This is a genomic window from Sphingobium sp. TKS, assembly GCF_001563265.1.
Lineage (GTDB): Bacteria > Pseudomonadota > Alphaproteobacteria > Sphingomonadales > Sphingomonadaceae > Sphingobium.
On the sequence record NZ_CP005083.1, the window covers coordinates 3,565,953 to 3,789,083 of the forward strand.

Annotated in this window: 225 protein-coding genes, 1 tRNA gene and 3 pseudogenes (2 of these 229 running past the window's edge); 117 read left to right on the forward strand and 112 right to left on the reverse strand. The window is 63.4% G+C overall.

The features are described 5' to 3' along the window. Window positions 1–396, reverse strand: partial view of a TonB-dependent receptor gene (locus K426_RS17605; protein WP_082748680.1) — the start only. 1,905 nt of this gene lie to the left of the window's left edge; 396 of the gene's 2,301 nt are visible here — the first part of the coding sequence; its start codon is at window positions 394–396; the stop codon falls past the left edge of the window. A gap of 419 nt (window positions 397–815) precedes the next feature. On the opposite strand from K426_RS17605, the gene rpoB reads away from it, so the two are divergent. From rpoB to K426_RS17620, 3 genes are all read left to right on the forward strand, one after another. Further along, window positions 816–4,979 carry a DNA-directed RNA polymerase subunit beta gene (rpoB, locus tag K426_RS17610; protein WP_066559874.1) on the forward strand — a complete coding sequence of 1,388 codons (4,164 nt, stop codon included), beginning with the start codon at window positions 816–818 and terminating at the stop codon, window positions 4,977–4,979. Window positions 4,980–5,058: 79 nt separating this feature from the next. Continuing rightward, a complete protein-coding gene (rpoC, locus tag K426_RS17615) occupies window positions 5,059–9,315 on the forward strand; it encodes a DNA-directed RNA polymerase subunit beta' (RefSeq protein WP_066559877.1) in 4,257 nt (1,418 codons plus the stop codon). Between the two features lie 236 nt (window positions 9,316–9,551). Continuing rightward, a tRNA-Gln gene (locus K426_RS17620) sits at window positions 9,552–9,625 on the forward strand. A gap of 68 nt (window positions 9,626–9,693) precedes the next feature. On the opposite strand, the gene K426_RS17625 is transcribed toward K426_RS17620, so the two are convergent. Together K426_RS17625 and K426_RS31425 are read right to left on the reverse strand one after the other, a co-directional pair. Continuing rightward, window positions 9,694–10,062, reverse strand: coding sequence for a thermonuclease family protein (locus tag K426_RS17625; protein ID WP_237229832.1), 369 nt, complete (start codon window positions 10,060–10,062; stop codon window positions 9,694–9,696). Between the two features lie 340 nt (window positions 10,063–10,402). Further along, window positions 10,403–10,645 (reverse strand): hypothetical protein, encoded by a 243-nt coding sequence (locus K426_RS31425; protein WP_145907427.1) that lies wholly within the window; start codon window positions 10,643–10,645, stop codon window positions 10,403–10,405. 39 nt (window positions 10,646–10,684) lie between these two features. Here K426_RS31425 and K426_RS32570 point away from each other — a divergent pair, with 39 nt between their 5' ends. Both K426_RS32570 and K426_RS32575 read left to right on the forward strand, forming a co-directional pair. Continuing rightward, a complete protein-coding gene (locus tag K426_RS32570) occupies window positions 10,685–11,089 on the forward strand; it encodes a hypothetical protein (protein ID WP_237229835.1) in 405 nt (134 codons plus the stop codon). Beyond that, window positions 11,090–11,680 (forward strand): YfiM family protein, encoded by a 591-nt coding sequence (locus tag K426_RS32575; protein ID WP_257721817.1) that lies wholly within the window; start codon window positions 11,090–11,092, stop codon window positions 11,678–11,680. Between the two features lie 130 nt (window positions 11,681–11,810). Here the strand turns inward: K426_RS32575 and K426_RS17635 are convergent, their stop codons facing one another. The 4 genes from K426_RS17635 to K426_RS17650 all read right to left on the reverse strand — a co-directional run bounded on the left by K426_RS17635 (window position 11,811) and on the right by K426_RS17650 (window position 16,894). After that, the gene (locus tag K426_RS17635) at window positions 11,811–12,317 is read right to left on the reverse strand and encodes a hypothetical protein (protein WP_066559880.1); all 507 of its coding nucleotides are present in this window, start codon (window positions 12,315–12,317) and stop codon (window positions 11,811–11,813) included. Between the two features lie 308 nt (window positions 12,318–12,625). Continuing rightward, the gene (locus tag K426_RS17640; RefSeq protein ID WP_066559883.1) at window positions 12,626–14,248 is read right to left on the reverse strand and encodes an NAD(P)/FAD-dependent oxidoreductase; all 1,623 of its coding nucleotides are present in this window, start codon (window positions 14,246–14,248) and stop codon (window positions 12,626–12,628) included. 157 nt (window positions 14,249–14,405) lie between these two features. Then, entirely contained in the window at window positions 14,406–16,445 is a 2,040-nt protein-coding gene (locus K426_RS17645; RefSeq protein WP_066559888.1) for a TonB-dependent receptor family protein, read from the reverse strand. A gap of 41 nt (window positions 16,446–16,486) precedes the next feature. After that, a complete protein-coding gene (locus K426_RS17650) occupies window positions 16,487–16,894 on the reverse strand; it encodes a DUF2946 family protein (protein ID WP_066559890.1) in 408 nt (135 codons plus the stop codon). A gap of 106 nt (window positions 16,895–17,000) precedes the next feature. Here K426_RS17650 and K426_RS17655 point away from each other — a divergent pair, with 106 nt between their 5' ends. The 3 genes from K426_RS17655 (at window position 17,001) to K426_RS17665 (ending at window position 20,839) form a co-directional block, all read left to right on the forward strand. Next, on the forward strand, window positions 17,001–17,408 hold the full coding sequence (locus K426_RS17655; RefSeq protein ID WP_066559892.1) for a MerR family transcriptional regulator: 408 nt from the start codon (window positions 17,001–17,003) through the stop codon (window positions 17,406–17,408). A gap of 36 nt (window positions 17,409–17,444) precedes the next feature. Beyond that, window positions 17,445–19,247 carry an acyl-CoA dehydrogenase C-terminal domain-containing protein gene (locus tag K426_RS17660; protein WP_066559894.1) on the forward strand — a complete coding sequence of 601 codons (1,803 nt, stop codon included), beginning with the start codon at window positions 17,445–17,447 and terminating at the stop codon, window positions 19,245–19,247. A gap of 299 nt (window positions 19,248–19,546) precedes the next feature. Beyond that, on the forward strand, window positions 19,547–20,839 hold the full coding sequence (locus tag K426_RS17665; protein ID WP_066559897.1) for an amino acid permease: 1,293 nt from the start codon (window positions 19,547–19,549) through the stop codon (window positions 20,837–20,839). Window positions 20,840–20,871: 32 nt separating this feature from the next. Here K426_RS17665 and dnaJ read toward each other — a convergent pair whose 3' ends face one another. Then, window positions 20,872–22,008, reverse strand: coding sequence for a molecular chaperone DnaJ (gene dnaJ / locus K426_RS17670; protein ID WP_066559899.1), 1,137 nt, complete (start codon window positions 22,006–22,008; stop codon window positions 20,872–20,874). Between the two features lie 63 nt (window positions 22,009–22,071). After that, window positions 22,072–23,970: a molecular chaperone DnaK gene (dnaK, locus tag K426_RS17675; RefSeq protein WP_066561953.1), complete on the reverse strand. Its 1,899-nt coding sequence runs from the start codon at window positions 23,968–23,970 to the stop codon at window positions 22,072–22,074. A gap of 176 nt (window positions 23,971–24,146) precedes the next feature. Here dnaK and K426_RS17680 point away from each other — a divergent pair, with 176 nt between their 5' ends. From K426_RS17680 to K426_RS17690, 3 genes are all read left to right on the forward strand, one after another. Next, the gene (locus tag K426_RS17680; RefSeq protein WP_066559901.1) at window positions 24,147–24,614 is read left to right on the forward strand and encodes a copper chaperone PCu(A)C; all 468 of its coding nucleotides are present in this window, start codon (window positions 24,147–24,149) and stop codon (window positions 24,612–24,614) included. Continuing rightward, window positions 24,611–25,075 (forward strand): vgr related protein, encoded by a 465-nt coding sequence (locus K426_RS17685; RefSeq protein ID WP_066559904.1) that lies wholly within the window; start codon window positions 24,611–24,613, stop codon window positions 25,073–25,075. The genes K426_RS17680 and K426_RS17685 overlap by 4 nt, the downstream gene beginning before the upstream one ends. A 249-nt stretch (window positions 25,076–25,324) precedes the next feature. Beyond that, window positions 25,325–25,681: a hypothetical protein gene (locus K426_RS17690; protein WP_237229838.1), complete on the forward strand. Its 357-nt coding sequence runs from the start codon at window positions 25,325–25,327 to the stop codon at window positions 25,679–25,681. A gap of 27 nt (window positions 25,682–25,708) precedes the next feature. Here K426_RS17690 and K426_RS17695 read toward each other — a convergent pair whose 3' ends face one another. Together K426_RS17695 and K426_RS17700 are read right to left on the reverse strand one after the other, a co-directional pair. Continuing rightward, a complete protein-coding gene (locus tag K426_RS17695; RefSeq protein ID WP_066561957.1) occupies window positions 25,709–26,695 on the reverse strand; it encodes a S66 peptidase family protein in 987 nt (328 codons plus the stop codon). A 41-nt stretch (window positions 26,696–26,736) separates the two neighbouring features. Then, entirely contained in the window at window positions 26,737–27,180 is a 444-nt protein-coding gene (locus tag K426_RS17700; protein WP_066559906.1) for a cupin domain-containing protein, read from the reverse strand. A gap of 165 nt (window positions 27,181–27,345) precedes the next feature. Between K426_RS17700 and dapE the strand changes: the two genes are divergently transcribed. Then, window positions 27,346–28,488: a succinyl-diaminopimelate desuccinylase gene (dapE, locus tag K426_RS17705; protein WP_066559908.1), complete on the forward strand. Its 1,143-nt coding sequence runs from the start codon at window positions 27,346–27,348 to the stop codon at window positions 28,486–28,488. Between the two features lie 28 nt (window positions 28,489–28,516). Here dapE and K426_RS17710 read toward each other — a convergent pair whose 3' ends face one another. From K426_RS17710 to K426_RS17725, 4 genes are all read right to left on the reverse strand, one after another. Beyond that, on the reverse strand, window positions 28,517–30,193 hold the full coding sequence (locus K426_RS17710; RefSeq protein WP_066559911.1) for a putative bifunctional diguanylate cyclase/phosphodiesterase: 1,677 nt from the start codon (window positions 30,191–30,193) through the stop codon (window positions 28,517–28,519). A 91-nt stretch (window positions 30,194–30,284) separates the two neighbouring features. Beyond that, complete coding sequence (locus tag K426_RS17715; RefSeq protein ID WP_066559913.1) at window positions 30,285–30,815, reverse strand: Smr/MutS family protein; 531 nt, start codon at window positions 30,813–30,815, stop codon at window positions 30,285–30,287. Between the two features lie 12 nt (window positions 30,816–30,827). Then, window positions 30,828–32,102: a murein transglycosylase A gene (mltA, locus tag K426_RS17720; RefSeq protein ID WP_066559916.1), complete on the reverse strand. Its 1,275-nt coding sequence runs from the start codon at window positions 32,100–32,102 to the stop codon at window positions 30,828–30,830. Then, on the reverse strand, window positions 32,099–32,755 hold the full coding sequence (locus tag K426_RS17725; RefSeq protein WP_066559918.1) for a Tim44/TimA family putative adaptor protein: 657 nt from the start codon (window positions 32,753–32,755) through the stop codon (window positions 32,099–32,101). Before K426_RS17725 ends, mltA begins: the two co-directional genes overlap by 4 nt. Window positions 32,756–32,945: 190 nt before the next feature. Here K426_RS17725 and secB point away from each other — a divergent pair, with 190 nt between their 5' ends. From secB to K426_RS17745, 4 genes are all read left to right on the forward strand, one after another. Further along, window positions 32,946–33,443 carry a protein-export chaperone SecB gene (gene secB, locus K426_RS17730; protein ID WP_066561959.1) on the forward strand — a complete coding sequence of 166 codons (498 nt, stop codon included), beginning with the start codon at window positions 32,946–32,948 and terminating at the stop codon, window positions 33,441–33,443. A gap of 147 nt (window positions 33,444–33,590) precedes the next feature. Beyond that, window positions 33,591–35,183: a murein biosynthesis integral membrane protein MurJ gene (gene murJ, locus K426_RS17735; RefSeq protein ID WP_066559919.1), complete on the forward strand. Its 1,593-nt coding sequence runs from the start codon at window positions 33,591–33,593 to the stop codon at window positions 35,181–35,183. Between the two features lie 15 nt (window positions 35,184–35,198). Continuing rightward, complete coding sequence (trpS, locus tag K426_RS17740) at window positions 35,199–36,203, forward strand: tryptophan--tRNA ligase (RefSeq protein WP_066559920.1); 1,005 nt, start codon at window positions 35,199–35,201, stop codon at window positions 36,201–36,203. 198 nt (window positions 36,204–36,401) lie between these two features. Continuing rightward, window positions 36,402–37,052: a DUF4136 domain-containing protein gene (locus K426_RS17745; protein WP_066559924.1), complete on the forward strand. Its 651-nt coding sequence runs from the start codon at window positions 36,402–36,404 to the stop codon at window positions 37,050–37,052. 225 nt (window positions 37,053–37,277) lie between these two features. Here K426_RS17745 and K426_RS17750 read toward each other — a convergent pair whose 3' ends face one another. From K426_RS17750 to mutM, 4 genes are all read right to left on the reverse strand, one after another. Beyond that, entirely contained in the window at window positions 37,278–37,883 is a 606-nt protein-coding gene (locus K426_RS17750; protein WP_066559926.1) for a peptidylprolyl isomerase, read from the reverse strand. A gap of 32 nt (window positions 37,884–37,915) precedes the next feature. After that, complete coding sequence (dnaA, locus tag K426_RS17755; RefSeq protein ID WP_066559928.1) at window positions 37,916–39,331, reverse strand: chromosomal replication initiator protein DnaA; 1,416 nt, start codon at window positions 39,329–39,331, stop codon at window positions 37,916–37,918. A gap of 443 nt (window positions 39,332–39,774) precedes the next feature. Further along, window positions 39,775–40,038: a 30S ribosomal protein S20 gene (gene rpsT / locus K426_RS17760; protein ID WP_066559930.1), complete on the reverse strand. Its 264-nt coding sequence runs from the start codon at window positions 40,036–40,038 to the stop codon at window positions 39,775–39,777. Between the two features lie 119 nt (window positions 40,039–40,157). After that, window positions 40,158–40,970 carry a bifunctional DNA-formamidopyrimidine glycosylase/DNA-(apurinic or apyrimidinic site) lyase gene (mutM, locus tag K426_RS17765; protein WP_066559931.1) on the reverse strand — a complete coding sequence of 271 codons (813 nt, stop codon included), beginning with the start codon at window positions 40,968–40,970 and terminating at the stop codon, window positions 40,158–40,160. Window positions 40,971–41,096: 126 nt separating this feature from the next. On the opposite strand from mutM, the gene K426_RS17770 reads away from it, so the two are divergent. The 10 genes and pseudogenes from K426_RS17770 to K426_RS17805 all read left to right on the forward strand — a co-directional run bounded on the left by K426_RS17770 (window position 41,097) and on the right by K426_RS17805 (window position 49,651). Beyond that, window positions 41,097–41,828: a class I SAM-dependent methyltransferase gene (locus K426_RS17770; protein ID WP_066559933.1), complete on the forward strand. Its 732-nt coding sequence runs from the start codon at window positions 41,097–41,099 to the stop codon at window positions 41,826–41,828. Between the two features lie 126 nt (window positions 41,829–41,954). Continuing rightward, window positions 41,955–43,496 (forward strand): 2-polyprenylphenol 6-hydroxylase, encoded by a 1,542-nt coding sequence (ubiB, locus tag K426_RS17775; RefSeq protein WP_066559939.1) that lies wholly within the window; start codon window positions 41,955–41,957, stop codon window positions 43,494–43,496. A gap of 127 nt (window positions 43,497–43,623) precedes the next feature. Next, window positions 43,624–44,994, forward strand: coding sequence for a M48 family metalloprotease (locus K426_RS17780; protein ID WP_066559942.1), 1,371 nt, complete (start codon window positions 43,624–43,626; stop codon window positions 44,992–44,994). Then, complete coding sequence (locus tag K426_RS17785; RefSeq protein WP_066559944.1) at window positions 44,991–45,761, forward strand: DsbA family protein; 771 nt, start codon at window positions 44,991–44,993, stop codon at window positions 45,759–45,761. The genes K426_RS17780 and K426_RS17785 overlap by 4 nt, the downstream gene beginning before the upstream one ends. Window positions 45,762–46,035: 274 nt before the next feature. After that, entirely contained in the window at window positions 46,036–46,170 is a 135-nt protein-coding gene (gene rpmH, locus K426_RS30425) for a 50S ribosomal protein L34 (protein WP_021317369.1), read from the forward strand. 32 nt (window positions 46,171–46,202) lie between these two features. Continuing rightward, a pseudogene (gene rnpA / locus K426_RS17790) lies at window positions 46,203–46,545 on the forward strand (ribonuclease P protein component); the annotation flags it as partial. A 172-nt stretch (window positions 46,546–46,717) separates the two neighbouring features. Next, window positions 46,718–46,930: a membrane protein insertion efficiency factor YidD gene (gene yidD, locus K426_RS30430; protein ID WP_082748686.1), complete on the forward strand. Its 213-nt coding sequence runs from the start codon at window positions 46,718–46,720 to the stop codon at window positions 46,928–46,930. A 35-nt stretch (window positions 46,931–46,965) separates the two neighbouring features. Then, on the forward strand, window positions 46,966–48,669 hold the full coding sequence (yidC, locus tag K426_RS17795; RefSeq protein WP_066559954.1) for a membrane protein insertase YidC: 1,704 nt from the start codon (window positions 46,966–46,968) through the stop codon (window positions 48,667–48,669). 25 nt (window positions 48,670–48,694) lie between these two features. Beyond that, on the forward strand, window positions 48,695–49,342 hold the full coding sequence (gene yihA, locus K426_RS17800) for a ribosome biogenesis GTP-binding protein YihA/YsxC (protein WP_066561960.1): 648 nt from the start codon (window positions 48,695–48,697) through the stop codon (window positions 49,340–49,342). A gap of 6 nt (window positions 49,343–49,348) precedes the next feature. Beyond that, window positions 49,349–49,651 carry an alkylphosphonate utilization protein gene (locus K426_RS17805; RefSeq protein WP_066559956.1) on the forward strand — a complete coding sequence of 101 codons (303 nt, stop codon included), beginning with the start codon at window positions 49,349–49,351 and terminating at the stop codon, window positions 49,649–49,651. A 6-nt stretch (window positions 49,652–49,657) separates the two neighbouring features. On the opposite strand, the gene K426_RS17810 is transcribed toward K426_RS17805, so the two are convergent. Then, window positions 49,658–50,212, reverse strand: a complete 555-nt coding sequence (locus K426_RS17810; protein ID WP_066559962.1) for a 2'-5' RNA ligase family protein — start codon at window positions 50,210–50,212, stop codon at window positions 49,658–49,660. Between the two features lie 125 nt (window positions 50,213–50,337). On the opposite strand from K426_RS17810, the gene K426_RS17815 reads away from it, so the two are divergent. The 4 genes from K426_RS17815 to K426_RS17830 all read left to right on the forward strand — a co-directional run bounded on the left by K426_RS17815 (window position 50,338) and on the right by K426_RS17830 (window position 53,533). After that, entirely contained in the window at window positions 50,338–50,775 is a 438-nt protein-coding gene (locus K426_RS17815) for a pyridoxamine 5'-phosphate oxidase family protein (RefSeq protein ID WP_066561961.1), read from the forward strand. Further along, window positions 50,772–51,200 (forward strand): DoxX family protein, encoded by a 429-nt coding sequence (locus K426_RS17820; protein ID WP_082748688.1) that lies wholly within the window; start codon window positions 50,772–50,774, stop codon window positions 51,198–51,200. Before K426_RS17815 ends, K426_RS17820 begins: the two co-directional genes overlap by 4 nt. Window positions 51,201–51,302: 102 nt before the next feature. Next, window positions 51,303–53,351, forward strand: coding sequence for a carbon starvation CstA family protein (locus K426_RS17825; RefSeq protein WP_066559964.1), 2,049 nt, complete (start codon window positions 51,303–51,305; stop codon window positions 53,349–53,351). Further along, window positions 53,348–53,533 (forward strand): YbdD/YjiX family protein, encoded by a 186-nt coding sequence (locus K426_RS17830; protein WP_066559966.1) that lies wholly within the window; start codon window positions 53,348–53,350, stop codon window positions 53,531–53,533. The genes K426_RS17825 and K426_RS17830 overlap by 4 nt, the downstream gene beginning before the upstream one ends. A gap of 217 nt (window positions 53,534–53,750) precedes the next feature. Here the strand turns inward: K426_RS17830 and K426_RS17835 are convergent, their stop codons facing one another. Further along, entirely contained in the window at window positions 53,751–54,668 is a 918-nt protein-coding gene (locus K426_RS17835) for an XdhC family protein (protein WP_066561968.1), read from the reverse strand. A gap of 11 nt (window positions 54,669–54,679) precedes the next feature. Next, window positions 54,680–55,351 carry a S24 family peptidase gene (locus tag K426_RS17840; protein ID WP_066559968.1) on the reverse strand — a complete coding sequence of 224 codons (672 nt, stop codon included), beginning with the start codon at window positions 55,349–55,351 and terminating at the stop codon, window positions 54,680–54,682. Between the two features lie 112 nt (window positions 55,352–55,463). Between K426_RS17840 and K426_RS32580 the strand changes: the two genes are divergently transcribed. After that, a complete protein-coding gene (locus K426_RS32580) occupies window positions 55,464–55,649 on the forward strand; it encodes a hypothetical protein (RefSeq protein ID WP_082748690.1) in 186 nt (61 codons plus the stop codon). Next, complete coding sequence (locus tag K426_RS17845; RefSeq protein WP_066559970.1) at window positions 55,646–56,017, forward strand: hypothetical protein; 372 nt, start codon at window positions 55,646–55,648, stop codon at window positions 56,015–56,017. The genes K426_RS32580 and K426_RS17845 overlap by 4 nt, the downstream gene beginning before the upstream one ends. A 46-nt stretch (window positions 56,018–56,063) precedes the next feature. On the opposite strand, the gene K426_RS17850 is transcribed toward K426_RS17845, so the two are convergent. Both K426_RS17850 and K426_RS17855 read right to left on the reverse strand, forming a co-directional pair. Next, the gene (locus K426_RS17850) at window positions 56,064–56,921 is read right to left on the reverse strand and encodes a hypothetical protein (protein ID WP_066559971.1); all 858 of its coding nucleotides are present in this window, start codon (window positions 56,919–56,921) and stop codon (window positions 56,064–56,066) included. A 5-nt stretch (window positions 56,922–56,926) separates the two neighbouring features. Next, window positions 56,927–58,153 carry a TIGR04063 family PEP-CTERM/XrtA system glycosyltransferase gene (locus K426_RS17855; protein WP_066559972.1) on the reverse strand — a complete coding sequence of 409 codons (1,227 nt, stop codon included), beginning with the start codon at window positions 58,151–58,153 and terminating at the stop codon, window positions 56,927–56,929. A 289-nt stretch (window positions 58,154–58,442) separates the two neighbouring features. On the opposite strand from K426_RS17855, the gene K426_RS17860 reads away from it, so the two are divergent. From K426_RS17860 to K426_RS17880, 5 genes are all read left to right on the forward strand, one after another. After that, window positions 58,443–59,801, forward strand: coding sequence for a putative O-glycosylation ligase, exosortase A system-associated (locus tag K426_RS17860; protein ID WP_066559973.1), 1,359 nt, complete (start codon window positions 58,443–58,445; stop codon window positions 59,799–59,801). Then, window positions 59,798–60,493 (forward strand): hypothetical protein, encoded by a 696-nt coding sequence (locus tag K426_RS17865; protein WP_066559975.1) that lies wholly within the window; start codon window positions 59,798–59,800, stop codon window positions 60,491–60,493. Before K426_RS17860 ends, K426_RS17865 begins: the two co-directional genes overlap by 4 nt. A 256-nt stretch (window positions 60,494–60,749) precedes the next feature. Continuing rightward, window positions 60,750–61,757, forward strand: a complete 1,008-nt coding sequence (locus K426_RS17870) for a DNA topoisomerase IB (RefSeq protein WP_066559977.1) — start codon at window positions 60,750–60,752, stop codon at window positions 61,755–61,757. 27 nt (window positions 61,758–61,784) lie between these two features. Next, window positions 61,785–62,930 (forward strand): mechanosensitive ion channel family protein, encoded by a 1,146-nt coding sequence (locus tag K426_RS17875; protein WP_066561970.1) that lies wholly within the window; start codon window positions 61,785–61,787, stop codon window positions 62,928–62,930. Between the two features lie 95 nt (window positions 62,931–63,025). Then, window positions 63,026–63,412 carry a hypothetical protein gene (locus K426_RS17880; protein ID WP_066559978.1) on the forward strand — a complete coding sequence of 129 codons (387 nt, stop codon included), beginning with the start codon at window positions 63,026–63,028 and terminating at the stop codon, window positions 63,410–63,412. A 15-nt stretch (window positions 63,413–63,427) separates the two neighbouring features. Here the strand turns inward: K426_RS17880 and dgcA are convergent, their stop codons facing one another. Then, entirely contained in the window at window positions 63,428–64,402 is a 975-nt protein-coding gene (dgcA, locus tag K426_RS17885; protein WP_066559980.1) for an N-acetyl-D-Glu racemase DgcA, read from the reverse strand. A 95-nt stretch (window positions 64,403–64,497) separates the two neighbouring features. On the opposite strand from dgcA, the gene K426_RS17890 reads away from it, so the two are divergent. Together K426_RS17890 and K426_RS17895 are read left to right on the forward strand one after the other, a co-directional pair. Next, window positions 64,498–65,784, forward strand: coding sequence for a class I SAM-dependent methyltransferase (locus tag K426_RS17890; RefSeq protein ID WP_066559983.1), 1,287 nt, complete (start codon window positions 64,498–64,500; stop codon window positions 65,782–65,784). Between the two features lie 92 nt (window positions 65,785–65,876). Continuing rightward, window positions 65,877–67,664, forward strand: a complete 1,788-nt coding sequence (locus K426_RS17895) for an ABC transporter transmembrane domain-containing protein (protein WP_066559986.1) — start codon at window positions 65,877–65,879, stop codon at window positions 67,662–67,664. Between the two features lie 17 nt (window positions 67,665–67,681). On the opposite strand, the gene gltX is transcribed toward K426_RS17895, so the two are convergent. Then, window positions 67,682–69,010 (reverse strand): glutamate--tRNA ligase, encoded by a 1,329-nt coding sequence (gene gltX / locus K426_RS17900; RefSeq protein ID WP_066559989.1) that lies wholly within the window; start codon window positions 69,008–69,010, stop codon window positions 67,682–67,684. A 5-nt stretch (window positions 69,011–69,015) separates the two neighbouring features. Continuing rightward, window positions 69,016–70,677, reverse strand: a complete 1,662-nt coding sequence (locus K426_RS17905) for an NAD+ synthase (protein ID WP_066559992.1) — start codon at window positions 70,675–70,677, stop codon at window positions 69,016–69,018. 212 nt (window positions 70,678–70,889) lie between these two features. Between K426_RS17905 and K426_RS17910 the strand changes: the two genes are divergently transcribed. Then, the gene (locus K426_RS17910) at window positions 70,890–71,825 is read left to right on the forward strand and encodes a ribose-phosphate pyrophosphokinase (RefSeq protein ID WP_066559994.1); all 936 of its coding nucleotides are present in this window, start codon (window positions 70,890–70,892) and stop codon (window positions 71,823–71,825) included. An 89-nt stretch (window positions 71,826–71,914) separates the two neighbouring features. Here the strand turns inward: K426_RS17910 and K426_RS17915 are convergent, their stop codons facing one another. Together K426_RS17915 and K426_RS17920 are read right to left on the reverse strand one after the other, a co-directional pair. After that, complete coding sequence (locus K426_RS17915) at window positions 71,915–72,151, reverse strand: hypothetical protein (RefSeq protein WP_066561971.1); 237 nt, start codon at window positions 72,149–72,151, stop codon at window positions 71,915–71,917. A gap of 51 nt (window positions 72,152–72,202) precedes the next feature. Next, a complete protein-coding gene (locus K426_RS17920; protein ID WP_066560001.1) occupies window positions 72,203–72,631 on the reverse strand; it encodes a VOC family protein in 429 nt (142 codons plus the stop codon). Window positions 72,632–72,769: 138 nt separating this feature from the next. On the opposite strand from K426_RS17920, the gene hisN reads away from it, so the two are divergent. After that, complete coding sequence (gene hisN, locus K426_RS17925) at window positions 72,770–73,555, forward strand: histidinol-phosphatase (RefSeq protein WP_066560004.1); 786 nt, start codon at window positions 72,770–72,772, stop codon at window positions 73,553–73,555. Window positions 73,556–73,671: 116 nt separating this feature from the next. Here hisN and K426_RS17930 read toward each other — a convergent pair whose 3' ends face one another. The 5 genes from K426_RS17930 to K426_RS17955 form a co-directional block, all read right to left on the reverse strand. Next, window positions 73,672–73,989: a PilZ domain-containing protein gene (locus tag K426_RS17930; protein ID WP_066560006.1), complete on the reverse strand. Its 318-nt coding sequence runs from the start codon at window positions 73,987–73,989 to the stop codon at window positions 73,672–73,674. 327 nt (window positions 73,990–74,316) lie between these two features. Next, a complete protein-coding gene (locus K426_RS17940; RefSeq protein WP_066560011.1) occupies window positions 74,317–74,739 on the reverse strand; it encodes an ExbD/TolR family protein in 423 nt (140 codons plus the stop codon). 80 nt (window positions 74,740–74,819) lie between these two features. After that, entirely contained in the window at window positions 74,820–75,308 is a 489-nt protein-coding gene (locus K426_RS17945) for an ExbD/TolR family protein (RefSeq protein WP_066560013.1), read from the reverse strand. Window positions 75,309–75,422: 114 nt separating this feature from the next. Beyond that, window positions 75,423–76,181 (reverse strand): MotA/TolQ/ExbB proton channel family protein, encoded by a 759-nt coding sequence (locus tag K426_RS17950; RefSeq protein ID WP_066560014.1) that lies wholly within the window; start codon window positions 76,179–76,181, stop codon window positions 75,423–75,425. An 84-nt stretch (window positions 76,182–76,265) separates the two neighbouring features. Next, window positions 76,266–76,922, reverse strand: a complete 657-nt coding sequence (locus tag K426_RS17955) for an energy transducer TonB (RefSeq protein WP_066560017.1) — start codon at window positions 76,920–76,922, stop codon at window positions 76,266–76,268. A gap of 268 nt (window positions 76,923–77,190) precedes the next feature. On the opposite strand from K426_RS17955, the gene K426_RS17960 reads away from it, so the two are divergent. Together K426_RS17960 and K426_RS17965 are read left to right on the forward strand one after the other, a co-directional pair. Beyond that, window positions 77,191–78,051: a hypothetical protein gene (locus K426_RS17960; protein ID WP_082748936.1), complete on the forward strand. Its 861-nt coding sequence runs from the start codon at window positions 77,191–77,193 to the stop codon at window positions 78,049–78,051. A gap of 97 nt (window positions 78,052–78,148) precedes the next feature. Continuing rightward, entirely contained in the window at window positions 78,149–79,468 is a 1,320-nt protein-coding gene (locus K426_RS17965) for a homoserine dehydrogenase (protein ID WP_066560022.1), read from the forward strand. A gap of 4 nt (window positions 79,469–79,472) precedes the next feature. Here the strand turns inward: K426_RS17965 and K426_RS17970 are convergent, their stop codons facing one another. Further along, a complete protein-coding gene (locus K426_RS17970; RefSeq protein WP_066560024.1) occupies window positions 79,473–79,784 on the reverse strand; it encodes a hypothetical protein in 312 nt (103 codons plus the stop codon). A gap of 212 nt (window positions 79,785–79,996) precedes the next feature. On the opposite strand from K426_RS17970, the gene glpX reads away from it, so the two are divergent. Next, complete coding sequence (glpX, locus tag K426_RS17975) at window positions 79,997–80,980, forward strand: class II fructose-bisphosphatase (RefSeq protein ID WP_066560030.1); 984 nt, start codon at window positions 79,997–79,999, stop codon at window positions 80,978–80,980. A 71-nt stretch (window positions 80,981–81,051) separates the two neighbouring features. On the opposite strand, the gene K426_RS17980 is transcribed toward glpX, so the two are convergent. From K426_RS17980 to K426_RS18010, 7 genes are all read right to left on the reverse strand, one after another. Then, window positions 81,052–81,429, reverse strand: a complete 378-nt coding sequence (locus K426_RS17980) for a MerC domain-containing protein (protein ID WP_066560034.1) — start codon at window positions 81,427–81,429, stop codon at window positions 81,052–81,054. A 242-nt stretch (window positions 81,430–81,671) separates the two neighbouring features. Next, window positions 81,672–83,453 (reverse strand): sensor domain-containing diguanylate cyclase, encoded by a 1,782-nt coding sequence (locus tag K426_RS17985; protein WP_066560037.1) that lies wholly within the window; start codon window positions 83,451–83,453, stop codon window positions 81,672–81,674. A 67-nt stretch (window positions 83,454–83,520) separates the two neighbouring features. Next, window positions 83,521–84,987, reverse strand: a complete 1,467-nt coding sequence (locus K426_RS17990) for an FGGY family carbohydrate kinase (protein ID WP_066561974.1) — start codon at window positions 84,985–84,987, stop codon at window positions 83,521–83,523. After that, window positions 84,984–86,492 carry a glycerol-3-phosphate dehydrogenase gene (locus K426_RS17995; protein WP_066560039.1) on the reverse strand — a complete coding sequence of 503 codons (1,509 nt, stop codon included), beginning with the start codon at window positions 86,490–86,492 and terminating at the stop codon, window positions 84,984–84,986. Before K426_RS17995 ends, K426_RS17990 begins: the two co-directional genes overlap by 4 nt. Window positions 86,493–86,600: 108 nt before the next feature. Next, complete coding sequence (gene clpS, locus K426_RS18000) at window positions 86,601–87,008, reverse strand: ATP-dependent Clp protease adapter ClpS (protein ID WP_066560041.1); 408 nt, start codon at window positions 87,006–87,008, stop codon at window positions 86,601–86,603. A gap of 281 nt (window positions 87,009–87,289) precedes the next feature. Then, window positions 87,290–88,195 (reverse strand): phasin family protein, encoded by a 906-nt coding sequence (locus K426_RS18005; protein WP_066560043.1) that lies wholly within the window; start codon window positions 88,193–88,195, stop codon window positions 87,290–87,292. A 143-nt stretch (window positions 88,196–88,338) separates the two neighbouring features. Further along, entirely contained in the window at window positions 88,339–90,078 is a 1,740-nt protein-coding gene (locus K426_RS18010) for a PHA/PHB synthase family protein (RefSeq protein WP_066560045.1), read from the reverse strand. A gap of 140 nt (window positions 90,079–90,218) precedes the next feature. On the opposite strand from K426_RS18010, the gene K426_RS18015 reads away from it, so the two are divergent. The 3 genes from K426_RS18015 to K426_RS18025 all read left to right on the forward strand — a co-directional run bounded on the left by K426_RS18015 (window position 90,219) and on the right by K426_RS18025 (window position 92,556). Beyond that, window positions 90,219–91,427 carry an LL-diaminopimelate aminotransferase gene (locus K426_RS18015; protein ID WP_066560047.1) on the forward strand — a complete coding sequence of 403 codons (1,209 nt, stop codon included), beginning with the start codon at window positions 90,219–90,221 and terminating at the stop codon, window positions 91,425–91,427. Between the two features lie 119 nt (window positions 91,428–91,546). Beyond that, complete coding sequence (locus tag K426_RS18020; protein ID WP_066560049.1) at window positions 91,547–92,023, forward strand: DUF2721 domain-containing protein; 477 nt, start codon at window positions 91,547–91,549, stop codon at window positions 92,021–92,023. Beyond that, window positions 92,020–92,556: a (2Fe-2S)-binding protein gene (locus K426_RS18025; protein WP_066560051.1), complete on the forward strand. Its 537-nt coding sequence runs from the start codon at window positions 92,020–92,022 to the stop codon at window positions 92,554–92,556. Before K426_RS18020 ends, K426_RS18025 begins: the two co-directional genes overlap by 4 nt. Window positions 92,557–92,611: 55 nt before the next feature. Here the strand turns inward: K426_RS18025 and K426_RS18030 are convergent, their stop codons facing one another. The 3 genes from K426_RS18030 to K426_RS18040 all read right to left on the reverse strand — a co-directional run bounded on the left by K426_RS18030 (window position 92,612) and on the right by K426_RS18040 (window position 96,661). Continuing rightward, a complete protein-coding gene (locus tag K426_RS18030) occupies window positions 92,612–93,421 on the reverse strand; it encodes a DODA-type extradiol aromatic ring-opening family dioxygenase (RefSeq protein WP_066560053.1) in 810 nt (269 codons plus the stop codon). 131 nt (window positions 93,422–93,552) lie between these two features. Further along, on the reverse strand, window positions 93,553–96,123 hold the full coding sequence (locus K426_RS18035; RefSeq protein WP_066560056.1) for an HWE histidine kinase domain-containing protein: 2,571 nt from the start codon (window positions 96,121–96,123) through the stop codon (window positions 93,553–93,555). Then, entirely contained in the window at window positions 96,116–96,661 is a 546-nt protein-coding gene (locus K426_RS18040) for a biliverdin-producing heme oxygenase (RefSeq protein WP_237229839.1), read from the reverse strand. Before K426_RS18040 ends, K426_RS18035 begins: the two co-directional genes overlap by 8 nt. A 243-nt stretch (window positions 96,662–96,904) precedes the next feature. On the opposite strand from K426_RS18040, the gene K426_RS18045 reads away from it, so the two are divergent. The 3 genes from K426_RS18045 to K426_RS18055 all read left to right on the forward strand — a co-directional run bounded on the left by K426_RS18045 (window position 96,905) and on the right by K426_RS18055 (window position 99,262). Then, window positions 96,905–97,822 (forward strand): RcnB family protein, encoded by a 918-nt coding sequence (locus tag K426_RS18045; protein ID WP_066561976.1) that lies wholly within the window; start codon window positions 96,905–96,907, stop codon window positions 97,820–97,822. A gap of 113 nt (window positions 97,823–97,935) precedes the next feature. Further along, on the forward strand, window positions 97,936–98,613 hold the full coding sequence (locus K426_RS18050) for a prolyl hydroxylase family protein (protein ID WP_066560060.1): 678 nt from the start codon (window positions 97,936–97,938) through the stop codon (window positions 98,611–98,613). 178 nt (window positions 98,614–98,791) lie between these two features. Beyond that, window positions 98,792–99,262, forward strand: a complete 471-nt coding sequence (locus tag K426_RS18055; protein ID WP_066560061.1) for an RcnB family protein — start codon at window positions 98,792–98,794, stop codon at window positions 99,260–99,262. A 223-nt stretch (window positions 99,263–99,485) separates the two neighbouring features. Here the strand turns inward: K426_RS18055 and K426_RS18060 are convergent, their stop codons facing one another. After that, window positions 99,486–101,066: a lysine--tRNA ligase gene (locus K426_RS18060; protein WP_066560063.1), complete on the reverse strand. Its 1,581-nt coding sequence runs from the start codon at window positions 101,064–101,066 to the stop codon at window positions 99,486–99,488. 370 nt (window positions 101,067–101,436) lie between these two features. Between K426_RS18060 and K426_RS18070 the strand changes: the two genes are divergently transcribed. Genes K426_RS18070 through K426_RS18085 form a run of 4 tightly spaced genes read left to right on the forward strand, consistent with a single transcriptional unit; the run spans window position 101,437 to window position 105,664 of the window. Continuing rightward, window positions 101,437–101,793, forward strand: coding sequence for a PilZ domain-containing protein (locus tag K426_RS18070; RefSeq protein ID WP_066560071.1), 357 nt, complete (start codon window positions 101,437–101,439; stop codon window positions 101,791–101,793). 52 nt (window positions 101,794–101,845) lie between these two features. After that, window positions 101,846–104,596 (forward strand): ATP-dependent DNA helicase, encoded by a 2,751-nt coding sequence (locus K426_RS18075; protein ID WP_066560075.1) that lies wholly within the window; start codon window positions 101,846–101,848, stop codon window positions 104,594–104,596. Then, a complete protein-coding gene (locus K426_RS18080) occupies window positions 104,593–105,135 on the forward strand; it encodes a SixA phosphatase family protein (protein ID WP_066560079.1) in 543 nt (180 codons plus the stop codon). Before K426_RS18075 ends, K426_RS18080 begins: the two co-directional genes overlap by 4 nt. Window positions 105,136–105,142: 7 nt before the next feature. Beyond that, window positions 105,143–105,664, forward strand: a complete 522-nt coding sequence (locus K426_RS18085) for a GNAT family N-acetyltransferase (protein WP_066561978.1) — start codon at window positions 105,143–105,145, stop codon at window positions 105,662–105,664. Between the two features lie 6 nt (window positions 105,665–105,670). Here K426_RS18085 and K426_RS18090 read toward each other — a convergent pair whose 3' ends face one another. The 5 genes from K426_RS18090 to rpmF form a co-directional block, all read right to left on the reverse strand. Further along, window positions 105,671–106,030 (reverse strand): MerR family transcriptional regulator, encoded by a 360-nt coding sequence (locus K426_RS18090; protein WP_066561980.1) that lies wholly within the window; start codon window positions 106,028–106,030, stop codon window positions 105,671–105,673. Window positions 106,031–106,181: 151 nt separating this feature from the next. Continuing rightward, the gene (ihfA, locus tag K426_RS18095) at window positions 106,182–106,478 is read right to left on the reverse strand and encodes an integration host factor subunit alpha (protein ID WP_066560080.1); all 297 of its coding nucleotides are present in this window, start codon (window positions 106,476–106,478) and stop codon (window positions 106,182–106,184) included. 445 nt (window positions 106,479–106,923) lie between these two features. Further along, a complete protein-coding gene (locus K426_RS18100) occupies window positions 106,924–107,892 on the reverse strand; it encodes a beta-ketoacyl-ACP synthase III (protein ID WP_066560083.1) in 969 nt (322 codons plus the stop codon). After that, window positions 107,889–108,914 (reverse strand): phosphate acyltransferase PlsX, encoded by a 1,026-nt coding sequence (plsX, locus tag K426_RS18105; RefSeq protein ID WP_066560084.1) that lies wholly within the window; start codon window positions 108,912–108,914, stop codon window positions 107,889–107,891. Before plsX ends, K426_RS18100 begins: the two co-directional genes overlap by 4 nt. A 68-nt stretch (window positions 108,915–108,982) precedes the next feature. Next, window positions 108,983–109,162 carry a 50S ribosomal protein L32 gene (rpmF, locus tag K426_RS18110; protein ID WP_066560085.1) on the reverse strand — a complete coding sequence of 60 codons (180 nt, stop codon included), beginning with the start codon at window positions 109,160–109,162 and terminating at the stop codon, window positions 108,983–108,985. Between the two features lie 207 nt (window positions 109,163–109,369). On the opposite strand from rpmF, the gene K426_RS18115 reads away from it, so the two are divergent. Further along, window positions 109,370–109,801, forward strand: a complete 432-nt coding sequence (locus K426_RS18115; RefSeq protein WP_066560088.1) for an MAPEG family protein — start codon at window positions 109,370–109,372, stop codon at window positions 109,799–109,801. A 2-nt stretch (window positions 109,802–109,803) separates the two neighbouring features. Here the strand turns inward: K426_RS18115 and K426_RS18120 are convergent, their stop codons facing one another. The 5 genes from K426_RS18120 to K426_RS18140 form a co-directional block, all read right to left on the reverse strand. Beyond that, window positions 109,804–110,460, reverse strand: coding sequence for an MBL fold metallo-hydrolase (locus K426_RS18120; protein WP_066561981.1), 657 nt, complete (start codon window positions 110,458–110,460; stop codon window positions 109,804–109,806). A 206-nt stretch (window positions 110,461–110,666) separates the two neighbouring features. Beyond that, window positions 110,667–111,092 carry an RrF2 family transcriptional regulator gene (locus tag K426_RS18125; protein WP_066560091.1) on the reverse strand — a complete coding sequence of 142 codons (426 nt, stop codon included), beginning with the start codon at window positions 111,090–111,092 and terminating at the stop codon, window positions 110,667–110,669. A gap of 39 nt (window positions 111,093–111,131) precedes the next feature. After that, complete coding sequence (locus tag K426_RS18130) at window positions 111,132–112,172, reverse strand: glycerophosphodiester phosphodiesterase (protein ID WP_066560092.1); 1,041 nt, start codon at window positions 112,170–112,172, stop codon at window positions 111,132–111,134. Then, a complete protein-coding gene (locus K426_RS18135) occupies window positions 112,169–112,525 on the reverse strand; it encodes an ArsC family reductase (protein ID WP_066560099.1) in 357 nt (118 codons plus the stop codon). The genes K426_RS18130 and K426_RS18135 overlap by 4 nt, the downstream gene beginning before the upstream one ends. 5 nt (window positions 112,526–112,530) lie before the next feature. After that, window positions 112,531–112,911 (reverse strand): RidA family protein, encoded by a 381-nt coding sequence (locus K426_RS18140; protein WP_066560102.1) that lies wholly within the window; start codon window positions 112,909–112,911, stop codon window positions 112,531–112,533. A 147-nt stretch (window positions 112,912–113,058) separates the two neighbouring features. Here K426_RS18140 and K426_RS18145 point away from each other — a divergent pair, with 147 nt between their 5' ends. Next, entirely contained in the window at window positions 113,059–113,364 is a 306-nt protein-coding gene (locus K426_RS18145) for a hypothetical protein (protein ID WP_066560104.1), read from the forward strand. A gap of 5 nt (window positions 113,365–113,369) precedes the next feature. On the opposite strand, the gene K426_RS18150 is transcribed toward K426_RS18145, so the two are convergent. Continuing rightward, a complete protein-coding gene (locus K426_RS18150; RefSeq protein ID WP_066560105.1) occupies window positions 113,370–113,762 on the reverse strand; it encodes a globin domain-containing protein in 393 nt (130 codons plus the stop codon). Window positions 113,763–113,878: 116 nt separating this feature from the next. Between K426_RS18150 and K426_RS18155 the strand changes: the two genes are divergently transcribed. Beyond that, window positions 113,879–114,457: a thermonuclease family protein gene (locus K426_RS18155; RefSeq protein ID WP_066561982.1), complete on the forward strand. Its 579-nt coding sequence runs from the start codon at window positions 113,879–113,881 to the stop codon at window positions 114,455–114,457. A 36-nt stretch (window positions 114,458–114,493) separates the two neighbouring features. Here the strand turns inward: K426_RS18155 and K426_RS18160 are convergent, their stop codons facing one another. From K426_RS18160 to K426_RS18175, 5 genes are all read right to left on the reverse strand, one after another. Continuing rightward, entirely contained in the window at window positions 114,494–114,994 is a 501-nt protein-coding gene (locus K426_RS18160; RefSeq protein WP_066560109.1) for a glycine zipper 2TM domain-containing protein, read from the reverse strand. 115 nt (window positions 114,995–115,109) lie between these two features. Continuing rightward, window positions 115,110–115,286, reverse strand: a complete 177-nt coding sequence (locus K426_RS32170; RefSeq protein WP_169575959.1) for a hypothetical protein — start codon at window positions 115,284–115,286, stop codon at window positions 115,110–115,112. 297 nt (window positions 115,287–115,583) lie between these two features. Further along, complete coding sequence (locus tag K426_RS18165) at window positions 115,584–116,639, reverse strand: ribonucleotide-diphosphate reductase subunit beta (protein ID WP_066560112.1); 1,056 nt, start codon at window positions 116,637–116,639, stop codon at window positions 115,584–115,586. Window positions 116,640–116,651: 12 nt separating this feature from the next. Then, window positions 116,652–116,915: a hypothetical protein gene (locus K426_RS18170; RefSeq protein WP_066560113.1), complete on the reverse strand. Its 264-nt coding sequence runs from the start codon at window positions 116,913–116,915 to the stop codon at window positions 116,652–116,654. A 63-nt stretch (window positions 116,916–116,978) separates the two neighbouring features. Next, window positions 116,979–118,931, reverse strand: coding sequence for a ribonucleoside-diphosphate reductase subunit alpha (locus K426_RS18175; RefSeq protein ID WP_066560114.1), 1,953 nt, complete (start codon window positions 118,929–118,931; stop codon window positions 116,979–116,981). Between the two features lie 525 nt (window positions 118,932–119,456). On the opposite strand from K426_RS18175, the gene K426_RS18180 reads away from it, so the two are divergent. From K426_RS18180 to K426_RS18205, 5 genes and pseudogenes are all read left to right on the forward strand, one after another. Further along, window positions 119,457–120,110, forward strand: a complete 654-nt coding sequence (locus K426_RS18180; RefSeq protein ID WP_066560115.1) for a glutathione S-transferase family protein — start codon at window positions 119,457–119,459, stop codon at window positions 120,108–120,110. 149 nt (window positions 120,111–120,259) lie between these two features. Further along, entirely contained in the window at window positions 120,260–121,780 is a 1,521-nt protein-coding gene (locus K426_RS18185; protein WP_066560121.1) for a fumarate hydratase, read from the forward strand. 81 nt (window positions 121,781–121,861) lie between these two features. Further along, window positions 121,862–122,543: pseudogene (locus K426_RS18190) on the forward strand (EamA family transporter). Window positions 122,544–122,640: 97 nt separating this feature from the next. Then, window positions 122,641–124,002: a methyl-accepting chemotaxis protein gene (locus K426_RS18195; protein ID WP_066560135.1), complete on the forward strand. Its 1,362-nt coding sequence runs from the start codon at window positions 122,641–122,643 to the stop codon at window positions 124,000–124,002. 268 nt (window positions 124,003–124,270) lie between these two features. Next, window positions 124,271–125,491, forward strand: a complete 1,221-nt coding sequence (locus K426_RS18205) for an MBL fold metallo-hydrolase (protein WP_066560146.1) — start codon at window positions 124,271–124,273, stop codon at window positions 125,489–125,491. Window positions 125,492–125,553: 62 nt separating this feature from the next. Here K426_RS18205 and K426_RS18210 read toward each other — a convergent pair whose 3' ends face one another. From K426_RS18210 to K426_RS18225, 4 genes are all read right to left on the reverse strand, one after another. After that, window positions 125,554–126,027 (reverse strand): hypothetical protein, encoded by a 474-nt coding sequence (locus K426_RS18210; RefSeq protein ID WP_066560147.1) that lies wholly within the window; start codon window positions 126,025–126,027, stop codon window positions 125,554–125,556. A 116-nt stretch (window positions 126,028–126,143) separates the two neighbouring features. Further along, window positions 126,144–126,641, reverse strand: a complete 498-nt coding sequence (locus K426_RS18215; RefSeq protein ID WP_066560150.1) for a DUF3617 domain-containing protein — start codon at window positions 126,639–126,641, stop codon at window positions 126,144–126,146. A 187-nt stretch (window positions 126,642–126,828) separates the two neighbouring features. Continuing rightward, window positions 126,829–127,104 (reverse strand): HNH endonuclease, encoded by a 276-nt coding sequence (locus K426_RS18220; protein ID WP_066561983.1) that lies wholly within the window; start codon window positions 127,102–127,104, stop codon window positions 126,829–126,831. Continuing rightward, complete coding sequence (locus K426_RS18225; RefSeq protein WP_066560156.1) at window positions 127,101–127,637, reverse strand: DUF3617 domain-containing protein; 537 nt, start codon at window positions 127,635–127,637, stop codon at window positions 127,101–127,103. Before K426_RS18225 ends, K426_RS18220 begins: the two co-directional genes overlap by 4 nt. Window positions 127,638–127,689: 52 nt before the next feature. Here K426_RS18225 and uvrB point away from each other — a divergent pair, with 52 nt between their 5' ends. Next, window positions 127,690–129,873 (forward strand): excinuclease ABC subunit UvrB, encoded by a 2,184-nt coding sequence (gene uvrB, locus K426_RS18230; RefSeq protein ID WP_066560159.1) that lies wholly within the window; start codon window positions 127,690–127,692, stop codon window positions 129,871–129,873. 140 nt (window positions 129,874–130,013) lie between these two features. After that, window positions 130,014–130,238, forward strand: coding sequence for a hypothetical protein (locus K426_RS31430; protein WP_140404589.1), 225 nt, complete (start codon window positions 130,014–130,016; stop codon window positions 130,236–130,238). A 1,120-nt stretch (window positions 130,239–131,358) separates the two neighbouring features. Here the strand turns inward: K426_RS31430 and K426_RS18240 are convergent. After that, window positions 131,359–131,685 carry a hypothetical protein gene (locus K426_RS18240; RefSeq protein WP_066561985.1) on the reverse strand — a complete coding sequence of 109 codons (327 nt, stop codon included), beginning with the start codon at window positions 131,683–131,685 and terminating at the stop codon, window positions 131,359–131,361. Window positions 131,686–131,687: 2 nt separating this feature from the next. Next, window positions 131,688–132,641, reverse strand: coding sequence for a prolyl aminopeptidase (gene pip / locus K426_RS18245; protein ID WP_066560162.1), 954 nt, complete (start codon window positions 132,639–132,641; stop codon window positions 131,688–131,690). A gap of 128 nt (window positions 132,642–132,769) precedes the next feature. On the opposite strand from pip, the gene K426_RS18250 reads away from it, so the two are divergent. The 3 genes from K426_RS18250 to K426_RS18260 all read left to right on the forward strand — a co-directional run bounded on the left by K426_RS18250 (window position 132,770) and on the right by K426_RS18260 (window position 137,059). Next, entirely contained in the window at window positions 132,770–133,540 is a 771-nt protein-coding gene (locus K426_RS18250; protein WP_066560167.1) for a class I SAM-dependent methyltransferase, read from the forward strand. 24 nt (window positions 133,541–133,564) lie between these two features. Next, a complete protein-coding gene (locus K426_RS18255) occupies window positions 133,565–134,269 on the forward strand; it encodes a 2OG-Fe(II) oxygenase (protein WP_066560175.1) in 705 nt (234 codons plus the stop codon). Between the two features lie 105 nt (window positions 134,270–134,374). Beyond that, entirely contained in the window at window positions 134,375–137,059 is a 2,685-nt protein-coding gene (locus K426_RS18260; protein WP_066560181.1) for a TonB-dependent receptor, read from the forward strand. 182 nt (window positions 137,060–137,241) lie between these two features. On the opposite strand, the gene K426_RS18265 is transcribed toward K426_RS18260, so the two are convergent. The 4 genes from K426_RS18265 to hemC form a co-directional block, all read right to left on the reverse strand. Further along, entirely contained in the window at window positions 137,242–137,991 is a 750-nt protein-coding gene (locus K426_RS18265; RefSeq protein ID WP_066561987.1) for an esterase/lipase family protein, read from the reverse strand. A gap of 123 nt (window positions 137,992–138,114) precedes the next feature. Beyond that, window positions 138,115–139,029: a hypothetical protein gene (locus K426_RS18270; RefSeq protein WP_066560182.1), complete on the reverse strand. Its 915-nt coding sequence runs from the start codon at window positions 139,027–139,029 to the stop codon at window positions 138,115–138,117. Window positions 139,030–139,039: 10 nt separating this feature from the next. Beyond that, on the reverse strand, window positions 139,040–139,708 hold the full coding sequence (locus tag K426_RS18275; RefSeq protein WP_066560183.1) for a uroporphyrinogen-III synthase: 669 nt from the start codon (window positions 139,706–139,708) through the stop codon (window positions 139,040–139,042). Further along, window positions 139,705–140,631 carry a hydroxymethylbilane synthase gene (gene hemC, locus K426_RS18280; RefSeq protein ID WP_066560186.1) on the reverse strand — a complete coding sequence of 309 codons (927 nt, stop codon included), beginning with the start codon at window positions 140,629–140,631 and terminating at the stop codon, window positions 139,705–139,707. The genes K426_RS18275 and hemC overlap by 4 nt, the downstream gene beginning before the upstream one ends. 45 nt (window positions 140,632–140,676) lie before the next feature. Between hemC and tsaD the strand changes: the two genes are divergently transcribed. From tsaD to K426_RS18295, 3 genes are all read left to right on the forward strand, one after another. Continuing rightward, the gene (gene tsaD, locus K426_RS18285; RefSeq protein WP_066561989.1) at window positions 140,677–141,711 is read left to right on the forward strand and encodes a tRNA (adenosine(37)-N6)-threonylcarbamoyltransferase complex transferase subunit TsaD; all 1,035 of its coding nucleotides are present in this window, start codon (window positions 140,677–140,679) and stop codon (window positions 141,709–141,711) included. 13 nt (window positions 141,712–141,724) lie between these two features. After that, window positions 141,725–142,696 carry an NAD(P)H-dependent glycerol-3-phosphate dehydrogenase gene (locus tag K426_RS18290; protein WP_066560188.1) on the forward strand — a complete coding sequence of 324 codons (972 nt, stop codon included), beginning with the start codon at window positions 141,725–141,727 and terminating at the stop codon, window positions 142,694–142,696. Between the two features lie 86 nt (window positions 142,697–142,782). Continuing rightward, a complete protein-coding gene (locus tag K426_RS18295) occupies window positions 142,783–144,282 on the forward strand; it encodes a lipopolysaccharide biosynthesis protein (protein WP_066560190.1) in 1,500 nt (499 codons plus the stop codon). Window positions 144,283–144,339: 57 nt separating this feature from the next. Here the strand turns inward: K426_RS18295 and K426_RS18300 are convergent, their stop codons facing one another. Then, a complete protein-coding gene (locus tag K426_RS18300) occupies window positions 144,340–145,341 on the reverse strand; it encodes an adenosine kinase (protein ID WP_066560193.1) in 1,002 nt (333 codons plus the stop codon). A 110-nt stretch (window positions 145,342–145,451) separates the two neighbouring features. Between K426_RS18300 and K426_RS18305 the strand changes: the two genes are divergently transcribed. Both K426_RS18305 and K426_RS18310 read left to right on the forward strand, forming a co-directional pair. After that, on the forward strand, window positions 145,452–146,132 hold the full coding sequence (locus K426_RS18305; RefSeq protein ID WP_066560195.1) for an EI24 domain-containing protein: 681 nt from the start codon (window positions 145,452–145,454) through the stop codon (window positions 146,130–146,132). Continuing rightward, window positions 146,129–146,515 carry a hypothetical protein gene (locus tag K426_RS18310; RefSeq protein WP_066560197.1) on the forward strand — a complete coding sequence of 129 codons (387 nt, stop codon included), beginning with the start codon at window positions 146,129–146,131 and terminating at the stop codon, window positions 146,513–146,515. Before K426_RS18305 ends, K426_RS18310 begins: the two co-directional genes overlap by 4 nt. Window positions 146,516–146,583: 68 nt before the next feature. On the opposite strand, the gene queG is transcribed toward K426_RS18310, so the two are convergent. Continuing rightward, window positions 146,584–147,627 carry a tRNA epoxyqueuosine(34) reductase QueG gene (gene queG / locus K426_RS18315; RefSeq protein WP_066560200.1) on the reverse strand — a complete coding sequence of 348 codons (1,044 nt, stop codon included), beginning with the start codon at window positions 147,625–147,627 and terminating at the stop codon, window positions 146,584–146,586. A gap of 22 nt (window positions 147,628–147,649) precedes the next feature. Between queG and K426_RS18320 the strand changes: the two genes are divergently transcribed. The 3 genes from K426_RS18320 (at window position 147,650) to msrB (ending at window position 150,553) form a co-directional block, all read left to right on the forward strand. Next, the gene (locus K426_RS18320) at window positions 147,650–148,606 is read left to right on the forward strand and encodes an ABC transporter ATP-binding protein (RefSeq protein WP_066561990.1); all 957 of its coding nucleotides are present in this window, start codon (window positions 147,650–147,652) and stop codon (window positions 148,604–148,606) included. After that, a complete protein-coding gene (locus tag K426_RS18325; protein WP_066560203.1) occupies window positions 148,603–149,793 on the forward strand; it encodes an ABC transporter permease in 1,191 nt (396 codons plus the stop codon). The genes K426_RS18320 and K426_RS18325 overlap by 4 nt, the downstream gene beginning before the upstream one ends. Before the next feature lie 283 nt (window positions 149,794–150,076). Then, window positions 150,077–150,553, forward strand: a complete 477-nt coding sequence (gene msrB, locus K426_RS18330) for a peptide-methionine (R)-S-oxide reductase MsrB (RefSeq protein WP_066560206.1) — start codon at window positions 150,077–150,079, stop codon at window positions 150,551–150,553. On the opposite strand, the gene K426_RS18335 is transcribed toward msrB, so the two are convergent. From K426_RS18335 to dnaN, 7 genes are all read right to left on the reverse strand, one after another. After that, entirely contained in the window at window positions 150,511–152,361 is a 1,851-nt protein-coding gene (locus K426_RS18335) for a hypothetical protein (RefSeq protein ID WP_066560209.1), read from the reverse strand. The genes msrB and K426_RS18335 overlap by 43 nt on opposite strands. After that, a complete protein-coding gene (locus tag K426_RS18340) occupies window positions 152,339–152,758 on the reverse strand; it encodes a GtrA family protein (protein ID WP_066560210.1) in 420 nt (139 codons plus the stop codon). The genes K426_RS18335 and K426_RS18340 overlap by 23 nt, the downstream gene beginning before the upstream one ends. 5 nt (window positions 152,759–152,763) lie before the next feature. After that, window positions 152,764–154,290 carry an NAD(P)/FAD-dependent oxidoreductase gene (locus tag K426_RS18345; protein ID WP_066560211.1) on the reverse strand — a complete coding sequence of 509 codons (1,527 nt, stop codon included), beginning with the start codon at window positions 154,288–154,290 and terminating at the stop codon, window positions 152,764–152,766. Window positions 154,291–154,431: 141 nt separating this feature from the next. Continuing rightward, a complete protein-coding gene (locus K426_RS18350; RefSeq protein ID WP_066560213.1) occupies window positions 154,432–154,773 on the reverse strand; it encodes a UrcA family protein in 342 nt (113 codons plus the stop codon). A 186-nt stretch (window positions 154,774–154,959) separates the two neighbouring features. Further along, complete coding sequence (gene purH / locus K426_RS18355; RefSeq protein ID WP_066560216.1) at window positions 154,960–156,549, reverse strand: bifunctional phosphoribosylaminoimidazolecarboxamide formyltransferase/IMP cyclohydrolase; 1,590 nt, start codon at window positions 156,547–156,549, stop codon at window positions 154,960–154,962. Between the two features lie 193 nt (window positions 156,550–156,742). Next, complete coding sequence (locus K426_RS18360) at window positions 156,743–159,352, reverse strand: EAL domain-containing protein (RefSeq protein ID WP_066560218.1); 2,610 nt, start codon at window positions 159,350–159,352, stop codon at window positions 156,743–156,745. A 176-nt stretch (window positions 159,353–159,528) separates the two neighbouring features. Beyond that, window positions 159,529–160,641, reverse strand: coding sequence for a DNA polymerase III subunit beta (dnaN, locus tag K426_RS18365; protein ID WP_066561992.1), 1,113 nt, complete (start codon window positions 160,639–160,641; stop codon window positions 159,529–159,531). Between the two features lie 205 nt (window positions 160,642–160,846). On the opposite strand from dnaN, the gene K426_RS18370 reads away from it, so the two are divergent. From K426_RS18370 to K426_RS18380, 3 genes are all read left to right on the forward strand, one after another. Further along, a complete protein-coding gene (locus K426_RS18370; RefSeq protein ID WP_206377378.1) occupies window positions 160,847–161,290 on the forward strand; it encodes a hypothetical protein in 444 nt (147 codons plus the stop codon). A 47-nt stretch (window positions 161,291–161,337) separates the two neighbouring features. Further along, entirely contained in the window at window positions 161,338–162,597 is a 1,260-nt protein-coding gene (gene rlmN / locus K426_RS18375) for a 23S rRNA (adenine(2503)-C(2))-methyltransferase RlmN (protein WP_066561996.1), read from the forward strand. A gap of 108 nt (window positions 162,598–162,705) precedes the next feature. Continuing rightward, window positions 162,706–163,131 (forward strand): hypothetical protein, encoded by a 426-nt coding sequence (locus tag K426_RS18380; RefSeq protein WP_066560220.1) that lies wholly within the window; start codon window positions 162,706–162,708, stop codon window positions 163,129–163,131. A 53-nt stretch (window positions 163,132–163,184) separates the two neighbouring features. On the opposite strand, the gene K426_RS18385 is transcribed toward K426_RS18380, so the two are convergent. Together K426_RS18385 and K426_RS18390 are read right to left on the reverse strand one after the other, a co-directional pair. Continuing rightward, window positions 163,185–163,697: an outer membrane protein gene (locus K426_RS18385; RefSeq protein WP_066560223.1), complete on the reverse strand. Its 513-nt coding sequence runs from the start codon at window positions 163,695–163,697 to the stop codon at window positions 163,185–163,187. Window positions 163,698–164,005: 308 nt separating this feature from the next. After that, window positions 164,006–164,512 carry a porin family protein gene (locus K426_RS18390; protein ID WP_066561998.1) on the reverse strand — a complete coding sequence of 169 codons (507 nt, stop codon included), beginning with the start codon at window positions 164,510–164,512 and terminating at the stop codon, window positions 164,006–164,008. A 292-nt stretch (window positions 164,513–164,804) separates the two neighbouring features. Between K426_RS18390 and K426_RS18395 the strand changes: the two genes are divergently transcribed. The 7 genes from K426_RS18395 to K426_RS18425 all read left to right on the forward strand — a co-directional run bounded on the left by K426_RS18395 (window position 164,805) and on the right by K426_RS18425 (window position 169,654). Beyond that, window positions 164,805–165,521, forward strand: coding sequence for a cytochrome b/b6 domain-containing protein (locus tag K426_RS18395; protein WP_066560225.1), 717 nt, complete (start codon window positions 164,805–164,807; stop codon window positions 165,519–165,521). After that, entirely contained in the window at window positions 165,518–166,270 is a 753-nt protein-coding gene (locus tag K426_RS18400; RefSeq protein WP_066560227.1) for a molybdopterin-binding protein, read from the forward strand. Before K426_RS18395 ends, K426_RS18400 begins: the two co-directional genes overlap by 4 nt. A gap of 31 nt (window positions 166,271–166,301) precedes the next feature. Continuing rightward, window positions 166,302–167,543 carry an SAM-dependent methyltransferase gene (locus K426_RS18405; RefSeq protein ID WP_066560229.1) on the forward strand — a complete coding sequence of 414 codons (1,242 nt, stop codon included), beginning with the start codon at window positions 166,302–166,304 and terminating at the stop codon, window positions 167,541–167,543. Between the two features lie 109 nt (window positions 167,544–167,652). Next, the gene (locus K426_RS18410) at window positions 167,653–167,985 is read left to right on the forward strand and encodes a hypothetical protein (protein ID WP_066560231.1); all 333 of its coding nucleotides are present in this window, start codon (window positions 167,653–167,655) and stop codon (window positions 167,983–167,985) included. 76 nt (window positions 167,986–168,061) lie between these two features. After that, window positions 168,062–168,484 (forward strand): DUF350 domain-containing protein, encoded by a 423-nt coding sequence (locus K426_RS18415; RefSeq protein ID WP_066560233.1) that lies wholly within the window; start codon window positions 168,062–168,064, stop codon window positions 168,482–168,484. Window positions 168,485–168,487: 3 nt separating this feature from the next. After that, window positions 168,488–169,345, forward strand: coding sequence for a S1 family peptidase (locus tag K426_RS18420; RefSeq protein WP_066560236.1), 858 nt, complete (start codon window positions 168,488–168,490; stop codon window positions 169,343–169,345). A gap of 33 nt (window positions 169,346–169,378) precedes the next feature. Further along, window positions 169,379–169,654: a DUF3297 family protein gene (locus K426_RS18425; protein ID WP_066560244.1), complete on the forward strand. Its 276-nt coding sequence runs from the start codon at window positions 169,379–169,381 to the stop codon at window positions 169,652–169,654. Window positions 169,655–169,832: 178 nt separating this feature from the next. Here K426_RS18425 and K426_RS18430 read toward each other — a convergent pair whose 3' ends face one another. The 4 genes from K426_RS18430 to K426_RS18445 all read right to left on the reverse strand — a co-directional run bounded on the left by K426_RS18430 (window position 169,833) and on the right by K426_RS18445 (window position 172,863). Then, window positions 169,833–170,504, reverse strand: coding sequence for a CHAP domain-containing protein (locus K426_RS18430; RefSeq protein WP_066560246.1), 672 nt, complete (start codon window positions 170,502–170,504; stop codon window positions 169,833–169,835). Window positions 170,505–170,587: 83 nt separating this feature from the next. Then, on the reverse strand, window positions 170,588–171,118 hold the full coding sequence (locus tag K426_RS18435) for a CHAP domain-containing protein (protein ID WP_066560247.1): 531 nt from the start codon (window positions 171,116–171,118) through the stop codon (window positions 170,588–170,590). A 109-nt stretch (window positions 171,119–171,227) separates the two neighbouring features. Then, window positions 171,228–172,298 (reverse strand): DNA replication/repair protein RecF, encoded by a 1,071-nt coding sequence (gene recF, locus K426_RS18440; protein ID WP_066560250.1) that lies wholly within the window; start codon window positions 172,296–172,298, stop codon window positions 171,228–171,230. A 40-nt stretch (window positions 172,299–172,338) separates the two neighbouring features. Beyond that, complete coding sequence (locus K426_RS18445; RefSeq protein WP_237229840.1) at window positions 172,339–172,863, reverse strand: hypothetical protein; 525 nt, start codon at window positions 172,861–172,863, stop codon at window positions 172,339–172,341. Window positions 172,864–172,917: 54 nt separating this feature from the next. Between K426_RS18445 and K426_RS18450 the strand changes: the two genes are divergently transcribed. Together K426_RS18450 and K426_RS18455 are read left to right on the forward strand one after the other, a co-directional pair. Beyond that, on the forward strand, window positions 172,918–173,298 hold the full coding sequence (locus K426_RS18450; RefSeq protein ID WP_066560257.1) for a VOC family protein: 381 nt from the start codon (window positions 172,918–172,920) through the stop codon (window positions 173,296–173,298). Window positions 173,299–173,309: 11 nt separating this feature from the next. Continuing rightward, complete coding sequence (locus K426_RS18455; protein WP_443018226.1) at window positions 173,310–173,846, forward strand: peroxiredoxin; 537 nt, start codon at window positions 173,310–173,312, stop codon at window positions 173,844–173,846. A gap of 33 nt (window positions 173,847–173,879) precedes the next feature. Here K426_RS18455 and K426_RS18460 read toward each other — a convergent pair whose 3' ends face one another. Further along, a complete protein-coding gene (locus K426_RS18460; RefSeq protein WP_176392353.1) occupies window positions 173,880–174,770 on the reverse strand; it encodes a dienelactone hydrolase family protein in 891 nt (296 codons plus the stop codon). A 73-nt stretch (window positions 174,771–174,843) separates the two neighbouring features. After that, on the reverse strand, window positions 174,844–175,230 hold the full coding sequence (locus tag K426_RS18465; protein ID WP_066562002.1) for a gamma-glutamylcyclotransferase family protein: 387 nt from the start codon (window positions 175,228–175,230) through the stop codon (window positions 174,844–174,846). A 325-nt stretch (window positions 175,231–175,555) separates the two neighbouring features. Here K426_RS18465 and K426_RS18475 point away from each other — a divergent pair, with 325 nt between their 5' ends. Further along, on the forward strand, window positions 175,556–175,741 hold the full coding sequence (locus K426_RS18475; protein WP_066560285.1) for a PspC domain-containing protein: 186 nt from the start codon (window positions 175,556–175,558) through the stop codon (window positions 175,739–175,741). A gap of 314 nt (window positions 175,742–176,055) precedes the next feature. Here the strand turns inward: K426_RS18475 and K426_RS18480 are convergent, their stop codons facing one another. After that, a complete protein-coding gene (locus K426_RS18480; protein WP_066560287.1) occupies window positions 176,056–176,796 on the reverse strand; it encodes a DUF72 domain-containing protein in 741 nt (246 codons plus the stop codon). A 134-nt stretch (window positions 176,797–176,930) separates the two neighbouring features. Then, window positions 176,931–177,596: a peptidylprolyl isomerase gene (locus tag K426_RS18485; protein WP_066560289.1), complete on the reverse strand. Its 666-nt coding sequence runs from the start codon at window positions 177,594–177,596 to the stop codon at window positions 176,931–176,933. Window positions 177,597–177,896: 300 nt separating this feature from the next. Here K426_RS18485 and K426_RS18490 point away from each other — a divergent pair, with 300 nt between their 5' ends. Further along, window positions 177,897–179,129, forward strand: a complete 1,233-nt coding sequence (locus K426_RS18490; protein ID WP_066560291.1) for a tyrosine-type recombinase/integrase — start codon at window positions 177,897–177,899, stop codon at window positions 179,127–179,129. Here K426_RS18490 and K426_RS18495 read toward each other — a convergent pair. Beyond that, window positions 179,107–179,298 (reverse strand): helix-turn-helix domain-containing protein, encoded by a 192-nt coding sequence (locus K426_RS18495; RefSeq protein WP_066560295.1) that lies wholly within the window; start codon window positions 179,296–179,298, stop codon window positions 179,107–179,109. The two genes, K426_RS18490 and K426_RS18495, sit on opposite strands and share 23 nt — an antisense overlap. Then, window positions 179,295–179,510 carry a helix-turn-helix transcriptional regulator gene (locus K426_RS18500; RefSeq protein ID WP_066560297.1) on the reverse strand — a complete coding sequence of 72 codons (216 nt, stop codon included), beginning with the start codon at window positions 179,508–179,510 and terminating at the stop codon, window positions 179,295–179,297. Before K426_RS18500 ends, K426_RS18495 begins: the two co-directional genes overlap by 4 nt. A 494-nt stretch (window positions 179,511–180,004) precedes the next feature. On the opposite strand from K426_RS18500, the gene K426_RS18510 reads away from it, so the two are divergent. Next, a complete protein-coding gene (locus K426_RS18510) occupies window positions 180,005–180,385 on the forward strand; it encodes a type II toxin-antitoxin system RelE/ParE family toxin (protein ID WP_257721818.1) in 381 nt (126 codons plus the stop codon). After that, the gene (locus K426_RS18515) at window positions 180,363–180,695 is read left to right on the forward strand and encodes a helix-turn-helix domain-containing protein (protein ID WP_197672728.1); all 333 of its coding nucleotides are present in this window, start codon (window positions 180,363–180,365) and stop codon (window positions 180,693–180,695) included. Before K426_RS18510 ends, K426_RS18515 begins: the two co-directional genes overlap by 23 nt. Window positions 180,696–181,000: 305 nt before the next feature. On the opposite strand, the gene K426_RS18520 is transcribed toward K426_RS18515, so the two are convergent. Further along, complete coding sequence (locus K426_RS18520; protein ID WP_066560308.1) at window positions 181,001–183,094, reverse strand: TonB-dependent receptor; 2,094 nt, start codon at window positions 183,092–183,094, stop codon at window positions 181,001–181,003. Window positions 183,095–183,277: 183 nt separating this feature from the next. Between K426_RS18520 and K426_RS18525 the strand changes: the two genes are divergently transcribed. Together K426_RS18525 and K426_RS18530 are read left to right on the forward strand one after the other, a co-directional pair. Next, entirely contained in the window at window positions 183,278–183,685 is a 408-nt protein-coding gene (locus K426_RS18525; protein WP_443018198.1) for a glycine zipper 2TM domain-containing protein, read from the forward strand. Between the two features lie 201 nt (window positions 183,686–183,886). Then, window positions 183,887–184,255: a hypothetical protein gene (locus K426_RS18530; protein ID WP_066560312.1), complete on the forward strand. Its 369-nt coding sequence runs from the start codon at window positions 183,887–183,889 to the stop codon at window positions 184,253–184,255. Window positions 184,256–184,293: 38 nt separating this feature from the next. Here K426_RS18530 and K426_RS18535 read toward each other — a convergent pair whose 3' ends face one another. Both K426_RS18535 and K426_RS18540 read right to left on the reverse strand, forming a co-directional pair. After that, window positions 184,294–185,706, reverse strand: a complete 1,413-nt coding sequence (locus tag K426_RS18535; RefSeq protein WP_237229841.1) for a sensor histidine kinase — start codon at window positions 185,704–185,706, stop codon at window positions 184,294–184,296. Further along, window positions 185,696–186,376, reverse strand: coding sequence for a response regulator transcription factor (locus K426_RS18540; protein WP_066560321.1), 681 nt, complete (start codon window positions 186,374–186,376; stop codon window positions 185,696–185,698). Before K426_RS18540 ends, K426_RS18535 begins: the two co-directional genes overlap by 11 nt. 231 nt (window positions 186,377–186,607) lie before the next feature. Between K426_RS18540 and K426_RS18545 the strand changes: the two genes are divergently transcribed. From K426_RS18545 to K426_RS18560, 4 genes are all read left to right on the forward strand, one after another. Beyond that, window positions 186,608–187,432 carry a DUF6662 family protein gene (locus K426_RS18545; RefSeq protein WP_066560322.1) on the forward strand — a complete coding sequence of 275 codons (825 nt, stop codon included), beginning with the start codon at window positions 186,608–186,610 and terminating at the stop codon, window positions 187,430–187,432. Further along, a complete protein-coding gene (locus K426_RS18550) occupies window positions 187,432–187,959 on the forward strand; it encodes an FMN-binding protein (RefSeq protein WP_066560325.1) in 528 nt (175 codons plus the stop codon). Before K426_RS18545 ends, K426_RS18550 begins: the two co-directional genes overlap by 1 nt. Further along, on the forward strand, window positions 187,937–188,788 hold the full coding sequence (locus K426_RS18555; RefSeq protein WP_257721799.1) for an FAD:protein FMN transferase: 852 nt from the start codon (window positions 187,937–187,939) through the stop codon (window positions 188,786–188,788). The genes K426_RS18550 and K426_RS18555 overlap by 23 nt, the downstream gene beginning before the upstream one ends. Before the next feature lie 175 nt (window positions 188,789–188,963). Further along, a complete protein-coding gene (locus K426_RS18560) occupies window positions 188,964–189,506 on the forward strand; it encodes a DUF4405 domain-containing protein (RefSeq protein WP_145907433.1) in 543 nt (180 codons plus the stop codon). A 284-nt stretch (window positions 189,507–189,790) separates the two neighbouring features. On the opposite strand, the gene K426_RS18565 is transcribed toward K426_RS18560, so the two are convergent. Next, window positions 189,791–189,997, reverse strand: a complete 207-nt coding sequence (locus K426_RS18565; RefSeq protein WP_237229842.1) for a hypothetical protein — start codon at window positions 189,995–189,997, stop codon at window positions 189,791–189,793. Window positions 189,998–190,171: 174 nt separating this feature from the next. Here K426_RS18565 and K426_RS18570 point away from each other — a divergent pair, with 174 nt between their 5' ends. The 3 genes from K426_RS18570 to K426_RS18580 are packed head-to-tail and all read left to right on the forward strand — an operon-like array spanning window position 190,172 to window position 192,271. Beyond that, window positions 190,172–190,771, forward strand: a complete 600-nt coding sequence (locus K426_RS18570) for a hypothetical protein (RefSeq protein WP_237229843.1) — start codon at window positions 190,172–190,174, stop codon at window positions 190,769–190,771. Continuing rightward, entirely contained in the window at window positions 190,768–191,700 is a 933-nt protein-coding gene (locus K426_RS18575) for a HEPN domain-containing protein (protein WP_066560333.1), read from the forward strand. Before K426_RS18570 ends, K426_RS18575 begins: the two co-directional genes overlap by 4 nt. Beyond that, entirely contained in the window at window positions 191,684–192,271 is a 588-nt protein-coding gene (locus K426_RS18580; RefSeq protein WP_066560334.1) for a sigma factor-like helix-turn-helix DNA-binding protein, read from the forward strand. Before K426_RS18575 ends, K426_RS18580 begins: the two co-directional genes overlap by 17 nt. Here the strand turns inward: K426_RS18580 and K426_RS18585 are convergent. Together K426_RS18585 and K426_RS18590 are read right to left on the reverse strand one after the other, a co-directional pair. Further along, entirely contained in the window at window positions 192,264–192,497 is a 234-nt protein-coding gene (locus K426_RS18585; RefSeq protein ID WP_066560338.1) for a conjugal transfer protein TraD, read from the reverse strand. The genes K426_RS18580 and K426_RS18585 overlap by 8 nt on opposite strands. Window positions 192,498–192,519: 22 nt before the next feature. Then, window positions 192,520–192,825, reverse strand: a complete 306-nt coding sequence (locus tag K426_RS18590) for a conjugal transfer protein TraD (protein WP_066560342.1) — start codon at window positions 192,823–192,825, stop codon at window positions 192,520–192,522. A 173-nt stretch (window positions 192,826–192,998) separates the two neighbouring features. On the opposite strand from K426_RS18590, the gene traA (K426_RS18595) reads away from it, so the two are divergent. After that, the gene (gene traA, locus K426_RS18595) at window positions 192,999–196,004 is read left to right on the forward strand and encodes a Ti-type conjugative transfer relaxase TraA (RefSeq protein ID WP_066560345.1); all 3,006 of its coding nucleotides are present in this window, start codon (window positions 192,999–193,001) and stop codon (window positions 196,002–196,004) included. A gap of 18 nt (window positions 196,005–196,022) precedes the next feature. Continuing rightward, on the forward strand, window positions 196,023–196,775 hold the full coding sequence (locus tag K426_RS18600) for a DUF6118 family protein (protein ID WP_066560353.1): 753 nt from the start codon (window positions 196,023–196,025) through the stop codon (window positions 196,773–196,775). Between the two features lie 386 nt (window positions 196,776–197,161). Here K426_RS18600 and K426_RS18605 read toward each other — a convergent pair whose 3' ends face one another. Continuing rightward, window positions 197,162–198,262: a winged helix-turn-helix domain-containing protein gene (locus K426_RS18605; protein WP_082748701.1), complete on the reverse strand. Its 1,101-nt coding sequence runs from the start codon at window positions 198,260–198,262 to the stop codon at window positions 197,162–197,164. Between the two features lie 76 nt (window positions 198,263–198,338). Between K426_RS18605 and K426_RS18610 the strand changes: the two genes are divergently transcribed. Continuing rightward, complete coding sequence (locus K426_RS18610; RefSeq protein WP_066560359.1) at window positions 198,339–198,890, forward strand: hypothetical protein; 552 nt, start codon at window positions 198,339–198,341, stop codon at window positions 198,888–198,890. A 151-nt stretch (window positions 198,891–199,041) separates the two neighbouring features. Here K426_RS18610 and K426_RS18615 read toward each other — a convergent pair whose 3' ends face one another. Genes K426_RS18615 through K426_RS18625 form a run of 3 tightly spaced genes read right to left on the reverse strand, consistent with a single transcriptional unit; the run spans window position 199,042 to window position 201,126 of the window. Beyond that, window positions 199,042–199,941, reverse strand: a complete 900-nt coding sequence (locus K426_RS18615; protein ID WP_257721800.1) for a sigma-70 family RNA polymerase sigma factor — start codon at window positions 199,939–199,941, stop codon at window positions 199,042–199,044. Then, window positions 199,928–200,368: a hypothetical protein gene (locus K426_RS18620; RefSeq protein ID WP_066560366.1), complete on the reverse strand. Its 441-nt coding sequence runs from the start codon at window positions 200,366–200,368 to the stop codon at window positions 199,928–199,930. The genes K426_RS18615 and K426_RS18620 overlap by 14 nt, the downstream gene beginning before the upstream one ends. Next, a complete protein-coding gene (locus K426_RS18625; protein ID WP_066562008.1) occupies window positions 200,365–201,126 on the reverse strand; it encodes an SDR family oxidoreductase in 762 nt (253 codons plus the stop codon). Before K426_RS18625 ends, K426_RS18620 begins: the two co-directional genes overlap by 4 nt. Window positions 201,127–201,299: 173 nt before the next feature. On the opposite strand from K426_RS18625, the gene K426_RS18630 reads away from it, so the two are divergent. Next, on the forward strand, window positions 201,300–201,755 hold the full coding sequence (locus K426_RS18630; protein WP_237229844.1) for a carboxymuconolactone decarboxylase family protein: 456 nt from the start codon (window positions 201,300–201,302) through the stop codon (window positions 201,753–201,755). A gap of 418 nt (window positions 201,756–202,173) precedes the next feature. Here K426_RS18630 and K426_RS18635 read toward each other — a convergent pair whose 3' ends face one another. Genes K426_RS18635 through groES form a run of 3 tightly spaced genes read right to left on the reverse strand, consistent with a single transcriptional unit; the run spans window position 202,174 to window position 204,411 of the window. After that, window positions 202,174–202,359 (reverse strand): YdcH family protein, encoded by a 186-nt coding sequence (locus K426_RS18635; protein WP_066560368.1) that lies wholly within the window; start codon window positions 202,357–202,359, stop codon window positions 202,174–202,176. Window positions 202,360–202,415: 56 nt separating this feature from the next. Further along, on the reverse strand, window positions 202,416–204,041 hold the full coding sequence (groL, locus tag K426_RS18640) for a chaperonin GroEL (RefSeq protein ID WP_066560370.1): 1,626 nt from the start codon (window positions 204,039–204,041) through the stop codon (window positions 202,416–202,418). A gap of 55 nt (window positions 204,042–204,096) precedes the next feature. Next, window positions 204,097–204,411 (reverse strand): co-chaperone GroES, encoded by a 315-nt coding sequence (groES, locus tag K426_RS18645; RefSeq protein ID WP_066560374.1) that lies wholly within the window; start codon window positions 204,409–204,411, stop codon window positions 204,097–204,099. Window positions 204,412–204,683: 272 nt separating this feature from the next. Here groES and K426_RS18650 point away from each other — a divergent pair, with 272 nt between their 5' ends. The 3 genes from K426_RS18650 to K426_RS18660 are packed head-to-tail and all read left to right on the forward strand — an operon-like array spanning window position 204,684 to window position 205,599. Next, window positions 204,684–204,920 (forward strand): hypothetical protein, encoded by a 237-nt coding sequence (locus K426_RS18650; protein ID WP_066560376.1) that lies wholly within the window; start codon window positions 204,684–204,686, stop codon window positions 204,918–204,920. After that, window positions 204,917–205,186, forward strand: coding sequence for an usg protein (locus K426_RS18655; RefSeq protein WP_066560378.1), 270 nt, complete (start codon window positions 204,917–204,919; stop codon window positions 205,184–205,186). The genes K426_RS18650 and K426_RS18655 overlap by 4 nt, the downstream gene beginning before the upstream one ends. Next, on the forward strand, window positions 205,183–205,599 hold the full coding sequence (locus tag K426_RS18660; protein ID WP_066560380.1) for a hypothetical protein: 417 nt from the start codon (window positions 205,183–205,185) through the stop codon (window positions 205,597–205,599). The genes K426_RS18655 and K426_RS18660 overlap by 4 nt, the downstream gene beginning before the upstream one ends. A gap of 13 nt (window positions 205,600–205,612) precedes the next feature. Here K426_RS18660 and K426_RS18665 read toward each other — a convergent pair whose 3' ends face one another. From K426_RS18665 to K426_RS18675, 3 genes are all read right to left on the reverse strand, one after another. Next, window positions 205,613–206,095 (reverse strand): NADH dehydrogenase ubiquinone Fe-S protein 4, encoded by a 483-nt coding sequence (locus K426_RS18665; protein ID WP_066560382.1) that lies wholly within the window; start codon window positions 206,093–206,095, stop codon window positions 205,613–205,615. Next, entirely contained in the window at window positions 206,079–206,594 is a 516-nt protein-coding gene (locus K426_RS18670) for an Hsp20/alpha crystallin family protein (protein WP_066560384.1), read from the reverse strand. The genes K426_RS18665 and K426_RS18670 overlap by 17 nt, the downstream gene beginning before the upstream one ends. A 99-nt stretch (window positions 206,595–206,693) precedes the next feature. Further along, window positions 206,694–207,167: an Hsp20 family protein gene (locus K426_RS18675; protein WP_066562012.1), complete on the reverse strand. Its 474-nt coding sequence runs from the start codon at window positions 207,165–207,167 to the stop codon at window positions 206,694–206,696. 260 nt (window positions 207,168–207,427) lie between these two features. On the opposite strand from K426_RS18675, the gene K426_RS18680 reads away from it, so the two are divergent. Next, window positions 207,428–207,658, forward strand: coding sequence for a hypothetical protein (locus tag K426_RS18680; protein WP_066560386.1), 231 nt, complete (start codon window positions 207,428–207,430; stop codon window positions 207,656–207,658). Window positions 207,659–208,439: 781 nt separating this feature from the next. Here K426_RS18680 and K426_RS18685 read toward each other — a convergent pair. After that, window positions 208,440–209,246, reverse strand: a complete 807-nt coding sequence (locus K426_RS18685; protein WP_082748703.1) for a helix-turn-helix domain-containing protein — start codon at window positions 209,244–209,246, stop codon at window positions 208,440–208,442. A 119-nt stretch (window positions 209,247–209,365) separates the two neighbouring features. Here K426_RS18685 and K426_RS18690 point away from each other — a divergent pair, with 119 nt between their 5' ends. From K426_RS18690 to K426_RS18730, 9 genes and pseudogenes are all read left to right on the forward strand, one after another. Next, window positions 209,366–211,942: a TonB-dependent receptor gene (locus K426_RS18690; protein WP_082748705.1), complete on the forward strand. Its 2,577-nt coding sequence runs from the start codon at window positions 209,366–209,368 to the stop codon at window positions 211,940–211,942. A gap of 10 nt (window positions 211,943–211,952) precedes the next feature. Then, on the forward strand, window positions 211,953–212,483 hold the full coding sequence (locus tag K426_RS18695; protein ID WP_082748707.1) for a cupin domain-containing protein: 531 nt from the start codon (window positions 211,953–211,955) through the stop codon (window positions 212,481–212,483). Next, a complete protein-coding gene (locus K426_RS18700) occupies window positions 212,480–213,460 on the forward strand; it encodes a 3-carboxyethylcatechol 2,3-dioxygenase (protein WP_066560393.1) in 981 nt (326 codons plus the stop codon). Before K426_RS18695 ends, K426_RS18700 begins: the two co-directional genes overlap by 4 nt. Then, window positions 213,450–214,307 carry an alpha/beta fold hydrolase gene (locus K426_RS18705; protein WP_197672729.1) on the forward strand — a complete coding sequence of 286 codons (858 nt, stop codon included), beginning with the start codon at window positions 213,450–213,452 and terminating at the stop codon, window positions 214,305–214,307. The genes K426_RS18700 and K426_RS18705 overlap by 11 nt, the downstream gene beginning before the upstream one ends. 73 nt (window positions 214,308–214,380) lie before the next feature. Beyond that, complete coding sequence (locus K426_RS18710; protein ID WP_066560397.1) at window positions 214,381–215,553, forward strand: acyl-CoA dehydrogenase family protein; 1,173 nt, start codon at window positions 214,381–214,383, stop codon at window positions 215,551–215,553. A 252-nt stretch (window positions 215,554–215,805) separates the two neighbouring features. Then, window positions 215,806–216,555 (forward strand): acyl-CoA dehydrogenase, encoded by a 750-nt coding sequence (locus K426_RS18715; protein ID WP_197672730.1) that lies wholly within the window; start codon window positions 215,806–215,808, stop codon window positions 216,553–216,555. Window positions 216,556–216,575: 20 nt separating this feature from the next. After that, window positions 216,576–217,760: a CaiB/BaiF CoA transferase family protein gene (locus K426_RS18720; RefSeq protein ID WP_066560401.1), complete on the forward strand. Its 1,185-nt coding sequence runs from the start codon at window positions 216,576–216,578 to the stop codon at window positions 217,758–217,760. Window positions 217,761–217,832: 72 nt separating this feature from the next. Next, complete coding sequence (locus K426_RS18725; RefSeq protein WP_197672731.1) at window positions 217,833–219,032, forward strand: alcohol dehydrogenase catalytic domain-containing protein; 1,200 nt, start codon at window positions 217,833–217,835, stop codon at window positions 219,030–219,032. 191 nt (window positions 219,033–219,223) lie between these two features. Then, window positions 219,224–220,328 (forward strand): annotated as a pseudogene (locus K426_RS18730) (IS630 family transposase). Between the two features lie 173 nt (window positions 220,329–220,501). Here K426_RS18730 and K426_RS18735 read toward each other — a convergent pair. Continuing rightward, the gene (locus K426_RS18735; protein WP_066560403.1) at window positions 220,502–221,206 is read right to left on the reverse strand and encodes a DUF6118 family protein; all 705 of its coding nucleotides are present in this window, start codon (window positions 221,204–221,206) and stop codon (window positions 220,502–220,504) included. Window positions 221,207–221,215: 9 nt separating this feature from the next. Beyond that, window positions 221,216–223,131, reverse strand: the 3' portion of a protein-coding gene (gene traA, locus K426_RS18740; protein WP_066560408.1) for a Ti-type conjugative transfer relaxase TraA. 1,081 nt of this gene lie beyond the right edge of the window; 1,916 of the gene's 2,997 nt are visible here — the last part of the coding sequence; its start codon lies beyond the right edge, outside the window; it ends in the stop codon at window positions 221,216–221,218.

Consider the following 223,131-nt stretch of genomic DNA (forward strand, 5'->3'; position numbering starts at 1 on the left):
ACGGCGCAGGTCAGGATTGCCCGCTACCTCCAGCGAACGGATCTGCACCGGCACATCGTCAACATAGAGGCCGACGGTGGACGCCCCGATGGGCGAAAAGACCCCGCGAATGATCGGCTGCCGCGCCCCGAAGGCGCCGACCGTCGGCATGGTCAGATTGGGCACCGCCCCCGCCAGATCGGCCAGCGCGTCGATGCCCCGCCGTTCCAGATCGTTCCGGTCGAGGCGGACAAGGCTGATCGGCACCTTGTCCTGCGCTTCGGGAACCCGGCGCGCGGTGACGATGACGATCCGTTGGCCCGCCAATTGGCCATAGGCTTCATCCTCTTCCTGGCCGAAAGCAGGCGCAGCGATCGCCAGCACAGACGCGCAGCACAGACGCGCCCACCCCTTCACGCAAGGCGCGCCATCGGCGGAAGGGATTGAATGACCGAGAGAATCATTCCATCTCTCTACAGCAACGCCCCAAAGCGGCAACTAAACTGGATCAGGCAAGCTGCCCCCTTCACAAAGGAAGGTGCGGCGCCTATATGGGTCGTTCAAATTCGGTTCGTGCCGCGCCTTCGGGCAAGGCGGGAACCGTCCCCCGGATCGCCCGGGGACCGGCTTCGTTTAGCGCACGAAACCGGCGGGATTGGGCGAAAACGGCGGGTCACCAGACGCTGACAGTGCGGATCGGACAGTCCCGGCCCGCACTTTTTTGCGTGACGATAGAGGGGCGAATCACCCCCGAAATCGACAGGCCAGGCTGAATTTTCGCTGCGATGCGAAAAAATGCGACGAATAACACGCTTAGGCAACAGGCAGGATACGCAATGGCGACCAAAGCTCTCCCCACGATCAGCAATACCGGCGCGAAGAAGCGCATCAGGAAGGTGTTCGGTGACATCCACGAAGTGGTGCAGATGCCGAACCTGATCGAAGTTCAGCGGGAGAGCTATGAGCAATTTCTCCGTTCGAACCCGGCCATCGGCTATGTGTCGGGCCTGGAAAAGACCCTGCGCTCGGTCTTCCCGATCCGCGATTTCGCGGGCACCGCAGAGATGGACTTCGTTCACTACGAACTCGAAGACCCGAAATATGATGTCGAGGAATGTCGTCAGCGCGGCATCACCTATGCGGCGCCGATGCGCGTCACCCTGCGCCTGATCGTGTTCGAGGTGGATCAGGACACCGAAACCCGCTCCGTGCTCGATATCAAGGAGCAGGACGTCTACATGGGCGACATGCCGCTCATGACCGGCAACGGCACCTTCATCGTCAACGGAACCGAGCGCGTCATCGTGTCGCAGATGCACCGCTCGCCGGGCGTGCTGTTCGACCATGACCGGGGCAAGACCCATTCGTCGGGCAAATATCTGTTTGCCGCTCGCGTGATCCCGTACCGTGGTTCGTGGCTCGACTTCGAGTTCGACGCCAAGGACATCGTCAACGTCCGTATCGACCGCAAGCGCAAGCTGCCGGTCACCGCGCTGCTCTATGCGCTGGGCCTGACGCCCGAGGACATGCTCGGCTATTTCTACAACAAGGTGGTCTTCGTCCGTGGCGAAGGCGGCTGGCAGATCCCCTATCTCGCCGAAGCATGGCGCGGCCAGAAGCCGGCTTTCGACATCGTCGACGCCAAGTCGGGCGAAGTGGTGTTCGCCGCCGGTCACAAGATTTCGCCCCGCGCCGCCAACAAGGCGGAGAAGGACGGGCTTGAGACGCTGTTGATCCCGACCGAGGAAGTCTATGGCCGCTACAGCGCCTATGACCTCATCAACGAGACGACCGGCGAGATCTACATTGAGGCCGGTGACGAAGTGTCGCCCGAAAATCTCGAAAAGCTCGACAAGGCGGGCATCGACCGTCTCGAACTGCTCGACATCGACCATGTCACCACCGGTCCGTGGATCCGCAACACGCTCAAGGCCGACAAGGCCGAGGAACGCGACCAGGCGCTGTCCGACATTTATCGCGTCATGCGCCCCGGCGAACCGCCGACGAAGGAAACCGCCGAAGCCCTCTTCGCCGGTCTATTCTTCGATCCGGAACGCTATGACCTGTCCGCCGTTGGCCGCGTGAAGCTCAACATGCGCCTCGACCTCGATGCCGAGGACACCGTCACCACCCTGCGCGTCGAGGACATCCTCGCCGTGGTCAAGGAACTGGTGAACCTCAAGGACGGCAAGGGCGAGATCGACGATATCGACAATCTCGGCAACCGCCGCGTCCGTTCGGTGGGCGAACTGCTGGAAAACCAGTATCGCGTCGGCCTGCTGCGCATGGAGCGCGCCGTCAAGGAGCGCATGAGCAGCGTCGACGTGTCGACCGTGATGCCGAACGACCTCATCAACGCCAAGCCCGCCGTGGCCGCGGTGCGTGAATTCTTCGGCTCCTCGCAGCTTTCGCAGTTCATGGACCAGACCAACCCGCTGTCGGAAGTCACCCACAAGCGCCGCGTGTCGGCGCTTGGGCCGGGCGGTCTGACCCGTGAACGCGCAGGCTTCGAAGTCCGCGACGTTCACCCGACCCATTATGGCCGTATCTGCCCGATCGAAACGCCGGAAGGCCCGAACATCGGTCTGATCAATTCGCTCGCGACCTTCAGCCGCGTGAATAAATATGGCTTCATCGAGACGCCTTATCGCAAGGTGATCGACGGCAAGGTGACCAATGAGGTCGTCTATCTGTCCGCGATGGAAGAGGCCAAGCACACCATCGCACAGGCGAACGCCGAACTGAACGTCGACGGCACGCTGGCCGAAGACCTGATTTCGGCGCGTGAAGCGGGCGAATTCCTGATGGCGCCCAAAGACCATATCACCCTGATGGACGTCAGCCCCAAGCAGCTCGTCTCGGTCGCGGCTTCGCTCATTCCGTTCCTGGAAAATGACGACGCCAACCGCGCGCTCATGGGATCGAACATGCAGCGTCAGGCCGTGCCGCTGGTGAGTGCCGAAGCGCCGTTCGTCGGCACCGGCATGGAAGGCACCGTGGCTCGCGATTCCGGCGCGGCCATCGCCGCCAAGCGGGCGGGCATCGTCGATCAGGTCGACGCGACCCGTATCGTCATCCGCGCCACCGGCGACATCGCGCCGGGCCAGTCGGGCGTCGACATCTACACGCTCCAGAAGTTCCAGCGTTCGAACCAGGACACCTGCATCAACCAGCGTCCGCTGGTGAAGGTGGGCGACCTGATCGAAGCCGGCGACGTGATCGCCGACGGCCCGTCGACCGAGTTCGGCGAGCTGGCGCTGGGCCGCAACACGCTGGTCGCGTTCATGCCGTGGAACGGCTACAACTACGAAGACTCCATCCTGATCTCCGAACGGATCGTGAAGGATGACGTCTTCACCTCGATCCATATCGAGGAGTTCGAGGTCATGGCCCGCGACACCAAGCTGGGGCCGGAAGACATCACCCGCGACATCCCGAATGTCGGTGAGGAAGCGCTACGCAACCTCGACGAGGCGGGCATCGTCTATATCGGCGCCGAAGTGGAGCCGGGCGATATCCTGGTCGGCAAGATCACCCCCAAAGGTGAATCGCCAATGACCCCGGAAGAAAAGCTGCTCCGCGCCATCTTCGGTGAAAAGGCGAGCGACGTGCGCGACACCTCGCTGCGTCTGCCGCCGGGCGTCGCCGGGACCGTCGTGGAAGTGCGCGTCTTCAACCGCCACGGCATCGACAAGGACGAACGCGCCATGGCGATCGAGCGGGAGGAAATCGACCGTCTCGCCAAGGACCGCGAGGACGAGCGCGCCATCCTCAACCGCGCGACCTTCAACCGCTTGCAGGAAATGCTGCTCGGTCAGACCGCCACGGCCGCGCCCAAGGGCGTGCGCAAGGGCGTCGAGATCGACGAAGCCCTGCTGGGCGAAGTCGAGCGTCATGAATGGTGGAAGTTCGCGGTTGCGGACGACACCCGTCAGGCCGGCATCGAAGCCGTCAAGGCACAGTATGACGAAGCGGTGAAGCTGATCGTCGAGAAGTTCGAGGACCGCGTCGACAAGCTGCAGCGCGGCGACGAGCTGCCGCCGGGCGTGCTCAAGATGGTCAAGGTGTTCGTCGCGGTGAAGCGCAAGCTCCAGCCGGGCGACAAGATGGCCGGCCGTCACGGCAACAAGGGCGTCATCTCGCGCATCCTGCCGATCGAGGACATGCCGTTCCTCGAAGACGGCACCCATGTCGACATCGTGCTGAACCCGCTGGGCGTGCCGTCGCGCATGAACGTCGGGCAGATTTTCGAAACGCATCTGGGCTGGGCCGCGCGCGGTCTGGGCCAGCAGCTCAAGCATGCGCTGGAGGACTGGCGGGAAGCCAATCCGAACGCGCAGGCCGGTGAGATGCCGGATGCGGTCAAGACCCGCCTGCTGGAAACCTATGGCGAGCATTATGCCGATCAGATCAACGGCCGCACTGCGGAACAGATCGTCGACCTTGCCGAGCATCTTGCACGAGGCGTGCCGATGGCGACCCCGGTGTTCGACGGCGCCCGCGAAGCCGACGTGTCGGCGATGCTGGAGCTGGCGGGGCTGCATACATCGGGTCAGTCGGACCTGTACGATGGCCGCACTGGCGACCGGTTCGACCGCAAGGTGACCGTTGGCATCATCTATATGCTCAAGCTGCACCATCTGGTCGACGACAAGATCCACGCCCGTTCCATCGGCCCCTACAGCCTCGTCACCCAGCAGCCGCTGGGCGGTAAGGCGCAGTTCGGTGGCCAGCGCTTCGGTGAAATGGAGGTGTGGGCGCTCCAGGCCTATGGCGCCGCCTATACCTTGCAGGAAATGCTGACGGTGAAGTCGGATGATGTGGTCGGCCGTACCAAGGTCTACGAGGCGATCGTCAAGGGCGACGACACGTTCGAAGCCGGCATCCCCGAAAGCTTCAACGTGCTGGTCAAGGAAATGCGCTCGCTGGGCCTCAACGTCGAACTCGCCGCGATGGACGAGGTCGAGGATGACGACGGCTTCGCGCAGGCGGCGGAGTAAGGGTTGTCGGGCGCTGCCTGTCGGCGGCGCCCCTCCCCTTCTTCACCCGGAAATTTTACCCTCTAGAGGGACATGAAATATGAACGAACTGACCAATTTCGCCAATCCGGTCCAGAAGCCGGAAACCTTCGACCAGATCCAGATCGGCCTCGCCTCCCCGGAACGCATCCGCAGCTGGTCCTTCGGTGAGATCAAGAAGCCGGAAACCATCAACTACCGCACGTTCAAGCCCGAGCGTGACGGCTTGTTCTGCGCGCGCATCTTCGGTCCGATCAAGGATTATGAATGCCTGTGCGGCAAGTATAAGCGCATGAAGTACAAGGGCATCGTCTGCGAAAAGTGCGGCGTGGAAGTGACCGTGTCGAAGGTCCGCCGCGAGCGCATGGGCCATATCGAACTGGCCGCCCCGGTCGCGCACATCTGGTTCCTGAAGTCGCTGCCCTCGCGCATCGGCCTGCTGCTCGACATGCAGTTGAAGCAGCTTGAGCGGGTGCTGTATTTCGAATCATACATCGTCACCGAGCCGGGCCTGACCCCGCTCGAAAAGTTCCAGCTTCTGACCGAAGACGAACTGCTGGACGCGCAGGACGAATATGGCGAGGACGCCTTCTCCGCCGGGATCGGCGCGGAAGCGGTCAAGCAGATGCTGATGGACCTCGACCTTGAGGGCGAGAAGCAGGCGCTGCTGGACGAACTGGCCGTCACCAAGTCGGAACTCAAGCCCAAGAAGATCATCAAGCGGCTGAAGGTCGTCGAGAGCTTCCTGGAATCGGGCAACCGTCCCGAATGGATGATCCTGGACGTCGTTCCAGTCATCCCGCCGGAACTGCGCCCGCTGGTGCCGCTGGACGGTGGCCGCTTCGCGACGTCGGACCTTAACGACCTCTATCGCCGCGTGATCAACCGCAACAACCGCCTGAAGCGGCTGATGGAGCTGCGCGCGCCGGACATCATCGTCCGCAACGAAAAGCGCATGTTGCAGGAAGCCGTCGACGCCCTGTTCGACAATGGCCGCCGCGGCCGCGTCATCACCGGCGCCAACAAGCGTCCGCTCAAGTCGCTGTCCGACATGCTCAAGGGCAAGCAGGGCCGCTTCCGTCAGAACCTGCTCGGCAAGCGCGTCGACTATTCCGGCCGTTCGGTCATCGTGACCGGCCCGGAACTCAAGCTGCACCAGTGCGGCCTGCCCAAGAAGATGGCGCTCGAACTGTTCAAGCCCTTCATCTACGCCCGCCTCGACGCCAAGGGTCTCTCCATGACCCTGAAGCAGGCGAAGAAATGGGTCGAAAAGGAGCGCAAGGAGGTCTGGGACATCCTGGACGAAGTGATCCGCGAGCACCCGGTCATGCTGAACCGCGCGCCGACGCTCCACCGCCTCGGCATCCAGGCGTTCGAACCCGTGCTGATCGAGGGCAAGGCGATCCAGCTTCACCCGCTGGTCTGCTCGGCCTTCAACGCCGACTTCGACGGTGACCAGATGGCCGTCCACGTGCCGCTCTCGCTGGAAGCCCAGTTGGAAGCCCGCGTGCTGATGATGTCGACCAACAACATCCTCAGCCCCGCGAACGGCAAGCCGATCATCGTCCCCTCGCAGGACATGGTTCTGGGTATCTATTACCTGTCCATGGAACGTGAAGGCGAGCCGGGCGAAGGCATGCTGCTGTCCGACATGCAGGAGGTCCATCAGGCTCTCTATGCCAAGGCCGTGACGCTGCACTCGAAGATCACCAGCCGCGTGCCGCAGACCGACGAAGCCGGCAATCAGTATATGAAGCGCTTCGAAACGACGCCGGGCCGCATGCTGCTGGGCGAATGTCTGCCCAAGAGCCACAAGGTGCCCTTCGACGTCGTCAACCGCCTTCTCACCAAGAAGGAAATCGGGGACGTCATCGATCAGGTCTATCGCCACACCGGCCAGAAGGACACGGTGCTGTTCGCCGACGCCATCATGGCGCTGGGCTTCCGCCACGCGTTCCAGGCCGGCATTTCGTTCGGCAAGGACGACATGGTGATCCCGGACTCGAAGGAAGGCACCGTCGCCGAAACCAAGGCGCTGGTGGCTGATTACGAGCAGCAATATCAGGACGGCCTGATCACTCAGCAGGAAAAGTACAACAAGGTGATCGACGCCTGGAGCCGTTGCGGCGACGTGGTGGCGAACGCCATGATGGACGAGATTCGCGCCCAGCCCAAGGATCCGGCGACCGGCCGCATGGCCCAGATCAACTCGATCTACATGATGGCGCACTCCGGTGCCCGTGGTTCGCAGGCCCAGATGAAGCAGCTTGCCGGTATGCGCGGCCTGATGGCCAAGCCGTCGGGCGAAATCATCGAAACGCCGATCATCTCGAACTTCAAGGAAGGCCTGACCGTCCTTGAATATTTCAACTCCACCCATGGTGCTCGAAAAGGGCTTGCCGACACCGCGCTCAAGACGGCGAACTCGGGTTACCTGACCCGCCGTCTGGTCGACGTGTCGCAGGATTGCACCATCGTCGAGGAAGATTGCGGCACCGAAAAGGCGCTGGAGATGAAAGCCATCGTCCAGGGCGGTTCGGTCATCGCCTCGCTTGGCGAGCGCATCCTGGGCCGCACCACGGCGCAGGATATCGTCGACAGCAAGGACGGCACCGTCATCGTGCCGATCGGCACGCTGCTCGACGAAGCGCTGGTGGCGCAAATCGAGGCCATCGGCACGCAGGCCGTGAAGATCCGCAGCCCGCTGATCTGCGAAAGCAAGATGGGCGTCTGCGGCAAGTGCTACGGCCGTGACCTCGCCCGTGGTACGCCGGTCAATATCGGTGAAGCGGTCGGCGTCATCGCGGCGCAGTCCATCGGTGAACCGGGCACGCAGCTGACCATGCGTACCTTCCACATCGGCGGCGCGGCGAACTTCAACGAAACGTCGAACCTGGAAGCCATGTCGGACGGCACGATCGAGCTGCGCGACATGCCGACCATCATGGACAAGAATGGCCGTCGCCTGTCGCTCGCCCGTAACGGCGAGATCGCGATCATCGATAGCGAAGGTCGCGAACGCGAAACCCACCGCCTGCCTTACGGCGCCACCGTCCTCATTGCCGACGGTGACCCCGTGGCGAAGGGCGAACGCTTTGCCGAGTGGGATCCGTTCACCATGCCGGTGATCACCGAAAAGCCGGGTATCGTGAAATATGTCGACCTGATCGACGGCAAGACGCTGGCCGAACAGACCGACGAAGCCACCGGCATCGCGCAACGCGTGGTGACGGAGCATCGCGGTGCCGCCCGTACCAAGGAGGATCTGCGCCCGCGCCTGACCCTGCTGGACGACGGCTCGGGCGAAGCCGCCCGCTACATGCTGGCGGTCGGCGCGACCCTGTCGGTCGATGACGGTGCGCAGGTGCAGGCCGGTGACGTGCTGGCGCGTGTCAGCCGCGAAGCGGCCAAGACCCGCGACATCACCGGCGGTCTGCCGCGCGTCGCCGAACTGTTCGAAGCCCGCAAGCCCAAGGACAATGCGATCATTGCCAAGGTGTCGGGCCGCGTTCAGTTCCTCAAGGATTACAAGGCGAAGCGCAAGATCGCCATCAATCCCGAGGATGGCGGCGAGCCGGTCGAATATCTGATCCCCAAGAGCAAGGTGATCGACGTTCAGGAAGGCGACTTCGTGAAGCGCGGCGACAACCTGATCGGCGGTTCGCCCGACCCGCACGACATTCTGGAAGTGCTCGGCATCGAGCCGCTGGCCGAATATCTGGTCGCGGAAATCCAGGAAGTCTATCGCTTGCAGGGCGTGAAGATCAACGACAAGCACATCGAGACGATCGTTCGCCAGATGCTGCAAAAGGTCGAGATCATCGAGTCCGGCGACACCACTTTGCTGGTGGGCGAGCAGATCGACCGCGAGGAAATGGACGAGATCAACAGCAAGCTCCAGCCGGGCTTCGCGCCCGCCGCGGGCAAGCCGGTGCTGCTCGGCATCACCAAGGCCTCGCTCCAGACGCGTTCCTTCATCTCGGCGGCGTCCTTCCAGGAAACCACCCGCGTCCTCACCGAAGCGGCGGTTCAGGGCAAGAAGGACACGCTGGTGGGCCTCAAGGAAAACGTCATCGTCGGCCGCCTCATCCCGGCGGGTACCGGCGCCGGCATGAACCGCATGCGCGTCGCCGCCTCGTCGCGTGATGCGGCGATGCGGGCCGCGCTGCGGGCGTCGAGCCAGGTCGACCTGATCGCGCCCAAGACGGCCGCGCAAGAGCATGCCGCCGAACTGGCCCAGGGTCCGGAAGCCGCCATCGGAGACGATCCGCTGGCTGCTGTTCAGGGTGAGGATTTCACCACCGAGGACATGGAATAAGTGCTTTGAAAATCAGGGAGTCGCTTCCTATCTCGGGAAGCGGCTCCCAGCCCTTCGTACCCTATAAGGGGTCGATGAAGAGCCCGCCGGAAGCGACAGCCTGTCCGGCGGGTTTTCTTTTGGGGTGGCGCCCGGCAAGCCATGAAATTGTCCGGCAAGCCTGTCGCAAACCCTCTTGACCAATCCGGAATCGCCGCCTATTTGCGCCTCTCCGGTGAGCCACTGGCCCACCCTGATGCCCGATCCTCTAATGGTAAGAGAGCGGACTCTGACTCCGTCAATCAAGGTTCGAATCCTTGTCGGGCATCCAGACTTTTCCTCGAAAAGCGCGCATCGCCGGCGAAACGCGCTGCGCCGGGATTCTCTAGGCAAGCCCGGTCATCGCCTCGACAGGAAACGGCATTCCTTCGCCAGACGGCGGCCCATATCCCAGGCGGGCTTATAAACGGCCATGCCCTTTCGAATCTGCTCGCAGGACATGTTGAGCCCCCCGGCATAGACGATCGCGACAGTCCGGCCATTGGCGTCGCGGGCCACCGGAACGATGGTGATGGGATCCCGCAACGCGCGCTTCAGGCTTTCCTTGCTCTGCCGGGGACTGATGGGCGCGCAAGTCCCGCGCTTGGCGCAACGGCTGGCAACGTCCGGGGCGTCGATGCCCAAAAGCCGGATACGCTCGCCATTCACGCGCAGCATGCCACCATCAACGACAGTCAAGGCAGATGCGAAGAACAGGGCGGCGATCACTCTTCCACCCCCGCAATGGCCGACGCGGCGTCCAGGCTAAAAATCATGCCCTCTCCCCATCATCGCCGCTCCCTGCCATTGGGTGCCGGCGCGGCCCTCGCTTGCTTACACCCCAGTCCACCAGCATTCTTGCCTCGGTTCAATTTTTAGCCAGTAAATCTATCTGTAAATTCTATATTGATCTCTTCACCCAGTTTTTCATGATATTTAACGATAATCGACAGATATGTATCGCTTTGATACGAATGAATTAATTTCACTCGCCCATCCTCTGTCTTTGGATATACCCATCCTCTGCCCGAAACGGATGCGAGGCCCGGTCGCCCTCCCCATTTCATCATCAGGGGATGGGGTTGGCGGCCAGGAGGCGGATGCCACCTTCCATGCCGTTCGCAATCCCTTTTCCGAATTTGCTTGGGGTTTCGGCGGGTGTCGCCGCGACTAAGACCAAAGCAATATGGCTTTGCATATCCCACGATCCGACCGACGAAATAAGCATTAATGGGCAGCCATTACCCATTATCGCAAATTGTCCTGAACCATCCGGCAGGGGTAAATTATCCCGATAAATCAAATAGCTCATATGAAATATGAAATGGGCATGGTTTATTGGGGAGATAAGATGCACCCAGCATGGACCGTCCTGCCCGCGCTGTCCCTGTGCATCGGCTCCACCTCCGCTGCCGCGCAAAGTGGCGATGATCCAGGCCTTCGATCTGCCGCTCCCAGCCAGTTGGCTCTCATGGATACCGCCTTCGATCTGGGCGCCATGACACCCCACCCCCCGCCAGCCAATCCTGTCGTGCAAGGGCCAGCCGATCCGCAAAGCCCGGCAGCTCCGGATGCCGATACCGACAGTCGCTATCATTCGCTTGGCAGCCGCATCGGCGCCGCCAAATGGGAAACCATCGGCCTCTTCGCCTATATCAGCGCGACGCAGGCCTATTGGACGGACGGCACGACTCATTTCCATTTCAAGGATGAAGGCTGGTTCGGCAAGGACACCAACAATCTGGGCATCGACTAGCTGACCCACGCCTTCAACGCCTATCTGTTCGCGGAATTTCTCGGCGCGCGGATAGCCCGCAAAACCCATGACCGGGCCAGGGCGGCAGCCCCGGCCGCGCTGCTTTCCATGGGACTGATGCTCTATGGCGAAATGTGGGACGCGCATAAGAAGGATAGTGGCTTTTCGCCACAGGATCTCCTCTTCAATACCGGCGGCGCGGCCTTTTCGGTGCTGCGCCATACGGTGCCGGGACTGGAGGAGAAGCTGGATTTCCGCCTGCTGATGATGCCCAATTCAGAAGTCTACAGCTTCAAGGGCAAGCGCCATTATGAACAGCAGCGCTTTCTGCTTTCGCTTGAACTCGCCGGTTTCGCAAGGTTGCGCGACAGCCCGTTGCGCCTGGTCGAACTGCAACTCGGATATCGCGGCAAGAATTTCACCAATGCCGACCGCGCCGCCGGCATAAGGCCGGAACGCGACATCTTCTTCGGCGTCGGCCTCAACATCAAGCAGTTGTTCTTCCGAAACAGCCGATCGCGCCTGGGTCGCGCGATCGGTAGCGGGCTCGACTATTTTCAGCTCCCCTATACCGCCGCCTATGTCCATTGAAGGAGAGCGGAAGCTGGAAGAGCGAAGGAGGCAGATGCGCGCCGGCTGAACCGCGCGCATCGGGTCGCCAACCCGGCCGCTCCTCCAGACTCCGCATCGGGCCAACGCCATCCGGGGGGAAGGGCGGCGTTCAGCGCGACGCAATCAGAACGGGCTGCTCGGCGCCTGCCTGCGCCAGCGTCTGTGCCCGATGGTCCGTACGAAGCCGGTTCAGCATATCGTCCCGTTCCCAGGCATCGTTGGCGACGATGATCCACGCCTCGAACCTGGAAGCCGCGCCGATTTGCGGCGGCAACGGCGTCAACCGCCCCATGGTCTTGACCGCCCGCATCGATATCCGGTCGATGGAACGAGACGACGAAGGCTGGGCAAGGGCGATGGCCTGGGGCCGCCCCTCATCATCCAGACGGAACTGAACCCGGGCATAGCCGGTCGCGCTATGGTCGGAAGCCAGATTGGCGGTCCGGCGAATGCTGCTGGTCAGCCGGTTCGCGGTCCGATTCTGCCATTTCTCGTACGTCATTTCCTTTTCCGGCGACGCCACCACGGTCAGTTGGTCGCCTGGCTGTCTGGCACTAACCCCTGTTGACAGCAGCAGGGACGAGCAAAGCGCCAAAATCAAGGGCTTGGCATGCATGAGAGCCTCCTCTGCGATGATGTAGGATTATGATTGGAGCGGCTGCGGCGGCATCTGGCCGGCCGAAAAGCTGCGGGACTTTATATATTACAAAGACGATCGATTGAGTAACCAATATAAATGAATGATCTCATCGGCATACATAATATTTCAAACCTGGGCCATCCTGTCCCATTTTGAAGCATCGTTTCCGCGCCGTCGCAGCACCCTTCGGCAAGTCGTTTCAATCAAGGCATTTTGCGAGGGCGGCCGATAACGCTCCGGCGCATCGACTCGGGCTTCAGAGGAACGGTGCGTGACGGAAGGAGTCAGCCCGCCGCGATGCTCAAGCCCACCGCCTCCGCCACCTTTATCCCATCGATCGCGGCGGAGAGAATGCCGCCCGCATAGCCCGCCCCCTCCCCGGCGGGATAAAGGCCCGCAACATTGAGGCTCTGATGATCCTTGCCCCGCGTGATGCGGATCGGGGAGGAGGTGCGGGTTTCCACCCCCGTCATCACGGCGTCGGGATGGTCGTAATTGGCGATCTGCCGCCCGAAGACGGGGATCGCCTCATGGAATGCCTCCAGCACGAATTCGGGCAGGCAGCGCGAGAGGTCGGTCAGGGTCACGCCCGGCTTGTAGGACGGAATGACCTCGCCCAACTCGCTCGAAGCGCGGCCCTCAAGGAAATCCCCCACCTTCTGTCCCGGCGCATGGTAGGAGGAACCGCCCGCGACAAAGGCCATGCTTTCCCAATGACGCTGCAATTCGATCCCCGCCAGCGGCCCGCCGGGATAGTCCCGCTCCGGATCGATGCCGACCACCAGGCCAGAATTGGCGTTGAACTCGGCCCGTGAATATTGGCTCATGCCGTTGGTGACGACGCGCCCCTCCTCCGAAGTCGCCGCAACCACCCGTCCACCAGGACACATGCAGAAGCTGTAGACCGTCCGCCCATTGGCGCAATGATGGGCAAGGCTATAGGCCGCCGCGCCCAACACCGGATGCCCCGCGCAATTGCCGTAGCGCGCGCGGTCGATCCAGCTTTGCGGATGCTCGATGCGCACGCCGATGGAAAAGGGTTTCGGCTCGATATGCACGCCGCGCCGGTGCAGCATCTCGAAGGTCGGGCGGGCGCTGTGGCCCACCGCCAGCACGACATGGTCCGTCTCGATGAAACCGCCGTCCGCCAGATGCAGCCCGCGCAGCTTCTGCATGCCCTCGCCCTGCCGTTCCAGTTCCAGTTCATCAACCCGGTGCTGCCAGCGATATTCGCCGCCCAGCCCCTCGATCTGGCGGCGCATGGATTCAACCATGGAGACGAGGCGGAAAGTCCCGATATGCGGATGCGCTTCGGTCAATATGTCATCGGGCGCACCCGCGGCGACGAATTCTTCCAGCACCTTGCGGCCCAGAAAGCGCGGATCCTTCACCCGGCAATAAAGCTTGCCGTCGGAGAAGGTGCCCGCCCCGCCCTCCCCGAACTGCACATTGCTGTCGGGATTGAGTTCGGCGCGGCGCCACAGACCCCAGGTATCCTTGGTCCGCTCCCGCACCACCTTGCCCCGGTCGAGGATGATCGGGCGAAAGCCCATTTGCGCGAGGATCAGTCCCGCAAACAGTCCGCACGGTCCCGCACCGATCACGACGGGCCGCTTGCCCGACCAGCCCTGCGGCGCCCTCGCCACGAATTTGTAGTCGGTGTCCGGGCGCAGACGGACGTCATGATCCTTGGCGAAGCGCTCCAGCACCTCCGCCTCGTCCGTCACTTCGACATCGACGGTGTAGACGAGCTGGATCGCATTTTTGCGTCGCGCATCATTGCCCCGGCGCACCACGGCATGGCTCAACAGTTGCTGCGGCGCGAGATCCAGCCGCTCGCAAATGGCGGCAGGCATCGCCTCGGCGGGATGGTCGAGGGGCAGTTTCAATCCGGAAAGGCGCAACATTCGCCTGCCCCTAAACCTATTAGCGAGTCGGCTCCAGTCCTCCTTGGATCATCTCTCCCATCGTCGTTCCCGCTGGGGCGGGAACCCATCTCCCATAAGAATAGACTTGATGCAGCGTCGGAGATGGATTCCCGCCTTCGCGGGAATGACGATTGAATTAGAACCGGGCGCGCACCCCACCATAGAACGCCCGCCGCTCGACAGGATAAAAGGCGACGCTACCTTCATTCACCAGAGTTGCCGGATTGTCCGGCACATAGCGAACCAGAGCGCTGATATCCCCCACAGCCCGCTCGCCGGTCAGATTGCGGGCATCGAGGAACAGGGTGACACCCGGCTTCACCTCTGCCTGCGCCCCAAGGTTCAGCGTGGCGTAATCGCCCACCCGTTTCGTGTTGGCATAGTCCACCCAGGCACCCTGCGGCAGCCATTCGACCGCCGGCGAGACGCTGAACCGCTCCGTCCCCAGCTTCAGCTCCGCCCGGTAAAAATGGCGCGGCACCACCGGCAAGCGGTTATTGCCGAACTGCTCATCGTCGCGGAAGCGGAAATCGCTATATTGATAGACCTGCCGCAGCATCGCCCAGGGCGCCAGCGCAAGGTCCAGCCCCGCCTCAATCCCCTGATGCCGCGTGCGGCCTGCATTGAAAGTCGCGGCGGGAATAGCGCTGTCGCCCGCGCCATATTGCAACATCTCGCCACGAAGATCGGCCCGATAGATGCTGATGTCCCAATGGGCCATGCCAAGCGTCCCACGGGTGCCGATCTCCCCTGTCCATGCCTTTTGCGGCTGAAGGGGGACAAAGCCGACGGCCAGCGTATCAAACTGTGTCTGCCCCAATTCGATAAAGCCCGGCAGCTCCACCGACCGGCTATAATTCGCATAGAATTGCACCGTCTGCGCGGGCTCGAACAACAGCCCGAATTTCGGGGCGAAGGCATCGAACGACGCATCCCCGCTCCTTACCGGGGCGAAACGATTGTCGAGCCGCCGCTCGCCATGGGTATAGATGCCGCCCGCGATCAGCCACAGCCCTGCAATCGGTGCGATCCGCGCCTCGCCATAGCTGTTGATCGTCTGCGCCCGCGCCTTCTGATAGGAGGTCGGCGCGCCGGGCCTGCCGTTCAGATTGACGAACTGCCGGAATTTGCCCTGCCCGAAGCGCGCCTGGCTACCCAGCGTCAATTCGACCGGCAGCCCGCCCAGATCCCCTGCCAGATCAAGGCTGGCGAAGACGCCGCGATCCTTCGACTTCTGGTCGACGAGCTGATAGATCGGATGGTTGAGCGCCTTGGCATTATAATAGACCCCGAAGGCCAGCTCGCCGCCGTCAAGCTGAACCGTGGTGCGGTTCTGCAAGCGGATCGAATCGATATTGCGCGCCTGATCGCCAGCGAAATTGCCCTTGGCCGGATGGTTCAGCGCATCGCTTTCATTGAGCGCGCCCGACAGTTTCTGCCGGATCGTTTGCGCGCTGGCGTAGAAGCGCGTCTCCACCCGGTCATTGAGCTTCAACCCGACATTGCCGTTGAAGCGCAGCGCCTTGCGCCGCCCATGAGCGCGATCGCCATCGGACCGATCGGCGGTGACGGCCGCCCAGGCATCGCCCCGCTCATCGGCATAGCCGTAGGCCGCCTTGGCCCGCAGCGTATCGAACGACCCGCCATCGACCCGCAGCTCGGCCCCCGGAGCCGTTCGCCCGGTCGGCGTCACCGCATTGATCGCCCCGCCCAGCGTCGACCCGCCTCGCCGCAGCGCATTGCCGCCGCGATAAACCTCCAGATGCTGGAAGATCTGCGGGTCCAGCTCCTGAAAATCGCCATTGTCGTCGGCCATGTTGATGGGGATGCCGTCCTGCAACAGCGTCAGCCCGCGCATATGATAGCCACGCGACAGGCCGGACCCGCGAATGGAAATCCGCACCTCCTGCCCGAAGCGCGGCTGGGTATAGACGCCGGGCGAAAAGCTCAGCGCATCGCGCAGGGAAACGGCCAGCTTGTCTTCGAAATCCTCGGCGGACACGACATCGATCCCGCCGGGCGTGCGGGCGACTTTCGCCGCGGCCTCCTCGACCACGGGGCTGGCGGTGACGATGATCCGGCTTTGCTCGGCCACCTCATCGGCCAGAGCGGGAGAAGATAGCGAGCAGGCAAGCGCACACAGCGAAACGCCGCGCGAAATGGAAAAAACGGACATGAAAAAACAACCTTACTGAAAAAGCACGAGAAACAGCGGATTCAGAAGGTGGCGGGCGGTCCCGAAGAAGGCGGCGGCGGTGCGGCCAGCCGCGCGATCAGCCCGGTCTTGAGCGCGAAGGCGATCGGCCCGAAGCCAAGCTGCCAGACCGGCAGCGGCAGATCGGCCAGCGCGAGCGGCGGCACCACCGGCTGAACGGACGCGGCAAAGGGGCAATGCTGCTGCCCCGCCATGCCGTCATCCGGCGCGTGATCCTTGGCGGGAGCCTGCCCCCGGTCGACCACGATATTGACCGCGCCCTGCCCCGTGCAAAGCGTCACCACGACGCCCCGATCGGTCCGCACCGGCATGAAGCCCGAGGGCGCAACAAGCTGAATCGCCAGCACGAGCAGAGCCAGCGCGGCCAGCAGGCCTTTCGCCAATTCCGATCGTCTGACTGCCCCCATCATGGCGCCAAGCCCTAGCGGCGACGGCCCGCCCTGTCACTAGGACAAAAGGGCCACGGGCCGCACACTCACCTTGACGTAAACGTAAGGCAGCGTTACATCACCCGGCATGGACAAACGCACCAGCATCGCCGGCATCGAACTCCCCGATCACAGCGACCGGCAATCTTACACCATCACCGACCTGTCCGAGGAGTTCGGCGTCACCGCCCGCGCCCTGCGCTTCTACGAGGATGAAGGGCTGATCGCGCCGGAACGGCAAGGCCTGGCCCGCATCTATTCGCGCCGCGACCGCGCCCGGCTGGCGTGGATATTGCGCGGCAAGCGGGTGGGCTTCAGCCTGTCCGACATTCGCGAGATGATCGACCTCTACGATGCCGACGAGGGACATGAGGAGCAGCGCCGCGTCACCATCGCCAAGTGCAAGGCGCGCATCGACCTTCTGACCCGCCAGAAAGACGATATCGATGCCGCCATCGCGGAACTCTCCCAGTTCGTGACCGTCCTCGACAGATAATCCCCCTCACCAGAACAGAATCGTCCGGAGAAGATCATGCCCAGCTATACCGCCCCCGTCCGCGACACCCGCTTCGTGCTCGACCATGTGCTGGGGCTGGACCGCTACACCAATCTGCCCGGTTTCGAAAATGCGACCGCGGATCTGGTCGAGGCGATCCTGACCGAAGGCGGCAAGATCGCCGCCGAAGTCCTCTTCCCCTTGAACGCCGTGGGCGACAAGGAAGGCTGCACCCGCCACCCGGACGGCAGCGTCACCACGCCGACCGGCTTCAAGGCGGCCTATGACGCCTATGTCGAGGGCGGCTGGACCACGCTGCATGCGCCGGTCGAATATGGCGGGCAGGGTCTGCCCCATGTCGTGGCGACGGCGGTCAGCGAATATATACTCTCGGCCAACCACAGCTTCGAAATGTATCATGGCCTGACCAGCGGGGCCGTGGCCGCCCTGATCGCCAAGGGCAGCGAAGAGCAGAAGCAGACTTACCTCCCCAATATGGTGTCGGGCCGATGGACCGGGACGATGAACCTGACGGAACCGCATTGTGGCACCGATCTCGGCCTCATCAAGACCAAGGCCGTACCCCAGCAGGACGGCAGCTTCACGATCAGCGGGACCAAGATCTTCATTTCGGCGGGCGAGCATGACCTGGCGGAAAACATCATCCACCTCGTCCTTGCCAAGACTCCCGACGCGCCGGAGGGCAGCAAGGGAATCTCGCTGTTCGTCGTCTCGAAATTCCTCGTGAAGGAGGATGGATCGCTGGGTGAACGCAATGCGGTTTCCTGCGGCTCGCTGGAACATAAGATGGGCATTCACGGCAATGCCACCTGCGTCATGAACTATGACGGCGCGACCGGCTGGCTGGTGGGCGAGGAGAATAAGGGTCTGGCCGCCATGTTCATCATGATGAACGCGGCGCGGCTGGGGGTTGGTCTCCAGGGTCTGGGCCAAGCGGAAATCGCCTATCAGAACGCCGCCGCCTATGCGCATGACCGGCGCCAGGGCCGGGCGCTGACCGGCCCCAAGGAGCCGGAGGAAAAGGCCGACACCCTGTTCGTCCACCCCGATGTGCGCCGGATGTTGATGGAGGGCAAGGCGCTGACCGAAGGGCTGCGCGCGCTGATGCTCTGGGGCGCGCTTCAGGTCGACCTCTCCCACCATGCCGCCACGGAAGAAGAACGTCAGGCGGCCGACGACCTCGTCCAACTGCTGACCCCGGTGATCAAGGGCTATGGCACGGACAAGGGCTTCGATGTCGCCGTGACGGCGCAGCAGGTGTTCGGCGGTCATGGCTACATCTGGGAAAATGGCGTCGAACAATATGTCCGCGACGCCCGCATCGCCCAGATTTACGAGGGCACCAACGGCATACAGGCGATGGACCTTGTCGGGCGCAAGCTGCCCATGAACGGCGGCCGGGCGCTCCAGGCCTTCCTCAAGATCATCGCGGATGAGGTGGCGGCAGCCAAGGCCGACGAAAAGCTCGCACCCCTGGCCGAAGCGCTGGAAAAGGCGAGCGGCCAGCTTGGCGCCGCGACCATGTGGTTGATGCAGAATGCAATGAAGAATCCTGACAATGCCGGGGCGGGCGCGGTGCACTATATGCACATATTGGGGATCGTCGCGACGGGCCTGATGTGGCTGCGCATGGCCAGGGCGGCTACGGCCCAGATCGCGGCAGGCTCGGAGGATGCCAAATTCCATGAAGCCAAGCTGGTGACGGCCCGCTTCTTTGCGGAACGCATCATGCCCGACGCCGGCGCGCTCCGCCGCAAGATCGAGGGCGGCGCGGACAGCCTGATGGCGCTGGATCCGGAGATGTTCCTGGCGGCTTGAAGCGTCGCGGGATGCAAGACGCTCCGCTCGGCCAGCCGCAGCGGAGCGTTCTTTTTCCGGGCCGCCAAAGAGCGGGAATTGGGTGAATTCCTACCATTTAAATCCGTCATCCCAGCGCAAGCTGGGATCTCAGGCGAGAGGGCACAGCCTAGACTCACGAGATCCCAGCTTGCGCTGGGATGACGAATGTTATCGATGTCCGCCTCTGGCCATTCGCAGCCATCGCCCTTGGCTCTTCGTTTCGCCTCCCCCTCCATGCCCCATTGCACCCAGCGCCGCATAAGCCCATCAAACGGCACATGATCCAGCCAGCCACGGCCCCTCCCTCCACCAGCCGCACGTTGGGCCTTGCCGCCTGCATCGCGCTGGTCATGGGCAATATGATCGGCTCCGGCGTGTTCCTGCTCCCCGCCTCGCTCGCGCCCTTCGGCTGGGATGCGGTGGCGGGATGGGTGTTCACCATCGCCGGATCGCTCATCCTCGCCTATGTCATCGCGCGGCTGACGGTGCTGATGCCCGATGCCGGCGGCACAGCGCAGTTCATCACCCGCGCCTATGGGCCGCTCGCCGGTTTCGCGATCGGCTGGATCTACTGGATTTCGGTGATCTTCACCAATGTCACCATCGCGGTCGCCGCCACCGCCAATCTCAGCAGCATCCTGCCCGCGCTCAACCGCCCCGGCATGGGGGCGCTCGTCTCGATCGCCTTTCTTTGGCTAACCACCGGCATCAACCTGATCGGTGCGCGGGCCGCGGGCGTGACTCAACTCGCCACCACCGCGATCAAGCTGATACCGATCATCCTGGTCTTCCTCCTGCTCGCCCTGATGCTGGGCAGCGGCAAGGCGGAGGTCGCGCCCTTTCCCGCCCAAGGCTTCACCAGCGCCGGCATCACCGCCTCGGCGGCGTTGACGCTCTGGGCGCTATTGGGCTTCGAATCCGCCAGCGTCGCCGCCGACAAGGTGCGCGATCCCGCCCGGACCATCCCCCGCGCCACGCTGATCGGCACGGCGGTGACGGGCCTTATCTATCTGCTGGTTTGCTCCGGCATAGCGCTCACCCTGCCCGCGGCGGAAAGTCAGTCAGGCTCGCCCTTCGCCGCCTTCGTCGCTCATTATTGGTCGCCCGGCCCGGCGCATTTCATCGCCGCCTTCGCCACGATCAGTTGTCTTGGCGCGCTCAACGGCTGGACACTGCTGCAAGGCGAAGTGCCGCTCGCCATGGCGCGGGGCGGCGAATTGCCGTGCTGGCTGGCCGGGACCAACCGCCAAGGCACCCCAGTCCGCGCACTGCTGCTGTCCTGCGTGCTGGGAACATTGATGCTGATCGCCAACAGCCTGCAAGGACTGGTCGCGCTGTTCACTGCCATGGCGCTGCTGTCGACATCGGCCACGCTCTGGCTGTATGTCGGCTGCGCCCTGGCGGCGTTGCGGTTCCGGCTGGTGGTGCTGGCGGCGCTGGTGGGGCTGGCTTATGCGCTCTGGACGCTCTGGGGCGCGGGATTGGTGCCGAGCGGGGCGAGTTTTCTGCTGATGGCGGGGGGTTTTCCCTTCTACGCCTGGGCGAGATGGGAAGCGAAGAAAACAGCCTAACTATGCGATCCGCGCTCCCGCCCCCAGGAGCCTCAATCCCCCCACATTTCCTTGAGCTTGCTGAAAAATCCGGTCGACTGCGGGCATTCCTCGCCGGTTTCCGTCTCGCGGAAGGCTTCCAGCAATTCCCGCTGCTTCGCAGTCAATCTGGTCGGGGTTTCTACATCGACCTGAATCACCAGATCGCCCTGCCCCCGCCCGTTGAGCACGGGCATGCCCGCCCCACGCTGGCGGATCTGCTTGCCTGACTGAATACCGCTCGGGATCTTGATTTCATGCCGCTGGCCGTCGAGACCCGGCACTTCGATCACGCCTCCCAACGCCGCCGTGGTGATGCTGACCGGCGCGCGGGCAAACAGGGTCGTCCCGTCCCGCTCGAAGATCGAGTGCCGCTTCACATGCAGGAAAATATAGAGATCGCCCGCAGGCGCCCCGCGCGCGCCCGCCTCGCCCTCGCCCGACAGGCGGATGCGCGTGCCTTCATCGACACCGGCGGGGATGCTGACGGAAAGCGTCTTGGGCTTGTCCACCCGCCCTTCGCCCCGGCACGAACGGCAGGGGCTTTCAATCACCTGTCCCGCGCCATGGCAGGACGGACAGGTCCGCTCGACCACGAAAAAGCCCTGCTGCGCCCGCACCTGGCCATGACCATGACAGGTGCCGCAGCCCTTGACGCCCGTCCCCGGCTGCGCGCCGGAACCGTCGCAGCTTTCGCAGGCCGCCGAAACCTCGATCTCGATCTCGGTCTTCTTGCCATGATAGGCATCGTCCAGCGTGATCTCCAGGTCATAGCGCAGGTCCGCCCCGCGCCGCTGGGCCTGTCGTCCGCCGCCGCCGAAACCGCCTGCGGCCTGACCGAAAATCGTCTCGAAAATATCGCCCAGATCGGAAAAACCGCCCGCGCCGCCGCGTCCGCCGCCAAAGCCGCCCGGACCGCCATTCTGGAACGCCGCATGACCGAAACGGTCATAGGCCGCGCGCTTCTGCGGGTCTTTCAGGCACTCATAGGCTTCGGAAACGGCCTTGAACTTGGCCTCGCTGTCAGTGCAGCCCCCGGTCTTGTCCGGGTGATATTTCATCGCCAGCTTGCGATAGGCGCTCTTGATAGCCCCGGCATCCGCCGTGCGTTCGACTTCAAGCAGTTCGTAATAATCGATTTCGGTGCTCATTTCGCCCCCGGCGTCCCTGCCCCATCATGACCACAGCAGCCATGACGGGGCAAGCACATCAGCTTACGCCTTGTTGTCGTCCACTTCCGAGAATTCGGCATCGACGACATCATCGTCCGCCTTAGGCGCGTCCGCACCCGGAGCAGCCGCAGCCGCCTGCTCCTTCTCATAAATGGCCTGACCCAGCTTCATGGCGACCTGCGCCAGTTCCTGCGCCTTGGCCTTCATCGCCTCGGCATCGCCGCTTTCAACCGCCGACTTGGTGGCGGCGATGGCGGTTTCGATTTCCGACTTCAGGCCAGCGTCCACCTTGTCGCCATGCTCGGAAAGCTGCTGCTCGGTGGTGTGGATCAGGCTCTCGGCATTGTTCTTCGCCTCGGCCGATTCGCGCTTCTTCTTGTCCTCTTCCGCGAAACGCTCGGCATCCTTGACCATCTGGTCGATGTCGGCGTCCGACAGACCGCCCGACGCCTGAATGCGGATCTGCTGTTCCTTGCCGGTGCCCTTGTCCTTGGCATGGACGTTGACGAGGCCGTTGGCGTCGATGTCGAAGGTGACTTCGATCTGCGGCACGCCGCGCGGCGCGGGCGGGATGCCGACCAGATCGAACTGGCCGAGCAGCTTGTTGTCCGCCGCCATTTCACGCTCGCCCTGGAACACGCGGATCGTCACCGCCTGCTGATTGTCGTCGGCGGTCGAATAGACCTGCGACTTCTTGGCGGGGATGGTGGTGTTGCGGTCGATCATGCGGGTGAACACGCCGCCCAGCGTCTCGATGCCGAGACTCAGCGGGGTAACGTCGAGCAGCAACACGTCCTTGACGTCGCCCTGCAACACGCCAGCCTGGATCGCCGCGCCCATGGCGACCACTTCGTCCGGGTTGACGCCGGTATGCGGTTCCTTGCCGAAGAAGTCCTTCACGGCTTCGCGCACCTTGGGCATGCGGGTCATGCCGCCGACGAGGACGACTTCGCTGATCTCGGCCGCCGAAACGCCCGCATCGGCCAGCGCCTTCTTGCACGGTTCCATGGTCCGCTTGATGAGGTCGGCCACCAGCCGCTCCAGGTCGGAACGGGTGATGTTCTTCACCAGATGCTTGGGGCCGTTCTGGTCGGCGGTGATGAAGGGCAGGTTGACTTCGGTCGACTGGGCCGAGGACAGCTCTATCTTCGCCTTTTCAGCGGCTTCCTTCAGACGCTGGAGCGCCAGCTTGTCCTTGGTGAGGTCGATGCCCTCTTCCTTCTTGAAGTCGGCGGCCAGATATTCGACCAGCTTGGCGTCGAAATCCTCGCCACCCAGGAAGGTGTCGCCATTGGTCGACTTCACCTCGAACACGCCATCGCCAATCTCCAGGATCGAGATGTCGAAGGTGCCGCCGCCAAGGTCATAGACCGCGATGGTCTTGCCATCCTGCTTCTCAAGCCCATAGGCCAGCGCAGCCGCGGTCGGCTCGTTGATGATGCGCAGCACTTCCAAGCCAGCGATCTGGCCGGCGTCCTTGGTTGCCTGACGCTGGGCGTCGTTGAAATAGGCCGGAACGGTGATGACCGCCTGCGTGACCGTCTCGCCCAGATAGCTCTCGGCGGTTTCCTTCATCTTCTGGAGGGTGAAGGCGGAAATCTGCGAAGGCGAATAATCCTTGCCGCCGGCATTGACCCAGGCGTCGCCGTTCGGACCCTTGGCGATGCTGTAGGGCACCAGCTCCATGTCCTTCTTGGTCATCGGATCATCGAAGCGGCGGCCGATCAGGCGCTTCACCGCGAAAACCGTATTGTCCGGATTGGTCACGGCCTGACGCTTTGCAGGCTGACCGATCAGGCGCTCGCCATCCTTGGTGAAGGCGACGATCGACGGCGTGGTCCGCGCGCCTTCCGCATTTTCGATGACCTTGGGCTTGCCGCCGTCCATCACGGCGACGCAGCTATTGGTGGTGCCAAGGTCGATACCGATTACTTTTGCCATCTTGTCCTCTTTGAACCCCAAATCACATTCAGCGGTTGACGGCCCCATACCTCACGAAAGCGCCAAGGCAAGGCCGTTTGCGAAAGGGATATAGGCGCGCTTTCGCTTGGCACAAGAAGCTGCCAGCATTAGCTAGTCAATCGACCGGAAACGAGACAGTCACGAAGGCCTTCCCCATGCGCGCTTATTTCTCCCTTATCACCCTCGCTCCCCTTGCCCTGTCGGCCTGCGGCGATCCAGCGCCCACCTATGTCGATCAGGCCTGGGTGCGTCTCAGCCCCAATAAGGACACCCCCTCGTCCGGTTATTTCGTCGCCCATGGTGGCGATGCGGACACGGCCCTGCGCGGCGTGCTGACCGACTATGCCCTGAAGGTGGAGATGCATGAGAGCATGAGCGAGGGCGGGAAGATGACGATGAAGCCGCTCGACAGCGTCCCCATCCCCGCCAAGTCGAAGGTCGCCTTCGCGCCCGGCGGCAAGCATCTGATGCTCTGGGGCGTGAACGACACGGCGATCAGCCGGGGCAAGATGACGCTGACCTTCCTGCTCGCCAATGGCGACCGCCTGCTGGTCGACGCGATGATCCAGAAGCCCGGCGCGGCCACCCCTGCACACAAGCCAGAGGAGCATAAGGCGCATTGACCGGCCGGCCGCTGACGGCGGCGGAAACCGCCCTGGCCCGCTCGATCTTCGCAGATGCGATCGATTATGACCGGGTGCGGGTACATAACCGCAAATGGTGGCTCTTCCAGCCCCGGCAAGTCACCATGTCGCCCGATGGCGACCTCTGGTTCCATCCGGCTGGCGGTCTGTTCTGCGCGGATTTCTGCGACAGCCCGCTGCATATCCAGGGGCATTTCATCCATGAGATGACCCATGTCTGGCAGGCGCAGCGGGGCGGCAAATGGTATCTGCCGCTGATGCGCCACCCCTTCTGCCGCTACGGCTATGAGATCGTGCCGGGGCGGCCCTTCCACCGTTATGGGTTGGAACAGCAGGCGGAAATCGCGCGCCATGCCTTTCTGCTGCGGCAAGGGGTTCGCGTGGATGGCAAGCCGCCCTTGCCGGTCTATGAGGCGCTGCTGCCCTTCACGACGGTTTAGGGTGGATAAGGGACGTTCTGTTTCGCGCTGTTTTCTTGAAGTACACCGTGTTCCTGCGAAGGCAGGAGCCCAGTTCCTACGGTGCGATGATCCACAAGCGGCGGAACTGGGTTCCTGCCTTCGCAGGAACACGGATCAATCAATGGCAGCTAATGGCCAAAACCCGCCACCATTTCCCTCATCTTAACTGCACCGCCCCCACGCCTGGCACGCCTGTTCCCCCGCGCCATCCTGTGCCATGATCGCGGGATGATGCGCGCGCCCACCGCCCTTCTGCCTCTCGTTGCCTTCCTGGCCAGCCCTGCATGGGCGCAGAACCCCGAACGCGTGGGCCATTATTATCTGCGCGGGGTGATGGAGACAGGCTCTGAACTGATGCTCCATCCGGACGGCCGTTTTCAATGGTATCTGGTCTATGGCGCGCTCGACCTCTTCGCGGAGGGCAAATGGAACGAGAAGGACGGCACCGTCATCCTCACCGCCGAAAAGACCAAGGATGTGCCCGAACCCGGCTTCCAGACCCTCGCTTTGACCATCAAGGACAAGGCGCTGGTGCCGCCGGACGGGCATGGCGCCTATGTCCGTCCTGCCGACGACAAGGATTGAACCGCTACCGCCTCTGAGCGATCGGCTTTATCGGACGGCAGCCTCCAGCAACCGGATCGTTCCCGCGTCGGCGTCGATTTCCGCCCGGCACCCGACCGGCAGGCTGAACTGGCTGGCGACATGCCCGAACAGCGCGCCCTGAAAAGCCGGAACCCCAAGCGCGCCCAAATGCTGCTGCAACACCTCCGACAGCGTAAAGCCACCGTAAGACGCCCCGCTCGGACCGCAATCGGTGCACTGCCCGAACACCACGCCCGCTACCTTGCCCAGCACCCCGGCAAGCGACAACTGCGTCAGCATCCGGTCGATCCGGTAGGGCTGCTCGCTGACATCCTCGATAAACAGGATCACGCCCTCGAAATCCGGCACCCAGGGTGTGCCCATCAGCGTCGAGAGCACGGTCAGGTTCCCGCCCAGCAACCGCCCGCTCGCCTTCCCGCCCCGGAAGGTCCGGATACGTCCGCTCCGCTGCACCAGCCGGTCTTCATGCCCATCCGGATTGGCGAGCAAGGGCGTCGCCCCGTCGAAAGCAATGGCCCGAAAAGCATCCCAGGAAAAGCGCGGCCAACTACTCGCCGCATTGGGCCCATGGATGGTGACGAACCCCGCCCGCGCCGCAAAGGCGAGATGCAGGGCAGTGATGTCGGAAAAGCCGATCAGCAGCTTGGGATTGGCCCTGATCGTCTTGAAATCCAGATAGGGCAGAACCCGCGCGCAACCCCATCCACCCCGCGTCGCGAACACGGCCCGCACCTGCGGATCGGCGAACATCGCGTTGATATCCGCCGCCCGGTCCGCATCCGTCCCCGCCAGATAGCCGTTGCGTTCGACCAGATGCTTCGCCGGTTTCGGCACCAGCTCCATGGCGACGATCGTCTCCTTGACCAGATCGAGGTCGAATGCGTCATCGGTAAAGCCCGCCGGCTCGACCAGCCCCACCGTGTCGCCAGGACGCAGCCGGGCCGGCTTCACCACCCCGGCCGGAACCGCCGCCAAAGCCCTGGGCGCCGCCATCGCCACCCCCAGCAAGGCTATCGACGTCCGCCGGTCCAGCTTCAAAAGCCGCTTCCATTCTTGCGGCGATAGGCTCCCTTGACCCATTGCATGTCGATATCGGGATAGTGCGCATCCCCCAGCGGAACGCGCCCTACCGCCACGAAAACGCAATCTTCGCCGCTCTCGTTGACCAGATGGTGACCATTGGGATCGCCCTTCGCGAAAGACGCCATGTCGCCGCCGCGCAGCGTGGTCCGGCTCCCCTCCTCGACCAGAACCGCCTCGCCACTCAACATGACGACGAACTCGTCCTCATCCTCGTGCCAATGCCGCTGGGAGGATGCCGCACCAGGCTTGAGCACCACATGGCTGACGCCGAAATCGGCAAGGCCGGTCGCGGGACCGAGCTTGCGCACCCAACGTTCCGCCACTGCATCCGCATATTCCGGCGGATAGCCGGTCCGATTGGTCTGTTCGATGGCCGCAAGGTCGATCTTGGGCATGATACGTCCTCCTGCTGGCAAAGCCGCTTCGTTTTCGTGCCGCCTTCCGCCGCATTTTGCGAGCCGTCGGCTGTCCAGCCGGCTTCAAAATGCTTTGCCTTTTCTGCCGCATTTTGCGAGCCGCCGACTGTTCCAGCCGGCTTCAAAATGCTCTAACGCAACCCCATGACCAAGACCAGCACCGATGCCGACCCGATCATCATAGCCGAGAAGCTGATCGCCTGCCCGTCCGTCACGCCTGCCACGGGCGAGGTCTTCGCGGTGCTGGAGGCGATGCTGAAACCCCTGGGCTTCACCGTCGACCGCTTCGTGACCGGCGAGGCGCCCGACGGCCCGGTGGAAAATCTGCTGGCCTGGCGGACGACCGGGCCAGGCAGGCATTTCGCCTTCGCCGGGCATCTGGACGTGGTCCCGCCGGGCAATGGCTGGACCAGCGATCCCTTCCAGCCGGAAAGGCGCGGCGAGTTGCTCTACGGCCGCGGCGCGGTGGATATGAAGGGCGCCATCGCCGCCTATGTCGCCGCGCTGCATGACCTGCCCGAAGACCTGCCCGGCACGATCAGCCTGATCATCACCGGCGATGAGGAAGGCGCGGCGGTCTACGGCACGCTCGCGCTGATGGATCGCATGGCCGCCCATGGCCTGCGCCCCGATCTCTGCCTGGTGGGCGAGCCGACTTCCTCGCAGCGGCTGGGCGACGTCATCAAGATCGGCCGTCGCGGCTCGGTCAATATGTGGATCAATGTGCAGGGCGTGCAGGGCCATGTCGCCTATCCCCACCTGGCCGACAATCCGGTCCCGCGCCTCGTCCGCATCCTGTCGGCCATCGACGCCATCGTGCTGGACGAAGGCAATGACTGGTTCCAGGCCAGCAATATCGAGATCACCAATCTCGACGTCGGCAATCCCACCACCAACGTCATCCCCGCCGCCGCACAGGCGCGCATCTCGATCCGCTTCAACAATGAACATAGCGGCGCGGAACTGGTGGAACGCATCACCGCGCTCGCCGCAACCGAAGGCGGCACGGTGGAAGCCAAGATCAGCGGCGAACCCTTCCTGACCGAACCGGGCATATTGTCGGATCTGGTCGCAGGCGCGATCCGCGAAGTCACCGGCGTGGAGGCGGAACTGTCCACAACCGGCGGCACGTCCGATGCCCGTTTCCTTTCACGCCTTTGCCCGGTGGTGGAATTCGGCCTCAACAATGCGACCATGCACAAGCTGGATGAAGCCGTGGCCCTGGCCGATCTGCACGACCTTACGGAAATCTATCGGCTGGTGACTGTGCGGGCCTTAGGGGGTTAAAAACCTGTCCTGAACGCAAATATCCGATTTAGACCGACCGGCGCTCGACCATCGGTACAAAGGCAAAGCGGGCGAGATAATCCTCCTCGCCCGTAGGCCGCGCCAGATGATAGCCCTGGAACAGGGTGCAGCCGATCACGCGCAGCATCTCCATCTGCGCCTCGGTCTCCACGCCCTCGACCACCACCTCCATGCCCAGACCCTGAATCAGTCCGACGACCGCGCTGCAAATCGTGCGCGCTTCGGCCGAAACGGCGATGTCGCGGACCAGCGAACGGTCGATCTTCACCCGGTCGACGGGCAGTTCCCGCAATCGCGACAGGTTGGAATAGCCCGTTCCGAAATCGTCGATGGCTACGCGCACGCCATCACGCCTCAGGGCGCTCAACTGATCGAGCGTCCACGCCTTCATGTCCATCGCCAGCGATTCGGTGATTTCCAGTTCCAGCATGATCGCCGGAGTCTGATGCGCGTCCATAGCGTGGCGCAGGCGCAGGAAGAAATCCGCCTGCCCCAGTTCCCGTGAAGAGATGTTGATCGCGATACGCTGCGCGATCCCGCTCCGCGCCCAGCGCGCCGCCGTTTCGCATACCCGGCCCATGACCCAGTCGCCCAGCGCCACGATCGCGCCGCTTTCCTCGGCAACGGGCACGAAAGAACTGGGCATGACCAGATCGCGTTCCGGATGCACCCATCGGACCAGCGCTTCGGCGCTGACCGCCCGGCCGCTGCCGATCTCGATCTGCGGCTGGAATTCCAGCAGGAACTCGTCGCGTTGCAGGCCCAGCAGCAGGTCTCGCTCCAGTTCGGCGCGATCGGCGGCTTCCAGCGCCAGCTCTGTGGTGAACATCTCGGCCCGGTTACGGCCCTGATGCTTGGCATGATACATGGCGATGTCAGCCGAGCGCAGCAGCGCGGGCAGCGTGTCGCCATGTTCGGGATAGCAGGCGATGCCGATCGACGCGCCCAGGTCGACATGCTGGCTGCCCAGGTCGAACCGCTCGCGCAGCGCGAACTGGATGGCGCGGGCAATCCGGCCGGCGGTTTCCAGATCGGGCAGGGCAGGCACGAACAGGGTGAATTCATCCCCCGCCAGACGGCCGATCAGGCAGTCGCCGGTCCCCGCGCTGGCCTGCGCCATGGCGACTTCACGCAGGCGCCCGGCGACGCGCGCCAGCAACTGGTCGCCCGCCGCATGGCCCAGCGTGTCGTTGACACCCTTGAACCCGTCAAGGTCGATGAAGAACAGGGCCGCCAACCCCTCTTCGCTGCGCTCGGCAAGCAGCCGTTCGACCTGCCTGCAAAAATTCGCGCGGTTGGCAAGGCCGGTCACCTGATCGAACAGGGCCAGTGCCTGGACATGGTCCAGATTGGTCCGCACCTGGCTGAACAGGCTTTCCATCGCCACGGAGAGGTCAGGCAGTTCCTGGCCGATGTCGGCAGGCACGGCGGATTGCAGGTCGCCATGCGCCGCCGCCAGCAGCCGCTCGGTCGCCCCGTCTATGGCGCTGGCAGTCGTCGCCACGGTTCGGCGGGCGGAAGCCCAGCTCAATGTGCCGCACAGGATCGCGATGATGAGGGACCGGCCAATGCCGTCGATATCCGTCGCCTGCCCTTGGCCCAGGACCAGCGACAGGATGAACACCAGCGCCCCCGCGGCGCAGGCGAAGGCAGTGGCGCGGCTTGTCAATGTCACGCCCTGCATGTGCCTCCCTACCCGTGCAGCCCGATCCCGGATCAGCCGGATATGAAGGACAGTGGTTAAGAAAAGGTCAGTGCATTGCTCAAAAAAGGGCTTATTTCTTGCGCCGCATTATCACGTAGAGCGCGCCGTCGCCGCCGTGGCGCTGATGCGCGATCCGCACGCTCGCGATGCGGTCGGCGTAGCTGCTGGTTTCCAGCCAATGGCCGATCTCGCCGCGAATGGCACCGCGACGCGATCCGCCTGAAGATGAGGTTTTTGGCGGTTTGCCGGTGACCACCAGCAATATCCGGGCGTCCCGTGCCCAGGCCGTGGCCAGCGCCTGGTTAAGCTGGGCATGGGCCGCCGCCAGGCTATGCCCGTGCAGATCTATGGCCATGTCCGGCGCCAGATTTCCGCTACGGATTCTGCGCTCCCAGCTCGAATCCAATGTCGTTGCCGGAGTACGCGCCGGGGCCGCGGCAACGGTCTGAACGGAGAGAGGCGTTAACCTTGTTGCGCCCGTCGCCTCGACCGCCACCGCCGGAAGAGCGGGCGTCCGCGCGCCGGGCCGCATCGGCCTTACCGACCGGGTCAGCGCCGTCCAGAGCGCCTGTTCTTCAGAGGTGAGATTGCGCCGGGCCATCGCAGCATGACGTCAGGGCTGGCCGAGCCGCGCCGCCGACCCGAGCGGCAGCAGGATCAACGCGCTGCCGCGCGCCGACATGCCGCCCGCGATCATCCGGGCATCGCTGCCCGCGCCCCAAAAGCTGTCGAAGCGATTGGCGCCCTTGATCGCGCCGCCGGTATCCTGCGCGATCCAAATGCCATTGGGTTCGGCCCGGTCGAGCGACAGGAGAACCGGCGCACCCAGCGGCACATATTTGGGATCGGCCGCCACCGTCGCCTCCGGCGTCACCGGCACGCCCAGGGCTCCCAGCGGGCCCGCGCCAGTCAGTTCACGAAAGAAGACGAAGCTCTTATTCTCGTCCATGATCGCCGCGCCCTCGGCGGGATTGGCGCGCAGCCAGGCCATGATGTCCTGCATCGATCCTGCCTGGATCAGGCCGCGATCCTTCATCAGCTTGCCGATGCCGGTATAGTCGCGGCCATTCTGCCCGTCATAGCCGATGCGCATCACGCCGCCATCGGGCAGGATCAGCCGCCCGCTGCCCTGCACCTGGAGGAAGAAGAATTCGACCGGATCGGCGGCCCAGGCCAGTTCCAGCCCCCTGCCCGCCAGCGATCCCGAAACGATCTGCGACCGATCGTCGAAGGGGACGAAATTGCTGCCGTCCACCTTGCCTCTGATGGTCTTGCCCTTCAGGCTGTCGCTGAACAGGCCGAGATTGACGTCGACCAGATTGGGCGGGCGACGGTAGATCGGCACCTGATAGCCGGGCTGGCGCGTCCGCGATCCGGCGATCTCCGGCTCATAATAGCCGGTGACGAAGGCCTTTCCCTCGCCCACCTGCACCGCTTCGAAATAGCGGGAGAAAAATTCATTGGCCGATGCTTCGGGCCAGCTTGAGGCGGCAGCGCAGGCGCTGTTCCAATCCGCTCCCTGCGTCAGCCCGCTCTGGTCGCCCCGCTTCATCAACGAGGGGCAGGACAGGCGGAAAGCCTGGAGCGCTTTGCGCGAGCGCTCGCCCGAGGGAATGAGATCGGCAATATCGGGGCCACGCGTGACGCCAGCACTGACTGCATTGGCCGTGTCGACAGGCACCGTCACCGGCGGCGTTGTCGGCAAGGTCGGCCGGGGCGTGGAAGGAATGGGGCGTGTCACCGTCTCGCCACCGCCACGGGGCGGACGCGTCGGCGCGGGGCCGCCCGCGCCCGGCGGAATCACGCCGCCCGCGCAAGCGGACAAGAGCAGCGCTACGGCCAGCGCGCAACCCGCCCGCACTCCACCACCCAAGGACGGCAGGCTCATGCCGCCTCGTCGGTCTCGCTGAGCCTCCAATTGGGATCGGTGCTGCGCAGATCGCGCGAGAAGGTCCAGATATCGTTGGTGCCGACCGCGTCGGTCAACGAACCGGCGACGACATGGCCGTCCTTGTCCCGGGTGACCGCAGCGATATCCGCCTCGAACCGCAGCGATACCTCCGCCATGCGGCCCGTGACGCTGGCGTCGATGATCTGCGCCTTTTCGATCCGGACCAGACGATTGTCGAGGACGTGGCCCTCCGCCTGACGCGCGGCGATCGCTTCCTCGAAAGAGGCCAGCACATCGGCGTCGCAAAGCCATTCCAGCTCCTGCCGGTCGCCCCGCCAAAAGGCTTCCAGCACCATCTTGTAGGCGGCCTTGGCGCCCTCGACGAACTGGGGCACGTCGAAACTACGGTCCGCCGCGATCAATGCGCGCACGCCCGCCTCGCCGCCAGGGGCGATCAGGCCATCGGAAAGGCGCACCGAATCGCCCGCCATTTCCGCAACCGGCCGGGGCTGCACGATCGTCACTTTCGCGCGCTCGTCAGCCGGGCGCAGGGCGGGCTCCTGCTCATGCCCGGTGCGCTTGCCGAGCACGGAATAGAGCCGCAGCGCCAGAAAACCGGCAATCATGGCGAGGATGACGATCACATACACGGGGTCACGTACCCTTTGGACTGAATCTGAAAAACTGTAACGCTGCCAACATAAGCATGTTTCCCCGCATATTCAAATGGCCGCTTTTCATGTGCCGCATTGCTCCGCCCTGCCGCCCCTGCTAAGCGCGCGGATCAACAAGCGCGGGCATTCTGCCCGCCAGACGAACCTTAAACCTCAGGGAAATAAGATGGCCGAGGAAGCCGATATCATTCAAACCACCGGCAATGGCGCCGACACCGGCCCGCAGATTGCGCTGATCAGCCAATATGTGAAGGATCTGTCGTTCGAGAACCCGAACGCCCCGGCCGTCTACCAGTGGCAGGATCAGCCACAGATCGACGTCCAGTTCAACATCGGCGCCGACAAGGTGGGCGAGGAGGTCGTTGAAGTCTCGCTGAAGGTCGAGGTCAAGGCGACCGCGCCGCAGGGCACCGCCTTTGCCGTCGAGCTGGTCTATGCCGCGATCTTCGGCATGCGCAACGTGCCCGAAGACCAGATGCAGCCCTTCATGTTGGCCGAAGCGCCGCGCCTGCTCTTCCCCTTCGCCCGCCGCGTACTGGCCGATGCGATCCGCGACGGCGGCTTCCCGCCGCTGCTGCTCGACCCGATCGATTTCGGCGGCCTCTATGTCCAGCAGGCCAATGCCATGGCACAGACCACGGGCGAACCGGCCGGTCACGCCTGAGCAAAGCCAGAACATTCTCCTGTCCGTTTGTGCTGAGTAGGGACTGAGCTTGTCGAAGGCCCGTATCGAAGCAGCTCCGCAACCATCCTTCGATACGCCGCTTCGACTTCGCTCAGCGGCTACTCAGGACGAACGGGAAGCCATGGCATGAAACTGGCCAGGGCGCTGGGCTCGGTCGGCGGACTGACGCTCGCCAGCCGGATACTCGCGCTGGTGCGCGATTCGCTGGCGGCGCGCTATGTCGGCGCGGGTTTCGCGTCGGACGCGTTCAACGGCGTCGCCTTCCGCCTGCCCAACATGTTCCGCGCCCTCTTTGCCGAGGGGGCCTTCTCCGCCGCCTTCATCCCGATGTTCAACCGCAAGGCGGCGGGACCGGGCGGAATCGCGGAAGGCTATCATTTTGCCGAGCGGGCGCTGGCAGTGCTGCTGCCGGTGCTGGTGGTCTTCACCGCGCTGCTGATCGCGGCGGCCTGGCCGATCACCTGGGCGCTATCCGGCGGCTTTTCGCGCCAGCATCCGACGGCCGAGCAATTCGCCTTCGCGGTCATGCTGTCGCGCATCACCTTGCCCTATCTGGCGCTGATCAGCCTGGCCTCGCTGCTGGGCGGCATATTGAATTCGCTCGACAAATTCTGGGTGAATGCGGCGGCGCCGATCCTGCTCAACGTCGCCATGATCGCGGGACTTTGGCTGTTCCACGGCGCCAATGAATATGAAACGGCGCGGGTACAGGCGATTTCCGTCACTGTGGGTGGCGCGCTGCAATTGCTCTGGCTGGTCTGGGCCTGCCGCCGGGCGGGCGTGTCGATGAAGCTCAAGCGGCCGCGTTTCGACGCGGATGTGAAGGAGTTGCTCCGCCTGATCGTTCCGGCAGCGGCGGGCGCGGGCGCGTCACAGATCAACCTGCTGATCTCCACCGCCTTGTCGGGCTGGCTGCTCGCTTCGGGATCGATCACCTATATCTATTATGCCGACCGGCTGAACCAGTTGCCGCTGGGGCTGATCGGCATCGGGCTTGGGACCATCCTGCTGCCGACCATCTCGCGCCTGCTTTCGACCGGGCAGGAACAAGTGGCAATGGACACGCAGAACCGAGGCATCGAACTGGCGCTGTTCCTGACGCTGCCCGCCACCGTCGCCTTCATCATTGTGGCCGAGCCGATCGTGCGCGGGCTGTTCCAATATGGCCGCTTCACCGTGGAGGACGCGCAGCGCTGCGGCTGGGCCTTGTCGGCCTTTTCCATCGGCCTGCCCTCCTATGTGCTCGTGAAGGTGCTGACGCCGGGCTATTATGCGCGCGGCGACACCCGGACGCCGGTGCGCTATGCGATGCTGTCTATCGTCATCAACATCATCGGCAATTTCGTGCTGATCCCGCTGCTTGGTCAGCTAGGCATGGGCCATGTCGGCCCGCCGCTGGCGACGGCGCTGTCCTCCACCGTCAATGTCGCCATGCTCTATTCCACGCTGGTGAAGCGCGGACACTTCGCCGCCGATGCGCAATTGCGGCGGCGGCTGCCCCGGCTGGCCGTGGCCGCTGTCGCCATGGGCGCGGCGCTTTATGCGGGCGAAGGGCTGCTCGACCCCTGGCTTGGCGGGGTGATGATCCAGCGCTATGTCGCGCTGGCCGTGCTTGTCGGCGTGGGGATCGCGCTGTACGGGGTGGCCTGCTTCGTCACGGGCGCCTATCGGCTGTCCGACCTCAAGGCGCTGATGCGCCGCAAAAGTGCAACCTCATAAAGAACGGATCAAGACATGCGCGTCCTTTCCGGCATCCAGCCGACCGGCAATCTGCACCTGGGCAATTATCTGGGCGCGATCCGCAACTGGGTGCGGATGCAGGACGAAATGGACGCCGACAGCCAGTGCTTCTTCTTTCTGGCCGACATGCACTCCATCACCGTGCATGAGGGGCGCGAGCAGCGCATCCGCAACGTCCGCGACATGGCCGCCGCGCTGGTCGCCGCCGGGATCGATCCCGACCGCTCGGTCCTCTTCAACCAGGCGCGAGTGCCGGCCCATGCGGAACTCTGCTGGCTGCTGAACGGCACGGCACGGATCGGCTGGCTGAACCGCATGACCCAGTTCAAGGACAAGGTGGGCAAGGACCGCGAGGGCGCCTCCATCGGCCTGTTCGTCTATCCGGTGCTGCAAGCGGCCGACATCCTCGTCTACAACGCCACCCATGTGCCGGTGGGCGAGGACCAGAAGCAGCATCTGGAACTGGCGCGCGACATCGCCACCAAGTTCAACACCGATTTCGGCGTGGAACTCTTCACCCTGCCCGACCCGATCATCCCCAAGGAATCGGCGCGCATCATGTCACTGCGCGACGGCACGGCGAAGATGTCCAAGTCCGACCCTTCCGACATGAGCCGCATCAACCTGACCGACGATGACGATGCCATCATGCAGAAGGTGAAGAAGGCCAAGACCGATCCCGAGCCGCTGCCCGAAACCGCCGCTGGGCTGGCCGGGCGTCCGGAAGCGAACAATCTGGTCGGCATCTATGCGACGCTGGCGGGCACCACTGCCGACGCCGTCTGCGCCGAGTTTGCGGGCAAGGGCTTCGGCGCGTTCAAGCCCGCGCTGGGCGAGCTGTTGGTCGAAACGCTTCGGCCGATCCGGTCGCGGTTCATGGAATTGCGCACGGATGACGCCGCGCTCGACGCGATCCTGGAAAAAGGCGCGGCCAAGGCATCCACCGCAGCCGCGCCGACGTTGCGTGCCGCTTATGACGCCATGGGACTGATGCGCTGATGCCACAGGGGTCGCCAAAGCGGCGGCCCCTTCCCTGTCCGCGACGGAATAATCCTGCCCGCGCCGTCGTAAGGTTGGCAGGACATGGTTTGCGCCCATTCGCCCGTTACGCGCGTTCAAACGATGTTCAGTTGCGTTTTGCTATGGCACGACGCAAGATGTTTGGCAGGCGTAGTGCCTGATACAGGACGCAGAAAAATGACCCGTTTCAAAAAGATCGGCCTGATCGCGGCGCCCGCCCTGGCGCTCGTGGCGCTGTCGGGCTGCGCAACTTCCTTCAAGGCGGATGTCGCCCGCTTTCAGCAGCTCCCGGCGCCCGCCGGGCAGAGCTTCACCATCGTTGCGGACGATCCGCGTCTCGCCGGTGGTCTTGAATTTTCGCACTATGCCGATCTCGTCGGCCAGCGCCTGACCCAGACCGGCTATGTCGCGGCCGGTGACCCGGCGCGGGCCGACCTGATCGTTCGGGTTTCCTACGGCGTGGACAATGGGCGCGAGAAGGTGCGCTCGACCGGCGTCGGCGCGCCCGATCCCTTCTTTTACGGCGGCTGGGGCTGGCGCGGGCGCTGGGGCCGTCCCTGGGGCTATGGCTTTTATGATCCGTGGCTGTTCGGACCCGGCGGCTATAACGACATCAGCAGCTATACGGTCTATACCAGCGACCTCAGCATGAAGATCGACCGCGCCGCCGACCATCGCCGCCTGTTCGAAGGCAAGGCGCAGGCCCAGTCCCTGTCGAACAAGCTAACCTATCTGGTGCCGAACCTGATCGACGCGATGTTCACGGGATTCCCCGGTCAGAATGGCGAGAATGTGAAGATCACCCTGCCGCCCGAAAAGAAGGGCTGAACGGCATTTCGGAAGGGCGGCTCCCAACCATGCCCCTTTGCCCGGCGGTCGATGATCGCCGGGTTTTCTTTGGGGGGGTGTTGGCCAATTGCTGACGTTGATAATATCGTCATCCCAGCGAAGGCTGGGATCTCGTGAGGCTAGACCGTGCGCTATCGCCTGAGATCCCAGCTTTCGCTGGGATGACGGAAATGGGGTCCGCAACCCACCCTAAACCACCATCCTTCAGGGCATGCGCCGCACCGTCAGAATCTTCACCGGCTGCTCCAGCATCTGTCCCTTCATCACGCCCTCGCCAGCCGTGGGCGATTTGGGCGCGGCCAGGATCGCCTTCACCACTTCCATGCCTTCGACAATATGGGCGAAGACGGCGAAACCCTGATTGTCTCCCGCCGCCTCCGGATGCGCATCCATGCCCGGCATCTTGCCCAGCACGATGAAGAAATCGCCGGTCGCGCTGCCCGGCGCATAGCGGGCCATGGAAAGCGCGCCGTCATCATGGGTAAGGCCCGTCTGGCTTGTCGGTTCATGCTTGATCGGCGGCAGGACGCGCTTGGGATCGTTCTGCGCGCCACCCTGCACGAAGCCATAATCGGCCGTGCCGACACCGCGATAGAATAGCGTGCCGTCCAGCCGCTTCTGATCGACATAGCGCAGGAAGTTCGTGGCCGTGACCGGCGCCTTGGCGACATGCACGGCTACAACAATGCGCCCGACGCTGGTTTCGAGCGCGACCCGCACATCGGCGGGTGACGGCGCGGCAGCGGTCTGCGCGAAGGCAGAGCCAAGACAGAAAAAAGCGGCGAGGAAAAGAGAAAGCTGTCGGATCATGGCGTGAAGCCTAATCCAAAGCCCCGCCCCTGTCAGCCTTCCAACTGGCGCTGCAGAGCGCGGATATCGGCGTCGATATCCGGATTGCTCTGCCGCAATTCCTCGATCGTGCGCACGGCATGGATAACGGTGCTATGGTCGCGTCCGCCGAAGATGCGGCCGATCTCCGGCAAGGAGCGCGGCGTCATCTTCTTGGCGAGATACATCGCCACCTGGCGGGGACGAGCCACCGCGCGCGCCCGGCGCTTGGAGCGCATCTCCGCCGCGTCGATCTTGTAATGCGCGGCGCAGGCCTTCTGAATTTCGTCGACGGTGATCCGGCGGGCATTGGCGCGCACCGCGTCGGCCAGCATCCCCTGCGCGAACTCAAGGTCGATCGACCGGCCGGTGAGCTGGCCGTATGCGATGAGCTTGTTGAAGGCGCCCTCCAGCTCGCGGACATTGGAGCGGATCGAGCGCGCCAGGAAATCCACCACAGCGTCGGGGACCGGCGGGTCGCCGGCAATGGCGCGCTTGGCCTCCAGGATCGCAAGACGCAGGTCCAGCCCGGCCGGGCGGATGTCCGCGACCAGCCCGCCCGCCAGGCGCGAGAGAATCCGCGGATCGATCGCGTCCAGCATCTGCGGCGCGCGGTCGGCGGTGACGACGATGCGGGCGCCGGCATCGATGAGGTCGTTGATCGTGTGCAGGAACTCTTCCTGCGTCGACCCCTTGCCGGCAATGAACTGGATGTCGTCGATCAGCAGCAGCCGCGCCGCGCGCAGCCGCGCCTTGAACATCATGGTCTCATTGGCGCGCATCGCGTTCACAAATTCCATCATGAACCGCTCGGCCGACATGTAGAGGACCGGGGCCGAGGGCGAATGGCTTGAGAAAAGCTGAGCGATGGCGTGGAGCAGATGCGTCTTGCCCTGGCCGGTGCCGCCATGGATGAAGAGCGGGCTGAAACGCGGCTGGCTCTTGCCGGCCATGGCCTGGGCTGCCGAAAAGGCGAGATGATTGGTGTCGCCCGTCACGAACTCGTCGAAGCTGTGGCGCGGCTGAAAGTTCGAAGCTGGACCCTGGGCATCCGCAACGGCGTGATCGGGACTGACAGCCGTTTCCGCCTGATGCAGTTCCAGAATGCGGGGACCGACCGCATTGGGCGCACGTAGAAGGCGCACTTCGCGCACGCTGGCTCCTGCACAACGCCACGCCATCCGCAACCGGTCGCCAAACTGACCCGAGACGAAGTTCGCCGTGAAGTCGGAGGCGAACAGCAGATCGAGCGTCTGCGATTCGGGGCAATAATCGCCCAATTGCGCGGCCTTCAGCCACTGATCGAACATGCGCGCGCCGATGTCGCGGCGCAGACCGGCGCGAATGGTCGCCCAGGCCGTCTCCAGGCGCGCAGTCTGCTGCGTGTCGAGACCGCTGAAACTTCCAATCACTGCCGTAATATCCTTCATAAACAGTCGACCCCCATCAACTGCACCCCCATAGGCAGGGGCGATGCGACGCAGAAACCCGTTCCGGAAAAGCCCCGCCTTCCCGAGTTTCGTGCATCAACTAACCTTCTGATGGCCGCCGGAAATTCGATTCGAGTGGCGGCCGGAGGATCAAAATAGACAGGCCTGCTTCGCCGGATCAAGGGCACTGGCAGTCAAAAATGTGAAATAAAGCCGTTGACTCGGCAAACCCGCAGAAAAGGCCGGGTTGAATAAATTCATATATATATCAGATACTTAATATAGCGCCTTGGGTGCCACCTGTCTCGAATCGAGAGAGAATCGCCGGAAATGGGCACTTCCTCCAAAATGACCCTTTGGTGAACGAAACATGAAAAAGCCCGCCCCGCTGAGAATCGCGGGGCGGGCGTATTTCTTCTGACGAGTTTGAAAGTGGCTGGGGCTTAGCCCAGCGCGCCGACGCGCTTCGTCAGGCGGCCGAACTTGCGAGCCGCGGTATTCTTGTGCAGCACGCCGCGGGCCACGCCACGCGCGAGTTCCGGCTGGACCGACTGAAGCGCCGTGGTCGCAGCCGCCTTGTCGCCGGCGGCGAGGGCGGTTTCGACCTTCTTCACCAGGGTGCGAATCCGGCTGATGCGGGCGCCGTTGATTTCGGCGCGGCGGGCGTTGCGGCGGATGCGCTTCTTGGCTTGCGGCGTATTGGCCATTTACTGTCCTCGGTTCTCGTCAAATCTCATGAAAAGGCCCGCCGGGAATCGCCAGCCAGCCCTGTGAAGGTGCGCCCCTTACAGGGGATCATGAGGGGCGTCAACCGCTGAACGCCCCGCTATCGCTGGCATTTCGGGCAGAAAAAGGTCGATCTGCCTCCATCCACCCGGCGGCTTATGGGCGTGCCGCAGTGGCATGGCTGCCCTTCGCGGCCATAGACCCGCCATTGTTTCGAGAAATAGCCCAGCTCCCCATCGGGCCGCGCATAGTCGCGCAAGGTGGAGCCGCCAGCGGCAATGGCGGCGGTCAGCACCTCGCGAATCGCCTCGACCAGCAAAGTAAGGCGCGGGCGGCTGATCTTGCCCGCTTCGCGGGTCGGGGCGATGCCCGCCATGTTGAGCGCTTCGCAGACATAGATATTGCCCAGGCCCGCGACGATGCGCTGATCGAGCAGCGCGGCCTTGATCGAGGTCGCCTTGCCATGGAGCCTGGCCGTCAGGGCAGCGGCGGTGAAGTCCGGACCCAATGGTTCCGGCCCCATGCGGGTGAACGGGCTGTAGCTTTCCCAAACCTCGCTGCGGACGAGATCGAGCGAGCCGAAGCGGCGTGGGTCGTTGAGGGAGAGCAATCGCCCGCCCGAGGTCTCGATCAGCAGATGGTCGTGCGCACCGATCTCCGCCGGATCGATTCGCCAGCGGCCGGACATGCCGAGATGGAAGATCAGCGTGTCGCCCCGGTCGGTGTCGATCAGGCCATATTTGGCGCGGCGGGACAGTGCCGTGATCGTGGCGCCGGTCAGCCGCTGGCGCAGGTCGACGGGAATCGGGAAGCGCAGGTCGGCGCGGCGCGGCTCGACACGGGTGAGGACGGCGCCCTCAAGAACCGAGCGGAGGCCCGCGACCGTGGTTTCGACTTCAGGGAGTTCGGGCATGGCCTTTCTATGTCGTGCGTCAACCGGCCGGGCAACAGGCGACTTGATGCATGCGCCGCTCCCCGGACATTTTAGCTGATCTCAGATGTTTCCTCTCCCCGGGAAAATGCTCTAGAGCGTGCGCCCATGAGTGAAACCGCTTCCTTTGGCTATCGCGATGTCGAAGCCACCGACAAACAGGGGATGGTCCGCGCCGTCTTCTCCAACGTGGCGTCCAAATATGACCTGATGAACGACGCCATGTCGGCGGGCGCTCATCGGTTGTGGAAGGACCAGTTCGTCAATCGCGTGAAGCCACGGCGGGACGAGCAGATCCTCGACATGGCGGGCGGCACCGGGGACATTGCTTTTCGGATGCACAAGCATGGCGCGCAGGTCACGGTGTCGGACATCAACCCCGAAATGCTGGCCGTGGGCGTCGAGCGGGCACAGAAGAAAGGCTATGAAGGGCTGATCTGGTCGGAGCAGAATGCGGAAGTGTTGAGCTTCGGGGAACGCGCTTTCGACGCTTATACGATCGCGTTCGGCATCCGCAATGTGACGCACATCGACAAGGCGCTGCGGGAAGCGCATCGGGTGCTGAAATTTGGCGGGCGCTTCTTCTGCCTCGAATTTTCCACCACGACCTGGCCGGGCTTTTCCGATGTCTATGACGTCTATTCGCATCGGCTGGTGCCCAAGCTCGGCAAGCTGCTGGCGGACGATGAGGACAGCTATCGTTACCTGATCGAATCGATCCGGCGCTTCCCGCCCATGCCGGAGTTCGAGCGGATGATCCGGGAAGCCGGGTTCGTGCAGACCAAGGTCGAGCCGATTCTCGGCGGGCTGGTCGCAATCCATAGCGGCTGGAAGATTTGATGGGCATGCAAGTAAAGCCCCTCCCCTTCAGGGGAGGGGTTGGGGTGGGAGCCATCCATTTTGCACAGCGCTTGGGGCACTCCCCCACCCCCAACCCCTCCCCTTCAGGGGAGGGGAGCAAGTAACGTGGCCTCCCATATCACGCATATCTGGCGGCTGGTTAAGTGGAGCCGTATCCTAGCGCGCCATGGAGCCTTGCGGGGAATTGAGCGCGATCCCTTGACCCCGACGCCAGTGCGGCGGCTGATCAAGGTGGCGCGTTTCGGCGCGCGCGTGCCCAGGCAACCACGCTATGCCGACGCCTTTCAGTCCATCGGCCCGGCGGCGATCAAGCTGGGGCAGACGCTGGCGACGCGGCCCGATCTGGTGGGCGACGAGGCCGCCAACGATCTGCTGCGCTTGCAGGACGCGCTGCCGCCCGTGCCCTTTGCGACCATCAAGGCGCAGATCGAGCAGAGTTTCGGGCGACCGCTGGAGGCGCTGTACAGCCGCTTCGATGAGGAGCCGGTGGGCGCGGCCTCCATCGCGCAGGTGCATCGGGCGGTCACTACGCAGGGGCGCGACGTCGCGGTCAAGGTGATCCGCCCCGGCGTCACCGATCAGTTCAATCGCGACATCCAGACCTATGAATGGGCCGCCGCCCATGTCGAGATGCTGGGCGGGGAACTGGCGCGGCTGCGGCCCCGGCTGGTGATCGCGAACATGAAGCGCTGGACGGCGCGGGAACTCGACCTGCGGCGCGAGGCGGCTTCCGCCTCCGAATTGGGCGAGGCGATGGAGGCGATGCCCGGCTATCGCGTGCCCGCCATCGACTGGGACCGCACCAGCGGCAAGGTCATGACCATGGAGTGGATCGACGGGGTCAAGATCTCCGATCGGGACGCGCTGATCGCCGCCGGGCATGATGTGAAGGAGATCGCGTCGCGGCTGGTGAACGCTTTCCTGCGGCAGGCGATTGCCGAGGGCTTCTTCCATGCCGACATGCATCAGGGGAACCTGTTCGTCACCGCCAATGGCGATATCGTCGCCATCGACTTCGGCATCATGGGGCGGATCGACCGTCGGGCGCGCATGTGGCTGGCGGAGATTCTCTATGGCCTGATCACCGGCAACTATAAGCGCGTGGCGGAAATCCACTTCGAGGCGCAATATGTGCCGGGCCATCATAATGTGGAGGAGTTCGCGACGGCTCTGCGGGCCGTGGGCGAGCCGATGCGCGGCAAGCCGGTGCGGGAACTGTCGGTCGGCGGCATGCTGGACGGGCTGTTCGCGATCACCCGCGATTTCGACATGCAGACCCAGCCGCATCTGCTGCTGCTGCAAAAGACCATGGTGATGGTGGAGGGCGTGGCGACCTCGCTCGATCCCGACATCAACCTGTGGGAGACGAGCGGGCCTTATGTGAAGGAATGGCTGCGATCGGAACTGGGACCGGAGGCGAAGGCGGCCGATGCGCTGATCGAAAATTGGCGGATTTTGCAGCGGCTGCCGGGACTGGTGAAGCGGATCGAGGAGGCTTTCCCCGAAAAGGGTGGCGCGCCGCCGCCGCCGCCTTTGCCGGAGGTGCGGCTGATCCGGGTCGGGGCCGGGTGGCGCTATGTGGTGGTGGCGTTGCTGGCCGGAGCGATCGGGGCTGGCGCGATGGCGGCGGTGACGTCCTTTCTGTAGGGGTTGTTTTCGGCCGGAGGTGGACGTTGATAATAGGCTACATATATCTTTTCAGTTACCGTTCATCCCGTTCAAGGCATTGACAGTCAGCGATGGAGCCTCTTCCCCTGTCCCGGACCGCCCTCGCATGCCGAACCATGATCGCATGAGCGCCCGCTGGCTTCGCGTCGCCGCCATTGCCGTGGCGTCACTCGCCTTGATGGCGCGCCCGGCGGCGGCGCAGCAGATCTTGCGGGACGCGGAAACGGAAGCCTTCATGGCCGATATGTCCGCGCCCTTGGCCAAAGCGGCGGGCATGGAGCCGCGCAATGTCCAGGTGCTGGTCATCAATGACCCGGATATCAATGCCTTCGTCGCGGGCGGCCAATATGTCTGGGTGCATAGCGGGCTGATCGCCGCGGCCGACAATGTGAACCAGGTGCAGGGCGTGGTCGCGCACGAAATCGGCCATATCGAGGGCGGCCATGTCATCCGCTATGGCGAAGGGATGAAGGAGGCGACCGGCATCACCCTGCTCAGCCTGGTTCTGGGCGCTGCGGCGATCGCGGCGGGCGGCGCGGAAGCGGGCATGGGCATTTTGGGCATGGGGCAGCAGGCGGCGATGGGCAAGTTCCTCGCCTTTTCGCGCGCGCAGGAAAGCTCCGCCGATCTGGCCGGCGCGCGTTATCTCAGCAAAGCCGGGATTTCGGGCAAGGGCAGCCTGGAATTTTTCAAGAAGCTGCAGAACCAGGAATATCGCCTCGCCATCCCGCAGGACGACAGTTACGGCCGCACCCACCCGCTGTCGGGCGAACGCATCAATGTGCTGCGGGAGGTTTATAGCGTCGATCCCGCCTGGGACAAGCCGATGGACCCGAAGCTGGAGGCGCGGTTCGAGCGGATCAAGGCGAAGCTGGTCGGCTTCGTGTCGGAGCCTAATCAGACCCTCATCAAATATCCCGAAAGCGACCAGTCGATCCCGGCCCATTATGCGCGCGCCTATGCCTGGCACAAGAGCGCCTATCCGGACAAGGCGCTCAGCGAGGTCGACGCGCTGCTGACCGCTGCGCCGCACGATCCCTATTTTCTGGAGTTGAAGGGGCAGGTGCTGCTGGAAAGCGGCAAGCCCACCGATGCCATTCCGCCATTGCGGGAAGCGGTGCAGCTTACCAACCAGCCGCTGATCGCCACCCTGCTCGGCCATGCGCTGATCGCGACGGAGAATGACGCGAATTTCGCGGAAGCGGAAAAGGTCTTGCGCAACGCCATAGCGCGGGACCGGGAAAATCCCTTCGCCTGGTATCAATTGGGCGTCGTTTACGAGCATCGCGGCGACCTGCCCCGCGCGGCGCTGGCGACGGCGGAGCGCTATTCGATGATAGGCGAGGACCAGATGGCGCTGCGCAGCGCCGACGCCGCGATGCAGGGGTTGAAGCCAGGCACGGTTGACTATCTGCGCGCACAGGATATCGCCATGGTCTCCCGCGCCGCCGTCGAACAGAAGCGAAAGAAAAAATGACCGAAAATTCGCGACCCGGCTTTCGCGCGGCGCTTTCCAACAGGACCATATTGATGACCCTTGGCGTTTTCGCCTTCATCGCCGTCACCGCGACCGGCGCTGCGCTAGGCACGCAGAGCACTGGCCGCGTGGATGCGAGCGACAAGGCTGCGATCGAGCAGATCGTCCACGACTATATATTGGAGCATCCCGAGATCATTCCGCAGGCGGTCGAGAAATTGCAGACCAAGCGGATGGCCGGCACGATCGACGCCAGCCGCCAGACCATCGAAACGCCCTATGCCGGGGCATGGGAGGGCGCGGCCAAGGGCGATGTGACAGTGGTCGAGTTTTTCGACTATGCCTGCGGCTATTGCCGGGCTTCGCTGCCTGACCTTGCCAAGCTGGTGGGTGAGGACAAGGGGGTCAAGGTCGTCTATCGCGAACTGCCGATTCTGTCCGACGAGAGCATCAATGCCGCGAAGGTGTCGCTGCTGGCGGCGGAGAAGAACCAATATATGCCTTATCACCGGGCGCTTTATGCAGCGGGGAAGGTGACGCGCGAGACGATCCTGGCTGCGGCGGCCAAGGTAGGCATCGATGCAAAAGCTGCACAGGCGGCGATGGCGGACAGCAAATATAATGCGGAGATCCAGTCGAATATCGGACTTGCGCAGAAATTGCAGGCTAGTGGCACGCCGACCTTCGTGATCGGAGGACAGGTGCTGAACGGGGCTGTGGGTTATGATGCGTTGAAGGCGGCGGTGGCTTCGGCGCGGGGGAAATAAGCGGCGGTTTTGGGTGGGGGCGGACATTCTGCTTGCGCCGTTTCCCAGAAACGCAACGTACTCCTGCGCAGGCAGGAACACGTTGCGCCTAATGTCCCGTACTGACCAAGAACGGACATTCCGCTCCACCATTTTCAAAACCATGACCTCCTGCCTCCTCCGCCATTGACTCAGCCATGCCTTTTGCCTATCGGACGCCCCCTGACATGCGGCCGCCCGCCCGGCGGCCCTTTTTTGTCACGCCCGATTCTTTAGATTTTTTGAGGAATGAACGATGAAGCGCACCTTTCAGCCAAGCAATCTGGTTCGGAAGCGCCGTCACGGTTTCCGCGCCCGCATGGCGACCCCCGGCGGCCGCAATGTGATCCGCGCACGCCGTTCGCGCGGCCGCAAGAGCCTGAGCGCCTGAACGACGCGCCGCTAGCGAGCGCGCCTGCCGTCATGGCACGGCGCGCCGATTTTCTGGCGGCGAATCGCGGGCGGCGCGCGCCCATGCCGGGCTTTGTCCTGCTGGTGCGCGAACGTGGCGATGGCGATCCGGCGATGCGCATCGGCATCACGGTCACGAAAAAGATTGGCGGCGCTGTCATCCGCAACCGGATGAAGCGCCGTTTTCGCGTCCTCGCGCGGGAACTGCTGCCGTCGCTTGGCGTGCCGGGGGCCGACCATGTGCTCATCGGGCGCGTCGAGGGGATCGAGCGCGATTTCGGCCTGCTCCGTGGCGAGATGGAGAAGGCGCTGCGCAAGGTGATGAGCCGGCCTGTTGGCGAGGCGCCGCGCAGGAAGGGGCGGCCTTCTGCCCCGAAGGATAAGGCGCTTTTGCGAAAGCACCCGACCGAAACCGTCGGCTCGGGAGAGCCTGGTCCAGACACAGCGATTCCAGGCGACGACCGAACCGGGCCGCCGCGAGCCGGTCTCGCTCCAGTGCCTTCGCAGGAACATGGAGCGGAAAAGCCTTGATCGGGCGCATCCTCATCCTGATCGCGCGCTTCTGGCAGCTTGGTCCTTCGCGCATTTTACCGCCCAGTTGCCGCTATGCCCCCTCCTGCTCGGAATATGCCATTCAGGCGATCCGCAAATATGGTGCTGTGAAGGGTAGCTGGCTGGCCACGAAGCGGCTAATGCGATGCCACCCTTGGGGCGGTTCGGGTTACGACCCGGTCCCCTGACACAGATTTCAAAAGATACGGCGGAGCCGACAAGCGTGGACGACAAGAAGAATATCATTCTGGCGGTGCTGCTGACCGCGGCGATCCTGTTCGGCTGGCCCTATGTCACCAAACATTTCTTCCCCGCCGCCAATCCGCCCGCGACCAAGGTCGAAAGCGGCAAGACCACGCCGCTGACGCCCTCCGGTTCCACTCCGGCGGCCGAAGGCTCCGCCGCGGTCCGCGATCTGGCGCTGGTGTTGAAGGACAGCCCGCGTATCCCGATCCGCACGCCCAAGATCACCGGCTCGATCAACCTCAAGGGCGCGCGCATCGATGACATCGTGCTGCCGACCTACAAGGAAACCATCGCCAAGGATTCGCCCGCGATCCGCCTCTACAGCCCGAGTGGCACGAAGGACGCCTATTTCGCAGGCTTCGGCTGGCAGGGCGAAGGGGTAAAGACGCCCGATGGCAGCAGCGTCTGGACCGCGCAGAGCCAGGAACTGACCCCGACCAGCCCCGTCACGCTGACGTGGAACAATGGCGCGGGCCAGACCTTCGAGATTCGCTATGCGATCGACGAAAATTACATGATCACCGCGCAGCAGAAGGTGTCGAACAGCAGCGCCGGCGCGGTGGGCGTAAAAAGCTATGGCTATGTCAGCCGGGCGCATCCTTCGGTCGATCCCGACACCTGGACGATTCACGTCGGCCCGATGGGCGTGTTCAACGGCGCGGCCAATTATGACGTGAATTACAAGGATCTGGCCAAAGGACCGGCGAGCCAGAGCTTCCAGTCGACTGGCGGCTGGATCGGCTTTACCGACAAATATTGGCTGTCCGCGCTGGTGCCTGATCAGAAGGCCGCCTTCTCCGGCCAGATGCGCAAGGGTGCGGGGACTCAGTTCCAGACCGACGTGTCGCTGGCCCCCGTGATGCTCGCGCCCGGCAAGGCGGTGACGCAGACCAACCGGCTGTTCGTCGGCGCCAAGGAAGTGAAGACGTTGCAAGCCTATGAGCGGGCGGGCGTGCCGCTGTTCGACCGGGCGATCGATTGGGGCTGGTTCTACTGGTTCGAACAGCCGATCTTCGCGTTGCTGCACTGGCTGTTCACGGTCATCGGCAATTTCGGCGTGGCGATCATCTGCCTGACCTTCGTGGTGCGCGGCCTGATGTTCCCCGTCGCCCAGCGCCAGTTCGCCAGCATGGCGGCGATGCGCGCCGTGCAGCCCAAGATGAAGGCGCTGCAGGAAAAGCATAAGGACGACAAGCAGAAGCTCCAGCAGGAGATGATGGAGCTGTACAAGCGCGAGAAGGTGAACCCGCTCGCCGGCTGCCTGCCGATCTTCATCCAGATTCCGATCTTCTTCGCGCTGTACAAGGTGTTGCAGCTCACCATCGAAATGCGGCACCAGCCCTTTGTCCTGTGGATCAAGGATCTCTCCGCGCCCGATCCGTTGCACATCGTCAATCTCTTCGGTCTGCTGCCGTTCACGCCGCCCGCTTTCCTCGGCATCGGCCTGCTGGCGCTGCTGCTCGGCATCAGCATGTACTTCCAGTTCAAGTTGAACCCGGCCCAGATGGACCCGATGCAGCAGCAGGTGTTCGCGATCATGCCGTGGATGATGATGTTCATCATGGCGCCCTTCGCGGCGGGCCTGCTGGTTTACTGGATCACCAACAACTGCCTGTCGATGTTGCAGCAGTGGTTCCTCTACAAGCGCCACCCGCAGCTCAGCGCAGCGACCGCGAAATAAGGCTGCAATCTCAGTGACCTCCGAATTGACCGAACAGGAACAGGCCGATCTGATCGAGGAAGCGCGCAAGGTCTTTGCCGGACCGATCGCCTTCCTCAAATCCGCGCCCGACCTCAAATTCCTGCCCGACATGGCGGTGAATGAGGTCGCGTTCGCGGGCCGGTCCAATGTCGGCAAATCCTCGCTGTTGAATGCGCTGACCAATCGCAACGGGCTGGCGCGGACTTCCAACACGCCGGGGCGGACGCAGGAGCTCAATTTCTTCGACGTGGGCGATCCGCTGCGGTTCCGGCTGGTCGACATGCCAGGCTATGGTTATGCGAAGGCGCCCAAGGACATGGTCCGCAAGTGGCGCTTCCTGGTGAACGACTATCTGCGCGGGCGGGCGAAGCTCAAGCGCACGCTGGTACTCATCGACAGCCGCCATGGGATCAAGGATGCCGATACCGACATTCTCGACATGCTGGATGCGGCGGCGGTCAGCTATCGCATCGTGCTGACCAAGGCGGACAAGGTGAAGGCCAGCCATCTGGCCGAAATCTCCCAGGCTGTCGCGGAAGCCATTCGCAAGCGGCCTGCCGCCCATCCCGACATCATCGCCACATCAAGCGACAAGGGCATGGGAATAGCGGAACTGCGCGCGGCTGTGCTGGAAAGCGTGATGCAAGGATAAGCCGCCATGACCGACGACGATTACATCTATGACGAAGCCAGCGGGGAATGGATCAGCGCGGCCGAGGCAAGTTCCAAGGCCAGCGCCGCCGACAGCATCGAGGTTCGTGATGCGGTCGGCAATCTGCTGGCCGATGGCGATCAGGTGACGCTGATCAAGGATCTGGCCGTCAAGGGCGCGGGACAGACGCTCAAGCGCGGGACGCTCATCAAGTCGATCCGTCTGACCGGCGATCCCCAGGAAATCGACTGCCGCTATGACGGCATCAAGGGGCTGGTGTTGCGCGCAGAATTTGTGCGCAAACGCTGACTCACATCAAAACAGGCTATATTGCCCGCTGCCGTTCAATCCCCAGGTCGCCAGCGTTTCATGATGGGTACGGCCGACATGGCTGCACACCAGCATGAACTGGTCGACATGCCAACTGAACCCGTCAACGGGGCGCACCTCTGATCGGCCGTTTCGGTAGAACAGCGTCTGGTGCGGGCTGAAGCTCCAGCCGGGCCGCAGCATCACCCCTGCCTCTTTCATGCCGGCCACGATCTGCCTTTGCAGCGCATTCAGCAGCGGCATGGCGTGCGATGGGCGCAGAGCCGCCGAGCGATTGCCGATGCTGAGCTGGTCCAGCCGCAGGTCGAAGGGTTCGGCCATCACGCCTGTCCCGGCGCGTATCAGCGCCTTGATGACCGCATTGGGATAGTCGACATAATCGCTGCTGATCGCCAGCGTCACATGTTGATGATCCACGGCAATGCGCCGGGCGCCCTGGGCGATGGTTTCAGCGAAATGGTCTGTTTGGCGCGCGATCAGCGGGCTGGGCTTCAACGCGAAGAAGAGACGGAAGAGGGTCTGGGTGGACCGGCTTTCCATGGCATTTTCTCCATGCGACTCGATACTATTTGTTCATGATATGTTCTTTTTTCCCGCAAGGCGAATCTGCGGGAGCCGCCCATGATTTCATGCGTTTGCGCAAAATGGGACAAGGAGAGTGGATGATGATGCAGTTGACGCTCGCCAGCCTGGCGGAGAAGATGAAGGATATTGATTTCGCGATGCTGTCGACCCACGCGGACGACGGCCAGATCGGCGCCCGGCCGATGAGCAACAATCGGGATGTCGCCTATGGCGGCGACAGCTATTATTTCACCACGGAAGACACGCTGATGGTCAAGGATATCGAGCGCGATCCACGCGTCGGCCTGTCCTTTCAGGGGCGAACGGGGTTGCTCAAGCAGAACCCGCTGTTCATCGCCGTGGAGGGCCGCGCCGACCTGATCCGCGACCGCGATGCGTTCGAAGCGCATTGGAACAGCGATCTGCAAGGTTGGTTCGAGGAAGGACCGGACACGCCGGGCCTGGTGATGATAAGGGTCCATGCCGAACGCGCCCATGTCTGGGACGGCGAGAATGAGGCTGAAATGGAGCTTGGATGACATTCGACCGCAAGGTGCCGGAAAGGCGGGGAAGACGGATCGGGCGGATCGTTCTGGCGGCGGCTTACGGATTGGCCGGGGTAGCGCATCTGGCCCGGCCCGGCGGCTTCGTGGCGATCACGCCTGAATGGGTGCCAGCGCCGGAGATGGTGGTGGCGCTGACCGGCGCGGCGGAGATTGCCGGGGCGGCCGGGTTGATGATCCCGGCGCTGCGCAAGCCGGCAGGGATTGGACTGGCTCTATATGCGCTGTGCGTCTGGCCGGCGAATTTCCACCATGCGCTGGACGATATTGCCTTGAGCGGAGTGCATTTGAGCTGGTGGTATCATGGGCCGCGGTTGGCGGTGCAGCCGGTGATCATCTGGTGGGCGCTTTGGGCGAGCGGGGTGGTGAATTGGCCATTCAGGGGTGATTGGAGACATTAAGCTCCTCGCCCGAAGGGAAGGCGCGGTGCAAGAGACGATTGTCTTTGCAAGGCGCGGCTTTACTGTGGCGGCCTTCGGACGAACAGGCGGCCAGAGAGAGTGATGACCCGGCATATTCCATGGATAATGATCGCGATCGTCGGTGCGGTGGCGCTGTCGGTCGTTGCCGTGTCACGCGGCGAAGCGGTCAATGCGCTGTGGATCGTGGTGGCGGCGGTCAGCAGCTTCCTCGTCGCCTATCGCTATTATGCGCTCTATATCGCGCAGAATGTGATGCGGCTGGACCCATCGCGGCCCACGCCCGCGATCCGGCGGGCCGATGGGCTGGACTATGTCGCGACGGATCGGACGGTGCTGTTCGGGCATCATTTCGCGGCGATTGCCGGCGCTGGGCCTCTGGTGGGACCAGTGTTGGCGGCGCAGATGGGCTATCTGCCCGGCACGCTCTGGATCATCGTAGGCGTGGTACTGGCGGGCGCGGTGCAGGACTTCATGATCCTCTTCATCTCCATGCGACGCGACGGCAAGTCGCTGGGCGAGCTGATCCGCATGGAAATGGGGCAGGTCGCGGGCGCCATCGCCCTGTTCGGCGCCTTCATGATCATGGTCATCATCCTCGCCGTGCTGGCGCTGATCGTGGTCAAGGCGCTGGCGGAGAGTCCCTGGGGCATGTTCACCGTGGCGGCTACCGTGCCGCTCGCCATGTTCATGGGCGCCTATACGCGCTGGATAAGGCCGGGGCGGATCGGGGAAGTCTCGCTGCTGGGACTGGTCGGGCTGCTGGCGGCGATCGTCTATGGCCAGAGCATAGCGCAATCGCCGGTCTGGGCTCCGGTGTTCACCTTCACGCCGGTGCAGCTCTGCTGGATCTTGATCGGCTATGGCGCGGTGGCTTCGGTGCTGCCGGTGTGGCTGTTGCTGGCGCCGCGGGATTATCTGTCGACCTTCCTTAAGATCGGGGCGATCGCGGCATTGGCGATTGGGATCGTCATCATGGCGCCGCCGCTGAAAATGCACGCCGTCACCCAGTTCGTGAACGGCAATGGGCCGGTCTGGGCGGGCGGGCTGTTCCCCTTCCTGTTCATCACCATCGCCTGCGGGGCGGTGTCGGGGTTCCATGCGCTGATCGCCAGCGGCACCACGCCCAAGCTGATCGCCAGCGAGGCGCATGCGCCGATGATCGGCTATGGCGCGATGCTGATGGAGGCTTTCGTGGCGATCATGGCGCTGGTCGGCGCGTCGATCCTCGATCCGGGCATCTACTTCACGATGAACAGCCCGGCAGCAGTGATCGGCAAGGATGCCGCCAGCGCGGCGGCGGCGGTGACGGCAATGGGTTTCCCGATCTCGCCCGACCTGATCCTCCAGACCGCGAAGGATGTGGGCGAGCACAGCATCATATCCCGCGCGGGCGGCGCGCCGACCTTGGCGGTGGCCATGGCGGAGATATTCTCCCATGTCGTGGGCGGGCCAGCGATGAAGGCATTCTGGTATCATTTCGCGATATTGTTCGAGGCGCTGTTCATCCTGACCGCCGTGGACGCGGGCACCCGCGCCGGACGCTTCATGCTGCAGGATCTGATCGCGCTGCTGGTGCCGGGGTTCAAGGAAACGAAGAGCATGGCGCCAGGGATCGTCGCGACGGCGCTGACCGTCGCGGCCTGGGGCTTCTTTCTCTATCAAGGCGTGACCGATCCGTTGGGCGGGGTGAACACGCTCTGGCCGGTGTTCGGCATCTCCAACCAGATGCTGGCGGCGATCGCGCTGATGCTGGGGACGGCGGTGCTGTTCCGGATGAAGCGGGATCGGTTCGCCTGGGTGACATTGGTGCCGACGGCCTGGTTGTTGATCTGCACCCTGTCGGCGGGGTTCCTGAAGCTATTCTCGGCCGATACCAAGCTGGGGTTCCTGGCACATGCGGCCAGATTCAGCGCGGCGGCGGACGAGGGTCAGGTGCTGGCGCCGGCCAAGTCGATGGCGGAGATGCGGCAGATCATCTTCAACGACCGGGTCGACGCCGGGCTGGTGGCGATCTTCCTGTTCGTGGTGCTGGCCGTGCTGTTCTTCACCATCCGAACCTGTCTGGCGGCGCGGAAGGTGACGGCGCCCACTGCTCGGGAAATTCCGGCGCGACTGGTGCCGGCGGAATGAGCGTCTTTCTCCTCCGACTGCGGCAGATGGCGCGCATGATGGTTGGAGTGCCGGATTATGACGTCTATTTGCGGCATATGCAGGAGCATCATCCCGAGCATGATCCGATGGATCGAACCGCCTTTTTCCGGGAGCGGCAGGAGGCGCGCTATGGGGGAAAGAATGGGGGGAAGTGCTGTTAGGGCCAATCGACATTCAGCCCTGACGGCCTGCAAATGGCGGTTTTCCGTGCTTCCGGTGCTCACGTACTTTTAGTACGCTGCGTTGAAGCGAGGCACGTGACTCGCTTCAAGGGTCACGAAAAACCGCCATTTTCGGCACGTCATCATCTGAATGTCGATTGACCCTAGGACACGGCGTCCTTTCCCCTCCCCGCCCGCTTCGCGATAGGATGGATTTTCAGCGCGTGACGTTGAAGCCCGCGATCATGCCGGCGGCGATCGACAGCGCGATTTCGGCGGCGCCGATCGCGCCTATGTCGAGGCCAGCGGGACCATCTATGCGCGCCAGATCCTCCGGCGAAAAGCCCATTGCGGTCAACCGTTCCAGCCGCGCCGCATGGCTTTTGCGCGATCCCAGCGCGGCAATATAGCCCGTCGGCGCGCGTAACGCGGCGGCCAGCGCCGGATCGTCGATCTTGATGTCATGGCTGAGCGTCACCACCGCCGTCGATTCGCCGGGAAAGCGGGCGGCGACCGCTTCATCGGGCCAGCGATCGTCCAGTTCGACGCCGGGAAAACGCTCCTCCGTCAGGAAGCGGCCGCGTGGATCGATGACAACCGGCGTGACGCCGATCGCCTGCGCCAACGCGCTCAGCGACTGGGCGATCTGCACCGCACCCACGATCAGCACCCGGCGCGGCGGATCGTAGCGGTTGTGGAACCGCCCCTCGATCGCGCCTTCCCGCGTCAGGCCGGTTGCCAGGTCGGTCGACAGGGTCAGCGCCCTGCCCTTCTCGCTTGCCGTGTCGATCCGATCGAACAGCGCCGGATCGAAGCCATCCGGCCCGACCGGCTGGACCAGCACGCTGATCTCCCCGCCGCAGGGCAAGCCGACGACCCAGGCGTCTCCATCGGCCACGCCATAAATTTCCAGATGGGCCGGACGCCCGGCGATCACCTCGGCAGCGCGCTGGAGCACGTCGGTTTCGACGCATCCCCCGGATATGCTGCCTTCGAATCGGCCATCCTCGTGCACGACCATATGGCTGCCACGCGGCCGGGGCGCCGATCCCCAGGTCGACACCACCGTAGCCAGCGCCAATCGCGCGCCGCGCCATTCCCTGGCCTTGCGGATGACCGCGCCATTGTCGTTCAAAATCTCGCCTCCTAAACCAGCCGTCTTCCGGTCCATACCACCCGTCCCACGATCACGACCAGCGCCGGATCGATGTCGATCCAGTCGGGATAATGGGGATTATCGCTAAGGACAGAGAAAAAGCCCCGGCGCGGTCCCATGGCAACCCGCTTCACCATCAACACCCCGTCCAGCCTCAACACATAGACGCCATCGCGCAGCCGCGCCGCGTCGTCATCATGATCGACCATGATCTCGTCGCCGTCGCTCAGCGTCGGCGCCATGGATTCGCCGTCGACGCGGATGATCGATATTTTTTGCGGCCGCACGCCCAGATGGCGCAGCCAGTTGGCGTCGAACGCCATCACGCCGGTCGTCCGCTCATCTTCGTCCAGCGATCCCGGCCCGGCGGACGCACCCAGGGACAGGCGCGGCACGGTAACGACCGAAGGCAAGGACCGTACCTTGACCGGCGATGTCCCCCGCACGGTCGATCCGCCCAGCATCTCCTCCGCCACGCCGAAATAGCGGGCCAGGATGCGCCGGTCCTCCTCGTCCAGCTTGCGGGGCGTGCCGCGCTTGATGAACTGCTGGATATAGGCGGGATTGCGGTTGAGCAGGCGCGAGAGATCGGAATAGCTGTCCCCCCGCTCGGCAATCAGCCGTTCCAGCACGATGCGTGGATCTTCTCCGTTACCGACCATATTTCATCCATAATGATAGGAATTTTCCTAGACAAGTAGGAAATAGGGCAACAAGAAAATGACTTCCGGATTCGCAGGGGGCGAATCGAATCGACAGAGGAGAAACAGGACGATGCTGTTGCGTGCCGTCGAAAAATTTCTGCGAGAAAATGCTATCCCGGCGACCAGATTTGGCCGCGAGAGCGTTCGCGACCCACGGCTGGTCTTCGACCTGCGCAAGGGGCGCGAACCGGGCGACAGAATGAGGAGACGCGTAGAACATTTCATGAACACATATCGCAGGAGCGTCAGCCAATGACAAGCATCGACATGAACGCCGCCAAGGCAAATCTGGTCCGAAATGGGGAGCCGACGGCGAAGGCGCGCGATCCCCTCCCCCGGCTTCTGGCGCAATTGCTGGAGCGGGCGGGGGGGGCCGTCACGGTGGAACGCGCCGCCAGCCGCCCCTGGGCCAGCGCGCTGTTTCAGGGACGGCGCCACGTCATCGCGCTGACCCTTACCGGAGTGGATGCGGCAGAACGATGCGCGGCCTTTGCCGAAGGGATCGAGGAAGCGGAATGGAGCCTGGCCGGCCATTTCGTCGCGGACATCAGCATCGACGACCGCCATCCGGTGCCGGGCGGCGAATGGATCGAGCTGTCGGCGCTCACCATCGAGGATTGGTGATCATCTTGATCGGAGCGCGCATGGCCGCACGCTCCCGGCCATCAATTCAACGCGCGCGGCCAGCCATGTTGCGCAAATTCCCCAAGGCGGCGCGCAGGGCTTCGTCGACGCCCTGTTCGACATGGTCGCGCACGGGCACGGCGGCCTCGACGGGCATGTCGGCCAGCACCGAGGCGGGGCGTCCCATGCGCTTGCGCTGGGCGAGGCCGCGTTCCAGCCGATGGGTCAGTTCCGCCAGGGAAAGATGCGCTACGGGGGTGTGAGCGCGAGCGTTAGTGGTCTGGGGCTGCGCGGGCTCCGCGATCTCCTCATAATCGGCGTCGACGGTTTCCGGGGAAAAAGCGCGCTGAAGGCGGGCGAAAGCGCTCTCTTCCGTCATCTCCTCGGGCATGCTGGGGATGGAAAGGCCGGCGGCGGGCGCGACATCGTCCGCAACCTCTGCCTCGACCTCGTCACGTCCCGGCGCGGTCCGGGCGAAAATATCCAGCCCGCCAAAGTCACGGCTGGCGAAGATCGGCGCACGTGCGGGCGCATCGGGATGGGCGTCGGCGCGGCGCAACGCCGGTCCCGACTTGCTCCGGTCACGCGACAGCCAGCTCAGCTTGGACAATGCAAAACCCATCTTGCTCACTCCTGCGGCGCCGTTCCCGCGCCCTTGCTTGTCATGCGTCAGCAGAGCGACGCGCTTTTCCCTTTTCCCCGCCCCGATCAGGCCCAACGCCATCACCGCGCCGAAACCCGCCAGCAGCAGCCGGGCCGTCATCCCCAGCGGCGGCGCGGCGGCGGGGATGGCTTCGCTGAGTCCGCTCGACGCCACCACCGTCTCGACCAGCCCGACCGGCAGCGAGAACAGCAGCAGCCCGGCCCCCAGCGCGCCCAGCAGCGCCTTTGCCAGCCTACTCATTTTTCTCAGGCCGCCGCCCGCACCCTTTGAGGGCGCGCCAGCAATTGCCGATAGACAGGTTCGTAACGAAGAATGTTTGACGACCAGTTACGCTCGCGCTCCACAAAGGCGCGCGCCACTGTCCGGCGCTCGTCCCAGAAGCCGCGATCCGCGAACATTTCCGCCAGGGCGGCGGCGATGGCGGGCGGATCGTTGGGTGCGAACAGCGTGCCGGTAACGCCATGCTCGATCAGTTCGCGATGGCCGCCGACGCTGGACGCGGCGACCAGCCGGCCCTGCGCCATGGCTTCGAGCGGCTTCAAAGGCGTCACCAGATCGGTAAGCCGCATCGCCTTGCGCGGGTAAGCCAGGATGTCGACCTGCGCATAATAATGCTCGACCTCATCATGCGGCACGCGGCCGACGAAGACGATATGGTCGGCAAAGGGCGAGGCCATGGCCTGATCCCGCAGCGCCTGTTCGCATGGGCCGCCGCCTACCAGCAGCAGCTTCGCCTTCGGGCGGGCGCGCACCAGTTTCGGCAAGGCGGCGATCAGGTCGTCCAGCCCTTCATAATCGTAGAAGCTGCCGATGAAGCCGACGACGTCGGCGCCCTCCAGCCCCAATGCCTTCGTCAGCGCGGGGTCGCGGGGGACGGGCGTGCCGAACTGCTCCATGTCGACGCCGTTGGGCGAGACGATGATCTTGTCCGCATCGATCCCCCGCGCAACCAGATCGCCGCGCAGCCCTTCGCAGATCACCGCGACCGCATCGGCGGCGCGCACCGCATGGGTTTCGAGCTGGCGGGTCAGCCAATAGCGGGGGCTGCCCTCCGTCCCCGTACCGTTGCCGACCGCCGCATCTTCCCAGAAGGCGCGGATTTCGTAGATCATGGGGATCGCATGGCGCTTCGCCACCTTCTGCGCCGCCATGGCGTTCAACACCGGCGAATGGGCGTGGATGATGTCGGGCCGCCACTGGCGCACCAGCGTTTCGATGGCTTCGGCGTGGGCGGAAATATCGCGCCATTCGCGCAGCAGCGGATTGCCGCCGGTCGATTCGCCCGGCGTGCGATGGAAATGCAGGCCGTCGACGATTTCCTCCAGCGGCCCCGGCGCGGCGTGACGATGTCCGGTGATGCCGCGCACGTCCCAGCCCTTCGCCAGTTGCGCCCGCAGAATAGCGCGGGTGCGGAAGGTATATCCGCTATGCATCGGCAGGCTGTGATCCAGCACATGGAGAATCCGTGTCATGGCCCTGAGTCTTGCCGGAAAAGGTTTAACGGGCCGTCAACTCTGTTGGGTTAGAGGTGGGATGGTTCGGGGCAAGAGCGCGGTGTTCCTGCGAAGGCAGGAACCCAGTTCCCACGTCCGAGCTGGGCTCCTGCCTTCGCATGAGCACGTTGTAGATTATGGATAGACCGCGCACCCGCGATGATCGACGCCCTTTCCCTTCTCATCAGTCATGGCGTCATCATGCTGGCGGCCTGGCGCCTGCTGTCGCGGCCCGATCTCGACCGCGATCCGGATGAGGTCCGCGAAGATGCGTGACCTGTTCTTCGTCGCCTTTCTGGGCGTCTTCTTCTTGGCTGGCTTGCGCAGGCCTTTCCTGCTGATCGCGGTCTATGCCTATATCGACATCGTTTCTCCTCAGCGACTCTCCTATTTCCTGCTGAACAGCATCCCGATTTCCTTCATCGCCTTCCTGCTGGCGGTGGGGACTTGGGCACTGGTCGACGACAAGAAGGACTGCCGCTTCTCCGCGCGGCAGGTGATCCTGCTGCTGCTGCTCGCCTGGTGCGGATATACCACGGCGACGGCGGACTTCCCGATCAACGCAGTCACCAAATGGGGCTGGGTCTGGAAGGCGATGGTGTTCGCCATCTTCCTGCCCGTCACCCTGCGCACGCGCCTGCGGATCGAGGCGCTGACCCTGTTCATGGTGCTCTGCGCCAGCACGATCATCATCAATGGCGGCATGAAGACGGCGCTGTCGGGCGGCGGCTATGGCGTGCTGAACCTGATGGTCGACAATAATAGCGGCCTGTATGAAGGCAGCATCATCTCGACCGTCGCCATTTCGCTGATCCCGCTGATCCTCTGGCTGTCGCGGCATGGCACCATCTTCCCCCCCGACTGGCGGGTCAGGCTGTTCGCCTATGCGCTCTGCTTCGCCTGCCTGCTGATGCCCATCGGGACCGAGGCACGCACAGGGCTGGTCTGCATCGCCGTCCTGGCGGGACTGATGCTGATGCGGTCGAAGCGGCGCTTCATCTATGGTCCGCTGATGGCGGTCGCAGCGCTGGCGGCGATCCCCTTCCTGCCCGCCAGCTTCACCCAGCGCATGTCGACCATCGAAAATCACCAGAGCGACGAGAGCGCCTCCACGCGCCTCGAAGTGTGGAAATGGACGCTGGACTATGTGAAGGAGCATCCGGGCGGCGGCGGCTTCGACAATTATCTGCAGAACAAGTTCACCTATGTCATGCAGGAGCGGGTCGTCGACGCCGCCGGATCGCGCATGGAAAAGCGCATCGTCACCGACCATGGCCGCGCCTATCACAGCGCCTATTTCGAGATGCTGGGCGAGCAGGGCTATTTCGGCTTCTTCCTCTGGGCGCTGCTGCATCTGACCTGCTTCGTCCGCACCGAAGCGATCCGGCGCATGTACCGCAAGCGCGAAGGCGATGAGGCCTGGGTCGCGCCCTTCGCCCTCGCCCTGCAACAGGGGCATGTCATCTACATGGTCGGATCGCTGTTCGTGGGCATCGCCTATCAGCCTTTCATCTTCATGATGCTCTCGCTGCAAATCGGCCTCGACACCTATTTGACCCGCAAACGCAAGTTCGCGGCGCGCCAGCCGTTATTTCCCGCATCACCAGTCGCGCAGAGGACCGCATGAAGGGCGAGTTGAAGATTTTGGGCGCAGCCCACGGGCTGCTGCTGGGGCTGGTGCTCGCGTCGCCGCTGATCGCGCCGTCGCTGCTGCCCTGGGGGGCGGAAGCGCTGTTCATCATCGCCGCCTTCCAGTTGCGGCTGGCCGACCGGCGCTGGGAAACCCGCGCGGGGTTGCACGGCTGGATCAGCCATATCCGCATGGCGCCGCTGCGGCTGGCGCCCTGGGCCGGAACGACGGTCGTCGCGCTGATCGCGGGGCCGGAACAGGCGCGGCTCGCCGCCGCGATCCTGATCGCCATCGCCATGAGCGAATTGCTGATCTATCCGGTCATCGCCCATCTGCTCGGCCGTCTGCCGCGCCTGGGTCTGGCGGGAGCGATTTTGCTGCTGCTCATCGGCTGTGGCCTGACGGAGCCGGGACAGGCGGCGCGCTTCGCCATGGCCTTTGCGTTGGGAATGGGTGGTTGCGTCTTCTGGCTGCGCGGCCCGGATGGGGAGGCGGGCGCGACACTCGCCGCGCTGGCGGGCGCGGTTGCCGCGCTGATCATCGCCCTGCTGTGGCCGCTGGCAAAGACAGTGGCTATTCCCGCCGCGATTCTCTGCCTGACGCTGACGCTCGCTCATTTGTCGGTCATGCGCCGCCATCCGCTGCATTGGCGGCTGCCGAGCGGCATGCGGTTCATGCGGTTTCACTAGGCGGCGTTCGGAAGGCTTTGGCGACGGCTATTGGTCAGTTCCAGCCATTGAGAGGCACGTGTTCCTGCGAAGGCAGGAACCCAGTTCCTGCGATGCGACGATCCACGAACGGCAAGGCTGGGCTCCTGCCTTCGCAGGAGCACGGTGCACTTCAAGGAAAGCGACGCAAAAGCGGATCTTCCACTCTCCACCCAATTCTCCTCCCCCGATCGTGCGTTGCGGAACGAAGCTATAAACGGCGGGTTGAAGAAAAATCATGCCGCCAAAGCCCATCGTCCACGCCAATGACAGCCTGCCCGGCATCACGCGCCGGACCCTGAAAAGAGGATGGGCCTATTTCGACGCCAGCGGCGCGCGCATCACCGACCGGGAAGAGATCGACCGGCTGAACGCCATCGCCATGCCGCCCGCCTATCGCGATTGCTGGTTCTGCTCCACGCCCAATGGCCATATCCAGGCGACCGGCTATGATGATCGGGGCCGCAAGCAATATCGCTATCACACCGATTTCCGCGCTGCGCGGGAGGCGGAGAAATATGCCGGATGCGCCGCCTTCGGCCATGCCCTGCCGAAACTGCGCGCCCGGATCGAGGCCGATCTCTCCAAAAGGGGTCTGCGCAAGGAAAGGACGCTGGCCGCCGTCGTGCGCCTGCTCGATCTGGCCAAGGTCCGCATCGGCAATGAGCAATATGCCGCCGCGAACAAGAGCTTCGGCGCAACCACGCTACGCCGCCGCCATGTCGACCTGCGCGGTCAGGCGCTGCGCCTGCGCTACCGCGCCAAATCGGGGCGCGAGCATGAGCTGACCGTCACCGACCGCCGCCTGGCCCGCTTCGCGCGCGCGGTGCAGGATCTGCCGGGACAGCATCTGTTCCAATATCTGGATGAGGAAGGCCTCGCCCGGCCGATCACCTCCAGCGACGTCAACGCCTATATAGCGCAAGCGATGGGCGGCGATTTCACCGCCAAGCATTTCCGCACCTGGGGCGCTTCCGTCATCGCCTTCGAGGTTTTGGCGGCGGAAAGCCTGTCGCTCAAGCAGATGATCGCGCCGGTGGCGGAAGCGCTGGGCAACACCCCGGCGATCAGCCGCAAAAGCTATATCCACCCCGCATTGATCGAGCTTTGCCGCAACGGACAGGATGAATGGCGCGAAGGGCTTCGCCTGCCGCGCGCAACCCGCTATCTGTCCCGTTACGAACGGGGACTGATCGCCTTGTTGGAGAGCCTGGACACCGTTTCCGCGCTCCCGCTGGCGGCCTGACCCGCACCCACGGCTTCAAGGATGTTCATGGCCAAGAAAGACCCCGTCGCCCTGCCAGAGATCGACGTCCGCCCGCCTAATCTGGCGGAAATGTGGCATTCGACGGTCCACTGGTTCTCGCTCCACTATCTGCAAATCCTGATCGCGATCGGCGCGGCGGTCGTCATCTACAGCCTGCTGACGGCGCTGCGCAGCGTCGGCGGGCGGCTGAAGGGCGCTCCCGGCGACACGCTGGGCTTTACCAATGTCGCGGGCCGGGCCTTTGCCCGCACCACCCATTTCTTCATGGGCGCAGTCGCGGCGCGGCTGGTGGTCAGCTATGCCAACCCACCACAGATGGTGCTGAAGACCGTCGCCTTCCTCTTCACCATCGCCGCCGTCTTCCAATGCGCCATCTGGGCGCGGGAGATCATCCTGGGCCTGGTCGAGCGGCGCACTTCGGCGGATGAAAGCCAGAGCCTGGCCAATGCCATGGGCCTGATCCGGGTGCTGGTGACTTTTGCGCTGTTCGCGATCGCGCTGATCGTCGTGCTGGACAATCTGGGCGTCAACGTCACCGGCCTGGTCGCGGGCCTGGGCATAGGCGGCATCGCGATCGGTCTGGCCGCGCAGGGCATCTTCTCCGACCTGTTCGCCGCGCTGTCGATCATCTTCGACAAGCCCTTCCGCCAGGGCGAGGTCATCACCTATGACCAGACCACCGCCCGGGTCGAGCATATCGGCCTCAAAAGCACGCATCTGCGCGCGATGAGCGGTGAGAAGAAGGTGATCTCCAACGCCAATCTGCTGCAGAAGGAGATCACCAGCCTTCAGATGCTGACGCAGCGCCGCGTGACCTTCGCGATCGGCATCATCTACCAGACTCCCGAGGACAAGGCCGATGCGATCACGGCGATGCTCAAGGAGATCGTGGAGGCGCAGGGGCATATCTTCGTCAATGCGGGGCTGGTGAGCTTTGGCGCCAGTTCGCTCGACTATCAGCTCAATTTCGACGTGCTCGACCCCGACACCCATGATTATTTCCTGTCGCGGCACGGGGTCGGCCTCGCCATCTGGAAGCGCTTCAGGGCGGAGGGGATCGAATTCGCCTATCCGACGCAGACCAGCTTCACCGCCGCGCCGGATGGCCGGACGGTCATGCCCTATCCGGAAGCGCCTGCCCGACTCGCCTGACCGCATATCGGACTCGGCCCATCATGCTCCTGCTTGCCTGACCCGGCGGCGGGAGTCAGGCCGGGCCGACCATGAACAGACATTTCGGAATTTCCATGAAACCGATCTATTTGCTGGCCGCGGCAGCATTTGCTCTCGCTCCCGCAGCCCATGCCGAGGGGATCGGCGCCGAACTTGATTATGGTCGGGCCGACGGCCATTGGGGCACGGAAATCGGCGCGGGCTATGCGCTGGACATTGGCGGCTTCAGCCTGACGCCGGGCGGCGGCGTCTATCTGCGCGACGGCGATGCGAAGCTCTATGGACGCGTGGAGGCAAGCTATACCCTGCCCGCCTCCGCCACCATCGGCGCGGGCGTGCGCTTCAGCGGCGACAACACGCGGCCCTATGCGACGCTTGCCATGCCGCTGATCCCCAAGTTGCGCGCCAAGGCCAATGTCGGGCCTAAATATTATGCCGTGGGTCTAACGTTGGGCTATTGATGATAACCCGGAATTCTAGCCCACGCCCCACAGGCTACCGGGATGGAGCAGCCCATCATGTAGAGTAAGTGCGCCTTCCCTGTCCTTCGCCAGCAACAGCGCGCCATCCAGATCGATCCAGTCGGCCCCCTGCGCCACCAGCGCCGCCGGCGCGATCCCCAGCGACGTGCCCAACATGCAGCCGACCATCACGCGAAACCCCCGCACTCTGGCCTCCCGCGACAGGGCCAGCGCCTCGGTCAGCCCACCCGCCTTGTCGAGCTTGATGTTCACCGCGTCGAAATTCCCCAGCCGGTCGAGATCGGCCCGCGTATGACAACTCTCGTCGGCGCAAAGCGGCAGCGGCGACCTGATCCCGGAGAGCCGCTCCTCCCTGCCATGGACGATCGGCTGCTCGACCATCTCCACACCCAGTTCCGCCAGCGCCTGAGCCTCGGCCACGATATCCAGATCATGCCAGCTCTCATTGGCGTCGACGATCAACCGCACGTCCGGCGCGCCCGCCCGCACGGCGGCGATCCGCGCCCGGTCGCCCTCGCCGGTCAGCTTGCATTTGAGCAGGCCGAAGCCGCGCCCCGCCGCCGCCCGCGCATCCGCCTCCATCTTTTCCGGCTCGCCCAGGCTGATGGTGAAGGCGGTCGGCAAGGGCTGCGGCTCCTCCAGCCCCGCCAATTTCCAGACCGGCACCCCGGCGCGCTTCGCCTCCAGATCCCAGAGCGCGCAGTCCAGCGCATTGCGCGCCGCCCCACGCGGCATCGCCTCCAGCAACGCCTCGCGCTCCAGCGGCCCGGCATAGGCGTCGATCGCCGCCGCGCAACCTTCCGCCGTCTCGCCTTCATAATAGATCGCCGTGCCCTCGCCCCGGCCGACATGCGCGCCGTCGCCCACGGTGCAGACGACGACGTCCACCGATGTCTTCGCTCCCCGGCTGATGATGAAGGCTCCCGCGACCGGCCAGCGTTCAACAGTCGCGGATATGATGCGTGTCATCGGCGTTCCCTGTGCTGAATATGGTCGGGCCTATGCGAACCGGCTATCCCGCCGCATAACCAGTCTCAACCCGCAGATAAAGGATAGGCGCACCCGTGACCTCCAGAGAATTGACCGGCTTCCTGTCCCTCAGCGATGCCGACGCACTGGCGGCCCGGCGCCGGCTGTCCGATATGGCCTGGCGCATCGGCTTCGGCGCAATCACCTGGCCCTGGCTGCTGGCGAGCCTGTCGGGCGGGCGCAAGGCGGACAAGCGCGCCTTGCTCGATGAACTCGGCCTGCCCCATGACGCCCTGCCGCATCTGGGCAGTTGGAAGGCCGATGTCGGCTTCCTGCGCCATATCGTCAGGGAAATCGCCCGGCTGCGGCCCGCCCATGTGGTCGAACTGGGCGCGGGCGCTTCCACGCTGATCGCGGCGCGCGCCCTTGCGCTGCATGGCGGGGGACGGCTGACCAGCTTCGACCAGCATGACGGTTTCGTGCAGGCGACTCGCAACTGGCTTGCCGATCATGGCCTGACGGCCGATTTGCGCCACGCGCCCCTCGCGGTCGAGAGCCGGGATTGGCCGGGCCGCTGGTACGATATCGACAGCCTGCCCGACAGCATCGACCTGCTGATCATCGACGGACCGCCCTGGGCGGTGCACCCGCTGGTGCGCGGCGCTGCGGACAGCCTGTTCGCGCGCCTTTCACCGGGCGCGGTCGTGCTGCTCGATGACGCCGCCCGCCCCGGCGAGCGGCTCGTCGCCCGGCGCTGGCGCAAGCGCTGGCCGCATATCGACTTCCGCCTGAAGCATGACGGGACCAAGGGCACGCTGGTAGGGCGCCGCCGCGACACCTCAATCCCCGTCGCCAACGACAATGAACAGGGCCGCGCCTGGCGCCATCTCGCCCGCGCCGCTGGCATCGCCGCGCTGATCGCCACCGGCTGGATCGCCCGCGGCGAACTGGGTGAATTTCCCCAGGCGGCACAGGCCAGCACCTTCCTGGACGAAGCAGCCGCGTCCCACCGCACGGGGCTGCTGCGGCAGCGCATGGCGTCGCAGGTGGAAAGCGCCACGCTCAACCCCTACGAAATCCAGCGATCGACCGGCATCATCCTGCCTCCGCTGCCCGCAAAGTGGCGCATCCATGACGTGCAGCTTTATCCGACGCCCGACAGCCCGGCCGTCGCCGTGTCGATCACCACGCCGGAGGGCGAACAACTGTCCTTCTTCGCGGACCGGGCCGAAACCCCGGCGGAGGCGCGTCCACTGCTCGCCCGGCGCGCGGACGACGTCATCGCCTATTGGGAAGCGGGCGACATGGCCTATGCCCTGACCGGCCGCGCCGGGCCGCAGCGGATCATGGCGCTGGCGGCGGAGATCGCGCCCGCCGGTTGACGCGATCCGGGTGGGACCGGATTATATGACACCGAGATTTCGGCGTCGTGCAATGTTCCATTTCTCGCGAAATCCCTTTAGAGCCCGGCGCCATGGAGGATGTGGAACAACCATCGCCGCGCGGCAGCGCGCGCCCCGCACTTGGCAGCCTGGCGATGATCTGGCGTTTCGCCAGCCGCTATCCGGGCCGCATTGCCGGGGCGATGGCCGCCCTGATCGTCTCGTCCGCCGCGACGCTGGCGATCCCCAGCGGTTTCCGGCTGGTCATCGACCGGGGCTTCATGGGCGGCGGGGACATCAGCCGCTGGTTCGAATATCTGTTCCTGATCGTCGCGATCCTGGCATTGGCCACGGCGGCGCGCTTCTATTTCGTGTCCTGGCTGGGCGAACGCGTCGTCGCGGACATCCGGTCGGCCACCCAGGCCAATCTGCTGCGGCAGGAACCGCGCTTCTTCGAGGAAAACCGCCCCTCCGAAATCGCATCCCGCATGACCGCCGACACGGCTATCATCGACCAGGTGGTGGGCTCGACCGTGTCGATCGCACTACGCAATCTGGTGACGGGCACCGGCGGGCTCATCTATCTCTTCGCCCTGGCGCCCAAGCTCGCCGGACTGCTGCTGCTCGGCATTCCCGTCATATTGGTCGCGATCGTCGGTCTGGGACGCCGCGTGCGCGCGTTGTCGCGGGCGAGCCAGGACCGGCTGGCCGATGTCGGCAGCGTCACCTCGGAAACCCTGGGCGCGATGAAGATCGTCCAGGCTTTCGGCCAGGAAGGCCGGGAAGCAGCGCGGTTCGACACGACCGTCGAGGCGGGCTTCACGACCGCAAGGCGGCGGATCGCCCTGCGCGCAGCGATGACGGCGATCGTCATCGCTCTGGTCTTCGGATCGATCACCGCGGTCATGTGGCAGGGTGCGCTGGACGTCGCCGCCGGACGCCTGTCGGGCGGCAGCATCGCCGCTTTCGTCCTGACCGGCGGCCTCGTCGCGGGCGCGTTCGGCGCGCTGTCCGAAACCTGGGGCGACCTGCTGCGCGGCGCGGGGGCAGCCGGACGGCTGCATGAACTGATGATCGCGACGCCGCAGATCATGGCTCCGCCCCGCCCCGTTCCAGTGCCGCGAACCGAGCATGGCGCGCATCTCCAGTTCGAGGATGTGCATTTCCGTTACCCCACCCGGCCCGATCAGGCGGCCCTGCACGGCATTTCGATCGACATCGCGCCGGGCGAAACCGTCGCGATCGTCGGCCCGTCCGGCGCGGGAAAATCGACCCTGATCCAGTTGACGCTGCGCTTCTACGATCCGGATTCGGGTGTGATCCGCCTGAACGGCGTGCCTTTGCCTCAGGCCGATCCAGCGGCGGTGCGCGACATGATGGCGATGGTGCCGCAGGAAAGCATCATCTTCGCCGCGTCGGCGCGGGACAATCTGCGCTACGGACGATGGGACGCCAGCGACGACCAGATCTGGGCAGCGGCCCGCGCCGCCAATGCGGAAGCTTTTCTGCGCACCCTTCCAGAAGGCCTCGACAGTTTTCTGGGCGAAGGCGGCGCCCGGCTTTCAGGGGGCCAGCGCCAACGCCTTTCGATCGCCCGCGCACTGCTGCGCGACGCGCCGATCCTGCTGCTGGACGAAGCAACCTCCGCGCTGGATGCCGAATCGGAGCGGCTGGTGCAGGACGCGCTGGGGCGGCTGATGCAGGGCCGCACGACCATCGTCATCGCCCATCGCCTGGCGACGGTCAGGGCAGCGGATCGCATCCTGGTGCTCGATGAAGGGCGGCTGGTCGAACAGGGCGATCATGCCACGCTGATGGGGAAAAAGGGTCTCTACGCCCGGCTGGCCAATCTCCAGTTTCAGGATGCGCCTGCGGCCTGAGCGGGGCGGGCAGCCCGTCAGAATTTCAGGCGGGTCAGTGCCTCTTTCTTGCCGATCAGCGGCAGTATCTGTCCCATGTCGGGGCCGTGATCCATGCCCGTCAGCGCGCGGCGCAGGGGAAGGAACAGCGCCTTGCCCTTGCGGCCGGTTTCCACCTTCAATGCCTCGGTGAGCGTCCGCCAGACGGCGGCGTCGAAAGTCGCTTCCGACAAGGCGGCGTGCGCCAAGGCAAGGAAGTCGCGATCTTCTTCCGCAGGGGTCGGGGTGTCGATCGGGCCGGTGACGATCCGCCACCAGTCGGCCACACCCGCAACCGTTTCAAGGTTGGGCCTGATAACCTCCCACGCCGCTTCGTCCATCCCTTTGGGCAGACGATCAGCGACGGCGGCATAGGGCAGGAAGTGGACGATCTTCTGATTGAGGGTCGCCAGTTCCGCCTCATCGAAGCGCGCGGGGGCACGGCCGAAATGAGCGAAGTCGAAGCTGTCGATCAGCGGCTCAGGGCTTGTGAATGGCTCGACCGGCATGGAACTGCCCAGGCGGGCCAGCAGCGAGGCGATGGCCATGGGTTCAAGGCCGATCTCGCGAAAATGAGCGACGCCGAGCGAGCCAAGGCGCTTGGAGAGCTTGCCTTCGCTGCCGGTGAGCAGCGCTTCATGAGCGAATGCGGGGAGCGGCGCGCCCAAAGCCGTGAACATCTGGATCTGGGTGGCGGTGTTAGACACATGGTCCTCGCCGCGCAGGACGTGGGTGACGCCCATGGCGATGTCGTCAATCACCGATGGGAGCATGTACAGCCAGCTTCCATCGGCGCGGCGGATCACCGGGTCGGACAGCAGCTTGGGGTCGAAGCGCTGCTCACCGCGGATAAGGTCGGTCCAGGCGATGGGCTGGTCATGATTGAGCTTGAAGCGCCAATGGGGCTTGCGGCCTTCGGCTTCGTAGGACGCGATCTGGTCCGGGGTCAGGGACAAGGCCGTACGGTCATAAACAGGAGGCAAGCCGCGACCGAGCAGCACCTTGCGGCGCAGGTCCAGTTCCTGGCTCGTTTCATAGGCCGGATAGACATGGCCTGCGGCTTTGAGGGCTTCGAATTTCTCTTCGTAGAGGGCGAAGCGGTCGGACTGCTTTTCCTCGCCGTCCCAATGGAGACCAAGCCATTTGAGGTCCGCCTTGATCGACTCCGCATATTCAGGACGCGAGCGTTCGAGGTCGGTGTCGTCGAGGCGCAGCAGGAATTGGCCACCACTCTTCCTCGCCCACAGCCAATTGTGAAGCGCGGCGCGGATATTGCCGACATGGAGATTGCCGGTGGGCGACGGGGCGAAGCGGGTGATGACGGTCATGGCCGTTACAACGTCCGGAAGGCGTTGGTGATCGGATAGCGGCGGTCGCGGCCGAAATTGCGCATGCCAAGCTTCACGCCGGGGGGCGACTGGCGGCGCTTATATTCGGCCACGTAGAGCAGACGTTCGATGCGGGCGACGGTATCACGGTCGAAGCCACGGGCGACGAGTTGTTCGACCGATAATTCCTCTTCCACCAGGCCGTAGAGGATCGGGTCCAGCAGCTCATAGGGGGGCAGGCTGTCCTCATCCTTCTGATTGTCGCGCAGTTCGGCGCTGGGCGGCTTGGTGATGACGCGCTCCGGCATGACCGGACCCTTGGAACCTAGGCCCAAGCCCAGCGACGGCACATTCTCGTTGCGCCAGCGGCAGAGGTCGAACACCGTGGTCTTATAGGCGTCCTTGAGCACCGAATAACCGCCCGCCATGTCGCCATAAATGGTGGCATAGCCGACCGACATCTCGCTCTTGTTGCCGGTGGTCAGCAGCATATGGCCGAATTTGTTGGACAGGCCCATCAGCGTAAGCCCACGAATGCGGGACTGGATATTTTCTTCGGTGAGGTCGCGCTGGCGGCCGGTGAAGACATCGGCCAGCATGGAATCGAAGGCTTCCACCGCCGGTTCGATCGGAATGGTGTCATAACGAACGCCGAGCAGCCGGGCGCATTCTACCGCATCGTCCAGACTTTCCTGACTGGTGAAGCGCGACGGCATCATCACGCACCAGACGCGATCGGCGCCCAGCGCATCCACGGCGACAGCGGCGGACAAGGCGGAATCGATGCCGCCGGACAGGCCGAGGACCACGCCCGGGAAACGGTTCTTGTTCACATAGTCGCGCAAGCCGAGAACCATGGCGTTATAGATGTCGGCCGGGCGCTCATCGAGGATATGCCGCTCGCCGGGCAGGCAGACCCACTGGCCTTCCCATTTTTCCCAGTTGGTGAGGACCAGGGCTTCTTCCCAGTCGGGGAGCTGCTGGGCAAGGCTGAGATCGCCGTTCATCACGAAGGACGCGCCGTCGAACGCCAGCTCATCCTGGCCGCCGACGCGGTTCAGATAGATGAGCGGCAAGCCCGTTTCGCGGACGCGCGTGCCGGCCACGGCGTTGATGCGGCGGTCATCCTTGTCGACCTCGAACGGGCTGCCATTGGGGCTGATCAGGATTTCAGCGCCCTCCGCCCGCAGATGCGCGGTGACGAAGGGGAACCAGATATCCTCGCAAATGGGGACGCCGATCTTGACGCCCCGGAAGTCGATCGGCGCGGGCAGCGGACCGGGGGCGAAGAGGCGCTTTTCATCGAAGGTGCCGTAATTGGGCAGTTCGCGCTTCTGGCGGATGGCGGTGACGGCGCCATTTTCCAACAGGGCGACGACGTTGAAAAGGACGCCCTGCGAGGCGACGACCGTGCCCACCAGCATGGCCGGGCCGCCATCTGCGGTCGCCTGGGCCAGGCGGTCGAGTTCATGGTTGGCGCGGTCGACCAGAGCGGGCTTCAGCACCAGATCCTCAGGCGGATAGCCGATCAGTTGCAGTTCGGGATAGACGATGAGGTCAGCATCCATGGCGCGGGCGCGCCATTCCAGCATCGCATCGGCATTGGCGGACAAGTCGCCCACCGACTGCGTCATCTGGGCAAGGGCTATCACGAGTTTGTCGGTCATGAGGAGCGCCCCTAGAGCATTTTGGCCGTGAGCCAAAATGCTCTGTCATTTGTTGCCGCATTTTCAAACCCGATGCCCCGTTTCAGGACCGTTCTAAAAATGCTCGGGTTCATTTTGCCGCGAGGCGCGAAAGCGCCTTTTCAGGAGAGACCTCCGCCGCTAAAGGGGCCGCGTTCTCGCCATCGTCATCAATTCGTCACGGGGGTTTGGCCATGAAGCTCATGACCGGCAATTCCAATAAGCCGCTCGCGGCCGCCATCGCCGACTATATCGAGATTCCCCTGACCGACGCGAGCGTCCGCCGCTTCGCGGACGAGGAAGTTTTCGTGGAAATTCATGAGAATGTCCGCGGCGAAGACGTGTTCGTGCTGCAATCGACCAGCTATCCGACGAACGACAATCTGATGGAATTGCTGATCATGATCGATGCGCTGAAACGCGCGTCGGCCAAGCGAATCACGGCAGTCGTCCCCTATTTCGGCTATGCCCGGCAAGACCGGAAGCCCGGCCCCCGCACCCCGATCTCGGCCAAGCTGGTGGCGAACCTGATCACCACGGCGGGCGCCAACCGCGTGCTGTCGGTCGACCTGCACGCCGGACAGATCCAGGGTTTCTTCGACATCCCGACCGACAATCTGTTCGGCGCGCCGGTCATGTCGGCGGATATCCAGGCGCGCTTTGGCGATCGCAACCTGATGGTCGTGTCGCCCGACGTCGGCGGCGTGGTGCGTGCGCGGGCGCTCGCCAAGCGGCTCGACAACGCGCCGCTGGCCATCGTCGACAAGCGCCGCGAGCGGGCGGGCGAATCGGAAGTCATGAACATCATCGGTGACGTGAAGGGCCGCTTCTGCGTGCTGATCGACGATATCGTCGATTCGGCGGGCACGCTCTGCAACGCCGCCGCCGCGCTGAAGGCGGCAGGCGCCGAGGAAGTGGCCGCCTATGTCAGCCATGGCGTGCTGTCGGGCGGCGCGGTGGCTCGCGTCGAAGCGTCGGAGCTCAAGGAACTGGTCATCACCGACACGATCCAGGGCACCGACGCGGTGAACGGCGCGAAGAGCATCCGCCACCTGCCCATCGCGCCCCTGCTGGGCGAAGCGATCAAGCGCATCGCGGACGAAAGCTCGGTTTCCAGCCTGTTCGACTGAGACCGACGGATTTTCCGATTTCAAACGCCGCCGGTGGAAACATCGGCGGCCTTTTCATGCGCGATGAAGCAAGGTCGCGCGGCGCGTCTTCAGGCGGTCGGCAACAGCACCGCTGGCACGCTAAGGAAGAGGATCAAGGCGACAAGGATGCGCTGGCTCCGCGAGATCCCCAGCGGATTTTCCCGCCAGATCATCGGGCAGCTCAGCAAGGCAAGCAGGAACAGCATGTTCGACAGCGTGATGGCCCCGTCAACGGGGATGTCCTGCCGCAGCGCCAGAGCGCCGAAAAGGGCAACGAAACTCAAGATCCAACCGATCAACGCCACGCCCAACTCCTTGCCGATACAGAAGAATAGACGGCTCATGTTGCGGAAGATTTAAAGCCCGCTCGCCCAGGGATCATAGGTGCCGAAGCTCCAGACGTTACCCTCCGGGTCCAGCGCCTCGTAACCGCGGCCGGGATAGCCGTCATTATCGTGCGGTTCGCTCACCACCACCGCGCCTTCGTTGCGGGCATGGAGGCAGTGGGCATCGACGTCGGGCACAACCACATAGATGCAGGTGGTGACGCCGCCCAGATCCTTCGGCGTCGTCCAAATGTAAAGCGACTCCCCTTCCCCGTCGCGGACGCTGCCCAGCATCACCATGCCCTCGCCCAGCGCCAGTTCGGCATGATGGACGATATGGGGATCGGCTTCATCCTCGTAGCAGGCGCGCAATTCAAAGCCGAAAGCGTCGCAGAGAAAGCGGATGGCGGCGGGCGCATCGGCATAGCGCAAGCCGGGGATGACGGGTGAACCGGGCATCTTTTCCTTCCTTCATTTTAAAGGAATCGGGCGGGATTAACCTAACCTTTCCGTCCCTTTGCCGCGATATTTGTTTTCCGCATTTTCTTGGGCCGTCAGGCGTTCCGCCCGACTTGAAAATGCTTTAGGTCGAGGCGCATGACGACCCGCGATGACCTGACCCTTGCCAACCGCCTTGCCGACGCTGCCGGTGCGGCGATCCGCCCTTTTTTCCGTGCCCGCTACGACATGGAATTCAAATCCGACAAGTCGCCCGTGACCGAGGCCGACCGCGCCGCGGAAGCGGCGATCCGGACGATATTGGAAAAGGAACGGCCGCAGGACGGCATCATCGGAGAGGAATATGGCGCGACGCGCGAGGATGCGGAACGGGTGTGGATACTCGATCCGATCGACGGGACGCGCAGCTTCATCGCCGGTCGGCCGATTTTCGGGACGTTGGTGGCGCTGACCCAGGCGGGTTGGCCGACCATCGGCATCATCGACCAGCCGATCGCCGGAGAGCGCTGGGCAGGGATGATGGGGCAGCCGACCACCTTCAACGGCAAGCCGGTGACGACGCGGGCGTGCCGGGGTCTGGATCAGGCGATCCTGGCTTCAACCGCGCCGCAGCTTTTCCCCGGCTGCACCGCCGAGCATTTCTCCCGGCTGGCGGGACAGTGCCGGGACACGGTCTGGGGCGGCGATTGCTATAATTACGGGCTGATCGCCTCTGGTCATGTCGATATCGTCGTCGAGGCGGGATTGAAATTGCACGACATTGCCGCGCTGGTGCCGGTGGTCGAGGGCGCGGGCGGGCGCATGTGCGATTGGGCGGGCGATCCGTTGACGCACGACAGCGCCGGGCAGGTGATCGCGCTGGGCGATCCGGCCCGGCTGGACGATGTGCTGGAGGCGCTGGCTGAGGGGCATGAGGGCCATTAAGAAGCCCATTCTGAAGAGTGGCTTTTTAAGGTGACGGCCGGTTAACAGCCGGATGACTGAACATGGCTAAAAACTCGCCAATGCGGGAAAAGCCCCCCATGGCGGAGCCGAAAAGCTTACTGGCTGATCTTGAGGATATGGTCGAGAATCGCCGGATGTAACGGACGTTCGAAAACGCAGCCCGACTCGTGGGACCGGCTCCACAGCACGCGGGCGCGGCGGCCTTCGAAGCCCGGCAGCATTATCCATACATCATCGTCCGCCGTGAGCTTCATGAAGCTTTTCAGACGAAAGCCGATTTCGGAAACGTCGGTAATGTGGCTCTTGAACCAGGTTTCGCCGGGCCGGCGGACCCGAACGCCGATCAAAGCCGTGCGGCGATCCGCTAGACGGTTATTGCCGCGATACAGGTTTGTCTGAACTTTAGCGCCCATGATCCCATGCCGATTTGACCGTCGGCATCATCGCCCATCACGGTGAAGAAAGCATTAAGCCGGACCGTGCGGAGCAAAAATAAGGGGCCGCCGAAGCAGCCCCTGTCCAGGTCGGCGCATTGCAAGGCCGATTGCGTCACCCCAGCCCGCGCCCGGAAACGGGAAGTCGAACATTCCCGGCCAAACGGCGGCGGCGTATTCGTGCCTTGAGAGCCCGGAAACCATCGGATGATCCCATCCGACGGCGATCGCGCGCTCCTGTCCGATGCGCATTTCCCTTTTTTCCGAACCGGGTTCCGGCAATGCCGGAACCCGGTCCCGATGGCTTTAGAACTTGCCGTACTGTTCGTTGCCGACGAAGCCGAGCTTCGTCACGCCAGCACGCTTGATCTCCGCCAACACCTGGTCGACCACGACATAGCGGGTCGCCGCATTGGGCTGGAACTGCAGTTCGGGTTCGACCGGCAACCGCAGCGACTGCTGCAGATACTGACGCAGGGTCAGCAGGTCGATGGCCGAACCGTTCCAGGTGATGATGCCGCTGGGATCGATAGCCACCTTGTTCTTGACAGGGTCAATGACGCTGTCGGTCGGCGGCGCGTTCTGCGGCAGGTCGATCTTGACCGCGTGGGTCTGGATCGGGATGGTGATGATGAACATGATGAGGAGAACGAGCATGACGTCGATAAGCGGCGTCGTGTTCATTTCCACCATCGGTTCGCCATCGTCTCTTCCGGCACTCATTGCCATGGCGATACTCCTAGAGCATTTTCAACAATGGTCGTCTGACGGCCATTCGGTTCGAAAATGCGTCAACAAAGGACATTAACTTAAAGCCGGCGGGTCGTCGTGCCCGGTTCAGGCTCGGAGATGAAGCCGACCTTCGGGAAACCGGCGCGCTGCATCGTGTAGATGGTGCCGCCGATGCACCGATAGGGGACGTTGATGTCACCGCGGATATGCACTTCGGGCAGATCCTCGGGCGTCATATTTTCAACGCCGCCCGCCTTCTTGATGTCCGCTTCCAGCTTCGCGACCGCGCGGTCGAGCAGCTCGTCGGAGGACACACGAGTCAGGTTCCAGTAGACCGCGCAGCTACCGTCGGAGCTCTGCGTGACCGACAGGGAGACGTTTTCCGGTTTCGTCGTCGTCGGCTCGAACGCGACCTTGGGAAGCTGTAGCTGAACCGTCTGGACGACGACCGGGACCGCGATAAGGAAGATGATGAGCAACACCAGCATGACGTCGACGAGCGGCGTCGTGTTGATGTCGGACATCGGCTTGTCTTCACCGCCGTCAGAGCCAACACTCATTGCCATTGATTATTTCCTAACATGCTTGTCGAGGGCGCCCCGGCATTTCGGGACCCACGTCCGATAAGGGGGACCAGGCGTCGCAGCCGCCGCCGGCCCCCTTGCCGGCATCTCAGCCTATCAGGCCTTGGTCGGGGCAGCGGCGGGCTTGGCAGCCGCAGCGGCCGGGGCAGCGGCGATCGCGGGCTTCACGGCGCCGTTCGACACCAGATAAGCCAGCAGGTCGACGGTGAAGCCGGCGAGCTGCTCGGAGATCGACTTGTTGCGGCGCTGCAGGAAGTTGTAGGCGAGCACCGCGGGAACGGCCACGGCCAGACCCAGGGCGGTCATGATCAGAGCTTCACCGACCGGGCCGGCGACGGCGTCGATCGAGGCCTGACCGGCGGCGCCGATCTTGATCAGAGCGCGGTAGATGCCGATAACCGTACCGAACAGACCGATGAACGGCGAGGTCGAACCGACGGTCGCGAGGAACGCCAGCCCACCGTTCAGCTTCGAGTTGATCGCGGCTTCCGAACGCGCCAGCGAGCCGTGCAGCCAGTCATGCGCTTCGACCGGGTCGGTCAGCTTGGTGTGTTCTTCCTGCGCCTTGATACCGTCGTCGACGATCTGCTTGTAGGCCGAGTTCTTTTCGAGCTTGGCGGTGCCTTCCTTCAGCGAAGCGGCGCGCCAGAAGGTCGCACGAACCTTCTTGCCCTGGTTGATCACCTTCTGCTGTTCGATCAGCTTGGTGAACAGGATGTAGAAGGTACCGACCGACATACCGCAAAGGATGATGAAAACGGTCCAGGCGATGGTGCCGCCCTGCTGGAGCGCTTCCATCAGGCCGTACGGGTTCTCCGACTTCGGCGCGGCGGCCGCTGCGATAGACATCAACATGTTCAAGACTTCCCTCTCAAAGGATCAATAACAAGGGGCAGGCGGCTTCCAGTCATTCGGAGGCGCGCGCCTGCCCTTTCAAAATCACTCCGGCAGACGCCAGGTAATGCGGCCATTGTACGTGTCCGACATCGGACCACCCCCGGCTGCTACCGCGGGCTTGAACCTCGCGCGCTTCGGCAACAGGCGGCAGGTCGCCTCATCGAGGTCGGCATGGCCGGTCGAAGAGGTGATCGTGCAGTTGGTCACGCGACCATCCGGACCGATTTCCAGCCGGAACCCAGCCGTGCCCGAGCGTTCTTCACGCTGCGCGCGGCTCGGATAGTCGGCGTCGCTGAGCCAGCTGCCGGGGCTGCTGCGCGGAGACGCACGAGAGGCGGGAACCTCCGGCGGCGGCGGAGCAGGCGGCGGCGGAGCAGCAACCGGAACCGGGTTGAAGACCGGCGGCGGAGTCCGAACCGTCTGAATCGGCGGTGCGGGGGCCGGGGTCTGAACGATCGGCGGCGGCGCGACGACCGGCGGCGGTTCAATCGGTTGATCCGGCGGGGGCGGCGGCGGCTCCTCGTCCGGTGGCGGCGGTTCCTCCTTCACGTCGATCACGTTCAGCTGTTCCGCCGCCTTTTTGACATATTTCATGCCAAGACCGGTGACGAAGGCATAACCCAGAACAGCGTGAATCAGGGCGACGATAATGATCGAGATCGTGCGACTCGATCCTTGCGAGTGGTCAGCATAGGCCATTCGGCAACGACACTCCTTAACTCAGCTTTACCAGTTGATTATCGGCAAATAAGCCAAAAACGGCCCGAGCTGGCCGGGTCATCCCGGTCATCTTGGCCCCTATCCGTTCATTTGCTACCGTGCGAACTCCTATCGCGGCGCATCGTGGCACGCAAACGCTTTATCGATATGATCATTTGCGACCACCATTACACAGCAGAAAGACTTGCATGTGACAAAGATGTCACGGCCTGCCATCATTAGGACGAAGATGAAAAAGAAATCCACCATGACCTTGCGGAAGCTGGCCCTGCTCTGCCTCATTTCCGCCGCACAATCGCAGATTTCCGCGGCTCAGACGACCGTCGACAAAATGGCGGCGCGACCATCCGAACGGGTCGCCGGTCTCGCTTATGCCGATATCGCGGACCTCGCGGACGCCGCGTCGCTGGTGGCACAGGCGCGGATTGGCAACATCATCAAATTGAAGCCCGGGCAGGCCGGCACCGTCCCGGCAGGGTATCAAAGGGTCTATGTCGAGGCGAATGTCGCCAATCTGATTCGCGGCGAGGGAGGAATCACCCCTACGGTCCGCTATCTTTACGACGCGCCGCTCGATGCGCGGGGCAAATTGCCCAAGCTCAAGAAGGCGCAGGTCATTCTGTTCGCCCGCCCGGGCACGCGGCCTGGCGAAATCCAGCTCGTCGCGCGCGACGCGCAGGTCATCGCCTCTCCCGCCGAAATTGCGCGGGTGAGGGCGATTCTGTCCGAACTGGTCGCCAATGACGCTCCCCCGCGCATCATGGGGCTGGGCGATGTCTTCCATGTCGCGGGCACGATTGCCGGCGAAGGCGAGACCCAAATCTTCCTGCGCACGGAAAATGGCGATCCCGTCTCGCTGTCCATCCTGCGCCGGCCCGGGCAGGAACCGCGCTGGGCCGTGGCGCTGGGCGAGATCGTGGATGAAGCCGCCCGCCCCCCGGCACGCGGCAGCCTGCTTTGGTACCGTCTTGCCTGCGGCCTGCCCGACGCGCTGCCAGCCCGGTCGGTGCGCGCCCTTTCCCCGCAGGATGCAGAGGCGGCCCGTGCCGATTATCAGGTGGTTCTGAGCGCTCTGGGGCCCTGCGGCCGGACGCGGGCGGCTCGCTGATCGCTCGGAACGGCCCTCTGGTTCCTTTTCCTTGGACAGAAACGCAGAGGCGGCTATCAGCGCGGCGTCCCGTGATCAGGAAGGATGAAGAGAAGCCATGACCAATCTGCACCGCCATGCCCCGCTGCGCGTCGCGCTCGTCGGCCTCGGCACGGTGGGCGGCGGCGTCATTCGGCTGCTTCAGACCAATGCGGACCTGATCGCCCGCCGCGCCGGATGCCCGATTCAGATCGTCGCCATTTCCGCGCGCGACCGGAACAAGGATCGCGGCGTCGACCTGTCCCCCTATGAATGGGTGGACGACATGACGACGCTGGCGACCCGCGACGACATCGACGTGGTGGTGGAGCTGATCGGGGGGGCGGACGGCCCGGCCCTCACCCTCGCCCGCCAGTGCCTGACCGTCGGCAAGCCTTTCGTCACCGCGAACAAGGCGATGCTGGCCCATCATGGGCTGGACCTCGCCGGTCTGGCGGAGAAGGCCGGCGTCGCGCTCAAATATGAAGCGGCGGTGGCGGGCGGCATCCCGGTCATCAAGGGCATGCGCGAAGGCGCCGCCGCGAACGAGATCAGCCGGGTCTACGGCATCCTGAACGGCACCTGCAATTACATCCTCACCACCATGGAGAAGGCCAAGGAATCCGGAAACCCCCGGGGCTTCGACGAGGTGCTGAAGGAAGCGCAGGAGCTGGGCTATGCGGAAGCCGATCCCAGCTTCGACATCGATGGCGTCGACGCCGCGCACAAGCTGACCATCCTTGCCAGCCTGGCCTTCGGCACGGAGCTGGATTTCGATGCGGTCGCGACCACCGGCATCCGCCATGTCATCGCCGCCGACATCGCGGAAGCGGCAGCGTTGGGATACCGCATCCGTCTGGTCGGCATGGCGGAGAATGGCCCTGAGGGTCTGTTCCAGCGCGTCCACCCGATGCTGGTGCCGCTCGACCATCCGCTCGCCCATGTCGATGGTTCGCTCAACGCCGTCGTGGCGGAGGGCAATTTCGTCGGCCGCCTCTTCTTCCAGGGGCGCGGCGCGGGCGATGGCCCGACCGCTTCGGCCGTGGTCGCGGACCTGATCGACGTGGCCCGCGACGAATATGGCGACGCGCTGGCGATGCCTGTCGCCGCCCTGGCGCAGCAAAAGCCCGCCGATGCCGGCAAGCGCGTGGGCCGCGCCTATCTGCGCTTCAAGGTGCAGGACCGGCCCGGCGTGCTGGCGGAGATCGCGGCGGCAACCCGCGATGCGGGCGTGTCGATCGAAAGCATGATCCAGCGCGGCGCCAATCAGGCGGACGGCGTATTGGTCGCCATCGTCACCCACGCAGGCGAGGAGCGCTGCGTCCTCGACACGCTGAACCGTCTGGCGGGTTCCGAGAGCCTGCTCCAGACGCCGATGGTGATGCACATATTGGACTGATCCGTCAGTCCAGCCCGAAACTCCGCGCCAGCGTTTGTTCGATCGGCTCGCCAAGCCGAAAGATCCGACGATTGGCGCGCTTGGGGCAATTCATATTGCCGATGATCCGGCATGGCCGCGCATCGAAGCGATAGGCATTCATCTTGCCATCACCGCCCGGCGCGACGCTGCTGCCGAGGCGCGGTCCTTCCGTCTCCCCGCCCCCCAGGCAGAGCGACGGCACGGCCTGACAGGGCGCCGGACGGACCTTGCCGATCCGGCGCGTGACGCCTTCGGGTTGAGCGGCAAGGCTGGCGGCAATCAGCAGGAAGATCATTTGCGCGGCCCTTGAGCGATTCCGACCGGCCGGAATCGATCGCCGGTCAAGAAATCGCGTAAAATCAAAGAAACGGAGCGGTTCTTGCTCTTGTTATCCTGCGAACGTGACAAACGTGCTTCCGTTGCATGGGCCTGCTGAAAAGCGCACCCTCGACAAGGATCGGCCGACATCCTATCGCGCTTCACAATAGCGATAGAAGAGGAAACGACATGGTGCAGGCAAGCTCGATACTCGATCGTGTGCTGGTGCTGGAGATGGTGCGCGTGACCGAAGCGGCCGCCATCGCCGCATCGAAGCTGATCGGACGCGGCGATGAAAAGGCCGCCGACGCCGCAGCGGTCGAAGCGATGCGCCTGGCCTTCAACGACCTCTATATGGACGGCACCGTCGTCATCGGTGAAGGCGAACGCGACGAAGCGCCGATGCTCTATATCGGGGAGAAGGTCGGCAATGCGATCGGCACCGGCCCCCGGATCGACATCGCGCTCGATCCGCTGGAAGGCACGACCATCACCGCCAAGGCCGGTCCCAACGCGCTCGCCGTGCTGGCGATCTCGGAGGAAGGCGGCCTGCTGAACGCGCCCGACGTCTATATGGAAAAGCTGGCGGTCGGTCCCGGCCTGCCCGACGGCATCATCGACCTCAACAGGTCGGTGCAGGAGAATGTCGAGGCCGTCGCCAATGCCAAGGGCGTCGACCCGCATGAGATCATCGTCTGCGTGCTCGACCGGCCGCGCCATGAAAAGCTGATCGCGGAATTGCGCGCCATCGGCTGCGGCATCATGCTGATCCCCGATGGGGACGTGGCGGGCGTGATCGCCACCACCAATCCTGAAACCAATATCGACATGTATATGGGTTCGGGCGGCGCGCCCGAAGGCGTGCTGGCTTGCGCGGCGCTGCGCTGCGTCGGCGGGCAGTTCAAGGGCAAGCTGCTGTTCCGCAATGATGACGAGCGCGCCCGCGCCCGCAAATGGGGCATTACCGATCTCGACAGAATCTATGACCTCAAGGAACTGGCCAAGGGCGACTGCATCTTCGCCGCGACCGGGGTCACTGACGGCTCGCTGCTGAACGGGGTCAAGCGGCTGCCCGGCGGCAAGCTCACCACCGACAGCGTCGTGATGCGCGCCAGCACCGGTACGGTGCGCTGGGTGAAGGGCGAGCATCGGCTGGACCGGAAGCCGATCTGATCGATCATGAAGGGGTAAGAAAAAAGGGACTCGCTTGAGTCCCTTTTTTCATGCGCGGCGTCGGCGCTTGCCTATCGCCCTGCGCGGTGGTTCAGATCGTGCCCGAGCGCCAGGATCGCGACGCCCAGCAGCGTATAGGCGCTTTCCTGCCAGCCATGATCCATGGTGAGCGCGCCCGCCATGATGCCCAGGCCCAGCGATCCGATAGCGGCGGGCATCATATAGCCATGCGCCACCGCGCCATGGCCGAGCGCCACGGCGCCGAGCAGGATCGCCAGCACAAGGCCGGTCTCATGGAAGATCGGGCTTTCGAAAATCCCGCCCGCCGAGGCCAGCACACCCAACAAAACGGCGGTGCCGAAGCAATGGGCCACACACATGCCCGACAGCACGATCGCAATGCGATCGATCCGACCGTTGAGCAAATGCTGGCGAAGGCTGATCGGCATGGTGTGAGCTACATAGGCGAGGCGGAGGAAAGTTACAACATATCATAACCTGATTTTTGCGATGTTGTGACAAAGGGACGTTCATGGCCAATGCAAGCCATTAAAGTGATACGTGTTCCTGCGAAGGCAGGAACCCAGTTCCGCCGCTTGTGGATCATGCACCTTAGAAACTGGGCTCCTGCCTTCGCAGGAGCACGATGCGCTTCAAGAAAAAGCGCGAAGCAGACCGTCCGCTCTCTACCCTATGCCGCCAGCCGCAGGCAGTTCCGCCCGCTATGCTTGGCGTTGTAGAGCGCCTTGTCCGCTGCCTCCAGCACCGCCTGGTCGTCGCTTTTCCCGTCCAGCCCCACCAGCCCCGCGCTGAACGTCACCGGAATCGCCTCGCCCGAATCGATCTGCACCGGATGGGCCGCCACCATTTCGCGCAGCCGTTCGCAGATCATGCTCGCGCGCCCGACATCGGTGCCGCTCAGCAGGATGGCGAACTCCTCGCCCCCCAGGCGGCCGATGCTGTCGACGCTGCGCAGCCCCGGACGCAGCCGCTCGACGAAACCGGCCAGCACGCGGTCGCCCGCGCCATGACCGTAGCAATCGTTGACCGCCTTGAAATGATCGATGTCGATCAGCAGCAGGCAGGCGCGGGCGCCCAGGCGAACGCGCAACATCTCCTCCTCCAGCTTTTCGAGGAAGGCGCGCCGCGTATCAGCCCCGGTCAGCGAATCCAGCGCGGCTTCCTGCTGCAAAGCGCGTTGCCGCGCCTTGTGCCGGGACATGTCGCGGATCGTGCTGACCAGGCCAGTGGGCAGGCCGCGTTCATCGACCACCGCGCGCGCCACCATCTCGCACCATTCCCGGCCCTGGGCGGAGATGAAGGGGCGAAATTCCACCGTCTGCACGTCGCCCGGCTGGGCCAATGCCCGATCCAGCGTGGCGATCACCTGTTCCCGGTCCTCCGGATCGACCAGATTGGCGGCATCCTGACCGACCAGCAATTCCGGCGCGCAACCGATCTGCTCGGCCGCGGCGGGCGAGGCATATTCGATCACCCCCTCGACGCTGATGTTGAGCACGACGTCGCCGCTATTTTCCGCGATAGCGCGATAGCGCGCCTCGCTTTCCTGCAGCATCTGGAACAGTCGGCGGCGGCTGTTCAATTCCGCCGCGATCGGCATGGACAACAGGAAGCAAAAGGCAAGGAAAAGCTGAAAATACTGCATCCGCTCGCCCAGGGTGCCGGGGATCATGTGCAACGGCCCATGGCCGGTCATGGTGGCCATACCGCCGATGATCGCCAGGATCATGACCGATGCCGCCGCCCCCAGATTGCCCAGGCGGAACACGATGGCGACCATCGGCAGCAACAGCGCGAACAGCATCGGATAGCGCGCGACATAGAAGACATAGGCAGTCGCCAGGGCGAACAGCAGCAACAGGCCCAGCGCTTCCCATTTTTGGCGATGGCTGGTTTGGCCGAACCAGCGCCGCAATTCGCCCTGCATCAGCATCATCAGGATCGGCGTGCAGGTCAGCCCGCCCAGCACATGCCCGGTATACCATTGCAGCAGGGCCGCGCCGAAGGACACGGCAGTCAGCGTCGACGCGACCGACGCCGCGGCCATGCCCGCAATCAGATTGGCCGGGCCGCAAAGCGCCAGGATGAAAACGAACAGCGGCTGCATCGATCCGGCGAATTTGCCGCCCGGCGCGAATCGGCGGCAGAGCAGCGCGACGATCAGCCCTTCCAGCAGGTTGATGCCCGCCATCGGCGCGGCGGCAAGCGGCCCCATGCCCCACAGCGTCGTCGACAGCGCGCTCGCCACGCCGCAGGCGATGAGAGCCCATGGCCAGCTATTGGTCCGCGACGTCAGCAGATAGGCCATCAGCAACGCGTTGGCGCCCCAGATGAAGGCCAGCCCCCCTTCGAAGCGCGAACTGGCGAGCGCCAGCGACGCCATCAGGAAATAAGCGCAACCCAAGGCGATCGGCGCCAGGCGGGAAGAAGGATGTCGAAGAGACGTCTGCATGTTCCGCCCCGCCCTAGACGCTTATCGTTAAAATATACTCACGATAATGATTTTACACAGAGGAAAATCATGCGGAGGCCAGCAAAGCCTGCCATCCCCGCAGCCTTTCCCGTCGGACGTCATCCGGCAAGGCCGGGGTGAAGCGCTGTCCTCCCGCCCCCATCGCCGCCGATGCCGTAGCAAGCGAGGGGAACAGGCCGCTGCCCACCGCCGCCAGCATCGCCGCCCCCTTGGCGGTCGTCTCCACATCGGCCGGACGATCGACGGGCAGGTCCAGAATATCGGCCAGATCCTGCGCGATCCAGTCGTTGGCGCTCATCCCGCCGTCGATGCGCAACGTCCGCCAGGGCACGCCGTCAGCAGCGAAAGCCCCGGCCAGGTCATGAATCTGGTGCGACAGCGATTCGAGCGCCGCGCGCACGATATGCGCCCGCTTCGTGCCCAGCGTCAGGCCGTGGATCATGCCCTTGGCCTCCGCCCGCCAGTGCGGCGCGCCCAGCCCCGCCAGCGCGGGCAGCATGGCGACGCCACCGCTGTCCGGCACCGACCGCGCCAGCCCCTCCGTTTCCTCCGCCGAGGCGATCAGGCCCAGCTCGTCGCGCAACCATTGGATCAGGCTGCCCGCGACGAACAGCGATCCCTCCAGCGCATAGCTCGTCTCGCCCGGCAGCCGGCAGAGCAAAGTCCCGAGCAGGCGATGCCGCGAAACCGGCACGGCGCTGCCCATATGGGCAAGGACGAAGGCGCCGGTGCCCAATGTCGCCTTGGCATCGCCCGGCGTCAGACAGCCCTGGCCAATCGTTGCCGCCTGCTGATCCCCCATCAATCCCCGGATCGCAATCGGCCGCCCGAACCATTCCGCCCGCGTCTCGCCAAAGGCACCGATATTGTCGGCAATCTCCGGCAAAGCCCGCAACGGCACGCCGAACAGGTCGCATAGACCCCGATCCCATTCCGTCCCGTCCAAAGCCATCAACTGGGTGCGGCTGGCATTGCTGGCGTCGCTGACATGCAGACCGCCGGTCAGCTTCCACACCAGCCAGCTTTCGACCGTACCAAAGGCCAGAGCGTCTCCCGCCTCGACCACCGCAGGCGCATGATCCAGAAGCCAGCGCATCTTGGTCGCGGAAAAATAGGGATCGAGCACCAGCCCGGTCCGTCGCTGGATCGCCCCCTCCTCGCCCGCCTCCCGCAATGCGGCGCAATGATCGGCGGTGCGGCGATCCTGCCAGACGATGGCGGGGGCCAAAGGCCGCCCCGTCCGCCGGTCCCACGCCACCATGGTTTCGCGCTGGTTGGTGATGCCGATCGCGGCGATGTTCTCCGCCCCGCCCGCCAGCGCCACCATCTCGCGCGCGCAGGCCAGGGTCTTCTCCCAGATCTCCGCCGCGTCATGTTCGACCCAGCCGGGCTGCGGATAATATTGGGTTAGCTCCGCCTGCGCCATGCCCAGCCGCCGCCCGTCCGGCGCATAGAGCATCGCCCGGGTCGACGTCGTGCCTTCATCCAGCACCAATATGTGCGGCTCGCTCACGCCCTCTCCCCCAGCCACCGTTCGACGCGCGCTTTCTGCTGTGCGTCCAGGCGCAGGCCCAGCTTGGTCCGGCGCCACAATATGTCGTCGGCGGTGATCGCCCATTCCCGCTCGACCAGATAGCGCAGCTCCGCCTCGGTCAGGCCATGGCCGAAATGAGTCCCCAGCCCATCCATGCCGTGCGCCGTCCCAAGCCAGTCCCAGGCGCGGGTGCCATAAGCGCAGGCGATGCGCTGCAATGAGGCATAATCGAGAAAAGGATAGTCGCAGCCCAGATCCGCGATGAGCTGATCGCGCCCCTGCATCGGGAAATCGCCGCCCGGCAGCGGAGCCTTTGCGGTCCAGTCGCCGCCCGACAGGCTGGGGAGAAAGGGTTTCAGCATCGCCACCGCTTCGGCGGCGAGGTGGCGATAGGTGGTGATCTTGCCCCCGAACAGGCTGATCAGCGGCGCTTCCCCCTGCGGCGCGTCCAGCTCCAGCCGGTAGCCACGCGTCGCCGCCTCCGGCCTGGCCGAACCGTCGTCGATCAACGGGCGCACCCCGGCATAGGACCACAGCACATCCTGCGGCGCGATCGCCTTTCTGAAATAGCGATTGGCCGCGTCGCAGAGATAGGCGATCTCCTCCGGCTCCGGCCGCACATCATCGACTGGTCCGGCATGATCGCGGTCGGTCGTGCCGATCAGGGTGAAATCCCGCTCATAGGGCAGCGCGAAGAAGATGCGGCTGTCGGGCAGTTGGAAGAAATAGGCGAAGCCATGATCGAACAGGCGGGGCACGACGATATGCGATCCGCGTACCAGCCGCATGTGGCGCGCCGTGTCGCCATGGGCGCGATGGAGCAGGTCGAGGACCAACGGCCCGGCAGCGTTGACCACGGCGCTCGCCCGGAATCGGGCCGCCGATCCATCCGGCCCCTGCGCATGGATCGTCCAGCCGCCGCTTTCCCGCTCCAGGCGCTGCACCTCGGTCCGGGTGCGGACGTCCGCGCCCCGGTCGGCGGCGTCGCGGGCGTTCAGGATGACAAGGCGCGCATCGTCCACCCAGCCGTCGGAATAGACATAGGCCTTGCCGAAGCCGGATTTCAGCGGCTGCCCGGCGGGATGGCGGCGCAGGTCGACGCCCTCCGTCGGCGGCAGGGCGCGCCGGCCGCCAATATGGTCGTAAACGAAAAGGCCAAGGCGCAGCATCCAGCGCGGCCGCAGACCCGGCACCCAGGGCAGCACGAAGCGCAGCGGATGGATGATATGCGGCGCGATCGCCCAGAGCCGCTCGCGCTCGGCCAGCGATTCGCGCACCAGGCCGAATTCGCGATGCTCCAGATAACGCAGCCCGCCATGGATGAGCTTGGTGGAAGCGGAGGATGTGCCTTGCGCCAGATCGCCGCGCTCCAGCAGCAGCACCCTCCCGCCTCGCCCGGCGGCATCGCGGGCGACGCCGCAACCATTGACGCCGCCGCCGATCACGGCGAGGTCATAGGCGGCTGGGTCCGTCTCCCTTGTCACGGAGGCATGTTAGCGTGGTTAGGCGGTGGGGGGAACCTTGATGCCGCGTCAGCACGCAAGCGCTAACTTAAAATCCCCCTGCGCGAAGCGTGGGGAAGGAAAAATCTCCTACGCCTTTTCCAGCGTGCACTGAAGCGGATGCTGGTTCTGCCGGGCGAAATCCATCACCTGGTTCACCTTGGTTTCCGCCACCTCATAGCTGAAGATGCCGCAGACGCCGACGCCGCGCTGGTGGACATGCAGCATCACGCGGGTCGCTTCCTCCATGTCCATGCGGAAGAATTGCTGGAGGACATGGACGACGAATTCCATCGGCGTGTAGTCGTCGTTCAGCATCAGCACCTTGTAGAGCGAGGGCTTTTTCGTCCGGGCGCGAGTGCGCGTAGCGATGCCGACATTGGGACCGCCCGAGCCGTCGCCCTGGTCGTCCTGATCCCTGCCCGCCATCATTGCGGGATATGCCGATATCGAAATGCTGCTCATAATGCGGAAGGATATGGCGATTTGGTCTTGCATGGCAAGAGGGCGGGCGGGCCGTAAACCATGCTTCTCGATAGGAATGGCTCGGGAAAGTGGAAATGGGTGGAAGGCGGTCATTATATCGTCATCCCGGCGAAAGCTGGGATCTCATGGGGCCAGGTCGTGCGCTATCGCCCGAGATCCCAGCTTTCGCTGGGATGACGGAAATGATCAAACCGTCCACTTTTGGCCATGTGCCGCCTTGGGTTCGCCGGAAAAGGAAACGGCCTCCGCGCTAGGCGAAAGCCGTTTCCTTTTTCCAAAGCCCGAAGGCAAGATCAGGCGGCGAGCGACTTCACCTTGTCGGTCACCACGGTCACGCGGGCGGTCAGCGGCGACGCCACGTCGCCGGCCAGCTTGATCAGCGCTTCGCTGCTCTTGGCCGCTTCCTTGGTGAATTCGTCGAAGCTGCTCGAAAAGAGCTGGCTCTGGAGCTGGAAGAATTCGGTCGGGGTCTTCACGGTCGAGAAGCTCTTGAAAGAGGCGGTCGCCTTTTCGAAGCTCTTCTTGCTGTAATCGACAGCTTCCTGGCCCAGGGTTTCAAACCCCTTGGCCGCGATCTTGCCGGATTCGACCAGCGCTTCGACATTGCCCTTGGCGATGTCGCTGAACTCTTCGATCGCCTTGGTCGACTTCTCGACGCTCACCTTCGCCTTCTCGTTCAGGTCGGCATAGACCGTTTCGAGCTTGGCCTTGGTTTCTTCAGCAAACTTCTTTCCGGTTTCGATCACGTCGTTCATCATCTTTGTTCCTTCTGTGGCGGGCAGCAATGTGGGCTCTGACGGCCCGGCCTTCGGCAGGCTCTTGACTTCCTTGGGCTCCGGAGGCGCAGCCTTTGCCACCGGCTCAATCTTCGGCGTTTCTACCTTCGGCGCCGCAACAACCGGCGGCGGCGCAGGCGCAACGGGGGTCGGTTCGGGCTTGGCTTCCTTGACCGGTTCAGGCTCAGGCGCTGCATCGACGGCGGTGGTCGCCGCGATCACCGCCACCGGATCGGCCTTGGCCACTGGCGCCGGTTTGGCGACAGGGGTTGCAGGCTTGGGGGGCGCCGGTTTTTTCGCGGCAGGCTTCGCCGGTACATTGATCGCAGCTTCGGCGGCCTTCAGCGCCTCACTGGCGGACAGGGTCGACGATGCCTTCTTCGCGACGGGTTTCTTACGCACTGGCTTTGGGGTAACGGCCATGGACCAACCTCCCTTTGTTGCAGTGCACAATATGACTTTTGCAGCGCCGTTGCAAGCACTTTTGTGCACTGCAACAAATTTGACATATGCATATGACCGCAAGGAAAAGGCGGACTACCGCAAATTTCCGGCAAGCGGATGATTCAGCGCGTTTTCACGTAACGGCCCGGCGCATCCTCGATCGTCTTGAGTCGGCCCTTGCCCGGCTGGCGCGCGCCTTTCGCCGGCACGGTTTCAGGATTTTGCCCGCGAATCCACTCGATCCAATCGGGCCACCAGCTTCCCTTTGTCTCCTTTGCCTGCGCAAGAAAGGCGTCCAGAGTCGGCTGCGATTCGTCGCAGGCCCAATATTGATATTTCCCCGCCGCCGGCGGGTTGACCACGCCCGCAATATGCCCCGATCCCGCCAGCAGGAAACGGATCGGCCCGGCAAGATGCTCGGTCAGCTTCCACACGCTTTCCAGCGGAGCGATATGGTCCTCACGCCCCGCCTGCACATAGGCAGGGGTCTTGATCTGGCGCAGATCGATCGGCGTGCCCGCCACGCTGATCGCGCCCGGCTGCACCAACAGATTGTCGCGATAGAGCTGGGTCAGATAATCCCTGTGCCAGCGCGCCGGCAGATTAGTCGTGTCGCCATTCCAGTAGAGCAGGTCGAAGGGCGGATAATCCTGCCCCAGCAGGTAATTATTGACGACATAGTTCCAGATCAGGTCGCGCCCGCGCAGCAGGTTGAAGGTCGCGGCCATATAACGCCCGTCAAGGAATCCGCCGGTGGAAAGCTGCTCCACCATCTTCATCTGCTCATCGTCGACGAACAGGGTCAGATCGCCCGCCTGGGCAAAATCGACCTGGGCGGTGAAGAAGGTGGCGCTGGCGACCTTGTCCGCCTCCCCCCGCGCCGCCAGCAGGGCCAGCGTGGCGGCGAGCGTGGTGCCCGCGACGCAATAGCCGATGGCGTGGACGCTCGGCACCTTCAGCAGATCCCGCACCGTGTCGATCGCGTCGATCTGGCCGTCCAGGATATAATCGTCCCAGATCAAATCCTTCATCGAGGCGTCGGCCGACTTCCAGGAGACGAGGAAGACGCTGAGCCCCTGATCCACCGCCCATTTGACGAAGCTCTTTTCCGGCGAGAGGTCGAGAATGTAGAAGCGGTTAATCCAGGGCGGGAAGATGATCAGCGGCGTTTCCAGCACCGTCTCCGTCGCCGGCGCATAATGTATGAGCTGGTAGAGCGGCGTCTCCTTGATCACCTTGCCAGGGGTCGAGGCGATGTTGCGCCCCACTTCGAACGCCATGCCGTCCGTATGGGTGAGCTGGCCCTTTTCCAGATCGGCCAGCATGTGCTGCAGACCCTTCACCAGATTTTCGCCGCCGCTCTGAATCGTCCTCTGCACGACCATGGGGTTGGTCAGCGGGAAATTGCTGGGCGCCATGGCGTCGAGCATGCCGCTGGTGGCGAAACGCAGCTTCGCCTTCTGCTTCGGATCGACGCCGTCGACCGCATCGGCCAGCTTCATCAGATAATCCGACAGCAGCAAATAGCTCTGCCGGATCAGGTCGTAAAAGGGATGTTCGGTCCAGGCCGGGTCGGCAAAGCGCCGGTCCCTGGCGGCGGCGGGGCTGCCGGGCGGCGGCGGTTCGGGCTGGTCGCGCAACAGCCCGCCCGAATCGAGGAAACGCTGCCACAGGGCGAGCCCTTCATCGGCAAAACTGGTCTGGATGCGGGACACGGCTTCAGGATCGAACGGCAAGGTGCGGCCGGTCGCGCCGGCCGCCTGTTCCAGCAGCAATTGCTGCGCGCGGCCAAGCACCTGGGTCCATTGCTGCATTTCTTCGAGCGTGGGGAGATGGGGTTCCATGATGTCCTGTGCTTTCATGGCCACCTTCGTCCTCCTGGCATGGTCCGGTTCGCCGCTTTCACTGGCGTGTCGCAAGTTGGCGAGTTATAGCCAGATTGTGACGCGTCGAATGCGCATCACGCACTATTCCTTACCGAGAGCTTTCAGGAAAGCCCCAAATGTCTGAAGAATTCTACCGCATGAAGCGTCTGCCGCCCTACGTCATCGCTGAAGTCAATGCGATGCGGGCCGCCGCGCGAGCCGCGGGAGAGGACATTATCGATCTGGGGATGGGCAATCCCGACCTGCCGCCGCCCGACCATGTGATCGCCAAGCTGTGCGAAGTCGCGCAGAAGCCGAGCGCGCATGGCTATTCCCAATCCATGGGCATTCCGGGGCTGCGCAAGGCGCAGGCCAATTATTATGGCCGCCGCTTCGGCGTCGATCTGGACCCGGAAACCGAGGTCGTCGTGACCATGGGGTCGAAGGAAGGCCTCGCCAGCCTCGCCACCGCGATCACCGCGCCGGGCGATGTCGTGCTGGCGCCCAATCCCAGCTATCCTATCCACATGTTCGGCTTCATCATCGCGGGGGCGACCATCCGTTCCGTGCCGACCACGCCGGACGAGCATTATTGGCAGTCGCTGGAACGGGCGATGGCCTTCACCGTGCCGCGCCCCTCGATCCTGGTGGTGGGTTATCCCAGCAATCCGACCGCGGAGACAGTCGACCTCGCTTTCTATGAGCGGCTCGTCGCCTGGGCGAAGGAGAACAAGGTGTGGGTGCTGTCCGACCTTGCCTATTCCGAGCTTTATTATGACGGCAATCCGACACCCTCCATCCTGCAGGTGCCGGGCGCCAAGGATGTGGCGGTGGAATTCACATCGCTGTCCAAGACCTACTCCATGGCGGGTTGGCGCATCGGCTTCGCGGTCGGCAACAAGCAGTTGATCGCCGCGTTGAAGCGGGTGAAATCCTATCTCGATTATGGCGCCTTCACCCCGATCCAGGCGGCGGCCTGCGCAGCCTTGAACGGGCCGCAGGACATCGTGCAGAAGAACCGCGAACTTTATCACAAGCGCCGCGACGTGATGGTGGAGGCTTTCGGCCGGGCGGGATGGGACATTCCCGCGCCCAAGGCATCGATGTTCGCCTGGGCGCCGCTGCCCCCTGCCCTCAAGGAGATGGGGAGCCTGGAATTTTCCAAGCAGCTCCTGACCCATGCCAAGGTCGCGGTCGCGCCGGGCGTCGGCTATGGCGAGGATGGCGAGGGCTATGTCCGCATCGCCATGGTCGAGAATGAGCAGCGGCTGCGGCAGGCCGCGCGCAACATCAAGCAGTATCTCAAATCCATGGGCGTCAACACACCCGCCCAAGGCGCAGCCTGAGAGAATAGATGGCATGCTCCTGCGCAAGCAGGAGCATGATTCCCAAGGACATAATGGCGCGCAGCCCATAGAAGCATTTCGGTCCTTGCCATTTCCCTCGCTCTGCGCTGTTTGAAACCATGATCGCACTCCCACAGGTTTCCCAGGTCGCGCAGACCATCCAGCTCGCCTTGGCGCCCGTCTTCCTGCTCGCGGGCATCGGGGCGTTCCTGAACGTCTGCGTCGGCCGGCTGGCGCGCATCATCGACCGGGCACGGAAGATAGAGGAGAAGATACTCGCCTCCCGCGGCAAGGAGCATGACCGCATGGTGAGCGAGATCCGCGTGCTCGACCGGCGGATGAGCGTGGTCAATGGCGCGATCTTCCTGTCGGTGGCGTCGGCCTGCGCGGTCTGCCTGGTGGTCATCCTGCTTTTCGCGGCGAACCTGTTCGGCGTGCATCTGGGCACGCCGATCGCGATCCTCTTCATCCTGGCCATGGTGTTGCAGGCGGCGGCCTTCGGCACCTTCATCCAGGAAATCCGGCTGGCCTCGCGGACCATCCACATCCGCAATGAAGTGCTCTACCATCAGGTGGAGGAAGAGAGCGCGGCATGACGAAATTCACGGTCAACGACCGGCCTGTCCAATATCGCATGGACCCGGCGACGCCGCTGCTGTGGGCCTTGCGCGACGCATCCAACCTGACCGGGACGAAATATGGCTGCGGGACCGGGGATTGCGGCGCCTGCACCGTCGATATCGATGGGGAGGCCGTGCGGTCCTGCCAGGTGACGATCGCCGCCACCGAGGGGAAGTTCGTCACCACGATCGAAGGCCTGTCGCCCGATCGGGGCCATCCGCTGCAACAGGTGTTCGCGGCGGACAATGTGTCGCAATGCGGCTATTGCATTCCCGGCGTCATCATGACGGCCTCGGCGCTGCTGCGGCGGACCAGCGATCCGAGCGACGAGGAGATCGACGCCGCGCTGACCAACATCTGCCGTTGCGGCATCTATCCCCGATTGCGGGGCGCGATCCAGCGCGCCGGAAGGGTGATGCGGGGCGAGGAAGTGGTGGACGCCGTCCCGCCCTCAGGGATCACGCCCGATGAGGCGGCCAAGGCAGTTCCGGCGCTGCGAAAGCCTTAGATGCGTTATGTTCCTGCAAAGGCAGGAACAGGTTGCTCCTCATATAATAAGCCAGCTAACCGAAGCGATAGCCGGACACGGTCCAACCCAGCACTGTGCTGGCATGATCGCGCACCGCCGCATCCTCTCCGCCCGCGCCCAGGGCGACCATCAGGGGAAGGAGATGCTCCTCTCGCGGATGGGCGAAATGGGCTTGCGGCAGGGCGGCCCAGGCAGCGACGCGCCGGGCGCGGCTGGCCGGGTCGGGATCGGTGACGGCGGCGGTCAGGGCGTCGTCCCACAGCTTGGAGGGCGCGGTGGCCTGCGCGCCGCGGACCCGGAGATTATGGAAGCTCATGCCCGAACCGATGATGAGGACGCCTTCGTCGCGAAGCGGCGCGAGCGCTCGACCAGCGGCGATATGCGCTTCAGGATCGAGATCGCGGCGGAGCGAAAGCTGGGCAAGCGGGATGTCGGCGTCGGGAAGCGCCACCTTCATCGGGATGAAGACGCCATGGTCCCAGCCCCTCTGCTCCTCCGTGCCGGTGGGGAAGCCCGCCTGTTCCAGCAGGCTCGCGGCGCGGCGGGCTAGCGCGGGCGCGCCGGGTGCATCCCAGCGCAGCGTGTAGCTGTGCGGGGGAAAACCATAATAGTCGAACAGCAGGCCCGGCTTTTCGCCGCTGAGGACCGTGAAGCGGCTTTCCTCCCAATGGCCGGAGATCAGCAGGATCGCGCTGGGGCGTTCAGGCAGGGTAGCAATAAGCTTCGCCAGATAGTCCTGCATCGGATGCCACATCGGGTCGCTGTGCGGACGATCGGGATCACTGGGGTCCATGAAGAAGCACGGGCCGCCACCATGGGGGATGAAGAGGGTCGGTTGTCTCATGGCCCATAGATCGGAGCCGTTGCGGGCAGGCGCAAGCTGGCGGGTGGAAACGAATTGTTTCGAGTGATGTGGGGCGGGATCGAGCGGCTTCCCACCACTCATGGGAGCGAAGCGCCAGTCGCCCGGAGAGGCTAAAGTTCGGCTTCTTCCAGGACGGGGGCAATCGCCTGCGCCAGCGTCGCGCCGGAATAGGGCTTTTTCAGCAGCGTCACATCACCGAACCGTTCCGGCAAATCCAGCCCATCGCCATAGCCGGTGGCGAAAAGAAAGGAGACGCCCTTTTCCGCCAGCATGTCCGCCACCGGAAGGCTGGTTTCATTGCCGAGGTTGAAGTCCAGCACCGCCAGGTCGACATCATGGATCGCAAGCGCTTCCCGCGCGCGGCCCACGCTGGCGGCGGTGATCACTTCGGCGCCCAGATCGCGCAGCGCATCCTCGCCATCCATGGCGATGATCATATTATCCTCGACCAACAGGACGTTGCGGCCCTTGAGCAGCGTCGGGGTCGGCGCTGGCGCAGGCCTGGCGCGTTCCGTGCCCACCACGTCCGGCAGGATGGAGGCGACATGGGCGGAGGGAATGCAGAAATGCGCCTCCACCCCCGAGAGGCGGTAATTGACCTCCGCCCGGCCACCCAGATCATAGGGGATGGAGCGTTCGATCACCGTCGAGCCGAAGCCCCGGCGCGTGGGCGCGACGACCGCCGGGCCGCCGCTCTCGCACCAGTGAAGCAGCAGACTGCCGTCGCCGTCGACCTCCCAGTCGATCGCCACGCTGCCATTGTCCGACAGCGCGCCATATTTGGCGGCATTGGTCAGCAGTTCGTGGATCACCAGCGCCAGCACCGTGAAGGCCGCAGGGGTGAGCAGCACATTGGGGCCGGTCAGCTTCACCCGGTCGCGGCGCTCGCCCAGATAGGCAGCCGCCTCCACCTCGATCAGGTCATAGAGCCGCGCGGGCGCCCAGCGATCGGCGGTGATCTGGTCATGGGCGCGGGCAAGCGCATGGACGCGGCTTTCCAGCGTGTCGATGAACTGGTCGACCGACTGGGCATTGTCGCGAGTCTGGGACAGCAGACCCCGGATCAGCGAAAGGATGTTGCGAACGCGGTGATTGAGTTCCGCGATCAGCAATTCCTGCTTTTCATGCGCCTTCTGCCGTTCCTCATGGGCGGAATCGGACAGGCGCAGGACGACTTCGAGCAGCGCCGTCCGCAACGCTTCGGCCACGCGCAATTCGGCGGCGGTGAAGGGCACGGCGGTGCCGCGCACCAGTTGCGACCATTCCTCAAAGCTTTTGCGTGGGGTCAGCCGCGGGCCGTTGGGACCATATTCGACATGCTTTTCCGGGCTTCCCGCCCAGCGCACGGAGCGGAGCTGTTCGGCCCGGAACAGGACCACATAGTCGCGCGGACGGCGCGACAGCGGAATGGCGAGCAGTCCCGCCGCCCGATCGGCATAGGCGGATGCTTCAGGCATCAGGCCCGGCAGATGGTCGGTGGTGAAGACCTGGCTGGCCGCCGCCTGGTTCAGCATGGCGACGATCGCCGCGAAGCTCGGCCCGTCCGGGGTCAGGCCGGAAAAGGTCATCTGGCCGTCAATATAGACGCCGACCCCATCCGCGGGAATGGTGTCGAAGATCACATCGCCCAGCCAGCGGGCGTTGGACAGCAGGTCATGGTCCTGCGCGACCGCCGACATCAGCCGGTCGGCCACCTGCCGCGCCTTGCCCTCATAGGCGGCGGTTTCGCTGCGCTCGCGATTTTCGAGCATCATCGAGAAGATCTGGCCGAACAGTTCGGCCGCGCTGCGCTGCGCGAAACTGGGCAGGCGCGGGGCATAATGGTGGCAGGCGAACAGACCCCAGAGCCGCCCCTCGACGATGATCGAGATGGAGAGCGAAGCCCCCACCCCCATATTGCCGAGATATTCGATATGGATGGGCGATACGGCGCGAGTGAGGCACAGCGACATGTCCAGCGCCGCGCCCGAAGGGTCGAGCTGCGGCACGACGGGAACCGGCTTCGCCCGCACGTCGGCAATTACGCGAAAGATGTTGCGCAGATAGAGCGCGCGCGCCTGGGCCGGAATATCCGAAGCCGGATAGTGCAGGCCGAAAAAGCTGTCGATGCCGGGACGGAGCGCTTCGGCCACGACTTCGCCGTCGCCGCCATCAGCGAAGCGATAGACCATCACCCGGTCGAAGCCGGTCAGCGCCCGCACCTGCCGCGCGCCATCGCGCAGGAAGGCGGCCATGCCCTCCGTCTGGCCCAGGCGCGACACCATGGAGCGGACCATGCTGCTCGCTTCCATCTCGTCATGAGCGGCGGGTTCCGCCTCGATCACGACCAGCGATCCGGAGAAATGCACCGCCACATCGAATGGAGCGATCCCATCGACCAGGGCGAGCGAGAAGATGCGTTCCACCGCGTCGGGTCCGCGCAACAGGGTGATGCGGTTGCGCAAGGAATGGACCGCCTCCGCATTGAAGATGCCGCTGACCGGCTGGCCCAGCATCTGTTCGGGCGAAAGGCCGATATGGTCGGCGCTGTTGGCCGAAACGCGCGACACCAGCCAGTCGGCGGTCAGTGCGATCAGAAAGCCGAAGGGTTGGACGGCGCCCAGCACATGGATCGGCTCCCGGTCGCAATTGCTGAGGTCGACGGCGAAATCCCCGGCCGGAATATTGCCGCCATCAGCCATGGACGATCGCCACTTCGTCGCCGGCGGCGGTCGCGAACAGATCGAAGGCTGCTTGCGCGCCACGAATCGCCTCGTCAATCCATTGGTCGCCCCCTTCGGCTGCGGCCTCGTCCAGCGTCCGCTGAAAATCGGCCCATCCCCCCTTGTCATGCGTGGCCGACAGATAGGCATGCGGCAAACCCGGCGCGACCCGGCGAGCGAGCACCGCCCCGCCCAGCCGCGACCCTTCCAGCGTGTAGCGCGCGCCCCAACGAAAGGCATCGGGCAGCGGCATGGGCATCGAAATGGCGAAGGGCATGGGCAAGGCTTCGTCCAGCGCCGCGAGATCCTGCGCCACCATCGGCAGGCGCGGCGCATCGGGCTGGGCGATCTCCTCCAGCGGGGCCAGCGCCCTGGCGTGCGCCTTTAGGAAAGCGGCATAGCTGGACCGTTCCTCAAGCGAAAAACGCGAGAACAGGTCATCCACACGCTGATGGCTTTCCATCGTCGCTTGGCGCAAGGCTTGTCGGGCGCGGCCGGCATTGGGCGTTCTCGTCACTCGACGGTCCTAATGTGGTTCACGGGGCAGCGCACTGATCTGGATCAGCTTTCATTTCCTCCTGTCCCATTTCCAGGATTCCCGCCGCGAAGCGAAATTGTGCGGCGGTCGTGGACCGATGTCCATCGCGCATCAAAAGATTCTTTCAAATCGCTGACAGACAAGTTCAGCATCGCGACATCGCCCGAGTCTTAAAAGCGACATATGAGGGGCAATGGCCCCGTGAAAATGAAGGCTAATGGCATGTTGAGGAAAATGATGCTGGCGGGGTTGATGACCGCGACGGTGCTGGGCGGGATCGCCCCGGCCTACGCCCAGCGAGGCGATGACAACGGCTGGCGCGGACGCGGCGGCGAGCGGTCGGGACGGCCCGATGGCGGGCGCGGCGGTCAGGGCAATGGCCAGGCGCAACGTCAGGACGGCGGCGAGATGCGGCAACAGCAGGCGCAGCGCTGGGAACAGCGGCAGGCGGAACGGCCCGCGCCGGTGGCTCAGCCCCAGGCCCGACCGGACCGGCAGTGGCGCGGCAATGAAGCACGTCCCGAACAACGCGGACCGGACACGGTAACCCGTTGGAACCGTGGCGAACGCCGCTTCGAAACGACGGTTCGCGGCGATGACCGCAACGACCGCAACTGGAACGACCGCGATCGCGACCGCAACCGTCAGGGCTGGCAGGACAACCGGCGCGACGATGATCGCCGGGATCGGGATTGGCGCGACCGCGATCGGCGCGACGACCGCAACGACCGGCGGTGGAGCAATGACGACCGGCGCTGGAATGGCGGCAATCCGGGCTGGAATTCGGGACGGCGTTTCGATGACCGCAACCGTTGGGAAGGACAGCGGCGCTGGGACAGCGGCTGGCGCAACGACCGGCGCTATGACTGGTCGAGCTATCGCTCGCGCTATGGCGATCGCTACCGGATGGGGCGCTATTATGCGCCGCGTGGATGGAGCTACGGATATTCCCGCTATTCGATCGGGATCTTCCTGAATAGCCTGCTCTATTCGAACAGCTACTGGATCGACGATCCCTATTCTTACCGTTTGCCGCCCGCTTACGGCACGCTGCGCTGGGTCCGCTATTATGACGATGCGCTGCTGGTCGATATCCGCGACGGTTATGTGGTGGACGTGATCTACGATTTCTTCTGGTAACGCCGGAAGACAAGCGCTCCTGGACTGGCCTTCAGGAACCACTGGACCCGGAGCCACGTGCTCCGGGCTCTTTTCATTTGCGTGGACATGGGGGCCGGTGGCAGGAGGGCGTCATGAGCGAGATTGTTGACGATGGCGGCGTCGCCTCGATTGTCCGCGCACAGATCGGGGAAACGGTGCGGGCGCGGCTGGACCGCAATCCGATGGTCAGCCGGATCGATGCGCCGCACCTCGAAATCTATGGGCGGCACGAATTTCTGAGCCCGGAGGAATGCGCCGGACTGCGGGAACTGATCGATGCGGGCGCGCAGCCCTCCACCCTGTTTTCCGGCAGCGCCAACGCGGATTACCGCACCAGCGCGAGCTGCAATCTCAGCCCCTGGAGTCCGCTGGTCAGCGCGATCAGCGACCGCATCTGCGCGCTGATGGGCATCGCCCCCGAACATGGCGAGACGTTGCAGGGGCAGCGTTACCAGCCGGGGCAGGAATATAAGGCGCATTGGGACTATTTCCCGGTGACCGCCAATTACTGGCCGAGGATGCTGAAGACGGGCGGACAGCGGAGCTGGACGGCGATGATCTATCTCTCCCCCGTCGAGGCGGGCGGAGAGACGCATTTCCCGCATTGCGAATTCATGGTGCCGCCGGTTCAGGGCATGCTGCTGATGTGGAACAATATGGAGCGGGACGGATCGCCCAACAGCTTCAGCCTGCACGCCGCCCGCCCGGTGGAAAAGGGCAGCAAATATGTCGTCACCAAATGGTTTCGCGAACGGGTCTGGACGCCCTGAAGCGATCCGGCGCTGATACAAACTGCGACATAAATGACTGATTCCTGACTACTTCATTCCCAACCCGTTCAGCCGGCGGGGTGCATATCTCTCTTCGTGGTCGGCGGAACCGGTCGGGCCGGGGAACAGTTACCCCCTTCCCACCGGATTTCAGCCGCCAGGCTATGGGAGAAAACCTATGCGTAAATTGATTATCTTGGGTCTGATGGCCGCTACGGTCATGCCGGGCGCCGCCATGGCCCAGTCCCGCGGCGAAGTGCGCGACAGCGCCCGCGACCTGCGTCAGGAACAGCGAGAGCTGCGCGACGCCCAGCGCTACGGCAGCCGGCACGACGTCCGCGAGGAACGGCGGGACGTGCGCGACGCAAGGCAGGAACTGCGCGAGGATTGGCGCGATTACCGCAGGTCGCACCGCGACGTTTATCGCGGCGGCAACTGGCGGGCGCCCTTCCGTTATAATCGCTGGGAGGCCGGTGCGCGGATCCGGCCGGGCTATTACAACTCGCGCTATTATATCTCCGACCCCTATCGCTATCGCCTGCCCCGTGCCGGCGCGAACCTGCAGTGGGTGAGGCATTATAACGACGTGCTGCTGGTCAACGTGCGGACCGGCCGGGTGATGGAAGTGCATCGCGGCTTCTTCTGGTAAGCCGACCCGCCTTGAATGACGAAACGGCCCCTGGGTTAAGCTTAGGGGCCGTTTCTTTTTGCGCTATGGCGCGTGCGGTCCATTGTGAAGCCCCCTTGGCCGCGCCGCTCGTTTCCGGGCGGGCGCGGCCGATGGCGCGCGCTAGGCGCACCATCAGTCCGAAAGGGGGTGGACCATATGCCGAAACGCCCGAGGCAGCGGAATGTTCCGCCATGTCACCGGCTCAGGCGGCAAGCGCCTGCGCGATCAGGCGGCGGCTGTTGCCGATGCCGTAGAGCGCGATGAAACTGCCCATGCGCGGCCCCTGATCGGCGCCCAGCAATGTCTGGTAGAGCGCCTTGAACCAGTCGCGCAGCTCGGCAAAGCCATAGGCTTCGTCCTTGCCGATGGCATAGACGATATTCTGGATATCCTCCGCCGTGGCATTGCCGGGCAGCGCGGCCAGTTCCTCGTCGAGCTTGCGCAGGGCGGTGGCTTCGCTTTCGGTGGGCGCGCGGCGCTTGAGCGTCGGAGCGACGAAATCGCGGTGATAGGCGAGCGCATGGCCGATCAGCGCGTCCAGTTCCGGATAGGTCTCCGCATTCGCATCCGCGACATAGTTCTGGAGATAGCCCCAGACCTGTTCGCGGCTGGCATCGCCCATCACGCCGACCAGATTGAGCAGTAAGCCGAAAGTGACCGGCAGTTCACCTTCGGGCAGTTCGCCGTCATGAATGTGATGGACGGGGTTGCCGAGCTGCTGCTCGACCGCCTGCTTGGGGTAGTTGCCACGGAACTGCCAATATTCGTCCACCGCGCGGGGGATGACGCCCATGTGGAGTTGCTTGGCCTTTTTCGGCTCGCGATAGGCGTAGAAGGCAAGGCTCTCCTGCGGGCCGTAGGTCAGCCATTGCTCCAGGCTGAGGCCGTTGCCCTTGGACTTGGAGATCTTCTCGCCCTTTTCGTCGAGGAACATCTCGTAATTGAAGCCTTCGGGCGGGCGGGCGCCCAGAGCGCGGCAGATCTTCGACGACTGGGTGACCGAATCGATCAGATCCTTGCCCGCCATCTCATAATCGACACCCAGCGCGACCCAGCGCATCGCCCAGTCGACCTTCCATTGCAGCTTCGCGCCGCCCGAGAGGATCGATTGTTCGATGACCTCGCCCTCATCCTCGAAGCGGATGAGGCCCGTGGCGGCGTCGATCACCTGCACCGGCACCTGAAGCACGATGCCGCTCTTGGGGCTGATCGGCAGGACCGGGGAATAGGTCGCCTGCCGTTCCTTGCGCAGCGTCGGCAGCATGATGTCCATGATGTCCTGATAATGGCGCAGGACGTTCTTGAGCGCCTCATCGAAAGCGCCGGACTTGTAACGCTCTGTGGCCGAAACGAACTCATAGTCGAAGCCGAAGCGGTCGAGAAAATCCCGCAGCATCGCGTTGTTGTGATGCGCGAAGCTCTCGAACTTCTCGAACGGGTCTGGCACCTGCGTCAACGGCTTGCCCAGATGCTGCGTCAGCATCGCCTGATTGGGCACATTGTCGGGCACCTTGCGCAAGCCATCCATATCGTCGCTGAACGCGATCAGGCGGGTCGGGATGTCCGACAGCGCATGATAGGCGTTGCGGACCATGGTGGTGCGCAATACCTCGTTGAACGTGCCGATATGCGGCAAGCCCGAGGGGCCGTAGCCGGTTTCGAACAGGACATAGCCCTTTTCGGGCGCGCCGTTCTGATAGCGTTTCAGGAGCTTGCGGGCTTCCTCATAGGGCCAGGCCTTGGACGCCTGCGCGGCGGTGCGGAGAAGTTCGGACACGGTCATGATGCGCTCCCCTAAGCATTTTCCAGTCAGATGGAAACATCTGCCGATTCGTAAAATGCGAAGGCCAAAGCATCCGCTATGGACGAAAGGGAACGATTTTCAGTGCCAAAGTGGAGACGAATGGCGGGTTTCGGGCGGCCGTCTTTAACTTTGATTAACCCTGATGATGCATATTTATCACGAGCTTAGAGCTGGTCTGACTATGGAGCGGTTGAGGAACGGCGAGGGATTTTGGGTGCTGGACAGGAGTGATTGCCGCCACGATGCGGAGACATCGGGGCAAGATCACGACGCAGCCAGCGCGCAAAAGACCCGCCGGACCGACCCGCTCCATAGTCAGACCAGTTCTTGAGGGGGCTCAGGAGGGACTATGCAGCCGCGCAGCCGTCACAGAATAACCGTCGATATTCCCGTCATCGTGACCACGGTACTCGACAGCCTGGAAGGAACGATCGTCGATTTGAGCGAAGGCGGCGCCCAGATAGCGGGCTGCGGGCTGCCTGTGCGCAGCCAGTGCCAGATCGATTATGACGGCCATGTCGTCTTCGCGACGGTGCAATGGTCGGAAGAAGACCGCATGGGCATCCGCTTCCCCTATGAACTGGCCGACGGGCCGCTGTTCGACCGGCTGGAGATTGCGCGGTCGGCACGGCTTGCGCCGACGGCCTTTCAACCCCGGACCTTGGGCGCGCGCCCTGCGGGTGGATTCGGACGGCGGTTCGGCTGAATCGCCCGTTTTTCAGGTTTCCCTTTTGTTCCCGTTCGCCTAAGCGATATGGGTGATCGATCCCGCCGCCCTGCCCGCCCTTCACGCCAGTCATGGCGGCATCTGGCTCAGGGAAGGCACCGAGACGCAGGCCGTCGCCAAGGGAGCCGCGATCGCGCGAACGGCCGAGACGCCGACGCTGCTGCTGAATGCGCCGCTGACCGGGCAGCGGCTGGGCTATCCCGATCTGAACGGCCTCGATCTGCTGGAACTGTGGGCCTTCATCCATCCGGCGCGCTTTCTGGTGCCAACGCCCAAGGGGCTGGCCGAAGCGCTGAACCTGCCCCGTCCGGCGCGTGAATCGGATATACCCGCATTGTTGCAGGCTGCGACCAGCGCCTTGCTGGCAACGCTGGAATCCCCCTCATGGGCGGAGCGCGAGGGCGGCTGGACGGCGGCGCAATCGCTGCATCGGCTGCGCTGGCCCTGGGCGCCGCTGGTGGCGCCCCGCATCGCTCAGCCGAAGGAGGCGGAGCGCTGGCTCTTTTCCAAGCTTCCGGAATGGGAGGAGGTTCCGCCCCGCCCTGCCCCCCGCTCGGTTTCGCTGCAATCCGACGCAGTGGTGGCGCGGCTGGAGCAGTTGACCGGCGCGGGCGCCGAAGCGCGGCCCGGCCAGCGCGCCTATGCAGCGGCGGCGGCGGACGTCTTCCGGCCCAAGGCGCATCGCGACCAGCCCAATATGCTGCTGGCGGAGGCCGGGACGGGGATCGGCAAGACATTGGGCTATCTCGCCCCCGCCTCGCTCTGGGCCCGGGAAGCGCAGGGGACGGTGTGGATTTCCACCTATACCAAGGCGTTGCAGCGGCAATTGGACCGGGAATCCTTGCGCCTTTTTCCCGATCCCGCCGTGGCGGCGAAGCGGGTGGTGGTGCGCAAGGGGCGGGAAAATTATCTCTGCCTGCTCAATCTTGAGGATGCGCTGCAAGGCGGCTTTTCCGGGCGCGCAGCGATATTGGCGCAACTGGTGGCGCGCTGGGCGGCCTTCACCAAGGATGGCGACATGATCGGCGGCGACCTGCCGGGCTGGCTGCCGACTTTGTTCCGGCGCAACGGTTCCACCGCGCTGACCGATCGGCGCGGCGAGTGCATCTATGCGGGCTGTCCGCATTACCGCAAATGCTTCATCGAGCGATCGGCGCGGGCCTCGGCGGACGCGGATATCGTGATCGCCAATCATGCGCTGGTGATGATCAACGCGGCGCGTGGGCGGGAAACGGGGCAGGCGCCGCAGCGCATCGTGTTCGACGAAGGCCATCATCTGTTCGACGCGGCGGATTCGACCTTTTCCGTTGCCCTGTCGGGGCAGGAGGCGATCGAGCTGCGCCGTTGGGTGATGGGGCCGGAGGGCAATTCGCGCGGACGGCGGCGCGGCCTCGCGGCGCGGCTGTCAGACCTCGCCAGCTATGACGAGCAGGGCGGCGAGGCGATCCGGGCAGCGGCGGAGGCGGCGCGGGCACTCCCCGCCGATGAGTGGCTGAAGCGGATCGTCGCGGGCGAGCCGTTCGGGCCAGTGGAGGAACTGCTCGCGGCGGTGCGCGGCACGGTCTATGCGCGGGCCGCCGATACGGGCGAGGCCGATGCGGGCTATGGGCTGGAAACCGAGCTGGCCGAACCGGATGGCGCGCTGGTCGAGGCGGCGCAGGAGGCGGCTCGGGCGCTGGATGCGCTGCTGCGCCCCCTCACCCATCTGGGCAAGCGGATGGAGGCCGTGATCGAGGATGCGCCCGACTGGCTGGACGGCGCGGCGCGGGCGCGGGTCGAAGGGGCGATCGCCTCGCTGGGCTGGCGGCGCGATCTGGTGACCGCCTGGCTGGCGCTGCTGGCGCGGGCCGGCGGACCGGCGGATGCGGACTTTGTGGACTGGCTGGCAGTCGAGCGGATCGAGGGGCGGGAGTTCGACATCGGCATCCACCGCCACTGGCTGGACCCGACGCGGCCCCTCGCGCAAACGGTGCTGAAACCGGCGCAGGGGGTGCTGATCACCTCCGCCACGCTGAAGGGCGGCGGCGATTGGGACAATGCGATCAGCCGCAGCGGCGCGAACCATTTGCCGCGTGGCGCCGAGCAGTTCGAGGCAAGCAGCCCCTTCGACTATCCGGAACGGTCGGAAGTGCTGATCGTCACCGACATCAAGCGCGGCGACATTGCGGCGCTGTCGGGCGCCTATGCGCGGCTGATCGAGGCGGCGGGCGGCGGAACTTTGGGCCTGTTCACCGCGATCCGGCGGCTGCGCGCCGTCCATGCGCGGATCGCCGACCGGCTGGCGCGGGCGGGACTGCCGCTTTACGCCCAGCATGTCGACCCGATCGATACGGGCACGCTGATCGATATTTTCCGCGACGATCCCCGCGCTTCGCTGCTGGGCACCGATGCGTTGCGCGACGGCGTGGACGTGCCGGGCCATTCGTTGCGGCTGGTGGTGATGGAGGGCGTGCCCTGGTCGAAGCCGACCGTGCTGCATGCCGCACGCAAGCTGGCCGGGGGCGGCAGCGCCTATGACGACCGGCTGATCCGGGCGCGGATGGCGCAGGCCTTCGGGCGATTGATCCGGCGGGCGGAGGACCGGGGAAGCTTCGTCATCCTCTCCGCCGCCATGCCCAGCCGGCTGCTCAGCGCCTTTCCGCCCGGCACGCCGATCCGCCGTATGACGCTGGACGAAGCCATCATATCGGTCAGCGGCCATTCCCGCGCTGGCCTTGGCGGCGATGCAGCGCTAGGGCTTCAGGGACTCGAATCCGGCACCCACGACCTGGAGCAAAAATGAAGCGGTTGATCCTGTTCCGTCACGCCAAGTCCGATTGGGACGATCCGGTTGCGCGGGACTTCGACCGGCCTCTGAACCGTCGTGGCGAGAAGGCCGCGCTGGTGATGGGCGAATTCGCCAAGGCGCGGGGCATCCGGTTCGACATGGTGGTCGCATCCCCTGCGGTGCGGGTGGTGGAAACGCTGAACAGCTTCTTCACCAGCTATGGCGAGGTGGTCGATCCGCATTGGGACCGGCGCATCTATCTGGCCTCCACCCCCACCCTGTTCGAGGTGATCCGCGACCTGCCCGACAGCGCCGACAGCGTGCTGATGTCGGGTCATAATCCGGGGCTGGAGGAATTGATCCTCGATCTCGTCCCCGACGACGGCGCCAGCCCGCTGCGCGAGGATGTGGAGGTGAAATTCCCCACCGCCTCGATCGCGGTCATGGATCTGCCCATCGACCATTGGAGCGAGGCGAAACCCAATATCGCGAGCCTTGCCAGCTTCACCCGTCCACGCGACCTTGATCCGGCTTTGGGGCCGGGATCGCGCTGAGGGGCATGTGACGCCGATCCTCTGGCGACGGGCGGAGGCGCAAGATGCGGCGGCGCTATCGCTACTGGGCGGGGCGACCTTCCTCGCCAGCTTCGCGCATGATCATCCGGGCGACGCGCTGATCGCCCATATCCGCAGCGCGCACGGAGAAGCCTATTATGCGGCGGCGCTGGCCGATCGCGACCAGGTGCTACTGATCGGAGAAACGCCGCTGGGCGCCCCTGTCGGCTATGCCCTGCTGACGCCGCCTGCGCTGCCCATCGAGACGCGGGAGGGCGATCTTGAACTCAAGCGCATCTATCTGCTCTCCGGCTGGCAGGGTGGAGGCAATGGCGCCAGGCTGATGGCGCTGGTGATGGAGGAAGCGCGGTGGCGTGGCGCGAAGCGATTATTGCTGGCGGTCTATGAGCGCAATAAGCAGGCCCAGCGTTTCTATGCGCGGCATGGCTTCACCGAAGTGAGCGAGACGGTCTTCATGGTAGGCGACGTGCCGTTTCGGGATCTGATCTTTGCAGCGCCGCTGGAATGATGACAGTTATTCGCCAATAGCCTTGGCCAATGCCGCCCGAATGGCTTCGAGCCGGGGAAGCAGATCGGCTCCAGGCATCGATTCGCCATTTTTCGCAGGCGCCACCGATGCCGGAAGCGGATCGCCGCTGCCATCGGCCAGCGCCTTTTGCGCGCCGCGCACGGTGAAGCCCTCGACATTCAGCAGATGATTGATCCGCCGCACCAGCGCCACATCGGCGGGCCGGTAATAGCGGCGGTTGCCCGAACGCTGGAGCGGTCGAAGCTGGGTGAAACGCGTTTCCCAATAGCGCAAGATATGCTGCGGGAGATCGAGTTCGCTCGCCAGCTCACTGATCGTCAGAAATGCGCCCTCTGCCTTTTCCATGGTCATGATGTTGCACCCTTAGCGGCGCCAAGGTCAACCTTCGGGAAAATGGCTATTTTGGCGATCGTTCGGAGCGCGCTGCACCAAATCCGCTGCAGCGCCCTCTTGTTTTTGATTTTCGCATCGTTTCAGGCGCGCGATGCCGAGCGCCTCAGACCGAAGCGACCCGATCCCGCATCGTCTGGCTGGCGCGGAAGGTCAGCACCCGGCGCGGTTCGATCGGCACTTCGACGCCCGTCTTGGGGTTGCGGCCCATGCGCTGCGTCTTGTCGCGCAGGACGAAGGTGCCGAAGCTGGAGATCTTCACATTTTCCCCGCGTTCGAGCGCGACGGACATATGCTCCAATATGGATTCGATTAAGGTTGCCGCTTCCGCCCTTGAGAGGCCAATATGACGGTTCACGCTCTCCGCAAGATCCGCGCGCGTTAGAGTCCCTGTACCGCTCATCGCACTTCCCCACCTTGACACCCGTCGAGCCTAAATGCGGGTGATCATTTGACAATGTGCGCGCTTCTGCATGATTCGGCAAGATGATGCACAGCCGAAATCCTTAAAAAACCGTGAAAAATTGGCGATATAGCGGTCCCGGAACGGGACTTGGAGCGTTCCGGGGGAAAGCGTGAGCGATTCTCGGCGGAACCGACCCGTCAAGATATGACGTGGATTGGTTCGGGGATGTGAAAATGGGTGGATGGCGGACTTTCAGTTTCCGTTCGCCCTGAGCTTGTCGAAGGGCCCTGCTGAGCGAAGGCGAAGCATGGGAGCCTCGCGACGCTCGGCTGAGGGCTTCGACTTGCCGAAGGCAAGTTTATCCTGAGCGCCTGCCTTGGCAGGCAGACGAAGGGCTCAGCCCGAACGGATATCACGCGTCAGCAAATGGCCAAATTCGGCCCTACACCCGCAGGACGCAGGCGCCCCAGGTGAAACCGCCGCCCATCGCCTCCAGCACCAGCAGATCGCCGGGCTGGATGCGTCCGTCGCGCATGGCGAGATCGAGCGCGAGGGGCACCGAAGCGGCGGAGGTGTTGGCGTGTTGATCGACCGTCATCACCACCTTCTCCGGCGCCAGTTTCAGCTTGCGCGCCGTCGCGTCGAGAATGCGGGCATTGGCCTGATGCGGGACCAGCCAATCGATCTCGGCCGGGGTCATGCCGGCGACCTCCATCACTTCGGTCAGCACCGAAGCGAGGTTGGTGACGGCATGGCGGAAGACTTCCTGCCCCTTCATGCGCAACTTGCCGACCGTTTGCGTGGTCGAAGGGCCGCCGTCGACATAGAGAAGCTGGTTATGGCGGCCATCGGCATGAAGCTTCGAAGCAAGGATGCCGCGCTTGCCGTCGGCACTTTCCTCCGCGCCCAGCACGACCGCACCCGCGCCGTCACCGAAGAGGACGCAGGTGGTGCGATCTTCCCAATCGAGGATGCGGCTGAAGGTTTCCGAGCCGATCACGATCGCGTTCCGCGCCGCGCCCGAGCAGATCATGCTGTCCGCCACAGTGATGGCGTAGAGGAAGCCCGAACAGACCGCAGCCACGTCGAAAGCGACGCAATCATTGATGCCGAGCGCCGCCTGAACGATCGTGGCGGAGGCAGGAAAGGTCTGGTCGGGCGTTGCCGTGGCGAGGATGATCAGGTCGATATCCTGCGCGCTGAGGCCTGCCGCTTCCAGGGCGGCCTTGGCGGCGTCGGTGGCAAGCGACGCGGTGGTTTCGCCCTCGCCGGCAATATAGCGGTTACGGATGCCGGTGCGCTCGACGATCCATTCGTCGCTCGTGTCCACGGTCTGCGCCAATTCGGCATTGCTGACGGAGCGGACGGGCAGGGCGGAACCCGTGCCCAGGAGAACGGATCGGCGGATCACTTTGCGGGCAGCTCCATCCTGGATGCGGGAGCGGTCAGCCCCTCGATCCCGTGCATGTCGGCGGCGATACGCCGGGTGATGTCTTCCTCCAGCAGCCGCGCGGCGACATGGACGGCGTTGGCGACGCCCTTGTCATTGGCGCTGCCATGGCTCTTCACCACCACGCCATTGAGGCCAAGGAAGACGGCGCCATTATGGTTGTTGGGGTCGAGATGATGCCGCAGCAGATGCATCGCCGGCTTCGAGATCAGGAAACCGAGCTTGGAGCGGATAGAACTGGTGAAGGCGGTGCGCAACAGGTCGGTCACGAAACGGGCCGTGCCCTCCGCCGTCTTCAATGCGACATTGCCGGAAAAGCCGTCCGACACGATCACGTCGACATCGCCCCGGCCGATCTTGTCGCCTTCAGTGAAGCCTTCGAAGGATAGCGGCAGGCTGGTCGCGGCGCGCAGGATCGCGGCGGCGTCGCGGATTTCCTCCGTGCCCTTCATCTCCTCGGTGCCGATATTCATCAGACGCACGCGGGGCCGCTCCAGGTCGAGCGCGATGCGGGCATAGGCCGCGCCCATCACCGCGAACTGGACGAGATTGCGCGCGTCGCATTCGGTGTTGGCACCCAGGTCCAGCATGACCACGTCATTGTCGCCCAGGGTCGGCAGCATGGCGGCGAGCGCGGGGCGGTCAACGCCCTTCATGGTGCGCAGGGCGAGCTTCGCCATCGCCATCAGCGCGCCGGTATTGCCGGCCGAAACGGCCGCGCCGCATGTCCCCGCCTTCACCGCCGCGATGGCCATGCTCATCGAGCTGGTCTTCTTGCGGATGGCGACGCTGGGCTTGTCGCCCGAATCCACGACGTCGGCTGCGTGGACGATTTCCGACGCGGCGCGCAGATTGGGATGATGGTCGAGCGCGGACTTGATCCGCGCTTCGTCTCCGAAAAGGGTGAAGCGCAGCCCTTCGTGACGGTGACGGGCGAGCGCTGCGCCCGCCATCATCACGCGTACGCCTTCATCCCCGCCCATCGCGTCGATTGCGATTCGCGGTTGGCTGGACAAGTTAACGCACCCTTTTCAGGAGAAATTCTTAAGCGTCAGGCCCCGACGGCGAGGACTTCGCGGCCGTTATAGTGGCCGCAGGCGTCGCACAGATTGTGCGGGCGCTTCAGTTCGCCGCAGTTCGAGCATTCCTGGAATGCTTCGACGCGCAGCGAATCGTGGCTGCGGCGCATGCCGCGACGGGAGGGGGACGTTTTCCTCTTGGGGACAGCCATGTCGGCACCTTATTCCGTAATTGATCGTTTAGTGCGACTGGCCAGTTCCGTCTGGATGCGGACGCCAACGGCGCCGCAGACCCATGCGGCCCGGATGATCGCGAAGCCCTGCGCCTATAGCGCTTTTTGGCCCATGCGCAAGTCCTTCTTGCCCCGGCATCCTGTCGCCCTATTCTGGCCGCGTCACGATAATGCGGGGGAAATCCGATGTTGCTGCCGATCACACTGACGCTGGCCGCCGCCTGCGCGCTGCTCAACATGTGGCTGGGGGTTCGCTGCGCGCGAATCCGGATTTCCGGCCAGGTGCTGCATGGCGACGGCGGCAGCGCGCTGTTGGCCAAGCGGATGCGGGCCCATGCCAATTTCATCGAATATGTGCCGGTGACGCTGATTCTCTTCGGACTGGTGGAACTGGCGATCGGGGCGTCGATGTGGCTCTGGGGCGCGGCGCTGGCGCTGGTGTTGGCGCGAATCGCCCATGCCTTTGGGATGGACGCGGAGAAATCGACTGTTTGGCGCGCTGGCGGGGCGCTGCTGACCTGGGTGGTGATGGTCGGGATGGCGGTGGCCGCGCTGTATGTCGCCTATGGAGCGACGCGGGAGGTACCTGCGCCGCCCGCCATGGCCATGATCCGATAGAATCAGGCCAGGACGGAATCCGCGACGAAGGGATTGGTGCGGCGTTCATGGGCGAAGTTGCTCATCGGGCCATGACCGGGAACGAACGCCGTGTCGCCGCCCAAGGGCCAGAGCTTGCCGGTGATCGCGTCGATCAGATCCTGATGGTTGCCCAACGGAAAGTCGGTTCGGCCGATCGACCCCTGAAACAGCACGTCACCGACGATGGCAAGCTTGCTGGGGGCGTGGTGGAAGACGACATGGCCCGGCGTGTGGCCGGGGCAGTGATAGACGTCGAGCGTCAGATTGCCGACCGTCACCTGATCGCCGTCGTGGAGCCAGCGGTCGGGTTCGAAACTCTCGCCATTAATGCCATATTTCTGACCGTCTTCGCCCAGGCGGTCGATCCAGAAACGGTCGGCTTCATGCGGCCCTTCGATCGGCACGCCCAAGTCTCGGGCAAGGATACCCGCCTGGCCGCAATGGTCGATATGGCCATGGGTGACGAGGATCTTCTCAATGGTGACGCCATGCTGCTCCGCCGCCTTTTTCAGCACCGGCAGGTCGCCGCCCGGATCGACGAAGGCACCGCGATTGGTCGCCGTGCACCAGAAAAGCGTGCAATTCTGCTGGAGCGGCGTCACGGGAATCAGGGCGGCTTTCAGGGGCGGAGTCGTCATGCCGCTGATGTGGCGAAGCTGCGCGCCGGGCGCAAGGTTTAGGGCCAATCGACATTCAGATGATGATATGCCGAAAATGGTGGTTTTTCGTGACCCTTGAAGCGAGTCACGTGCCTCGCTTCAACGCAGCGTACTAAAAGTACGTGAGCACCGGAAGCACGGAAAAGCGCCATTTGCAGGCCGTCAGGGCTGAATGTCGATTGGCCCTAGCCCACATTCTCCGTGGCGAACGGTTCCGCCAGGCTGATGCTGTCGAGCACCTTGGCCGTTTCATCGCGCACGCGGAGCATCACCCTATGCAGCCTGCATTCCGATTCGGGCAGGCAATTGGTGCACGTCTCATGCGCGAAACGGCTGGCGCAGGGCGTAAGCGCCAGCGAACCCCGCGTCAGCCGGACGATGTCGCCATAGCTGATGTCGACCGGCGCCAGCGCCAGCCAATAGCCCCCGTCGCGCCCCCGCTGGGTCGCGACCAGCCCTTCCCGCGCCAGTTCCGACAGGATCACCGTCAGGAATTTGGACGGAATATTCTGGCGCGTGGCGATCTCGTTCAGGGGCACCGGGCCTTGCCGGTAGCGGTCTGCGAGATGCTGGAGGGCACGGATGGCGTAACGGGTCTTCTGCGAAAGCATGGGGCTGTTATTCGCTTCCGCCGAAGATTTGACAAGCCATCAGGGCGCGGGATTCAGCGCTTCACGCGCCTGTTTGGGAAAATCGCTGAACATGGCGTCCACGCCCGTGCGGGCAACCGCCTGGACATAGCCTGCAAAGTCCCCCCTGCCCTGCGGATCGTCAGGGCGCTGGAAGGCGGCGGGCAGGAAGCTGTTTTCCATGCGCAGCGTCCAGACATGGACTTGCAGTCCCGCATCATGGGCGCGCCCGACCAGCCCCGTCGGGCCTTCGGGCGCCAACACCATGGCGGTCGCCGGACCGATGCCGTCGGCATAATCCGCGATCTGCTTCAGCCCCTGCGTCGTCATCATGTCGGCATAGGTCGTGCCCGGCGCATCGGCGGGGCCGCCCTCGCCCTCGACAAGCTGAATCAGGCGCAGGCGGGACACGGCGCGCAGAGCCTTCAGATTGCCGACCTCGAAGGATTGGATGAAGACCGGATCAGCCTCCGTCTGATAGCCATATTGGCTGAGCAGCGCGAGCAGCGGCGCCTGATGGGCCAGGCCGATTCCAGCGAAATAGCTGGGATGCTTGGTTTCGGGATAGAGGCCGATGCGGCGGCCGGTTTCCGCTTCCTTGGCGCGGACCAGCTTCAATATCTCCTCGAAGGTCGGGATCGGATAGAGATCGTTGAAGCGGCTGTTGGCGGCACGAAACTGCGGCAACCTCTCGCGAGCGCGTAGCGTGCGCAGTTCCGCGAGGGTGAAATCCTCGGTGAACCAGCCGGTGACGGGCTGACCATCGATCGTCTTGCTGGTCTTGCGAGCGGCGAATTCGGGATGATCCGCGACGTCGGTGGTGCCGCTTATCTCATTTTCATGCCGGGCGACGAGAACGCCGTCGCGGGTCAGCACCAGATCCGGTTCGATATAATCGGCGCCCTGGTCGATTGCGCGTTCATAAGCGGCGAGCGTATGTTCGGGCCGCTCGCCGCTGGCGCCGCGATGGGCGATGATGAAGGGTTCGGCCATCACGGGCGCCGCCGTCAAAAGAGCGAGGAGGAGGATGGCGGCTGTGCGGAGCATCCTCCCGAAAATCATGCCTTCACCCGCTCCAGAGCGTCCTCATAGGTGGTCGCCTTGAAGCCGACGACGGTGCGGTCACCCAGATCCAGGATCGGGCGCTTGATCATCGAGGGGTTGCTCATCATCAGCAGCACCGCCTTGTCCGCGTCGATATGCGCCTTGTCGCCGGCATCCAATGCCTTGAAGGTCGTGCCGGAACGGTTGAGGATGGTTTCCCACCCATGTTCCTCAACCCAGCCGCGCAGCGCCGTCTCGTCGACGCCCGACACCTTGTAATCGTGGAAGCTGTAGGGCTTGCCGCTATTGTCGAGGAAATTGCGCGCCTTCTTGATCGTGTCGCAATTCTTGATGCCGTACATGGTCAGCATGGGACTTATCCTTTGAAGGCGGTGACTTCGATCTCGATCTTCATCTCCGGCTTGATGAGGCCGGTGACGATGCAGCTCGCGGCGGGGCGAATCTCACCGAAAATCGGTGCGGTCGCCTGGCCCAGCTCGTCCCAATAAGCGGGGTCGGTGATATAATAGGTCACGCGCACCACGTCCGCAAAGGAGAAGCCGGCTTCTTCCAGCGCCTTGCCGATGACCTTCAGCGCGTTCCGGCCCTGATCCACAACGGATTCGGGCATGGCCTTGGTTTCGGGATCAGTGCCGGTTGTTCCGGCGACGAAGCACCAGTCGCCCTGGACGACGGCGCGCGAATAGCCGACCTGCGCCTCGAAAGGCGAGCCGGAGGAAATGAGCTGGCGGGGCATGGGGATTCCCTTTGTGCAGACCTGGGAGAAATGGGGCGGAAAGGATCGTGGCGGCTCTTGCCCCGTTCGCAGGATACTGTCCAGCGCCTTTTGCCGGAAGGGAACGGCGCGGACCGCTGGCCGTTGAAGCGGGGAAGGAGACAGGCCATGAACCGACCCGACAACACCCCTTTCCCCGACAGCGGCGAAGAGAATAGCGAGCAAGCCGAAGCGGGTTCGCAGGCCCAGGATGTAGCCGGGGAGGCGCGGACGCGCTCGACCGATCGGGCGGAGGATAGCGAACGCGGCGGGCGGCCCAATCCGGCGCAGATCCTGCCGGACGATACGCCCGATCTGGTCGAGAAGATGGAGGAGATGAACCGGTCGGGCCGGATCGACAATGATGCCTTTGCCGGGGAACCGCAGATGGATGATGAGGAAGACAGCCTCGGTCCGACCGAGGATGAGGATTAGCTGTTTTAGGCCGCGTCCTGGTTCAAGGACAGGTTGATCATGCCCCGCGCCATATGGCTGAGCGCCTCTGCCATGGCCCCGGCGAGGTCCGGATCGAGGCCGGGTTGCGCCTCGATCGCGCGGGTCATGGCGGTGGCCCATTGATCCGCCAGCACCGACGTGATCGGAAAGGCGCGGTGCAGCGACATGATGCATTGGCCGCGCTCGAACCAGTCGCGGGGACCGCCCGCCCAGCCCGCCAGGAACCGGGTGAGGCCGTGGCGCACGGCGTTCAGGTCCGCCGCATGGATGGCGCGCAGGTCGGCATAGGCCGAATCCTGCTCGATCAGGTCGTAGAAGCGGTTGGCGATGGCGGCCACGGCTGGCTCGCCGCCGATGCGGGCATAAGGGGTGGTCATGGAGCCTCCTGCTGGTGGGATCAGCGTGGCGGCTGGGGCCGAGCGGTCATTGATCCTGGTCAAATCGGAAGGTTTTGACGCGAGACGGGCCGAACAAGTTTCGTTATGGCCGCGTCATGAGCCGAAGATCGAGGAAGAGCCGCAGCGATGTGGTGTGGCTGGCGGAGGCGCGCCGGGCGGGCCGAGGGCGGTTGCAAAGCAGGAAAGGGAAGGCGCCGTCGCTGGCGCCGCTCGTCATCGGCGGGGTGCTGATCGGCGCCGGTCTGGGCTGGTTCGGACCCGAGATGATGCAGCGCTTTCAGAACAGCCGGTGGGAGCAGATCGCGTCACCGGCGGCGGACGACAGCCTGTCGGCGCAGTTCGGATTTTGCCACACGGGCGGCGGAACCAATTGCGTCGTCGACGGCGACACCTTCTGGTTCCACGGGGAGAAGGTGCGAGTGATGGATATCGACGCGCCCGAAACCCATGATCCGCGCTGTGCCGGGGAAGCGGCCTTGGGCGCGCGGGCGACGCAGCGGTTGCAGCAATTGATGAATGCCGGCCCCTTCTCGCTGGAGAGCGGGGATCGGGAGACGGATCGCTATGGGCGGTCGTTGCGGGTGGTGACGCGGGGCGGGGAGTCGCTTGGCGAGACGTTGGTGGCCGAAGGACTGGCGCGGGAATGGGATGGCGCGCGGCATCCCTGGTGCTGAAGTCCGGGGGGAGGACAAGCCTCCCCCATCGGATTCTTAGCGGCAGTTCAGGCTGCCCCGGTCGATTTCGCGACCAAGCAGCGCGCCTGCGCCTGCGCCGATGATGACGCCAGCGGTGTTCGAGCGTCCACGGTCGAGCTGGCCGCCGAGCAGGCCACCCAGCGCCGCGCCGACGATCAGGCCGGTGGTGCCGTCCGAGCGGCGGCAATAATAGCGATCGTCATAGCCGCGATAGATGCGGGTGCTGCGGGTCACGCGGATCGGCTCATACCCATCGCGATAATAGCGGTCCGGGCGATAATAGCGGCCATAGCGCGGGTCCGGGCGGTTCCAGTCATAGCTGTAGACGACCCCGCTCGGGCGGCGCCAGCCTTCGTGACGGCCATTGTCATGCCGTCCGCCATGCTTCCAGTCGTCGCGGCCATGGCCCTTGCCATGCCCGGCCCAGGGTGGCGGGTCGGCGGCGGCAGGGGCTGCGCTCAGCGTCACGGCGCCGAGCGACAAGGCGGCAAAAGCGGCTTTCAGGGTGAACTTCATCTCTGGCTCCCTTGGCTGATTAGTCAATGGGAGCACAACATCCGAAAGCGGATAAACGTTGCATGAACGGAACAAAACATTGTGTTCATGTGGCCGTCAGTTTTCGGGCCGGCAATCAGAAAAGGCTGTTGATCGCGCCCTTTTGCTGATCGGTGACGGCGTCGGCGGTCGCGCTGCTATCGTCCTTGTCGGAAGTGCCCACGAACTGGATCGCCGTCAGGATTACAAGCACCGCCCAAAGCACCGCCATCCAGCGGCTGGTGAAGAGGGAGGAGAGACGGACGCCGAACATGAGCGGGAGGTTAGGCAATTGCGAATAATAAAGAGTTACCTGGCTCGATCACATTTGAGCCGAATGCATCCCATCCTCCGGGACGCATCATCGCCTGACAGCGCACCTTTGTTACCGCAATCCGGGTAATCGCAAGCGATGTAACGGTCCCGATCCATTACATCGCTACGATGGCGCTCCTAGAGCAGAATCCGACCCGATTGCATCGGATCGGCTGCTCTAGACCTTTGTTTTGCCGCGTTTTCCGAGTCAGCAGATGATTCTATCTGCTTAGAAAACGCTCTAGCCTTGAATGCCTTACTCCGCCGCGATCCCCGCTGCCTTGAACATATCCGGGTCGCCAGCTTCATCGGCGTTGGCGGCGGTGCCGCTCTTGAGTTTGCTGCGGCGGTCGAACGCATCCCACACATCGTTCCACTGGCCGCGCGTGGCGCCCTTCGAATATTCCGTCGCGCGGGTTTCGAAGAAATTGGCATGCTCGACGCCGTTCAGCAGCGGGGTCAGCCAGGGGAGCGGATGCTCGTCGATCATGTAGATTGGCTTCAGACCCAATTGCCCCAGGCGCCAGTCAGCGATGTAACGGACATATTTCTTGATGTCCTTGGGCGTCATGCCGGGGACCGGGCCCATTTCGAAGACGAGATCGACGAAGGCATCCTCGATCCGCACCGTCTTCTGGCACATATCCATGATGTCGTCCTTGACCGACGCGGTCAGGCAATCGCGTTCCTTCACAAAGGCGTGGAACAGGCGGATGATGCCTTCGCAGTGCAGCGTCTCGTCGCGGACCGACCAGGTGACGATCTGGCCCATGCCCTTCATCTTGTTGAAGCGCGGGAAGTTCATCAGCATCGCGAAGCTGGCGAAGAGCTGCAAGCCCTCCGTAAAGCCGCCGAACATGGCGAGCGTCTTGGCGATGTCCTCGTCCGTGTCGACGCCGAACTGCTGGAGATAGTCGTGTTTGTCCTTCATCTCCTTATACTGCATGAAGGCGCTATATTCGCTCTCGGGCATGCCGATAGTGTCGAGCAGGTGCGAATAGGCGGCGATGTGGACCGTTTCCATGTTGCTAAACGCGGTCAGCATCATCTTGATTTCGGTTGGCTTGAACACGCGGCCATATTTTTCGTGGTAGCAGTCCTGCACTTCCACATCGGCCTGGGTGAAGAAGCGGAAGATCTGGGTGAGCAGGTTGCGCTCATGGTCGCTCAATTTCTGCGCCCAATCGCGGCAATCCTCGCCCAGCGGCACTTCCTCCGGCAGCCAGTGGAGCTGCTGCTGGCGCTTCCAGAACTCATAGGCCCAGGGATATTCGAAGGGCTTGTAGACCTTGCTGGCTTGAAGAAGAGGCATGGGTCGAACTCCTCAGTTCGTAAAATAGGTGAAGGAAGCGGCGACAACCAGTCCGATCACGCCGATCATGATTTCTTTGCGGCCTTTTTTACGGACGGTCGCGCTATCCGAAGGCGGGATAGTGCCATAGGCTTTCCATCCCCGCCGCTGTTCGAAGTAACTTTCCTCACCACTGGCTATGAAGGCCGCATTCCCCTGCGCCACCCGATCAGCCCGCACCACGGCATAGATGCCATAGCCGATCGAACAGAATGACATGGCGACGACAAACCACATGGCTAACGGCCCTGCACAGAAGCGCAGCGGAACTCCTCTCCCACAAGGGGAGAGGAGATTAACTCACTGGCAGGCGAGGCACTCGTCATAGTCGGTGGTCTCGCCAATTTCGAATTTCGGGGCGTCGATGGTGTTGTCCGCTTCGACCCCGCCTGCGAAACCGGCGCGCTGCACCGACTTGGAGCGCAGATAATAGAGCGACTTGATGCCCAGTTCCCACGCCCGGTAGTGGAGCATGAGCAGATCCCATTTCTCCACATCCGCCGGGATGAACAGGTTCAGCGACTGCGCCTGATCGATGAAGGGCGTGCGGTCGGCGGCCAGTTCGAGCAGCCAGCGCTGATCGATCTCGAAACTGGTCTTGAACGTGTCCTTCTCTTCCTGGCTGAGGAAGTCGAGATGCTGGACGCTGCCGCCCTTTTCCAGGATCGAGTTCCAGACGGCCGTGCTGTCCTTCGCCTTTTCGACCAGCAGCTTTTCGAGATAGGGGTTCTTGATCGCGAAGCTGCCCGACAGCGTCTTGTGGGTGTAGATGTTCGCCGGAATCGGCTCGATACAGGCGCTGGTGCCGCCGCAGATGATGGAGATCGACGCGGTGGGCGCGATCGCCATCTTGCAGGAGAAGCGCTCCATCACCCCCATGTCGGCGGCGTCCGGGCACGGGCCGCGCTCGACAGCGAGCTGCATCGAGGCTTCGGCGGCCTTTTCGCTGATATGCTTGAAGATGCGCAAGTTCCACGACTTGGCCATCGCGCCTTCAAACGGAAGTCCCCGGGCCTGGAGGAAGGAGTGGAACCCCATCACCCCCAGGCCCACTGACCGTTCACGGCTCGCACTATATTTCGCCCGCGCCATTTCCGGCGGCGCGCGGTCGACATAGTCCTGCAGCACATTGTCGAGGAAGCGCATGACATCCTCGACAAACTGCTTGTCGTCCTTCCACTCATCCCAGGTTTCGAGATTGAGCGAAGAAAGGCAGCAGACTGCCGTGCGGTCATTGCCGATATGGTCGCGACCCGTCGGCAAAGTGATTTCGGAGCAAAGGTTCGACGTCGACACCTTGAGGCCCAGATCGCGGTGATGCTTGGGCATCATGCGGTTCACGGTGTCGTTGAAGACGATATAGGGCTCGCCGGTGGCGAGGCGGACCTCGACCAGCTTCTGGAACAGGGCGCGGGCGTTGACGCTGCCGCGCACCGACTGGTCCTTGGGACTGCGCAGATTAAATTCGGTGCCGTCGCGGACCGCTTCCATGAACTCGTCGGTCAGCAGCACGCCATGGTGGAGGTTCAACGCCTTGCGGTTGAAGTCACCGGACGTCTTGCGGATTTCGAGGAACTCCTCGATCTCCGGGTGGGAGACGTCGAGATAGCAGGCGGCCGAACCGCGGCGCAGGCTGCCCTGGCTGATCGCGAGGGTGAGGCTGTCCATCACGCGGACGAAGGGGATGATGCCGCTAGTCTTGCCGTTGAGGCCGACCGGCTCCCCGATACCGCGCACATTGCCCCAATAGGTGCCGATGCCGCCGCCGCGCGAGGCGAGCCAGACATTCTCGTTCCAGGTGTTGACGATGCCTTCCAGGCTGTCGTCCACCGAGTTCAGATAGCAACTGATCGGCAGACCCCGACCCGTGCCGCCGTTCGACAGGACGGGCGTGGCGGGCATGAACCAGAGGCGCGAAATATAGTCATAGACGCGCTGGGCATGGTCGGCATCGTCGGCATAAGCGGCGGCGACGCGGGCGAACAGGTCCTGATAGCTTTCGCCGGGCAGCAGATAGCGGTCCTGGAGCGTGTCCTTGCCGAAGTCGGTCAGCAGCGCGTCGCGGCTGGCGTCGGTCGTGACGTGAAAACGGCGCTCCAGCACGCTGGACGAAGACATGGGGGACGAGCTGGAAACGGCGTCGGCCTTGGGGGCTGGCGCTACCTTCTTCTTTTCCGCCACGGTTTCGACCACTTCGTCAATCACGGTTGCCACGTCGCTTGCACTCACCTGTTCGCTGTCTCGAAAATCCATACCAGCCCCCGAATGTTCCTGTTTCGTTCGATTCGGTCAAGCCGCTGCCGGCCGGGCCGAAACAACTTAGCATTTTCGACCCGGTCAGGCACGGAAATGGGGCCAGCAGGCGCAATCGCAAGGGCAAAAATACCCTCCCTCCGGGAACCAGCCCGGTAGGCACGATCACAATCTGTTGGGTAACCCCCGTTAACCTGATACAAGGGATAGTGCCACAGCTTCATTTCCTTTCAAGGGGGTAAATGACAATTCGGGGACTCGGTTCGTCGCCGCCCCGACTCATTTCATCGACGGTTCGGCACGTCGCAACGCAGCGACGCATGGACTTTCCTTGGCTTGCCAAAAGGCAAGAGGGACAATTTCGATTGTAAAATAAATTTGGCTTGCCACGGAAATGCGCGAAAGCGGTGCTACGACCCATGGCGTTTCGTGACCGTGGCATGACAAGATATAGTGTGAAGGCGCTGCGAAAAGCCGATCCAGATCAATGAAGGGGGTGTTTTCCGCCCCAGGAGAGGAGCCGACATGATTCTCTATTACCACCCCCTCTCCTCCTATTGCTGGAAGGTGCTGATCGCCCTTTACGAGAATGGCACGGCGTTCGAACCGCGCATGCTGGAAGACCCGGCTGTCGCGGAAGCCTGGCTGGCGTTATGGCCGCTAGGGAAATTCCCCGTGCTGCGCGATGAGTCGCGGGACCGGACGATCGCGGAGACCAGCATCATCGTCGAATATCTGGGGCAGCATCGTCCGGGGCCGTTCCGCCCGATTCCCGACGATGCCGACGCCGCGCTGGAGGTGCGGCTGATGGACCGGCTGTTCGACAATTATGTGATGGCGCCGGTGCAGGCGATCGTCGGGGACAAGATTCGGCCCGAAGGGGTGGCGCGCGATGGCTATGCCGTGGGAGAGGCGCGGCGGATGCTGGGCAAGGCCTATGCGCTATTGGAAGCGCGGATGGCGGGGCGGCGATGGGCGGCGGGGGACGACTTCACGCTGGCTGATTGCGCGGCGGCGCCAGCGTTGTTCTATGCGGACAAGATCGAGCCGATGCGGGGCGGCTTTCCGGGGCTGGGCGCCTATCTGGAGCGGCTGGAGGCGCGGAAGAGCTTTGCGCGGGTGCTGCGGGAGAAGGAGCCGTGGTGGCATATGTTCCCGTTCGCGGATGAGGGGGCTTAGACCCGCCAGGCGCGCGGGGCATGGCGGGAAACGCCCTCCCCGGCGCTCGGCTTCGTGCCGCCACTGGACTCGCGCGCGATTCCCTACTAGCCGCTGCCCTGCATGGACCCGCCGTGCAGAGGCGGGCCTTAGACTAGGGACCAGGGTAGATGACCGTCATCAAGACCGCCGATCTGATCGAGAGCGTTGCCGATGCGCTCCAGTTCATCAGTTACTATCATCCGATGGATTATATTCGCGCGCTGGGCAAAGCCTATGACGCCGAAGCCAATCCGGCGGCCAAGGACGCCATCGCCCAGATCCTGACCAACAGCCGCATGTGCGCCGAAGGGCACCGCCCGATCTGCCAGGACACCGGCATCGTCAACGTCTTCATCAAATGGGGCATGGACTGCCGCCTGGACGACAACAGCCGCTCGATGCAGGACGTGGTCGATGAAGGCGTGCGCAAGGCCTATCTCAACCCGGAAAACCGCCTGCGCGCCTCGATCCTGAAGGATCCCGCGTTCAGCCGCGTCAATACGAAGGACAACACGCCCTGCGTGCTGAATGTCGAACTGGTGCCGGGCAACAAGGTGATCGTGGACGTCGCGGCCAAGGGCGGCGGCTCCGAGAACAAGACCAAGTTCAAGATGATGAACCCGAGCGACTCCATCGTCGACTGGGTGCTGGAAATGATCCCGCAAATGGGCGCGGGCTGGTGCCCTCCCGGCATGCTGGGCATCGGCATTGGCGGCACCGCGGAAAAGGCCGTGGCGCTGGCCAAGGAATCGCTGATGGAGCCCATCGACATGGGTGAACTGAAAGCACGCGGGCCGCAGAACGAGATTGAGAAGCTGCGGATCGAGATTTTCGACAAGGTCAATGCGCTGGGCATCGGCGCGCAGGGTCTGGGCGGGCTTTCGACCATCCTGGACGTCAAGATCTACGACTATCCCTGCCATGCGGCGGGCAAGCCGGTGGCGATGATCCCCAACTGCGCGGCGACGCGTCACGCGCATTTCACGCTGGACGGTTCGGGTCCAGCCTATCTGGAGGCGCCGAAGATCAGCGAATGGCCGCAGGTCGATTGGAAGCCCAGCAAGGAAGCGATCCGCGTCGATCTCGACACGCTGACGCCCGAAGTGGTGCAGAGCTGGAAACATGGCGACCGACTGTTGCTGAACGGCAAGATGCTGACCGGGCGCGACGCGGCGCACAAGCGTATCCAGGACATGCTGGCCCGCGGCGAGGAGCTTCCGGTCGATTTCAAGGGCCGCGTGATCTACTATGTCGGCCCGGTCGATCCGGTGCGCGACGAAGTGGTCGGTCCGGCCGGTCCGACGACCGCGACCCGAATGGACAAGTTCATGGACATGATGCTGGAACAGGGCTTGGCCGCCTGCGTCGGCAAGGCCGAGCGCGGTCCGGCGGCGACGGATTCGATCGCCAAGCATAAGAGCGCCTACCTCATGGCGGTCGGCGGCGCGGCCTATCTGGTGGCCCGCGCCATCAAGGCGGCCAAGGTGGTCGGCTTCGAGGATCTGGGCATGGAAGCGATCTACGAGTTCGATGTGCAGGACATGCCCGTCACCGTCGCGGTCGATAGCGAAGGCCAGAATGTCCACCGCCTCGCCCCGCTGGTGTGGCAGGAAAAAATCCGGAAGGAACATCTGCTCGAAGGCGCGTAAGCGTCTCTTTCCTTCATTTGGACAAGGACGCGCCGCCCGGTCTTCCAGCGGCGCGTTTTTTTTGCAGCCCATTGAGTATCGATCATGTCCTTTCCGATCTGGTTGCCCGCGACATTGCTGGCAGGCGGAGTGCAGGCCTGGCGGACCGCGGTGCAACGGCGAGTCAGCAAGGAACTGTCCGTCAATGCCGCCGGACTGGTGCGCTATCTCTATGGCCTACCCTTCGCGCTGATGCTGCTGGGCGGGGATCGGCTGCGGGGTGATGGGGGTCATGCTGTTGTCGACCGGCGGCAAGCGGGCAGGCTTCATCCGCGCCCTGGGGCAGCCGGCCGCGCTTTGCGGGATAGCGTCAGGCTTTTTCTTCGCGCTGGCCGCGATCGGCGTGCGGCGGGCGACGCAGCAAGTGGGCAGCAGCGATCCGATCCTCGCCGCCTTGATCGTGCTGGTGGTGACGGTCGTGCTGCAAACGGGGATGCAGGGGGGCTATCTGCTGCTGCGCGAGCCGGAACAGATGCGCAAGGCGCTGCATAGCTGGCGGGTTTCGGGACAGGTCGGGCTGCTGTCCGCGCTCGGTTCGGCCTGCTGGTTCACCGGCTTTGCGACGGCGCCAGTCGCGCTGGTGCGGATCGTGGGACAGGTCGAGGTCGCCTTCACTTTGGGCTTTGGCCATTTCTATCTGGGCGAGCGGATGGCGCGCAGCGAAGTCATGGGGCTGATGCTGGTGGCGGGCGGAGTCGTGCTGGCGCTGATGGGCGCGCTATAGCGGTTCACCGCATCGATAACGCTTCTTTTACTATCGTCCGATAGCTCCCTTTACCGTGAGAAATCAGGCAAGAACCGAGACTGTCGCGCAAGCGGTGATGAAGGTGGCCAAGCTATCGGGCGACCTTGGCATCCGCACGCTCGATTTGCAGGCGGACATCAGTGAGCTGGCGGATCGCGTCACCCATCAGGCCCGCACGATCGAGGCGATCAGCGGCGCGGCGGCACAGCTTTCGGGCGACGGGGAAAGCGTGGCGCTGGCCGGACAGGATGCGCGGGAAAAGGCGGTCGCGGCGCGGAGCATCATCGATGATTCCGGGCGGCAATTGTCCGACGCCAACGGCAATTTCGTCGACCTGATCGAGCGGGTCAGCAGCGTGCATGAGCGGCTGGACGGCTTTCGCGAGGCGCTCAAGACCGTGGCCCATGTCACCAGCGTGATCAGCGGAATCGCCAGCCAGACCAATTTGCTGGCGCTCAACGCCACCATCGAGGCGGCCCGCGCGGGCGACGCCGGGCGCGGCTTTGCCGTGGTCGCCGCCGAGGTCAAGAAGCTGGCGCAGGAAACCGCCGCCGCCACCCAGACCATCGACCAGTCGATCGGCGCGCTGACCGGCGAGGCGGGCAAAATGCTGGAGGGCATCGTCCATGGCGCGGAAACCGCCCGCACCGCGCTCAACGACACCAAGAATATCGAACTGCTGGTCGAACGGCTGAGCGCGTTGATGCAGGATCTGTCCAGCAACAGCGAGACCGTGGCGGAACGCATCGCCTCCATCGTCGGATCGGCGGGCGAGATACGCGGCGGGCTGGCGGCGCTGGCGAGCACCTCCACCGACAATGCGGGGGGCTTGCAAAGGCTGTCGGGCCGCATTTCCACCGCCAGCGACGACACGAACCAACTGCTGCAACTGGTGGCGGAAAGCGGCGTCGAGATACCCGATTCGCCCTATATCGATTTCTGCCTGGACGCCGCGCAAACGGTGAGCGATGCGCTGGAACATGCCATTGTCGAAGGCCGCCTGACGGAACGCGACCTGTTCAGCGAAATCTATACGCCGATCCCCGGCACGCAACCGGCGCAATATAGCCATCCGGTGCAGCCCGTGCTGATTCCCCCGGCGCGGGTGCAGCAGGAACGGGCGCGTGGCTTTCCGGGGCTGTTCGGCATGACCTTCACCGACCGCAACAGCTTCGGCGCGGTCGCCATGCCGGAACGGTCGCATCCGCAGCGGCCGGGCGATGATAATTGGAACTTCGAATATTCGCGCCAGGGGCTGATCTTCGATTATCCCGACACGCGTGAGCAATGCAAGATTACCCAGCCCTTCTGCATCAAGGCCTATCGGCGGCTGAATGCCGCAGGCGAGGTCATCCTGCTAAAGCAGGTGATCGCCTCCATCCACGTGCGCGGACGGCATTGGGGGATTTTACAGATGGCCTATCAGGATCAGGGATAAGCGAGATTGCTGCTTGGCCTGATCGGGCTGGAAGTGGTCAATTGCAGATATTACAGGTTGTCATCCCAGCGAAAGCTGGGACCGCGTGAGGCTAGGCCGTACCCTATCGCCTGAGATCCCAGCTTTCGCTGGGATGACGGAAATGATGTCGGCTTCCCACCCAAATCCGACATCCATCGCATTTACGATAGAGAGCAATCCGCTCTCAACTCTTGCCGACGCTCCGAACCGCGCTATGTCCCTCCCCGTCATCATAGCGGGAGACGGCATGGGCCGCATCGTCGGGAAAATCGTGAAGGGCTTGGGCGCTGCGTTGCTGTTTCTGGCGGTCGCCCTGTGCCTGGCAGTGACCATCGTTCCGCCCTTTCTCGACCGCATCTATTATGAAGGGCCGGTCAGTCGCCATTATGACGGCGCGCATTTCTTCAATCCCGATGGGGAAATCCGGTTTCCCGCGCCGCCGGGCAGCAACCGACAAGGCTTCATCGCACGCTGGCTGATGGGGCGGGACGACCGCCCCTCATGGCCCGACATGGTGGCGGTCAAGCCCTCGCGCCCACCCGCCTTCGCCGCGCCCAAGGGGATGATGGCGACCTGGGTGGGGCATGCCACCGTGCTGGTGCAGGCGGCGGGCCTCAATATCCTGACCGATCCGATCTGGTCGGACCATGCCAGCCCCTTTCCCCCGCTGGGGCCGAAGCGGGTGGCGCGGCCGGGGGTGCGCTTCGACAATCTGCCGAAGATCGACCTCATCCTCATCAGCCACAATCATTATGACCATATGGACATCCCCACGCTGAAAAGACTGTGGGAGCGGGACCGGCCCAAGATCATCACGAGCCTGGGCAACGACGCGATCCTGAAGGCCAACGGCATCCCGTCGATGGCGCTCGACTGGGGGCAGTCGGTGAGCGGCGCGGCGCTGAACGGCCTGGGCAGCGACACGGTGATCCAGTGCGAGAATTACGAGCATTGCCCGGATTATCGCGTCCATGTGCTGCGCAACCATCATTGGAGCAGCCGCTGGAACACGGACCGCAGCCGGGCGCTCTGGTCGAGTTTCTTCATCAGCACGCGGGCGGGGAACATCTTCTTCGCAGGCGACACCGGCGCGGGAGACATGGCCTGGCCGGAAGAAGCGGCGCGGCTGGGGCCGATAAGGCTGGCGATGATCCCGATCGGGGCGTTCCGTTTCTATCCGGGGCAGATGCAGTCGGATTCGCATATCGGACCGGAACAGGCGGTGCGGGTGTTCGAAAAGCTCAAGGCCTCGACCGCGATTCCCATCCATTGGGGGACGTTCCGCCTGTCCTATGAGAAACGGGATACCCCGCCGAAGATGCTGGAACTCTATCTGCGTTGCGCCGGGATCGAACGGAAACGCTTCGCGCCGCTCAGGATCGGACAGTCGATCCTGGTGCCGGGCTATGCGCCGGTGCCGCGTGGGGCGAAAAGCTGTGACCGGCGGGCTATCGCAGCGCTGGAATGATGAAGACGCCGGGCGGTTTCGGCCAATTGCGGACGTTGCGCAGGCCCACTTCCCAATAGCTGTCAGGCTGGCCCCTTGGCCTTCATCATGGCACGGAAATTATCCATCCTCGTCGCGGCAAGATATTCGGCCTGCATCTCCTGCGTCAGCAGTTCGACCATCTGGCGGCCCTCGATCCACAATTCGATGACGCCGAAGCCGCCGCCCCGCTTGCGATATTTGGCGGGCCAGCCTTCGCGGGATGCGATCGCCATCACCTCCGCCTCGCTGAGCGGCGTGGCGATGGCGGCATGGGTGGCGGTGTAGCCGGTCTGCTCCGTCCGCTCGCCAAAGCTGTCGGCATCACCCTCCGCCTCGCGCAGCACCGTGCCCAGCGGATAGATTTCTATCGCCGTGCCGCGATCGTCTCCGGCCACGGCGATCCAGCTTCCCGGTGTGACCGGCGGAAAGGGAAAGGCCTCCCCGCGCCAGAATTCAGCGATGATCTGCGCCACATGGCGCGGGTCATGAGCGGCGATCGACAGATGGAACAGCATGATGCGACTCCTCTCCCCCACAGGATGGATACAGGGACGACCATGGCATAAAGAGGCCGCGCCGGATTGGAGATTTCGGACCGGGCCTGCCGCGAGGGCGGACCCGGCCGGAACCATCAGGCCTTGGTGCATTCCCCGGCGCGCTTGCCGGTGACGTCATGGGTGGTGCGCAGGACGGGGCTCCCGCCCTCCGTCTTGGTCATGGTGCTGCCCAGGGTCAGCGTGTCGGCGGTGAAATTGCCCTCCAGCACGATTTCGGAAGTGCCCTTGCCCGAGGTGCAGGCGAGCGTCGCGATCAACCGGCCCTTGCGGACCAGCTTGTCCTTGTAGGTGCAGTTCTTGCCTTCCGCCCCCGCGAGCGCATTGGCGTCGGGCACGCCCGCCGCATCGACGGCGATGCAGGCCTTGTCCTCGCTGACTTGCTTCAGTGCGGCCTGATATTCGGCCGGGGTGACGGTGGGGGTGTTGTAGCCGGTGGTCTTGCGGGTCAGCGTCCATTCGCCCGCCTTCATGACGATCGGCGCTTCGGCGGCTTCGGGCGCGGGTTCCGGCTTGCTGCCACAAGCGGCCAAGCCAAGAGCGAGCGGCAACGCCGCCAACGCAACTTTCTGCATATCCTCTCCCCTGTTCTCGCTGGTTCACGCATTTTGCGAGCCGTCGGCCATTCCTGCCGACTTCAAAATGCTTTGGCGGAACGGCGTGAGGCTCGCGCCAAGTCGCGCAAAGCGCAAGAGGAATTTGCTGGAGCCTGTTTCCCGCATTTTGCGAGCCGTCGGCCATGCTGGCCGACTTCAAAATGCTCTATCGCTTCTTATAAGTGGGGGCGTGGAAGTCGGGCGGCTTGGTGGCGACCCAGGCAAGAAAGCGGGCCAGTTCGGGATGGGCGCGCAAGGCGGCGGCATCGCCATAGGCGCGCGCGAGCTCCGCATTGCCGAGGTGCGCGTGGATGGCGCGATGGCAGATCGGGTGGACGGGCGCCATGTCCCGCCCGCCTTTGCTTTTGGGCACCGGATGATGCCATTCGACGCGGTGGCCCAGCGCGCGGCCGCAAAGCCAGCAAGCCGGGCTTTCGCTCATTTCGCCGCGCAGGTCGTGCTGATCCACTTGCCGGACGTCTTGGCCTTCATGCTCATGTTCATGCCGTTGGGCGCGCCGGTCATCTTCATGTCCATATGCATTTCATAGCTTTCGGGCGCATAATCGCCGGACATGACGGCGTTCATCGTGCCGCCCTGCGACTTGCAGCTTATCTCACCCTTCACCGATCCGCCGCTGGCGTCGAAGCCCTTATAGGTGCAGTCCTTATTCTCCTGGCCGGAGAACATCTTGCCGCTGGGATTGGCCGCCTCTTCGGGCGAGACGCAATATTTGATCGAGGTGCGGCTCATCATCTTCTTCATCTGCTCTTTCATCTGAGCGCCGCCACCGGGCATGTTCGGCATGTCGATATCTTCCAGCTCATAGGTGCCCTCCCACTGACCAGGCTTGAGCTGGACCTTCTGAACCTCCTGGCGGACCTCTTCCTTGGTCTGCGGCTGGCCGGACGGTTTTTCGCCGCAGCCCGCCAGCAAAGCCGTTGCTCCCATCAGGCCCAGAACCGTTTTGCGCATGGATAATCCTCCCTGTTGCACCCCGCTTGGGGCGGGACCATATCAAGGCGCGATGACAATTCAAATCCGCACCACGCTGGACGAGCCGGAGACCGGCGAAGGCTTCGTCCCCCACCGCCCCGCGCGTCCGGAAAAGAGCGAGGGTGGGCGGCCGTTCAAGCTGGTTTCCGATTATGAACCGTCGGGCGACCAGCCGACCGCCATTGCCGAACTGGTGGAAACCGCGCTGGCGGGCGAGAAGGATCAGGTGCTGCTGGGCGTCACCGGCTCCGGCAAGACCTTCACCATGGCGAAGGTGATCGAGGCGTTGCAGCGGCCCGCTCTGGTGCTGGCGCCGAACAAGATTCTCGCCGCGCAGCTTTATGGGGAGTTCAAAAGTTTCTTCCCCGAAAATGCGGTCGAATATTTCGTCAGCTATTATGATTATTACCAGCCCGAGGCCTATGTGGCGCGGTCGGACACCTATATCGAGAAGGAAAGCTCGGTCAACGAGGCGATCGACCGGATGCGCCATTCGGCCACCCGCGCCCTGATGGAGCGGGACGATGTGCTGATCGTGGCGTCGGTGTCCTGTCTTTACGGCATCGGATCGGTCGAAACCTATTCGGCCATGACCTTCGGACTAAAGAAGGGCGGGATCGAGGACCAGCGCGAGATCATCCGCAAGCTGGTGGCGCTCCAGTACAAGCGCAACGACGCGGCCTTTGCCCGCGGCAATTTCCGGGTGAAGGGGGACAATCTGGAGATTTTCCCCTCGCACTATGAGGATACGGCGTGGCGAGTCAGCTTCTTCGGCAATGAGATTGAGGAGATTGTCGAGTTCGATCCGCTGACGGGCAAGAAGATCGCGTCGCTGGACTATGTGAAGGTCTTTCCCAATTCGCACCACGTCACGCCGGGGCCGACGCTTAAGCAGGCGATGGAGGCGATCCGCTTCGAACTGGCGGAGCGGCTGAAGGAGCTGACCAGCGAGGGCAAGCTGCTGGAGGCGCAGCGGCTGGAGCAGCGGACCAATTTCGATCTGGAGATGATCGCGGCGACCGGCTCCTGCGCGGGGATCGAAAATTATTCGCGCTTCCTCACCGGCCGCCTGCCGGGCGAGCCGCCGCCGACCTTGTTCGAATATCTGCCGGAAAACGCGCTGCTGTTCGTGGATGAGAGCCACCAGACCGTGCCGCAGATCGGCGCGATGGCGCGGGGCGACCATCGGCGCAAGATCACGCTCGCCGAATATGGCTTCCGCCTGCCGAGCTGCATCGACAACCGGCCTTTGCGCTTCAACGAATGGGACGCGATGCGGCCGCAGACGGTCAGCGTGTCCGCGACGCCGGGGCCGTGGGAGATGAACCAGACCGGGGGCACCTTTTCCGAACAAGTCATTCGCCCGACCGGGCTCATCGATCCGCCGGTCGAGATCAAGCCGGTGGAGGATCAGGTGGACGACCTGATCAACGAATGCCGCAAGGTCGCGGCGCAGGGATACCGCACGCTGGTCACGACGCTGACCAAGCGGATGGCGGAGGACCTGACCGAGTTCATGCATGAAGCGGGAATCAAGGTCCGCTACATGCATTCGGATGTCGAGACGCTGGAGCGCATCGAGCTGATCCGGGATTTGCGGCTGGGCGTCTATGACGTGCTGATCGGCATCAACCTGCTGCGCGAGGGGCTGGATATTCCCGAATGCGGGCTGGTGGCGATATTGGACGCGGACAAGGAGGGCTTTTTGCGCTCCGAAACCTCGCTGATCCAGACCATCGGGCGTGCGGCGCGTAACGTCGAGGGACGGGTGATCCTCTATGCCGATCGGATCACCGGCAGCATGGAACGAGCGCTGGGCGAAACCTCGCGGCGGCGCGAGAAGCAGATGGAATATAATGCCGAACATGGCATCACGCCGACCACGATCAAGCGCAATATCAGCGATATCATCGCCCATGTCGCGTCGAAGGATCAGGTCACGGTGGAGACGGGGCTGGACGACCGGCCGCACTTGGTCGGCCACAACCTCCGCGCCTATATCGAGGATCTCGAAAAGAAGATGCGCGCCGCCGCGGCGGATCTGGAATTCGAGGAAGCCGGCCGTATCCGCGACGAAATCCGCAAGCTGGAGGCGGAGGAACTGGGCCTGCCCGCCGAGCAGCAGGTGGCCGCGCCGAGGGGCCGCGCGACCGAAGGAAAACCGGGGACGCGGAAATTACGCTACGGGAAGGTGCAGAAGAAGTTTGGGCGGTAAAGGCCATAGGAGCCCCCGCACGCGAGTAACATGACTGGGATGGGTGGATTTCGGAAAGTCGGATTCGCGGTCGGCAGGATAAATAGCCGACATCGAATTGAGATGTATCTACCGCGCGTTCAAGGTGATAGCATCAATGAATGGCTGACTGGTTGGGTCCTGCACTTTCTGGAATATTCGAACTGGCTGGTTCGTTAATTCCTACAAGAAGAGGCGATCCCTTTTTCCGATCTGCACCACTTTGGAAACGTATTTCGGTTCTGATTTTGGTAGGCATATTTGCAGCCTTGGGATCGGTTTTAGTTTCTTATTTGATTTTCGCGTTTCTGGCTTTCATCTTAAAAGCGTTAGGCGTCGGAACTTAGAGATCAGCCCATGTCGTCCGTCGCTATTGCGGAATGGCCGTTTTAGGGACAGAAACGAGAAGCTGCCGAGCCGGTCCTAGAAAGGAAAAATTGGAGCCTAAGAGGCAACAAATGGTCGTCTGCTGCCCTGCCGATAAGCGAGCTTGGCGTTGCCGAAAACACGGGGTGCCGCGCCGATAGCTGGGGGCACGGAAATCAAGTGTTTTTCGTCAGCGTCCGCTTAAAGGTACAGCATGAAACTTACAGATGATCGGCTGTGATCGTTAGTGCCGCCTCGCCGTTGGTGCGAACCTAAGCAAGATCAATCCCGCTAATACTAACAGGCCGATCACCTGCTTTTCGTATCCAGCGAACAGGCGCCAACCCGCATATTCACTGCAAACGGCAGCAAGGAGTACCGCCACAAAAACGCCTGCAATGAGCCGATCACGTAAATTTGGCGGGCGAGGATGCCATTCGTATTGAGGGTCGCTCATGGCGGTGAATTTGCTGTAATGCATCAGACGACGCAACGCCTAATCTATCGTCCTCTTAACCGGAATATTTTGGCCAACAACGCTAGGATAGCGAACGACAGGAAGCAGAAATAGATCAACGCCGCACGAATGGTTTTACCGTCCAGCACATTTTCGGCGCACCACTTCCAATAGAAATAGGATATCGCCAGAAATATTACCCATACGGCTGTTATCCGTGCGCGCCTCACCCTCTTCTCCACTCTGTTCATTGATCTTATTCATTTCTTTGACTTGAAATCAAATGAGATTCGAGAGTCCGGTTTTGAGACGGCCGAATTCGCTGCCAAATGTCTCAAACTGGTCGTTTTCAGACCCTCCTTCCCATCATCCGATCCTGAACGTGGAGAACTGGCTAAGGATCATGCGTTGCCCAATGGCTACAGAACCCTCAAAAAACATCCTATTTCTCCAACGGGGCAGGATTGCACCTGTCCTATTCCGCGCCACCGGGTCTATCCCGCATCCCTCTTTGAAACGTCCGACAAATCGCGTCACCACGCATACGCGCGCGCAGGCACGCGCGCGCGTACACTGTGAACTTCGGCGTGAAATGGTCGCTTGCCGACAGGCCGTTTCCCGCCTCCTTCGAAGCGCCCCCCCCTTCAATGCGTGCGGCTGGTGACGTTCGCGGTGCCGTCGCTCTGAATTTCGATCAGATGGGCGGTGCCGTTATCACACTCCGCTTTCCAGCCCATGACTCCATGCCGCACTTCGGTTCGTTCCGACCGGGCGACTGTCGAGCAAGCCGCGCCGGACGCCCGCACGGCCCTCTCCAGTACGCCATTGCGTTGCGTTTCATCCAGCTTGGCGACCTCAGCCGCTGCGCCGGTTTCGGGGGCTGCGCGCTGGTCGACGGCAGTGATCTGGTCGCCGCTCTCGCCGCAAGCCGTCAGGGCAAATATCCCGGCCAGCACTATCCAATTGCGCATGTTCATCCTTTCGCTGGGGGAGCAAATGCATCCGTCGCCCGGATGAGCGCGTCCAATATGCCGGGTTCGTTGAACGCATGACCCGCGCCTTCGATCATCTCGAATGTCGCCTGCGGCCATGCCCGGTGCAGCGCCCAGGCGGTTTCGGCGGGGCAAGCCATGTCGTAGCGGCCCTGTACGATCACGCCAGGAATGCCCGCCAGTTTCGCCGCGTCGCGAATAAGCTGGCCTTCCTCCAGCCAGCCGCCATGGACGAAATAATGATTTTCGATTCTTGCGAAGGCGAGTGCGAAGTCATCGGCTTCATGGGTGGCGGAGAGCGCGTCATCCGGCAGCAGACGGATGGTTTCGCCTTCCCAGACGCTCCACGCCTTGGCTGCGGCGATCTGCTTGGCGCGGTCGTCGCCGGTCAGGATGCGACGATAGGCATGGAGCAGGTCGCCGCGCTCCGCCGCCGGGATGGGTGCGACGAAGCGTTCCCATTTGTCGGGATAGATGCGGCTGGCGCCCTGCTGATAATACCAGTCGATCTCCTGGCGACGGATGGTGAAGATGCCGCGCAACACCAGTTCGGTCACGCGTTCGGGGTGCGTCTGGGCATAGGCCAGCGCCAGCGTGGAACCCCAGCTTCCGCCGAAGACCAGCCATTGGTCGATGCCCATCATCTCCCGCAGGCGTTCGATGTCCGCGACGAGGTGCCAGCTGGTGTTCGCCTCCAGCGCCGCATGGGGCGTCGAACGACCACAACCGCGCTGGTCGAAGAGGAGGACGTCGTAGCTTCGCGGATCGAACAGGCGGCGATGGTCGGGCGAAATGCCGCCGCCAGGGCCGCCATGCAGGAAGACGGCAGGCTTGGCGCCGGGCGTTCCGGCGCGTTCCCAATAGATGCGATGGCCGTCCCCCACGTCGAGATGGCCGGAGGCGAAGGGTTCGATCGGCGGGTAGAGCGTGCGCATGGGTCAAGGTGTAGAAACTCTGGCGGGCAATGCAATCGACAGACGCGCGGTTCGCTTCGACAAGTGACGCTTGAGCGCGCGCGAACCCAGGTGCATCTTCCGCCACGATCCAGACAGGAGGAATTCCGATGCGTTCCACCCTTGCCCTTTTCTGCGCCAGCCTGGCCCTTGCCACGCCGCTCGCCGCCCCACTTGCCGCCATGGCCAAGGCGCCCGATTATGCCGCAGCGATTGCCGACCCCAAACGTCCGGCGGATGCCAAGGCGCTGGATGAAGGGCGCAAGCCGGCCGAAACGCTCGCCTTTCTGGGACTGAAGCCTGGCATGAAGGCGGCCGATATCGTCACCGGATCTGGCTATTGGGCGGAGATCATGGCCGATGTGGTGGGGCGCAAGGGCAAGGTGACGGGCTTTGAACCCAGCCAGTTCACAACCAAGCCCGAGAGCCAGCAGAAATGGCAGGCCCTGCAGGCGCGACGACCCGAAGTGAAATGGGTCAGCTATCCGTTCGAGGGTTTTGGCGCCCCCGCGAACAGCTTCGACTTCACCATCCTCAACCTCAATTATCACGACCTCTATTGGCAATCGGAGAAGATGGGCATTCCCTTCACCGATCCGGCGGCCTTCGTGAAGGCGCTCTACGCCGCGACAAAGCCGAGCGGGATCGTCGGCGTGATCGACCATGCGGGGCCGGCGGGCGGCACGCGGGCGATCGTCGACAAGCTGCACCGGATCGATCCGGCCGTGGTCAAGGCGGACTTCGCCAAGGCTGGGTTCGTGCTGGAGGCGGAAAGCCCGCTGCTCGCCAATCCGCAGGACGACCATAGCAAAAATGTGTTCGACCCCGCCATTCGCGGCAAGACGGACCGCTTCCTGTTCCGCTTCCGCAAACCGAAATAAGGGCTTTTGACCGCAAGAGGCGGGATGACAGGGCGGTGCGGCGGCGTCAGTCTGGCGGGCATGGACCTGTCCGATCTCGACCGTCACGGCGCCGCGCGCCTGCCCGCCCTGCTCTCCCCCGATCAATGCGCGGAGATGATCGCGCTGTGGGAGCAACCGCACCTCTTCCGCAAGGAAGTGGTGATGGCGCGACATGGCTATGGCAGCGGGCGCTATCGCTATTTCGACTATCCGCTGCCCGCGCCCGTCGCGGCGTTGCGGGACGCGCTCTATCCGGCGCTGGCGGATGTCGCCAATCGCTGGGCGGCGATGCTGGGGAGCGGCGACATCTATCCCACGCGCCATGCCGATTTTCTGAAGGCGGGCGCGCTCACCGGACAGGACAAAGCGACGCCGCTGCTGCTGCGCTATGAGGCGGGGGACTGGAACGCGCTGCATCAGGATGTCTATGGCCCGCATGTCTTTCCGCTGCAGACGGCGATCCTGTTGTCGGAGCCGGAACGCGACTTTACCGGCGGCGCTTTCGTTCTGACCGAGCAGCGACCCCGCATGCAGTCGCGGCCCGAGGTGGTTCCGCTGGCCCAGGGTGACGCGGTGGTCTTCCCGGTTCGGGAGCGGCCGGTGATCGGTGCGAGAGGCGTGCATCGAGTGCAGATGCGCCATGGCGTCAGCCGGTTGCTGTCCGGAGCGCGTTACACATTAGGGATCATTTTTCATGACGCGGCATGATGCCGGATTACATTTTGCGACAAATCTTTATGGGCATTGCCAGAATTTTGCGACAACTCCCCCCTAAAGGGGAGGCTTCAGGATCTTGAATTTCAGGGGTGACAAGTGCGCCGTTCCTTCGCCTATCTTATATTTCCGTTGATGATGAGTGCAGCGCCCGGTGCGCTGATGGCGCAGACTGAGGAGCCCAGAGGGCCAGCCGGGCAGATCGACGAGAGCGAGGAAATCATCGTCACCGGCCAGCCCGAGCGAGGCGCGGTAGTCGGCACCATCAAGCCGGAGCAGCAGCTTTCGCCCGCCGATGTGCGGGCACTGGGCGTCACCTCCATATCCGAGATGATCACCGAACTGGCGCCGCAGACCAATGGCAGCCCGGTGATCCTGCTCAACGGCAAGCGGATTTCGAGCTTCTCGGAGATTCAGGACATCCCCTCCGAAGCGGTGGCGCGGGTCGACATCCTGCCGGAGCAGGTCGCGCTGAACTATGGTTATGCGCCGACGCAGAAGGTCGTGAACATCGTGCTGCGCCAGCGTTTCCGCGCCGAGACGATGGACCTGCGCGCAGGTACGACCACGCAGGGCGGGCGCGACAATGGCTCGGCGGAAGGCGGGCTGCTGCGTATCCGGGGCGACAATCGCTTCACCCTCGACATGCAGTACAAGACCGCCGCATCGCTGCTGGAAAGCGAGCGCGGCGTGGTGCCGACCGTGCAGGGCGAACGGGCCAACCAACAGTCGGGCCTCGACGCCTTCCTGGTGGGGGAAAACGGCATGACCGGCGGCGAGCTGGCGCATCATCGCACGCTCAGCCCGGCGACCGAGAGCTTTGCTACCAATGCCACCCTGGCCCGCGCACTGGGCAAGATATCGATGACGATCAACGGGCGGCTGGAGCTGTCGGACAATGACAGCCTGCAAGGATTCCAGGCGGCGGCGTTCGACCTGCCGGCCGGCAACCCCTTCTCGCCCTTCGCCACGCCGACGAGCTTCTATCGCTATCTGCGTCAGGCGGGCGAGCTGGGGCAACAGATCAAGGGCACGACCGGCCATGTCGGCGTGACGCTGAGCGGGCTGCTGGGCGGGGGCTGGCAATGGTCTTTCACCGGCAATGGCGATTATTCCAACACCCGCACCACGACCGATCGCGGCGTCGATACTGGCGCGATCCAGAGCGCGATCAATGCAGGCGCCGATCCCTTCGGTGGCTTTTCGGCGGATCTTCTCTCGACGCGGGCGATCGACCGGGCGAAAGCTGAGTCCAAAGCGGTGACCGGCGACCTGCTGCTGTCCGGTCCGCTGTTCGACCTGCCCGCCGGGGCGGTCACGACATCGGTGCGCGTGGGTGGATCGGCCAATGGCTTCGATAGCCGGTCGATCCGCTCGGGCGTCGAGCGCAATAGCAGCTACAACCGGGAAATCGGCAGCGGGCAGATCAGCCTGGACCTGCCGATCACCAGCCGGTCGAAGGGCGTGCTGGGCGCAGTGGGCGACATCGGCGTCAATGTGAACGCGGCGGCGCAGCATTATTCCGACTTCGGCACGCTTTCGACCTTGGGTTACGGCATGCGTTGGCGGCCGGTGCCCGCCGTGCAGTTGCTGATGTCCGCCAATCAGGACCGCGCTGCGCCTACGGGCACGCAGATCACCGATCCGGAAATCCGCACGCCCAATGTGTCAGTGTTCGATTATGCAACTGGACAGACGGTATTCATCACGCAGGTCAGCCGCGGTAACCCCAATCTCAAGGAAAGCGTACGCGACCAGTTCCGGCTGAGTGCGAATATCAAACCATTCGAAAAGCCCAATCTGACGCTGACGGCAACCTATACCAACAGCCGGACGACCAATCCGATTTCGGCCTTTCCGACGCCGTCACCAGCAATCGAGGAGGCCTTTCCTGACCAGTTCGTTCGCAACGGCGGTGTGTTGACGGAGATCAGAGCTTTTCCCATCAACTATCTGCGGTCGCAGAGCGAGCAGTTGCGCTGGGGCTTCGACCTCAGCATTCCGCTGAAATCGCACATCCAGAAGGTGATCGAGGCCTGGCGCGCAGCAGGCGCGAAGCCCGAGGAACGGCCCAAGGAATTGCAGGATCTGCGTAGCCTGTTCGGCAATCGCGGCCCCGGTGGTGGTCAAGCTGGTCAGCCGCCGCAGGGGCAGGAAGGCGGCGACCGGCCACGCGGCGAAGGAGATCAGAGCGGCCGCGGTGGCCAAGGGGGTGGCGGCCAGCGCGGTCCGGGCGGTGGCTTCGGTGGGCCGGGCGGCTTCGGCGGCGGCGGGCGCGGCGGCGGCGGCGGTCGGCTGAGCTTCAGCCTCTATCACACCTGGCATTTCACCGAGAGCATCCTGATCGCGCCCGGCGTGCCGGAGCTGGACCTGCTGAACGGCGACGCCACCGGATCGTCGGGCGGGCAGCCGCGGCATGAACTCAATGCGCGGGTCGGCTATACCAATAATGGCCTGGGCGCGCGATTGAGCGTCGATTGGGAAAGCGGCACCCATGTCGACGGCGCCCTGAGCGGAACGACGAGCGGGGCGTCACGGCTGGACTTCGGCAGTCTGGCGACGGTGGATTTGCGGCTGTTCGCCAATCTGGGGCAGATGCCTTCATTGGTGAAGGCGCACCCCTTTCTGCGGGGCGCGCGGGTGTCCATCGGCATCGACAATCTGTTCAACCAGCGGCGCAGCGTGACCGATGCGACCGGGATGACGCCGGTGCGCTATCAGCCCGGCTATCTCGATCCGATCGGGCGAGCAGTGACGATCAGCTTCCGCAAGCTGTTCTTCTGACGGATTTAAGACGCCCATGCCCGGTCCGTTATGATCGTCAGGACAGATCGGGAAGGGTTCGCCGCATGAAGCCGCCCCGTCATCAAGCTGATCAAGGATGTGGCAGGCGGAACGGTGCAAAGGGAACCGGCCGCACCGGCGGCCTGAATCGCGCCGAGGGGTTTGGAGAGGGAAAGGCCGCCTCAGCCCCGCATGACTTCCAAGGCCTGGCCCACAGCCAAAATCCCTTCCGGCGCGGCGGCAAAGCCCATATGCGTGCAATCCACCTCAATCGCCCGGTCGCGCTCCCCGGCGCGCCCTTTGGCGCATTCAGGCAAAATCACGCCATCGCGCTGCGACCACAAAGCCACGGTCGGCACCGGCGGCTTGACCTCGCGATTGCAGGCAAAGGGCGGCTGATCCACCGGAAAGCCTGACACCAACTGATAGAGACGCCAGGCATGATTGGCGCGCGGGTCGCCGGAAAAGGGCGTGCCCATCGTCACCACCCCGCCGACCTTGGCGGTGGCGAATTTCGCATATTCCCGCGCAAACAGCCCGCCCAGGCTCCAGCCCACCAGCGTCACCCGGGCGCCTGTCTTCCGCCTGATGGCGTCCACCCGCCGGTCGATCTGCTCCAGACTGTCAGGTTTCGGTCCGAAATTGCGGCCCATGCCCCAGCCATGCGCCTCATAACCCGCCGCATTCAGCACGGCGCGCAACGGCTCCATCCGCTGTTCGCCCGCCATCAGTCCGGGGATCAGCAGAACCTGCCGCCCGTCGCCGCGGATCGCCCGCGCCAGGCTGGAGGCCTGCGCCCGCGTCCGCGCCAGATCGAGAGGCACTGACGCATTGCCCAACAGATGCTGGAGCGATGGCCGTTCAGCCGCGCGCGGACCGCTAGCCAGGCGGCCTCTCCAGAAGGTGGCAATGACGTCGGCATAAGGCGGCACGAAAATGTCTTTCCTTTTTCCAAAAGGAAAAATGACATTCTCATGACAATAGCTCCCGAGTCCATGGGAATTCATCCACCAGGACAAACGGTCCGTCGTTTGTGACAGCGGCTTTGAGCGGGGTCAGGGCGCCAATGGAGACGTTTGCGCCACAGGCACGCCATCGGCCGCCCGCAACTGGCGCGGCTCCAGGATCGCGGCCGTCTCGATCAGGTCGAGCGCCCGCCGCGCCTCCAGATAGCGGCGCGCAAATTGCATCCAGCGGTCCGCCGCAGCCCGTCCCGGCATTTGTTCCACCTCCGCCAGCGCCGCGCCGACCCGCGACCCGTCCAGATAGCGGATCGCCCGGTCCAGCGCCGCCTGCGGCCGGGGAGAGGGGGTGGACGCCTTGTGAATGGTGATGATCTCGCGAGCCTCATGCTCCAGCGCTTCCCACCAGCTTGCATTGGCGGACGGCACCGTCACCTGATCAGCCACCGCCGTCAGCCCGGCGCGCAGATCGGCCAGGGTCACCGGCTCCCGCGCCGCGTTGATGATGGTCGCGACGGCGCGTGGCTGCGCCTGCCCGAAGCGCAGCCGCAACTGCCCTTCAATATAGCCGAGCGGCGTCCCGCTATCGAGCGCCCGCCGCGCCGCGAAGGCGACCAACAGGCCTTCCGCGCGCGCCGCATTGCCCGAAGCCGCCTGCGCCTCCACGGCGATGCGGTTGAGCCGCTCTTCCAGTTGGACCACCCGCGCATCCAGCATTTGCCCGGCATCGGCGGACAGCGGACGCATCGGCACGCCCGATCCCGCAGCGTTGAGCAGCGGATCGCTCAGCGCCGCCTGCCGCTGCGGCGCGTACCATCGCTGGATTTTCGGCAGGGCCAGAACGGTCAGCACCACCCCGACGGCAAAGGCGAGCAAGACCAGCAGCACCAGCATCCAGAGCCCACGCCGCCGTGCGGGGAGCGGCGTTGCCACGCCGTCCGCCGCGCCGCCCACCGTGCCGCCGCCCACCGTGCCGTCCGTGTCGCTCATCAAGGGTCTGTCTTCCATATGAGGCGAATCATTCGCATAATCGGACGGCAAGGGCCAGCATCCTCTCATCATCGGGCTTATCGGGCGCCTGGGCGCTGGCCCAGCCGTCGCCGCAGGCCGTCAGCGCGGCCGGGCCGATCGCGATCAGGTGCAGGGCGGCGCGCTGCTCCGGATCCACAAGCTGCGCCAGCACTTCCCCGGCGCGTGGCGAATGGACCAACAGGATGCTGTCGGCCTCCAGCCGCTCCGCCAGCCGGTCATCCTCGATCCGCAGCATTTCATAAACCGCGATACGCTCGATCCGTAGCGCCCCTTCATCGATCGGCGCGATCGTCCGCCCGGCCAGATGCAGCACATGGCCATGCCCGTCCGCCGCGATCCGCCGCGCAATGGCGGTGCCATCGCCATCCCCGGCGGCGACCTGCGCAAAGCCCGCTTCCCCCAGCGCCTTCGCCGTCGCTTTTCCCACCGCATAAGCGGGCAGGTTGCGATAATCGGCCAGCCGTTCCCCCGCCAGCCGGGCTGCATTGGCGCTGGTCAACAACAGGGCGTCGAAGCGGCTTGCGGCAGGAGCCTCCCAATCCAGCGCCCGCGGCACGAACAGGGGAACAATCCGTGCCTCCAGCCCCAATTCCGCCGCCCGCTCGGCCGTCTTGCCGGCGCCCGGCTCGGGCCGCAGGATGATGAGCGGCCTCACGGCTCGAACAGCGCGCGCAACGCCGGACTCGCCTGCTCCAGCAAGCGGCACCCCATAGCTTCGGCAGCAGCGGCATCGCGCCGATCAATCCGCAGCGAATCCCCGACTGTTTCCTGCCCATCAGGGCTGATGATCTCGGCGCGCAGGTGAATCCGCCCATCCTCCAGCCGCCCCAGCGCCGCAATCGGGGAATGGCATGTGCCCCCCAAACCGACCAGCACAGCCCGCTCCGCCATCACGCAGTCGAACGTATCCGCATCGCTGATCGTCGCCAGCAATTCCAGCATGGCCGCATTGTCGCTCAACGTCTCGATCCCCACCGCCCCTTGCGACGGCGCAGGCAGCATGACGTCAATCGGGATCGTCACGCCCACATCGCTTTGGCCCAGCCGGTCCAGCCCCGCCGCCGCCAGCAAGGTCGCATGCGCTTCGCCCTTGGCCAGCTTGGCGAGCCGCGTCGCCACATTGCCGCGAAACAGCACGACCTCCGCATCGGGGCGAAGCCGCTTCACCTGTGCCGCCCGGCGCGGCGAACTGGTGCCGACCACCGGCTTTTCGGGAAGCGCCTCGAAACTCTCCGCGCCCACCAGCCGATCCCGTACATCGGCACGCGGCAGCATCGCCGCTATCCGAATCTCGGCCGGTCGCAGCGTCTCGACATCCTTCATCGAGTGCACGGCAAAATCGATCTCGCCCGCGATCAGCGCCCGATCCAGTTCCTTGGTCCACAATGCCTTGCCGCCGATCTCCGCCAAGGCCCGGTCCTGAATACGGTCCCCGCTGGTCTGCACCACGACGATTTCGACCGCACCTTCATCCCAACCGTGGCGTGCGCACAGCGCCGCCCTCGTCATATGCGCCTGCGCGAGCGCAAGCGGGGAACCACGGGTGCCAAGGCGGAGGGGGCGGGAAGGCTTTTGCATGATCCCGCTTGCTCTAATGGCCGCGGACATTAGATGGAAGCGGCAATGACGATCATCCTTGGCCTGGAATCAAGCTGCGACGAAACCGCAGCGGCGCTGGTGACGGCGGAGGGCAGGATTCTCGCCCACCGCCTCGCTACGCAGGAGGAGGCGCATCGCCCCTATGGCGGCGTTGTCCCCGAAATCGCCGCCCGCGCCCATGTCGAGGCGCTCGCGCCCCTGATCGAAGCGGCGCTCAAGGACGCGAACCTCACCCTGAACGATGTCGACGTGATCGCCGCGACAGCCGGTCCCGGCCTGATCGGCGGCGTGATGGTCGGCCTCGTCACCGGCAAGGCGCTCGCCCATGCGGCGAACAAGCCCCTGATCGCGGTCAATCACCTCGAAGGCCACGCCCTTTCGCCGCGCCTCGCGGACCCCAGCCTCCAATTCCCCTATCTGCTGCTGCTGGTGTCCGGCGGCCATTGCCAGCTCCTCCAGGTGCGCGGCCCCGGCGATTATGCTCGCCTCGCCACCACCATCGACGACGCCAGCGGCGAAGCCTTCGACAAGACGGCGAAACTGCTCGGTCTCGGTTATCCCGGCGGCCCGGCGGTCGAAAAGGCCGCTGCGCTGGGCAACCCCAAAGCCGTCCCGCTTCCACGCCCCCTCGTCGGCACGGCGGAACCGCATTTCTCCTTCGCGGGCCTGAAAAGCGCGGTCATGCGCGCCGCCCAATCCGGCCAATATTCGACGGAAGATATCGCCGCGAGCTTCCAGCAGGCGGTGATCGATTGCCTGATCGACCGCACCGAAAAGCAGCTTGCCGAGCGTCAGGGCATCACCGCTCTCGTCGTTGCGGGGGGCGTCGCCGCCAACCAGTCGATCCGCGCCGCTCTCGAAGCGCTCGCCGCCAAATATGACTTGCCGTTCGTCGCCCCGCCGCTCTGGCTCTGCACGGACAATGCCGCGATGATCGCCTGGGCGGGGGCGGAGCGCTATGCGGCAGGCCTGATCGACGATTTGACCGTCCCGGCCCGCCCGCGCTGGCCGCTCGACCCCAGCGCCGAAAAAGCGCGCGGCGCCGGGGTCAAAGCATGAAGGGTGTGAAAGCATGAAGGCCGGTGTTATCGGAGCAGGCGCATGGGGCACCGCGCTCGCCCAAACCCTGGCTACGGATGGCCGGCATGTCCGCCTCTGGGCGCTGGAACCCGAAGTGGTGGAGGCGGTCAACAAGGACCGGCAGAACCCGCTCTATCTGCCCAATATCCCGCTCAGCGCCTCGATCGAAGCCACTGGCGACTTGGGCGCCATGGCCGACCGGGACATGTTGCTGATCGTCAGCCCGGCCCAGCATCTGCGCGCTGTCGTGGCGCAGGCTCCCGCGGGCACCCCGCTCATCCTCTGCTCCAAGGGCATCGAGGCGGGCACCAGTCTGCTCATGTCCGAAGTCGCGCAACAAGCGCAGCCCACGTCCCCCGTCGCCGTCCTGTCCGGCCCGACTTTTGCCCATGAGGTGGCGAAGGGTCTTCCCACCGCGATCACGTTGGCCTGCGCCGACGCCGATCTCGCCGCGAAGATCGCTGCCCGCATCGCCCGCCCGGCCTTTCGCCCCTATCTCTCCGATGATGTGGTCGGCGCGGAGATCGGCGGCGCGGTAAAGAATGTTCTCGCCATCGCCTGCGGCGTCGCGGAGGGTGCAGGTCTGGGCCTCAACGCCCGCGCCTCCCTCATCAGCCGGGGTTTTGCCGAAATGACCCGCTTCGGCCTCGCGAGGGGCGCCCGCGCGGAGACCCTTGCGGGCCTCTCGGGCCTGGGCGATCTCGTCCTCACCTGCTCCTCGACCAACAGCCGCAACTTCTCGCTCGGCAAGGGCTTGGGCGAGGGCCAGTCAGCCAAGGATCTGCTCTCCAACCGCCGGACCGTAGCGGAAGGCGCGTTCACCGCCCCGGTCCTGCGCGAAGCAGCCCGCGCGGCAAAGGTCGAAATGCCGGTGGTCGAAGCCGTCTGCGCCCTGCTCGAAGACGCCGCGCCGCTGGCTCAAGTGATGGACGCGCTGCTCGCCCGTCCGTTGCGCGCCGAATAAAAACTCGCGCTCTTTCCAGATATTGCTACAGTCCGGCTCCACAAAATGACGCCACAGCATTGACGCCACAGGGGGACCATAGTTCGTTGCCGGTTGAAGGGGCCTCTCCCGCGCAGCAGGATGATATTGCCGCGCTCGCCAAGGGCGGACGGACCAATGTGTTCGGTTTCCTGCTCCGCCTCGCCGCGCGCTTGCCCTTCCTGTTCATCGCGGGCCGCTGGTATGGCGCCGATGCGCTGGGCCGCTTCGCCTATGCCGTGCTCGTGGTGGAGTTCGTCGCCCAGCTCGCGACCCTTGGCCTGAAACGCGGCCTGGCGGGAGCGCTGGCGCAAACCGAACGCCCGCACGGCCATGTCGTCACCGACGCGATGCTGGTGACGCTGATCGCGTCCCTTATCGGCAGCGCGCTCCTCGTCGCCTTTCCGCAAGCGATGTTCCCGAACAGCGGCATCAACGGTCTTGATCGCCTGCTCGCCCTGATCGTGATCGCGGTGGCCGGGTCCGACGTGGCGCTTGCCGCCTGCGCCTATCGCTTCGACATCGGCGCCACCGTCCGCGCGCGTTCTATCATCGAGCCCTGGGCGATCAGCATCGGCGCCTTCGCCTTCGCCTTTTATTCGACCCGCGACGGCCTGATCCTGTCCTATGTCGTCTCGATGATCGCCGCGATGGTCGCCTCGATCATTCCGATGACCCGCCATTACGGCATTCCCTATGGGTGGCGCCCGGATTTCGGCCGGCTCTGGCGGTTGGCGCGCCGCAACCTGCCCCTCGCGGCCGCCGACGGCGTCGAATGGGGTTCCCGCCGCCTCGACATGGCGATCCTCGGCCTGTTCGTAAGTCCTGCCGTGGTCGGCATCTATTATGTCGCTCAGCAGGTTGCCTCTCTGCCGCAAAAGCTGAAAACCAGCTTCGACCCGATCCTGGGGCCTGTCATCACCCGCAATCTGGCGGAGGGCAATCTCACCGCCATCGCCAAGCAGGTCAGCCAGGTCGGCTTCTGGATCATCGCCGCGCAGGCGGGCATTGCGCTGGCGCTGGGCATCCCCGGCGAAGCGGTCATGGGCCTTGTCGGCCCCCATTTCGTCGGCGGCACCGGCGCGCTCGCCTTCCTGCTGCTGGCCGAAGTCGTCGCCGCCACCGCCGTCGTCAGCGAATCCGCGTTGGTCTATATCGCCCGCCATCGCAATCTGATGATCTCGCTGCTGATGATCGGTTTGCAGGCTGCGCTCAGCTTCGCGCTGATCTTCCTGGCCCGCCGCCTCGGCTTCCAGGATATGGCCGTCGCCGCCGCGCCCGCCCTTGCGCTCAGCATAGCGCTCGGCGTCAGCGCTCTTGTCAAGGCTTGGCTGCTCTCCCGCTTGCTCGGCGCCAAGATCAATGCCTGGCGCTGGCCGCTGCTCAGCGCTTCCGGCGTCGCCTGCATCGTCGGCGCCGCCTTCGTCGCGCTGCCACCCCAGTTCGAATGGGTGGAACTGGTCTTCGGCGTCTTCACGATCCTTGGGGTGTACGGCTTCGTCATCTGGCGCTGGGGCTTCGGCCCTGACGATCGGGCGCTGTTCAGGAAGCAGAAGGCGGCTGCCTAAGCCCGCCCCGTTAAACTACAACTTAAAAAGGCCGGACTTCCGCCCGGCCCTCCCAACTCACCCCAGCGCCTTCGCCCGGATCGCCTGCAGATCCTCTTCGGGCCGCGCGCCCCAGTGCGAGATCACCTCGGCCGCCGCCGCCGCGCCCAGTTTCAGGCACTTGTCGACCTCCAGCCCCTCCAGATGACCGGCAAGGAAGCCCGCCGCGAACAGATCGCCCGCCCCGGTCGTGTCGATCACCTCGGCCACCGGCGCCGCAAAGGCTTCGTAGCGCATGCCGTCGACCACCGCGATCGCGCCCTTTTCGCTGCGCGTCGACACCAGCACCGGCACCTTGGCCGCGATGGCAGCCACCGCCTTCTCGAAATCGTCGACCTGCGCCAGCGACTGAATTTCCCCCTCATTGGAAAAGAGGATGTCGATCAGCCCCTGGTCGATCAGGTCGAGGAAGTCGGCCCGATGCCGGTCGATCACGAAATTGTCGGACAGGGTGAAGGCGACCTTCCGCCCCGCGCCCCGCGCCGCGTCGATCGCTGCGCGCATCGCCGCCCGCGGCTGCTCCGGATCCCAGAGATAGCCTTCCAGGTAGAGGATCGAAGCCGAACGGATCAGGTCGAGATCCAGCGCCGCCTCAGGCAGAAACTGCGACGCCCCCAAAAAGGTGTTCATCGTCCGCTGCGCGTCCGGCGTCACCAGGATCAGGCAGCGCGCCGTCGGCACATCGCCCTGCATCACCGGCGTGTCGTAGCGGATGCCGAGCGCCCGCACGTCATGCGCGAAGACCGCGCCCAACTGGTCCTCATTGACCTGCCCGATGAAGCCGCATTTCTTGCCCAGCGCCGCCAGCCCCGCCAGCGTGTTCGCCGCCGACCCGCCGCTGATCTCCTTGCCCGCGCCCATATCGGCATAAAGGCTCTCCGCGGTTTCCGCGTCGATAAGCTGCATGCCGCCCTTGGTCAGCGCATGTTCGGCCAGGAAAGCGTCATCGCTCCGGGCGAGCACGTCGACAATGGCGTTGCCGATTGCGACAACATCAAGCGTGGGGGCAGCAGCGGTCACGCAAAATCCTTCGTGAATGAGGGGGGAAAATCCCGCCGTCTCTACCTATCCTTGCGGCCCCGCGCAACGGACTGATTGACGGGCGGCAGAGGGCGCGGAATAGCTGCGTCATGGTCCTCGCCGCCGCCCTTCGCGCCTTCCCTTCGATCTTTCACGGCGCCGCGCTTCGGCTGCTGCTTAAGACGTTGCTGCTGACCCTGCTTGCCTTCGCGATCCTCGCCATCGCGCTGTGGAGCGGCATCCACGCCGCCCGCCTGCATTTCGGCTGGGACGGGGGCATGGGATGGGGCGGGCTGGCCGAAGCGACGGCCACCGCCCTTGCGATGATCGCAGCCGCCTGGCTGTTGTTCCGCGCCACCGCCATGGCGATCATGAACCTCTTTGCCGACGACATCATCGTCGCGGTGGAGCGCGACAGCTACCCGCAAGCCGCCGCCCGCGCCCGCCCGGTCGGCTGGGGGCGCAGCCTCCATTCCGCCCTGCGCTCCCTCCTGCGCACCATTGGCTGGAACCTTCTCGCGCTGCCCGCCTATGCGCTGCTGCTGGTGACGGGCGTCGGCACCATCGGCCTGTTCCTGATCCTCAACGCCACCCTGCTCGGCCGCGACCTGGCCGACATGGTCGAGCCGCGCCACCCCGACCTGCCGCCTATCCCGCGCGGCAGCCGGTGGCTGATGGGCCTCGTCTCGGCGCTTCTGTTCCTTGTGCCGATCCTCAACCTGCTTGCACCGATCTGGAGCGCGGCTATGGCAGTCCACATGCTGCACGGTGCCCGAAGGAAAATGCCATGAAACGCCCCCATCTGGCCCCTCGTTTGACGCTTGTGGCAGCCCTTTCATCGACCCTCACCGCTTGCGGAGGCGTCGTGCCGCCCCCCGCGACCCAGATCGCCCGGCCACCCGCCGGTCCCCCGGCCAGCGCCTTCACCCGCCCCGGCCCGCTGATTGGAACCGACGCCCGGCATCTGATCCAGATGTTTGGCCAGCCCCGGCTCGACATCCGCGAAAGCACCATGCGCAAGCTGCAATTCGCCAATGGCCGCTGCGTGCTCGACGCCTATCTCTACGTCCCGCCGCAGGGGAAGGAACCGCTCGTCACCCATGTCGATGCCCGCACGCCGACGGGCACGGACATCGATCCGGTGAGTTGTTCGGCGGCGCTCCAGGCGAAATAATGAGCGCGGCATGAAGCATGAGGTGTTCCTGCGAAGGCAGGGGCACATTTCCATCTGAACAGGAAGCCCTAGCCCAACCGCTCCAGCGCCCAACGCGCAGCCTCCGCCACCACCGGGTCTTCATCCCCGGTCAGCGGCCGCAACCGCTCAATCAGCCGCTTGTCGCCGCTGTTCCCCGCCGCGATGGCGGCGTTGCGCACCATCCGGTTCCGTCCGATCCGCTTGATTGGTGAACCGGAAAAAATCTCGCGAAAGCCCGCATCGTCCAGCGCCAGCAGATCGCCCAGTTCCGGCGCCGCCAGCTCCGCCCGCCCGATAAAAGCCCGGTTTGCCGCGGCGGCATCCGCGAACTTGTTCCACGGACACACCGCCAGACAATCGTCGCAGCCGTAAATGCGGTTGCCGATCGCCGCCCGGAACTCCTCCGGAATCGGCCCCTTATGCTCGATGGTGAGATAGGAAATGCACCGCCGCGCATCGACCACATAGGGCGCGGGAAAGGCAGCGGTCGGACAGGCGGCCTGACAGGCTGTACAACTGCCGCAATGGTCCGTCTCCGGCGCATCCGGGACCAGCGCAATCTCGCTGTAGATCGCCCCCAGGAACAGCCAACTGCCGTGCGCCTGGCTGACGAGGTTGCTGTGTTTCCCCTGCCAGCCCAGCCCCGCCGCCTGCGCCAGCGGCTTTTCCATCACCGGCGCGGTATCGACAAAGACCTTGAGCGCGCTCGGCTGCTGCTCGACCAGCCAGCGGGCGAGCGCCTTCAGCCCCTTCTTGACCACGTCATGATAGTCGCGCCCCTGCGCATAGACCGAAATCCGTCCCCGGTCCCCGACATCAGCCAGGGCCAGCGGATCGCGTCCCGGCGCATAACTCATCCCCAGCATGATGACGCTGCGCACTTCGGGCCACAGCCCTTGCGGCGATCCGCGCTGCCCCGCGCGCTCCTCCATCCACAGCATCCCGCCATGATGCCCGGCGTCCAGCCATTGGCGCAATCTCTTGGCCGAACGCGGCGCGGCATCGGCGGGCGCGATGGCGCAGGCGGCAAAGCCCAACCGCAACGCTTCGGCCTTAAGCCGTTCTTCCAATGTTTCGTTTTGCGTTGGCATGCGATGCGACTATCAGAGGCCGATGATCGGGGCTCCTCAACCGACCTATGCCGTTGAAGGCCATGGTCTTGTCAAGACATTCGGCAATTTCCGGGCGGTGGACGGCATCGACATCGCGGTGCCCGCCGGTTCGATCTACGGCATTCTTGGCCCCAATGGCGCGGGCAAGACGACGCTGCTCAGAACCCTGCTCGGCATCATCGACCCGGATGAAGGGGTGCGCAGCCTGTTGGGCGATCCCGTTCCGCTGCGTCAGGCCCGCAATGTCGGCTATCTGCCTGAAGAACGCGGCCTTTACCCCTCCATGAAGGCGTTCGAGGCAGTCGCCTTCATGGGTGCTCTGCGCGGCCTGCCGCTCAAGACCGGGCGGGAGCGCGCCCGCGCCATGCTGGCCGATTACGGCATGGGCGCCTCGACCGAAAAGCCGATCCGTCAGTTGTCGAAGGGCATGGCCCAGACCGTCCAACTTTTCGGCACGATCATCCACGAACCGCGCCTTATCGTGCTGGACGAGCCCTTTTCCGGCCTCGACGCCTTCAACCAGGGCAAGTTGGAGGTGCTGATCCGCGATCAGGCCCGGCGCGGCGTGACGGTGCTCTTTTCCACCCATGTCATCGCCCATGCCGAACGGCTGTGCGAGCGTGTCGCCATCGTCGCGGGCGGCCGCGTCCGCTTCGAAGGCACGGTGGACGATGCCCGCAACCGTCTCCGCCCGCAAGTCCGCCTCCGCACCCGCGCCAGCGACGGCGGCTGGCGCCGCGCCTTGCCCGCCGAAACCCTGGCGGAAGACGGGACATGGCATTTCGCCCTGCCGAAGGACGGCATCGAACCATTGCTCCGCGCCCTGCTCGACAGCAATGCCGGGATAGAAAGCCTGTCGATCGAGCGTCCCGGCCTGCACGACGCTTTCGTCGCCATCGCCGGTGAAGCGGCGGCGCGGCAAATGCAGGACGATCAGGCGCGGGAGGAAGCGGCATGACCGAAATGATGCGCGCCGCCTTCGTTATTGCCCGGCGGGATTTCACCGCCGTCGTGCTGTCCCGCACCTTCATCTTCTTCCTGCTCGGCCCGCTTTTCCCGATCGTCATCGGTATGGCGTTCGGCGGCTTGGGCGACCGGATTTCCACCACCGATCTCCGCCCGGTCGTGGGCATCGCCATGTCGCCCGCCGATACGGCGCGGATGCAGCGCGCCCATGCCCGGCTGGCCGAACGCATGGGGCCGCAAGCGCTGCCGGTGCTGCGCCGCGTGCCGCTGACGCCCGTTCCACGCGTTCAACTGGCGAAGGCGAATGCCGATGTCATGGTGATCGTGTCCGGTTCCCCCGCCCAGCCGGTGATGACCGGCCAACCACAGGATATTCAGCGTCTGGAGGGCGATATCAGCCTGCTCGCCAGCGCCGCGCTGGCCGAACAGTCGCTGCATATGGTGCATGTCGAGTCGCGGCAGGTCGCGACCAGCGTCGGCGCGCAGACCCAGGGCAGGTTGGTGATCGGACGGATCGCCCAGATCGTGATCTTCTTCCTGACGATCCTGCTCGCAGGCATGATCCTGTCCAATCTGGTCGAGGAAAAGACGAACAAGATCATCGAGATTCTGGCCGCCGCCGTGCCGGTCGACGCGATCTTCCTGGGCAAGTTGATGGCGATGCTGGCGATGAGCTTCGTCGGTATCCTGTTCTGGGGCGGCACCGCCTTCTGCGTGTTCCTGGCACTAAAGACGCCCGGCGTCAGCCTGCCCGTTCCCGCGATCGGCTGGCCGGTCTTCCTGATGCTCGCCGTCATCTATTTCGCCATGGCCTATACGCTGCTGGGCTCGCTGTTCCTGGGGATCGGCGCGCAGGCGGCTACGGTACGCGAAGTGCAGACGCTCAACATGCCCGTGACCATGGGGCAGATGCTGATCTTCTTCTTCGCCACCTATGCGGTCGACAAGATGGGATCGCCGCCGGAGATCGCCGCCGTGATCCTGCCCTTCTCCTCCCCCTTCGCGATGATCGCGCGGGCGGCGCAGGTGGACGCGATCTGGCCCCATCTGCTCGCCATTGCCTGGCAGATGCTCTGGGTCGGCCTGATCATCCGCATCGGCGTCCTGCTGTTCCGCCGCCATGTGCTGAAATCGGGCGGGGGCTGGTGGAAACAGCTATTCAGAAGCGCGACAGGCTGAACCTGCTAGGCCGTAAACTCATGAATGGCGCGTTCGAGGTTTGAAGCAAAAAGGCCCAGCACAAGGAGAGAGGGCGCAGGAATATGTCGATATTTCAAGCCCTCTCGACGCCGGGATGGGCCTTTTTGGTCAAATCCGCAGGACGCCAAAATGGCTTCCATCTCGAACCGAAATGCGCTTGCAAAGGTGTCCAACCTTCGCCGCGCGCATTTCGGCCCGATATGTTCGCCATTTTGGCGCCTCGAGCGCGACATTCATGAGTTTACGGCCTAAGACACGGTTCATGGATCGGCGGCGATTTCTGGGAATGGGCGGTTGTGCCGCCACGATGCTCGTCCTCTGGCAGACGGGGCTGGGAAGGGCCGACGCCGCCTATCCCTTCGCGCTCAGCGATGCGGAATGGCGCAAACGGCTGAGCCCGCTCGCCTATCAGGTGCTGCGCGAGCGTTCGACCGAATATCCCTTCACCAGCCCGATCAACAAGGAGCATCGCTCGGGCACCTTCACCTGCGCCGGTTGTGGGCAGCGGCTGTTCAGTTCTAAGACCAAGTTCGATAGCGGCACCGGCTGGCCCAGCTTCTGGGCACCTCTGCCGCGCGCGGTCGGCACGTCACGCGATTTCGAACTTGGTTACCCCCGAACAGAGGTGCATTGCGCCCAATGCGGCGGGCATCTGGGCCATGTCTTCGACGACGGGCCCAAGCCCACCGGCAAGCGTTATTGCATGAACGGCGTCGCGCTGGCCTTCGTGCCGGGCTGAGCGATGACCTTGTAGATGCGGAGCGGCCCCTTGGTGGGGATCGGCCGCAACCAGCGCGGGGGCTTGTTGCGCGCCAAGGCCGCGGCCAGGCTGTGCGGGAAGTCCGCGCGATAATGCTTGATTTCGTTCATCTCGTTGCAGATCAGCAGATAATCGGCGCCCTTTCCGCCGTTCAGGCGCATGATGATCGCCAGAGCCTTTTCGGGCGGAGCGGTGAAACCGTCGATGACCGCGGTGATGCCGGCCGCATTGCGGTGATGGGCCGTGCCGATCACGCTATGCCCGGTCCGCACGAGGATGTCGGGGCCCAGATCGAGCGGTGCGAAGAGGACCGATCGCGGCAAGGCGCGCAGGGGCGCCAACATGGCCGAATTCCGGCAATTGACGGTTTCGGGCTGCTGCTTTGACGCTGCGCCGCTGGCAATCAATATCCAGGCGCCGCACAGGCCCGCCGGGGTGAACAATATGGCGACGCCCGCCGTCACCAATATTCTCGCCACCGCGTTCGTCCAGGTCTGGATATGGCGAAATAGCGCCAGCAGCAGCCAGGCGATGCCGGGCAGCGCCAGGACATGCGCCACCGACATGGCGCGCAGCACGAGGATCGCGACCGCCAATGCCCCGCTGAGCAGCAGCGCGATGACGATCCAGCGTTCCCGCGCCTCCCGCTCCTTGGCGGCCCTGGCTGCGACGATCGTGCTGATGAGGCCCATCACCGCCGGCAGAAGGATGATCCCGGCCATCATTGGGCCTTGCTCCCAGACCGGGCGGCCTTCCTTCACTTGCAGATACCATAAGCGATAGGCGACCGGGCCGAGCGCCTTGAAAGGGTCGCCGGCAATGCATGATCCTCCGCTCAGCAGGAACATGCCAGTCGCGGCGATCCCCCCGGCCCCGGTCGCCATGAAGCGGCGCTGGACCGTATTCGTGCCGAAAAGGCGCAAGGCCAGAGGCGTCGCCAGCGCGAAAGCCAGTAGCGACCAGACATAGGCCGCCGATAGGCTGTCGCATTGCCGGATCAGCGGTGCTTGAGGACCGCGCAGCACCAGCAGCAGGGCCAGCGCGCTGCCGCCCAGCGTGACGGCAAAGGCGGCGATCCGCGCAACCTCCCGCCGGTCGAACCAGCTCCGCAGGGCGAAGATGCCGGCGAACAGCGCGGCATAGGGCAAGGCCTCGCTGGAAATCTGGAGCCAGATCGCCAGCGCCAGTCCCGCCGTGACGCCGCCTCTGAGGCGATGCCTGTCCAGCGTTCCGCACAAGGCGATGGCCGACATCCAGATCTGCCACCCATGATGGTCGATCCGGAACGGGGTGAACTGGACCAATATGGTCGGCGTCGTCAGGAGCAGGGCCACCGCAAGCAAGGCGATGATGCCGCTATCGGTGGCGCGTTTGGCCGCCAGGAACAGCGTGCCCGTCAGACCGCCCAGCAACAGCAAGGGCACCAGCACGCAGGCGGCGATTTCGGCCTGCACGGCGCCCAGCAGCGGGCGCAGCAAAAGGATCAGCGCCGCAATCGGCATGTCGACGATGCGCGACCAATGCATCGGCCCACCCATTGGCGGATTGACGCGGTGCTGACTGACATCCCAGAAACCCTGCCCGTGCAGCCAGTCGCGGACCTGCTGCAACCGCATGGCGTCGTCGGGATCGCGGAATTCAGGCGTGGTCAGGCCGCTGCGAAACAGCCAGAGCATGACGGCACAGCATAGGAGCCATGCCAGCAAAACCCCTGCCCCGATCTGCCAGCGGGCGATCGAGGGTCTTGCAGGAAGGGAGATGGAATCAGGCGCGGGCAAAGATGCCATATTTCCGGATCGCATAGACGGACAGGAAGCTGACCGGAACCGCCATCAGCTTGGCTATCGCGGGGGCGACGCCCAGGCTGCTCAAACCGCCTACCGACGCCATGGTGATCGCCATGCCGATCAGGGCGCTGGCGATGAAGGCGATGCGTTGGGCATGGGTGGCCGGTTGCTGCATTTCGAAGACGAAATGGACGCTGATCAGCCAATGCAGGACCAACCCGCCCGAATAGCCGCCAAGGGCGGCGATGGCGGGCGGCAGGCCCAAATGGTTCAGCATCATGAACAGCGCGAAGTCCCCCGACAGAGCGCAGATGCTGGCCATAAGATAGCGCGTGAAAGTGAAGCGGCCGATGATGGCGTTCAACGGTCCGGCCAGGCTGCGCACCAATTGGGGCATGGGGATCAGGCCGCCTTCAATCGATTGGGCACCAGCCGTTCGCTTGTCAGGGCTGCGCGCTCCCCGGCGGCGTCCTGCCCTTCCTCGCCTGCCTCATGATATTCGGCGTCTTCATTGACTGCCCAGATGTCGTAAAGCTGTTCGCCCGCCTCGATATTGCGGACGGTCAGCATCGCCGTCATCATCGCATGATCCTGGTTGTTGTAGCGATGCATGCCGTTGCGGCCGACCAGATGCAACGTGGGGTAAAGCCGCTGCAATTCGGTCCGCATGGCCAGCACATTGTCGGCATAGCTGTCGTCATAGACCGGATAGGCCTTTTCCTGCCGCACCACCGTGCCGCCGACGACGTCGCCGGGATTACACAGGCCCAGGATCGCCATTTCCCTCTTCGCCAGCTCGATCAGATCGGCGTCGCTCGACGACCAGAGGCCGTCGCCCTCGAAGCAGAAATATTCCAGGCCCACGCAGGCGAGGTCAGGATCGGGCACCATTTCGGGCGACCAGCTCCGGAAATTCTGGATGCGGCCGACCTTGACCTTGCTGTCGTGGATGTAGATCCAGTTGTCGGGGAAGATATCCTCGCCCTTCACCATCAGCGCGACGGTCAGGAAGTCGCGATATTTCAGTTCCATCGCATGGCCCAGCGTGGCGGGCAGCGGATGGATGCGACCGGCCAGCTCGCGCATCGGCGCTGAACTGATGACATGGGCGGCATTGATGACGACTTCGCCATCCGGTCCCTGCGCCACCATGCGCCAGCGGCCGCTGGCCTGATCCTGCGACAATTGGTCCAGGCTATGGGCCATCAGCACCTGATTGCCGCCTGCCACCACGAAGTCGCGCGCCGCTTCCCACATCATGCCGGGGCCAAGGCGCGGATAGCGGAAGCTTTCCAGCAGGGTCTTGGTCGCCATGCCGTCATTGGGCTTCTTGTTGAGGCCAAGCGAACGCTTGAGGCCGTCCACGACCGCACCCCAGAGCGACAGCCCCTTGATGCGCTGCGCCGCCCAGTCCGCCGACATCTCGTCGCAAGGCATGCCCCAGACCTTCTCCGTATAGGTCTTGAAGAAGATCGAGAACAGCTTGTGGCCGAAGGCGTTGACGGTCCAGTCCTGAAAGGAGCGGATATTGCGATTGGGGAACAGCTTCGCCTTGGCGAAGCTCGCCATGCAGAGGGTCGAGCGCCAGATGCCCAGATTGCCGAGCGCTTCGAAGGCGCGCAGCGGGTAGCTGTAGAATTTGCCCTCATAATAGATCCGGCTCATCCGGGGGCGCTGGATAAAATCGTCGGGCAGAATCTCGTTCCAGAGGTCGACGACCTCCTTCGACTTGGAAAAGAAGCGATGGCCGCCAATGTCGAACCGGAAGCCGTTCATTTCGACGGTCCGGCTGATGCCGCCGACATAGATGGGGTCTTTTTCGATGACCCGGACCGAATAGCCCTTTTTGGTTAAGAGATAAGCGGCAGTAAGGCCGGCCGGACCTGCGCCAATAATGGCGACATCCACATTGTGGTCGTTCTGCGGCATCTAAGGCCCCCCGATGAAATCCTTGACCAAATTAGGTGAAGGAAATCTTCTAAGGAGTAGTTAATAGCCGGTAACAATGCAAGATAAGGCAACGCCGACGGATATATGTCCGTCGGCGTCGTCCCTTTTCCTAAAGGCGGATCAGCCCTGACGCTGGGCCTGGATCAACGTGTTGAGGTCCGTGCGGGCGCCGTCCAGGGCTTCACCGAAGCAAGCCCGATAGTCCGGGGTGGCTGGCAGGATCGATCCGTTCATCCAGCCGCACACCTTCTTGGCGGCCTTGGTGATCCGGGAATCGGCCATGCGCGCGCCATGGGTGCTGGCGAGGTTGAGATCGGCCATCGACACGGTGATGCTGCGCGTTTCCATCCCTGTGCGGCCGTCGACCACCACATCCATGTCATTGATGCCAGCGAAGGCGTTTGCAGCGGGCAGGGCAAGGGTTATCGCGGCGGTCAACGCCACCAACGTCTTTCTGGTCATCCTGTATCTCCTGTCGAACTTTTTTATAGAGTTCGCCCTACGCCTGACGTGGGAGAAGGGTCCCGAATCAGATAGGCTTCGTGCAGGCACATGAAAAGGGGCCACTTGGCAAAAAGTGGCTGAAAACCGTTATTTTTGCGGATGCGAAAGGATTAGGCGCCCTTTCGCATCCGCATCATTTCATGATCAATGGCGGAAGTGGCGCATGCCGGTGAAGACCATGGCAAGACCCGCTTCGTCGGCTGCCGCGATCACTTCCTCGTCGCGGATGGACCCGCCCGGCTGGATCACTGCCGTCGCGCCCGCCTCGACCGCCGTCAGCAGGCCGTCGGCAAAGGGGAAGAAAGCATCGGAGGCGACCGCAGAGCCGATGGTGTGGGCTTCGCTCCAGCCTGCCTTTTCGGCGGCGTCCCTGGCCTTCCAGGCGGCGATGCGCGCGGATTCGAGGCGGTTCATCTGACCCGCGCCAATGCCGGCGGTGCTGTTGCCCTTGGCATAGACGATGGCGTTGGACTTCACATGCTTGGCAACGGTCCAGGCGAACAGGCAGTCGGTGAGTTCCTGTTCGGTCGGGGCGCGCCTAGTGACGACTTTCAGCATGTCGCGGGTGATGCGGCCATTGTCGCGGCCCTGCACCAAAAGGCCGCCAGCGATGCTCTTGATCTGAAGGCCAGTACGCGCCGGATCGGGCAGTTCACCGGTCAGCAGCAGGCGGAGATTCTTCTTCTTGGCAAAGATCGCCTTGGCGTCCTCGTCCGCGTCAGGCGCGGCGACGACTTCGGTGAAGATGCCGCTGATCGCCTCGGCGGTCGGGCCGTCGAGCGGGCGGTTGACGGCGATGATGCCGCCAAAGGCAGACACGCTGTCGCAGGCGAGCGCGGCTTCATAGGCTTCGATCAGCGTGTCGCCGGTGGCGACGCCACAGGGATTGGCGTGCTTGACGATGACCACGGTTGGCGGGCCGTCGCGAAATTCGCTCACCAGCTCCAGCGCGGCGTCGGCGTCGTTATAATTATTGTAGCTCAGTTCCTTGCCCTGGATCTGCTTCGCCTGGGCGATGCCGTTCGCGGAAGGACCGACGGGCAGATAAAGCGCGGCCGACTGATGCGGGTTTTCGCCATAGCGCAGGGTCGAGCCGAGCTTGCTCGACATGGAGAGGCTTTCGGGGAACTGCACGCCCTGATCGGCAAAGGCGAACCAGCTCGCGATCATCGAGTCATAGGCGGCGGTGGCGGCATAAGCCTTGGCCGCAAGCATGCGGCGGAAATCATAGCTGGTCGCGCCGCCCTTCTCCTCCATTTCCGCGATCAGGCGGGCATAGTCGGCGGGATCGGTGACGATCGCCACGCTTTCATGATTCTTCGCGGCGGAACGGACCATGGACGGGCCGCCAATGTCGATATTCTCGATGATCTCCTCACGCTCTGCCCCTTTTGCAACGGTGGCGGCGAAAGGATAGAGGTTGACGACGACGAGGTCGATCGCCCCGATTGCATGCTCGTCCATCGAAGCGACATGCTCGGGATTGCCCCGCACGGCGAGCAGGCCGCCATGGACCTTGGGGTGCAGCGTCTTGACGCGGCCGTCCATCATTTCCGGGAAGCCGGTGAGGTCGGAAATATCCTTCACGGCAAGGCCCGCGTCGCGCAGCGCCTTGGCGGTTCCGCCGGTCGACACCAGTTCGACGCCATGCTTGCCCAGCGCCTGCCCCAGTTCGATGAGGCCGGACTTGTCCGACACAGAAAGGAGGGCGCGTTTGATGGTGACGTCTGACATGAAGGTGCTTCCTGCTGTTCGGGTGCCGCTCAGGCTTGCCGCAGCCCTCTAATCCCGCTTGGACCTTGCGGCAAGCTTGTAGGATTTGGGTGAGACAGGCGGCTCGATAGAGCTACGGAAATGGGCCGTTTTTTGTTCGACGGTCGAGGCAATGGCCAGAATTCGTCTCCACTGTAATCCGCCTCCACTGTCCTTAAGACGCCAGCGACCGGGGCGCCGCGCGCAGGCCAGCCAGGTTGATCGACTGGGTGAACTCCACCCCCAGCCGATCCTCCTTCGACCAACGGGCAATGGCGTTGACGGTCTGGTTGTCGCCAAGATCGATCGCGAACAGCGTGCCTTCCGGCACGTCCCACAAACCCTCCAACTGCGCGCCGGTGGAGGAGATGTTGCGGATACGCCCGGTATAGACATGGCCGTCATGATGCACGGCGACCGTGCGCAACATGGTCTTGCGTTCCGGCCGGCTCGATTGGAATCCCTGAAGCATCGCAGCACCGCCATGGCGGTGCTGCTGGACCAGTACATCCGCCGCGGGCACCGGGCGGCCATAGACATAGCCCTGAATATGGCTGCACCCCAGATTGCGGATCAAAGCGAGCTCGTCCTGCGTCTCCGCGCCTTCCGCCGTGGTGTCCATGCCCAGCGCCTCGGCCAGGCTGACGATCGCCTTGATGATCGCGCTGTTGGGGCTGCCCTTGATCGCGGCGCCACGCACGAAACTCTGGTCGATCTTGATCTTGTCGAACGGCGCTTTCTTCAAATAGCCGAGCGAGGAATAGCCGGTGCCGAAATCGTCCAGCGCCAGGCGCACGCCAATGCCCTTCAGCCGCGAAAACATCGAATCCGTGCCGTCATCATCGTTCAGGAACACGCTTTCGGTGATCTCCAGTTCCAGCCGCTGGGGCGCCAGGCCCGAGGCCGCGAGTGCATTCATCACGATCGAAGGCAGGCCCGGATTGGCGAACTGGATCGGGGAGACGTTGACCGCCACCCGCACGCCATCGGTCCATTGCGCCGCATCCCGGCAGGCGGTGCGAAGCACCCATTCACCGATCGGGCCGATCAGGCCGCTTTCCTCCGCGATCGGCACGAACAGGGTGGGCGAAATCGCGCCGCGCACCGGATGCTGCCAGCGCAACAACGCTTCATAGCCGGTGATCTGCTCGGTCCTGGAGCAGACGACAGGCTGGTAGACGAGATGCAGGCTGTTTTCGACCAGCGCCTTGCGCAGATCCTCCTCCAACTGGCGGCGATCCTCCGCATCGGCGTGCATTTCCGGCGAATAGAAGCGGTAAACGCCGCGCCCGTCGCCCTTGGCCGCATAGAGCGCCAGATCGGCGTTGCGGATCAATTCCTCTGCGGTGACGCCGTCCTGCGGGCAGAAGGAAATGCCGATCGACACGCCGATGACGACCGCCGTATTCCCTATCGTATAGGGTTGGGACACGTCGGTGATGATCGCCCGCGCCAGATGATCCAGCGTGATCTTGTCGGGCCGGCTAGGCAGCAGAATCTTGAATTCGTCGCCGCCCTGACGGCCGACCAGCCCCTTGTCCCCGACCACGCGCCGGATGCGCTCGCTCACCTGGCGCAACAGCGCGTCGCCCGCCGGATGACCGAGCGTGTCGTTGACGATCTTGAACCGGTCGAGGTCCAGCATCATCAGCGTGCAGTCCCGGGGTTGCCCCTTCTTGCCCGCGACCGCCTGCTCCAGCGAGCGCATCATCTGCACCCGGTTGGCAAGCCCGGTCAGCGAGTCATATTGGGCGAGCCGCGTCACCTCCGCCTGGCTGCGGCGCATTTCGGTGAGGTCGGTGCCGCTGCCCCGGAAGCCGTGGAACTGGCCGAATTCGTTGAACACCGGCTGGCCGGAGATCGACCACCAGCGTTCATCCTTCGTCATGGCGGCACGGACCGGAATTTCGGCAAAGCCGGTGCGCGCCGACAGATGGAAACCCAATGTGCGCTCGCCATCGCCGTCCTGCCGGTCGCCGGGGCGGATGATCTCCGTGATCGGACGGCCGATCAGCGCCTCATTGCTTAGGTCGAGCGTGCGGACCAGCGTATCGGAAATATAGGCGATGCAGCCATGGCGATCGGTTTCCCAGAACCAGCCGCGGCCCGATTGTTCATATTCGTGCAGCAACCGATCGGATCGCTGGGCGCGCAAGTCGCGCTGATGGAAGGCGATGGCGCGATTCATGTCGGCATTCGCCTGACGCAGCGCGGCGATGAGCATCACCGCGATGCAACTGATCAACAGGCCGATCTGCGCGAAATCCCCCCGATGCAGGACGGAGGCGATCAGCAGGCCGCAAAAATAGCTGACCCCCAGCAAGCGCCGGTCACCGAAGATCGACACCGCCATCAGCGCGACCGCCATTTCCGCCGCCAGGTTGCGGGATAGCGCGCCCACGATCAGCGATGGCCCCAGCATCAGGCTGAAGCTCAGGCCCGAGAGCAGCACCATGGGCAGCATCAGCCATTTCTGGTGATGCGGCCGCAGGCGCTGAAAGCGCGCGCCGCGGGGGGCCACGATCGCGACGCCATCCACCAGCAGCATGGCGGACAGGGCGACGGCATGGCCGATATTGTCCGCTTCGTAAAAGGGGACATGCAGCAGGGCGGTGATGCACAGTTTGCCCAGCAGGACCAGCGGCCAGAGCCGGGCGATATGGACGAAGGTGCCGGAAATCCACGAAGCGTCGACCGACGCCCCGCTCTCGGCCAAGCCGAGGGCCGCGACGAGGTCGGTTCGCCGCGATTGCAGTTCCGCCAGATTCGTCCGCAAGGAAGTCATATTTCCTGCGTAACGGGAAGAGATTGAAAGAAACTTACCCGCTTGGCGGCAGACCGATCCTTCAGAGCAAGGTCAACCGAAGGCGGGTGGGAAGGTGGAGAGGGGCTCTCGCAAATCCGTCATCCCAGCGAACGCTGGGATGACCATGTTATCAATGCCCGATCGCAGCCAAACCCTCAGACGCGCATCGGCATCAGCACGTAAAGCGCCGGGCTGCGGTCGTCCTCGCGGATCAGCGTCGGCGCGGCGGCGTCGGCCAAATGCAGCTCGACCAGATCGCTGTCGATCTGGCCCAATATGTCGAGCAGATAGCGAGCGTTGAAGCCGATGTCGAAACCCTCGCCCTGGAAGGCGCCAGGAACTTCTTCCGCCGCCGTGCCGTTTTCAGGGCTGGTGACGGAGAGCGTGATCTTGTCGCGGTCCAGCGTCATCTTGACCGCACGGGTCTTTTCGGTGGCGATGGTGGCGACGCGGTCCACGCCTTCCTCGAAGCTGCGCGGGTCGATCTTGAGCAGCTTGTCGTTGGCGGTCGGAATGACGCGACTGTAATCGGGGAAGGTGCCGTCGATCAGCTTGCTGGTCAGGATCGCGCTACCAAGGCCAAAGCGGATCTTGCTGGCGGACAGCGAAATCTGGACCGAGCCTTCGACCTCGTCGAGCAGCTTGCGGAGTTCACCGATGCACTTGCGGGGTATGATGATGCCCGGCATGCCGTCGGCGCCATCGGGACGCGGCACGGTGACGCGGGCGAGGCGATGGCCGTCGGTGGCGGCGGCCTTCAGCACCGGCTGGCCGTCATCCGAAACATGGAAATAAATGCCGTTGAGGTAATAGCGCGTCTCTTCGGTCGAGATGGCGAAGCGCGTCTTGTCGATGATCTGCTTCAGCGTCTCGGCCGGCAGTTCGAAGCTGGTCGGCAGGTCGCCTTCCGCGATCACCGGGAAATCGTCGCGCGGCAGGGTCGACAGGTTGAAGCGGGCGCGGCCCGCCTGGATCAGCATCTTGCCCTCGGCCGCCTGGAGCGACACCTGCGACCCTTCGGGCAGCTTGCGGGCGATGTCGAACAAGGTGTGGGCGGAAATGGTGGTCGCGCCAGGCTGTTCCACCTGCGCCGAAACGCTTTCGACGATCTGGAGGTCGAGGTCGGTCGCCATCAGCTTGATCGCGCCATCCGCCGATGCTTCGATCAGCACGTTGGACAGGATCGGAATCGTGTTGCGCCGCTCGACCACCGACTGGACGTGGCTGAGGCTCTTGAGCAGCGTTGCGCGTTCGATGGTGGCCTTCATGTCCCTGTTCTGTCCGTTTCTTTTCTGCGCAAAGCCCGAACTCAGTCGAATCCGGGCGACAATGATGGATGATCCTTCATAGCCGCTGTTGCGGCTTGGGCAAGCGTTCGGTGCGCCTTTCGTTTCGACCGGGGTTGCAAAAGGGAACAGCATAGGCTTTGCGGGGGATGTGAAACGCTTGGCCGCCCTCGCCCTTCCCCTGTTGATGCTTGGCGTGACGGCTGAGGCGCGCGATTCATTGGGCGTTTTCGATGCCTGGGGCGCGTTCCGCGATACGGCCAGCCCGCGCTGCTATGCCATAGCCATGCCGGTGACGGCGAAGTCGGAGGGCTTTGCCGCGGTCGGGAGCTGGCCGCGCCAGCGCGTGCGCGGTCAGGTGCATTTTCGCTTGAGCCGGATGCGGGCAGATGAGGCTGCGGTGATTTTGAATGTAGGCGACCGGCGTTTTACGCTGGTGGCGGGGCAAGTCGACGCCTGGGCGCCCGATGCGCGGGCAGACGCGGCGATCATCGCGGCGATGCGCTCCGCGACGAGCATGAGCGTGCAGACGCGGGATGCGCGTGGGCGGGGTTTTGCCGACACCTATGCGCTGCGCGGGGCGGCTACGGCGATCGATGCGGCAGCGCTGGGGTGCGCGCGGTTGCGCTAGAAACGCGCCGCTTTAAAAATGCGCGAAAATCGGCTATGGGCGCGGCCATGCAGACAGCCGCCAACCCCTTGATGCCGATTCCCGGCCTTATCGATCCTGTGCCCGTACCTCGTGCGGTGACACCTCGCGAGGATGGGCGCGTCGACCTGACGGGGCTGTCGCGCCCCCAGATGAAGGGCGCGCTGGAAGAAGCCGGGCTCGATCAGAAGCAGGCGAAGCTGCGCTCCAAGCAGCTTTTCCACTGGCTCTATCATCGCGGTGAAACGGATTTCGACGCGATGACCGACCTCGCCAAGCCGATGCGCGGCTGGATGGCGGAGCGCTTCGTCGTCGGCCGTCCGCAGGTGGTCGAGGCGCAGGTATCGAGCGACGGCACGCGCAAATGGCTGCTGCGGTCGGACGATGGGCAGGATTATGAGATGGTGTTCATCCCGGACGCGGACCGGGGGACGCTCTGCGTTTCCAGCCAGGTGGGGTGTACGCTCAACTGCCGTTTCTGCCATACCGGCACGATGCGGCTGGTCCGGAACCTGACGCCGGGCGAGATCGTGGGTCAGGTCATGCTGGCCCGCGATGCGCTGGGCGAATGGCCCAAGGGGAGCATGGCCTCGGCCAATGACGATGAGGCGGACGACGCGTCGCAATATTCGCCGGACGGACGGATGCTGACCAACATCGTGATGATGGGCATGGGCGAGCCGCTCTATAATTTCGACCATGTGCGCGACGCGCTGAAGGTCGTGATGGATGGCGATGGGCTAGCGCTTTCGAAGCGGCGGATTACCCTCTCCACCTCCGGCGTGGTGCCGATGATGGCGCGGGCAGGCGAGGAGATCGGCGTGACCCTGGCCGTATCGCTCCATGCCGTGACCAAGGATGTGCGCGACGAGCTGGTGCCGCTCAACAAGAAATATGGCATCGAGCAGTTGTTGCAGGCCTGCGCCGACTATCCGAACGCGAACAATGCGCGGCGCATCACCTTCGAATATGTGATGATCAAGGACAAGAATGACAGCGATGACGATGCGCGTGAGCTGGTCCGGCTGCTCCGCCAGTATAAGCTGCCCGCCAAGGTCAATCTGATCCCGTTCAATCCCTGGCCGGGCACGGACTATGAATGCTCGACGCCCGAGCGGATTCGCGCTTTCAGCAGCATCGTGTTCGAAGGCGGAATCAGCGCGCCGGTGCGCACGCCGCGCGGGCGGGACATCATGGCCGCCTGCGGGCAGCTCAAATCCGCTTCGGAGAAGAAGAGCCGGGCCGAGCTGGATCGGCTCGCCGCGGAGAAGCAAGCCGCGCTCGGATAGAGCGGGGCTGATGATCCGCGCCTCTCATGGCGCGAGACGGAAACCCCGCCCGGAACGGCGGGGTTTTTCTTGTGAGTTTCGTCCGGGCGGCATGAGAAGGATGGAATTATGACGGACGAAGAGATTGAACGGATCGCGACGGGCTTTTGTGCGCGGACGCTGCCCAAGGAGGAGTGGACCCATATGGCCCATTTCTCGACGGCCTTATGGCTGATACTGCGGCGGCCGGATGTCATGCCTGAGCGCGACATGCCGGGGATGATCGCGGCCTATAATGAGAGCGTGGGCGGCGTGAACAACGACATGTCGGGCTATCATGAGACGATCACGCAGGCGTCGCTGAGCGCGGCGCGAGCGATCCTGGCGGGCTTGCTGGAAGGCGTGACGCCGGGCGAGGCCTTTGCGGCGCTGATGAACTCGCCCATGGCCGACAAGGACTGGCTGTTTGCCTATTGGTCGCGCGAGCGGCTGATGTCGGTGGAGGCGCGGCGGACGTGGGTGGAGCCGGACCTCAAGCCCCTGCCCTGGGCATAGAAAAAGGGCGGCCCCGGCTGGGACCGCCCTTCCCCTGTTCTATCCGAGAGGGATTAGAAACGGAAGCCGATGCCGACGACGCCAGCGTCACGGCCGCCGATGCCATCTTCATACTCGCTGCGCTGATATTCAGCCGAGATGTAGGTGTTGCCGGTCACCGCGAATTCCGCGCCGCCACCGTAACGCACGCCTTCGAACGAACCGCCAGCGTTGCTGTTCGATACTTCGATGCGGGTGTTGGCATAGCCGACCTTGCCGAACGCCAGGATGCGCGGGGTCACGACATAGCCGAGACGGACCGAAGCGGCGAGGTCACGGCTGATTTCCGTGCCGCCGGCGCCGACGGTGGTGTCATTGAGCGACACTTCCGGGCCGAAGGTGATGCGCGGAGCGACGGCCAGATCATAGCCGGTCGACACGCCGTAAGCGAAGCCGTCTTCGCCGCCCAGCTTGTCATAGCCCAGCGTCACGCCAGCGCGCGGACCGGTGAAGGGCGCAGCATCCTGAGCGAAAGCGGGAGCAGAAACAGCGGCAGCAGCAAGGGCTGCGAAAATCACAGTCTTCATAAAATCCTCATATTACGAGAAACGCACAGTCCATGAACTGGACAGGCGTTTTGTTCTTTTTACGGGATGGCGTTGCACTTGATTATTTCATCGCCATTTGGAACACCGATTTTTATTCGGCTTATCCTCCCGTCCTGCACGCAGCGATGTGTGTCGCTGACGGCGCGCATATGTAACGTGATCGTCATTGTTGCAAGTTGGATATGAACTTTACAAATGTGTGATGCTTTTTCGCAACAGTCTGACTTTGCATGAAAATAGGGCGGCCCCGACGGAACCGCCCCTTTTCGTCCATAATGGACATTAGGTCAGAAACGGAAACCGACGCCGACCACGCCAGCGTCACGGCCACCGAAATTATCTTCATATTCGGTGCGCTGATATTCAGCCGAAATATAGGTGCGCGGCGTCACCGAATATTCCAGGCCGCCGCCATAGCGCACGCCTTCCAGCGTCTGGTGATCGCCGGGGATTTCGAAGCGGCTGTTGGCATAGCCGACCTTGCCGAACGCCAGCACCTGCGGGGTCACGACATAGCCGAGGCGCACCGAAGCGGCGAGATCGCGGCTGGCATCGACGCCGCCGAACTCAGCGGTGGACTCGCTCAGGGACACTTCCGGACCAAAAGTGATGCGCGGGGTGACGGCCAGGTCATAGCCGGTCGACACGCCATAGCTGAAACCGTCGCTGCCCTGGACCTTGTCATAGCCCAAGGTAATGCCAGCCCGAGGACCAGTAAAAGGTGCAGTATCCTGAGCAAAAGCGGGAACAGAAACAGTGACAGCAGCAATAGCTGCGAGAATCGCAGTCTTCATGATATTCCTCATTGGCTTATCTGATACCCTGAACCGGGCAGGGATTATCTATGGCTTCAATCAGTTTTTAAAAAGGACTGATCTGTAAAATATTTTCGATCTTATCCCTCTTGAAATATGATGGAATCCATCCATGCGAACTTCAAAATCCGGAAGCGTTACTTGGTCCCGGCAGCGGCGCTTATGGACCCGGAATCTGGCTCCCACATGAACGGAATCATGAAAAAGAATTCATGCGCGCAGCATCGCCATCCTTTTTGACGCCGCTGGTGCAAAAGGGTAACAGTCGCCTATGGATAGCGCCTTGTCCGATCCGAAACTGGTGCTGCGCCACAGCTTGCCGACGCGTCTGTGGCATTGGCTGAACGCGGCGCTGCTCTATGTGCTGTTCACCAGCGGGTTGGGCATCTTCAACGCGCATCCCCGGCTCTATTGGGGGCAATATGGCGCGAATTTCGACCACCCCTGGCTGACGCTGGAGCGCTTCGGCGGCTGGATCACCCTGCCCGCTCATTATAATCTGGCGATGTCGCGGCACTGGCACCTGACCGCCGCGCCGATCTTCGCCTTTGCGCTGCTCTTCTACATGCTCTGGAGCCTGTTCGGGCGGCATCTGGCGCGCGACCTCGCCTTCCGGCGCGGGGAACTGGCGCCCCGCCATGTCTGGCAGGACATCAGGGATCATGCCCGGCTGCGCTTTCCTACGGGGGAAGCGGCGCTGCGCTACAATGTGTTGCAGAAGGCAAGCTATATCGGCGTGATCTTCGTCGCGCTGCCGCTCATCATCCTGACGGGGCTCACCATGTCGCCCGGCATGAACGCGGCCTGGCCCTGGCTGGTCGAACTGTTCGGCGGAAGGCAGTCGGCGCGATCGATCCACTTCATCGCCGCCTTCGCCCTGGCGGCCTTCTTCCTGGTGCATATGTTGATGGTGCTGCTGGCGGGGCCGCTAAACGAGATTCGGTCGATGATCAGCGGGCGCTACCGGCTGCCGGAGGCGCGGCGATGAGCCTGATCCTGAGCCGCCGGGCGTTGGTCCTGGGCGCCGCCGCGACGCTGGCGGGCTGCGACCGGCTGGCAAGCAACGAGACGGTACGGGAAGCGTTGTTTTCTGCCGAGAATTTCCATAAATGGGCGCAGCGCAGTCTGATGGCCCGCGACGCGCTGGCCCATGAATTTCGCCCGGACCAGATCTCCCCCTTCTTCCGGCCCAACGGCACCGCCAACCCCAATACGCCCGAATATAGGGCGCTATGGCGCAGCGGCTTTGCCGACTGGCGATTGCGGGTCGGCGGGCTGGTCGCGCGGCCCCTATCCCTGTCGCTAGCTGACCTCCATGCCCTTCCCCATCGCGAGCAGATCACGCGGCATGACTGTGTCGAGGGATGGAGCGCCATCGGCAAATGGCGCGGCGTGCCGTTGAAGCCGATCCTTGAAGCGGCACGACTACGGGAAGGCGCGCGCTACATCGTCTTTCACTGCGCCGACGATATGGGCGGCGGGCGCGGCTATTATGAAAGCATCGATCTGATGGACGCCTTCCACCCGCAGACCATCCTCGCTTTCGCGCTCAACGACCAGCCTTTGCGCGTCGCCAATGGCGCGCCGCTCAGGCTGCGGGTGGAACGGCAATTGGGCTACAAGCAGGCGAAATATTTGATGCAGATTGAGGCGGTTGCGTCGTTGGACGGCATCGGCAGGGGCAAGGGCGGCTTCTGGGAAGACCATGCCGGCTATGATTGGTATGCCGGCATTTGACGCGGGCGGAACGACCTGACAGGGTAGCCCCATGAAATTGTTCGATCGCGTCATCAAGCGGCTGGTCACGCGGGGCCAGCTCAGCATCTACTATCATGACGGCAGAAAGATCACGGTCGGGTCGCCCGAACCGGGCTTTCCGTCGCTGGCGCTGAAATTCCACGATGCGCGGGTGCCCTTCGACATCATCAAGGATCCGCGGCTGGGCATGGCCGAAGCCTTCATCGACGGGCGCGTGTCGATCGAGGGCGGCGGGATCATGGAACTGATCTCGCTCATCCGCATGAACAATGCCTGGGAAACCGGCAAGTCGATCAGCGATCTCGGTTCGGTCAAGCGTGGTTTCAAGACGATCCGGCGCAAGCTGTGGGCCGCCAACCACCGGGCGCGGTCCAAGGCCAATGTCGCCCATCATTATGATCTGTCGGGCGCGCTCTATGCCCTCTTCCTCGACCGCGACCGGCAATATAGCTGCGCCTATTTCCCCGATGCCGGCAATGAGACGGGCATCAGCCTGGAACAGGCGCAGGAGGACAAGAAGGCGCATATCGCCGCCAAGCTGCATTTGAAGCCGGGCATGAAGGTGCTGGATATAGGCTGCGGCTGGGGCGGCATGGCGCTTTATCTGCATCGCACCTGCGGGGTGGACGTGACCGGCATCACCTTGTCGGAAGAGCAGCTCAAGATCGCGCGGCAACGGGCGCAGGATGCGGGCGTGGCCGACCATGTGCGCTTCGAACTGATCGACTATCGCGACATGGATGGGCCGTTCGACCGGATCGTGTCGGTCGGCATGTTCGAACATGTCGGGACCAAGGATTACCGCACTTTCTATAATAAATGCCGCGAACTGCTGACGCCGGACGGGGTGATGCTGATCCACACCATCGGGCGGGTCGACGGGCCGGGCATCACCGACGCCTTCACCCAGAAATATATCTTCCCCGGCGGCTATATCCCCGCCCTGTCGGAGATGATTCAGGGCAGCGAGGGCACGCGGCTGATGGTCACGGATGTGGAGGTGCTGCGCATCCACTACGGCCTTACCATCCGCGAATGGTACAAGCGGACGCTGGCGCACAAGGCGGACATCGTCGCGCTCTATGACGAGCGTTTCTTTCGCCTCTGGACCTTCTATCTGGCAGGCGCGGCCACCGTTTTCGAGCATGGCGGCATGGTGAATTATCAGGTCCAATATGTCCGCGACCGCCGCAGCCTGCCCATTACACGCGATTATATGCTGGAGGCGGAAAGCGCTCTTAGAGGCCGCTGATTGACCATGAATATTGGCTGACGGCGCCGTTCCCGGACGGTTCAGTCAGGCCGGTGCATCTTTCCTTCATGACCCCGGCGACGGGTGTGCATGTTGAGGAGAGACGGACATGAATATCTTGTGGAAGGGCGCGGCGGCCCTGGGCTTGGCGATCACCGCCATGGGTGTGAGCGCAGCCCCTGCACAGGCGCAATATTATGGCGGCTATGATTATGGCTATCGGGACGGTTATCGCGGCGATCGCTATGACGACCGGCGTTGGGATGATCGGCGTTGGGATGACCGGCGCTGGGATGGTCGGCGCGATTGGCGGGATGATGACCGCCGTCATTGGCGGGGCGACCGGCGTTACTGGCGCGGCCATTATCGCCAGCGCTGCTGGACCGAGTGGCGCTATAATCACTATCGCGACCGGCGCGTGAAGGTGCGGGTCTGCAACTGAGATCGATAAAATCCTCCCCGTCTTGCGATGGGGAGGATTTATTGCGTCGGGGAGCGGCTTGCGTCATCTTGACGCCATGACCGATCCGATGCCCGTCATTCAGAGCCTGCTATCGGGCCTGCCCATTTTCCTGCTGCACCTGGCCTCCGCCACGCTGGCCTGGCTGGCGGCGCTGGCGCTCTATATGTGGATCACCCCGCATGACGAATTCGCGCTGATCCGTGCCGGCAATCAGGCGGCGGGGATTTCGCTCGGCGGAGCGGCACTCGGACTCGCCGTGCCGCTGGGCTTCTGCCTCGCCGGATCGGTCAATGTCTGGGATATCATGATCTGGGGCAGCGTGACGCTGATCTTGCAACTCATCGCCTTTCGGGTCGTCGATTTCCTGCTGGGCTCGCTATCGACCCGGATCGAGGCGGACGAGCGATCCGCCGCCATCTTCCTGGCCATGATGAAGGTCGCGATCGCCTGCCTCACCGCCGGCGCGGTCGCGAGCTGAGCCGTGGCAGGGCGGCGCCTAGGCTGTCTGCCCGGCATGCTCGGCATCATCCTCGCGCTGCTGTGGATCAGCGAGGTCACCAAGCCGACGCCTCTCCATGTCGAGGCGTTCGACCCCCGCTCGCCCCGCCGCCCCATGCCGCAGTGGAGCGACGAAAGCTTCGTGATCGAGGAACGGGCCGAAGCGCCCGCCGACAGCATGGGGACGACCTTTGCCGTCGATCGCGGCGGCGCCTGGCTGACGGCCGAGCATGTCACCCATGGCTGCACCCGCGTCGGCATAGAGCAGGGCGGCTTTGCCCGGCCCGTATCGCGGCTGGTCGAAAGCCGGGAAGCGGACGCAGCGCTGGTGCGCGGCGGCGTGGCGAGCGACCATGCCCTGCCGCTGTCGGACCGGATGCCGCCGCCGGGATCGGTCGGCTATCATATGGGCTTTCCGGGCGGACAGCCGACGCTGGTCATATCCGAGCTGATCGGCGCCGCCCGCGCCCGGCGCGGCACCGGGGAGGAGACGCAGCCCGTGCTTGCCTGGGCCGAACATGGACGCATTCCGATGGGCGACGGCACGCTGTCGGGCATCAGCGGCGGGCCGGTCTTTGCCGAGGACGGCCATGTCGTCGGCGTCAACAGCGCCGCCACCGACCGGCGTGGACGCATATTGACCACCGCGCCCGATGCGATGATGCGGCTGGTCGTCGCCAGCCGGGCGGTGGGCGACCGGCCCGTCGCCTATCCCTTTCTGGACCTGGCCGATGCGCAGGCGCGCTTCGAATCCTGGCTGGCGCAGGGGGTGATCCGGCGCATCTTCTGCGATGTCGACGATGGACCGGGACAGTTGACGGCGGGGCGGCCAAAGGGCTAGGTCGCGCGCCAGATTGACAGGATTTGGACCATCATGAGCGATACGCCCCCCGACCGCCTTTCCACCAACCCGAAAAGCCCCTTTTTCGACATCGACGTGCTCCAGCGCGGCATCGGCATCAAGTTCAAGGACCGTGTGCGCAACGATGTCGAGGAATATAGCATTTCCGAAGGCTGGATTCGCGTCGCGGCGGGCAAGACCCGCGACCGTCACGGCCAGCCGCTGACGATCAAACTGTCCGGGCCGGTGGAGGCGTGGTTCGAGAACCCTGCCGAGGGCGCTGAGGAAGCGGCAGACAAGGCGGAATAAGTTTTCGTCTGAGGTGAACAAAGAAGAGCGCTGCCTCCTGGGTGAGGCAGCGCCTTTTTTTTAAGCCGTGTTCCTGCGAAGGCAGGAACCCAGTCCTACCCTTTCCTGGAATCGCAACATTTTGAACTGGATTCCTGCCTTCGCAGGAACAGGTTGATTTCAAGAGATTCGTCACACCTCACCGCAACGCCGCGTCGCGCTTCACGTCCGCGATGATATCGCGCAGCGAACGGGCCGAGGGCGTCGCATCGGCATAGCGGATAGCGTGCAGGTCCAGCGCCAGGCGCGGCTGGCTGGCAAGAGATTTACGCGACGGAGCGGCATCCTGCGCCGGATCGTCCTTGGCGATCGTCATGCTGGCGAAGCGCAGGCTGTCGCCCAGCGCCGGATCAGGCCGGAACTCGCGCAATTGCGGCTTGTCGGGATAGATGAAACCGAAGGTCGGATTGCTGCGCGCACCCATCTGGTTGGTCGGGCTGTGCCAGACGCGCACCTCACTCCAGTCGCCCTCCTCAGACACGTCGATCGCCAGCACATCTTCCTCGATCGCGCCGGGCACGGACCAGTTGGCATGCCGGATCAGCACGCGCCGGTCGTCCAGCACCCTGCTGACCACGGCGACATGGCCCAGCACCATCGGCCCCATGGGACGAAAGGCCAGCACCGCGCCCTTGCGGGGCATATGGCCGCGCCTATAGTGATTTTCCGCCTGATCCCACCAGGTCAACGCGTCGCCATAAATCTGCACGCCGGACACGATGCGCGCATAGGGCACGCATTGCAGCACCGTCGCGCCCAGCACAGGCGTCGTCGTCAGACTGGCCAGCAGCAAGGCCGCCCAGCGCATCATTCCCAATTTCATGCGACCCCAGTCCCAGCATCGCCCCACCGCCGATCAGACTAGGCGACAGCCCTTAGGAACTGGTTAAAATGTCAGAAAGCACCACGGGCAGAGTCGCTGCCGGTAGTTGCGCGATCGGCCATGGCGATCTGCACGGGGACGTCGCTCGCCTTATGCGCGTAGATGAAGCCCTTGGCGGGGTTGGGACGCAGGCCCAGATCGCCGGTCGGGCCGTACCAGACACGCACATCGGTCCAGTCATTATTGGGCGACACGTCGACAGCGCGGACATTGCGCTCGATACCGCCGCGATAGGACCAGTTGGCGTGGGTCAGCAGCACTTCGCGATCGCTGATCACCTTGCTGACCATGGCGACATGGCCGACCGGCATGGAACGGCTGGCGGCGAAGGCGAGGACGGCGCCGACGCGCGGCTCATGGCCACGATCATAGCGGCCCTCGGCCTGGCCCCACCAGGTGTTGGCGTTGCCGTACAGTTCGATACCGGAAACCTGACGGGCGAAAGGCGCGCACTGGAGCGTGCCCGCAGCGGCCGGGGTCGTGATCAGGGCGCAGAGCGCGAGCGTTGCCGCTGCGACAAAAGCGCGAAAACCACCGATCATAGAAATGCGACCCCCGACTTGTTTTTAACGACTTAGCCCCGTGGAGGTTCTTAGGGCAGACGCCGGACGAGTTGAAAAGCAGCCAGCGACGAGTCGTTGTTGCGGTGCGTCAACCTGCGGAACGAAAGACCCGCCCCGCCGTTACGCAAAACCGGCTCGCGACAGGCAAATCGTTGAAAAGACTGTCTTCCGTTCCGGTCATCCAGACCTGACCGCCGGTTTCGCGCAGCCGGTCGAACAGCGCAGCTCGTCGCGACGGGTCGAGATGCGCCGCCACTTCGTCGAGCAGCAGCACCGGCGGCTGGCCGCGATGGGCCGTGACCAGCGCGGCATGGCCGAGCAGGATCGAGAGCAGCAGCGCCTTTTGCTCGCCGGTCGAACAAAGCGCGGCGGCCTGCCCCTTCGCAGCGTGGGTCACGGCCAGATCCTGCCGGTGCGGACCGGACAAGGTGCGCCCGGCGGCGGCATCGCGGCGGCGTTCGCGAGCAAGGCGAATTGCCAAGGGTTCATCGCCATCCTCCTCCCCTTCGATCGCCAGCAGCGGGCGGGCGAAGGGATGGTCGGGCCGATCCTCCAATACCGCGCCGAGGCGCGAAACCAGATCGGCGCGGGCGGCGGCAAGGGCCATGCCATGCTCGTCCATCTGCGCTTCGAGCGCGCTCAACCAGGAAGGGTCGGCAGCGGACAGATCGTTCAGCAGCCGGTTGCGGGCCCGCATCGCCGCTTCATAACGGGCGCTGTGCGCGGCATGGCCGGGATGGAGCGCCAGCGTCAGCCGGTCGAGAAAGCGCCGCCGCCCGCCGGGACTATCCATGAACAGCCGGTCCATGGCGGGCGTGAGCCAGACGATGGAGAGATGATCCGCCAGCGCATTGGCGGAGGAGGAGATGCCGCCGATCCGCACCTGCCGCCGGTCGGGAGCGGAGGCGAGCACGCCGGTTCCCAGCATCACGCCGTCCACTTCCGCCGCTATGCCGAAGCCGCCTCCCCCGTCCTGCCGCACCATGTCGCGCAGGGCCGCGCCGCGCAAACCGCGGCCGGGGGCCAGCATCGACACGGCTTCCAATATATTGGTCTTGCCCGCGCCATTGTCGCCGGTCAGCACGATGAAGCTGTGATCGGGCATGATCAGCGCATCCGCATGGTTGCGGAAATCGCTCAAGGTAAGACGGCCGATCATCGGCTCGCTCTAGCGACACCGGCGGCAATGGGGAAGCGGTTCAGCTACACCGCTTGCGCGTCACCGCCCTGCCGTCATCGATCACCGTCAATTCGCGACCACCCGCCGAAGGACGCAGCTCCAGCTTCCTGTTCCAGCTCTGCCCTTCTCCGGTAAAGGCCGCATCGATGCGGATTCGGCCATCCGGGCCGTGTGACACGCCGGTCGCCTTGCCTTCGCTTTCCAGAAAGACAAGGCTGGTGGGCGTGATCGTCAGTTCCATCTCGGTCGCGCGGTCGGCGCAACTTTCGTCAAGACCGGCCCAGCGCCCCTGAATGCTGGCGGGGATGGTCGCGCCAACCGGCCCCGACGGGGGCGAAATGTCCGGCGCCGGTTCGACGGTCTGGATGCCGTTCTCGCCCTGCGGCACTTCGCGGACGTTGTTCATCGCCTCGTCCACGATGTTGGTGGCGATGCCGGACTGGTCGCTTTGCTTGTCGCCACAGGCCGCAAGGACGATCAACGGCAGGAGAATCATCACGCGCATGGGAGAGAAACCGCCCTTTCGCCAATGGGTTCCGGCCATCGCGCACTCTCGATTCATTCCTGCTATACTCCTGCTCGACAAGGGAGATATGCCATGGCCGTGCTGGGAATGGGTGGATTTTTCTTTCGCGCCCGCGATCCGGAGGCGCTTGCCGGCTGGTATCGCGCGCATCTGGGCGTAGGCGCGGGCTGTTCGGCCGATCCGCAGGTCGCGCCCAACATCCACACGTGGACGGCGCAGGGCGGACCGATGGTCTTCGCCCCCTTCCCCGCCGACAGCGACTATTTCGCCGCCGACAAGGCGTTCATGATCAATTTCCGCGTGTCCGATCTGGACGGGATGCTGGCGGACTTGCGCGCCGCGAACGTTGCAGTCATCACCAGGGCCGAATGGGATCATCCGGAGGTGGGCCGCTTCGCCCGCATCCATGATCCCGAAGGCAATGCCATCGAATTGTGGGAGCCGCCGCTATGAAGAAGAAGCCGATGATGAAAAGCGTGAAGATCGCCCTTGCTCTTGCCGCTGTGGCGGTGGGTGCTCAGGGAGCCGTGGCGGCGCTGGCCGTAGGGGCCAAGGCGCCCGACTTCACCACCCGCGGCGCGCTGGCGGGCAAGACCTTCACCCTGACGCTGTCGCACCAGTTGAAGCGCGGGCCTGTGGTGCTTTATTTCTTCCCCAAGGCGTTCACGCCGGGCTGCTCCGCCGAGGCGCGGGAGTTCGCGGAGCATATCGAGGATTTCAAGAAGGCGGGCGCGACGGTGATCGGCATGTCGGCCGATCCGGTGGACGATCTGGTCGCCTTCTCCACCAAGGAATGCGCGGGCAAGTTCGCGGTGGCGTCGGCCGGGCCGAACATCGTGTCGGGCTATGACGTGGCGTTGAAGATGCGACCGGGCATGACCGACCGCACCTCCTATGTCATCGCGCCCACCGGCCGCATCGCCTTCGTCCATAGCGAGATGAACTATGCCGGCCATGTGAAGAGCACGCTGGCCGCCGTAGAGGCGATGAAGCAGAAATAAGAATCATTCGGCTCAGCCTAAGCCGAATGATTCTTATTTTTTCACATATTTGCCGAACCAGCCAAGCGTCGCCTCCCAGGCGGCCTTGGCGGCGGCTTCATTGTAGCTGGGGCGATAGTCCGCCATGAAGCCATGGTCGGCGCCGGGATAGACGGTGATCGCGTCGGGCGGCGACTTGCCCGCGATTTTCAGCGCGGCCTGCATCTTTTCGACATCCGCGACCGGGATGCCCTTGTCCAACGCGCCATATTGACCAAGTACCGGAGCCTTGAGCGCGCTCACCTGCTCGATGACGTTCAGGGGCTGCAATTCGGTCTTCTCGCTGATCAGGCGGCCATAGAAAGCGACACCTGCATCCAGTTGCGCGCTGTGGGCGGCATAGAGCCACACGACCCGCCCGCCCCAGCAGAAGCCGGTGATGCCGCGCCGCCTGCCGTCGCCGCCATGGCTGCCCGCCCAGCCATAGGTCGCGTCGATATCCTTCAGCACCTGCGCGTCAGACGCCTTGGACACGATGGTGGCGATCAGTTGCTTGAAATCCGCCACCTTGGTCGCATCGCCATGGCGCGCGAACAGGTCGGGCGCGATGGCGTAGTAACCCGCCTTGGCACAGCGGCGGCAGATGTCGCGAATCCATTCATGCACGCCGAAAATCTCATGCACGACGACGATGATCGGCGCGGCCTTGGCGGCGGCAGGACGGGCGACAAAGGCGGGCATGGCGAAACCGTCGCTCGACTTGATCGACACCCGTTCCTCCTTCAGCCCGTCGCCGGGGGTCTGGACGGCGCTGCTCGAAATGGGGCGGCAGGCAGCGGCGAAACCAGCGGCGAACGCCCCGCCCGCCAACAGCTTGCGCCGATCGAACCCCGTCGAGCCGATCCAGTTGCGGTCTTCCGGCAAACGTTCGGGCTGATCCTGCATATCGGTCACGCGCATCTCTCCTCAAGCCATGGCCGGGGAGCCTAATCGCGCCCGCGCCTGGCGCAAGTCCTTCTCAGGCAAGGAAATCGCCGCTCTCGATCCGCTCCAGCGCGCTGACCTCCCAATTGTAGATATAGGTCCAAGCCTCCACCGGGCCATTTTCGCCCCGGACGGTCAGCCGTTCGCGGCGATATTCATGCGGCTCGGGAAAATGACTGGCGCATTCCTCATAGTCGTCGAGGACGGCAAGGCTCGCCGCAGGATCGGCCAGCGCGAACAGGTCGCCTGACACCTCATCCGATCCTCCCGGCACGAAGGCAGGATAGCTGGCCACGCGATAGAGTCTGCCTCGCGCCACAGCCCGGCCAGCATGGCGCGCCACTTTTCCAAGCCATTCCGCCATCGGATCGTCAAAGCCGGGGCGCAGCGTGCCGTAGACGAAGAGCAGCGGCTCGCTCAGAAACATCTCCTGAAAATATTCCCCATTTGCAGGAAATTAGCCCAATTTACAGAAATTTTTTCGCCATGAAATGGCGCAAGGCTCGCAAAAAGCCCCGAAATTGCGGGCTGAATGGAAATTGGCACGGCTCCTGCAATCTTCCCGGCATCATGGCCGGATGGTCCGGCCCGCCTATTTTCAGGGAGTATATCATGTTCGCCAAGCTTCAGAACGCCGCTTTCGCCCTTACCAGCGCGCTGCTGGTCGCCGGACTTTTCATCAGCGCCGCCATCCCGGTCACGCCGATCGCCTGATCCCATAGTATAGATACAAGAAGGCCAGATTCATGAACAACAGCTTCACCCTCGACCGCCGCAACGGAAAGATCATGGGCGTGTGCGCCGGTCTTTCCCACCGCACCGGCCTGGATGTCACACTGATCCGCATTGCGGTTGTGCTGCTGACGCTATGCGCCCTCGGTCCGGTCGGCGTTGTCGCCTATCTGCTGGCAGGCTGGCTGGCGGAGGGCTGACCAGGATCGGCCAGAATAACCATAATGAAAGAGCCGCCCATGGATTTATCCGGGGCGGCTCATTTGATGTCCGTCAATGACGGTATAGATCGGGCCATGTCGCGCTCAGGCAAACAGCACCGAATAGAAGGTCAGCATCTGTGCGCCAACCGCAACCATGAGGGCAACGCCCTGAACCGTATGTCGCATATCGTTCGTCCTGCAAGTTTTTGTTTTATCATTGCCGCTAGGGCAAGCAGGCCTATGCCCCCGGCACGAAATTGTAACAATCGCAAAGGACGATTTCGCAGTTGCAGCAAATGCAACAGTCGCTGTTACTCCAAAGTCACAATCATCGTTTGCGCCGCCGCTGGCGCCCGCACCTTCGCACCGCTGATGAAAAAGGCATAGACGTCGCCCTTCGCGGCCTGCGCCCGCGCCCCATCGGCCCAGCGCTCGATTTCCTCGGGCGAATAGCCGGCCGGCTCTTCCTCCCGCGTGCGCATCAGCCGGGCATAGGAAAAGCCGGCATCCTGGCCGCGCAACGCCGGATATTCCGGATGATCGGCGTAGACGACCGCTGCACCCGCCGCATGCGCCAGATCGAAAAAGGCCGGATCGTCAAAGCTTTCGTGCCGCACCTCCAGCGCATGACGCAGCGGCACGCCATCGACCTTCGCGGGCAACAGCTTGAGGAAAGCGCCGAAATCCTCCGCATCGAATGTCTTGGTCGGCATGAACTGCCACAGGATCGGCCCTAGCCGGTCGCCCAGTTCGACCAGCCCCTGATTGACGAATTTCGCAATGGAATCGCCCGCCTCGGCCAGCACCCGGCGATTGGTGCAGAAGCGCGACGCCTTGACCGCGAACTGGAAACCGTCGGGCACTGCCCTGGCCCAATTGGCGAAGGTCGCGGGCTTTTGCGTGCTGTAATAGGTGGCGTTGATCTCGGTAGCGGTCAGATGCTCGCCCACATAGGCAAGCTCGTCCTTCTGCCGCAGCCCTTCGGGATAGAAGGTGCCACGCCATGGTTCGAAGACCCAACCGCCGATCCCGACCCTGATCTTTCCGCTCATCCTGCGCTCTCCTTTGCCGCGCATCCTGATCGGCAAAGATGATTCATGCCATCGCCTTCTTCTACAAGCAGGCATGTAAGAAGATCACCGCGCGGCGCCGAACGCGATAGAGTGCGCAATCAGCCGCGCTTTGCCTAAGATTTTCGTTTGAGGCCGAGCAGCCACGGCTTCACCCCGCGCGTCGGATGCGCTGTGCCGTCGAGCCGCTTCGCACGGATGATCCTGATCGGCTTGACGATCATCTGCCCACGCATCGGCCCGGATCCGCAACAGGTCGGCACGGCGAGAATCCGCTTCACCACATCCATGCCCGCGACGACATGGCCGAAGGCGGCATAGCCGATATAATCGCCGCGCGCGTCCATATTGGGCGTCGGTCCCACGGTGATGAAGAAATTGCCCATTGCCGAATTGGCGCGGTTGGGCCGCGCCATGGAAAGCGTCGCATCGAGATGCCTGATGCCCGTCCGCGTCGTCGGCTCGTGCCGAATCGGCGGCAGGGACCGGCGCGCATCCGTGTCGATCCCACCCTGGATCAGCCCCAGCCTCGCATCGCTCTTGCGCCGCGCCGCGCGATAGAAGGTGACGCCGTCGAAGCGGCCGTCATCGACATAGGTAAGGAAATTGACGGCGGTGATCGGCGCCCGGCGATCGTCGGTCGCAACCACGATGGTTCCGACCGAAGTTTCGATCGCCACTCGGGTATGACCGGGCGTCGGGCGGTTGGCGGATTGCGCATGGGAAGCGCCAGACAGAAGGGCAAGGAACGGGATCAGGCAACGCGGGACAGCAGAATGCATCGGCAAGAAGGCACGCTCATCAAAGAAGGATATGGCCCAAGGCTAGAGCGCTTGCACGCACGGCGCAACCGGGTGGAAAGCAACTGATTTTCACCGCTTTCCTATGAAGCAAGTGGTGACCCCTACGAGTGTAGAACTTTTGTCTCGGGCGATGCCGGGACGTACCTAACTACACTGTAAAATCAACAATTTGTCTTGTATGGTGTTCGCGGTCGGTCGTCCTGATTTGCCTGAATTTGGCTCAAAATGTGGGAACGATTGTGGGACCAATTCCTGCCCGGAAGTGTGGGAACGCCTGCGATGCCCAAAGCGGGAACCGAACCGATGGCACTGACAGCATTGAAGGTAAAGAACGCGAAGCCCGGTCGGCATACTGATGGCCGGGGACTGTGCCTGCTGGTGAAGAACAGCGGCGCACGAACTTGGGTGCTACGGATGCAGAAGGATGGGCGACGGCGCGATTATGGGTTGGGATCGGCGCTGGACGTGTCGCTGGCCGAGGCGCGGGAAGCGGCGACAGCATTGCGGCGGAAGGTCCGCGAGGGAACCGATCCGGTCGCCGAGCGACGCAGGGCGCGCAAGGTGGTACCAAGCTTTGAGGCGGCGGCACGGGACTGCTACGAGGCGTTGAAGGAAGGCTGGAAGAACAAGCGTCACGCCAATTGGATTTCCAGTTTCGAGAACCATGTGTTTCCTGCGATCGGCACGAAGCCGGTCAACGAGGTGGACAGCGCGTGCGTGGTCGAGGTGTTGTCGCCGATCTGGCTGACCATCCCTGACAGCGCGCGGCGCATCTTACAGCGCATCGGCGCGGTGCTGGACTTCGCCCATATCAAGGGATGGCTCCCCGATGAGATATCCTTGCGCTCGGTGCGCAAGGGACTTCCCCGTCAGGTGGACAAGGGCGGGCATCTGGAGGCTATGCCCTATGTGTACGTGCCCGCGCTCATGCGGAAGCTGGCGGCGGCGTCGCCCACGACCGGTCGCGACGCGCTGCGCTTCACCATCTATAACGCCGTGCGGTCGAACGAGACGCGCTTTGCCATGTGGTCGGAGTTCGATCTGGACAAGGCCATCTGGACCATTCCGGGCGAGCGGATGAAGGCGGGCGAAACCCATGTCGTGCCGCTGTCCGCGCCTGCCGTGGCGCTGTTGCGCAAGCGGTGGAAGGAGCGCACCAGCGACACCGGCCTTGTGTTCAGCAATGACGGGGAAAAACCGATCAGCGACATGACCATGACCAAGCTCCTGCGCGATGACGGGATCAAGGGCGTGACAGTCCACGGCTTCCGCTCGGCCTTTACCGATTGGTCGTCGGAGCGGACCCGCTTCCCCAAGGAGGTTGCCGACAAAGCGCTGGCGCACAAGCTGCCTAACAAGGTGGAAGCGGCTTACCGGCGCACCGATTTCTTCGATAAGCGCCGCAGCCTGATGGCCCGCTGGGCGGAGTTTCTGGACAAGGAGCCTGCGAAGGGCGGATCGGACGCCAACCCCACAGCGTCCGAACCCGTCAGCCTTCGCGCTGCCGCCTGATGAGGTCGTGCAGGCTGGCGGTAGTGATGCGGGTGGCCTTGCCGAGCTTCACCGTCTCGACCTCGCCCGCCGCGATCAGCGCGTAGAGCTTGGTGCGGCCGACCCCGATCATATGCGCCGCGTCATTGACGCGGACGCAGATCGGATCGGGCCGTGGAGGCGCGGTCATTGTACCTGGCTCCCGGCGTGGTCGTCGCGATAGCCGACAGGATCGGCCACCCAGCGATTGACGGCGGATTCGTGCCAACCCGCGCCGTGGACGCTGATCTTTACCTGGCGGGGGAAGGTGCCTTCGCCCATCTTGCGATAGAGCGTGGTGCGGGAAAGCCCGGTGCGGGCGAGAACGGTCTTCAGGCGGATGATACGATCGGGGTTGTTCATGGGGCAATCTCTTCAAATCAAGGTGTTGCACGCGCCCCTGTGGGCCAGCATCGGGCAGCATGGCGCACTGGGCAAGAGCCCTTGCGGGGCCAAATGAGGCCATTCCGGCTTGGACGGGTGGGTGCTGGCGGTGAATGGCGTTCAGGGGCGTCCAGGGGCGGTCCACGACGTAGCTCTGCCGGAGGGCGTGACCATCGCAGAATTTTTCCCACTATGTCCCAAACAGCACGCCGGTCAGTGCTTTATGCCGATGGGTACGGCATTGCGCATTGGTCAGGTCGAATCATTCATGGCAATTCTCCAAATCATCGGAGGTCTGCCCGCCAGTGATGAGGCTGCGTCGCATCGTCCCGCGCTGCAAGGGGTGGGGCACTGTAGTGCCGATTGAAGCATTTCAGTGCCGGTTGCGCCAATATCGGCCCCGAAAGACGCATTGAACCATAACGCTATGTGTTATATATGCGGACGAGAACAGGAGAGCCGCCATCCAACGTATATTCAAGAATGGCTGGTTCGAGCGTTTCGCGCGCAAGGAGCGCATTGCCGATTCGGCGCTTCGGGACGCGGTGCAACGCGCCGAAAGCGGGTTGGTGGATGCCGACCTTGGCGGCGGCGTCATCAAGCAGCGCGTGGCGCGGGCCGGTCAGGGCAAGTCTGGCGGCTATCGCACGCTGATCCTGTTCCGGCAGGGCAGCCGGGCGATATTTGCTTTCGGCTTCGCCAAGAGCGCACAGGCGAACATATCGAAGGCGGACCTCGCCTTGCTGCGCAATGCGGCGACCGAGGCGCTGGAATGGAACGACGAGGAACTGGACCGGCTGGTGGCATCGGGAGCGCTGGTGGAGATAGACGATGAGAACGACGGTGAAGGATAAGGGCTATCGCAGCGAGATCGCGGGCGCGGTCCACGAGATGATGAGCGACGCGCACGACGCGGGCGTTATGTCGCGCGCAACACTTCGCACTTTTGATGAGGCGTGTCTTGCGCCGGCCCCATCGCTGGCAGGCGATGAAATCCGCGCCATCCGTGAGCGCGAGCATGTCTCGCAGCCGGTGTTCGCCGCCTATCTCAACGTCTCCCGCAATCTCGTGTCGGATTGGGAACGCGGCGTGAAGCGCCCCGGTGGCCCCGCCTTGCGGCTCTTGTCCATCATCCAACGCAAGGGGTTGCAGGCGGTGGCCTAATTACCCCTTCGTGTTTCACCTGTTTTTCGCACATTGCCGGGATGACCGCCTTTGGCCGTTTGCGGTCGGGCCGGTTCCGAGCGACAAAAGTGGGTTAGTTGCCCTTTGCGCTTCCTATCGATGACCCCCTCTGGAAGTTACTGCGCCAAATGAGAATCCCGTTAGCTGCGGTCCAGAGCGGTTCTCACGGTCTGGTGGAGAGGCTGTCCGAGCAGGCGGCGCACATTTCAGTGATCACTTGCTGTTGACGCATCTGGCCACCCGCCGCCTTCAAGCGGCGGATGGAATTCTTGCAGCCGGACGAGTTAGTTCTTCCTACCCATGAATTTGTAACGCAGCGTCAGCATGGCCGCGCGCGGCGCGCCGGGCAGGTTGAGGTTGGCGCTCGTACCATGTCCCGACACGATATAATGCTTGTCGAAGATGTTGGTCACGTTGACCTGCGCGGTGATCGAACCCAGTCTATACCAGGCCATCGCATCCATCGTGAAATAGCTGGGCAAGGTGACGGTGTTGGCCGGATCGGCGAAGCGGTCGCTCACATAGTTGCCGCCAGCGCCCAGGCCGAAGCTGTCACTGAAATCCTTGGCGATCCAGGCATTGACGGCATGGCGCGGTGTGATGGTCGCGCGCTTGCCGATCAGGGCCACATTGGCGGAGTCCACGATCTTGGCGTCCAGATAGGCATAGCCCAGGATCGCCCGCCAACCATTTTCCAAATTCACCGTGCCCGACAGTTCGATGCCGCGCGTGCGCTGCACACCGATGGGGATAAGCACCGTCGGGTTGGCGGGATTGGCCGCCTTGATCCCCGACCGGCGCAAGTTGAACGCGGAAATGGTGGTCGCGATCCGCCCGTCAAGGAAGCTGAACTTGGCGCCCGCTTCCTTATTCTCGGTCTTCTCCGGCGCGATGTCGGCATTGTTGGCCGCGATGGAGAAGGCTTCGCCCGAGGGCTGAAAGGAGCGGCTCCAGGAAACATAATAGGACTGGCTCTCCGTCGGCTGCCAGACCAGGCCCGCGCGCGGACTAGCCTTGGTGTCGGTGCGCGACAGGTCGGACCGGCCGGGCAGATGGTCGTCAGTGGCCTGCTTGAACCGGTCATAGCGCGCGCCGACCAGTGCTTTCAGATGCTCGCCGATCGACACCAGATCCTGCACATAATAGCCGAGCGTATCGAATGTGCCGCGATTGTCGGCGGTCAAAGCGCCGTTGGTCGTGATGACGGGCAGGACCGGATTGAACAGATTCACCGTCGCAATGCCGTTGCGCGAATGGGTCGCAACATCCTTGATCTGCCGCCCGACCTCGACACCGAACAGCAACTGATGCTCCATGCCGGCGAAGCGGACCTTGCGCGTCAGTTCAAGCTGGTCGAACCAGCCATGTTCGTTGCGGTCGAGCGCCGACCGGTTGAGCGAAACCGTCTGCGCCGCTTCATTGACCGTTCCCGGCAGCGTATTCTGCCGGTCGAGGCTGTAGTCATAATAGCGGAAAGCGTTGCGGATGCTGGTGTCTTCGTCAATCTTGTGGGTCAGCGTCACCGTGCCCGAATAGACCTTCGACTGGCTATAATCGTCCTTTCGCGCATTGGCGGAACCATAATAGGTGGAGCGCGGCACATCGACCGGGCGTCCCCGATAAGCCGGGATGCCGAAGTCGGTTACGCGCCGATCGCGCAGATAATCGCCCTGGACCAGCAGTTGGGTCCGCTCGTCCAGCTTGAGCGAGACTGACGGCGCGATCGTCTCGCGCCGAAGGAACTGCTGGCTGCGAAAGCTGTCGGCCCGTTCGATCGCCCCGGTGAGGCGATAGGCAGCCATGCTGTCCTCCGGCGCGATACCGATATCGGCTTCGGCGCGACGATCGTCCCAGCTGCCATAGCTGACGCCGATCTCGCCCAGATTGACGCCCGGTTTCTTGGTCACGCGGTTGATGAGGCCCCCCGAAGACCCCCGCCCGAACAGGACCGAGGCTGGCCCTTTGATGACTTCGACGCGTTCGATATTGGAAAGGTCCCGGAAATAGAGCGCATCGTCGCGCAAGCCGTCAACGAACTGGTCGGCAATCGCGGAGAAGCCCCGGATGGAAACCTGATCGCGCTGCCCGTCGCCATGGGAAAAGCCGACGCCCGGCACATTCTTCAGCACATCCTGCATGGACAGGGCGCGCTGGTCGCGGATGACAGCCTCGGTCACGACGTCAACGGTCTGAGGGATGTCCTTCAGCGGCACGTCGATCTTGAGCGCGCCGACCTGTTTCGGCGTATAATCAAGGCGATCCGCCGTAACGACGATATCGGACCGATCCGCCTCGTCAGCGCTTGCATGGACGGGCAAGGCGATGGCGGCAAACGCCACCGTGGCGCGCAGATGGCGCGATGCAAGCTTGGAAAACATGGACCCCCGATACAATTTGCGACAATGGTGATATTGCGAGGCGGTCGCATATATTGGAGGCAAGAACCTGTCAACGCGATCCTTTGATGAACGATTCCTGACTACCCTGTTCAGAGAGGCGCCAGAGATGTGCCGCAATAACGCTGCTCGTGGAGACGAAATCGTCTGTGGAGGAAGAAAATGATGATGCGCAAACCCCTGATGGCCCTATCGCTTGCCGCTTCGATGCTTGCCGGGCTTCCCTCTCTGGCCCACGCTCATGATGGCAGGGGGAGCTGGTATAAATACGAAGAATATCATGATGATGGCGATGACGATGATGACGATGACCGTCCGCGTTACCGCCGCAGCTATTATGAGGAACGGGACTATCGCCGCCCCCGTTACGCCGAACCGCGGCGCTACCATTATCGCGAGCGGCGCGATCGCTGTGGCGGTAGCGGCACCACAGGCCTGTTGCTCGGCGGCGCGGCAGGCGCCCTGCTCGGACGCTCGGTCGATCGCTATGGCGATCGTGCGCCGGGAACCATTATCGGCGCGGGCGCAGGCGCTCTTCTGGGCCGCGAAGTCGACCGCAATTCCGGCTGCTGACCGGCATATTACAGGCGCAATGAACTGAATTTCCTCCTGTGACGGGAGGTTCTGGTGCGCGGAACCGCTTGGTATCCGCGCCCTTTTTGGATGTCGCAGCAGAGATGGCAGGGTTCAGATCGAGTTCAGCCCATCTGTGCTTGAATGCCAGCCTATCCCTTCCGCTGGATGCGGACAGGGCGAAAGAACAGGAGGCAGGGGATGAAAATGCTCCGTAAGGCGGCCTTGGGTCTGGCACTGGCAGCATCCATGCCGATCAGCGCCACGCCTGCCGATGCACGCGATCATCATCGCTATTATTCCCGTCATTATGACGATGACGCAGCGCTCGCTGTGAGCGCGGGAATTATCGGCCTGGCGATCGGCGCGGCCATTGCTTCGGATAGACCGCGCTATTATTACGATGACGATTATTATTATCGTGAACGATATTATCGACCGCATTATCGGTCATATAATTACTACTATTATGACAGCTATCCGCGCTATTATGACAGGCGTTGGTATCGCTATAATGATCGCCATTGGCGTCACCACCGCCGTCATCACGACCATGATGATGACGATTGATGCGAATGACCGACGGCGATCGAATTTCGGTCAGCGATTTAGCCAGGTGCTTTGCTGGTCGAGTTTGATGCTGTCGGCAACAGGATTTCAACGGTGAGACCCACCGCTGCTGGAACGACGCGGACGTTACCGCCATGGGCAGCGGCTATGGCGGCGACCATGTTAAGCCCCAATCCGTAGCCCGATGTCGATCGGCTATGGTCGAGCCGGGCAAACCTCTGGAAGATCCGTTCGCAATCGCCGTCCGCTATGCCTGGACCGTTATCGGCAATGGTGAGCGCCACCTGCCCATCCCGCGCTTCTGTCGAGATGGTGACGTCCGTGCCCGGAGGCGTGTGTGCCAGCGCATTGTCCAGCAAATTGACAAGGCATCTTTGAATGAGTTGCCTGTCGCCGCAGATCGCCATTGGAACGATCGCCAGCATGAGTGACCTGCCCGCCTGCTCGAAAGCCGGCCGAAAAGCCTCGGCTATTTCCTCAATGACATCGTGCAATTCCACGGACTTGAAACGGCTGCGAACCGTCTGGCCCTCAATCTCGGAGATTGCCAGGATCGACGAAAACAGATCGAGCAGATCATCGGCTTCGCGGATAGCTGCTGTAAGGCGCTCCTGCTGAATGGACTCCGTTGAGGTTCGCTCCACCTCTTCCAACCGTCCGCGCAGTCGATTGAGGGGCGTTCGAAGGTCATGCGCTATATCGCCGGAAACCTGCTTGAGGTTGTTCATCAGCGTCTGGATGCGATCCAGCATGCCGTTGAGGATCATGGCTAGCCGGTCGAACTCTTCGGCCGAGCCATCAAGCGGCATCCGGCGGGACAAATCGCCCGCCATGATCGCTTCTGCTGAAGCCTCGATGGTGGAGAGCCGGCCCCTGACCAGTCGGCCCAGCCCGATCACCGCGGCGGTGCCCACCGCGAGAATGAGAGCGAAGGCACTCAGGAACAGCGCCAGCAATTTCAGGTCCATCTGATCGACCACAGCCCGGTCGGCCGCAACGACGAGACGCCCCCCTCCGGGAAGCGGCGTGTTGATAGCCTGGGCCATGGCAGGCCCCCCATCCGGCGAATGGAAGGGAACGAACTCGCTCCATCCGGGCGGTGGTACATTCGCCACAAGCGATCCAGCCCTGCGCCGCCCGGATGCGTCGGTCACAATATAACCCATGCCCCGGCCCTTGCTGTCGGCGCCTTCCAGATAGCTCACATCTTCGGGCGTGGCATGACGGTCGAGCGTGTTGACCAGATCGACCAGCGCTGCAAAGCCATGATGCCTGTGATGGGCGAGCAAGGCATCGGCCTCGATCCTGATCCGCTGGTTGATCTGGCACTCGATCTCCTCATGAACGAACCTGTAGGTGGCGAGTGCCAGCAAGGCGATGATGAGACCGGACATCATCGCGACGCCCAGCGACAATCCCCTGATCGAGCGAGGCATGATCCTATGGGGCATGGGAATCGATCATATAGCCCGAACCCCGCACGGTTCGGATCGCGTCATGGGAAAAACCCTCATTGAGCTTGGTCCTGAGCCGACTCATATGGGTTTCGACAATGTTGGTCTTCGGGTCGAAGCCGAAATTCCAGACGCGATCGAGCAACATTGTCCGCGTGACCACTCGGTCTGCGTTACGCAATAATTGTTCGAGCAGGCTGAATTCCCGGGGTTGAAGGTCGATGACCCGATGATCCCGGCGAACTTCCCGGCGCAGCAGGTTCATGCTGATGCCGCCTGCCTCCAGCAGGGTGACAGTTGCGCAGGATGGAGGTCGGCGCCCCAAGGCATTGAGGCGCGCGACCAGTTCCACAAAGGCAAAGGGTTTGATGAGATAATCGTCGGCCCCGGCTTCCAGTCCATCGACACGGTCCTCGATAGCTGATTTGGCGGTCAGCAGCATGGCTGGCGTCTGGCATCCCTGCGCGCGCACCATGCGCAAGAGCGAGAGACCATCCAGTCCCGGCAGCATCCGGTCCAGCACCAGCACGTCAAAGCCGCCTGCCAGAATGACTCCCAAAGCCTGCTGCCCGTCGGGGAAGCATTGGACCTGATGCCCCAATTCCTGGAGTCCCCGCGCGACATAGGCGGACGATTCCAGATCATCCTCCACCAGCAGAATCTTCATCGCTCACCCTCGCCATGGATGGGGTGGGGGTCGAGGGACCGAGATGACGCCCTGATTGCCATTGCTATACAATTTCCCAATGTTGCCATTCCGTGCTGGACCGACCCTACAGCAACTCTCTATCGCTGCAAATGATAACAGTTCGCATTTGCATACGAAGGGGCGCATATGACAGGTAACAGAATAGCAATTGGAATAGCGGCGGTGGCGACCGCGCTATCAACCCCAGCAATGGCCGGTGAACCGCTGTTCGGCTATGTCTACACGACGGACGTCATGCCCAAGGGCAAGACCGAGATCGAACAATGGGTCACGCTGCGCGAGGATCAGGCCAACGGCCATTTCCATGACGTCAAGCTGCGCACCGAGGTCGAGCATGGCATCACCGATAATTTCCAGATCGCCGGCTATCTGAACACGAGCTACATCTCCGCCAACCGCAACAGCGTCAACGGCACGACCGAGGGCCTCGACATCCCGCCGGCGCATAATCCGGCGCGGCCCTATAATAAATTCCGCTTCGATACCGTGTCAGCCGAAATGATCTGGCGGGTGATGAGTCCCTATAAGAAACCTTTCGGCCTCGCCTTCTATGTCGAACCTGAGATCGGTCCGCATGAGCGCGCAATCGAATTGAAGGTAATCGCGCAGAAGAACTTCCTCGACGACCGGCTGGTGCTGGCCGCCAACGCTTTCGTCGAGTTCGAGCATGAGGAGCAGGACGGAGAAATCGAAAAGGCGACCCAGCTGGAATTCGATGCGGGCGCATCCTACCGTTTCCGCCCGAACTGGTCCTTCGGCATTGAATATCGCAACCATAACGAATTTGTCGGCTATACGCTGGGGCACGGCAGCCAGGAGCATACGGCCCATTTCGTGGGGCCGAACATCCATTATGGCAGCCAGAAGTGGTTCTTCACCCTCTCCGCGCTCTATCAGATCCATGCCAAGGCCTATAATGACGAGCAGCGGGACAATATCGTCAATGGCCGCATCTATGGCGACGAGCATACGCGTTGGGACGGCATCCGCCTGAAGATCGGGAGGGTGTTCTGATGTCGGCTTCCCGCGCATCCCTGCTGGCCCTGGTCCCGGTGGTGCTGGTGGCACCGCCAGCCCATGCCGCCACCTACCTCTCCGTCGAGCAAGCGCAGGCGCTGATGTTCCCCGGCGAAACGCTGACACCCGCCTTCCGCCCGCTCAGCAATGCCGACGTGGCAGCGATCCGGAAGGCCAGCGGCGTGTCACCTCTCAACCGGCAGCTCAAAGCCTGGCGCTCGGCCCGCGGCGGCTGGTTGATCGTCGATCAGGTCGTCGGCAAGCATGAGTTCATTACCTTCGCCGTCGCCCTCGATTCCTCCGGCGCCGTGCGCTCGGTGGAGATCATGGACTATCGTGAAAGCTACGGCGATCAGGTGCGCAACCCCAAATGGCGCGCCCAGTTCGCGGGCAAGCGCAACGGTGCCGCCTTGCAACTCGACAAAGACATCAAGAATATCTCGGGGGCGACCCTTTCCTGCCGGCATGTCGCCGACGGGGTCAAGCGGTTGCTGGCGACCTATGCTATCGTCCTCGCCGGATAAGCTCGTCACCCGTTGCCAGCCCTGGCTGGGAACTTTTGTCGAGATCAGTGTAGCTGAAGCCGACATGGCAGCGGTTGAGGCCGCGTTCCGGGCGATTGCCCATATCCATGCGTGCATGTCCTTCCATAGTGCTGACAGCGATATCGCGCGGCTTCGCTCCGCCCGGCCCGGCGAGACCGTGGCGGTGGACGAAGAAACAGTGTCGGTGCTGCGGATGGCGGCTGCACTGCATGAGGCGACCGATGGCCTGTTCGATGTCGCGGTGGGACGCGCGCTGGTTCGCAGCCGCTTCTTGCCGCGTGAGGGCATCGCCCATCTTAGCCGCTATACCGGCACGACCGCCGATATCGAGATCATCGATGATCGGCATGTCCGATGCAGGAAGCGGCTGCTGATCGACCTTGGCGGCATCGCCAAAGGTCACGCGGTCGATCGCGCCGTTGCGGCTTTGCAGGCCGCCGGTGCCCGGGAGGCGCTGGTGAACGCAGGCGGCGATCTTCGGGCATTCGGAGAGCGGGACTGGCAAGTGCAATTGCGCGATGCCGACGCCGTCGTGCGCTACGGACTGGCCGTCCAAAATTGCGCCATGGCAAGTTCCGCCAATCTTCATGACCGGCACCCAATCCGGGGAACACTGCACAGCCCGCATGTCGGGAGGAACGGCGAGCCCGCACTCATCGATCATCGCGTGACCGTGCTCGCCAACAAATGCGTCATTGCCGATGCCATGACGAAAGTGGCCATGGTCGACGTGGATCTTGCCGACAGAATATTGGCAACGCACAATGGTTATGTGCTGCGTCCCTCAATGACCAGGGAGGCAGCCTGATGCCGCGACGTCGTCACGATTTAAGCCCCGATCGCAATGACGCCGATGCACTGATGAAAATCATAACTTCCGTCGGTGGAGAAACAGCGCACTGCCTCGCGCTCGTCAGCAGATCGGCATTCCCGACATTGGCAAATGGACGGATGTGGCCGGTCTCAATGAAGGATTTAGTGGCATGAGCAGACGCCCTCCCCAATTTTCGACACGCCTACCAGCCTGGCAGAAATGGCTGATCTACACGAGCTTTTCCTTGCTCGTATCGGCGGGCGTTTGCTGGCTCGTCCTGGAATATTTCGTCCGCGTTGATGGCGAGTTCGGCCCGGAGCGAAGTCCGTGGCAACCCACGCTGTTGTCGATCCACGGTCTCGCCTGCTTTGCATTTCTCGTGGCGGTTGGCGCCATGTTGCCTGTTCATGTACGGCTGGGCTTACTGGGCAAACGCAACCGCAAAAGCGGCATTGCCACAGGCAGTATCATCCTGTTCATGGCACTGACCGGCTACGGACTCTATTATATTGCGGACGACAGTCTGCGCGCCTGGGCAAGTACGGTTCATTGGCTCGGCGGGTTCACCACGGTTCTGATCGTGAGCGGCCACGTCTGGCTCGCGTGGAAACGCCATCAGACCAAGCGCAAAACTGTCCCTATACAGTTGAAGCCGCATCTGCCTATCGGCGAGGTGCCGGCACCTGAACCACAACTGGAAGCGGCAGAATGAGGTGGAACTGTTGTGGGTGACGCGACGTTATGCACTGCCTCGACACCCGTCGTCTGATGTGAACATTGGCTGTGCCCTAACGGTGCGTCGAGTTCAAATCATCAGCTTCTGGGCAGCTGCACTCCAGGTTGCTGATGTAGCGTCGGGTGCGGAAAGCCTGCGGAGGAATGACCGGTTTCGGGGTATGGGTGCGGCAGTCTGAATGGCCTGGGTTGGCGCTTAGGAGCCTGTCAGCAATCACGTGAAACGCGAGCGCCCGGTGTCACCATCGGGCAACGCCTGTTTCATTTCGGCGGGTTGATACCCAATTTCACTTTTCGTTCGGCTTCGAGGCGTTCGACCTCGCGCTCCACAATCTCTCGGATGAAAATGGCTCGCCGATTAGGGCCAAGCAGGTCGTCGATCCGCTCCGCCAACCCTTCAGGCAGGCGAACGACGGTGGTTTTCACTCCGAGCGGCGGTCTTCCCATAATGGCGTCGTAACCGGCCACCAGATGCTTTCAATCCGAACCTAATTAACAGATATCGGTTATTGCTATATGCCCGTGACATGTCCTATAAGAGATATCGGATAATCCATTTGGCCGGAAAGTGAACGCCAAGGGATCGAACGATCGAAGGGCATGACGATGGTGTCGCGAAATTTTCCTTCTGATGATTCGGCGGTGGGTACATCGCGCCGTGCACTGCTCCGGGCGCTGACCGCCGCTCCAGTTGCGGTTCCTTTGATTGCTTCGCCATGGGGTGAAGCTCTGGCCAATCTTCACAACCATTACGGAGATTCACCGGCAGCCCTTATTCGAACCAAGGCGGGGCGAGGCCTGAGCCGCTTCCGCTATCACAATGCGGAGTCCTTTTATCAGGGACTGGAGCATGGCCTCTACGACAATGACTGCGGTGAGATGTTTTACCGATCCGGCATTGTCGCCCAGCTCGCGCTTTCCTCCCACTTGCTCGACGTAGGATTTTCCGACGAGTGGAATGCCCGTCATATCCGGCTGAATGTCGCCAAGTCGCTCGTCCATGCCAACGCGACCGGCTTCGGGCATGACTGCCCCGAGATGGCGCGGCTCGCTGCCATTCTTTCCCCTTACTGGAAGTGGGGTCATGCCCATCGGATCGATGCGCCGCTCCCCGACAATGGCGGGTTCACGGTGGACGAGGTTCGCCTGCTGCTGCGCGCCGTGCTCGACCGCGTCCATGACGTCACCGGCCATCACCGCCCGAAAGGTTGGCATCGCGAACAACGGGAAACCCGCTCATGATGCCGTCCATCGACAGGGAACGTCTGGCAGGGCCGGTGCGGCAGGAGTTGTGCCGCGTCACGGCGATGCTGTTCGAAACCTTCGCGGAAAGCCTTAAGGGCAGGTTGTCCGAGCAATATCGATCAGGCCGTATCCTTACCCTGATCCTGCACGGCTCCCATGCGCGGTCCGATTCGTGGAATGTCGCACCGGAGGATGCCTTTCACCTGCTGGCGATCGTCAATCATCCCCGGCTGGCGCGCAGGCTGCAGGATTGGCGGCTGGTGCGCGACCGTCTGCGCCGCGCATGGGAGTTTGGCGAGATCGCCCGCCCGGTGCGGCTGACCGTCCATAGCCTCGAACAGGTCAACGGCGCCCTGACCGAGGGCATTCCCCATTTCATCGCCCTCGCGGGCGAAGGCATCCCGCTCTACGAGATGGAGGGTTTTCGGCTCCCTTCGCCGCGTCTGCTGTCTACGACGGAACTGCATGCGCGTGGGCAGGCCGAGTTTGCCCGCTGGCATGAACGGGCGAGCGATTTCCTGCTGGGCGCTGCCTTCTACCGAAGCGAGGGCAATGCGCCCATGGCGGCACTGTTGCTGCATCAGGCGTGCGAGCATCTTTACCAGTGTGTCCTCTGGACGATCACCCTGCATGGTCCGCGCACCCATGCGCTGGATGAATTGCGCGAAAGGGCCGAGGCGCTCGAGCCGAGTCTTTCCATCGCATGGCCGCGCGCAACCCCGTTCGAGCGCCGCGCCTTCGGCTGCATCCGTCGCGCCTATGTCGAGGTGCGTTATGGCCGTTCCTATCGCATCGGTTCCGACGAACTGGCATGGGCGATGGAACGCGTGGCGCTGCTACACAGCCTGACCGAACGGTTCTGCCGCGAGCGGCTGAACGACATGGTCTCGGTGCATGGAGAGGCATGTCATGGCCGATGCGCCTGACCCCGAGGTCGAGCGGCTCGCCGCCTACAGGAAAGCCGTCGACCGCCTGCCGGTCCTGACGCGCGTCATATTCCTGCTCGTTCGTCTGGATGCCCTGTCCTATGATGAAATCGCCCGCCGATTGTCCATCGACCCGCAGACAGTGGAATCCTGCCTCGTCGAGGCGCTCGGCATGATCCGCATCATGCTTGATGGGGCAGAACCCCGACGCCGGAACGATCCGCGCATCGCCCTTGCCGAGGCTGACCTGCATCGGCGCCATCGCGCCTATTGCAAGGAACGGTTAGCGGCATTGGGCATCGCTGGTCCGATCCCATGGTTCGAGGATGGCGACGATGACCAGACACTCATGCAGATGATCGTCGCTGCCATGCCTCCCCGCGTCCATGACACCTTCATCCTCAATCGGGTCGAGCAACTAAGCTATGCGCAGATTGCCAAGCGCCTGGGGACGTTCCAAAGGATCGTGCGGCATCGCATGCTCCGTGCCATCCGCCATATCGTGCGAGGACCGGATCGGTTCGAACAGTGGTTGCGCGATGTGGCTTCCGCACCTGCGACGATCAATTAGCCGATGGCTTCTCTGCCTCGAACGCGCGTTTGCCTTTGCGTTGCCACAGCGCCAGCGCATTGCTCCGCTCTGGCCCCCGCAGCCTGTCGGCGACCGTCAGGAACGCGCCGTAGAGCGTCGCGCGATCACCATCGGTCAAATCGACCAGCCCGGCCTTGATGACAAGCCCGCCCAGCTCGATCAGGTGCCGCGTCCGTTCGCGGCGCTTGATGACCCATTCGCGCATGTCGGTTCGCGCCTTTCGTGCCTCAAGCCGATGCCGCGCCGCCGTCGAGCGGGGGAGTGCCGCTCGGGCTGCGTTCAACTCCGCTCGTAGGCTGGCGTTTTTCGCCGCGAAAGAAAGCCGCGCCCGTCTTGCGCCAAACTTCCTTCGTCGCCGAGTCCTTCGCTGCGACGGCCTGCAGCAAAGCCCCGGCTAGCAGATCGGCGTCGAGCGTGTCGGCTCCGCACGCCGCCACTAGTTCACCCAACTGGCGGACGCGGCGTTCCTTGAGCACCTTCGCCTTGTCGGCAAGGGCTTTGAGTTCCGAATCGAAGTCGCGCGGTTTACGCATCGCAAAGTCTCCATTGAGTGACGATGGAGCGATGATAAGATAAACCTCGCCACCGCGCAGTAGAGTCGCCGGGACAGCCTGACACTGCCCAGTCCCTTCCGAGAAAAATTCGAGAAGGGCGCGCTTATACGTCGTTCCGACGTGCGCTTCGCAGTAGTAGATGGACGATCGCTATGGCGATCTACCATTTCTCCGTGCAAGTCATCGGCCGCGCCTCCGGCCGCTCCGCCGTGTCGGCGGCGGCCTATCGCGCGGGCGAGAGGCTGCACGACGAGCGCCTTGACCGCGATCATGATTTCCGCGCCCGCTCCGGCGTCGAGCATAGCGAAATCATGCTGCCGGAGAACGCACCGGAAGAGTGGCGCGACCGCGAACGCCTGTGGAACGATGTCGAGGCGTTCGAGAAGCGCAAGGACGCGCAGCTTGCCCGCGAAGTTGAGTTCGCCATCCCACGCGAGGTGACCAAGGCCGATGGCATCAAGCTTGCCCGCGATTTCGTGCAATCCGAGTTTGTCGCGTCCGGCATGATCGCAGACCTCAATGTGCATTGGGACATTGGCAGCGACGGCCAGCCCAAACCCCATGCCCATGTCATGCTCACCATGCGCGAAGCGACGCCGGAAGGTTTCGGTCAGAAGGTGCGCGAATGGAACGACCATGAGAATGTCGAGCGCTGGCGCGAAAGCTGGGCCGATCACGTCAACTCCCGCCTTGCCGAACTCGACATAGACGCGCGCATCGACCATCGCAGCTTGGCGGAACAAGGCATCGACCTCGAACCGCAAAGCAAGATCGGCGGTCCCGCGCAGCGCATGGAGGAAGCGGGCCAGCTTGCCGACCGTGCCGAGCTTCATCGCGAGATCGCGCGCGAGAATGGCGAGCGCATCATCGCCAATCCCCGCATCGCGCTCAACGCGATCACCCACCAACAGGCCACCTTCACCAACTGCGACATTGCGATGTTCGTGCATCGCCATTCGGGCGGGAAGGAGCAATTCGACGCCGCGATGAGCGCGGTGCGCGGCTCGCCCGACCTGATCGCGCTGGGCAAGGATGGGTGCGGCGAGGATCGGTTCACGTCACGCGAGATGATCGAAGCCGAGCAGCGGTTGCAGCGCGCGGCCGACCTCATGGCGGAGCGCGAGCGGCATCGCGTGTCGGAGGGCGACCGGGAGGGCGCGCTCCGTGCGGCGGCGGCGCGCGGGCTGGACCTGTCGGGTGAGCAGCGCGCGGCGTTCGACCATGCGACCGATGGGCGCGACCTGAGCGTGGTCGTCGGCTATGCCGGCACCGGCAAGAGCGCGATGCTGGGGGTGGCGCGCGAGGCGTGGGAGGATGCCGGGTTCAACGTGCGCGGCGCTGCGCTGGCTGGCATCGCCGCCGAGGGCCTGGAGAACGGCTCCGGCATCGCCTCGCGCACGCTCGCCAGCATGGAACATGGTTGGAGTCAAGACCGCGACCTGTTGACCGAACGCGATGTGCTGGTGATCGACGAGGCAGGCATGGTCGGCACGCGCCAGATGGAGCGCGTCCTGTCCCACGCCGCTGACGCGGGCGCGAAGGTCGTGCTGGTTGGCGACCCCGAGCAATTGCAGTCGATCGAGGCAGGCGCGGCGTTCCGGTCGATCCATGAGCGTCATGGCGGCGTCGAGATCACCGAAGTTCGTCGCCAGCATGAGGAATGGCAGCGCGACGCCACCCGCCATCTTGCCACCGGCAGAACCGGCGAGGCCATCCGTGCCTATGCCGACAAGGGCATGGTGCATCAGGCCGAGACGCGCGAGGCTGCGCGCGGCGAGCTTGTCGAACGCTGGGACCGCGCGCGGCAGGCCGACCCTGACGCCAGCCGCATCATCCTCACCCATACCAATGTCGAGGTGCGCGATTTGAACGATGCGGCCCGCGAGGCGATGCGCAATGCGGGCGAGCTGGGCGATGATGTGCGGGTAAAGACCGAGCGCGGCGACCGCGCCTTTGCCATCGGCGACCGCATCATGTTCCTGCGCAACGAGCGGACCATGGAAGTCAAGAACGGCACGCTCGCGACCGTCGAACAGGTGGACAAGGGCCATATGGCGGTGCGCACCGATGACGGGCGCAGCGTCGCGTTCGACACTAAGGACTATCGCGACATCGACCACGGCTATGCCGCCACGATCCATAAAGCGCAGGGCATGACCGTGGACCGCGTCCATGTGCTGGCGACCCCGGGGATGGATCGCCACGGCTCCTATGTCTCGCTGTCGCGCCATCGCGACGACGTGGACCTTCATTATGGTCGCGACGACTTCAAGGACGAGCGCCGCCTTACCGCCGTGCTTGGCCGCGAGCGCGCCAAGGACATGGCGATCGACTACGCCAAGGCCGACCCGGCCCGCGCCTTCGCCGAACGGCGCGGCATCACGTTCCGCGAGCGTGTCGCGGAAATCGTCCGGCCGGTGGTCGAGAAGGCGCGCGGGATCTTTGACAATTTCCGGCCCAATGCCGCGCCCAACATTCCTACGCAGCAGCACGATATATTCGCAGGGTTCCGCCCAAACGCGGAGCGCCCGGAACAGGACCGGGGTCGCGAGAAGCTGCCCGACATGCAGCGTGATCCGCAGCCGTTGCGTGTGGGCGGCGTTCGCGGCGCCGTTGAGCGCTACGCCAAGGCGGTGGACGCTATCCAGCAGACCCGCGCGCAAGGGCTGGACGCCATGCCGCACCAACGCGAAGCGCTGGACCTGGCGCGCGGCGCCCTGAACGCCGTGCGGCCCGAAGGCGCATCCGATCTCGACAGCGCATTCAAAAGCAGCCCGGAGCTTGTCCGCGAGGCCGCCGACGGGCGCGGCCAGGCCGCGATGCGTGCGATGCAGTTGGAGACGGAAATCCGCATCGATCCCTACAGCCGAGCGGATCGGTTCGTGGAAGGCTGGCAGCAGTTGCAGCGCGCCCATGACGAGCTTGTCCGCGACGGCAATTTCCGGGGCGCGAAGAGTACCGCGCAGCAGATGGCCGGCATGGCGAAAAGCCTAGGGCGCGATCCTCAGCTTGAATCGGTGTTGTCAGGTCGCGACCGCCGCGACCTTGGGCTGGAAGTCAGCGAACGAATGGGCCGCAGCCTGTCCAGCGCCCTTGCCGACAGCATCCCCCACGACCTTGGCCGCGAGATCAGTCGCGGTCTGGGCATGAGCCGCTAACCCTAAGGAGACGACGACATGGACGCCGAAGAACAATCGCTGCTCAATGACCCGGAACCCGCCACCGGGCCCGACGCGGCGGCCGAGGCGTTCGCGGCATTGTCGCAGCGCGTGGCCGGGATGGAGGAACGGCTGGACGGACGCATGGCGATGATGACACGCGCGCTCGAGCATATCGCTATCGAGAAGCAGAGCATCGAGATACCCGATTATACCCCGACCCTTGCCAAGATCGGCGGGCATCTGGCGATACTTGCGCCGCAGATGAAGAGGCTTGCGGACGCGCCCGCCATGCAGTTGACTCCCGAGAACATGGCGGGGCGGATCGCCGACGCCGCGAAAGTCGCGCGGGAGGCTGACAAGGCTACCATCGGCCAGTCACTCGACCTTCATCGCCGCGCTCATGCCGGGCTTGGCGAGGCCATCGGCAAGGTCCGCACGCGGACGGAGCAGCGCTGGCACATGCTCTATGCCGGCATCGGCACGGCGCTGGCCGTATCGCTCCTGTGGCTGGTCTATCCGGGCTGGACAGCCAGCATCGGCCCGCAAGGCTGGCACTGGCCCGAACGGGTCGCGCGCCGCGTGCTGGGCGAGCCAACGCTATGGGATGCCGGTATCCGGCTCTTGCAAGCCGGAAACCCCGATAGCTGGCGGGCGATCGTGGATGCGGCAGACATGGCGCGTGAGAACCGCGACACCATCGCCGCGTGCGAGACGGCAGCTTCCAGGGCTAAGGAACCGGTGCGATGCACGATTAGAATAGGCCACTAGCCTTCGCGCCGACCGCTCGACGATGGACGGCGAAGCCCACCAGCCACTACTGCGCCTTTAGGGAGGCGCGCGGCCGGTCACCTTTGCTACGCGACAAGGTAATGGCAGAAGAATCCAACCGGACTATCCTGCATCAAGGCGATGGTGCAGGCTTTTCGTACAGCCATAACGCAGCGGCGGTCTAGTTGGGGATAGGCAGACTAGCCACGCACGAGAATGGATATGATTGTCGACAGCCTGTGCAGCAGGTTCCGACCAGAATCGGTCACTCCCAGCCGCCCGGGTGAACGTCTGGTCGCGCCAGGAGCCGTCATTTCGTTTTCGAGAATGCGTAACGACCGTGGTCATGGCTGGTGATGGGTGGGAAGCGAATGGCGGCTGTCACATCAGTACGTGTCGGCCTGCGTTTCTTTACCGGGCTTCATTGTTCGATCGCGCGCAACCAAGAGGCTTACGCCGATTGACAGAATGAAGATTTGGCTTTCCCCGCCGACCGTGAGCCCAATCGCTGTCCTCGTAAGTCCGGCCTCGCCGATCACCATGCCGATATTTGTAAGGTTCAGCTGCGTTCCGGAAAGGCCCTGCGCAAGGGCTTGAAGAGAGCCGACCAGCAATGTCCCGCCGGAGAAGAAAATGAGGGTAGCTGCGCCAGCACCTGCGATCAGGCAAACGGCGGTTACGATCCGCCAGTGAGATCCTACTAATGCCGCCCAGGCGACAACGCCTGCGGCCGTGCCCAGCACCACCCCTTCGATGGGCCCGGTGACATTCGCTATGGACACTCCCGATAGCAAACCTACGCTTTCCCTTCCGAGCAGGTTGCCCAGCGCGCCAACGGCTAGGCCGCCGATCGCGGTTCCTGCCACCATCCATCCATCAGCACGGCCGCGCCACGTCAGAGCCGTAGCCATTCCGGCGCCGAGACCCGCACCGGCCAGCAGGCCGAGCGCGCCGATCATCGCCGCCAGGATAAGCACCTGCGCGCCGCCGCCCGTCGCTGCAATCAGGCCGTAGATCAGGCCGGCCACCGCACCTGACGTAAGACCCGCCAGCGTGCAGGCGCCGGCGACATGCGATCCTTGTAGACGCGGCGACTTCGGCAGCTGGTGGGATTGTTCGGCGACGAAGCGATAGCCGTGTTTGGGCACGGTCTCGATGAAGCGCGGATTGGCGGCATCATCGCCCAGCGCGCGGCGCAACGTTCGGATGCATTGCGTCAGCGCCTCGTCCGTAACCGGAATGCCGTGCCAGACCTGTTCCATGAACACGTCCTTGGTTACAAGCTCCCCGCCCCGCGAGACGAGCAGGGCTAGTGCGTCAAAATACCGGCTGCCAAGCGCGATCGGTAGGCCATCCTTGCGCAACTGCCGGTTGTCGCAATCGAGCTGGAACGCGTCAAAGCGCAGGATGCGGGCCGGTTTCTCCATGGCCGACTGGTCTGGTGTCATCTCCCGGTTGAGGCAAGAGTTGAGCGTGATTTCAGCCATTGCTCATGAATCGCTCATGCCTTTCACACGCGGCCCGACCATGGCCGCAGCGGGAAAAACACCGGGAGGCCCGACTATGAACGACCTATCTTCGCCCCGATCGCCGCTTCTGAATGGATGGCGGATCGCCGGCTGGGGCAGCCTTCTGGCCCTGCTGATGCTGCCTGCACTGGCGATGCAGATGACCGGCGAGGTGAACTGGACCGCCGTCGATTTCGCGTTCGCCGCGATCTCGTTGGGCTTTGTCGGAATTGTGGTTGAGCTGGCAGCGCGGTTTGCCCGGCCCGGTGCGCCGCGCATTGGCTACCTGATCGCCGGCTTCACCGCCTTTTTCACCCTCTGGTCGAACGCTGCGGTCGGCATCATCGGCGATGAGGACTCTGTCAATATCTTCTTCTTCCTCATGGTTGCAGCGGCGATTCTTTCCGCGATGGTCGTCCGGTTCCGGCCGGGAGCGATGCGATGGATCGCGGTGTTGCTGGCGATTGGTCAATATGCCGTGGGTATCGCCGCGCTCAGGATGATGCCCGGTCACGCGGTCGAATGGGGCTTTCTCACTATCTTTGCACTGTCGTGGCTGACGGCAGCATGGTGTTTTAACCGTGCTGTTCCCAATCAGACCAGTTAGGCCAAAGCGTGCCGCAGTGGCCGCTTCCTCTGACCAAGGTCGACCAGTAAGGGGTCGTTCCCCGAATGGGGGCTACTTGGAAATGAACCCGAGATATTCGCCATTCGCGGCCCTGAGTGGGCAACGGCGGCCGCCGACCAATTCACGACCTTCAGCGGCCGTGCTGTGGATGACCGTCCGTGCCGAATGCTGCCACCAGATGACGGAGCTTGTCGGGATTACGAACTATATAGATCGCCGCGATGCGCCCATCGCGCACGTCGAGCGCGGTGGTCTGGAGCACGTCGCCACGATCGATACTGATATAGCCGGGCAGACCGTTGATCGTCGCGGTGCGCAGTAGCGTCGGTACTGACGTGTACTTCCGACGCAGCCCGGCGAACAGGCGAAGCGCTCGCTCGATCCCGCGCACCACATTGCGGAAGGCGATCACCTTACCGCCGCCATCGGAATGTATCTCGACATCGCGCGCCAGCATCGCAGACAGTGCGGCAGCATCACCGTCGCGGGCGGCGTCGAAGAAGGCGCGCGCGATCCGATCGGCCTCGGTTGCCTCCACGGTGAAACGCGGTCGCGCATGCTGTACGTGCCTGCGTGCGCGTGAGGCAAGCTGCCGGACAGCGGCGGGCTCGCGTCCCAATGTCGTCGCGACATCAGGGAGCGTCATGTCGAACACGTCGTGAAGCAGGAAGGCGGCACGCTCCAGAGGGGACAGGCGCTCCATTGCAAGCATCAGTGTGAGCGTCACGTCGTCGGCGATCGTATCCTCTTCCTCAGTAGTACCCATCAAGGGTTCAGGCAGCCAGGCACCGACATAGGTCTCCCGGCGCACCCGGGCGGACTTGAGCTGATCGAGGCATAAGCGGGTGACAATACGGGTCAGATAGGCTGCCGGCGTGTCAACGCTCTGCGCCGTTGCCGCCCAACGCAGCCACGCTTCCTGCAGGATATCTTCCGCCTCGCTGAGAGAGCCAAGCATCCGATAGCCGAGACGCAACAGCCTCGGCCGCTCAGCTTCGAAATCGGCGAGACGTTCATCACCGTGCCGCACGAGTGTCCCCCATCGACAATGCTTGGCTACTGCGCGCGTCATCGCGCCAGGCCCAGAGGGCAAGAGCGGTCGTCAGTATAGCCGGTAAGGTCACAGCAGGAAAATCCTGGGACAGCGCACCTGTCCCACATATGCCGACCGCTACCTCCCAGAGATGGAACAACGCGTGGCCGGCAAGCCAGAGGGCGGCCGCGGACCAAAGGGGAACGCGAGACGCCGGTCGCGCGACGCCAATGAGAATCGCGATCGCTACGAGCAGGAAAATCAAACCGATGTCACGGATGAAATGCTGGTTGAACGGGCCGGTGGTGGTGACGCCGGGCACCGCAAAGTACCAGTTTGCTGGTGAGATCACCATAAAGAGCCCGTTCGCAGCGGACGCGAGACCGAGCACTGTGGCCAGTGCGAGCGGAAGTTTCCGGCTCATGCTGCACTCTCCTGCGACTGAGCGGCGAGCCACTCATCGAAGCGCGTGGGAGCAATCCGTGGATTTTCGCCCGGGACCAGCGTCCGGTCGTCGGCAGGCGCGCCGAAATAGTCGCGTTCGGCGGTAGCGCTGATCCGGCGCGGATCGTCGCGAGTGCCGAGCCAGCTAGCCGTAAACTCGGCCAGCGGTGCGCGCTCCGGTCCTGCCACTTCGATGATGCCACCGGCCGGGGCAGCTGTAGCTATCTGGGCAAGCAGCGCCGAGACATCGGATGCGGCGACCGGCTGGAGCGCGATCGCTGGCAGGTACACGGTGTCGCCCCGCGTATAGCCGTCTGCGATGGTGGACAGGAACTCAAAGAACTGCGTGGCGCGCACGATTGTGTAGGGTACGCCACCGCCGGCGATCAGTTGCTCTTGCGCCAGCTTGGCGCGAAAATAACCCGATGCCTGAAGGCGATCGGTCCCCACCACCGAAAGTGCGACGACGTGGCGCACGCCTGCGTCGCGCGCTGCTTCCAACAAGTTGGTCGTTGTGCCGCGGAAGAAAGCGAGAGCGGCCTCGTCCTCGAACGAGGGGGCATTGCTGACATCGACCACGACGGCGGCATCCGTCAGCGCTTGTGCCAGGCCGAAGCCAGTCAGCGCATCGATGCCGGTGCTCGGTGAAGCGGTGACGACCTCATGGCCCTCGGCCCGCAGCAGTCCGACGAGGGGCCTACCAATCAGACCGGTGCCGCCGATGATAACGATCTTCATGTCCATGTCTCCGATGCAAGTGTCTGCCTGCATGACGAGATGGCCACCACCGGTGTGACATGGGACGACAGCGGGAACGAAAAAATATCGGCGCCATGATGTCACAATGCGCCGGCCTACCTCGTCACGTCAGCGAGCGCCGATGCCCGGCGCGGGTGACGAGGAAAGCAAGCATGACCGATATGAAGCGTTTGAACTGGTCGGAAATCGCCCCCGAAGGCGCCAAGGCCCTGTTCGGAGTCCATCATTATGTGACCAAGACTACGGATCTTCCCGAAGAGCTGATCCATCTGGTGTTCCTACGGGTGTCGCAAATCAACGGGTGCGCCCATTGCATCGATATGCACACTCGTGACCTGCTCAAGACCATGGCGATCGACAAGGTCGCGCTGGTCCCTGTCTGGGCTGAGGTGCCGCACCTGTTTTCCGACCAGTATCGAGCGGCGCTGGCCTGGGCCGAGGAAGTGACCAACATCAGCACGACCCATGCCTCGGACAAAGCATATGCGGCTGCTGCCGCCGCCTTTGCTGAAAAGGATTTGGTCGATCTCACACTAGTTATTGCGGCGATGAACGCGTTCAATCGTCTTGGCGCGCCATTTCGCCTTCCCGTCGCCGCGAAGCCATAGGCTCACGAAAGGGGGAGCAACCTTTGCTTTCCCCTTCGGCGGCACGCGACAAAAATGCGTCGTTCGCCGATCGGGCTATGCACGGCAGCTTCCGTCAGAACCAGCCAATCGCTCAGCGCGGAGCCGTTTGGCAAAAACGCGCCTTCTCCACCTGGACGATGATGTGTTCCGGCCATGCTCGCTAGCCGCAGGCAGCCGTTTCGTCACGCGCCAGTGCATTGCCAAGTTCCTTGGCTGCCCTATTACTAACAGAGAAAGGAGCCCCGGCTGGCTCGGGGCTCCCCTGTCCATCCTCGCGAGCTTCCCCGAACGGGGCGGACGACAATGCAACGCAGATGGGCGCCATCGGGTTTCCGGCAACAGCTCGTAGCCGTAAAGTTGCGGGCACCTGCGCGGATCGTCCGCACCGAACATTCGCTCAAGCCGCTTCGCGCTCTTCCTCGTGACCCGAGCAGGCCGCCATCTGGTCCTTGACTGCCAGCTTCAGCTTCTTGAGCTGGCCGATCAGGAAATGGCGCGGAGGGAGACGCTTCTCCTCTTCGCGAATTTCGGCATCGAGACGCGCATGTTCGCGCTCGAGGTAGCGCAGATAGTGGTCGTTCATCGTCGAGTTCCTCATGTTCGATGATGGGGCCCGGCCCCAGCCGGGCCCTACGTGTATCAGTACTCCATCTCGGGCATCGCGGCCTTGGCGCCCTTGTCGTCCTTGGGCGCTTCGGCGACGAGCGCCTCGGTCGTGATCAGGAGCGAGGCCACCGAAGCGGCATCCTGGAGCGCAGTGCGGACCACCTTGGCGGGATCGATCACGCCGGAGCCGACCAGGTCCTCATACTGGCCGGTGGCGGCGTTGAAGCCCCAGTTGTAGTCCTCGCTCTCCAGGAGCTTGCCGACAATGAAGGCGCCGTCCTCGCCGGCGTTGTCGGCAATCTGCCGTGCCGGCGCGCGCAGTGCCCGGCGCACGATATCGATGCCCGACTGCTGGTCGTCGTTCGCGGCCTTGAGGCCGTCGAGCGCCTTGAGAGCGCGCAGCAGCGGAATGCCGCCGCCGGGCAGGATACCTTCCTCGACCGCGGCGCGGGTGGCGTGGAGCGCGTCGTCGACGCGGTCCTTCTTCTCCTTGACCTCGACCTCGGTCGCGCCGCCGACGCGGATCACCGCTACACCGCCCGCGAGCTTGGCCACGCGCTCCTGCAGCTTCTCGCGGTCGTAATCGCTCGTCGTGGTCTCGATCTGCGCCCTGATCTGCGCAACGCGGGCATCGATGTCCGAACGCGCGCCAGCGCCATCGACGACGGTGGTGTTGTCTTTGTCGATGATGACCTTCTTGGCGCGGCCGAGCATGCCGATTGTGACGCTCTCGAGCTTGGTGCCGAGTTCCTCGCTCACGACATTGCCGGCGGTGAGGATCGCGATGTCCTCGAGCATCGCCTTGCGGCGATCGCCGAAGCCCGGCGCCTTGACCGCCGCAACCTTGAGGCCGCCGCGCAGCTTGTTGACGACGAGCGTCGCCAGCGCCTCGCCTTCGACGTCCTCGGCGATGATAAGCAGCGGTCGGCCCGACTGGACGACCTGCTCGAGCAGCGGGATCATCGCCTGCAGGTTCGAGAGCTTCTTCTCGTGGATGAGGATGTAGGGATCGTCGAGTTCGACCTTGAGCTTCTCCGTGTTCGTGACGAAGTAAGGCGAGAGATAGCCGCGGTCGAACTGCATGCCCTCGACCGTCTCGAGCTCGGTTGCGAGGCTCTTGGCCTCTTCGACCGTGATCACGCCCTCGTTGCCGACCTTCTCCATCGCGTCGGCAAGGATCCGGCCGACCTCCTCGTCGCCGTTCGCCGAGATGGTCGCGACCTGCGCGATCTCGCTGTTGGCGCTGACCTTGCGCGCATGGGCTTCAAGGTCCTTGACCACGGCGCCGACGGCGAGGTCGATGCCGCGCTTCAGGTCCATCGGGTTCATGCCGGCAGAGACCGCCTTCGAGCCCTCGCGCACGATCGCCTGGGCGAGCACGGTCGCGGTCGTGGTGCCGTCGCCGGCCTTGTCGTTCTGCTTCGAGGCCACTTCGCGCAGCATCTGCGCGCCCATGTTTTCGAACTTGTCCTTGAGCTCGATTTCCTTGGCGACGGTGACGCCATCCTTGGTGATGCGCGGCGCGCCGAACGATTTCTCGATGACCACATTGCGGCCTTTGGGGCCCAGGGTCACCTTCACTGCGTTGGCCAGCGTATCCACGCCGCGCAGCATGCGATCACGCGCGTCGGACGCAAACTTCACTTCCTTGGCAGCCATTGCCTCGTCTCCTTTCTTCGATATCCTTCCAAGTGTCAGAGGATGCAGGTCGCTGTCAGGCGGCCTGCTTGAGTTGGGCCGCAGCCTCGATCACGCCGAGGATGTCGCTCTCCTTCATGATGAGCAGATCCTCGCCCTCGATCTTGACCTCGGTCCCCGACCATTTGCCGAAAAGCACGCGGTCGCCCGCTTTGACGGCGAGTTCAACGAGCTTGCCGCTGTCGTCGCGCAGTCCCGCGCCGACGGCGACCACTTCGCCTTCCTGCGGCTTTTCCTTGGCGGTGTCGGGGATGATGATGCCGCCCGAGGTCTTCTCCTCGGCTTCGATGCGGCGGACGACCACACGGTCGTGCAAGGGGCGGAAATGCATGCATAACCTCCAGATGCAAAACTGAGATGTGATAGGCCTGCCGATCCTTCGAACGACAGGTGACGCGGAATTAGGAAAGGTCATTTTTCGCGTCAAGATGGCGAGCTAAAATTTTTGGCACTCGGAGGCGCTGAGTGCCAAACGCCAGCTTATCAAGTTGTTCCAGTGCGACTTTCCCTCTTGACGCGACTCGCCTGCGTTCCAAAATTTGCGGCGCGGGCCGCTGCGCCCGCAGATGAGAAAGGAGCGACACAAAGGAAGGAGGCACAGCCATGTCGCAGCCATTTTCCCGTTATCTTCATCCCTTCGACGTTGCGCACAACCCGAGCCTGGAGCCGGAAGTGAAGCGCGCAATTCTGGCATCCTGGGCGTCCGACCGTTCCGCCGTGCGCGACCATCCCGACCTGCGCAAGCCCCCCGGCGCCAGGCGGGCAGTGCCGATTGATGACATCCTTGCCGCCATGCATGCGATCGACAGGTCCGCGGAAGGTCCCCGCGCTTCGCCATGAGCCGACGGGATTTCATCAGGCAGTTCGAGGGTCATCGGCTTACGACGGCAGAAATTCATTACTACCGCCCGGATGCGCCCTCGCTGCTGCAGCTATTCGTTTGGCAGGAGTACGATCTCGCGCCCGACTTTCCGGTGCTGTTCGCGTTTCTCGAGCATTGGCGGCGCGAGATCGAGGCCGCACTCCACTCGGTGCGCATTTCGCATGACGGGATGATCCGCCCTACCGAGTGGCGCGCGGTCGATGGCGTGATCGATATCCAGTGAAGCGCTTGTCTCTCAAGCGGTGGCGCAAGCCGAAGCCGGACGACGTGCCGGTGCGCCTGCCCTTCAGCGACATCATGGAGTTCGCGATCGCGCTCGTGTCGATCTCGCCGTGCGAACTGCGAGCGCTGGGCTGGACCTTTGCTCAACGAAAGCGACTGCTGGATCACATGCTGGCTTGTGGCCGTGCCGCCGAGGGCATCGAGCCGAACATGCTGGCCACCAAACAGATCGAGCTGCGCTTGCCGAAGAAGGACCTTGTCCGCTTGCAGCAATTCGCGGTGCGCGAACTGCCCAAGGCGGCGAGCAACGCGGCGGTGATCGACCGCGTGCTCACCGCCCTCGACCAGGCATGGCATCGACACGAGCGTCCATCACACACTGCAAGCTCTGGCGTGCAATCCTCGCCTACCTGAAGCGCGCCCCAGGTTATGCAGACCTGCGATCATCCTCCTCATTGGCGGCCGTGCTAGCGCATGGGAACTTGCCGCAGCACAGAGCATGCGGACCCGTGGGCCAGCAGCAAAGCGCAGGGCCCAAGGCATCGATTATAGCCGGTCGGATTTGCCCTAGCGATGGCGCCGTCCGGCATTCGAAGATGAGACCCTGCCTCTGACAATATCGCTCGGCCGCCGCGCGGTCGGGAAAGCGCAGCTCGATCGTCGAGAGCGGATCGCCCCCGCCGGTCCAACCCATCAGCGGATCGGCAACTTGGCCCCAGCGCTGGGCGAACCTGACCCGCCATGCACTTTGGCGGCGTCGGCCGCCGTTTGTCGCAGGGGCCAGCGGCTCGATGATGGCCTTCGCGCCGCGCGGAAACGGGGTCGCACCCGCGACGGCGACCGCTACATTGTCGTTAGCCGAAGGCCCGGACTCGAAAGTCCGGGCCCGGCCGTCAACGGGCGCCGCCATTGACGGGAATTCGGCGGGCGCTTTGTTCCGCCGCCTCCGACCGCGGCAGAGTCACCGTCAGCACGCCGTTCTTGAAAGTGGCAGCGACCCTGTCGTGTTCGATGCCCTTGGGCAGGCCGATGCGGCGCTCGAAGCGGCCATAGCTGCGCTCCGAGTAGCCGCGATCCTTGTCCTCGACTTCGGACTTTTTTTCGCCGCGCAGGGTCAAGGCGCCGTCCTCGACGAAGATCTCCACGTCCTTCTCGTCGAGGCCCGGCAGTTCCGCCGTCACGCGAATTTCCTTGTCGGTCTCGCCGAGCTCGAGGTGCGGCCATCCCGACATGCGGTCAAAACCGGCAAAGGCGGGCATGCCAAAGTTGCGAAAGACATCGTCGAAGAGACGGTTCACGTCGCGGTGGAGCGACTGCAGTGGATGGGGGTCCCTTTCCCGTTCGGCGCTCACCGGAACGGGCAACCGGTTTTCCTGCCGGCTCCAGGGAATGAGATCACGAATAGCCATGATGACATCTCCTTTTCTGGCTGGACTAAGGGCTGAACCTGCCGGACGCCGCGTGCGGGGGGGGTCGGGAGGCGGCGCCGGCAGGCCGGTGGACGCGGTTCAGGCAGGCTCGCTCGCCTTTTCCTTCACCTCGTCCAGTCGCTTGCTGTCGGATGCATTGCCGCCGATCTCGATCCGACGCGGCTTCATCGCCTCCGGCACGACGCGCGTCAGTTCGATCGACAGGAGGCCGTGCTCGAAGTTCGCGTTGCCGACCTCGATGAAATCGGCGAGCTGGAAGCGCCGCTCGAAGGCCCGGGCCGCGATGCCGCGATGCAGGTATTCGCCCTTGTCGGCGTCATCGGCACGCTTGCCGGCCACCGAGAGCAGGTTCTGATGCGCGACGATCTCGATATCCTCGGGCTTGAAGCCGGCGACCGCGACGGTGACACGAAAATTGTCGTCGTCGATCTTCTGGATGTCGAACGGCGGATAGCCATCGTCCTCGCGCGCACCCGCTTCGAGCAGGTTGAACAGGCGATCGAAACCGACCGTAGATCGGCGATAGGGCGTAAAATCAAAGTTCGGTCTCATCTCCAAATCCTCCATTTGAGCAATTTGGGCATGAGATGCGCCGGTATCGATGAGCCGGCGCTCTCGATGTCCAACCGGACCCGGTTTGGCGTCCGGTATCATTGAGCTAATTTTAGTCGCGCGGCTTTCAAGATGTCTCGGCCAAAAAAATGAGCAGGGAGCGGACACTGCGCTACCGAGGCGTCAGTAAGTGGGTAGGAACCTGATCTCACTTCGCAAATTTACCCGGCGATTCAGCCCGAGAAAGGAGGTTCAAGGCTATGGAATGGAAGTTAGTGCGCGAGGACAACGGCAGTATCGCGGTAGAGAACGGCGACCTCGATAGCGAATTTGCAGCGCTGACCTGGGCGCGGCATTGGCTCGAGAATAATGCAGATCACGACCGCTATCGGCTTCAGCCCGAGGCAGACGATAGGCCGATGTTAATGATCCGCACCGTTACCGGACAATGGTATGGGATGCTTATTGCCGCCGAAGCAGGCGCCACTTAGCTGGCTGCGCCTTGCGGCCACGTCATATCGGGTGGTCTGGGAACGATGCTGGAACTTCAGAGACAGATGCAAGGACGATCCGCCAATCACCCGCGATGAGGGTGCTGCTGACTGTAGGAGCGGCGCGAACGTCTGCGCCATCGGAAACCCGCCATTCAAAGCCAGGATGGCGAATGGCGGCTTCGTCCCAGATTTCGTCACCCCAACGATGAGGCAACAACCGGCCCCGTCATGCAGTTTGGAAGTAAAGCTGACCGGAGTAGGGACGGAGTTCGTCTCGTTATATTCCAAGTCATACCATCAGAACCCAGGGAAAATGTGGGAACGCCCGTGGTAACTGATTTGTATATTTCCAGATTATCAGCCAAAATCAATGCGATAAATCGCTTGACTGGTGACCCCTACGGGCACCCGGGCACCGTGGCAAGGTATTGATTTAACGTCGCTATTTGCCTTTAGCACGATTGCTATACCATCAGACATGCCATCTGTCCATTGGGATTATTTGGGTCTGGATGAGCCTGTCGGGGAACCATATGGGGTATATGACGGCATCTCTGGTCTGACTGTGATAAGTAGCCGAACCGATTTGCGGGCCATTGGCGGTTAAGGGGGCAGATCAGAAAGTAGTTTTAGATATGATCCGCGGATCATAGTGCCGCCCAGCGGTTTCTGAAATGCCGCATTCGAAGACCTGATAGAGGACAGCACTCGATCATTTACACGTTCAAGCTCAAACCGTGTTCTGCAACGGACGGCAGTCACGGAGGTGCCAGATTTGTCATTGTTGATTGAGTTCGGCTTCTATGCCGCCTATCGCGTCCGCCAAATGTCGTTGAACTGCATCGAATCGAGAGGGGTTGGCGAACGCCTCGGGGGACATGACAATATTCATACATGCCAATACCTGGCCGTTGCGCATTATGGGCCTGCCGATCGCTGCAACATCGGCTTCTATGCTGCCGATCGCCGTGGCAAAACCGCGGCTGCGGACCTTGCCGAGGTGGCGTTGTGCATCGCGGATGCCCATGCGCCCGAAGCCGCTCTGTTCCCAATCATAAATGAATGGCTTCAGGAGAGGGCGTCGGATGGCCTCTCCTGAAAATGCGAGGAATGCTTGGCCCAGCGCGCTCGACAGTGGGACTTGACGTCCGATCATCGGCTTGTGCACGAAAAACGAGCCGAAGCGATGAGTGGTTTCTCGAAATACCATGAACCGGCCATCGAAGGTGGCGAGACTGCCTGGCCATGATGTCTTTTTCAGCAACTGCATGAGAACCGGGGCCGCGATCTGAGTGACCCAAAGCGGATCAGTGAAGCCATCGCTGAGCAGGCGCACTTTGGATGATAGCCGGTATTCGTGATTGGACGGGCTGCGGATCAGATAGCCATCAGCCTCCAATGTGGCCAGAAAGCGATACACCGTTGTTCTGTTTAATCGGGTGTGTGCCGCGATTTCCGCGACCGTCGACCGTTTCAAGCCAACCTGAATCAAAACATCAAGTCCACGACTTAACGCCGTGACCCGGCGATGAGTCTGCTTGGCTGCCCGAGCAGATGCAATCGGATCTTCTTCAGTGTTTCTCATAGCGAACAACCCTGTAAGCTCCTTTCACCCAAACCGCAATATTACCCTAGAATTTCCTTTTATCCTTTACTCCACGGTGCCGTGGCTCCACTCAAACATGAGTTCGCCATGCGAACATTATGTGTCTCGCCATTGTCGGCATTGATCCTCGGGCCGTAAACAAATCCGAGTTGGCGGAAAGAGAACAGCTCAAGCGTGCGGTCGCCAAATCTACAGTAAAACCAGAAAACCTGGAGGGGATCATGAGGAAGATATTACTTGCCGGAGTCAGCGCGGCATGGGCAACATTTCCGGCTGCCGGCTACGCCCAGAATATCGAGAAGACGACAGAGCAGAGCGCCAGCGCTATTGCGGAGCCGGTCGAAAACAACGATCCTATGATGGAAATCGTGGTCACTGCTCAGCGTCGGAGCGAGAAACTTCAGAACGTGGGCATTTCGGTCTCCGCCTTCTCCGGAGAGACCCTGCGCACGGCAGGTATCACTTCCAGCATTGAAATCACCAAATTCACGCCCGGAATCACAGCGTCAGGCGCCGTAGGCGGACAAGGCATGCAGTTTTCGATCCGCGGCGTGACACAGAGCGACTATAATGACGCCATCGAAGGACCGGTCGCTGTCTATATCGACGATGTCTATATCAACTCACAGCAGGGTCATGGCATGGCCCTATTCGACCTCGCCCGCGTAGAAGCGCTCAAAGGGCCACAAGGCACGCTCTTTGGCCGCAACGCAACGGGCGGCCTCGTCCACTTTATTGTCAATAAGCCTGAGCTAAGCAAATATGGCGGTTATGCAAACGCGACCTATGGCCGCTTCGATCAGACGACGCTGGAAGGCGCGCTAAACATCCCGATAGGCGACAGCACAGCGCTGCGTGTATCGGGCACTTGGGACCGGCATGGAGCCGTGTGGAGGAACAGCTATCCGGCCGGCATGGTGACTGGCACACCGCTGAACTTCGGCGCTAGCGCCATCTCGCCTATTGGACAGGACCTAGGCGGTGATGACAAGCTGGCGGGCCGCGCGCAGTTGCTCGTCCAGCCCAATGATGGCCTGACAATCCGCCTGACCGGTTCAGCGCTTCGTCAAAACCTCTCCTCCTCACCCTGGACGACATCTTCTGTCGTGCCGGTTGTGGATGGACAGGACCGCGTCGTGGGAGGTTTCTTTGCTTCACCAACCGAGACGCGCGCGGCCGCTGGCCCGAACGGGCAGAATTACTATAATCCGGCAGTTCTCGGCTTCCAAGGCTTCCTTTACAGTCCGAATAATGACGGGCACCGGGCACCGGGAGCAAGCTGGTTCGGCTATGTGCCGGTGGACATCGGCGAGCGGCGTCTTTCGGAAGAATTCGCCAAAAAGAACTCCAACAGCTTCCGCGCCTATAATGGCGCGCTGCACATCGATGCCGATCTTGGCGGTGCACAATTGGCGTCCGTCACCTCTTGGTCTCGTTACAAGAAGAACTTCCTGCTCGATGGCGAGGCTTCACCTGTCAACGCTTTTGACTTCGGCACTCGCTCCAATGTCCGCTCCATTTCACAGGAACTGCGTTTGAGCGGCGCAAGCGGTGGCGTAAACTGGACTACGGGTGCCTTCTATCTCGACATAGACGCCCGAAACGCGCAGGGGCTGCTTGGTCCGGCGGGATCGGCGCTGGGGGTCGCTTTCGGTCTCCCCGCCGGCGTGGATGCCATGAGCGTCTACAGACTCAAAACACGCTCCGTCTCTCTGTTCGGCCAGCTGAACTGGGAATTCGCCCCGGCTTTCACCCTGGTGGTTGGGGGCCGTCTAATCCGCGAACACCAGAACTATGAGTTTTCGTCGGATGCCTATGCGGACAGCGGCGCGTACGTGATCGACACGGAGACTGCGCTGTTCCCCCTCCATCCGTCGTTCCAGCAAACCCGAACCGATTGGCCATGGGCTGGCAAGGCGCAACTCGAATATAGGCCGCATCAGGGCCTGCTGTTATACGCGGGCATCAATCGCGGCGTGAAGGCTGGTAGCTACAATGCCAAACTGGCGGACGGTTCCCCTCCCCTTCAGCCTTCCGAAATTCCATACGAGCCAGAGGCGCTTCTATCTTATGAAGCGGGTGTCAAGCTGACCGGCCCGAGCAACCGCTACACGCTCAATCTCTCGGTCTTCCATTATGACTACAAAGATTATCAGTCGTTCACTTTCACACATATTTCGGGCCTCGTGCAAAACCGGGACGCCCGCACGAACGGTGTCGAAGTGGAGGCAACGCTGCGCCCGTTCGGCGGGTTCAACCTCTCTGCCTCGGTCGCCTATGTGGATACGAAGGTCAAGAACGTTCAGGTTGCGCCCGGTGTTAGCCGCGATGCGCGGCCGACCTATGCGCCGGAATTTTCGGGCAGTCTGGTTGCCAGTTACACCCTTCCTGCCATGGACGGCGACCTGACGATTGGCGGTAATCTCAGCCACCAGTCGAGTGTCTATCACAACGCCCGCAACTTTCAGTCACAGAAGATAAGTGGCCGAACCTTGACCGATTTCTCTGTCCGGTGGGAGAGTCAGTCCGGTCTCAGCCTGTCTGCTTTCCTCAAAAATGCATTTGATAAACGATACAAGACGGTGGGTCTCGACCTCGCCACGGCGTGCGGGTGTAACGTGGAGGCTTATGGAATGCCGCGCACGTGGGGCATTATGATTGGCCAGAGTTTCTAGGAGAAACCGGATGAGCATGACGCGGCGCCGTGTGGTCGCGGCTGAACGCAATGGGAAATCGGTGATCATCGACGATGTCGAACTGCCGGAGCAGCCATTCCTTCAAACGCCCGGCTTTTCTATCACGATGCTGTGGCAGACTGCGCCGGCTGCCGAACCGGGGCGTACGCCGCATATCAGCAGCATCATTCCGGGGCCGGGCGGGACAGCACTGCTGTTCGTGACCTTCCCGCCCGATGCCGTCATGGCGGATCCGCGTTTTGATCCTAACGCGGCCGGTCGTGAATATTTGGAGCGGCTTCCGGGTCTGGCCGAGTTGTTCGAGCCGGATAACCCCGGAATGCACCGCACTCCAACGATCGATTATGACATCGTGTTCGATGGCTGCATCACCGCCGAACTCGATGATGGCCAGTGCGTAGACCTGAAGCGTGGCGATGTGCTTGTGCAACACGGCACCCGCCACGCGTGGCGAAACCGCTCGCAGGAGCCAGCGACGATGATCTTTGTACTTGTAGCCGCAGGTGATAACCAGAAATGAATAGCCTGCCCAAGAGTGGACGACTTGCGCTCGCCTGCGCCTCACATTCTCCTCTCATGGAAAAAGGAGAATGTGAGGGTGGTGTTCGGGAAACCATTCTCGCCGCCTTCAGGTCACTTGCCGGGTTCATCGACGATTTCGGTGCCGACCTGATCATTCAATTCTCACCAGACCATTTCAATTCTTTCTTTTACAACATGATGCCCACCTTCTGCGTCGGGATCAGCGCGGAGTCCATCGGCGACTGGGGGACCGCCACGGGGCCTCTCTCCGTTCCGGTTACAGATGCGGAAGAACTTGCCGGCGCCCTGATAGCAGAGGGCTTCGACATCACCACCAGCCGGCGGATGACGGTCGATCATGGCTTCGTGCAAATATGGGAACAGATGTTCGGCAGTTTTTCCGGTCTTCCGATCATTCCCATTTTCATCAACTGCATCGCCCCGCCTTCGCCCACAACGCGGCGGGTACGAGAAATCGGCGAGGCCGTTGGACGTTTTGCCTTGGGAACGGGAAAGCGCGTTCTCATTGTCAGTTCCGGCGGGCTGAGCCACGACCCACCTATCCCTCGCCTCGCGACATCTTCGCCCGATGTTCGGGCGCAACTGATCGACGGCCCAACATCTATTGCCGCCGCTCGTCAGGAGCGAGAGAAACGTACTCTTGCGGTCAGCCATGAGGCCTCTCGCGGCAGTGCATCCATATTGCCCGTGTCCGAACAGTGGGATCGGCAATTCCTGAATTCGTTCCGCTTCGGGAAGTCTGATATATTCGACACAATGCAATATGATCACATCGTTCGGGAGGGGGGGCGTGCCGGGCCGGAAGTCCTGTGTTGGATCGCGGCTTTGGCTGCGCTTCGCGTTGGAGGCGCGATCCATACTGACTTGTATTGCTATGAAGCCATTCAGGGCTGGCTGTCCGGCATGGCGATCTTATCCGGCGTGAATGAAGAGGAGAGCGTCCGTGACATATGAAAGCATATGGAGTGAATTGCGCGGCGTTACCTTCGAACAGGGCTGGCTCGATGCGGACGGAATCAAGACGCGGTATTTGATGGCCGGTGATCGGTCGCGTCCGCTCCTGATCCTGTTGCACGGCGTGGGTGGACATGCGGAGGCATATGTCCGCAACCTCGGTCCTCACGCGGAGCATTTCTGGACCGTGGCCATCGACATGATGGGGCATGGATGGACGGATAAACCGCAAGCGGATTATCAAGTAGCCGACTACGGGAGGCATGTCCTTGCCGTTGTGCGCACACTGGGGCGCGAACGTGCCTTGATTTCGGGTGAAAGCCTCGGCGGCTGGGTGGCGACCTGGCTTGCGGTCCATCATCCGGAGCGTGTCGAAAAGCTGGTGCTGAACACTGCGGGGGGATGGACGGCTCATCCAGAGGTGATGGAGCGCTTGAAACGCCTCTCGATCGAAGCGGCGACGGACCCAAGCCCGGAACGTGTCCGGAGCAGGCTCGAATGGCTTATGTTCGACAAGAGTCGCGTGAACGACGACCTTATCGAAACCCGGCGCGCAATCTATGCACAGCCCGGTTACGCGGAAGTGATGAAGCACATTATGTGTCTACAGGACATGGAGGTTCGGCGACCTAACATGATCACGGAGCTTCAGTATAAGTCCATTCAATGCCCTACCCTGGTTGTTTGGACATCCCACGATCCATCGGCAACACCTGCAGAGGGAGCACAGATTGCGGGCATGATTCCGAATTCTCAATTTGTCGTCATGAATGAATGCGGGCACTGGCCACAGTATGAGAATGCAGCCGAATTCAACGGGATGCATATCAGGTTTTTGCTTCGCTAGCCGGTACCCCGGCGATGACCCATGCCGCTTCTGCCACTTACCTTTCAAAATTTATCCATGCCGCTGAGGTCCCATGACCGCATTCACACTTTTCCATCCTGATCAGTATCGAGATATCCGCGATGCCGTACGCGATCTTTGCCGCCAGTTTCCTAACGAGTACCATCGTCAAATTGACGAGAAACGCGCCTACCCAGAGGACTTCGTCAACGCGCTGACCAAGGCGGGCTGGCTCGCCGCATTGATCCCACAGGAATACGGCGGTTCCGGTTTGTCCATGGCCGAGGCGTCGGTGATTATGGAAGAAATCAACCGCGCCGGTGGCAATTCTGGAGCGTGCCATGGACAAATGTATGTGATGAACACTATCGTGTACAGCGGCACCCAAGCGCAGAAGGAGCGTTACCTGCCTCGCATCGCGGCCGGCGAGTTGCGCGTGCAATCCATGGGCGTGACCGAGCCGGGCACTGGCAGCGATACGACGAAGCTCAGGACTTCAGCAGTCAGGAAGGACGGACGCTGGGTCATAAACGGTCAAAAGGTCTGGATTTCCCGCGTACAGCACAGCGACCTCCTGATCTTGCTCGCGCGCACGACCCCTCTGGCCGAGGTGCAACGAAAGAGCGATGGCCTGAGTTGTTTCATCGTTGAACTCGACAAGGCCATCGGTAACGGCCTGACGGTGCGGCCCATTCTCAACATGGTCAACCATGAGACAAACGAGTTGTTCTTCGACAATCTGGAATTGCCCGAAGACGCGTTGTTGGGCGCCGAAGGCAAAGGCTTGAAGGCCATTTTCGACGGTTTGAATGCGGAACGCACCTTGATCGCCGCCGAATGCATCGGCGATGGCTATTGGTTTCTCGAAAAGGCGCGCGACTATGCGAGCCAACGCAAGGTGTTCGATCGTCCTATCGGACAGAATCAGGGTGTCCAGTTCCCTCTGGCTGAGGCCTTCATCGAACTGGAAGCCGCCAACCTGATGCGGTGGCGCGCTTGCGAGAAAATAGATGCGTGCCAGAATGCGGGTGTTGAAGCCAACATGGCAAAGTATCTTGCAGCCAAGGCGAGCTGGGAAGCCGCCAACGCTTGCCTACAGACATATGGTGGTTTCGGTTTTGCTTGCGAATACGATGTGGAACGCAAATTCCGCGAGACGCGCCTGTACCAAGTCGCGCCTGTCTCCACCAACATGATATTGAGCTACGTCGCCGAGCATGTGCTCGGGCTACCCCGTTCCTACTGATCTTTGGAAGGCGTTCTGGTCATGATGACCCTTGCACCGATTAAGTGCCACGAGAAGGCGTTTGTGAAATCCGACGATACGGGAGTCGACATCAGCAACGTGAAGATATCGATAAACTCATTTGACGGAGATCACGGTGACCCGTGCGCTCTCTAGACCATGAATGAGATTTCACATGACTCGCGTGTAGGGCGCACTCAGGTTCTTTGCGACCAGATCTCGGCTGCACCCCTTCGCCTGATGCGTGCCGCATTGGACCAGGATCCCGATCAGCCGCCCATCGAAGTCCTGCCACCGCTGTGGCACTGGCTGTATTTTCTACCAGCCGAAAGGCAGTCCAATATTGGCACCGACGGGCACCCGAGGCGTGACCGCAGCTTCATGCCGTCCGTAACACTTCCGCGCCGCATGTGGGCCGGCGGCCGCTTATACTTTATTCGGCCATTGATGCTGGGAGTGAGCGCTCAGCGTACCTCGCGTATCCTGTCCAAGCGGGACAAGGTGGGCCGCAGCGGCCATCTGGTCTTCCTTACTTTGCAGCACGAAATATCCGATGTGCAGGGGCTGGTCATCCGCGAAGAGCAGGACATCGTCTACCGTGAGGCAACGGTGAGCGGCGCCAAGGCGCCTGCACCGCCCGCCGCACCCGTCAACGAACAGTTCGCCCGCATCGTCACGCCTGACCCCATCCTGCTGATGCGCTATTCAGCACTCACGTTCAACTGCCACCGCATTCATTACGATCGTCCCTACGCGATGCAGGAGGAAGGCTATCCGGGCCTGGTAGTACATGGCCCCCTGATCGCCACACTCCTCATGGAGACGTTGCGCGGGGTCCATCCCGAACGGCCCATAGCCTGCTTCGAATTCAAAGCCGTGAGCCCGCTCTTCGACACAGAACCGTTCATGACGGCAGGCCGCGTCGATGGTCGGATCGCCCAACTGTGGGCGCGCGGCGCGCAAGGTCAACTCGCTATGTCGGCGAGCGCCGAGTTCGCTTGATGCGGGATAGGACTCTCCATATGCAGGCACTTCCTTTGAGCGGCATAACCGTCGTCACGCTCGAACATGCGATTGCTGCTCCGTTTTGCACTCGTCAACTGGCTGACCTCGGCGCTCGCGTCATCAAGGTGGAACGTCCCGGGAGCGGCGACTTCGCCCGGGCCTATGACCACCGTACACGCGGACTGGCCTCGCATTTTGTCTGGGCCAACCGTTCCAAGGAGAGTTTGACGCTCGATCTCAAGCAACCCAAGGCACGGCAGGTGCTGGGTGAATTGATTGCCCGGGCCGACGTTTTGGTGCAGAATCTGGTGCCGGGCGCGGCGGTGCGCATGGGGTTGGGCTACGAAGCGCTAAGTCTGCATCATCCACGCCTGATTGTCTGCGACATTTCAGGCTACGGCACCAATGGTCCCTACAGCGACAAAAAGGCCTATGACCTTCTGATCCAGGGTGAAGCCGCTTTCCTGTCCATTACGGGCACACCCGAGGAGCCCTGTAAAGCCGGCAATTCCATCGCGGACATCGCCGCCGGCATGTACGCCTATACCGGTATCCTCAGCGCCTTGTTACAGCGCCATCAGACCGGTCACGGCTCACACATAGAGGTCTCGATGCTGGAGGCGTTGGCCGAGTGGATGGGCTACCCGATGTATTATGCTTACGAGGGGCAGACTCCTCCGGGACGCAACAGCGCTTCTCACGCGACCATCTACCCTTATGGACCATTCGCGGCCGGTGATGGCGGCGTTGTCATTATGGGCCTTCAGAATGAGCGCGAATGGCAGTTGTTCTGCGATAAAGTGCTGGGCCAAGCAGATCTTGCCGATGACCAGCGCTTCGATACGAATGTGCGGCGTATCGAAAACCGTGCTGCGCTACAGCGGATCATCCTCGACTCCTTCTCTGATCTGACGTCGGTCGAGGCAAGGGCCAGACTGGACGAGGCCCAGATCGCTAACGCCGCCGTGAATCAGGTGGCCGATCTCTGGACGCATCCGCAATTGCATGCCCGCCACCGTTTCCGCGCCATCGGCTCCGCAGCCGGTCCTTTACAGGCGCTTCTGCCTCCAGCCACCAGTAACGAATATGAATGCCACATGGGTCCTGTGCCCGCGCTCGGCGAACACAGCGATACCATCCTGCGCGAACTTGGGCACGGCCCGGCGGACATCGCAATGCTGCGTCAAGAGGGCGCGATATGAACCTTTAGTGCGACGCATTTGTAGCCTGCTGTTCGCGCCAACCGCGCGGGCCATACGCGCTGGGCTTGGCCAATGACATTCTCCCCCCTCGACCAAAGGAAACAGATCGATGTTCAAAACAGTTTCAATCTGCTGCAAAGGAGCAATACGATGAGAATGATGAAGGCAGCTCGCCTCCATGAAGTGGGCGGCAAATTCCAGGTGGATGAGATTGAGAAGCCCACTCCCGGGTATGACGAAATTATCGTTAAGGTCGAGTCCGCCAACTTGGTGCAGAACCTCCGCAACGTCGTCTCGACCTATCCTATCGAGAAGCCGTTTCTGCCTCTTCCGGAGTTCCCTGCGATCTTCGGCCTCGACATAGCAGGGACGATCGCCGACGTCGGTGAGCGCGTGCGGAACCTCAAGCCGGGCGACCGAGTCTACATTGACACCGCGCGTTCGGCTGTGGACTCTTGGGAAACGCGTACCGGAGACCCGTTGAGTGATCCCGATTTTGCCTTCCAAGGCTACTTCGGCATCGGCGAGGGTGCGCGAGCGCTTCACCGTGACTATCCGCACGGCGGTATGTGCGAGTACGTTAGGGCGCCCGCCCGCTCGGTGATCGGCATTCCGGACAACGTCACTTTCGACCAAGCATCACGTCTCGGCTACATCGGGACTTCATACGCCGCGATGCGAAAGGGAGACGTACGTCCAGGGTCTAGTCTTCTCATCCTCGGTGCTACAGGCACTCTCGGTGTCGATGCAGTTCTGCTGGCTCTTGCGATGGGTGTAGGGAAAATCTTCGCGGTTGCCCGAAATGTCGAACTTCTTGAACGGGTCAAGGCATTCGCGCCGGACCGAATCAATATTATCTCGCTGTCCGATCAAGACCTCGGCGATTGGGTCCGCTCACTCAATTATGGCGGTCGAGGAGCAGATGTTGTCATTGACGCCCTTAACCACACCGCACCGGCATCGGTATCGATGAACGGCATCAATGCTCTACGCCGCGGCGGAAGATATATTTTTGTCGGTGCGATGCCGGAACCGCTACCAATACCGATTTACTTCCTGATGACACGGCAGATTCAAATCTTCACTTCCTTATGGTTCTCCACAGCTGAGGGCGAGGAGATCATGCGCATGGCCGAGGCAGGGACGCTTGAACTTGACCACTTCGAAATCAACTCCTTCTCTCTCGATCAGGCGAATGAGGCGTTGCAGTCGGCCGAAGACCGCAAGGGCGGATTCACTTCGATCATCGTGCATCCGCACAAGAAGGCGTAATTCCGCGATAAAGCGCCAATACTCATCGTGTGAGCCGCACCCCAACGTTGTAAAATTGTCTAACGTTGGGGTGCGGATCGCCCGTTGTCGGAACATTCATCCGTCTGATTCTGAACAACCGTGTTCAAACTAGTCATCTGGAACTGAAGTAAGTAGCATTGTATGCTGCGCTCGCGAATGAGGAGCGTGGCATGGCGAACGCGGGCGGTCGACGGACAGCGCCTCTTGTTTTGGAGGCTGACGAGCGGGAGTATCTTGAGCGACAGGTCCGTCGGCGCCGGATAGCGCGCTCGATGTCTGAGCGCTGCCGGATCATTCTGCGGTGCGCCGACGGCATCCAAAGCAAAGTCGTTGCTGCCGAGCTTGGCGTACACGAGCACACAGTCGGGAAATGGCGTCGGCGCTTCCTGAAGGACCGGGTCGAAGGGCTACTGGACGAGGCTCGACCTGGCAGGCCACGGACGATCGACGATGATCAGGTCGCTGCCGTGATCGAGCGCACGCTGCGATCGACGCCAGCCGATGCGACGCACTGGTCGATCCGCTCGATGGCCGGCGCGACCGGCTTCTCCCACACCACGATCCGGCGCATCTGGACAGCCTTCGGGCTGCAGCCGCATCGCTCGGAGACCTTCAAGCTCTCCACCGATCCGCTGTTCGTCGACAAGGTCCGCGACATTGTTGGCCTCTATCTGTCGCCGCCCAACCGCGCACCTTGTTCTCAGCGTCGACGAGAAATCTCAGATCCAGGCGCTCGACCGCGAACAGCCGGTCCTGCCGATGATGCCTGGCGTGCCTGAACGCCGCACCCACAGCTACATCCGGCACGGCACGACGTCGTTGTTCGCCGCGCTCGACATCGCGTCAGGCTTCGTGATCGGCAAATGCTACAAGCGCCACCGGGCGACGGAATTCCTCGACTTCCTCAAGCAGATTGAGGCGCAAGTGCCTCCCGACCTCGACATCCATATCGTCATGGACAATTACGCGACCCATAAAACCGCGCTCATCCGAACCTGGCTCGCTCGTCGGCCGCATTACCATGTCCACTTCACCCCGACTTCGGCCTCATGGATCAACCAAGTCGAGCGCTGGTTCGCCGAACTGACCCGAAAGCAGCTGCGCCGCGGCGTACACACCTCGACCAACCAGCTCGAGCAGGACATCCGCTCCTTTATCGAACGTCACAATGAGAACCCGAAACCCTATCGCTGGACCAAATCTGCCGACGAGATACTCGCCTCGGTCAAGCGATTCTGCCAGGCGACAGAGCGTAGTTTATGCGGCGAACTTTAGATTCACATGACTAGCGAGAGCTATCATCCGCAAAGGGGCGGTTCTTGTGGGGCTTGTGCGATAATTTTGTGCAAATTGACGCCACGGCTTAGAGCGATCCGACTGGCCGCGCGCTACCCATATAGCGCCGTAGCGGCCGGTCGGCTTCGCGGGGCTTGCCCCGCTCTCTCCGGTCAAGGCTGCCGATACCGCACCCTGATCGTGCATCGCACCGGCTGCTTGGCCTTGGCGGCCTGCTGCTCGCAAGCGTCGATGGCTTCGTGATTGTCGCGGCGTAGCTCGGCGGCGTCGGCTATGGATTGCCATGCGTGCGGGCTGTCGGCCTGCATGATCCGGGTTCCCGCCTGCCATAGCGTTGGCTCGCGCACGGTGCGCGCGGCGAGGCGTTCGGGCCAATGCCAATCGGTCGGCGCGATACGCGCGACGAAACCGGGAAGCGCCGCCCATAGGAGGCACCCGGCGATGAAGCCGCCGCCAGCCCATCGCCAGCGTTCGCGTTCCTGCTGCGCGATGGTGGCGGCGGTGCCGATGGTCGTCCGCATGTCGCGGCGGGTGTCGGCAAGCTCGCGCTTCAACTCGGTAATCGCGGCCTGATCCTCGCGCCGCGCCAGCGCCGTCGCCACCTCGAAGCGGCTCTGGAACTCCTCCGGCGTCATTTGCAGGGCGGGCGCGCTCTCGATGGCGATCACGGATTTCGCCAGCTTGGCAAGGGTGTTGCTGTAGTCGGGTATCTCTATGTCCGCTTTCTCGGCCGCCACATGCTCGATGGCGCGGCGGAGCAGCGCCAGTTCGCCCTTAAGCTCGGTGAACGCCCGTGTCGCCGGGTCCATCGGCGGCGGTGCGCCGGGGAGTGTGCCGGGTAGCTGTATGTCGTCCATGTCCTTCTCCTATCGGCTCATGCCAAGGTCGCGGCCATGATCGAACGGCACGGAGTCCGCCAAATCACGGGCAAGGCTGCGGCCCATGTCCACGTCGATGCCCAATTCCTGACGCCGCCCGGACAGCAGCGATTCCATCTGCGCGTCGCGTTCGAGACTTTTCGTCATCCCGGCCATGTCCTGACCGACGCGCTTCGCGCCCCGGAAATCCCCGTCGCGCCGTAGCTCGTCCTGCGCCTGCCGGAGCTGCTGCCAGCCCTCCACGAAGCGGTCGGCGCGGGCGTAGGGATCGGCCCGCAATTCCGCCTCTTGGCTCATCGCTCGTAGCGCGGCCTGGCCGCGCCCCTCCGCGGCCTCGCGGATCAGTTCCGGTTCACCCCGGAACGCGCTGGTGAGGTCGGCGGAGGCATTGGGCCGGATCGCGTCCAGCGTCTCCCTAGCGCGGTCCAGCGCCTCGCGCTGGTGGGGCATGGCGTCGATGCCTTGCGCGCGGGTCTGGTGGATCGCGTCCAAGGCTCTCGCGTAGCGTTCCACCGCCCCGCGCACGCCCCCGGCGCGCATCGGCTTATGCTCGCGCTGGTGCTGGCGGGCCGGATCGCGCTCGGCCATGGATATCGTGCCGCTCAGGTCCAGACCGTCGAAGATGCCGCGCGGGCGTTCGGGCGATGCCGCTGGCTCGCGCTGCTGACCGGGGAGCGAGAGGCGCAAGCCGTCGAAGATCCCGCGCGCCTTCTCCGCCACCGGGCGGACGATTTCCGCGATGCGCCCGCCAAACGTGATGCCGCGCCGTTCGGCATACTCCTTGGCCGGATCGGCGCGGGCATAATCGCTCGCCATGTCCTTCGCCCGCTCGCGCGACAGGACACCGGCAAGCCGGGACTGGTCCTTGAAGTCATCGCGGCCATAGTGAACCTGCGCGCCGTCCCTGTGGCGGGTCATGCCGACATAGGCGGAGTGGCGATCCATTCCCGGCGTGGCGAGCATATGCGCCCGGTCCACGGTCATGCCCTGCGCCTTGTGGAAGGTCGCGGCATAGCCATGATCGAGATGGGCGTAAGTCTTGGTGTCGAAGGCTACGGAGCGCCCGTCATCGGTGCGGACGGCGATATGCTCCGGGCTGACCTTCTCGATGGTCGCCAGCGTGCCGTTCTTCACTTGCAAATCGCGCTCGTTGCGAAGGAACATGATGCGGTCGCCCGATGCGAACATGCGATTGCCGCGCTCGGCCTTCACCAATACGTCGTCGCCAAGCTGGCCCGCTTCGCGCATCCGGTCGCGCGCCGCTTCGTTCAGTTCGCGTACCTCGTCATTGGTATGGGTGAGGATGATCCGCGACTGATCCGGCGCGGCGATGCGCTCGCGGCCCCACTGCTCGACAAGTTCGGCACGCGCCTGTTCGCGCGTCTCGGCGGCATGGACCATGCCATGATCGGCATAGGCCCGGATCGCCTCACCTGTGCGGCCGGTCGCGAGCTGGCGGGTGGCGTCCTGCTGCCACTCGACATGCTGGCGGCGAACCTCTGTAATCTCGACGCCGCCGTGCCGTTCGTGGATCGCACGGAACGCCGCGCCCGCCTCGATGGCCTGCAACTGCTGCGGGTCGCCCACCAGCACAACCCTTGCGCCGGCGTCGGCGGCATGGGACAGCACGCGCTCCATCTGGCGCGTGCCGACCATGCCCGCCTCGTCGATCACCAGCACGTCGCGAGGGCCGAGCATATCGCGGCCCTGCGACCAGCCATGTTCCATGCTGGCGATGGTCCCCGACGCAATGCCCGATCCGTTCTCAAGCCCTTCGGCGGCGATGCCGGACAGTGCCGCGCCGCGCACGTCATACCCGCCGCGCTCCCATGCCTCCCGCGCAACGCCAAGCATGGCGCTCTTGCCCGTGCCTGCGTAACCGACGACGACGCTCAAGCCGCGCT

Coding starts and splice junctions, on each gene's coding strand:
- rpoB (WP_066559874.1), top strand. CDS start 816: ATGGCGACCAAAGCTCTCCCCACGATCAGCAATACCGGCGCGAAGAAG.
- rpoC (WP_066559877.1), top strand. CDS start 5,059: ATGAACGAACTGACCAATTTCGCCAATCCGGTCCAGAAGCCGGAAACC.
- K426_RS31425 (WP_145907427.1), bottom strand. CDS start 10,645: ATGAGCTATTTGATTTATCGGGATAATTTACCCCTGCCGGATGGTTCA.
- K426_RS32570 (WP_237229835.1), top strand. CDS start 10,685: ATGCACCCAGCATGGACCGTCCTGCCCGCGCTGTCCCTGTGCATCGGC.
- K426_RS17635 (WP_066559880.1), bottom strand. CDS start 12,317: ATGCATGCCAAGCCCTTGATTTTGGCGCTTTGCTCGTCCCTGCTGCTG.
- K426_RS17640 (WP_066559883.1), bottom strand. CDS start 14,248: ATGTTGCGCCTTTCCGGATTGAAACTGCCCCTCGACCATCCCGCCGAG.
- K426_RS17645 (WP_066559888.1), bottom strand. CDS start 16,445: ATGTCCGTTTTTTCCATTTCGCGCGGCGTTTCGCTGTGTGCGCTTGCC.
- K426_RS17650 (WP_066559890.1), bottom strand. CDS start 16,894: ATGATGGGGGCAGTCAGACGATCGGAATTGGCGAAAGGCCTGCTGGCC.
- K426_RS17655 (WP_066559892.1), top strand. CDS start 17,001: ATGGACAAACGCACCAGCATCGCCGGCATCGAACTCCCCGATCACAGC.
- K426_RS17660 (WP_066559894.1), top strand. CDS start 17,445: ATGCCCAGCTATACCGCCCCCGTCCGCGACACCCGCTTCGTGCTCGAC.
- K426_RS17665 (WP_066559897.1), top strand. CDS start 19,547: ATGATCCAGCCAGCCACGGCCCCTCCCTCCACCAGCCGCACGTTGGGC.
- dnaJ (WP_066559899.1), bottom strand. CDS start 22,008: ATGAGCACCGAAATCGATTATTACGAACTGCTTGAAGTCGAACGCACG.
- dnaK (WP_066561953.1), bottom strand. CDS start 23,970: ATGGCAAAAGTAATCGGTATCGACCTTGGCACCACCAATAGCTGCGTC.
- K426_RS17680 (WP_066559901.1), top strand. CDS start 24,147: ATGCGCGCTTATTTCTCCCTTATCACCCTCGCTCCCCTTGCCCTGTCG.
- K426_RS17690 (WP_237229838.1), top strand. CDS start 25,325: ATGATGCGCGCGCCCACCGCCCTTCTGCCTCTCGTTGCCTTCCTGGCC.
- K426_RS17695 (WP_066561957.1), bottom strand. CDS start 26,695: ATGGCGGCGCCCAGGGCTTTGGCGGCGGTTCCGGCCGGGGTGGTGAAG.
- K426_RS17700 (WP_066559906.1), bottom strand. CDS start 27,180: ATGCCCAAGATCGACCTTGCGGCCATCGAACAGACCAATCGGACCGGC.
- dapE (WP_066559908.1), top strand. CDS start 27,346: ATGACCAAGACCAGCACCGATGCCGACCCGATCATCATAGCCGAGAAG.
- K426_RS17710 (WP_066559911.1), bottom strand. CDS start 30,193: ATGCAGGGCGTGACATTGACAAGCCGCGCCACTGCCTTCGCCTGCGCC.
- K426_RS17715 (WP_066559913.1), bottom strand. CDS start 30,815: ATGGCCCGGCGCAATCTCACCTCTGAAGAACAGGCGCTCTGGACGGCG.
- mltA (WP_066559916.1), bottom strand. CDS start 32,102: ATGAGCCTGCCGTCCTTGGGTGGTGGAGTGCGGGCGGGTTGCGCGCTG.
- secB (WP_066561959.1), top strand. CDS start 32,946: ATGGCCGAGGAAGCCGATATCATTCAAACCACCGGCAATGGCGCCGAC.
- murJ (WP_066559919.1), top strand. CDS start 33,591: ATGAAACTGGCCAGGGCGCTGGGCTCGGTCGGCGGACTGACGCTCGCC.
- trpS (WP_066559920.1), top strand. CDS start 35,199: ATGCGCGTCCTTTCCGGCATCCAGCCGACCGGCAATCTGCACCTGGGC.
- K426_RS17745 (WP_066559924.1), top strand. CDS start 36,402: ATGACCCGTTTCAAAAAGATCGGCCTGATCGCGGCGCCCGCCCTGGCG.
- K426_RS17750 (WP_066559926.1), bottom strand. CDS start 37,883: ATGATCCGACAGCTTTCTCTTTTCCTCGCCGCTTTTTTCTGTCTTGGC.
- dnaA (WP_066559928.1), bottom strand. CDS start 39,331: ATGAAGGATATTACGGCAGTGATTGGAAGTTTCAGCGGTCTCGACACG.
- rpsT (WP_066559930.1), bottom strand. CDS start 40,038: ATGGCCAATACGCCGCAAGCCAAGAAGCGCATCCGCCGCAACGCCCGC.
- mutM (WP_066559931.1), bottom strand. CDS start 40,970: ATGCCCGAACTCCCTGAAGTCGAAACCACGGTCGCGGGCCTCCGCTCG.
- K426_RS17770 (WP_066559933.1), top strand. CDS start 41,097: ATGAGTGAAACCGCTTCCTTTGGCTATCGCGATGTCGAAGCCACCGAC.
- K426_RS17780 (WP_066559942.1), top strand. CDS start 43,624: ATGCCGAACCATGATCGCATGAGCGCCCGCTGGCTTCGCGTCGCCGCC.
- K426_RS17785 (WP_066559944.1), top strand. CDS start 44,991: ATGACCGAAAATTCGCGACCCGGCTTTCGCGCGGCGCTTTCCAACAGG.
- rpmH (WP_021317369.1), top strand. CDS start 46,036: ATGAAGCGCACCTTTCAGCCAAGCAATCTGGTTCGGAAGCGCCGTCAC.
- K426_RS17805 (WP_066559956.1), top strand. CDS start 49,349: ATGACCGACGACGATTACATCTATGACGAAGCCAGCGGGGAATGGATC.
- K426_RS17810 (WP_066559962.1), bottom strand. CDS start 50,212: ATGGAAAGCCGGTCCACCCAGACCCTCTTCCGTCTCTTCTTCGCGTTG.
- K426_RS17815 (WP_066561961.1), top strand. CDS start 50,338: ATGATGCAGTTGACGCTCGCCAGCCTGGCGGAGAAGATGAAGGATATT.
- K426_RS17820 (WP_082748688.1), top strand. CDS start 50,772: ATGACATTCGACCGCAAGGTGCCGGAAAGGCGGGGAAGACGGATCGGG.
- K426_RS17825 (WP_066559964.1), top strand. CDS start 51,303: ATGACCCGGCATATTCCATGGATAATGATCGCGATCGTCGGTGCGGTG.
- K426_RS17830 (WP_066559966.1), top strand. CDS start 53,348: ATGAGCGTCTTTCTCCTCCGACTGCGGCAGATGGCGCGCATGATGGTT.
- K426_RS17840 (WP_066559968.1), bottom strand. CDS start 55,351: ATGGTCGGTAACGGAGAAGATCCACGCATCGTGCTGGAACGGCTGATT.
- K426_RS32580 (WP_082748690.1), top strand. CDS start 55,464: ATGCTGTTGCGTGCCGTCGAAAAATTTCTGCGAGAAAATGCTATCCCG.
- K426_RS17845 (WP_066559970.1), top strand. CDS start 55,646: ATGACAAGCATCGACATGAACGCCGCCAAGGCAAATCTGGTCCGAAAT.
- K426_RS17850 (WP_066559971.1), bottom strand. CDS start 56,921: ATGAGTAGGCTGGCAAAGGCGCTGCTGGGCGCGCTGGGGGCCGGGCTG.
- K426_RS17855 (WP_066559972.1), bottom strand. CDS start 58,153: ATGACACGGATTCTCCATGTGCTGGATCACAGCCTGCCGATGCATAGC.
- K426_RS17860 (WP_066559973.1), top strand. CDS start 58,443: ATGCGTGACCTGTTCTTCGTCGCCTTTCTGGGCGTCTTCTTCTTGGCT.
- K426_RS17865 (WP_066559975.1), top strand. CDS start 59,798: ATGAAGGGCGAGTTGAAGATTTTGGGCGCAGCCCACGGGCTGCTGCTG.
- K426_RS17870 (WP_066559977.1), top strand. CDS start 60,750: ATGCCGCCAAAGCCCATCGTCCACGCCAATGACAGCCTGCCCGGCATC.
- K426_RS17875 (WP_066561970.1), top strand. CDS start 61,785: ATGGCCAAGAAAGACCCCGTCGCCCTGCCAGAGATCGACGTCCGCCCG.
- K426_RS17880 (WP_066559978.1), top strand. CDS start 63,026: ATGAAACCGATCTATTTGCTGGCCGCGGCAGCATTTGCTCTCGCTCCC.
- dgcA (WP_066559980.1), bottom strand. CDS start 64,402: ATGACACGCATCATATCCGCGACTGTTGAACGCTGGCCGGTCGCGGGA.
- K426_RS17895 (WP_066559986.1), top strand. CDS start 65,877: ATGGAGGATGTGGAACAACCATCGCCGCGCGGCAGCGCGCGCCCCGCA.
- gltX (WP_066559989.1), bottom strand. CDS start 69,010: ATGACCGTCATCACCCGCTTCGCCCCGTCGCCCACCGGCAATCTCCAT.
- K426_RS17905 (WP_066559992.1), bottom strand. CDS start 70,677: ATGACCGACAAACTCGTGATAGCCCTTGCCCAGATGACGCAGTCGGTG.
- K426_RS17910 (WP_066559994.1), top strand. CDS start 70,890: ATGAAGCTCATGACCGGCAATTCCAATAAGCCGCTCGCGGCCGCCATC.
- K426_RS17920 (WP_066560001.1), bottom strand. CDS start 72,631: ATGCCCGGTTCACCCGTCATCCCCGGCTTGCGCTATGCCGATGCGCCC.
- hisN (WP_066560004.1), top strand. CDS start 72,770: ATGACGACCCGCGATGACCTGACCCTTGCCAACCGCCTTGCCGACGCT.
- K426_RS17930 (WP_066560006.1), bottom strand. CDS start 73,989: ATGGGCGCTAAAGTTCAGACAAACCTGTATCGCGGCAATAACCGTCTA.
- K426_RS17940 (WP_066560011.1), bottom strand. CDS start 74,739: ATGGCAATGAGTGCCGGAAGAGACGATGGCGAACCGATGGTGGAAATG.
- K426_RS17945 (WP_066560013.1), bottom strand. CDS start 75,308: ATGGCAATGAGTGTTGGCTCTGACGGCGGTGAAGACAAGCCGATGTCC.
- K426_RS17950 (WP_066560014.1), bottom strand. CDS start 76,181: ATGTTGATGTCTATCGCAGCGGCCGCCGCGCCGAAGTCGGAGAACCCG.
- K426_RS17955 (WP_066560017.1), bottom strand. CDS start 76,922: ATGGCCTATGCTGACCACTCGCAAGGATCGAGTCGCACGATCTCGATC.
- K426_RS17960 (WP_082748936.1), top strand. CDS start 77,191: ATGACCTTGCGGAAGCTGGCCCTGCTCTGCCTCATTTCCGCCGCACAA.
- K426_RS17965 (WP_066560022.1), top strand. CDS start 78,149: ATGACCAATCTGCACCGCCATGCCCCGCTGCGCGTCGCGCTCGTCGGC.
- K426_RS17970 (WP_066560024.1), bottom strand. CDS start 79,784: ATGATCTTCCTGCTGATTGCCGCCAGCCTTGCCGCTCAACCCGAAGGC.
- glpX (WP_066560030.1), top strand. CDS start 79,997: ATGGTGCAGGCAAGCTCGATACTCGATCGTGTGCTGGTGCTGGAGATG.
- K426_RS17980 (WP_066560034.1), bottom strand. CDS start 81,429: ATGCCGATCAGCCTTCGCCAGCATTTGCTCAACGGTCGGATCGATCGC.
- K426_RS17985 (WP_066560037.1), bottom strand. CDS start 83,453: ATGCAGACGTCTCTTCGACATCCTTCTTCCCGCCTGGCGCCGATCGCC.
- clpS (WP_066560041.1), bottom strand. CDS start 87,008: ATGCAAGACCAAATCGCCATATCCTTCCGCATTATGAGCAGCATTTCG.
- K426_RS18005 (WP_066560043.1), bottom strand. CDS start 88,195: ATGGCCGTTACCCCAAAGCCAGTGCGTAAGAAACCCGTCGCGAAGAAG.
- K426_RS18010 (WP_066560045.1), bottom strand. CDS start 90,078: ATGAAAGCACAGGACATCATGGAACCCCATCTCCCCACGCTCGAAGAA.
- K426_RS18015 (WP_066560047.1), top strand. CDS start 90,219: ATGTCTGAAGAATTCTACCGCATGAAGCGTCTGCCGCCCTACGTCATC.
- K426_RS18020 (WP_066560049.1), top strand. CDS start 91,547: ATGATCGCACTCCCACAGGTTTCCCAGGTCGCGCAGACCATCCAGCTC.
- K426_RS18025 (WP_066560051.1), top strand. CDS start 92,020: ATGACGAAATTCACGGTCAACGACCGGCCTGTCCAATATCGCATGGAC.
- K426_RS18030 (WP_066560053.1), bottom strand. CDS start 93,421: ATGAGACAACCGACCCTCTTCATCCCCCATGGTGGCGGCCCGTGCTTC.
- K426_RS18035 (WP_066560056.1), bottom strand. CDS start 96,123: ATGGCTGATGGCGGCAATATTCCGGCCGGGGATTTCGCCGTCGACCTC.
- K426_RS18045 (WP_066561976.1), top strand. CDS start 96,905: ATGTTGAGGAAAATGATGCTGGCGGGGTTGATGACCGCGACGGTGCTG.
- K426_RS18050 (WP_066560060.1), top strand. CDS start 97,936: ATGAGCGAGATTGTTGACGATGGCGGCGTCGCCTCGATTGTCCGCGCA.
- K426_RS18055 (WP_066560061.1), top strand. CDS start 98,792: ATGCGTAAATTGATTATCTTGGGTCTGATGGCCGCTACGGTCATGCCG.
- K426_RS18060 (WP_066560063.1), bottom strand. CDS start 101,066: ATGACCGTGTCCGAACTTCTCCGCACCGCCGCGCAGGCGTCCAAGGCC.
- K426_RS18070 (WP_066560071.1), top strand. CDS start 101,437: ATGCAGCCGCGCAGCCGTCACAGAATAACCGTCGATATTCCCGTCATC.
- K426_RS18080 (WP_066560079.1), top strand. CDS start 104,593: ATGAAGCGGTTGATCCTGTTCCGTCACGCCAAGTCCGATTGGGACGAT.
- K426_RS18090 (WP_066561980.1), bottom strand. CDS start 106,030: ATGGAAAAGGCAGAGGGCGCATTTCTGACGATCAGTGAGCTGGCGAGC.
- ihfA (WP_066560080.1), bottom strand. CDS start 106,478: ATGAGCGGTACAGGGACTCTAACGCGCGCGGATCTTGCGGAGAGCGTG.
- plsX (WP_066560084.1), bottom strand. CDS start 108,914: ATGGGCGGGGATGAAGGCGTACGCGTGATGATGGCGGGCGCAGCGCTC.
- rpmF (WP_066560085.1), bottom strand. CDS start 109,162: ATGGCTGTCCCCAAGAGGAAAACGTCCCCCTCCCGTCGCGGCATGCGC.
- K426_RS18115 (WP_066560088.1), top strand. CDS start 109,370: ATGTTGCTGCCGATCACACTGACGCTGGCCGCCGCCTGCGCGCTGCTC.
- K426_RS18120 (WP_066561981.1), bottom strand. CDS start 110,460: ATGACGACTCCGCCCCTGAAAGCCGCCCTGATTCCCGTGACGCCGCTC.
- K426_RS18125 (WP_066560091.1), bottom strand. CDS start 111,092: ATGCTTTCGCAGAAGACCCGTTACGCCATCCGTGCCCTCCAGCATCTC.
- K426_RS18130 (WP_066560092.1), bottom strand. CDS start 112,172: ATGATTTTCGGGAGGATGCTCCGCACAGCCGCCATCCTCCTCCTCGCT.
- K426_RS18135 (WP_066560099.1), bottom strand. CDS start 112,525: ATGCTGACCATGTACGGCATCAAGAATTGCGACACGATCAAGAAGGCG.
- K426_RS18140 (WP_066560102.1), bottom strand. CDS start 112,911: ATGCCCCGCCAGCTCATTTCCTCCGGCTCGCCTTTCGAGGCGCAGGTC.
- K426_RS18145 (WP_066560104.1), top strand. CDS start 113,059: ATGAACCGACCCGACAACACCCCTTTCCCCGACAGCGGCGAAGAGAAT.
- K426_RS18150 (WP_066560105.1), bottom strand. CDS start 113,762: ATGACCACCCCTTATGCCCGCATCGGCGGCGAGCCAGCCGTGGCCGCC.
- K426_RS18155 (WP_066561982.1), top strand. CDS start 113,879: ATGAGCCGAAGATCGAGGAAGAGCCGCAGCGATGTGGTGTGGCTGGCG.
- K426_RS18160 (WP_066560109.1), bottom strand. CDS start 114,994: ATGAAGTTCACCCTGAAAGCCGCTTTTGCCGCCTTGTCGCTCGGCGCC.
- K426_RS32170 (WP_169575959.1), bottom strand. CDS start 115,286: ATGTTCGGCGTCCGTCTCTCCTCCCTCTTCACCAGCCGCTGGATGGCG.
- K426_RS18165 (WP_066560112.1), bottom strand. CDS start 116,639: ATGCCTCTTCTTCAAGCCAGCAAGGTCTACAAGCCCTTCGAATATCCC.
- K426_RS18170 (WP_066560113.1), bottom strand. CDS start 116,915: ATGTGGTTTGTCGTCGCCATGTCATTCTGTTCGATCGGCTATGGCATC.
- K426_RS18175 (WP_066560114.1), bottom strand. CDS start 118,931: ATGGATTTTCGAGACAGCGAACAGGTGAGTGCAAGCGACGTGGCAACC.
- K426_RS18180 (WP_066560115.1), top strand. CDS start 119,457: ATGATTCTCTATTACCACCCCCTCTCCTCCTATTGCTGGAAGGTGCTG.
- K426_RS18185 (WP_066560121.1), top strand. CDS start 120,260: ATGACCGTCATCAAGACCGCCGATCTGATCGAGAGCGTTGCCGATGCG.
- K426_RS18195 (WP_066560135.1), top strand. CDS start 122,641: ATGAAGGTGGCCAAGCTATCGGGCGACCTTGGCATCCGCACGCTCGAT.
- K426_RS18205 (WP_066560146.1), top strand. CDS start 124,271: ATGGGCCGCATCGTCGGGAAAATCGTGAAGGGCTTGGGCGCTGCGTTG.
- K426_RS18210 (WP_066560147.1), bottom strand. CDS start 126,027: ATGCTGTTCCATCTGTCGATCGCCGCTCATGACCCGCGCCATGTGGCG.
- K426_RS18215 (WP_066560150.1), bottom strand. CDS start 126,641: ATGCAGAAAGTTGCGTTGGCGGCGTTGCCGCTCGCTCTTGGCTTGGCC.
- K426_RS18220 (WP_066561983.1), bottom strand. CDS start 127,104: ATGAGCGAAAGCCCGGCTTGCTGGCTTTGCGGCCGCGCGCTGGGCCAC.
- K426_RS18225 (WP_066560156.1), bottom strand. CDS start 127,637: ATGCGCAAAACGGTTCTGGGCCTGATGGGAGCAACGGCTTTGCTGGCG.
- uvrB (WP_066560159.1), top strand. CDS start 127,690: ATGACAATTCAAATCCGCACCACGCTGGACGAGCCGGAGACCGGCGAA.
- K426_RS31430 (WP_140404589.1), top strand. CDS start 130,014: ATGGCTGACTGGTTGGGTCCTGCACTTTCTGGAATATTCGAACTGGCT.
- K426_RS18240 (WP_066561985.1), bottom strand. CDS start 131,685: ATGCGCAATTGGATAGTGCTGGCCGGGATATTTGCCCTGACGGCTTGC.
- pip (WP_066560162.1), bottom strand. CDS start 132,641: ATGCGCACGCTCTACCCGCCGATCGAACCCTTCGCCTCCGGCCATCTC.
- K426_RS18250 (WP_066560167.1), top strand. CDS start 132,770: ATGCGTTCCACCCTTGCCCTTTTCTGCGCCAGCCTGGCCCTTGCCACG.
- K426_RS18255 (WP_066560175.1), top strand. CDS start 133,565: ATGACAGGGCGGTGCGGCGGCGTCAGTCTGGCGGGCATGGACCTGTCC.
- K426_RS18270 (WP_066560182.1), bottom strand. CDS start 139,029: ATGGAAGACAGACCCTTGATGAGCGACACGGACGGCACGGTGGGCGGC.
- hemC (WP_066560186.1), bottom strand. CDS start 140,631: ATGCAAAAGCCTTCCCGCCCCCTCCGCCTTGGCACCCGTGGTTCCCCG.
- tsaD (WP_066561989.1), top strand. CDS start 140,677: ATGACGATCATCCTTGGCCTGGAATCAAGCTGCGACGAAACCGCAGCG.
- K426_RS18290 (WP_066560188.1), top strand. CDS start 141,725: ATGAAGGCCGGTGTTATCGGAGCAGGCGCATGGGGCACCGCGCTCGCC.
- K426_RS18305 (WP_066560195.1), top strand. CDS start 145,452: ATGGTCCTCGCCGCCGCCCTTCGCGCCTTCCCTTCGATCTTTCACGGC.
- K426_RS18310 (WP_066560197.1), top strand. CDS start 146,129: ATGAAACGCCCCCATCTGGCCCCTCGTTTGACGCTTGTGGCAGCCCTT.
- queG (WP_066560200.1), bottom strand. CDS start 147,627: ATGCCAACGCAAAACGAAACATTGGAAGAACGGCTTAAGGCCGAAGCG.
- K426_RS18320 (WP_066561990.1), top strand. CDS start 147,650: ATGATCGGGGCTCCTCAACCGACCTATGCCGTTGAAGGCCATGGTCTT.
- K426_RS18325 (WP_066560203.1), top strand. CDS start 148,603: ATGACCGAAATGATGCGCGCCGCCTTCGTTATTGCCCGGCGGGATTTC.
- msrB (WP_066560206.1), top strand. CDS start 150,077: ATGGATCGGCGGCGATTTCTGGGAATGGGCGGTTGTGCCGCCACGATG.
- K426_RS18335 (WP_066560209.1), bottom strand. CDS start 152,361: ATGGCATCTTTGCCCGCGCCTGATTCCATCTCCCTTCCTGCAAGACCC.
- K426_RS18340 (WP_066560210.1), bottom strand. CDS start 152,758: ATGCCCCAATTGGTGCGCAGCCTGGCCGGACCGTTGAACGCCATCATC.
- K426_RS18345 (WP_066560211.1), bottom strand. CDS start 154,290: ATGCCGCAGAACGACCACAATGTGGATGTCGCCATTATTGGCGCAGGT.
- K426_RS18350 (WP_066560213.1), bottom strand. CDS start 154,773: ATGACCAGAAAGACGTTGGTGGCGTTGACCGCCGCGATAACCCTTGCC.
- purH (WP_066560216.1), bottom strand. CDS start 156,549: ATGTCAGACGTCACCATCAAACGCGCCCTCCTTTCTGTGTCGGACAAG.
- K426_RS18360 (WP_066560218.1), bottom strand. CDS start 159,352: ATGACTTCCTTGCGGACGAATCTGGCGGAACTGCAATCGCGGCGAACC.
- dnaN (WP_066561992.1), bottom strand. CDS start 160,641: ATGAAGGCCACCATCGAACGCGCAACGCTGCTCAAGAGCCTCAGCCAC.
- K426_RS18370 (WP_206377378.1), top strand. CDS start 160,847: ATGCTTGGCGTGACGGCTGAGGCGCGCGATTCATTGGGCGTTTTCGAT.
- rlmN (WP_066561996.1), top strand. CDS start 161,338: ATGCAGACAGCCGCCAACCCCTTGATGCCGATTCCCGGCCTTATCGAT.
- K426_RS18380 (WP_066560220.1), top strand. CDS start 162,706: ATGACGGACGAAGAGATTGAACGGATCGCGACGGGCTTTTGTGCGCGG.
- K426_RS18385 (WP_066560223.1), bottom strand. CDS start 163,697: ATGAAGACTGTGATTTTCGCAGCCCTTGCTGCTGCCGCTGTTTCTGCT.
- K426_RS18390 (WP_066561998.1), bottom strand. CDS start 164,512: ATGAAGACTGCGATTCTCGCAGCTATTGCTGCTGTCACTGTTTCTGTT.
- K426_RS18395 (WP_066560225.1), top strand. CDS start 164,805: ATGGATAGCGCCTTGTCCGATCCGAAACTGGTGCTGCGCCACAGCTTG.
- K426_RS18400 (WP_066560227.1), top strand. CDS start 165,518: ATGAGCCTGATCCTGAGCCGCCGGGCGTTGGTCCTGGGCGCCGCCGCG.
- K426_RS18405 (WP_066560229.1), top strand. CDS start 166,302: ATGAAATTGTTCGATCGCGTCATCAAGCGGCTGGTCACGCGGGGCCAG.
- K426_RS18410 (WP_066560231.1), top strand. CDS start 167,653: ATGAATATCTTGTGGAAGGGCGCGGCGGCCCTGGGCTTGGCGATCACC.
- K426_RS18415 (WP_066560233.1), top strand. CDS start 168,062: ATGACCGATCCGATGCCCGTCATTCAGAGCCTGCTATCGGGCCTGCCC.
- K426_RS18425 (WP_066560244.1), top strand. CDS start 169,379: ATGAGCGATACGCCCCCCGACCGCCTTTCCACCAACCCGAAAAGCCCC.
- K426_RS18430 (WP_066560246.1), bottom strand. CDS start 170,504: ATGATGCGCTGGGCGGCCTTGCTGCTGGCCAGTCTGACGACGACGCCT.
- K426_RS18435 (WP_066560247.1), bottom strand. CDS start 171,118: ATGATCGGTGGTTTTCGCGCTTTTGTCGCAGCGGCAACGCTCGCGCTC.
- recF (WP_066560250.1), bottom strand. CDS start 172,298: ATGATCGGCCGTCTTACCTTGAGCGATTTCCGCAACCATGCGGATGCG.
- K426_RS18445 (WP_237229840.1), bottom strand. CDS start 172,863: ATGGCCGGAACCCATTGGCGAAAGGGCGGTTTCTCTCCCATGCGCGTG.
- K426_RS18450 (WP_066560257.1), top strand. CDS start 172,918: ATGGCCGTGCTGGGAATGGGTGGATTTTTCTTTCGCGCCCGCGATCCG.
- K426_RS18455 (WP_443018226.1), top strand. CDS start 173,310: ATGATGAAAAGCGTGAAGATCGCCCTTGCTCTTGCCGCTGTGGCGGTG.
- K426_RS18460 (WP_176392353.1), bottom strand. CDS start 174,770: ATGCAGGATCAGCCCGAACGTTTGCCGGAAGACCGCAACTGGATCGGC.
- K426_RS18475 (WP_066560285.1), top strand. CDS start 175,556: ATGAACAACAGCTTCACCCTCGACCGCCGCAACGGAAAGATCATGGGC.
- K426_RS18480 (WP_066560287.1), bottom strand. CDS start 176,796: ATGAGCGGAAAGATCAGGGTCGGGATCGGCGGTTGGGTCTTCGAACCA.
- K426_RS18485 (WP_066560289.1), bottom strand. CDS start 177,596: ATGCATTCTGCTGTCCCGCGTTGCCTGATCCCGTTCCTTGCCCTTCTG.
- K426_RS18490 (WP_066560291.1), top strand. CDS start 177,897: ATGCCCAAAGCGGGAACCGAACCGATGGCACTGACAGCATTGAAGGTA.
- K426_RS18495 (WP_066560295.1), bottom strand. CDS start 179,298: ATGACCGCGCCTCCACGGCCCGATCCGATCTGCGTCCGCGTCAATGAC.
- K426_RS18500 (WP_066560297.1), bottom strand. CDS start 179,510: ATGAACAACCCCGATCGTATCATCCGCCTGAAGACCGTTCTCGCCCGC.
- K426_RS18515 (WP_197672728.1), top strand. CDS start 180,363: ATGAGAACGACGGTGAAGGATAAGGGCTATCGCAGCGAGATCGCGGGC.
- K426_RS18520 (WP_066560308.1), bottom strand. CDS start 183,094: ATGTTTTCCAAGCTTGCATCGCGCCATCTGCGCGCCACGGTGGCGTTT.
- K426_RS18525 (WP_443018198.1), top strand. CDS start 183,278: ATGATGCGCAAACCCCTGATGGCCCTATCGCTTGCCGCTTCGATGCTT.
- K426_RS18530 (WP_066560312.1), top strand. CDS start 183,887: ATGAAAATGCTCCGTAAGGCGGCCTTGGGTCTGGCACTGGCAGCATCC.
- K426_RS18535 (WP_237229841.1), bottom strand. CDS start 185,706: ATGCCCCATAGGATCATGCCTCGCTCGATCAGGGGATTGTCGCTGGGC.
- K426_RS18540 (WP_066560321.1), bottom strand. CDS start 186,376: ATGAAGATTCTGCTGGTGGAGGATGATCTGGAATCGTCCGCCTATGTC.
- K426_RS18545 (WP_066560322.1), top strand. CDS start 186,608: ATGGCCGGTGAACCGCTGTTCGGCTATGTCTACACGACGGACGTCATG.
- K426_RS18550 (WP_066560325.1), top strand. CDS start 187,432: ATGTCGGCTTCCCGCGCATCCCTGCTGGCCCTGGTCCCGGTGGTGCTG.
- K426_RS18555 (WP_257721799.1), top strand. CDS start 187,937: ATGCTATCGTCCTCGCCGGATAAGCTCGTCACCCGTTGCCAGCCCTGG.
- K426_RS18560 (WP_145907433.1), top strand. CDS start 188,964: ATGAGCAGACGCCCTCCCCAATTTTCGACACGCCTACCAGCCTGGCAG.
- K426_RS18575 (WP_066560333.1), top strand. CDS start 190,768: ATGATGCCGTCCATCGACAGGGAACGTCTGGCAGGGCCGGTGCGGCAG.
- K426_RS18580 (WP_066560334.1), top strand. CDS start 191,684: ATGGCCGATGCGCCTGACCCCGAGGTCGAGCGGCTCGCCGCCTACAGG.
- K426_RS18585 (WP_066560338.1), bottom strand. CDS start 192,497: ATGCGCGAATGGGTCATCAAGCGCCGCGAACGGACGCGGCACCTGATC.
- K426_RS18590 (WP_066560342.1), bottom strand. CDS start 192,825: ATGCGTAAACCGCGCGACTTCGATTCGGAACTCAAAGCCCTTGCCGAC.
- traA (WP_066560345.1), top strand. CDS start 192,999: ATGGCGATCTACCATTTCTCCGTGCAAGTCATCGGCCGCGCCTCCGGC.
- K426_RS18600 (WP_066560353.1), top strand. CDS start 196,023: ATGGACGCCGAAGAACAATCGCTGCTCAATGACCCGGAACCCGCCACC.
- K426_RS18605 (WP_082748701.1), bottom strand. CDS start 198,262: ATGGCTGAAATCACGCTCAACTCTTGCCTCAACCGGGAGATGACACCA.
- K426_RS18610 (WP_066560359.1), top strand. CDS start 198,339: ATGAACGACCTATCTTCGCCCCGATCGCCGCTTCTGAATGGATGGCGG.
- K426_RS18620 (WP_066560366.1), bottom strand. CDS start 200,368: ATGAGCCGGAAACTTCCGCTCGCACTGGCCACAGTGCTCGGTCTCGCG.
- K426_RS18625 (WP_066562008.1), bottom strand. CDS start 201,126: ATGAAGATCGTTATCATCGGCGGCACCGGTCTGATTGGTAGGCCCCTC.
- K426_RS18630 (WP_237229844.1), top strand. CDS start 201,300: ATGACCGATATGAAGCGTTTGAACTGGTCGGAAATCGCCCCCGAAGGC.
- K426_RS18635 (WP_066560368.1), bottom strand. CDS start 202,359: ATGAACGACCACTATCTGCGCTACCTCGAGCGCGAACATGCGCGTCTC.
- groL (WP_066560370.1), bottom strand. CDS start 204,041: ATGGCTGCCAAGGAAGTGAAGTTTGCGTCCGACGCGCGTGATCGCATG.
- groES (WP_066560374.1), bottom strand. CDS start 204,411: ATGCATTTCCGCCCCTTGCACGACCGTGTGGTCGTCCGCCGCATCGAA.
- K426_RS18650 (WP_066560376.1), top strand. CDS start 204,684: ATGTCGCAGCCATTTTCCCGTTATCTTCATCCCTTCGACGTTGCGCAC.
- K426_RS18655 (WP_066560378.1), top strand. CDS start 204,917: ATGAGCCGACGGGATTTCATCAGGCAGTTCGAGGGTCATCGGCTTACG.
- K426_RS18665 (WP_066560382.1), bottom strand. CDS start 206,095: ATGGCGGCGCCCGTTGACGGCCGGGCCCGGACTTTCGAGTCCGGGCCT.
- K426_RS18670 (WP_066560384.1), bottom strand. CDS start 206,594: ATGGCTATTCGTGATCTCATTCCCTGGAGCCGGCAGGAAAACCGGTTG.
- K426_RS18675 (WP_066562012.1), bottom strand. CDS start 207,167: ATGAGACCGAACTTTGATTTTACGCCCTATCGCCGATCTACGGTCGGT.
- K426_RS18680 (WP_066560386.1), top strand. CDS start 207,428: ATGGAATGGAAGTTAGTGCGCGAGGACAACGGCAGTATCGCGGTAGAG.
- K426_RS18685 (WP_082748703.1), bottom strand. CDS start 209,246: ATGAGAAACACTGAAGAAGATCCGATTGCATCTGCTCGGGCAGCCAAG.
- K426_RS18690 (WP_082748705.1), top strand. CDS start 209,366: ATGTGTCTCGCCATTGTCGGCATTGATCCTCGGGCCGTAAACAAATCC.
- K426_RS18695 (WP_082748707.1), top strand. CDS start 211,953: ATGAGCATGACGCGGCGCCGTGTGGTCGCGGCTGAACGCAATGGGAAA.
- K426_RS18700 (WP_066560393.1), top strand. CDS start 212,480: ATGAATAGCCTGCCCAAGAGTGGACGACTTGCGCTCGCCTGCGCCTCA.
- K426_RS18710 (WP_066560397.1), top strand. CDS start 214,381: ATGACCGCATTCACACTTTTCCATCCTGATCAGTATCGAGATATCCGC.
- K426_RS18720 (WP_066560401.1), top strand. CDS start 216,576: ATGCAGGCACTTCCTTTGAGCGGCATAACCGTCGTCACGCTCGAACAT.
- K426_RS18725 (WP_197672731.1), top strand. CDS start 217,833: ATGACATTCTCCCCCCTCGACCAAAGGAAACAGATCGATGTTCAAAAC.
- K426_RS18735 (WP_066560403.1), bottom strand. CDS start 221,206: ATGGACGACATACAGCTACCCGGCACACTCCCCGGCGCACCGCCGCCG.